Genomic DNA, 229,615 nt, shown 5'->3' on the forward strand with positions numbered 1-229,615 from the left:
ATCCTGTCGACCGGTAGGCTGGCTCGTTTCTTCGCTGCCCCGCATGGCGGTGGCCTGTCGGCGATGTGCCGCCCGCCGGTCGCAGGCCGTCCGGTGCGGTGTCGCTTGCCAGGAGCGTGCCGCTGGCCCGATTGAGGCGTGCCCCAGCGCCGGACGATCACCTGAGCGTCCGGCATCGTCGCAGGGAGGCACATTGGTCGTCGTCGGGACAGACGGACACAAGAACACCCACACACCGATGGCGGTCGGTCCACTGGGAAAGCGGCTGGCGGAACTGGCGGTGGCCGCCGGGCCCGCTGGCAGCGCGGGAAGTCCGACCCGATCGATGCCCAGGCAGTGGCCCGCGTCGCTGTGCGCGAGCCCGACCTGCCCAAGGCGTGCCTGGACGGGCCGAGCCGGGACATGAAACTGCTCGTCGACCATCGGCGCACGCTGGTGGCCCAGCGCACCGCGATCGGCAACAAGCTGCGCTGGTTCCTGCATGAGCTCGACCCGGAGCCGGCCGTCGCCTCTCGTGGTCTGCGCCGCCTGTGCGTTCTGGACCATCTGGCCCAAGCCGTGGTCCAGCATCGCGGGACGCTCGCGGCCATCGCTGCCGAACTGATCGCGGACTGCCGCCGTCTCTCGGAACGCATCAACGCGCCGGAGAGCCAGATCCGTCGTTTGCTCACCACCCGAGCACCGCATCTGCTGGCGATCCCCGGCTGCGGCGCTCTGGGGGCTGCGGTCAGCCAACGTCAACCCGCCCTGACCTGCTGGTCAGCCACTCCCGCGCAGCGGGGGAACCTCAAGCGGAGCCAGGACAGGTCAGGCCCGTGAGCGGCCCACCCGCGGGGCGGTCGTGTCTGCTACACGTAGCGGTAGACCGCGCTGTGATCCTCCAGTTCGTCCGGAGTCACGTCCCACGGCGGCATCCTCTCGTGCCGCGCGACGATCCGGCCGTGCTGGGCGTCCTTCGGGCCGGGGGGCTTCGCGGGGAGGTAGCGGGTGTTCCGATGCCGCCGCTGCCAGCGGGACCACACCAGGTCGACGAAGGCATGGTGCATCCAGAAGACGGGGTCGTTGACGGAGGCGCCACTCACCATGTGGCCGCCGACCCACCGGTGGACCCGGTTGTGGTTGCGCCAGGACACGGCGCCGCGCCCCGGCCCCCACCCCTCCAGCTTGTTGCGGAACCCCTTGGCGGACGTGGAGTTCCAGGGGGCCGTGTCGTAGACCGGGTCCGCGAGTGCGTCCTGCACGTCCCGGGCCGTGGGCAGAGCAATCGGGTCCCGTGGACGGCCCAGGTCCCGCATGAGGTACTCGACATCGGTGATCCCCTCCTTGATGGTCCACCGGCCGTGGCGATAGGCGAAGGGACCGGTCATGACCTGCCGGTCGGAACGCCGACCGGTGCCGCCGAGAAGGTCCTCGGTCCACGGCACGGCCGTCGAGGCACGGTCGCGTGTCCAGTCCCAGTACGGCACGGTCACCGACTCGTCCACGCGGCGCAGTGCCCTCTCCATGTCCAGCACGAACCTGCGGTGCCAGGGCAGGAAGGAGGGTGCCATGTGGGCCGTGCGCGTGCCGTTCTCACCGTCAGGAAGGAAGTACTCGATGTGCATACGGACGAACTCGTCGTACTCACCGCGGCGCTTGACCTCGATCAGCGCGGCGACGAACCGGCGCCGCTCGGCAAGGGTGAGTGTGCCGACGTCCCTACGCGTGTACACCATTTCGGTGACCCTCCTCGATTCCCTGACCGCCGTTCGGCGTACCGCCGTCGTCCGTGCGGTCGGCGGTTCCGTTTGCCGCGCCCAGCCGGGCGGTGGGGCCGAGTTCGTCCACGGCGGCGCGCGCCGCGGCGAGGGGAGTCGGATACGACTGGTAGTGGTCGACCATGGTCATCCAGCTGCCGTCGACGCGGCGCATGAGGTGCAGCGGCCGCCCGTCCACGGTGACGTGCCATCCGCCGGAGGCGTCGTCGCCCAACGGCCCGGCGTCGTCCGGGACGATGACGATGCGCCGTCCGCGATACGTCTCCCGGAAACATGCTCTCTCCGGCCCGGTCGTCCCCGATGCCACCAAGAAGGGAGCGAGTGCCATCCCGGCCACTGACGCGGACAACCCCCGCAGCATGTGCCTCCGCCCGGCGAACTCCGTGGAGTCGACGGCGAGCGACGAGCAAGCGGCCTCGGTGTCCACCGGCCCGGTCACGGCTTTTCCGGGACTCGGTCGGAGATCCTCATTCTGGACCTCGTACTCGCCTTGCACGTCAGCATCAAAATTCTCCACCGAATCCAACACTCCCCCGGATTCCTCGCACATCACCTGAACAGAGATTTCAGCATCGCGATTGCAGGCACACGGGCAACACTGAGGCCGACACCGCACGCGCGGAATCGGCCTCCGTGGAGCAACCACCGGGAAATGCCAGAAACGCCGGGTCAAGACGGGGCCGGCATCGCGACCGGGGACGTTCTCACTTCTACTGCGGCAGACCGCCCAGCAGCGGGGTGCCGGTGCCCAGGGCGGTGGACGTGCGTTCGACCGTGGTCAGCAGCGCCCCCTTCTTCTTTCCCTTCTCCTTGGCGTCGAGCACGCCTCCCCTCAGCAGCTGCGCCTGGACAGGGCCCTTGTCGAGCGTCCTCACCGTGTTGTTGAGGCTCTGGCGCGCCGCCTCGGTGGCGTTCTGGGCGAACGCGGGCGCGGCGGTACCGGCGATGATCAGGGTCCCGGTGACGACGGCAGCGGCTTTCAGCGACTTCATGTGCGTTCCTTCCTTCGGCGAACTGGGTAGCCGGGGCGGATTCTGACATCGAGCACAACGAACGCCGACGGGTCTGGAAACCCGCGTGCGGGAGATCGCCGAGTACTCATATGAAACCTCTGAAGGATTTGCCTCCGAAATCCGGGAGGGGCCGCCAGAAGGAGCCGAAACCTGCGCCGGCGCAGTTCGACTGGTGGCCACCCACGCCACCGAGCCTGCCGACCTGCCGAGGCGTGCGGACGCGACACCACCAACTGCAGGGCATGCGCCTGGGGCCCGCCTTCGAGCGGCACGGTCGCTCCGGCAGGGTGCCCGACGTCGCGACGGACACGGCGCGTTCCGGAGGGTACGGCTGGTGAAGAGAAAGCAGAATGCTCCCACTTCACCAATCCGACACACTTGCACCGTTTGACCGGTTTATGTCCTATGACGGCTAGAGTTTGCGCACGCCTGGACGCATCCCCACAGCATGCACATCGCTTCTGACTCCCCTTGGCACTTCCGCCTTCCCGAAAGGACAGCGCCGGTCATGCGCAACTCCCTAGCCCTTCTGCTGCGCCGTACGACGGTGGGCGCCCTCGCGCTCGCCGGGATGTGGGCTCCCACCGGTGCCCTGGCGGTCGCGCCTGTCACAGCCTCCTCGCAGGAGGCCGGCAGTCTCCCCTTCACCCAGCGCTACCACGCCCTTCAGCACGGCGGGATCGTCCGCGCGGCCAACGTCTCCATCACCTGCCGCACACCGAACCACCGGTTCCCGCCGTCCGCAGCACCTTCCTGCCCAGCCGCCCGGGAGGGCGCGACCGGGGTGAACGGTGACTTCGACATGACGTACGTCGACGTCGACAAGGACCCGAACACCTACAACTCCTCCCGCGCGGAGGTCCGTGTACCCGAGGGCTCACGGGTCAGCTACGCACGGCTGTACTGGGGCGGCAACCTGCGCGTCGGCGAACAGAAGCCGCCCAAGGACAATGGGCGGGTGCTGGTCGCCGAACCCGGCGGTGAGTACAAGGAGGTCCTCGCGGACACGGTCGTCGGCCACCGTGTGGCGCAGGGTGCGGACGCTTTTCAGGCCTCGGCGGACGTCACGGGACTGGTGCGGGAGAGCGGGCCCGGTCTGTACACCGTGGCACAGGTCAATGTGGCGATGGGAAGGTCGGCGGCGGGTGCGTGGGGTGGCTGGACACTGGTGGTGGCGTACGAGAACCCGGAGCAGCCGTTGCGGCACCTCGCCGTCTGGGACGGCTTCGACGCGCTGAAGTCCGGTGCGGGGCAGGAGATCCCGCTGCGCGGGATGCGTTTCCCGACGGGCGCGGGCGGCCGAGCGGGCCTGGTGACGTACGACGGCGACCACGGCGCGACCGGCGACACTCTCACCCTCACGACCACCCGCGCGTCCTCCGCCACACTGCCCCACCACACCGAGGTCACCCCCCTCACCAACTCCGCCAACCCCCGCGACGACGTCCTGAACTCCACGATCAGTGAACCGGGAGCGTCAGAGCCGGAGCGGGTGCCGGCGTACACCCGCACCCTCGGCTACGACTCCGATGTGTTCGATCTCGGAACGGGCCTGCGCCACGGCGGCGACCAACTGACCTTCCGAGTCACGTCACACCGGGACCGGGTCTGGGCCGGCGTGCTCTTCGTCGCCGTCGACGCCCTGCGGTAAGGCGCCTTCCTCCCGTCCCGAGCGTCCCGCGCGCGAGGAGATCACACATGCACACGCCAACAACTGACCCTCGGCCGCGGGTCCTGCACCTCACTCAGCCCGTGGAGGGCGGAGTCGCCCGCGTCGTGACGGACCTGGTGCGGGCGCAGCTCACGGCCGGCCTGGCCGTCTCGGTGGCCTGTCCCGACGGGGCACTCACCACAGGCCTCCGGCAACTGGGGGCGGACGTACGGCATTGGCACGCGACGCGGTCACCGGGTCCGTCACTCGTGCGGGAGGTACGACATCTCGCACGCGTGATCGATGACGTGCACCCTCATCTGGTGCACGCGCACAGCGCGAAGGCCGGGCTCGCCGGACGGCTCGCCGTCCGGGGGAGGATCCCCACCGTGTTCCAGCCGCACGCCTGGTCGTTCGAGGCCACTGGAGGGGCCGCCTCGGCGCTCGCGCGGGCCTGGGAGCGGTGGGGAGTGCGTTGGGCCTCCCAGGTGGTGTGCGTGAGTGAGGCGGAGCGTATGACCGGCATGCGCTCCGGGATCAACGGACGGTGGAGCGTCATCCCCAACGGCGTCGACCTACAGCGCTTCCGCCCCGCACCCGCCGCTACCGTACGGGCCGGGCTGAGGCCGTTGCGCGAGGTCGACCCCGCCGCGCCGCTCGTGGTCTGTGTGGGGCGGCTGTGCCGGCAGAAGGGCCAGGCCGTACTGCTGAGCGCGTGGAGTTTCGTCGCCCGGCGGGTGCCCGGCGCGCGTCTCGTCCTGGTCGGCGACGGGCCGGACCGCGACCGGCTTCGGGCGTGCGCGCCGGAATCCGTGCTTTTCACGGGCGCGGTCTCCGACGTCGTCCCCTGGTACCAGGCCGCGGACCTTGTCGTTCTGCCCTCCCGTTGGGAGGGCATGGCGCTGGCCCCGCTGGAAGCGATGGCCTGCGGCCGGCCGGTGGTGACCACAGACGTCGACGGTGCCCGCGAGAGCCTGCCCCTCTCCCTCGCACCCCACTGCCTGGTCCCTCCCGAGAACCCGGCGACGCTGGCCAAGGCCCTTGCCGACCTTCTGCTCGACCCGCCGCTGCGCGCATCGCTCGGCCGCCAGGCGCTCCAGTACGTCCTGTCCTCGCACGACGTGCGGCACACCGCCGAGGCGGTTACGGACGTCTACCGCCATCTGATCGGCGTGCGACCCGATCCCCGCGTCGCACCCCCGCAGCATAGGGAGTCCATCCACTCGTGACCGCGGACAGCACCATCTCCTCCCCCGCCACACCCCCCCGGGAACACGGATCCCCGCCCGTCTCGGTCATGCCGACGCGCGGGGCCCCCCCAAGTGCCCCCCGACCCGCCGGCAGGCCGCGGCCCCCGGGATCGGCGTCGCCGGTATCCCTGCTCGTCGCGGACGGAACGGCCGCCCTGCTGGGTGTCCTGACACTGACCGGGCCTCAGCTCCACCCGCACGCCTTGGCCTTGCTGGCCGCGTTCGTGCTGCTGCGCCCGCATCGCACGCGCCCGCCGCTACCGGGCGTCCTCGACGAACTGCCCGCCCTCTGTGGCCGGACCGCGGTGGCCTGGCTGGCGCTCGCCGCGCTGACGGCGGCCTACCGGCCGGAGCACGCGTTGTCCGCCCGCACCCTGCTGGTGGGCTTCGCCGTGCAGGCCGCGGCGAGTTGCGCGCTACGCGGCATCGTGCACACGTGGTGCCGCTCCGCGCTGCTGCGCAACCCCGGCGCCGCGCTCGTCATCGGCCCGGCGGCGACCGCGCAACGCGTGGCCGCCGCCGTGTTGCGCCACCCCCGGTGCGGGCTGCGGCCGGTGGGAATCGTGGCCGAACAGCAGGACGGCGCCGGGGGCCTGCCGGTTCTGACCACCGGTGAAGAGGTCGCGAGGGCGGTCGTTCAGAACGGCGTTCGGGCGGCGCTGGCCGTCGACCCCTCCGTACGGTCCCAGCAGGGACCGCTCCTGAGCGCGCTGGCCGAGTGGGGCTGCGCGGTGTGGGAGGTGGACCCGGACTCTCCGTCGTACGCGACGAAGGAGCGACTGGCCGGGTTCTCCTGTCGGCTTCTGCAGAGGTCCGCGACGCCACTCGCCGGCGCGGGCAAACGGGCGTTCGACGTCCTCGTGTCGGCGACGCTGCTGCTGCTGGTCAGTCCCCTGTTGCTGGTGTGCGCGGTGGCACTGCGGATCAGCGACGGGCCGGGGGTGGTGTTCCGGCAGGAGCGCATCGGCAAGGACGGAAAGCCGTTCACGCTGTTGAAGTTCCGCACCCACCGTCCCCTCGACGAGCACGAGGCGGCGACCCGGTGGAGCGTGGCGAACGAACACGAGATGCGTGCCTTCTGCCGCCTGCTGCGTCGCACCTCGCTCGATGAGCTCCTCCAACTGTGGAACGTGCTGCGGGGCGACATGAGTCTGGTCGGACCTCGGCCCGAGCGCCCCTACTTCGTCCGACAGTTCAGCGAGTCCTACCCCGGCTACGCGGCTCGCCACCGTATGCGGACCGGCATCACCGGCCTCGCCCAGGTCCATGGACTGCGCGGTGACACGTCCATCGAGGACCGCTTCCGGTTCGACAACGTCTACATCGACAACTGGTCGCTGTGGCAGGACGTGTGCATTCTGTTGCGCACCGTGGGCACACTCACGCGCCCGACAGGAAGCTGAGCGCATGAGCCTCGCAGTGACCCCGCTGGCGCGCCGCGGAGCCGTCCTGACGCCGGTCCTCCCCGTGGTGGCCGTGCTCGCCCTGCTGGCCCTGCCGCTCGACCCGAGCGGCGAGGGCGGCCCTGGTCCGGCCGACGCGATGTCCGGATTCCTGGTGCTCTTCTGTGTGGTCCGCCTCGTACGCGACCGGCGACGCCCCATGCCACGTACGGCCGCCGTGGTTCTGGGCCTGCCGGTCCTCGGGCTGGCGGTCGCTGCCCTGGGGGCATACTCACCCGAGGCCGGGATCACCGGCATGGCCCGGTATCTGCAGATCTTCGTGCTCGTCCCGGCGGCGGTGCTGCTGTTGATCCGCGGCCAGGGCGACTTCCGGCTGCTGGCCTGGTCGTTCGTAGCGCTCTCGGGCTGGCAGGGGGCCGTCGGCGTGCACCAGTACCTCACCCTGACCGGCGCATCCTTCCAGGGCGAGCAGATCCGGGCCGTCGGCACGTTCGGGCCGCAGGACGTGATGGGGATGGCAACGGTGGTGGGCCTCGGCCTCGTCTGCGCGTTCGCCCTCGCGCTCGGGCGGACGTCCGTACGGGAACGGGTGTTCGCCCTCGCTTGCGCGTTGGCGCTGCTGCTGCCGCTCGCGCTGTCCTTCAGCCGGGGCGCGTGGATCGCTACAGCTGTGACCTGCACGGTGCAGCTGATCGTGGCCGGGTTGCGGCGCGCGCTCAAGGTGACTGCGGCCGTGGTCGCGGCGGGCGTGGTCCTGGTGGGCGGTCTCGGTGTCGGCACAGCGCTGCTGGAGGAGCGCATCGACAGCATCACGCAGGTCGCCGACGCCCCCGACCAGTCCGTCGCCGACCGGTACACGATGTGGGCGGCCGCGACCGACATGTGGCGCGAACACCCACTGACCGGCGTCGGGTTGAAAGGGTTCCCCGAGTACCGGGACGCGTACGCCTCGCTGACGCTGTCATCGGGCAGCGACACCGGCGGGGCGGGGGCCGCTTACCGGAGGCAACCGCTGCTGTCACCGCACAGCATGTACCTGCTGGTGCTGAGCGAACAGGGCCTGCTCGGGCTGACGGCGTTCGCCGGAAGCTGGCTGACGCTGCTGGTGTGCACGCTGCGGGCGACCGTGCGGGCACGCTCGTCGGGGCCGCACGGCCTCGGCTGCGGGCTGGTCGCCTGCGGACTGCTGGTCTGGCAGCTCACCGACTTCGCGTACGCCGACATCGGCGGCCCCTCCACCGTACTGACCGCCGTGACCCTCGGGATGGCGGCATGGTGGGCGCTGACCGGGAACGGCAAGGCGCAGACCGCCCCGGCGGTTCCGGTACGCGCGAACGCGCCTGGGAGCGTGACGCGATGTCCATGACGCCGCAGACTCCGCCTGCGCCCGTTTCCGGCACCGACGCGGCGGCCGTACCCGCGGCGCGGTCGGTCACGCAGGACGCGGTCGGCACCGACTCCCCTGCGGCCTCCGGGAAGTTCATCGCGAGGGCCACGCTGATCACGGCCTCGCTGTCGGTCGCCGGGGCGCTGCTCGGTCTGGTGCGGGATCAGACACTGGCCCAGCTCTTCGGAGCGGGCATCGAGACGGACGCTTTTCTGGTCGCGTGGACCGTACCGGAGTTCGCCGCCACACTCCTCATCGAGGACGGCCTGGCCATCGCGATGATCCCGGCTTTCAGCCTGGCCCTGGCCCGGCGCGCCCAGGGTGTCTCCGGCGACCCGGTCCGCTCCCTCGTCACCGGCACCCTGCCCCGCCTGGCCCTCGGCTTCGTCGCCGTATCCGCACTGATCATCGTGGGAGCCCGCCACCTGGTCGAGGCGCTGGCGCCCGGCCTCCCCGACCCCGGTCTCGCCGCCGACTGCACCCGGCTGACAGCGACCTGTGTACTGACCTTCGGGCTCGCCGGGTACTGCAGCGCGGCTCTGCGGGCGCACCGTCGCTTCCTGGCCCCCGCCACGATCTACGTGGCGTACAACACCGGCATCATCACCGCGATGTTCCTGCTCGGCGAGCGCTGGGGCGTGCGATCGGCGGCGGCCGGTGTGGCGATGGGCGGCTGCCTGATGGTCGCGGCCCAGCTGCCCTCCCTGCTGCGTCTGTTCAGGACTCGACGCCCAGCCGCTTCCGGCAGCGGCGTCGAAGTACGCCCGATGAACCTCGCCCTGATCAGCAGCGTTCTCATCTTCGCCATGTGCCGCCAGTCCCAGGTACTGATCGAACGCCTCCTCGCCTCCACCCTTCCCGCCGGGGCCATCTCGCACCTCAACTACGCGCAGAAGGTGGCCCAGATCCCGATGACGCTGTCGCTGATGCTGTGCACAGTCACCTTCCCGGTGATCGCGCAGGCGCTCGCCGACGGCGACACGGAGCGGGCTCGCGCCCGCGTGGAGCGGGACCTCGCCCTGGCTTGCCGCCTGGTGCTCTTCGGCGCGGCCACAGTGGTCGCGTGTGCGCCGCAGATCATCGAGATCCTGTTCCAGCGGGGTGCGTTCACCGCGCAGGACACGGTGGCGACAGCGGAGGCCCTGCGTGTGTACGCCCTCGGGCTGCTCGGTCAGACGTTGGTGGGTGTACTGATCCGCACGTACTTCTCGGCGGGGCGGCCCACGTGGTATCCGATCGGGGCCATGACGGCGGGTGTCATCGCGACCACCTGGATCGGGGTGGCGACCGTGAACTCCGGGGGTGTGCTGGGGATCGCCGGCGCCAACGCCGCCGGCATCACCGTCACGGCCGTACTGCTGCTCGTCGGCCTCGCGCAGAAGCGGGACGGGCGCGCCCGTCCCGAGAGCACACGGCGAGCCGGAAGCGCCACGGGACCGAGTTCGTTCGCCTTCTCGACCTGGACCGCGGCCCGTCGGCGTCGATCCGCGCAGCACGGCGGGCCACGCGGGGTCCGCCTCCGTACCCGGCACGTGCTGTCCGATCTCGGCAGGCCGCTGCGGGCGGCGTTGGCCGCCACTGCGGCGGGCGGGTACGCCTCCGGCGTGCCGGCGTCCCCGGTGCTCGGTCTCACGGTCGGCTGCGTCACCGTGACCGCCGTCTTCCTCCTGCTCGACCTGGCCATGGACACCCAGGGCCGCACATCCGCGCTCCATTCCGTAGGTGCCGTCACTCGGAGGCTGAGGCATGGTCGTTCCAGTTGAATCGATCGGCACGGGCAGACGCTCGGCCGGGCGCCCCCTTCCCGTCCCGTGGGTGGCGATGTACCACTCCGTGGGCGACTGCTCCGACGACCCGTACCGCATCACGGTCACGCCCGAGCGGCTGGACCGGCAGCTGGCCTGGCTGCGCCGGCACCGGCTGCGCGGCGTGTCCCTGCGCGAGCTGGTCGCCGCCCGTGCCCGGGGCGAGGGGCGGCGCCTGGTCGGTCTCACCTTCGACGACGGATACGCCGACTTCCTGGCCAACGCTCTTCCGGCGTTGCGTCGCTGGAACTGCGGAGCCACCCTCTTCGTCCTACCCGCCCGGTTCGGGGGCGTCAACGCCTGGGACCCACTCGGCCCGCGCAAGCCGCTGCTGTCCGCGGACGGCGTCCGGCAGGCCGCCGACGCGGGCGTGGAGATCGGTTCGCACGGGCTTACCCACGTCGATCTCACCAGGGCCGACGACGCCACCCTGACGGCCGAGGTCGCTGACAGCAGGGCACTGCTGACGGAGCTGATCGGTGCTCCGGTCGACGGTTTCTGCTACCCGTACGGGAACATCGACCGCCGCGCCATCGCCGCCGTACGCGAAGCTGGATACACCTACGCCTGCGCCATCGATCCCGGCCCCCTGACCGGCCCGCACGCCCTCCCCCGTCTGCACATCGGCCAGAACGACACAGCCTGGCGGCTGCACCTCAAACACCGGCTGCACCGGCTGCGCCGGCGCCGCGTGGAGGGTGTGTGACATGAAAGCGCTGCACATCATCACCGGTCTCGGCATCGGCGGCGCCGAACAACAACTCCGCCTGCTGCTGCGGCACCTCAGCGTCGACTGCGAGGTGGTGACGCTCACCAACCCGGGCGCCGTCGCCGACGGGCTCGCTGCCGACGGGGTGCGCGTGCACCACCTCGGTATGGGCGCCAACCACGACCTGTCCGCGCTCCCCCGCCTGACCCGCCTGATCCGGACCGGTGGTTACGACCTGGTCCACACCCACCTCTACCGCGCCTGCGTCTACGGCCGGTTGGCCGCCCGACTGGCCGGCGTCCGGGCTGTGGTCGCCACCGAACATTCCCTCGGCGACTCCCAGATGGAAGGCCGGAGGCTGACTGCGGGCGTCCGCGCGCTCTACCTCGCCAGCGAGCGCCTCGGCTCCACCACGGTCGCCGTCTCCCCCGCGGTGGCCGATCGTCTCGAACGCTGGGGCGTGCCCTCCCCACGCATCGAGGTCGTTCCCAACGGGATCGACCTGGCTCGTTTCCGCTTCGACGCGTCCCGGCGCCACCACACCCGCCGACGCCTCGGACTGCCGGAGGACGCCTACGTCGTCGGCGGGATCGGCCGCCTCACCGCGGGCAAGCGCTTCGACGTCCTGATCCGGGCGATGGCCCTGCTGCCGGACGACCACTGGCTGTTGCTGGTCGGTGGCGGCCCGGAGGACAACGTCCTGCGCCGTACCGCCCACGAGGCGGGCGTGGCCGACCGCGTCCTGTTCACCGGGGAGCGCCCCATCGTCCCCGACGCCTCCTCCGGCCCCGACGTGCCCTCGCTCGTGTTCGCCATGGACCTGCTCGCCTCACCGTCCCCGGAGGAAACCTTCGGGCTGGCGGTCGTGGAGGCCCTGGCGGCCGGCCTGCCCGTGCTCTACACGTCCTGCCCGGCGATCGAGGACCTGCCCGCGCAGGCCGCCACCGGTGCCCTACGCGTGCGGGGTGGCCCCGTGGCGTACGCCCGTGCCGTCGCCGCGGTGCGCGCGGCCGGCCCGCGGCCCCGTACGGCTGCGGACGCCGCGCACCACTACAGCATCTCCCACAGCGCCGCACAGCTGATGTACGTGTACACGGCAGCGATGTCCCACTCCATGCCCCCCTCACTCCAGGAAGCCGGTTCGTCATGACCGACACCCCCCCTCGTTTTCGCCGACAGCCCGGACAAGCGGGCCGAACCGGCCTCCTGCGGCCCTGGTCGCTCCTCGCGGCCGGCATGCTCGTCGGCGGCCTGGCCGGCGGTGCCTACGGCGCGCTCAAGGCCCCGACATACACGGCGACCAGCTATGTCGTCGCCGTACCCAGCGAGAACTCCGACCCGACCTCCACACTCGGCTTCGCACAGGCGTACGGTCGGGCCGCCACGCAGCTCGCGGTGCTCGGGGACGCGCAGTCGTCGGCGGGCGTGCCGGCACGGACACTGCGGCGGAATGTGCGGGCCGCCACCTCGCCGGACGCGCCGATGATCGCCGTCTCGGCCACCTCCCCTCGCCCCGGCCTCGCCTCCGGCATGGCCAACGCGGTCACCCGCGCGCTGACCCGCCACGCGAACAGGACCAAGGACAGCACCCACGTCGAACTCGTCCCGTTCTCACCGGCAGTGCGGCCGACCGAGCCGACGTCCGCGTCACCGGTGGTGACCGGTCTGGTCGGCACGAGCGCGGGCGGCTTGCTCGGCGGCCTGGCGCTGCTCGTGCGGCCGAAGCGGACGGAAAGCGACGACACCGCCCTCCCCGCGGCGGTGCCCGGCCCGGCCGTCGCCGCCGACGTACGCGGACAGCTGTGACGACGCCGTACAAGACGGAACTCGTCACCGACGCGCGTGCCTTCGCCGAAGTGGCCCCCGGTTGGGGACGACTGTACGAGCGGTGCGGCGCGGCGACCCCGTTTCAGAGCCACGCATGGTTGCACTCATGGTGGCTCTCGTACGGCAGGCCCGGCCGACTGCGGCTTGTCCTCGTGCGCGAGGGCAGCGAACTCGTGGCCGCCGCGCCCTTGATGCTCCGGCGGGGCCCGGTGCCCAGGCTCGTACCGCTCGGCGGGACGATCTCCGACTACGGGGACGTCCTCATCGACGACGAGCGCGCTGACCGGGCGGCCGCCGTGCTCGCCGAGGCGCTGTCGGCCGCGGCCCGCACCGCGCTCATCGACTTCCGCGAGGTGCGGCCGGGCGGAGCGGTCGAGCGCATCTACGAGCGCTGGCGCGGGCCGCGCCACCGGCTCCAGGACTCGCTGTGCCTGGAGCTTCCCGCCGTACCCATGGACGAACTGGTGTCCCGGCTGGCGTCCGGCAAGGCCCAACGCATTCGCGCCAAGCTGCGCAAGCTGAGGTCGCTCGGCGTGGAACGGCACGTCGTACCGCCGGACCGGGTGGGCCCGGCGCTTCAGCGACTGCTCGAACTCCACCGGCTGCAGTGGCAGGGCCGGAACGTGACGCCGGAACACCTGCAGACACGCTTCTGCGAGCACCTGACGCGCTCCGTGGGGCAGATGGTGAGTTCCGGCGACGCCGTGGTCACGGAGTTCCGGCTCGACGGCGACGTGGTGGCCGTGGACCTGACACTGCTGTCGCGCCGCCTCGCGGGCGGCTACCTGTACGGCGCCCACCCACGTCTGCGGGAACGCAAGGCGGATGTGGCGGTGATGCTCCTCGACGCCTGCACGCAGCACGCGGGTAAGGGGAGACTGCACACGCTGAGCCTGCTGCGCGGCGACGAGCCCTACAAACACCATTGGCGCCCCGAATCCGTCACCAACCGGCGACTGCTGCTGGCCCGGCGGCGCACGGCCCCGCTGATGTCGGCGGTGGTCGGCGACGTGGCCGTGCGGCGGTGGGGCAAGGAGTTGCTGCGTCGCTTCCGATAGCGACCACGGGCGGCGGGGCCCGCGTGGGTCCCGCCGCCAGTGGTCGCTATCGAGCCCCCCACCACAAGTCGAGACGCAGGCACAGCCGTCCGCTGAGCCAGTACTCGCCCCAGTTGCCGAGGCGCAGCGGCGAGCAGTTCCTTGGGGGCGACGGCGCGGTGGGCACGGACGGCGCGGGCAGGGCCGCAGGTTCGTCCGCACGGCCGAAGAGGGCGGACCGGTAGACCAGGGAGGATCTGGGATTGCCCGCACACTGCCAGACTCCGTGCGGACAGTAATCGGTCAGCGTGTTGTACAACGGCTTGTGCTTGTCGATCCAGGCGAGCATCCGCCGCATGTATTCGGCGTTGTCACCGTTACGGAAGAGTCCCCATTCGGGATAGGAGATGGGCTTGTTATGGGATTTCGCGAAATCCACCTGTGCTTGCAGCCCGTACGGTTCTTTCACCTGCTCGTCGAAGGAGACTCCTCGAGGCTGGTCGTACGAGTCCATTCCGATGATGTCGACCGTGTCGTCCCCGGGGTAGCACTGCGTCCAGGGAACGGCGTCCCGGCCCCGGCTAGGCGTGAAGTCGAACCGGAATTCCTGGCCCGGCACCGAACGCATGGTGGTGACGATCCTGTTCCAGTACGACTTCCATGCCGTCGGGTCGGGTCCACACCGATGGGTGTAGGTCGTGCCGTTCATCTCCCAGCCGAGCACCAGTACCGTGTCCGGCACGTCCAACGCGACCAGCCGCTCGGCGAGTGCGCGGAAGTGATGGTCGAAGTGCCCGGCCGCGCCCTGCCGCAGCAGCGACCTGACCTCGGCGTCGGAGACACCCTCCTCGTTGCGCTCCTGCATGGGCACGTTGAGGACGAAGATCCGGTCGTCCTTCGCCGTGCGCCAGCGCGCCCACGGCGCGAGGAAGCGGTGCGTGCCCTCGATGTTGCTCCAACGGTCCCCCGGCAGATAGGTGTGGCCGACGCGCAGTTCGGCGCCACCCAGCCACCTGCTGAGTCCCGTCATGGCGTACACGCCCCGGACTCCGGAGTCGAGGAAGGCGCCGAAGGCGGGGCGCTCACCGCCGGGCGACGAGGTCGTCGGCGCGGCGGCCGAAGAACTCGACGGGGCCGGCTTCGACGGCTTGGTGAGAGGCGCGGGCGTGAGGTCCGGAGCGACCGCGGATGTCTGCGGTGACTTCGGCGACGGCGCCACGGCCGGTGGGTCGACCGGCAGCGTCGACACCGTCGGTGACGGAGTGACCGCCATCGGAGCGGGAGGACCGGCGATGGGCCCCGTCCCCGCTGCGAAGCCGGTACCGGAGGCCAGCGCGGCCGAAATGGCCACCACCGCCGCGACGACCGCCGACCGCCTGGTCCGGGCCCGACATTGCTGTAGAACCATGTCTGCTCCGCTCTCCGCACTCCTGCTGTTTTCAGCCCTGTTGTTCCCGCTGCAACTGTTGGTCTTCTGCGTCGCTTTCCGTATTACTGACACTCCGTATTACTGACATCCAGTCACATGAAATGGCGTGACGCCACTGTGGTTACGACTTCCGAGTGCCTCGCTCGCCCGCACGGGTGAGCCGATCCGAAGGAGTGAGGTCCGTGCAGCTGCTCGACACCCGCGTCCCCGCCGTTGTGCTGCGGATCGACCGGAATATCTTTCACCACGGAACGCTGGGCGCTGTTCGTTCGCTCGGCAGAGCGGGAGTGGAGGTGCATGTAGTCGCCGATTCCACGGGAAGCCCCGTAGCCAGATCGCGATTTCTACGGGAAATGCATCCCCCGCCGCCGCCCGGGTCGTCCCCCCGCGAGATCGCCGCCGCGCTGCGCCGGGTGGCCACCCGGATCAAGCGCCCCGCCGTCCTGGTGCCGATGGACGACGCGAGCGCGGTCGCCGTGGGCCGTATGCGTGAGGAACTCGCCCCCTCCTATCTGCTGCCCTCGCCCGGCACTCTGCCCGAACGCGCCGCCGACAAGGCCGACCTGGCCGCCCTGTGCGCTTCCTTGGACATCGCGCACCCGGTGACCCTGGTCCCGGACAGCCCGGCGGAGGCCGCCGACGCCACCCGGCGGCTGGGACTTCCGCTGGTGGCGAAGTGGAGCCGGCCCTGGCTGGTGCCCGCCGGCAGCACGCTGCGCAGCACGGTGCTGGTGAACTCCGCTCAGCAGGCCCGGGAGCTGTATCTGCGCACCGAGGAGGCCGGCAGCCCGCTGCTGCTGCAGGCGTATCTGCCGCCGGGTCCGAACCGCGACTGGTTCTTCCACGGATATGCCGACCGCTCCGGTGCTGTGCGCGCGGGCGGGTCGGGCCGCAAGCAACGGGCGTGGCCACGCGGGGCCGGCCTGACCGCCGTCGGCTGCTGGACGGCCAACCCACAGGTGCAGGCAATCGCCGAGCGGCTCACCGGTGAGCTCGGCTACCGCGGCATCCTCGACCTCGACTTCCGCCGTTGCGGCGCGACGGGCCGCTACCACCTGCTCGACTTCAACCCGCGCCCCGGCGCCCAGTTCCGGCTCTTCTCGGACTCCACCGGTCTGGACGTCGTACGCGCCCTGCATCTCGACCTGACACACCGTCCGCTGCGGGCGGCCGCACCACTGTTGGGGCGGTCGTTCGTGGTGGAGAACTACGCACCACTGGCCGTGCTGCGGCCCGCGCCACGCGGACGCGAACTGGCCTGGCACGCCACGGACGACCCCGCTCCCGGCAGGGCGATGTGGTCCCTTTGGTGCCGCCACGTGTCCCGTCGACTGGGGGAGCGGCTGCGCGCGGTCCGGTCGGCACCCGCATCGGCACGCGTGGTCCGTCAGGCGGCCGCACAGCCCCTCATCGACGACGAGAAAGCGAGCAGTTGCTGATGTACGACCTGCTGGTGGTGGGCGCGGGCCCATACGGCCTGTCCATCGCGTCGCACGCCGCGGCCGCCGGGTTGGACCTGCGCCTCCTCGGGCGGCCCATGGCGTCCTGGCGGGACCACATGGCTCGCGGCATGTACCTGAAGTCTGAGCCATGGGCCTCCAACCTCGCGTCGCCTGACGGCCGTTGGCGTCTGGACGCGTACTGCTCGGCCTCGGGACTCACGGCGCGTCACGCGGAGCCGATCCCGGTCGAGACGTTCGCCGAGTACGGCCTGTGGTTCGCGCGTCACGCGGTGCCCGAGGTGGACGAGCGCATGGTGAGCCGGGTGTCGGCCGGTCCGGTCGGCTTCGAGGCGGTCACCGAGGACGGAGAGGTGCTGCGCGCCCGGACGGTGGCACTGGCGGTCGGCGTCATGCCCTTCACCCAGGTGCCTTCCGCCCTGCGCGGCCTGCATTCCGCACTCGTCACGCACAGCAGCGACCACAGTGACCTCGGCCGATTCCGCGGTATGGACGTCACGGTGATCGGTGGCGGCCAGGCAGCTCTGGAGACAGCGGCGCTCCTCGCGGAACAGGGCACGCGCGTACGGCTGCTGGCGAGGGCGCAACGACTGCGCTGGAACGACGTACCACCGCCCCTGCAGCGCCTGTGGTGGCAGTCGGCCCGCACCCCGCACAGCGGTCTCGGCTGCGGCTGGCGCAACTGGTTCTACGCCGAGCGTCCCGACCTCTTCCGTCGCCTCCCCGAGGCGACCCGCACCCGTATCGCGGCCACGGCGCTGGGGCCCGCGGGTGCCTGGTGGGTGCGGGACCGGGTCGAGCCGGTGGTGGAGACGATGCTCGGCCGCGAGGTCGTCGCGGCCCGTGCGGTGCCGGGTGGCGTACGGCTGGAGACGGTGAGCCGGGCTGGGGAGCTGAGCTCCGTGGATACCGAGCACGTGATCGCGGCCACGGGGTTTCGCGCGACCCGCGACCGGCTCGGCCTGCTCTCCGAGGAACTGCGCGCGAGCCTGACCACGGCATCCGACGGGTCCCCGGCTGTCGGCCGGACCTTCGAGTCCTCGTGTCACGGACTGTTCCTGGCAGGCCTGTTGACGGCCTCCACGTTCGGCCCCGCCATGCGCTTCGTCCACGGAGCGACCTTCACGGCGACAACGCTCGTACGAGGAGTACGCCACCGACTGCGCATCGCCGCCCCACCCGTCCGGGCGATCCCCGTACCGGTGGGCCGCGGGCACGCGGAAGCACCCTGAGGGACGCACCGTCGGCGAAGGGGATGCCGGGTGTCGGAGGTGCTTCCTCCGACACCCGGAGCGGGACGCTATCGGCCGGACCCGGCCCGACCTCGTCGATACAGGATGGCGCCGCTCGTCAGCAGCAGCGCGGCGATGCCCGATGCCGCCAGTACCTGCTCACCGGCGCCGGTCTCGGGGAGGGCGGGCGGTCGTGCCGGGGGCGAGACGGGTGGCTTCCGGGGCGGGACGCCGACCGAGGGGGGCGGGTGCGGCGACCCAGGCGGTGACGTCACCGGCGGCGTGGTGGCGGGCGGTGACGTCGGCGGCGTGGTGGGGGGCTTCGTAGGCGGTGTGTCGCCGTCGTCGCCGTAGCCGCTGTCGTCGTCACCGTAGCCGCCGCCGCCGCCGTAGCCGCCGTAGCCGCTGTCGTCGTCACCGTAGCCGCCGTCGCCGTCACGGTAGCCGCCGAACCCGACAGCCTCGCCGAGACGCCAGCGGTCGCCGACGCCGCCATCGCCGCCGTCGTCGTCACCGTAGCCGCCGTCACCGCCGTACCCGGCAGCCTCGCCATGACGCCAGTGGTCGCCGTGCTGATGGCCGTCAGCCGGGGCGAACTCACGGGCCGCAGCCCGCGTCCCGCTGAGGTCGGGGCCGCTGATGCGGGACTTCACGGGGGACAGGTCGGGCGCGGTGCTCATGTCGCTGTGCCTGCGGCTCGCGCTTGCGGGACCGTCCTCCAGGGTGTGGAGGGCACTGTCGCCGGGCAGAGCAGCAGGCGCGCCGGGTGAGCCCCCTTGGGTCTTCTCGGAGCGCGCGTCCGCGAGGGCCGGGCTGCCGTACAGGGACAGAATGCTCGTCGCGGCGGCGGCCACGACCATTCCCCTGCTCAGGTTCTGTCGCAATCTCGTGTCTTCCTGGTCGAGCCATGTGGAAATGCCGGCCCTGGAACCGGAACGGGTCCAGGGCCGGCCCGTGCGCAGCCGTTCCGCTGGTGGTGCGCGGGTCCTGTGCGAGTCGTCGCACCGGACGGGCCGACGCCGACTGCGGGACCGCGGCGGGACGAGGTCCGGCGGCGACTGCACGAGTGGGCGACACCGACCGCGTACGCGTCAGGTCCTCTCCCTCTTCCCGCGACTGCGTCGGGGAGCGGCTTCACGCCTGCCGTGGTTTCTCCGCCGCTTGATTTTCTGACTGGTGAGATGATGGGATCCTGTGAAGTGCCAATATCGGCAGCCGGGGCACCGGTAGATCCGGTCCGGAATCTTTTCGATCAGCGGTTGTCTGACAATCCAGATGCGCGCCTCACCCTCACTACGAAATGAGGCTTTTCCCGTATCCGGACAACGCGGCAGGACACTCATGTCACTCATTCCGCTCCGATGCACACCGATTTTCCGATCATCCGCGGTATGACTATTTCACGGTGATCGACACTGAATCAGAGAAATAGAAAGCGCCTCTCCCGCGGTGGATGAGAATGTTTCCTCATCCACCCTTCAGGGAAAGACGCTTTCAAGAAGAAACACGATCCCTCACGGAATCGAGAACAGGTACCCCTGACTGCCGCAGCGGATCTGGACAGTCACGAAGCGGAACCAGGGGAACCGTTCACCTCTTCGACGTCAGGCAGTGATGCCGTCGAGGATACCGCCGAGGTCGCCCCCGAGAATACCGGTGTCCCCGCCCTCAATGTCGTCGGTCGTCGAGTTGTTGTTGTAGATGTTGGTGTAGCCGACCTGGCAGTTCGGCACCGGGCCGTTGCCCGTCGAGTCGGCGTTCGCACCGTCGCCTTCCGCCTCGTTCTCGGCCACGGAGTTGCCGCAGATGTACGGGTCCTCCGGGTGGCCCCCACCGAAGGCGGTGGCAGCCGTGGCGGAACCCGCAACCAGGGCCACCGCAGCGAGGGTCGAGGCGGCGCCCAGCTTCATGGTCTTGCGCATTTATATCTCCGTTTCTCGGTTCTTTCCGTTCGGAAGAACGGGACCGATACTGCCCCAACCACCCGAGCCCGCACCACTTGAGAGGGCTCAGATCCCGGATATTCATCCATACGGCCCCGAATGGCGATTGATATGAATTACAGAACGCCCAGGTCAGGCCGGACCGTTCATCGAATGGAGTAATGGCACAGCACCTACCGGCTTTCAAAGCGTGATGTCGTCATGGTGGGGCGAGTACGAGTCCGACTCCGGTGAGACAGCCGTCGAGAACGTCGTGGCGGTACTGGAGCCGGCGTGGGCCCTGCCGGACGGCGGTGATCTGGTCGTGGGGGCCGGCGAAGGCGCGGTTGGCCGTGGTGGTGCGCCGCAGTACCGACCAGATGCCTTCGACCGCGTTGAGGTCCGGTGCGTGAGGCGGGAGTTGATAGACGGCGAGCCCGGCCCGCTCGGTGATGTAGCGGCACATTCCGGCCGTGAGGTGGGTGTTCGAGTCTGCCCAGACGAGAACGGTCGGGCCGCCCAGCTGCTTGCGGTGACTGTTCTGCGATGTCGCTGCCGGACCCGTGCCCTCCTTCACCGTTCACGTGGAAGCCCCAGCACCTGCGCGACGACGAAGAAGACCAGCTGGGCGAAGTGCTCAGTTGATCCGGAGATGACTGCCATCCGCCGCCACGTGCATACCTTCGCGCGCCGTCGGCCCCCGCCGACACCACGCTTTGAAGCTCAGCAGGAAGTGCGGGCGACCGCCGCCGCCCGTCCGGGCTCCGACAAGCGCGGGACGGGCGACGGCGGCCGTTTCGTTCAGGCGGGTGCCGGCAGACGAACTGCGGCAGGGACGCAGATGGTGGTGGTCTGGCCGTCGGCCTGCAGCGTGGCGCAGACCTGCGGGACCTTGGGCACCGTGATGGTGACCGTCTGCCGAATATCCGCCTGAACGGTCTGCTGCAGACTTGCGAGTTCGACGCCATTCGCGGTGATCCTCGCACCGACGGTCTGTGCCTCCTGGCATTGGACGCTGACGGTGATCACACTGGTCGCCGCGCCGTCGACCTTCTGCAAGCCGACCGAGCAGGGGAAGTCTGGCTGCTGTGCGGCGGCCTGCGCCGGCACGGCGGCGAAGAGCGAAGCGGACGCAAGCAGCACGGTGGCCGCTGAGCTGAGCATGCGGTGAGACAAAGGTCCTCCCAGGTACTGGAACAGCCGCCAACGGGCAGCCGGCCGTTGATCGCGGCACCTAAATGCCTTTAGGTGTCTTTCCTGGATGATGCGACCATAGGGCCCCAAACTGCGCAACGCGGGTGCTCCGGTCGGCCGAAGAGCCGGCGCTGGTCCCGAGGATGTCAACTGTGGTACAGCGCCTCGATCTCCTTGACGTACGCTGCCGTCACCGCGTGACGCTTGACCTTCATCGACGGCGTGAGCAGGCCACTGTCCTCGTTGAACTCGCCTTCCAACAGCCGGAATCGACGGATCGACTCGGCCCGGGAGACCGCCCGGTTGGCGTAGTCCACGGCCTTCTGGACCTCGGCGCGCATCCGGGGGTCGGCGACGAGCTCGGAGAGCGGGGTGTCCGGGGACATCCCGCGCACGTGCAGCCAGTGGCTGACGTCCTCGGGGTCGAGGGTGATCAGGGCGGCGACGAAGGGCCGGTTGTCGCCGACCACGATGCACTGGCCGACAGGCGGGCGGCTGCGGAGGCGGTCCTCCAACACGGATGGCGAAACGTTCTTGCCGCCGGAGGTGACGAGGATGTCCTTCTTGCGGCCGGTGATGGTGAGGTAGCCGTCGTCGTCGAGTGCGCCCAGGTCGCCGGTGGCGAACCAGCCGTCGGTGAGGGCGGCGTCGGTGGCGACGGGGTCGTTCCAGTAGGTGCCGAAGACGATGCCGCCCTTGATGAGGACCTCGCCGTCGTCGGCGATGCGGATCGCGGTGCCGGGTACGGGCCGGCCGACCGTGCCGGGGCGGGGCCCCAGCGGCGGGACGATCGTGGCGGCGGCGGTGGTCTCGGTGAGGCCGTAGCCCTCGTAGATGATGATGCCGGCCGCGTAGAAGAAGAGGTTGAGGTCGCGGTCGAGCGGGGAGCCGCCACTGATGGCGTAGCGCATACGGCCGCCCAGCTCGCTGCGGATACGGCGGTAGACCAGCGTGTCGTACAGGGCCCAGGCGGCGTACAGGCCGGGCGTGGGGCCGGGGCCCCGGTCGAGGAACTTGTCCAGGTAGGCCTTGGCGAAGCGGACGGCGACGCGGTGGGCGCGGTCGAAGGAGGCGCCGCGGCCGACGCGTTCGGCGGTGGCGCGGCCGGTGGCGTGGATCCGCTCGAACAGGTACGGGACGCCCACGAGGAAGGTGGGGCGGAACTTCTTGAGGGCGGGCCGCAGTTCGTCGGGTTTGATGCTCGGGCAGTGGCCCAGCTCGATCCGGGCCAGCAGGCAGGCGATCTGGATGGTGCGGCCGAGGATGTGGGCGAGGGGCAGGAAGAGGAGCGTGGAGGCGACCTCGCCGGTGATCTCCTTGAAGATCGGGTGGAGCAGCTCGACCGTGTTGGCGGCCTCCGCGTACAGGTTGGCGTGCGTGAGGACGCAGCCCTTGGGGCGGCCGGTGGTGCCGGAGGTGTAGCAGATGGTCGCGGCCGTGTCCGGGGTCAGGGCGGCGCGGCGCTTGGCGACCTCGTCGTCGGGGACGCTCCGGCCGAGGTCGGCGAGGACGTCGAGGGCGCCCTCGTCGAGCTGCCAGACGTGCGGGGGCCGGGAGTGGCGGGCGGTGGCGGTGGCGACGGCGGCCGCGTTCTCGGGGGTCTCCACGATCACGAAGTGGGAGCCGGAGTCGCGGACGATCCACTCGATCTGTTCCGGCGAGGACGTGGCGTAGATCGGGACGGACTGGCCGCCGGCCGCCCAGACGGCGAAGTCGAGGACGGTCCACTCGTAGCGGGTGCGGGACATGACCGCGACCCGGCCGCCCGGTTCGAGGCCGGCCGCGATCAGGCCCTTGGCGGTGGCGGTGACCTCGCGGGCGAAGTCGGTCGCGGTGACCGGGTGGAACGTGCCGTGGGCGTCGGCGCGGCGCAGGACCACGGCGTCCGGGGCCTCGGTCGCGTTGCGGAAGGGGAGGTCGGCGGTGCTGCCGCCGGTCAGCCGGGGCGCGAGGGCGGGGGTGCGCGCCTCGCGGACGACACCCTGTGCGTCCCTGACCACCTCGACCGTGACGCGGTCGGCGAGGTCGGCGCGCTGCTTCGCCTGGTTCAAGTCCTTGCGTACACCCATCACGGCTCCCCGAGGCCGGCCACCCGCTTCATTACCGACGAGTCAACTTACCGGTAAGTAAGGATTTTTCAATGGTTCGGACCGACTCCGGTGAACCGTCGGGTTCGCGTGGTAGATGTGGATCATGCGCCCCCACCGCCTCAGGTCCGTCCTGATATCCGTCTGTGTCACGTCCGCAGTGGCTCTCTCCGGTGCCGTACCGGCCGCCGCCCAGTCACCCGACGCTCCCCCTCGTACGGTCGCGGGGGCCCGGTCGCTCACCGTGCTGACCGATCTGTTCGCCGAACGGCTGCTCGTCGCCGACAAGGTCGCGGCGGCCAAGTACGGCACGAGCACGCCGATCGACGATCCGGTGCGGGAGAAGGCGATCCTCGACGACGTGGCCGCGCGGGCGGTCGGGCTCGGCCTCGATCCGGACGCGGTGACCGCGGTGTTCTGGGACCAGATCGAGGCGAACAAGCTGGTGCAGCGGGGTCTGTACGCCCGCTGGGACGCGCACCCGGAGGAGCGGCCGACCGAGCGGCCGGACCTCGTGAAGGAGGTACGGCCCGTCCTCGACCGGATCACCACGCAGCTGCTGACCGCGCTGGTGGACACGGGACCGCTCCGGGCCGGGGCCTCCTGCGAGCCCCGGCTGCGGCTCGCCGCGATCCGCTCGACGTACACCCACCACCTGGACCCGCTCCATGGGGAGGGACTGGTCCGGGCGCTGCCCTCGGTGTGCGGGGAGCGGTTCTAGTGGGTGCTGTGCGGGACTTGCACAACACCCCCCTAGCCCATCAGGGTGCGGGCCGCGTCTATCGCGTCTGACAGGTCGTTCAGCTGCTTGTCCTCCCTGTACCTGTTCAGTTCGCGGACGCGGGAGGACAGTTCGCCCAGCGAGGGGGCGGCCGGGAGGTCGGTCCAGCGGGTGTCGTCGCGGCGCAGGGCGTCGGCGAAGTAGGCGGCCGCCGCGGCGACCTGGAGGCCCCGCGGGGCGGTGGACCACAGGTCGCCGTGGAGGGCCGACGCCTCGATGTCCGCGGTCTCCTCGTGCGGCGTGCGGCTGTCGGGGTCGAGCCAGCGGACGGTGGCCGTCGCCAGATGGCCGGCCTCGGTGCCGGACCGGGTACGGACGGCGTAGAGGGCGGTGACGGTGTGGCCGGGGCCGACCTCGCCGCCGTCCACGCTGTCGTCGCGGAAGTCCTCGTCGGCGACCTGCCGGTTGTCGTAGCCGATGAGGCGGAACTCCTCGACCGTCTCGGGGTCGAAGGCGACCTGGGCCTTGGCGTCGCGGGCGGTGAGGTCGATGTGGCGCGGGAGTTGCTCGCAGAAGACCTCCTCGGCCTCCTTCTCGGTGGAGACGTACGTGGTGTGACCGTCGCCCTTGTCGGCGAGGCGTTCCATCAGGGCGTCGCCGTAGTCGCTGCCGACGCCCACGCCGAAGAGGGTGATGCCGTGTTCGCGGCGCTCGACGGCGATGCGTTCGAGGATGGTGTCGGCGTCGGTGTCGCCGGTGTTGGCGAGGGCGTCCGACAGCAGGACGACACGGTTGGTGGCGCCCTCGCGCAGGCCCTCGACGGCGGTCTCGTAGCCGGTCTCGACGCCCGCGCCGAGGTTGGTGGAGTCGGCGGGCTCCAGGCTGTCGACGGCGTCGTGGATCCTGGCCCGGTTGTCGTCGAGGCGGGTCATCGGCAGGACGGTCTCGGCGGTGTCGCTGAAGGTGACGAGGGCGACGGAGTCGTGGTCGCGGAGCCGGTCGGTCATCCTGCCGAGGGCGTCCTTGGCGAGGTCGAGGCGGCCGGGCTCGGCCATGGAGCCGGAGACGTCGATGACGAAGGTCAGGGCGGCGGGCGGGCGTTCGCGGTCGCCGTCGGCGGCACGGGTGGCGAGGCCCACGCGGACGAGGGACCAGTCGTCGTCCTCGGTGCGGGCGCCGTCGACGGTGACCGAGAAGCCGTCGCCGTCCGGGCGCTCGTAGTCCTGCCGGAAGCTGTTGACGAACTCCTCCGGGCGGATGGTCGACGGGTCGGGCAGGCTGCCGTCCTCCAGGGTCCGGCGGGCGTAGCCGTAGGAGGCGGTGTCGACGTCCAGGGCGAACGTGGAGAGGTGGTCGGGCGAGGGGGCGATGTCGCGGGACTCGCCGTCCGGCTGCTCCTGCCGCTGCCCGTCGGGGGCCGGGGCCGGGAAGCCGTCGGCGGTGCGGCCGCCGCCCTTCGAACCGTCGTACGAGGAGTCGCTGTCGCCGCTCCGGCCGCAGCCGGTGAGGAGCAGTGCCCCGGCCGTGCCCAGGGCGAGGAGCGCGGTGGTCAGTCGTCGTGTCGTCCCTGTGCTGCGATGGCTGTGCATCGGGCCCCCTCGGCACGTCGTCGTCGCCCGGTTGTGGGCGGCTGTTGTGACTGTGACGGCCGAGGGGGCCCGAATGTGCGTCACAGGGCGTTGCGGATGGGTCTCGAAGCGGCCACGGCGGAGGCCCGTCGAGACCGGTGGGTGATCCTCCGTTGACCTACGACACCACGTCCTTGCGGCCGAAACCGCGGAAGGCCAGGGCGAACAGCACCAGCGCGTACGTTACGGAGACCGAGACGCCCTGGATCATGTCGGTGTAGTCGGGCTGGGGGCGGACGACGTCGAGCCAGGCGTACTGCCAGTGCGCGGGCAGGAAGTGGCGCCAGTCGCCGAGGGCGGTCACCTCGTCGAGGACGTTGCCGATGATGGTGAGGCCGACGGCGCCGCCGACCGCGCCGAGCGGGGCGTCGGTCCGGGTCGAGAGCCAGAACGCCATGCCGGCGGTGACCAGTTGGGACACGAAGATGTACCCGACGGTGATCACCAGGGCCTGGGCGGCGGCCGAGGAGGACAGTGCGCCACCCGTGGGGAGTTCCAGCGGGCCCCAGCCGTAGGCGGCGGTACCGATGGCGAGGGCGACGACCGGGAGGAGCACCAGCGCCGCGAGGCTGAGGGTGAGGCCCACGACGAGCTTGGACCACAGCAGCCGGGCGCGGGGCACGGGCGCGGCGAGCAGGTAGCGCAGCGAGGACCAGCTGGCCTCCGAGGCGACGGTGTCGCCGCAGAACAGCGCGACCGGGATGACCAGCAGGAACCCGGCGGCGGCGAAGAGGTTCACCGCGGCGAAGTTCGCACCGGACGCCGTCGCCGTGTCCATCAGGTTGACCCGGTTGTTGCCCTCGCCGGGCGTGCCGCCGACCTGGAACGCGATCACCAGGATGATGGGCAGGGCGAACAGGATGCCGCCCATGACCATGGTGCGGCGGCGCTTCAGTTGCCGGACCAGCTCGACCCGGAGGGGCAGGGTGCGGCCCGCGCGGTAGCCGTCGGCGACCTCGACGGGGGCGGGTCCGGGTTCCCCGCGCCCGGGTTCTGCGTGCTCGGCACGCTCGGTCAGCGTGCTCATGCGGAGTCTCCGATCAGGGTGAGGAAGGCGTCTTCGAGGCGGCGGTGGGGGCCGACCGCGGCGACGGGGACCTCCAGCCGGACCAGCTCGGCGATCAGGCGCTGGGCGCTGCCGTCGGCGTCGAGGCGGACGACCAGCCCCTCGTCGGTGCGTACGGCCGAGTCGATGCCCGGCAGTGCGGCGATCTTGTCCACGACGGGTTCCTCCACGGGCGTGGTGGTGCCGACCAGCAGGGTGTCGCCGGAGCCGACGATCTCGCCGACCGGGCCCGCCTGGACGAGCTGTCCGTGGTCCATGACGACCAGGTGGGTGCAGGTCTGCTCCACCTCGGCCAGCAGATGGCTGGAGACGATGACGGTGCGGCCGGCGGCCGCGTAGCGGATCATCACCTCGCGCATCTCGCGGATCTGCGGCGGGTCGAGTCCGTTCGTCGGCTCGTCGAGGATCAGCAGGTCGGGCAGGCCGAGCATGGCCTGGGCGATGGCCAGGCGCTGGCGCATGCCCTGGGAGTAGGTGCGCACCGCGCGGGCGAGGGCGTCGCCGAGGCCGGCGATCTCCAGCGCCTCCTCCAGGTGCGCGTCCTCGGCGGGGCGGCCGGTGGCCCGCCAGTACAGCTCCAGGTTCTCCCGGCCGGACAGGTGCGGGAGGAAACCGGCGCCCTCGACGAAGGCGCCGACGCGGGACAGGACGGGCGCCCCCGGCACGATCGCGTGGCCGAAGACGCGGATCTCGCCGCCGTCCGGCTGGATCAGGCCCATCAGCATGCGCAGGGTCGTCGTCTTGCCGGCGCCGTTCGGGCCGAGGAGACCGAGCACCTGGCCCTTCTCGACGCGGAAGGACAGGTCGCGGACGCTGTACCGGTCGCCGTTCTTGTACTTCTTGCTGAGGTCGGTGATCTGGAGCGGGACCTCGGCGAGCGCCGGGTCGGCGGCGGGCGTCGTGATGCGGCGGCGGCCGGTGACGAGCAGGGCGGCCGCGACGGCCGCGCCGCCGATCGGCAGGTACCAGACCCAGGCGGGCAGGACGTCCGCGCGGTCGGCCCCGCCGAGCGGGGTTGGCACCTCCAGGTCGCCCTTGAGGGAGACGGTGTACGTCGCCGGGGCGGCCGGGGAGGCGTAGCCGAGGTCGGTGGAGGCGAGGACCAGGCGCAGGCTGTGGCCGTCGTCGAGTTCGTGGTCGATGGCCGGGAGGGTGAGCTTCACGTCCTTGCCGGCCTTGGCGCCCTCGACCCGGACGGGCTGGACGAGCTGGGAGGGCAGCACCTGGGAGGCGCCGCCGGGGCCGACGTCGTAGACCTTGGCGAAGAGGACGGCGTCGTCGCTGGTGGACTTCACATGGACGGTCGCCGTGGGTGAGCCGGTGATCTGGACGTCGTCCGTGACGGGCTTGGACTGGAACGCGGCGAACTGGCCGGGGAAGTCCAGCGACAGGCTCACGCCGAGCGAGGACAGCTGGGAGAGGCCGCCGGCGGCGCCGCCGATGCCGGGCAGGGCCGAGAGGGCGGGCGGGCTGGCGCCGGCTGGGTTCTCGAAGCTCTGCTCCCGTCCCGTGAGGGCGAAGGACCGGCGGTCGCTCTCCAGGCCCGGGTAGGTGTCGTCGGTGGTGCCGCTCAGGCGGGGCTCGCCGTCGCCGGAGCCGGTGCCGAGGGTACGGGTGACGCGGAAGGCGGAGCCGGTGTCGGCGCTCCTGTCGCCCTTCAGATAGCGGTCGAACCAGGCGTGGACGCGGGACTGGACGCGGGCGGTCTCCATGTCACCGCCGTCATGGCCGCCGGAGATCCAGTCGACGTCGACGGGCGCGCCGTTGGCCTTGATCGCCTTGGCGGCGGCGTCGGCCTGGCCGAGCGGGAAGAGGGAGTCGGTCTGGCCCTGGAGCAGCAGCGTCGGCACCTTGATGCGGTCGCGGACGGCCTCGGGGCTGCGCGCTTCGAGGAGCTTGACGGCCTCGGCGTCCGGCTCACCGGACTCGGCGACCCGGTCGTACATCGCGCACAGGTCGGCCTCGAACTTGGCGCAGCCGCCGCCGGTGTTGAAGAACAGCCCGGCCCAGAGCTTCTTGAACACGCCGTTCGGGAACAGGGCGTCCGCGAGGTTCCAGTACGTGATGGCCGGGGCGGTGGCGTCGACCCGGTCGTCGTACCCGGCGGCCAGCAGGGAGATCGCCCCGCCGTAGGAGGCGCCGGCGGCGCCCACGCGCGGGTCGCCCTTCTTGTCCAGCTGGACCTCGGGGCGCTTCGCGAGCCAGTCGATCAGCCGGGAGACGTCGGCGACCTCGGCCTTGGGGTCGTTCAGCCCGATCTTTCCGGTCGAGTCGCCGAAGCCGCGCGCCGACCAGGTCAGCACCGCGTAGCCGTCGCGGGCGAGGTCCTCGGCCTGGCGTCGTACGTCGTTCTTGCTGCCGCCGAAGCCGTGCCCGAGCAGGACGGCCGGACGGCGGCCGGTGGCGCCGGAGGTGAAGTACGAGGTGTCGATGCGGACGCCCCCACCCATGGCCATGGCCTGGTCCGTGCGCTTCACCGGCGCCGCTTCGTCCGAGGCGGTGGCCGTCCACGTACCCGCGCCGGCGAGCACGACGACGGCCGCCACGGCGGCGAGGGCCCGCCTCGGCCTCCGCCGGAGCGCTCCGCGCAGGCGCAGGCCGGTCAGTCGAAGATCCATGCGTCAACGGTACGGGGGTGTGAGGGTGGGTCTCGGCCCCCTCAGGGGGGAGGGGTGGGGTATCCCACGGTCGTACGGGGGGAATTCGGCATACAGCGGGTGCGGTATGCGCCCGCCGTGCCCGTGGCTGACAGCAACCTGATAAGTCGGGGCAGATCGGGGTGGGCGGGCGGGTGCGGGTCCGGTGGGGCTTCTCGCGCAGTTCCCCGCGCCCCCAAAAAGCGCAGACCCCCGCAGCCACCAGGAGAACGCGGCTCCCCGCGGCCCTGGTGGGCGCGGGGAGCCGTGGGGGCGCCTGGTGCTCAGTGGTTGCGCGGGAAGCCCAGGTCGACGCCGGTCGGGCCGTCGGCCGGGTCGGGCCAGCGGGTCGTGACGACCTTGCCGCGGGTGTAGAAGTGGGTGCCGTCGTTGCCGTAGATGTGGTGGTCGCCGAAGAGGGAGTCCTTCCAGCCGCCGAAGGAGTGGTAGCCGACGGGGACCGGGATCGGGACGTTCACGCCGACCATTCCGGCCTCGACCTCCAGCTGGAAGCGGCGGGCGGCGCCGCCGTCCCGCGTGAAGATCGCGGTGCCGTTGCCGAACGGCGAGGCGTTGATGAGGGCCATGCCCTCCTCGTAGGTGTCCACGCGGAGCACGCACAGGACGGGGCCGAAGATCTCGTCCTGGTACGCCTTGGCGGAGGTCGGGACCTTGTCGAGGAGCGAGATGCCGATCCAGTGGCCGTCCTCGAAGCCGTCGACCGTGTAGCCGGTGCCGTCGAGGACCACCTCGGCGCCCTCGGCCGCCGCGCCCGTCACGTACGAGGCCACCTTGTCGCGGTGGACCGCCGTGATCAGCGGGCCCATCTCGGAGGTCGGGTCGTTGCCGGGACCGATCTTGATCTTCTCGGCGCGCTCGCGGATCTTGTCCACCAGCTCGTCGCCGATCGCGCCGACCGCGACGACCGCGGAGATCGCCATGCAGCGCTCACCGGCCGAGCCGTACGCGGCGGAGACGGCGGCGTCGGCCGCGGCGTCCAGATCGGCGTCGGGCAGGACCAGCATGTGGTTCTTGGCGCCGCCGAGGGCCTGGACGCGCTTGCCGTTCGCGGAGGCCGTGGTGTGGATGTAGCGGGCGATCGGGGTGGAGCCGACGAAGGAGACCGCCTTGACGTCCGGGTGCTCCAGGAGGCGGTCGACGGCCACCTTGTCGCCGTGGACGACGTTGAAGACGCCGTCGGGGAGACCTGCCTCGGCCAGCAGCTCGGCGATCTTGATGGACGCCGAGGGGTCCTTCTCGGACGGCTTCAGCACGAAGGTGTTGCCGCACGCGATGGCGAGGGGGAACATCCACATCGGGACCATCGCCGGGAAGTTGAACGGCGTGATGCCCGCGACGACACCCAGCGGCTGGCGGATCGAGGAGACGTCCACGCGGCTGGCGACCTGCGTGGACAGCTCGCCCTTCAGCTGCACGGTGATGCCGCACGCCAGGTCGACGATCTCCAGGCCGCGCGCGACCTCGCCGAGCGCGTCCGAGTGCACCTTGCCGTGCTCGGCGGTGATCAGCTCCGCGATCGCGTCCCGGTTGGCGTCCAGCAGCGCCCGGAAGTTGAACAGGATCGAGGTGCGCTGGGCCAGCGAGGACTGGCCCCAGGTGACGAAGGCCTCCTTGGCGGTGCGTACCGCCGCGTCGACCTCGTCGACGGTCGCGAAGGCGACCTTGGTGGTGACCGCGCCGGTCGCCGGGTCCGTGACCGGACCGAACGTACCCGACGCGCCTTCGACGGTCTTGCCGCCGATCCAGTGGTTGACGATCTTCGTCATGCCGAAAGACTCCTTCTTACAGATGGCGGCGTCGGGTAGAGACGTGCCGGTCGTACTCCTCGCGTGCCTTGACCGCCGACACTCGGGTCGCGGTCTCGGCCACAGGTACATCCCACCAGGCCTGCGCCGGGGGCGGGCCCGACACTGTGTCTGCGGTTTCGGTCTCCACGTAGACACAAGTGGGAGTGTCGGCGGCCCGGGCCTCCGCGAGGGCCGCGCGCAGATCGCGCACGCTGCGTGCGCGCAGGACGCGCATGCCGAGGCTGGCCGCGTTGGCGGCGAGGTCCACCGGCAGCGGGGCGCCCGTGAACGTGCCGTCGGCCGGGTTCCGGTGCCGGTAGGCGGTGCCGAACCGCTCCCCGCCCACCGACTCCGACAGACCACCGATGGAGGCGTACCCGTGGTTCTGCACCAGCAGCACCTTGATCGGCACGTTCTCCTGGACGGCCGTCACGATCTCCGTCGGCATCATCAGATACGTGCCGTCGCCGACCAGCGCCCACACCGGGCGCCCGGGAGCGGCCATGCGGACCCCGATCGCGGCGGGGATCTCGTAGCCCATGCAGGAGTAGCCGTACTCCAGGTGGTACTGGTCCCGCGACCGCGTCCGCCACAGTTTGTGCAGGTCACCGGGGAGGGACCCGGCCGCGTTGATGAGGATGTCGGACTCGTCGACGATCTCGTCGAGAAGGCCGAGGACCTGGGCCTGGGTGGGCCGGGTGTCCGGTTCCTCCGCCTCGTAGCAGGCGTCGACGCGGTGCTCCCAGCGCTGCTTGTCCTCGCCGTACTCGGCGACGTACGCGTCCGCGACCCGGTGCCCGTGCAGCTCCAGCGCCTGCGCCAGTTCCTCCAGGCCGGCCCGCGCGTCCGCGATCAGCGGCAGCCCGGAGAGCTTGTGGCCGTCGTAGGGCGCGATGTTGAGGTTGAGGAAGCGGACGCCGTCGGCGGCGAAGAGGGTGCCGGAGGCGGTGGTGAAGTCCGTGTACCGGGTGCCGACACCGATCACCAGGTCGGCGGTGCGGGCGAGTTCGTTGGCCGTCGCGGTGCCGGTGTGACCGATGGCGCCGACGTCCTGCGGGTGGTCGTACCGCAGGGAGCCCTTGCCGGCCTGGGTGGAGGCGACGGGGATGCCGGTGGCGTCGGCGAGTTCGGCGAGCGCCTCCTCGGCGCGTGCGTGGTGGACACCGCCGCCGGCGACGATCAGCGGACGGCGGGCCTCGCGGATCACCCGTACCGCGTCGGCGAGTTCGGTCGGGTCCGGCGCGGGTCGGCGTACGTGCCAGGTCCGTTCGGCGAAGAACTCCTCCGGCCAGTCGTACGCCTCCGCCTGCACGTCCTGCGGCAGCGCGAGGGTCACGGCGCCCGTGTCGACGGGGTCCGTGAGGACCCGCATCGCCTGGAGGGCGGCCGGGATCAGCGCCTCGGGGCGGGTGACCCGGTCGAAGTACCGCGACACCGGGCGCAGCGTGTCGTTGACGCTGATGTCGCCCGCGTACGGCACTTCGAGCTGCTGGAGGACCGGGTCCGCGGGCCGGGTCGCGAAGATGTCTCCGGGCAGGAGCAGCACCGGGAGGTGGTTGATGGTGGCGAGGGCGGCGCCGGTGACGAGGTTGGTGGCGCCGGGGCCGATCGACGTCGTCACGGCGTGCGTGGACAGGCGGCCCGACTGGCGGGCGTAGCCGACGGCCGCGTGCACCATGGCCTGTTCGTTGCGGCCCTGGTAGTAGGGCATCGCGTCGGCGTACTCGACGAGCGCCTGGCCGAGGCCCGCGACGTTGCCGTGGCCGAAGATGCCCCAGGTGGCGCCGATCAGCCGCTGCCGCTCGCCGTCGCGCTCGGTGTACTGGGCGGCGAGGAACCGCACCAGCGCCTGCGCCACGGTGAGCCGCGTGGTCCCGGTGGTCATCGGTATCCCTCCGTGTGATCCGGGTGGAAGCAGATCCGCCACTGCCGCTCGGTGCCCGGACCGGCCATCACGTTCAGGTAGTACATGCTGTGGCCGGGCTGCGCGATGGACGGGCCGTGCCAGCCGTCGGGGACGAGGACGGCGTCACCCGAGCGGACCTCGGCGAGAACGTCGGAGCCACCCTCGCGGGAGGGGAACACCCGCTGGTAGCCGAAGCCGTTCGGGCCGTCGATCTCGAAGTAGTAGATCTCCTCCAGCTCGGTCTCCTCCCCCGGCCGGTTCTCGTCATGCTTGTGCGGCGGATACGAGGACCAGTTGCCGCCCGGGGTGATGACCTCGACGGTGATGAGCTTGTCGCACTCGAAGGCGTCGGCGGAGGCGAAGTTGCGCACCTGGCGGGCACAGTTGCCGCTGCCGCGGTCTTCGACGGGGACCTCCGGCGCGGGGCCGTAGCGGGCGGGGAGTCGTCGCCCGCACCTCGCTCCTGCCAAAGCGAAGCGGCCTCCCGCGCCGGAGGCGATCTGTACCCGGGCGTCGCGGGGCGCGTAGACGAAGTCGGAGACTCCGGCGAACACGTCCTCGCGGCCCAGGATGTCGAACTCTGCCGTGCCGTCGCCGTCCGATTCGTTCGGATCCTCCGATACCCGAACCGTACAGGCGCCGTTGAGGGACAGCACGATCCATTCGCTGTCCCCGGTGGTGAAGGTGTGCTCGCCGCCCGGCTCCAACTCCACGACGCGCAGGCTGCTGTGGGTCCAGCCGGCCTGCTCGGGGCCGATGTCGAGGGCGTACCCCCCGTGGGCGGTCGTCCCCTTGGGGACGTACAGCTCGGTCTTGTGTGTCATGCGGCCCTCACAGCAGTCCTACGGCGGTGTCCACGGCGGCGGTCACGTCGTCGTCCGCGGGGTAGAGCAACGAGCGGCCGACCACCAGGCCCTGGACGGTGGGCAGTTGCAGGGCGCCCCGCCACTTCTCGTACGCGCCCTCCTGGTCCTCGCCGACGTCGCCGCCGAGGAGGACGGCGGGCAGGGTCGAGGTCTCCATGACGCGGGCCATGTCGTCGGGGTTCTCGGTGACGGGCACCTTCAGCCAGGTGTACGCCGAGGTGCCGCCGAGTCCGGCGGCTATGGCGATCGACTTGGTGACCGCGTCGGCGGAGAGGTCGTTCCTGACCTTGCCGGTGACGGGGTCGCGGCGGCTGATGAACGGCTCGACGAAGACCGGGAGCCGTCGCTCGGCCATGGCGTCCACGGCGTGCGCGGTGGACTCCAGGGTGTCGAGGGAGCCCGGGTCGTCGTAGTCGACGCGCAGCAGCAGCTTGCCCGCGTCGAAGCGCAGCCGCTCGATGTCCTGGGGGCGGTGGCCGGTGAAACGGTCGTCCAGTTCGAACGAGGCGCCCGCGAGTCCGCCGCGGTTCATCGAGCCCATGACGACCTTGCCGTCGAGGGCGCCGAGGAGGAGCAGGTCGTCGAGGATGTCGGCGGTGGCGAGCACCCCGTCGACGCCGGGCCGGCCGAGGGCCAGGCACAGCCGTTCCAGGAGGTCGGCGCGGTTCGCCATGGCGAGCTTGCGGTCGCCGACGGAGAGCGCGCCGCGGGCCGGGTGGTCGGCGGCGACGATCATCAGCCGTCCGGAGTCACCGATCAGGGGGCGGCGGATGCGGCGGGCGGCGGCCTCGTCGATCGCCTCGGGGTGGTGGACCCGGGTGCGGACCAGGGCGGAGACGTCGACGCTCACCGCACTTCCCCCGCCGTGACCGCGGCCTCGATCTCCTCGGTGGTCGGCATCGCGGAGGAGCACTCCAGGCGGGAGGCGACGATGGCGCCGGCGGCGTTGGCGTGCCGCATGATCCGCTCCAGGTCCCAGCCTTCGAGCAGGCCGTGGCAGAGGGACCCGCCGAAGGCGTCTCCGGCACCCAGTCCGTTGAGGACGTTCACCGGCAGCGGCGGCACCTCGGCCGTCCTGCCGTCGCGGTGCACCGCGAGGACACCCTTGGGGCCCTGCTTCACGACCGCGAGTTCCACCCCGGCGGCCAGCAGGGCCTCGGCGGCGGCGTGCGGCTCGCGGACGCCGGTGGCGACCTCGACCTCGTCCAGGTTGCCGACGGCGACGGTGGTGTGCCTAAGGGCCTCCTCGTAGAAGGGGCGGGCCGCTTCCGGGTCGGCCCAGAACATGGGCCGCCAGTCGAGGTCGAAGACCGTCGTGCCGGCCTTGGCCCGGTGGGCGAGGGCCGCGAGCGTCGCCGTACGGCTGGGCTCCTCGCTCAGGCCGGTGCCGGTGACCCAGAAGACGCGTGCCCGGCGGATGGCCTCCAGGTCCAGCTCGTGGGCGTCGATCTCCAGGTCGGGCGCCTTGGGGCGGCGGTAGAAGTACAGCGGGAAGTCGTCCGGCGGGAAGACCTCGCAGAACGTGATCGGGGTGGCGAGGCCGGGGACCGGTGTCACCCAGCGGTCGTCGACGCCGAAGTCCCGCAGCGCCTGGTGGAGGTACTCGCCGAACGGGTCCTCGCCCGTGCGGGTGATGACGGCGGTGTCCCGGCCGAGCCGGGCGGCGGCCACCGCGACGTTCGTCGCCGATCCGCCGAGGAACTTCCCGAAGGACGTCACCTGCGGCAGCGGGACCCCCGTCTGCAGCGGATACAGGTCCACACCGATCCGCCCCATGGTGATCAGGTCGTACGCCATCGAGTTCCCTTCGCGCTCCGGTTCCGTCAAGGTCTAGCTCCGCGAGAGCGACCCTGTCAATGTTTTGTCCAGACATTCGGACTACCTATTGACACCCTTGGGTTCCGGCCTGAAGCTGGCCGCCATGACGTCGTTGTCACCTGAGTCCTCACTCTCGCGCATCCGGATCGGCTCGGCGCCCGACTCCTGGGGTGTGTGGTTCCCCGACGACCCCCAGCAGGTCCCCTGGCAGCGCTTCCTCGACGAGGTGGCCGCCGCCGGCTACGAGTGGATCGAGCTGGGCCCCTACGGCTATCTGCCGAAGGACCCCGCCGTTCTCGCCGAGGAGACGGCCAAACGTGGCCTGAAGGTGTCGGCCGGCACGGTCTTCACCGGGCTGCACCACGGCCCCGACGTCTGGGAGAAGACCTGGGCGCACGTCGCCGACAACGCGGTCCTCGCCCAGGCGATGGGCGCCAAGCACCTCGTCGTCATCCCCTCCTTCTGGCGGGACGACAAGACGGGCCAGGTGCTGGAGCCCAGCGAACTGACCGTCGAGCAGTGGCGGCACCTCACCCAGCTCACCGAGCGGCTCGGGCGGGAGGTGCGGGAGAGGTACGGCCTGAAGATCGTCGTCCACCCGCATGCCGACACCCACATCGACAGCGAGGAGAACGTCGTCCGCTTCCTGGACGGCACCGACTCCTCGGTGGTGTCGCTGTGCCTCGACACCGGGCACTACGCGTACTGCGGCGGCGACAGCGTCAAGCTGATCGAGACGTACGGCGAGCGCATCGGCTATCTGCACCTCAAGCAGGTCGACCCCGAGATCCTGGCGGACGTCCGGGCCAAGGGGACGCCGTTCGGGCCGGCCGTGGCGCAGGGCGTGATGTGCGAGCCGCCGAAGGGCGTGCCCGAGCTGGGGCCGGTGCTGGCGGCCGCGCAGAAGCTGGACGTGGATCTGTTCGCGATCGTCGAGCAGGACATGTATCCCTGCGAGCCGGACGCTCCGCTGCCGATCGCTCAGCGGACGCGGGCGTTCCTGCGATCCTGCGGGGCGTAGGGGCGCCGCTGGGTGAGCCGGGTGCTGTGCGACGCCAGGGGACTGCGCGTCCATCGCGGGCCGCGAGTGCGTCGTGGCCGGTCGCACAGTTCCCCGCGCCCCTTCAAAGGGCGCGGCTGTCGCCCCCGATCACGGGGCGCTCCACTTATCACTCACGTCACTAAAGGCACCCCTCTGTCACGAATGTCACGTGTACGCGGGTCTTTGGTCACGGTTGGTCCACGGGCGGTCTCGGTGATCACTGTGCGTCGTTGAGCGAGCACAGGCTTGTGATCGCCAGCGCTGCGCCCGGCTCTCCCGACGGTCGTCCGGCCGCCGCCGTGGTGCGCGTGGGGAGGTGCCACAGATGACCGACCGACGCCTCTGGTCGTACAAGGACATCGCGGCGCACATCTGTGTGCAGCCCGACACCGTCCGCTCGTACCGCAAACACGGGTTGCTGCCGCCGCCCGACCATGTGGAGGGCGGCAAGCCCTACTGGTACGCGGACACGGTCCGCGCCTGGGTCGCGTCCCGACCCGGCAACCGGGGGCGCGGGGCGGTCGACTGACGACCGCGCTTAATCGTTTGCCCCGACCTTCTCCCGCTGTCGAGGATTCCGGGATGAGCTTCTCCGAGAAACCCGTACTCACCGGTGAGCGGACCGTCCTGCGACCCTTCACCGTGGACGACACCGCCGTGATGGCCCGCATCCTGGCCGACCCGGACGTCATCCGGCTCACCGGGAGCCAGGACGGGGCGTACGACATGGAGAGGCTGCGCACCTGGTACGGCAACCGCGGCGAGCAGACCGACCGCCTCGATCTCGGCATCGTCGACCGGGCGAGCGGTGAGCTGGTGGGCGAGGTCGTGCTCAACGACTGGGACGAGCCCAACCGCGCCTGCTGCTTCCGGATCCTGATCGGCCCCGCCGGGCGGAACCGCGGGCTCGGTACGGAGGCCGTGCGCCTGACGGTCGGCCACGCCTTCGAGCGGCTCGGCATGCACCGCGTCTCCCTGTACGTCTTCACGCACAACCCCCGGGCCCGGCGCGCCTACGAGAAGGTGGGGTTCGTGGCCGAGGGCGTGGAGCGGCAGACGCTGTGGCAGGACGGGAAGTGGATCGACGCCGTACGGATGTCCATCCTCGCCCCCGAGTGGGCCGCGCACCGCGGCCGCCCGGAGACCGGCCGACCGGACCTCACGGCCCAGTGACCGCCGCGAGCCGCGGTGTCTGCCGGCCGGCTGCACCTTGCGGCCCGCTGATCCTGACGGGCGGCCGCCCCTTGCAGCCCGCCGGCACCGACGGCCGGCCGGCCATTGGGGCCCGCCGACCCTTGCGGTCGCTGACCGTGATGGCTGTTCGGCGCCCGGCACGACGACCCCAGGCCGGCTGACCGTCGCGGTCGGTTGCCCACCCACGGCCCGCTGGCCTTCCGGCCCGCTGACCGTCGCGGCCCGCTGACTCTCATGGCCCGGCGGCTGTGGCGGGGGGCCATGCGGCCCGGCGGACGTGGCGGCGGGCCATGAGGCCCGGCGGACGTGGCGGCGGTCGGTCCCGGCTCGGTGAGTGTCAGGGGCGGTTCGTCCACGGTTCGATGACCGTCACGCCGCTGCCCGGGGCCGTGCCCATCGCGGCGAGGGCCTTGGGGACGGCGTCCAGCGGGATCGTCGTCGTCACCAGGAGGTCGGGGCGCAGGACACCCGAGCGGACCAGCTCCAGCATGGGTGGGTAGGCGTGGGCCGCCATGCCGTGACTGCCGAGGAGTTCCAGTTCCAGGGCGATCGCGCGGGCCATGGGGACGGGGGTCGTGCCGGTCGGCGACGGGAGCAGGCCCACCTGGACGTGGCGGCCCCGGCGGCGGAGGCTGCCGACCGACGCCGCGCAGGTGGCCGGGGAGCCGAGCGCGTCCAGCGAGAGATGGACGCCGCCGCCGGTGAGGTCCCGTACCGCCTCGGCCGTGTCCTGCACCGCCGAGGCGTCCACACAGGCCGCCGCGCCGAACGTCCGCGCCAGCTCCAGGGCCCGGGGCGAGACGTCGACGGCGACGACCCGGGCGCCGGAGGCCGCCGCGATCATCACCGCCGACAGGCCCACTCCCCCGCAGCCGTGCACGGCCACCCACTCGCCGGCCGCGACCCGGCCCTGCGCCACCACCGCCCGGAACGCCGTGGCGAACCGGCAGCCCAGGGAGGCCGCCGTGCCGTACGACAGCCCCTCCGGCAGCGCCACCAGGTTCACGTCGGCGTGGTCCAGGGCCACGTACTGGGCGAACGAACCCCAGTGCGTGAACCCCGGCTGGGTCTGCCGCTCGCACACCTGCTGGTCCCCGGCCGCGCAGGCGGCGCAGCCGCCGCAGGCGCACACGAACGGGACGGTGACCCGGTCGCCCGGCTGCCAGCGGGTCACCCCTGCGCCGACCTCCTCCACCACCCCGGCGAGCTCATGGCCGGGGACGTGCGGCGGGGTGATGTCGGGGTCGTGGCCCATCCAGGCGTGCCAGTCGCTGCGGCACAGGCCCGTGGCCTCGACGCGGACGACCACGCCGTGGACCGCCGGGGCCGGGTCCGGCACGTCCCGTACCTCGGCCGGCTCACCGAACCGCTCGAACACCACCGCGCGCATCTACGTCCTCGCCCTCGCCCTCACCGCCCGCCAGGTCGGCCGGTCCGTCTGCCCGGCGGCCGGCAGAGCTGCCGCCGGCGGACCCACCGACCTGTCGGAGATCCTTCGCGGTGAACGCTAGCCAGAGATCTCCACCTTGTCGTGGTCACTCTGCCTGTCGGCGCCCCTCTCCTCGTCGCGGTCGCTCTCCTGGTCGGCGCCGCTCTCCTCGCCCCGGTCACCCTCCTCCTCAGACTCCCCGGACGCGTGGGTCGCGGGCGGCAGAGTGCTCCCGCTCCCCGACTCGGCCCCCGTCTCCGTGTCCGGGCCTGGCTCGGTCTCGGTGGCGCGCGGGGCCGACTCGCCCTCGCTCAGGCCGAACCGCTCGTGGAACCTGCGCAGCGGGGCCGGGGCCCACCAGGTGGCGCGGCCCGTGAGCCGCATGAAGGCCGGGACCAGCAGGCTGCGCACGACCATGGCGTCCATGAGCACGGCGAGGGCGAGGCCCAGGCCGAGCATCTTGGTGTTCGTCACCCGTGAGGTGCCTATGGCGATCATCACGACGGCCAGGATGACGGCGGCGGCGGTGATGAGACCGCCGGTGCGCTGGAGGCCGTGGCGGACGGCGGCGGTGTGGTCGCCGGTGTGGTCGTACTCCTCCTTGATGCGGGAGAGCAGGAAGACGCCGTAGTCCATGGAGAGGCCGAAGGCCACGCAGAACATCAGCACCGGCAGGGTCGTCTCGATGGAGCCGGAGCTGGTGAAGCCCAGCAGGCCGGACAGGTGCCCGTCCTGGAAGACCCAGATCATCGCGCCGAACATCGCGGTGAGGCTGAGCGCGTTCAGCAGGACCGCCTGGAGGGGGACCAGCACACTGCCGGTGAGCAGGAAGACCAGCAGGAGGGTGACCACGGCGATGAAGGAGAGGGCCCACGGCAGGCCGCCGCCTATCGCCTCCTTGGTGTCGACCAGGACCGCGCCCGCACCCGTCACCGACGTCTTGAACGGGGCGTCGGCCGCCTGTGCCCGTATGTCGTGGACCAGGTCCTGCGCGGCCTCGTCGACCACGTCGCCCTTCGGCTGGACGGCGAAGTAGGCAGCGTCGCCGCTCACCACGGGGCCGTCCACCCGGAGCACATCGGGCAGGGCGGCGATCTCGTCCTTGTACGCGGCGTAGTCGGCCTCGGTCGCCCGGCCCTCGGCGAGAATCTCCAGACCGCCGCCGGGGGTGCCCGGGAAGTCCTCCCGGATGTGCTGCTGGACGACACGGGACTCGGCGGACGCGGGGAGCTGACGGTCGTCGGCCGAGCCGAACTTCACGCCGAGGAAGGGCAGGCCGAGGAGGACCAGGCCGGCGGTGGTGGCGATGGCGAAGATGGGGGCGCGGCGCATGACGAAGCCGGCGGTGCGGCCCCAGGCGGCGCCCTCCTCGCGGGCGGGAGCCCCCTCAACCCTGCGGCGCCTGAACAGCTTGCGCAGGTCAAGGGCGTTGACCCGCTCGCCCAGCAGTACCAGGGCCGCCGGGAGCACGATCAGGGCCGCCGCCGCGGCGAGCAGGACGACCGCGATGCCGGCGTAGGCGATGGACTTCAGGAAGGCCTGGGGGAAGACCGCCATCGCGGCGAGCGAGACGGCGACCGTGAGCGCCGAGAAGAGGACCGTGCGCCCGGCGGTGCGCAGGGTGGTGGCCACGGCGGCCCGGGGGTCTGCGCCGGCGGACAGCTCCTCGCGGAAGCGGCGCACGATGAACAGGGCGTAGTCGATCGCGAGGCCGAGGCCCATGGCGGTGGTGAGGTTCAGCGCGAAGATCGAGACGTCGGTCAGTTCGGTGAGGCCGCGCAGGATCGCGTTGGTGCCGAGGATGGCGACGACGCCCACGACGAGCGGCAGCAGGGCGGCGACCGCGCTGCCGAAGGCCATCACCAGCAGGACCAGGGTCACCGGCAGGGCGATCAGCTCGGCCCGCAGGAGGTCCTCCTGGATGATCGTCTGCATCTCGTGCCGCACGGCGACGATGCCGCCGATCTTGACCTCGACCGGGCCGTGCTTGCCGCGGTACTCGGGCGTGATGCGGTCCAGCGTCGCGTTCATCGCGGTCTCGTCGCCGGTCAGGCGGGCCGCTATCAGCGCCTGGCGGCCGTCCTCGGCGCGGAGGGTGGGTGCACCGGTCTGCCAGTAGGAGCCGACGCCCGTGACGCCCTTCTCGGCGGCGAGCCGCTCGGCCAGCCGCTTCGCCTCGGCGGCGACCCCCGGATCGTCGACCGAGGTGTCGCCCGCGTCGACCATCAGCAGCAGGTTCGGCTGGGAGTTCGGGAACTCGCGCTGCAGCGCCTTGGTCGCGTACGTGGACTCGGCCTTGGGGTCCTCCCAGCCGCCGCTGGTCAGACGGTCGGCGACATCGCTGCCCGCGACGACCGCGAGGGCGGTGATCAGCAGGGCCACGAGCAGGGAGAGCCGGGGACGGGCGGTCACCAGTCTGGTCCAGCCTCCCGCTCGGGGTGGCCTGTTGACTTCGGTCATGGTGCGGTGTCCCCTTCACTCTGATCCGTGCCGTGCGCAGCCGGGCGCGCGGACGCGCCACGCCATAAACTGGCAAACACGAGAGATCGCTCGCGTTTCATCAGAATGCGAGCGACGACTCGTGTTTGTCAATCAGGTCCGAGAAGCTGGGGACAACCGCATGCCCACCCACCAGGAGCAGGAGCAGCCGCGCCGCCGCCAGGCCCGCGGCGAACGCCGCATCACCCAACTCCTCGAAGCCGCGGCCTCGGTGTTCACGTCGACCGGGTACGCGTCCGCGAGCACCAACGCGATCGCCCGCGAGGCCGGCGTCTCCCCGGGCACGCTGTACCAGTTCTTCCCGAACAAGGAAGCGATCGCGATCGAGCTGGGCCAGCGGCTGATGGCCGACATGCGGACGGCGTACGGCGAGGCGCTCGCGCCGATCGATCCCGCGACCCCGCTGGAGCAGGCCGTGGCGGCCGCCGTCGACCGGTTCATCGACTTCAACTGCCACAACCCGGTGTTCTTCACCCTCATGCACGGCCCGGACGTCCCCGGCCGGATGGCGGAGGAGCACGACGCCCTCCACAACACCCTGATCACCCGGGTCGAGGACCTGCTCTCCCCGCTTCTGCCCGACCGGCCGGCCGCCGCCGTCACCCGCATCGCGCACGTCTGCATGGCCCTCTACATGGCGGGCCTCGAACTGATCCTCGCCAGCGAGGGCGACGACCGCGAGGCGTACATCCAGGAGCTGAAGGACGTGCTGTTCCGCTACCTCGACCCGCTGGTGGGCGACCGCCTCCGTGAGGCGCAGGCGACCGCGGCCTCCACCGCGACTCCGACCGCGACCGCCTCGACCCCGACCGCGGCCTCCACCCCGTCCCCCTGAACCCGCGCGCCCCACCCTGAGCGCCCGACCCCTCTTGGATTCATACCCCCTAGGGGTATAGGGTAGGTGACCTGAAGGGTTACCCGTACCTCACACACCCCGACGAGGAGCAACGACATGACCGCCCAGACCGACACTCCCGGCTCCGTCACCGCCGTCTACAAGGTGAGCGGCATGAGCTGCGGCCACTGCGAAGGCGCCGTCTCCGGCGAGATCTCCGAGATCGCCGGCGTCTCCTCGGTGAAGGCCGTCGCCTCCAGCGGCGAGGTCACCGTGGTCTCGGCCGCCCCGCTCGACGAGGAGGCCGTGCGCGCCGCCGTCGACGAGGCCGGCTTCGAGCTCGTCGGCACCGTCTGAGAACCGCCCGCCCAGGCGGGGCCCCGCCCCGCCCCGGGCCGGACCTGCGCACGTTCCCCGGAGCACGGACACGGACATGACCAGCACCACCGAAGCCGCCCCTGCGGCCGAGCCGACCCTTGAGGTCGAACTGATGATCGGCGGGATGACCTGCGCCTCCTGCGCGGCCCGCGTCGAGAAGAAGCTCAACCGCATGGAGGGCGTCACCGCCACGGTGAACTACGCGACGGAGAAGGCGAAGATCGCCTACCCCTCGGGGATCGAGGTCGCCGATCTGATCGCCACCGTGGTGAAGACGGGCTACACGGCCGAGGAGCCGCCGCCCCCCGCACCCCCGGCGGCGGAGCCCGAGGCGGACCGGGAGCCGGGCGCTCACGCCCCGGTGGAGGACCCCGAGCTCGCCGCCCTGCGGCAGCGGCTCACCGTCTCGGCGCTGCTGGCCGCCCCGGTGGTCCTCATGTCCATGGTCCCGGCCCTCCAGTTCGACAACTGGCAGTGGCTCTCCCTGACGCTGGCCGCGCCGGTCGTCGTCTGGGGCGGCCTGCCGTTCCACCGGGCCGCCCTCACCAACCTCCGGCACGGCGCGGCCACCATGGACACCCTGGTCTCGCTCGGCACGCTCGCGGCCTTCGGCTGGTCCCTGTGGGCCCTGTTCCGGGGGCACGCGGGCATGCCGGGCATGCGGCACGGCTTCGAGTTCGGCGTGTCCCGCACGGCGGGCTCCTCGACGATCTACCTGGAGGTGGCCGCCGGGGTCGTGGCGTTCATCCTTCTGGGCCGCTATCTGGAGGCCCGCTCCAAGCGCCGCGCGGGCGCCGCCCTCAAGGCGCTGCTGCACCTGGGCGCCAAGGACGTCTCGGTGCTGCGCGAGGGCCGCGAGACCCGGATCCCGGTCGAGCGGCTGGTGGTCGGCGACCGGTTCGTCGTACGGCCCGGGGAGAAGTTCGCCACCGACGGGACCGTCGTCGAGGGCGCCTCCGCCGTCGACGCGTCCCTGCTGACCGGCGAGTCCGTACCGGTGGACGTGAGCGTCGGCGACGCCGTCACGGGCGCGACGGTGAACGCGGGCGGCCGGCTCGTCGTCGAGGCGACCCGCGTGGGGGCGGACACCCAGCTGGCGCGGATGGCCCGGCTGGTGGAGGACGCGCAGAACGGCAAGGCGGAGGTGCAGCGGCTGGCCGACCGGATCTCCGCCGTGTTCGTGCCCGTCGTCCTCCTGATCGCGGTGGCCACGTTCGGCGCCTGGCTCGGCGTCACCGACGACCCCACCGCGGCCTTCACCGCGGCCGTCGCGGTACTGATCATCGCCTGCCCCTGCGCACTGGGCCTGGCCACACCGACCGCACTCATGGTCGGCACGGGCCGCGGCGCGCAGCTCGGCATCCTCATCAAGGGCCCCGAGGTGCTGGAGTCCACCCGCCGCGTCGACACGGTCGTCCTGGACAAGACCGGCACGGTCACCACCGGCCGGATGACCCTCCGGAAGGTGTACGCCGCCGAGGGCGTCCCCGAGGAGGACGTCCTGCGCCTCGCGGGCGCCGTCGAACACGCCTCCGAACACCCGGTCGCGCGGGCCGTCGCCGCGGGCGCCGAGGAGCGCCTCGGCCCCCTGCCGCCCGTCGAGCGTTTCCGGAACGAGCCCGGAAAGGGCGTACACGGCCGTGTGGCGGGCCACGACGTGCAGGTGGGCCGGATCCACGACGGGCCCCTCCCCGAGGCGCTCACGGCCGCCAAGGAGGCCGCGGAGGACGAGGGGCACACGGCGGTCGTGGTGGTCCGCGACGGCACGGCGGTCGGTGTCCTCACCGTCGCCGACGCGGTCAAGGACACCAGCGCCGAGGCCGTCCGGCGGCTGCGGGCGCTCGGACTGACCCCGGTCCTGCTGACCGGCGACAACACGCGGGTGGCCCGCTCCGTGGCCGCCGCCGTCGGCATCGCCCCCGACCAGGTGATCGCGGAGGTCCTGCCGCAGGACAAGGTCGACGTCGTACGGCGACTCCAGGGGGAGGGCCGTACGGTCGCGATGGTCGGGGACGGGGTCAACGACGCCGCCGCGCTCGCCACCGCCGATCTGGGGCTCGCCATGGGCACGGGCACGGACGCGGCGATCGAGGCGAGCGACCTGACGCTGGTCCGCGGCGACCTACGGGTGGCCGCCGACGCCATCCGGCTGTCCCGCCGCACCCTGGCCACCATCAAGGGGAACCTGGTCTGGGCCTTCGGCTACAACGTGGCAGCGCTGCCGCTGGCCGCCGCCGGACTGCTGAATCCGATGATCGCGGGGGCGGCAATGGCCTTTTCGTCCGTTTTCGTGGTCACGAACAGCTTGCGACTGAGGGCATTTGCGTGACGACCGGGCAAAAGTCCCTCTAGAGTCCGGAAGCAGCCTCACATAAGCTCTTCACAAGGCTCGCGCATCTTCCTTACGCTGGGGCCTCGGTCGCCGTATCGGGTCTCTTGCGCATCTTCAGGACATAAGGCAAGAGACGCAGATCACAGTGGCGCGAACGTAACCTACGAAGGGGTTCGTGAGTCTAAGTTGGCGATGTCAGAAGCGTCTTGGGGGGCGCGACTGGCATCTGGGGATGTCTTGGGGGACGTTCCCGGAATTGCGTTGCCGGGGCACGTACCCGGGGAGCTTTGAGCGGCCCTCCCGTACGTACGCGTCCCGGCAGACCGCACCTCACCGCAGGACAACTTCATATACGCAGGACGGACCCCGTCCTGCTCAGCGATTCAGGCGCTGGTCCACCAGACGCCCGGCCGGATCCCGTGGGGGGAATCCGCACCGGGACATGGGAAGGCGCCCTGCTCGCCGGCCCGTGGGGGGACCAGCGGCGCAGGGCGCCTTCTTTCTGCGCCCAGAGCGCACTTTCGGGGTTCTGTGCCCGCGTGCGCCGGGGAAGCCGAAAGGGGCGCGGGGAACCGTGTGAACGGCTCCCACACACCCCACGACGGAGAACGACCTCCGGGGAAAACCCCTAGCGGGCCTCGACCGGAACGAAGTCGCGCTCGACGACGCCCGTGTAGATCTGGCGCGGACGACCGATCCGGGAACCCGGCTCCTTGATCATCTCGTGCCACTGGGCGATCCAGCCCGGCAGCCGGCCGAGGGCGAACAGGACCGTGAACATCTCGGTCGGGAAGCCCATCGCGCGGTAGATCAGACCCGTGTAGAAGTCCACGTTCGGGTAGAGGCTGCGCGAGACGAAGTAGTCGTCGGAGAGCGCGTGCTCCTCCAGCTTCAGGGCGATGTCCAGCAGCTCGTCGGACTTGCCGAGCGCGGAGAGGACATCGTGCGCGGCAGCCTTGATGATCTTCGCGCGCGGGTCGAAGTTCTTGTAGACCCGGTGGCCGAAGCCCATCAGACGGACGCCGTCCTCCTTGTTCTTCACCTTGCGGATGAAGGAGTCGACGTCGCCGCCGGCGTCGCGGATGCCCTCCAGCATCTCCAGCACGGACTGGTTGGCGCCGCCGTGCAGCGGGCCCCACAGCGCGGAGATACCGGCGGAGATCGAGGCGAACATGTTCGCCTGCGAGGAGCCGACCAGGCGGACCGTGGAGGTCGAACAGTTCTGCTCGTGGTCCGCGTGGAGGATGAGCAGCTTGTCGAGGGCCGAGACGACGACCGGGTCGAGCTCGTACTCCTGGGCGGGGACCGAGAAGGTCATGCGCAGGAAGTTCTCGACGTAGCCCAGGTCGTTGCGCGGGTAGACGAACGGGTGACCGATCGACTTCTTGTACGCGTAGGCCGCGATCGTCGGGAGCTTCGCGAGCAGACGGATCGTGGAGAGGTTGCGCTGCCGCTCGTCGAACGGGTTGTGGCTGTCCTGGTAGAACGTCGACAGGGCGCTGACCACGGAGGACAGCATCGCCATCGGGTGGGCGTCCCGGGGGAAGCCCCGGTAGAAGTTCTTGACGTCCTCGTGCAGCAGCGTGTGCTGGGTGATCTCGTTCTTGAAGGTGGAGAGCTCGTCGACCGTCGGGAGCTCGCCGTTGATCAGCAGGTAGGCGACCTCCAGGAAGGTGGAGCGCTCGGCCAGCTGCTCGATCGGGTAGCCGCGGTAGCGGAGGATGCCCGCCTCGCCGTCCAGATACGTGATGGCGGATTTATAGGCGGCGGTGTTCCCGTAACCGCTGTCCAGGGTGACCAGACCGGTATGGGCCCGGAGCTTCCCGATGTCGAAGCCCTTGTCGCCGACGGTGCTGTCGATCACCGGGTAGGTGTACTCGCCGTCGCCGTACCGCAGTACTACAGAGTTGTCGCTCACGTCTTCCCTCACCGACGTAGTGCCTCATCTTCGAGGTGCCCTGACTGTCTCTACCATCCCCCAATTGGCTCAGGAGAGTGCACTCGGGGTCGACCATCGGGCCTATCGGCGGCACTGAGTGCCGCCAACTTGCTCATCCTGCCCGCTCCGTCCGGCATCTGGAAGGGCTGTGTGACCTTTGCGACTCATTTGATCGATCAAATTTCACTCACGTGACGCCGGGGAGTCGCGAGAGGGTCCCTCGACCGGTCCCCTCCATAGATCCTGGGGGCTACAGGGCCCGGGGCGCGAGCCGGAAGTCGAGGGCCGTATACCGCCGGCCCGCGGACACCGTGCGCACCGCCTGGCCGAGGGCCTTGCGGGAGCCGACGAGGACGACCAGTTTCTTCGCCCGGGTCACCGCTGTGTAGAGCAGATTGCGCTGGAGCATCATCCAGGCGCCGGTGGTGACCGGGACGACCACCGCCGGGTACTCGCTGCCCTGGGAGCGGTGGATGGTCACCGCGTAGGCGTGCGCCAGTTCGTCCAGCTCGTCGAACTCGTACGGCACCTCCTCGTCCTCGTCGGTGAGGACCGTCAGGCGCTGGTCGACCGGGTCGAGCGCGGTGACCACGCCGACGGTGCCGTTGAAGACGCCGTTGGCGCCCTTCTCGTAGTTGTTGCGGATCTGCGTGACCTTGTCGCCGACGCGGAAGACCCGGCCGCCGAACCGCTTCTCGGGCAGGTCGGGGCGGGCCGGGGTGATGGCCTGCTGCAACAGGCCGTTGAGGGTGCCGGCGCCGGCCGGGCCGCGGTGCATCGGCGCGAGCACCTGGACGTCCCGCCGGGGGTCCAGGCCGAACTTGGCCGGAATCCGACGGGCCGCCACATCCACCGTGAGCCGCCCGGCGGCCTCCGTGTCCTCCTCGACGAAGAGGAAGAAGTCCTTCATGCCGTCGGTGACCGGGTGGTGCCCGGAGTTGATCCGGTGGGCGTTGGTCACCACACCGGACTGCTGGGCCTGGCGGAACACCTTGGTGAGGCGGACCGCGGGCACGGGACCGCCGTCGGCGAGCAGATCGCGCAGGACCTCGCCGGCGCCGACACTGGGCAACTGGTCGACGTCCCCGACGAACAGCAGGTGCGCCCCCGGGGGCACCGCCTTCACCAGCTTGTTGGCGAGGAGGAGGTCCAGCATGGACGCCTCGTCGACGACCACCAGGTCCGCGTCGAGGGGACGGTCCTTGTCGTAGGCCGCGTCCCCGCCCGGCTTCAGCTCCAGCAGGCGGTGGACGGTGGACGCCTCGGCGCCGGTCAGCTCGGCGAGGCGCTTGGCGGCGCGGCCGGTGGGGGCGGCGAGGACGACCTTGGCCTTCTTGGCGCGGGCCAGCTCCACGATCGAGCGGACCGTGAAGGACTTGCCGCAGCCGGGGCCGCCGGTCAGCACGGCCACCTTCTCGGTGAGCGCGAGCCGGACGGCGGCCTCCTGCTCGGGGGCCAGCTCGGCGCCCGTACGGCCCTTGAGCCAGGACAGCGCCTTGTCCCACGCCACGTCACGGAAGCCGGGCATGCGGTCCTCGTCCGTGCGCAGGAGGCGCGACAGCTGGGCGGACAGGGACAGTTCGGCGCGGTGGAAGGGGACCAGGTAGATGGCGGTGACCGGGTCCGAGCCGGGGTCGGGGCCGGGGACCTTCTCCCGTACGACGCCGGGCTCGCCCGAGTCCTCGTCCGGCTGGGCGAGTTCGGCCAGGCACTCGATGACGAGGCCCGTGTCGACCTGGAGCAGCTTGACCGCGTCGGCGATCAGCCGCTCCTCGGGGAGGAAGCAGTGGCCCTGGTCGGTGGACTGCGACAAGGCGTACTGCAGACCCGCCTTGACCCGCTCCGGGCTGTCATGCGGGATGCCGACGGACTGGGCGATCTTGTCGGCCGTGAGGAAGCCGATGCCCCAGACGTCGGCGGCGAGGCGGTACGGCTGGTTCTTCACGACTCCGATCGAGGCGTCGCCGTACTTCTTGTAGATGCGCACGGCGATGGACGTGGACACCTCGACCGTCTGGAGGAACAGCATCACCTCCTTGATCGCCTTCTGCTCCTCCCAGGCGTCGGCGATCTTCTTCGTCCGTTTGGGCCCGAGACCAGGGACCTCGATGAGCCGCTTCGGCTCCTCCTCGATGATCTTCAGGGTGTCCAGCCCGAAGTGCTGGGTGATGCGGTCGGCGAAGACCGGGCCGATGCCCTTGACCAGGCCGGAGCCGAGGTATCTGCGGATGCCCTGGACGGTGGCCGGCAGGACGGTGGTGTAGTTCTCCACGGTGAACTGCTTGCCGTACTGCGGGTGCGAGCCCCAACGGCCCTCCATGCGCAGCGACTCGCCGACCTGGGCGCCGAGCAGTGCGCCGACGACCGTGAGCAGGTCACCGCCGCCGCGGCCGGTGTCGACGCGGGCGACGGTGTAGCCGTTCTCCTCGTTGGCGTACGTGATGCGCTCCAGCACGCCTTCGAGCACGGCGAGCCGACGCTCCCCGGGCCCCTGCTGGGCGGCCGTCTGATTGGGCATGATCCGACGGTACCGCCAGGGTGTGACAGCGGGTCCGGAGTCCTGCGGCGGACGTCAGCGGCGGGGGTGCGCCTTCAGGGCTTCGAGGAAGGGGGCGAAGGCGGCGACGGGGAACGTGAGGGTGCGCGCCTCGGGGGTCTTGGAGTCACGGATGGCTATGCGGGTGAGGGTGGTGGCTATCTCCACGCATTCGTTGCCGTCTCCGGGGCCCGAATAGGACGACTTCCGCCAGTTGTCCATGGGGTTCCTCACAGTTCCTTGGCCAGCCTGTGGATGAACTCACGCGACTGTGCGGGATCGAGTGACACGTCCTCCACCTTACGGAAGCTCGTTCGATAGGTGTGGAGCTGGGCTTCGGAATCGATGAAGGCAGATCCGTGGAGCGCGTCACGGACCACCGTGTCCAGCTTGGGCAGGGGGCCGCCCACGTAGGTCATCGTGCCTGCCGCACTGGCGAAGCCGTCCAGATCGAACGGGATGACGCGCACGGTGATGTGATCCGCTTCGGAGAGCTCCATCAGTCGGACCAACTGGGCCCTTGAGGTGTCACGGCCGCTGACTCTGATCCGGAGTGCCGCCTCATGGATCACTGCCTCGTAAGGGACCGTGAACCGCTGGCGCGCCTTTCGATGCTGGATGCGCAACTCGACCTCCTCGACAGTGAGTTCCGGCACTCGGGACGAGAAGACCGCACGCGAGTAGTCCTCGGTCTGCAACAGGCCGGGCACGTAGAGGATCGCCACGTGGCGTAGAAACCGAGCGTGGTGTTCCAGTTCGGAGAGGTCCAGGAAGGGGGTGGGCAGCAAGCCCCGGTACTCCTCCCACCAACCTCGCGTGCGATCGGTGGCCATCGCGACCAGGGCGTGGATGAACTCTTCGTCCGCGCAGGCGTAGTGGGACGCGAGACGGCGGACCCTCAACTCGCTCACCCCCGCAAGCGCGGACTCGATATGGGTGATCTGGGCGGGGGCCACTCCGAGCAACGACGCCGCTTCCCGGGAGGAAAGCCCTGCCGCTTCGCGAAGCCTGCGCAGCTCCGTCGCCAGACGCATCTGACGCACCGTCGGCTCGCGCCTCTTTACCATCGAATGGCCCTCCTCAGGCGCCCCGCAGGCGCGACTCGTTCGGCGTCAGATTACGCGATCGACTTGCAGCGTCCCTAAATTTAGATCTACCTTCTGTGACGCAACGAACACACTACGGAAGCACACCGCTCCGTCCTGCCACGACGGCGTCGGCAATGCCACCGTGCGTGAAATCCCCCCTCATCCCCGGAGTTGATGACCCATGCCCGAAACCTGGGACTACACCCTCCACATCCCCAACGACCCCAGAGCCGTGACCATCTGCCGCCGCACCCTGCGGCTGATCCTCACCCTGCACGGCCTCCTCGGCCTCGTGGACACCGCCGAGCTGCTCGCGACCGAGCTGGTGTCCAACGCCGTGCTGCACACCAAGGGCCCCGCCGCGCTCCGGGTGCGGCGGTCGCCGGAGGGGATGGTGTGGATCGGGGCGTGGGACGCCGACCCCGAACCACCGGAACCGCCCCAGCGGTTGGAGCGGGTGGGCGAGCAGGAGGGCGGGCGGGGGCTGGCCCTCATCGTGGCCTGCACGGAGTCCTGGGGATGGATGCCGTCCGCCAGGTTCGGCAGCCCGGGCAAGTACGTGTGGTGCGAGCTGGCGGCGGCGTAGGGCGTTCCGGGAAGCGAGAGGCTGTTCGACTCATCGATAGGCTGCGGCACCATGATGCGCGCCTGGATCCTGCCGGTACTGCTCGTGCTCTGCGGCTCGGTCGTCGCGGCTGCGCAGATCGTCAAGGGGAACGTCGGCACAGCCGCAGCACTCTTGCTGGTGTTCCTGGCGCTCGCCGGCGTGAACTCGCCCCTGATCTTCCCGAAGTCCATCGGTACGCAAGAAGCGCAACGCCGCAGCGCGGTCGACGGTCGGCCCGTCGTCTTCTGGCGGCCGGGCTGCACGTACTGCATGCGACTGCGGCTACGACTGGGCCGCGGCGCCCGCCAGGCGTACTGGGTGAACATCTGGCGTGACCCGGATGGAGCCTCGGCGGTGCGGGCGGCCAACGACGGCAACGAAACCGTGCCGACCGTCGTCGTCGCGAGCCGGCCCCACACCAACCCCGATCCCCGATGGGTGCGCGAACAGCTCTCCCGGTCCGTTTGATCAGCAACGGCTTCCTGGTCGAACGCGACGACGCCACATCGTCGATCGGTCGGCCGGTCAGTCGGTCAGTCGGTCAGTCGGCGAGACCGCCGTTGCTCTTCAGGAGCTGTCCGTTGATCCACTGGCCCTGCGGTGAGCACAGGAACTCCACGAGATGGGCTGTGTCCTGCGGGCTGCCCAGACGGCCCAGCGGCGTCCCACGCAGTACGTGCTCCCGGATGTCCTCGGACATCCAACCCGTGTCCACCGGCCCCGGGTTGATCACGTTGGCGGTCATCCCGAGGTGGGAGAGCTCGTGGGCGGCCGCCAGGGTGATGCGGTCGAGTGCGCCCTTGCTCGCTCCGTAGGGCAGGTTGCCGACGGTGTGGTCACTGGTGAGGCTGACGATGCGTCCGGTTCCCGGGGTTCCGTGGAAGCGACGGCCGTACTCGCGGATCAGCAGCCACGTGGCACGGGCGTTGACCGCGAAGTGGCGGTCGAAGCTTTCCAGCGTGGTGTCGAGCAGACCGGAGTCGACCGACTCGCAGTGGCACATCACCAAGGCGGTGATGCCGCCCAGGCGGCGCTCGGCGGCATCGAAGACCCGCTCCGCCGCCTCTGGGTCGGCGAGGTCCGCCTCCACCGCCACAGAGTCGGCGCCTCGTTCGGCCAACGCCCTGGCGATGGTGTCGGCGGCGCCGGCCTCTGCGCCCCAGGCCATGCGGGCGTCGTACGGCGTCCAGTACGTGAAGGCGATGTCCCAACCCGCCTCGGCCAGCCGGTGAGCGATGCCCGCGCCGATGCCGGCGGACCGGCCGACTCCGGTCACCAACGCGACCGGCCTGACGGCATCACCTGGCGGCTGCTCTCCCGTAGTCGTCACAGGCGCCATCGTTTGGCCTGCGACGAGAGCGTGGCAACTCAATTCCGTCAGTGGTGTCAGATCACAGGGGCGGGCGAGGCCTGCGCGGCGGCGACGATGGCGTCCAGGGCGTACTTGTGGCCACGGAGTCCGGCAGCGGCAAGCAGCTTGCCGGTATGGCGGACGATCGCCTCGGTGGGCGGGACGGTGTTCACGCGGGAGGCCGCGTAGCCGAAGCGGGCCTGGTTGGTTCTGGGGGCACGGGCTTCGACCAGGGTGACGGAGCCGGGCCGGCCGTGTCACCGCGCAGGAGCGCCCTTCGGGCCTCCACCGCCGCCTGGTCCACCAGCCCGTGTTGGGTCTCCGCGTCCTCGATGAGTTCGCGCAGCCGGTCCCGTTCGCGTTGGCGTTGGCCTTGGACGAGGGCTTTGATGTGCGCGGGCGTGGCAGCCGTGGGCCACGTTAGGGCCCTGCTGTTCGGGGGAGGCTCCAGAGCCCGCAGCTCCGAGCTTGGCGCCTTGCGCTTCGCGACGCCGGTCACGCCCCTCGGTCACGATTCAATTTCGGCCACCCTCACCCCCTTGTTTCCGTCCGTGTAATCGATTCCAATCCTCCGTACACGAAGTCGTGTAATCGATTCCACGAGGAGGTGGAGCGGCGATGGCGAGCATCAAGGATGTCGCTGCCGAGGCGGGGGTCTCCGTCGCCACGGTGTCGCGGGTCCTGAACGACCATCCGTCGGTCAGTGCCGACGCCCGCGCGCGGGTGCTGGCCGCCGTCGAGGCGCTGGGCTACCGCCGGAACGCTGTCGCCCGCTCCCTGCGCACCGACCAGACCCACACCCTCGGCCTGGTCATCAGCGACGTGATGAACCCGTATTTCACGGAGCTGGCCCGCTCCGTGGAGGAGGAGGCCCGCGCGCTCGGGTACAGCGTGATCATCGGGAACGCCGACGAGCGGCCGGACCTCCAGGACCACCATGTGCGGAACCTGCTCGACCGGCGCATCGACGGCCTGCTCGTCTCCCCCACCGACGGCGGCTCCCCGCTGATGCTGGACGCGGTGCGGGCGGGCACGCCGATGGTGTTCGTGGACCGGTGGATCCCGGGCGTGGACGTGCCGGTGGTCCGGGCCGACGGGCAGGCCGCCGTGCGGGATCTCGTGGCGCATCTGCACGGGCTCGGGCACCGGCGGCTGGCCATCATCGCGGGCCCGGCGGCGACCACGACCGGCCAGGAGCGTGTGGCGGCCTTCCGTGAGGCGCTGCACGCGTACGGGCTCGACCTTCCCGAGGACTACACAGGGCAGGGCGACTTCCAGGCCGAGAGCGGGCGCCGGGTCACCGAGGGCTTCCTCGATCTGGCCACTCCGCCCGAGGTCGTGTTCGCGGCCGACAACCTGATGGCGCTCGGCGCGCTGGACGCGGTACGCGCGCGGGGGATGCGCGTTCCGGACGACATCGCGCTGGCCGCCTTCGACGACATCCCCTGGTTCGTGCACACCGATCCGCCGATCACGGCGATCGCCCAGCCCACGGGCGAGCTGGGGCGCGCCGCCGTGCGCGCGCTGGTCGACCGCATCGAGGGGCGGCCCCCGCAGTCCGTCACCCTCCCCGCCCGCCTCGTCGTACGCCGCTCGTGCGGCGAGAACCCCAACCCTGTGCGAAGGAGCACGTCGTGAGCGACGCGGACGAGTTGCTGCGCATCGAAGGCATACGGAAGTCCTTCCCCGGTGTGGTCGCGCTGGACGGCGTCGACTTCGATCTGCGCCGGGGCGAGGTGCACGTACTGCTCGGTGAGAACGGTGCCGGCAAGAGCACGCTCATCAAGATGCTCTCCGGTGCCTACACGCCCGACGCCGGGCGGATCCTGGCTGGCGGCGAGGAGGTGCGCATCCAGGGCGCGCAGGACTCCGAGCGCCTCGGGATCGCGACGATCTACCAGGAGTTCAACCTCGTTCCCGATCTGACGGTCGCCGAGAACATCTTCCTGGGGCGGCAGCCGCGCCGCTTCGGGATGATCGACCGCAAGCGGATGGAGGCGGACGCCGCCGTCCTGCTGGAGCGGGTCGGCGTGGACGTGTCGCCCCGCGCGCGGGTCCGTGAACTCGGTATCGCGCGGCTCCAGATGATCGAGATCGCGAAGGCGCTCAGCCTGGACGCGCGCGTGCTGATCATGGACGAGCCGACGGCCGTGCTGACGACCGAGGAGGTCGAGAAGCTCTTCGCGATCGTGCGCAGGCTGCGTGACGACGGGGTCGGGATCGTCTTCATCACCCACCATCTGGAGGAGATCGCCGCGCTGGGCGACCGGGTGACGGTGATCCGGGACGGGAGGAGTGTCGGGCAGGTTCCGGCGTCCACGCCCGAGGAGGAGCTCGTACGGCTCATGGTGGGCCGGTCCATCGAGCAGCAGTACCCGCGTCGGCGGCCGGACTCCGGGGAGGCGCTGCTGGCCGTCGAGGGGCTCACGCGGGACGGCGTGTTCCACGACGTGAGCTTCGAGGTGCGGGCCGGTGAGGTCGTCGGTGTCGCCGGGCTCGTCGGGGCCGGCCGTACGGAGGTCGTGCGGGCCGTGTTCGGCGCCGACCCGTACGACAAGGGGGCCGTCAAGGTCTCCGGCACCCCGGTCCCCCGGCACGACGTCAACGCGGCGATGACCGCGGGCGTCGGTCTCGTCCCCGAGGACCGCAAGGGCCAGGGGCTGGTGCTGGACGCCTCGGTGGAGGAGAACCTCGGGCTGGTCACCCTGCGGGGCGCGACCAGGGGCGGGTTCGTCGACCTCAAGGGGCAGCGGGCGAAGGCGGCGCGGGTCGCCGAGCAGCTGGGCGTGCGGATGGCCGGGCTGGGCCAGGCGGTGCGGACGCTGTCCGGCGGCAACCAGCAGAAGGTCGTCATCGGCAAGTGGCTGCTCGCGGACACCAAGGTGCTGATCCTCGACGAGCCGACGCGCGGTATCGACGTCGGCGCGAAGGTCGAGATCTACGAGCTGATCAACGAGCTGACGGCCGCCGGCGCCGCCGTCCTGATGATCTCCAGCGATCTGCCCGAGGTGCTCGGCATGAGCGACCGGGTGATCGTCATGGCCCAGGGGCGGATCGCGGGCGAACTGCCCGCCGCCGAGGCCACCCAGGACGCGGTGATGGCGCTCGCCGTGTCCACCCCGAACACCCCCACCCCGCACACGACCACGACCGGAACGGAGGCCACCGGTGGCCGCTGACACGCTCAAGAGCACGACGGGCGCGAGTGGCGCCTCGGGCCTGCGCAGAATCCTGCTCGACAACGGCGCGCTGAGCGCCCTCATCGTCCTCGTCGTCGCGATGTCGGTCCTGTCCGGCGATTTCCTGACGGCCGACAACCTGCTGAACATCGGCGTCCAGGCCGCCGTCACCGCCATCCTCGCCTTCGGTGTGACCTTCGTGATCGTCTCGGCGGGCATCGACCTGTCGGTCGGTTCGGTGGCGGCCCTGTCGGCGACCGTGCTGGCGTGGAGCGCCACGTCGGAGGGCGTGCCGGTCCCGATAGCCGTCCTCCTCGCGATCGTCACCGGCATCGCGTGCGGTCTCGTCAACGGCTTCCTCGTCTCGTACGGGAAGCTGCCCCCGTTCATCGCGACGCTCGCGATGCTCTCGGTGGGGCGCGGTCTGTCGCTGGTGATCTCGCAGGGCAGCCCGATCGCGTTCCCGGAGTCGGTGTCGCACCTCGGTGACAACCTCGGCGGCTGGCTGCCGGTACCCGTCCTGGTGATGGTCGTCATGGGTCTGATCACGGCCGTGGTCCTGGGTCGTACGTACATCGGGCGGGCCATGTACGCGATCGGCGGCAACGAGGAGGCGGCCCGGCTGTCCGGCCTGCGGGTGAAGCGGCAGAAGCTCGTGATCTACGCCCTGTCCGGGCTGTTCGCCGCGGCGGCGGGCATCGTGCTGGCCTCCCGGCTGTCGTCCGCGCAGCCGCAGGCCGCGCAGGGCTACGAGCTGGACGCGATCGCGGCGGTCGTCATCGGCGGTGCCTCCCTGGCGGGCGGCACGGGCAAGGCGTCGGGGACGCTGATCGGCGCGCTGATCCTGGCGGTGCTGCGCAACGGCCTGAACCTGCTGTCGGTGTCGGCGTTCTGGCAGCAGGTCGTCATCGGTGTCGTGATCGCGCTGGCGGTGCTCCTCGACACCGTGCGCCGCAAGGCCGGGGCGACCCCGGTCCCGGCGGGGGCCGGGGGCTCCGGGGACCGGAAGAAGCAGGCGGTGACGTACCTCCTCGCGGCGGTGGTCGCGGCGGCGGTCGTGAGCGCGACGTCCTTCCTGCACAGCGGTTCGTCGGCGGCCAAGAGCCAGAAGATCGGGCTGTCGCTGTCCACGCTCAACAACCCCTTCTTCGTGCAGATCCGCGCCGGCGCGCAGGACGAGGCGAAGAAGCTGGGCGTCGACCTGTCCGTGACGGACGCGCAGAACGACGCCTCGCAGCAGGCCAACCAGCTGCAGAACTTCACCAGCGAAGGTCTCGGCACGATCATCGTGAACCCGGTGGACTCCGACGCGGTGACCCCGGCGGCGAAGGCCGTGAACAAGGCGGACATCCCGCTGGTGGCCGTCGACCGGGCGGTCAACGGCGCGAACACGGCCGCCCTCGTCGCCTCCGACAACGTCAGCGGCGGGAAGCTGGCCGCGAAGGCGCTCGCGGAGAAGCTGGGTGGCAAGGGCGAGATCGTCATCCTCCAGGGCCAGGCGGGCACCTCCGCCAGCCGGGAGCGCGGCGCGGGCTTCGCGGAGGGTCTGAAGGCGTACCCGGGCATCAAGGTCCTGGCCAAGCAGCCCGCCGACTGGGACCGCACCAAGGGGCTGGACGTGATGACGAACCTCCTCCAGGCCAACCCCGACATGGACGGTGTCTTCGCGGAGAACGACGAGATGGCGCTCGGCGCGATCAAGGCTCTCGGCGTCAAGGCCGGGAAGTCCGTCCAGGTCATCGGCTTCGACGGCACCGCCGACGGTCTGAAGGCCGTCGAGGGCGGCACGCTGTACGCGTCGGTCGCGCAGCAGCCCGCGGAACTCGGCAGGATCGCGGTGCGCAACGCGGTGAAGGCGGCCGAGGGCGAGAAGGTGAAGAAGGCGGTGATGGTGCCGGTGAAGGTGGTCACGGCGCAGAACGTGGCCGGGTTCGGCGGCTGACACGACGCGGTGGCCGGACGGGGGGACCCGTCCGGCCGCCTCGGCATTTCCGCCCTCCGGCGCGACCGGCCGGCGGGCGGCTCCAACCCAGCACAGGGAGATGCTTCATGTACGACTACGACCTCCTGGTCGTGGGATCGGCCAACGCCGACCTGGTGATCGGTGTCGAGCGGCGGCCGGGGGCCGGTGAGACGGTGCTCGGCTCCGACCTGGCCGTGCACCCGGGCGGCAAGGGCGCCAACCAGGCGGTGGCGGCGGCCCGGCTCGGCGCCCGTACGGCGCTGCTGGCCCGGGTCGGCGACGACGGCAACGGCCGGCTGCTGCTGGACTCGCTCCGCGAGGCGGGCGTCGACACGGCGGGGGTGCTGGTCGGCGGGGCGCCCACCGGGGTCGCCCTGATCACCGTGGACCCGTCGGGCGACAACAGCATCGTCGTGTCGCCCGGCGCGAACGGGCGGCTGACCCCCGACGACGTCCGGACCGCGGACCCGCTGCTGCGGCGTTCCCGGGTGGTGTCGGCGCAGCTGGAGATCCCGCTGGAGACGGTGGTGGAGGTCGTACGGCGGCTGCCGGAGGGCACCCGGTTCGTGCTGAACCCGTCGCCGCCGCGGGAGCTGCCCGGGGAGGTGCTGGCGGCCTGCGATCCGCTGATCGTCAACGAGCACGAGGCACGGGTCATCGCCGGGGGCGAGCTGACGGGGTCGCCGGAGGACTGGGCGCGGGCGCTGCTGGCGATCGGGCCGCGCTCGGTGGTGGTGACGCTGGGCGCGGAGGGCGCGCTGATCGCGACCGCCGAGGGGACCGCCCGGGTGGCGGCCGTGAAGGTTGAGGCGGTGGACACCACGGGGGCCGGGGACGCGTTCACGGCGGCACTGGCGTGGAAGCTCGGCGCGGGCGAGGAGCCGGCGGAGGCCGCGGCGTACGCGGCGCGGGTCGGGGCGGCCGCCGTCACCAGGGCCGGGGCGCAGGTGTCGTTCCCCACGGCCGACGAGGTGGCCGCGCTCGGGGGTGAGGGCCGGTGAGGCGGGGCGGGATACTCAACCGCCATCTGGCCGGGGCGCTCGCCGAGTTGGGGCACGGGCACGGGGTGCTGGTGTGCGACGCGGGGATGCCGGTGCCTCGGGGGCCGCGGGTGGTGGACCTGGCGTTCCGGGCGGGGGTGCCGTCGTTCGCCGAGGTGCTGGACGGACTGCTCGACGAACTCGTGGTCGAGGGCGCGACCGCCGCGCACGAGGTCCGGGACGCCAACCCGGAGGCGGCGGCGCTGCTGGCGGACCGCTTCGCCGCGCTGGAGCTGGTCCCCCACGAGCGGCTGAAGGAACTGTCGGCACAGGCGCGGCTGGTCGTCCGCACCGGGGAGGCGCGGCCGTACGCGAACGTGCTGCTGCGCTGCGGGGTGTTCTTCTGAGCGGGGCGCTCCGCTGAGGGGAGGGTTCCTGTTGAGCGGGTGTCCGCCGAGAGGCCGACATCCGCCGACATATTTCGAGGGGCCCGGTCGTCGACCGGGCCCCTCGGCTTTCCCCTCCCCGTCAGAACCCCCGCGATCCCCCCAGATCCCCCTCCAGAAGTTCCGACGCCCAGTACGACCGGCCAGGTGGGGAAAGGGTTGCACGGTCTCTTGAAAGTTTTTTGGTATGCCAATGGGCCCTAGGCGCGGAGCAGGGCGTCCACCTCGCCCGCGTAGAGCTGGGCCGGGTCGAGGTCCATGCCGGTGAAGTGGCCCGCGAGTTCCAGGGACAGCACGCCGTGCAGCCGGGTCCAGAAGGCCATGGCCCGGCGGAAGGGCGCGGGGCCGTCCGAGGGCAGCGCGGCGCACGCCTCCAGCAGGGTCGCCATGATCTCGGACGCGATCGTGGTGATGTCGTCGGGCGCGTGGTAGCCGGGGACGGGGGTGCCGTAGATCAGGAAGTACCGCTGGGGGTCGTCCAGGGCCCAGGCGCGCAGGGTGCGGGCCAGGGCGGCCAGGTGGGCGCCGGGGGCGTCGGCCGGGGGCTCGGGGGCGGTGGTGGCCTGGAAGGTGTCGGCGAGGCTGCGGTACGCGTCCCGGATGAGTTCGGTGATCAGTTCGTCGCGGCCGGCGAAGTACCGGTAGAGCGCGGGTCCGCTCATCCCCATCTGCTTCGCGATCGCGTTGAGGGAGAGCGCCGAGGCGCCCGCCGCGGCGATCTGCTCCCGGGCGCGCTCCTTGATCTCGGCCCGCACCTGGGTGCGGTAGCGCTCACGCGGGGTGGTGCCCGTGTCGGCCATGGGTGCGGCCCTTCCGTTCGAAGCCCCGGGCGCCTCACCTGCGGAGCGGGGCTACATGCTGAAGATTTAGTTAGAGGCTATCACTGAACCCATTGACACCCCGTCGGCCGTCGCGTTAGAACTTCTAACGAACGAGAGAAGAACTAGCGAAAGGTGGAGGTCGTCATGAACGCCGAAGGACTCGTCGAGGTCGTCCTGCCGGGCAAGGTCGAGCCGGAGGGGCTGCGGATCCGGACCGGGGCCGTACCGGCCGCGGGGCCCGGGCAGGTGCTGATCCGGATGGAGGCGACGGGGGTCTCCTTCGCCGAGCAGCAGATGCGGCGCGGGCGGTACTACGACCAGCCGCCCTTCCCCTTCGTGCCCGGCTACGACCTGGTCGGCACGGTGCAGTCGACCGGCGAGGGCGTCGACCCGGCCCTGGCCGGGACCCGGGTGGCCGTGCTGCTCAAGGTCGGCGGCTGGGCCAGCCATGTGCTCGTCGACGCGGCGGACGTGGTGCCGGTGCCCGAGGGGATCGGCGCGGCGGAGGCGGAGACCCTGGTGGTCAACGGCGTCACCGCCTGGCGGATGCTGCACCGCACGGCGCGGGTGCGGGCGGGCCAGACCGTCGTGGTGCTCGGCGCGAACGGCGGGGTCGGCTCGGTCCTGGTACAGCTGGCGCGGGCCGCGGGCGCGAAGGTGATCGGCACGGCGTCCGCCCGCCACCACGACGCCCTGCGGGACGAGGGTGTCGTCCCCGTCGACTACCGCGCCGGGGACGTCGCCGCGCGGATCCGCGCACTGGCCCCCGGCGGAGTGGACGCGGTCTTCGACCACGTCGGCGGCACGGGCATCGTCGACTCCTGGCGGCTCCTCGCGCCCGGCGGCACGCTCGTGTCGTACGGCAGCGCCGCCACGCGGGACGACGAGGGGTCCGGGCAGTGGCCGGTGCTCCGCCTGCTCGGCCGGGTGTGGCTGTGGAACGCCCTGCCCAACGGCCGCCGGGCGTACTTCTTCAACCTCTGGGCCGGGCGCGCCCTGGCCAAGGACCGGTTCCGGGCCCGACTGCGGGCCGACCTCACCCAGGTCTTCGAGGCGTACCTCCGCGGGGACGTCACCGCCCGGATCGCCGCCCGGCTGCCCCTCGCCGACACCGCCGAGGCCCTGCGTCTGGCCGAGTCGGGCACGGTCGCCGGGAAGGTCGTGCTGGTGCCGTAGCGGGGGGTGCGTGTGCCCGAAGCGGCAGGCGCAATCACCCGCGCCTCGAACCGCACATCGGCCCGCGCGACGACCCGCACATCGCCCCTCGCATCGGGCCGCACATCGGGCCGGGCGACGACCCGCGAAGCAACGCGATCCGTACACCACAGGACACGAAGGGAACACCATGTTCAGCAGCCGCACCGCCGCGCTCACCGTCCCGCTCGCCCTCGCCCTCGGCCTCGCCCTCGCCGGCGCCCTCGGGGCCGGCGTCGCGCCCGCCCAGGCCGCGCCTGTCTCGGAGGCCACCCACCACCCGTCCGGCTGCCGGGGCGAGGGCGTCGATCCCGGTGCCCGCATCCACTACCGGTCCGACATCACGATCGACGCGCCGCTGAGCACCGTCTGGAAGCTCCAGACCGATGTGGCGCGCTGGCCGTCCTGGCAGCCGCCCGTCCTCACCGCCCGGCGCCTCGACCACGGACCGCTGCGCAAGGGGTCGCGCTTCCGCTGGACAACTCCGGCACCCGCCACACCCACGACGCCGGCGACCACTCTGGACATCACCTCCACCGTCCGGCAGGCGCAACGGGGCACCTGCGTCCTGTGGAGCGGGCCCGCGGTCGGCCAGGGGCTGCGGATCGACGAGGGCGTCCATCTGTGGACGTTCGAGAAGGTCCGGGGCGGTGTCCGTGTGCACACCGAGGAGACGTGGACCGGCGCCCAGGTCGAGGCGGACGTGCCCACTGCGACCGCGGCGCTCGGCGCGGGTCTCGAAGCGTGGCTGCGCGACCTCAAGGCCACCGCAGAGGGCCGTGAGTGAACGCGGTCGCGCCACAAGCCTGTTCGAGTTATGTCCCGATCATGTCACTTCGACGCCAAGTGCGTTGCGGGTGCAACGGGTTGTGGGGGAGCATGGGCGGGACGTAGGTGACCCAGACACACGGGGGTGGACACGACGTGAAGTTCGACATGGGGTCGACGACTCTGGCGGACCTCGGCAAGAGCACGCTCGGATCGAGCGACGACCTGGGAACGCTGATCCAGTTGCTGATCAGCGCGGCGGAACCGCTGGAGGGCAAGTTCAACGGCGCGGGCAAGCTGGCGTTCGACTCGTTCAAGAACCGCGCGGACGAGATCACCGCCGACCTGAACAGCTCGCTCGCCGCGATCCTGGGCGGCCAGTCGGGCATGGACAACGCCTTCGGCACCGGTGACGTGGAGTCCCAGGACAACGCCAACCAGAACATGGGTCTCGCGAACTTCGACGCGGCCCGCTTCGGGGCGCGTTAGCCGACGGCCACCGGCCACGGCCCGTTCATCGACAGTCCGAGAGTCACGAGAGCCACAGGGGGAGATTCACCATGGGTCAGAACCAGGACCGCCGTTCGTACGACACCGGTGCCTCGGGTGAGGTGCAGACCTCGCTCGGCACGATCGTGGGCCAGCTGGAGCGTGTGCTCAGCGACCGCGACGCCGCGGTGAAGGCCGCGATGACCGACTTCCAGGCCGACGGTGTCTCCGACGACTACCACGGCAAGGAAGAGCGCTGGAAGAAGGCCGCGGGCGAGGTCCGCGAGATCATCCGCCTGGTGCGCACCACGCTGGAGCAGAACGACGGCACCGCCCAGTCCACGCTGGCGAAGGCCCGCGCGGCGGTGGACCAGATCGGCTGACGGACCGGCGTCCGGCGTCCGGCGTCTGCCAGCGGTGTCCGGCATCGGCTTCCGCCCGTCGGGCGTCGGGCGTCGGCTTTCGGGCGTGTGACCAGTGAGCAGTGAATGAGGGAAGGCAGCCGTGGCGGCGCAGGATTACGACAGCCAGTTGCTGGAGTCGGTGTCGGTGCGCCGTCGACGGCTGCGCGACGCCCTGTTGTTCGGGGCGCAACGGCAGCGGCGCTCGGTGGACGAGCGGGTCGGGAAGGTCTTCGCCGGGATCGTCATCGCGGCGGTGTTGTGCGCGGGATGTGTGGGGTGGTCGTTCGTGTCGAACCGCATCATCGGCAAGAGCCCGTACGGGAGTTCGGTACAGCCGTCCGTGACGCCCTCGACGACGCCCTCGGCGAGTCCGTCGGGGGCCTCCTCCGCGGCTCCGACCAGCACTTCTACCCGGTGATAGGTTCGAACGCGTGATGTCTACGGGGGCCCTGAGCCAGGAGATGACCGACGGTCGTACGGCACTCAGCCGGGTCACGCTGGTCGGTGAGCGGCGGCGCGTGGATCTCGTGCTGCCGTCGCGGGAACCGGTCGGGCTGCTGCTGCCCGAGGTGATGCGGCTGCTCGACGACCGGGTCGGCGGACAGCCGGAGTTGCGGCATCTCGTCACCGCGGACGGCAGCGCGCTCGCCCACGACAGCACCCTGGAGTCGGCCGGGGTGCCGGACGGCGCCGTACTGCGTCTGGTGCGCGCCGAGGACGCACCGTCGGCGCCCGTCGTGCACGACGTCACGGACGAGGCCGCCGAGGACCTCGACTCCCGTGCCCGGCGCTGGAGTCCGGCCGCACGGCGGGTCACCGCCGGGCTCGCCACGGTCGGCTGGGCCCTGGCCGCCGGGTGGCTGGCGCGCGCCGAGTACGCGGCCGGGACCGTCGCGGGCGCGCTGCTCGCCGTCGCCCTGGTCGCCGCGCTCGCGGGCGCGCTGCTGGGGCGGCTGAGGAGGTACGGGCTCGCCACGACGCTCCTGGTGACCGCCGGGGCGCTGGCGCTGCTCGGCGCCTCCACGCTGGCCGACGCGCAGGACTGGTCCGGCACCGCGCGGGTCGCGGCGCTGGCCGGGGCGGGGATCGTCACCCTCGCCCTGCTCGGCCTGTTCAGCCCGCTCGGGCGGGGCGGGCTGGTCGGGGCCGGGGCGCTGGCCGGGACCGCGGTGTGCTGGCTGGGCGTCGCCGCGTTCGTGTCGGTGCGGTCGCCTGCGGCCGAACAGGCCCGGGTGGGCGCCGTGCTCGCCGTCGTCTCCGTGATCGTGCTGGGGCTGCTGCCCCGGCTCGCGCTGATGGCGTCCGGTCTCTCCGGGCTCGACGACCGGCGCTCCGCGGGGACCTCCGTGAGCCGCTACCAGGTGGCGGCCGCCCTCAGCGCCACCCACCGGGGACTGGTGCTCGCGACGGTGACGATGGCCGTCTCAGCCACCGCCGCCGGGGTGTTCGCGCTGCGCGCGCCCACCAAGTGGACCGTACTGCTGGCCGTCGTCACCATGGTCGTCCTCGCGCTGCGCGCCCGGGCGTTCCCACTGGTCGCCGAGGTCGTGGTGCTGCTGGGCGCGGCGGCGGTGCTCGCGGTGCGGCTGATCTCGGTCTGGGTGGAGCGATCCGGCGACGCGGCCGGTCCGCTCGCCGTGCTCGTGCTGCTGGCCGTCCTGCCGCTGCTGGTGCTCGCCGTGCAGCCCGCCGAACATGTCCGGGTCCGGCTTCGCCGCCTCGGCGACACACTGGAGTCCATCGGCGTCATCACCCTGTTCCCGCTGCTCATCGGGGTGTTCGGCGTGTACGGGCGACTGCTCGACACCTTCGCTTAGGAGCTGGGGGCGCACATGGCGCAGGCAGGGGACTGGCAGCGGGACGTGCTGCGCGAGCTGGGGCAGGACGGTGCGGGGGCGCGGGCGGGTGCGGGTGCCGCGTCCGGTTCGGAGCCTTCCGAGACCGGTACGGCGGCGGGTGCGAACGGTGTGACTGGTGTGCCTTCCGGCGCCGCGCGGCGGGCCGAGCCGACGCTGCGGCTGGTGCGCTCGGTTCCGTCCGAGGCGGTCGAGCGGTCCGAGCCGGCCGATCCGGCCGAGGCGGCCGAGGCCGCGGCGCTGGGGTCGGGGCCGGGGCACCGGATGCCCGTGGGCCCAGTGCCCGTGAACCCCGTAACCGCTCAGCCGGTTCAGCAGCCCGTGCATCCCGTACAGCCCGCACAACCCGTTGAGCCGACGCCTGTCGTGCAGCCGCCGGTTCAGCCCCAGCCTCGACAGCCCGCCCCCCGCTCCACTCCCCCGGCCGCCCCCGCGCCGCGTGGTTCGCGGGTGCCGCAGTCTCCCGTGCACACCCCGGAGTCGGTGCCGACGATCGATCCCCGGCTGGCCCACGCGCTGGGGCGGCCGCAGCACGGGGACTCCGTGGCCCGGCGTACGGGGCGTTCGATCAAGAAGCTGACGGCGTCCGCCGCGCAGGACGTGGCGGAGGAGACGCGGATCGCGCGGGAGTTGCAGCAGCCGGTGACGACGGGACGGGTGATCGCCGTGACGTCGATCCGGGGCGGCGTCGGCAAGTCGACCGTGGCCGCGCTGCTCGGGCGGACGTTCAACCACTACCGCCACGACCCGGTGCTCACCCTGGAGGCGGACGCCGCGCTCGGCACGCTGCCGGTGCGGATGGGCGCCGACTCGGTGCGCTGGGCGGCGGCCGACCTCGCGCGGATCCTCAACCCGGCGATGCAGCTCACTGATGTCACCGGCTACCTGGTGCCCGTGTCGGACGGCGGCTGGCTGCTGCCCGCCAGCCAGGGCCGCGTGGGCGCTCCGCTGGACATCCGGACGTACCGCACGGTGACCCTCGCGCTGCGGCGCTACTTCGCGGTGACCGTGGTGGACTGCGAGACGCTGCCGGGCGAGGTGGCCCGTACGGCGATGGACACGGCGCACGCGCGCGTGGTCGTCGCCCCGATGACCGCCGAGGGCGTCAACGGCACCCGGCAGGTCCTGGACTGGCTGGGCCAGTTGCCGCACTCCGCGCTGGCCTCGACGGTCGTGGCGCTCACCGCGAACTCGCCCGACGTCACCCTGGACCGGAAGACGGCGGTCGCGCACCTGAAGGAGTCCGGCGTCCACGTCGTCACCGTCCCCTACGACCGGCACCTCGCCCAGGGCGGCCCGATCCGCACCGCCCTGCTGGGCCAGGCCACGCGGGACGCGGCCGTGACGCTGGCGGCGGAGGCGATGACCCGGGCGGTGAGGATGCGATGAGCGACCGGCACAGCTCCGCGACAAGCGGCCGGCACGGCTCCGCGGTGGACGCCCGCCCTCATGACACCGCGACGCACGACCACGCTCACCACACCGCGACGCACGACCACCCATGGAAAGAAGGGGTCCGTCCGTGACCCAGCAGTTGGTCCATCGGCCCGCGCGCAGTACCCGCCCGCTCGGGGCGGCCGAACCCCGCACCATCGAACCTCCGCCCAACCTCCCGGAGGGCAAGGCGGGTTCGGCGGCGACGGCGCTGTTGCCGATGGCGGGGGTCATGGGCTCCGTCGTGATGATGACCGTGATCCGCAGCAGCCAGTTCGCGGCGCTCGGCGCTGTCGTGCTGGTCTTCGCGCTGCTCGGCGCGGTCGCCCTGTTCCTGTCGCAGCGCGGCAAGGCGCAGCGCACCCGGCGGGCGCAGCGCGAGCGGTACCTGGAGTATCTGGAGGAGCTGCGCGAGGAGTTGGGGGCGAAGGAGCGCGAGCGGCGGACGCTGGCCCGGGTGCTCGATCCGCCGCCGGAGGCCCTCTACGACCTCGCGCGGGACCCGGCGCGGCTGTGGGAGCGCCGGCGGCGGGACGCGGACTTCCTGCGGGTGCGGGTCGGCACCGGTGACGTGCCGGTGGCGGAGCTGGCCATCGGGCAGAACCAGGGCGGTGTGATGACGCCGCCGGACCCGTTCATGCTGAACGAGGCGCGTGCCCTGTTGGCCCGTTACGCGGTGGCCGACGACTGCCCGATCACCGTGCCCCTGGACCGCGCGGGCAACGTCAGTGTCGTCGGCGACCGGGAGGGTGTGCTGCGGGTCGCGCGGGCGCTCCTCGTCCAGGTCGCCGTGACGCACGCTCCGGACGACGTGGCCGTGGCGCTCGGGGTGCCCGGCGAGCGGCTGCCCGACTGGGAGTGGGCGAAGTGGCTGCCGCATGTGCTGGACGGCCAGGAGCACGACGGGCCGGTGGCCGCCCGGCGGATCGCGCCCAGCCTGGCGCAGCTGGCCCGGCACTTCCGCCATGAGCTGGGGCGGCGCGCCTCGTACGCGGCGGAGGTACGGCGCGGGCTGGCCGACCGGGGCGCCCTGCGGCTGGCGTCCCGCATGCTGGTGGTGAGCGACGAGTACGGGGAGACGGCCGCCGAGCTGCCGCTGCCGGACACGGCGGTGGGGCTCGGCGACATGGGCGTCACGGTGCTGCATCTGCTGGAGCGGCAGGTGCACGAGCCGGACCAGGTGTCGGTGCGGATCACCGTCCGGGGTGACCAGGTCGTCGTCGAGGACCTCCGGGAGGGGGCGCACGCGGTCGCGCGGGGCTCCTCCGACGACGTGACCGCCGCCGGGGCCGAGGGTCTCGCGCGGTTGCTCGCGCCGCTGCGGCTGTCGGCGGAGTCGGCGGCCGAGGGCACCCCGGTCACCGGGCCCGTAGACTTCCCCGTACTGCTCGGCGTCGACGACCCGGCCGTACTGGACCTGGAGCGGCTGTGGGCGCCGCGCGGCGAGCGGGAGTTCCTGCGGGTGCCGATCGGCCTGACGGACCGTCATGAGCCGGTGCTGCTCGACCTGAAGGAGTCCTCCGAGCTGGGCATGGGCCCGCACGGGCTGTGTGTGGGCGCGACGGGGTCCGGCAAGAGCGAGCTGCTGCGCACCCTGGTGCTGGCGCTCGCCGCCACCCACCCTCCCGAGGACCTCGCGCTCGTCCTGGTCGACTACAAGGGCGGCGCGACCTTCGCCCCGTTCACCGGGCTGCCGCACGTGGCCGGTGTGATCACCAACCTGGAGAACCAGGCGGGGCTCGTCGAACGCGTGCACTCCAGCCTCGCCGGTGAGGTCAAGCGGCGGCAGCAGGTGCTGAAGGACGCGGGGAACGTCGCCGACATCGGGCACTACGCGGCCCTGCGGGCGAGCAGCCGCCCGGACCTGGAACCGTTGCCGCACCTGTTCGTCGTGATCGACGAGTTCGGTGAACTGCTCACCGCCAAGCCGGACTTCATCGACCTGTTCCTCTCCATAGGCCGCATCGGCCGCTCCATCGGTGTGCATCTGCTGCTGTCCAGCCAGCGCATCGAGGGCGGCAAGCTCAAGGGCCTCGACACCTATCTGTCGTACCGGCTGGGCCTCAGGACGTTCTCCGCCGACGAGTCGCGGACCGTCCTCGACACCACCGACGCCTTCCATCTGCCGCCGCTGCCGGGCTTCGGCTACCTCAAGGTGGACACCTCGACGTACGAGCGGTTCAAGGCGGGGTACGTGTCCGGCGCCTACCGGGGTCCGGCGCTCGCCGCACGGGAGGACGACGACACGCCGCTCGCGTGGCCGTACCCGGCGTACAACACGCTCGGCGGCACGCCGGCGGCGGGCGACGCGCCCGAGGAACCCAAGGCGACCAAGCGGGAGACCGGGCCGACGGTGATGTCGGTGATGGTCGACCGGCTCGCCGGGGCCGCGCGTCCGGTGCGGCGGATCTGGCTGCCGCCGCTGCCGGACGCGATCACGCTGGACGCGGCGGCCGGGCCGGTGGGTGTGGACGAGCGCGGACTCCAACTCGCCGCACGCCAGGGGTCGTTGCGGGTGCCGCTCGGGGTGCTGGACGACCCGGCCAAGCAGTGGCAGGGCCACTGGGTGCTCGATCTGACGGTCGCGGGCGGACACGCGGCGGTGATCGGCGGCCCGCAGTCCGGCAAGACGACGCTGCTGCGGACCCTCGCGCTGGCGCTGGCGGCGACCCACACGCCCGCCGAGGTCGCCCTCTACGGCCTCGATCTGGTCGGCGGCGGTCTGTCCGCGCTGGCCGGGCTGCCGCACGTCGGCGGGATCGCCGGGCGCGCCGACCGGGAGCGGGCGGCGCGGACGGTCGCCGAGGTGCGGACGATGCTGATCGAGCGGGAGGAGCTGTTCCGCGAGCACGGCATCGACTCCGTCGACCAGCTGCGCCGCCTCCGCGCCCAGGGCGAGCTGCGGGAGCTGGGCTCCACCGACATCGTGCTGCTCATCGACGGGTTCGGGGCGTTGCGCGACGAGTTCGCCGAGCTGGACGACACGGTCGTGGACCTCCTGAAGCGGGGCGGCGGCTACGGCATCCACGTCGTCGGCGGCATGCTCCGCTGGAACGACGTGCGGATCGCGACGCAGTCGATGTTCGGCACCCGGATCGAGCTGCGGCTCAACGACCCGAGCGATTCCAGCGTCGACCGCAAGCTCTCGCAGACCCTGGCTCCCGACACGCCGGGGCGGGCCCTCACCGACGGCAAGCTGTTCGCGCAGGTCGCGTTGCCCCGCCTGGACGGACGGCCGTCGACGGGCGACCTCGGTCCGGCGCTGGAGGACGCGGCCCGGACGATCCGCTCCACCTGGCACGGCGAACTGGCGCCGCCGGTAAGGGTGTTGCCGACCCGGCTGCCCGCCGACCGGCTGCCGTCGCAGGTCGCCGAGCCGGGCCGCGTCCCGATCGGCGTCGACCAGGACGCCCTCGCGCCGGTGCTCCTGGACCTGTTCGGCTCCGACCAGCATCTGCTGGTCCTCGGCGACAACGAGTGCGGCAAGACGAACCTGCTGAAGCTGATCGTGGACCGGCTGGTGGAGCGGTACTCCGAGGAGGAGCTGGTCTTCGGTGTGTTCGACCCGCGGCGCGGGCTGCGGGGCGTGGTCCCGGAGCCGTACCGGGGCGGTTACGCGCACAACGCGAAGCTCGCCGTCGGGCTGGCGTCCGGGATCGCGACCGAGCTGGAGAAGCGGATGCCGGAGAGCGCCGATCCGGACGCGGTGACCGACGAGCCCGCCTTCGAGGGGCCGCGCATCGTGATCCTCGTCGACGACTACGACATCCTCACCACCGCCGGGCAGCAGCCGCTGGCGCCGTTCCTGCCGTATGTGTCGTCGGCGCAGGACATCGGCCTGCACTTCGTGATCGCGCGGCGGACGGCGGGCGCCTCGCGGGCCGTCTACGAGCCGCTGCTCCAGACACTCCGCGAGACCGGCACGGCGGCGCTGCTCATGACCGGCGAGCGGAGCGAGGGCCAGCTCTTCCCCGGCCTGTACCCGTCCGCGCAGCCGCCGGGCCGGGGCACCCTGGTGCGCCGGGGCCGCGCCCACCAGCTGATCCAGACGGCGCTGTCCGCCGAGGAGGCCGCCCCCAGGTGACGGCTCAGCCGGGCCGACGCCCGCCCATCACCGCCCCGAGGGGAGCGAGGGGAACACACCGCCCCGCGCCCGCCCCGACGGGACCACGCCCACCCGTGGCGGACCCGTCAGGACGGGCTGTCACGACCACCGAGAAGGACGACCGCACGTGACCAAGGACGTCATCGCTCTCACCCCGACGATGCCCGACGTGTGGGCGCTCATGGCGAGTCTGTACGCGGGCGGCTCCGACCTGGACCTGTCGGCGGCGGCCGACGGGGCGGTCGTCCAGCTGCACGGCCCCGGCGGGCGCCCCCTGGTGTCCGTGGAGTCGCCGCTGCTGGTGCGGGTGCCGGGCGAGGCGGAGCGGCTGCTCGGGCAGAGCGCCGAGGCCCCCTACTGGTGGACGGAGGCACGGGCCTCCACGGCGGTACCCGAGGCGGAGAAGCTGGCCGGGGTGGTGTGCGGCCGGCTCAATGCACTGCTGGGCGGCACGACCTGGCCGGCCGGGGCCGCGAGCACGGAGGCCGTCGACGTGTCGGCCGTGCCGTCGGCGGGGGCCGGGCAGCCCGCCGTGGACGTCGTCACCGAGAACGCGGCGGTCGTCCTCGTCGACCGCCCGGTGGTGGCGCTGACCAGCTGGCTCGCCGAGATCATGCGGACGGCCGTGGCGTCCCGGCGGTCCCTGCAGATCGTCACCCCGCCCGGGGTCCGCCTGAGCGCCCCGGCCCGGACGACGCTCGCCCGGGTGCCCAACCGGTGGGTGGTGCGGGACCCGGAGTGCGGCTACTACGACGGTCTGTCGGGGGCGGTGCTGCGCTGGCAGGACGGGGCGTTCTCGCCCGCGCTGTCCGAGGACGGGGCGGCGACGGTGGCCGCCGCGTTCACGCGCCGCGCGGAGGAGGCGCCGGGCCGCCGGCTGATCGTCGCGATGCGTACGGCGCACCGGCCCGACGAACGGCTCCTGCTGGGCGGCGCGCTGGAGACGGCGTGGGAGGCCCTGACCGGCTCGGCGCCCGGCGGCTGGGGCACTGCGGAGCCCGTCAACCTCCCGTGGTCACCGCGTCAGTTGACGGACCTGGCGCGGGAGCGGATGCCCGAGCCGTCGCAGCTGATCGTGGTGGGGCGCCCCGAGCGCCGGGCCATCGCGACGCTACGGGTGACACGGACGACGAAGGGCGTGGAGGAGGACATGGTCCTGACCGTCGGGTTCGCGGAGGGCGAGGAGCTGCCGCTGGACCGGGTGCGGGCGCTGGCGGAGGAGCTGGTCACCAGGCACTCCCTGCGGACCATGCTGACGTCCGTGCAGGCGGCCCCCGCCGACCTCGCGACCGCCCCGCGCCTGGAGGGCCCGCCGCTGCCGGCCGCCTTCACCCTGGGCCCCGACGACGTCCACACCATCGGCCCCGACCACGCCCGCCGCACCCCACTCGACCAGCCCCCCACAGCCCTCGGCCCGACGACCCGCCCGGCCCTGCACTACGCCCTCGGCGACGGCGAGGACCCGGCGTCCTGGGAACGGCTCCAGCGGCTCACGGCGCATCTGCGGTCGGGGACGCCGAGCGGGACGTGACCGGGACGGACCGCCCGGGCGGGATGCCGAGAGCGCGGAAGATCTCCGCGGCCTCCCGCCGGTACGGAGCCGGGTCCTCCTCGCCGGTCGCGTCGACGGCGCGGCCGAGGATGTCGAGGGTCTCGGCCTGGGCCCTGCGCCAGCCGGTGCCACGGTGCACCGCCAGGGCCTCACGGGCGTGGGCGGCGGCGACCGCGGCTTCGCCGTGCAGCAGTTCTGCGCGGGCCAGGGCGGTGAGGGCTTCGCCCTCCACGTCCGGCGGCGCCGCCGGTCCCCGGGGCCTAGCCTCACGGGCGTGGGCGGCGGCGACCGCGGCTACGCCGTGCAGCAGTTCTGCGCGGGCCAGGGCGGTGAGGGCTTCGCCCTCCACGTCCGGCGGCGCCGCCGGTCCCGGGGCCTTCTCCGTGCCCCCGGGGACCGAACGGCGGCCCGCTTCAGCCCGCGTGCTCCACGAACCGCTGCGCCGTCTGCGCGAGCAGCGCAAGCCCGTCGCCCGCCCACAGCTCGTCGTTGAACAACTCGACCTCGATGGGGCCTGTGTAGCCCGCGGCCTCCACGTAGCCCTTCCACTCGCGCATGTCGATCGCGCCGTCGCCGATCTGGCCGCGGCCGGTGAGTACACCCGCCGGCAGTGGGGTGATCCAGTCGGCGAGCTGGAACGTGTGGATGCGGCCGCCGGCGCCCGCGCGGGCGATCGCCGCGGGGGCCGTGTCGTCCCACCAGATGTGGTACGTGTCGACCGTCACACCCACCTGGTCCGCCGGGAAGCGTTCCGCGATGTCCAGGGCCTGGGCGAGCGTCGACACCACGCAGCGGTCCGAGGCGAACATGGGGTGGAGCGGCTCGATGGCGAGGCGGACGCCGTTCGACGCCGCGTACGGGCCCAGTTCGGACAGGGCGTCCGCGATGCGCTCCCGCGCCCCGTGGAGGTCCTTCGAGCCCTGCGGGAGGCCGCCCGAGACCAGGACCAGCGTGTCCGTGCCGAGCATGGCCGCCTCGTCGATCGCCTTGCGGTTGTCGGCCAGGGCCGCCGCCCGCTCCGCCGGGTCGATCGCCGTGAAGAAGCCGCCCCGGCAGAGGGTCGTGACCGTCAGGCCCGCGTCGCGGACCAGCTTGGCCGTCGCCTCCAGGCCGTGGGCCGCCACCGGCTCGCGCCACAGGCCCACGCCCGGGATGCCCAGCTCCACGCAGCCGGCGACCAGTTCCGGCATCGACAGCTGCTTCACCGTCATCTGGTTGATGGAGAAGCGTTCCAGTCCGGTAGCCGTGGTGCTCACTGGGCCACCCCGTACACGGACAGGAGGTTCTTCATCCGGGTCTCCGCCAGCGCCGGGTCCGGGAACAGGCCCAGGCCGTCGGCGAGTTCGTACGCCCGCGCGAAGTGCGGCAGGGAGCGGGCCGACTGGAGGCCGCCGACCATCGTGAAGTGCTTCTGGTGGCCCGACAGCCACGCCAGGAACACCACGCCCGTCTTGTAGAAGCGGGTCGGGGTCTGGAAGAGGTGGCGGGACAACTCGACGGTCGGGTCCAGGAGGTCCCGGAAGCCCTTCACATCGCCCGTGTCGAGGACGCGGACCGCCTCCGCCGCCAGCGGGCCCAGCGGGTCGAAGATGCCGAGGAGGGCGTGGCTGAAGCCCTTCTCGTCGCCCGCGATCAGCTCGGGGTAGTTGAAGTCGTCACCCGTGTAGCAGCGGACTCCGCTCGGGAGCCTGCGGCGGATGTCGATCTCCCGCTGGGCGTCCAGGAGCGAGACCTTGATGCCGTCGACCTTGTCCGGGTGGGCCGCGATGACCTCCAGGAAGGTCTCCGTGGCCGTGTCCAGGTCGGACGAGCCCCAGTAGCCCTCCAGCGCCGGGTCGAACATGGGGCCGAGCCAGTGCAGGACGACGGGCTCGGCGGCCTGGCGCAGCAGGTGCCCGTAGACCTCCAGGTAGTCCTCGGGGCTCGTCGCGGCGGCGGACAGTGCGCGCGAGGCCATCAGGATCGCCTGGGCGCCCGACTCCTCGACGAGCGCCAGCTGCTCCTCGTACGCCTTGAGGATCTCCGGCAGGAAGGCGGGACCCGTGAGCTGGTCGGTGCCGACGCCGCAGGCGATCCGGCCGCCGACGGCCTTCGCCTCGGCCGCGCTGCGGCGGATCAGCTCCGCCGCGCCCGCCCAGTCGAGGCCCATGCCGCGCTGGGCGGTGTCCATCGCCTCGGCGACGCCGAGCCCGTGCGACCACAGGTGACGGCGGAAGGCGAGGGTCGCCTCCCAGTCGACGGCCGCCGGGGAGTCCGGGGAGACGTCGGCGAAGGGGTCGGCGACGACGTGCGCCGCCGAGAAGACCGTGCGGGAGGTGAAGGGGGCGCCCGTCGTCAGGGCCAGGGGTTCGGGGCGGGGCGTGTAGGTCTTCAGCCCGCCCGCGCCGTCGGGGAGTCGGATCGTCACAGCTGGATCTCCGGTACGTCGAGGCGGCGGCCCTCGGCCGAGGACTTCAGGCCCAGCTCGGCGAGCTGGACGCCGCGGGCGCCGGCCAGCAGGTCCCAGTGGTAGGGCGCGTCGGCGTACACATGCTTGAGGAACAGCTCCCACTGCGCCTTGAAGCCGTTGTCGAACTCGGCGTTGTCGGGGACCTCCTGCCACTGGTCGCGGAAGGAGTAGGTGGCGGGGATGTCGGGGTTCCACACCGGCTTCGGGGTGGCGCTGCGGTGCTGGACGCGGCAGTTGCGCAGGCCGGCGACCGCCGAGCCCTCCGTGCCGTCGACCTGGAACTCCACCAGCTCGTCGCGGTTGACGCGGACGGCCCAGGAGGAGTTGATCTGGGCGATCGCGCCGCCGTCCAGCTCGAAGATCCCGTACGCGGCGTCGTCGGCCGTGGCGTCGTACGGCTTGTCCTGCTCGTCCCAGCGCTGCGGGATGTGGGTGGCGGTGAGGGCCTGGACGGACTTCACTCGGCCGAACAGCTCGTGGAGCACGTACTCCCAGTGCGGGAACATGTCGACGACGATGCCGCCGCCGTCCTCCGCGCGGTAGTTCCAGGAGGGGCGCTGGGCCTCCTGCCAGTCACCCTCGAAGACCCAGTAGCCGAACTCGCCGCGGATGGAGAGGATGCGGCCGAAGAAGCCGCCGTCGATGAGGCGCTTCAGCTTCAGCAGGCCGGGCAGGAACAGCTTGTCCTGGACGACGCCGTGCTTGATGCCGGCGGCGTGGGCGAGGCGGGCCAGCTCCAGGGCGCCCTCCAGGCCGGTGGCCGTGGGCTTCTCCGTGTAGATGTGCTTGCCGGCCGCGATCGCCTTCTTCAGGGCCTCCTCGCGGGCGGAGGTGACCTGGGCGTCGAAGTAGATGTCCACCGTGTCGTCGGCGAGGACCGCGTCCACGTCCGTGGACCAGTGCTCCAGGCCGTGCTGCTCGGCCATGGCCTTCAGCGCGTGCTCACGCCGGCCGACGAGGATCGGCTCGGGCCACAGGACGGTGCCGTCGCCGAGGTCGAGTCCGCCCTGCTCGCGGAGGGCGAGGAGGGAGCGGACGAGGTGCTGGCGGTACCCCATGCGCCCTGTCACGCCGTTCATGGCGATCCGTACGGTCTTGCGTGTCACGGCCGATCCCTTCGTGTTGTCTGCGTCGCTGATGTGTTCGTTGTGGTGCGTACGCGTCCGGCGCCGCGTACGCCCGGGGACCCGTGAAGAGGTGAGCGTGACAGCAAGCGCTTTCTATCTAGTGAGAAGCTAGCCTCTGAGCAGCGGTCCGGACAAGACCGTAGGGGGTTCGAGTTGTTCGAGGAGGCGAACGGTGATCGCGGTCGTATGGTTCCCCGAACGAGCCGCGCTGCCCTGTCCAGGGGTCGTCCGACCCACTGGACGTGCCGCCCGGCTCACGACGACCCGAACGAGACGCTCACCGGAGGCGAGTAAACGATGACAGTGACCCTGGCGGACGTGGCGGCCCGTGCGCAGGTGTCGCCCGCGACCGTCTCCCGGGTGCTCAACGGGAACTATCCGGTGGCCGCGTCCACGCGGGAGCGGGTGCTCAAGGCCGTCGACGAGCTGGACTACGTCCTGAACGGGCCCGCCAGCGCCCTCGCCGCCGCCACCTCCGACCTCGTCGGCATCCTGGTGAACGACATCGCCGACCCCTTCTTCGGGATCATGGCGAGCGCCATCCAGAACGAGATCGGCGGGCCGGGCGGGCGCGCGGGCGGGGAGCGGCTGGCCGTGGTGTGCAACACGGGCGGCTCTCCGGAGCGCGAGCTGACGTATCTCACGCTGTTGCAGCGGCAGCGGGCCGCGGCCGTGGTGCTGACCGGTGGGGCCATCGAGGACCCGGCGCATCTCACGGCCGTCGGCAACAAGCTGCGGAAACTGGCGGAGGCCGGGACGCGGGTCGTGCTGTGCGGGCGGCCGCCCACACCCGAGGCCATCGCGATCACCTTCGACAACCGGGGCGGCGGGCAGCTGCTCACCGAGCATCTGATCGGCCTGGGGCATCGGCGGCTCGGGTACATCGCCGGGCCCGAGGAACGGACCACGACCCGGCACCGCCTGGAGGGGCACCGGGCCGCGCTGGAGGCGGCCGGTATCGAGGACGACTCCAGACGGACCGTCTACGGACGGTACGACCGGCTCTCCGGGTACGAGGCGACGCTGGAGCTGCTGCGGCGCGACCCGACGCTGACGGCGGTCGTCGCCGCGAACGACACGGTCGCGCTGGGCGCGTGCGCGGCGCTGCGCGACTCCGGCCTGCGCATCCCGGACGACGTCTCGGTCGCCGGGTTCGACGACCTCCCGTTCAGCATCGACGCGGTGCCCGCGCTGACGACCGTACGGCTGCCGCTGGCGGAGGCGGGCGCCCGCGCCGGGCGGATCGCGATGGGGCGCGAGGAGGCACCGCACGGGGGCATCGCGACGGTACGGGGCGAACTGATGGTCCGGGGCTCGACGGGGTCACCGCGCGCGGAGTGAGGCGGGCGCAACCCCGCCGCGCGGCGGGTCGGTTCGGCGGCGGGCGCGGCGCCGGACGCCAACTCCAGCCAGGGCAGCCGACCTTGCTCCGGCAGGACCGCGATCAGGGCCGACGTCCCGTGCGGTCGGCTCGACGCGGGGCGGCGCGGTGGCGTGGTTGAGGTACGGGTGGTCGGTGGCAAGCCACCACCCCTTGGGGGCAGGTGAGTTGGCGGGAGGCGGTGGGCCCGTCATGGCGGTCGCCGGGGCCGGGCCCGGCGGGCATGCGGTCCGGTGACACACCCCGATGATCAGCACCCCGCACCAACCCGTCACGGACAGTGACGCTTCGACGCGCGACGGTGACGAGTTCGGCTTACGTTGAGGTGGAAAGCTTCACCCCACTCAGGAGGAAACACCATGGTCGCCAAGGGCAAGGGCAACATGGACAAGATCAAGGGCAAGGCCAAGGAGATGACCGGCAAGGTCACCGGCGACCGCGAGCAGCAGGTCGAGGGCAAGATGCAGCAGGCCCGCGGCGAGGCGAAGAAGCTCAAGGGCAAGGCCCAGGAGCGCGTCCAGGGCACGCGGCGCACGCCCTCCAAGGGCGAACGCGTCTGAGCATCGCCGACCGCGCGCCCGGCGCACGCCGAGCTGAGCCGGTGAAAGGGGCCCCGCGGCCGCGGGGCCCCTTTCCCGTGCGAGGGGGCCGGAACACGAAGCCCGGGCCCAGCGCGACGTCAGCCCGACCAAAGCGGTCCTGGCCCGACGCGCCGCAGGGCCCCCTCCCGTGCGACGGGGCCGGAACACGAAGCCCGGGCCCAGCGCGACGTCGCCCCCCCCGGAGCGGTAATCCGGGCGCGACGCGACGTCAGCCCGATCGGAGCGGTCCGGCGCGACGCTCGGCGGGGAAGCGGTGGCCAGGACGCCGCAGGCGACCCGTACCACCGTCGGCGTCAGGAGGCGATCGACCCCGCCCCCCTGCGCCCGGCCGAGTCCGGGGCCTGCCCCGCAGGGGCACGCCCCCGATCGTTCCCGGGCGGTGCCGTGTCGGGGTTCCTTGCGGGGGTGCCGGGCGGGGTGTCCGATCTTCGGGTGACTAATGGCGTGTCCTGGGGTACCCGGCGGCCATGGATGTCCGGTCGGAGGAACCGTCGCTGCCCGTGGGAAGGGGCCCGCTGTCGGATGCCCTCGTGGAGTGCCTGCGCGGGGGCGGGGCGCCGCCCGACGGGCGGGAGGTCGCGGGGGCCGACCCGTTCGGTGAGGATCTGCAGCTCGCGCTGTACCTCTGCTACGAGCTGCACTACCGGGGATTCGCGGGCGTCGCCGACGACCGCGAGTGGGACCCGGAGCTGCTGCGGTTCCGGGCCTCGCTGGAGTGGCCGTTCCTGGAGGCCCTGCGCGCCGTCGCGACCCGGCACAAGCGCGCCGACGAGGCGCTGGACGAACTGCTGGTCGAACCCGTGGACGGCACCGGCGTCAGCCGGTTCCTCGCGGACGAGGGCGAGCTGTGGCAGCTGCGGGAGTACGCCGCCCAGCGCTCCCTCTACCACCTGAAGGAGGCCGACCCGCACGCCTGGGTGCTGCCCCGGCTGTGGGGGCGGGCGAAGGCCGGGATGGCCGCGGTGGAGTTCGACGAGTTCGGCGGCGGCCGGGCCGACCGGGTCCACGCCCGTCTCTTCGCCGACCTGATGACGGACCTCGGGCTCGACCCGGCCTACGGCCGCTACGTGGACGTGGCCGGCGCCGAGATGCTCGCCCTCGTGAACCTGATGTCCCTCTTCGGGCTGCACCGGTCCCTGCGCGGCGCCCTCGTCGGCCACTTCGCGACCGTCGAGATCACTTCCTCCCCCGCCTCCCGGCGGCTCGCGAAGGCGATGCGGCGGACGGGGGCCGGGGCCGCCGCCGAGCACTTCTACACCGAGCACGTCGAGGCCGACGCCGTCCACGAGCAGGTCGTACGACACGAGGTCGTCGCCGGGCTGCTCGCGGAGGAGCCGCACCTGGACGCCGACGTGGCGTTCGGCGTGGATGCCACGAACCATCTGGAGGACGTTCTCGCCGACCGCTTCCTCGACGCCTGGCGGGCCGGCCGGTCCTCGCTGCGGGCGCCCCTCTGACACCGCCCCAGCACGGCAGCCGTTCGGCATCCGCTCGACCGGCCCCGCCCCTGTCCCCACACCCGGAGGCCGCACCGTGAACCCTCTCTCACCACCCGTCGCCCTGCCCGGGGTCTACGCCCCGCAGGACGACACCGAGCTCCTGGTGCACGCCCTGGAGCGGGAGTCGCTCGCGCCGCGGGCCCGGGTCCTCGACGTCGGTACGGGCACGGGCGCCGTGGCGCTAGCCGCCGCCCGGCGGGGAGCCCGGGTGACCGCCGTGGACATCTCCTGGCGCGCGGTGATCAACGCCAAGGTCAACGCCGTACTCGCGGGGCTGTCGCTGAGTGTCGTCCGGGGGAATCTGCTGGCCCCGGTGTCGGGCCGGTCCTTCGACCTGATCCTGTCCAACCCGCCCTACGTACCGGGTCCGGAACCGGAGCCCGGCCACGACGGCACCGGGCGGGCGGCCGCACGGGGCGCCGCGCGGGCCTGGGACGCGGGGTGGGACGGGCGGCTCGCCCTGGACCGGATCTGCCGGGACGCGCCCGCGCTGCTCGCGCCCGGCGGGGTGCTGCTGCTGGTGCAGTCGACGCTGAGCGACGCGGAGCGGACGCTCGCGCAGGTGCGGGCGGCGGGCCTGTGGGCCGAGGTCGTCGACCGCCGGTACGTCGCCTTCGGGCCCGTGCTGCGCTCGCGGAGCACCTGGTTGCGCGATCGGGGGCTGCTGGGGGACGAGGGGGACGACGAGAAGGAAGAGCTGGTGGTCATCCGTGCCGAACGACCCTGCTGAGCGCCGCCGCATCACCGTCCAGCGCCCCGGCCCCCTGCTGGTCGAGGGCCCCGTCGAGGTCACCACGGAGGACGGGACGACCGTGTCCTCGGACCGCTTCCGTGTGGCCCTGTGCACCTGCCGCCGCAGCCGGATCTACCCCTGGTGCGACACCAGCCACCGGCAGCGCTCCGGAGGCGGCACCGGCGCCGACCGGCGGCGGAGCACCCCCGACGGCCCACCCGACAGCCCACCCGACCCTCGCTGAGCCCTCCGTCCCGAAGGGAACCCGGCCGCCATGCACACCTACACGGGCAAGCAGAAGTCGTACTGGATCGACACCGCGCCCGAGACGAGCCCGCACCCGGCGCTCGACGAGAACCTCGTCGTCGACGTCGCCGTGGTGGGCGCCGGCATCGCCGGGATCAGCACGGCGTGGGAACTCGCCCGGACCGGCCGCACCGTGGCGCTGCTGGAGGCCGACCGGGTCGCCGCCGGGGTGACGGGCCACACCACGGCGAAGGTGAGCGCCCTGCACACACTGATCTACGACCGGCTGCGGCGCCACCGGGGCGCGGAGGCCGCGCATCTGTACGCGCGGTCACAGACGGCGGCGATCCGGCATGCCGCCGCGGTGGTGGAGGAACTGGGCATCGCCTGCGACTGGGAGGAGACGGAGGCGTACACGTACGCCGAGGACGAGCGTCGCGTGGACGAGCTGAGGGCCGAGGCGGAGGCGGCGCGGGAGGCCGGACTGCCGGCGTCGTTCGTGACGGAGACGGGGCTGCCGTTCCCGGTGGCGGGGGCGGTACGGGTGGCGGAGCAGGCGCAGTTCCATCCGCGGGCCTATCTCCTCGCGCTCGTCGACGACCTGGTGCGCCGGGGTGGTGCGGTCCATGAGGGGACACGGGTGACCGGGCTCAAGGAGGGCTCGCCGTGCCGGCTGACGACGGAGGCGGGGTTCACGGTGACCGCCGGGGACGTCGTGGTCGCCACGCACTACCCGGTGTTCGACCGGGCGCTGCTGTTCACCCGGCTCTCCCCGCGCCGTGAGCTGGTCCTGACCGCGCCGATCCCGGCGGCCGCCGACCCGCACGGCATGTACATCACGCAGGAGCAGCGCACCCGTTCCGCGCGCACCGCCCCGTACGGGGACGGACAACGGCTGCTGATCGTCACCGGGGAGCACTTCACGCCGGGCACCGGCAATGTGGAGGAGCGGTTCGAACTGCTCGCCGAGTGGGCCGTCGAACGGTTCGGGACGCTCGACTTCACCCACCGCTGGGCCACCCAGGACAACGACTCCACCGACTCCGTGCCGCTGGTCGGCCCCTTCCACGCGGGCAGCCGGCACACCTGGGTGGCGACCGGGTTCGGCGGCTGGGGCATGAGCACCGGCGTCATGGCCGGGCGGCTCCTCACCGACCTGATCGACGGGCGGAAGACGCCGTGGAGCGGCCTGTACGACCCGCGCCGCCTCCTCAGCGCGGTGCGGGAGGCGCCGGGCTTCCTCAAGCACCAGGCGCGGGTCGCCCGGCACTTCGTCGGCGACCGGCTCTCCCCGGCCTCCGACACCTCCTTCGACACGCTCGCGCCGGGTGACGGGGCGATCGTCCGGGTGGGTGGCCACCACTGCGCGGTCCACCGCGACGACGACGGCGTCCTGCACACCCTGTCCGCCCGCTGCTCCCACATGGGCTGCCTCGTCGCCTTCAACCGCGCGGAACGCGCCTGGGAGTGCCCCTGCCACGGCTCCCGCTTCGACCCGGACGGCCGCGTCCTCCAGGGGCCGGCGACGAAGCCGCTGGAACGCCGGGACATCTGACGAACGCCGTGTTCCCGCCGGGGACGAGGCGCGTGACCGTCCCCGGCGGCGGGCAACCGCAGGACGTACCGATCGACGAACGACGAGTAGGGTCCGAAGCCATGAAGCTTGCGTTTTCCACTCTGGGTGTGCCCGGTGTTCCCGTGTCGGAGGTCGTGCGGCTCGCCGCCGGGCACGGCTACCACGGGGTCGAGCTGCGCGCCCATCCCGAGGAGCCGGTGCATCCGGGGATCGGGAGCGCGGAACGGGACCGGGTGACCGCCGAGTTCAAGGCGGCCGACGTGGAGATCCTGGGGATCGCCGGGTACGCGAAGGTCGCCGCGCCGGGGGACGACGGGCCCGTGCTCGACGAGATCCGGGACCTGCTCGACCTGGCGCGGGACCTGGGCGCGCCCTTCGTCCGTGTCTTCCCCGGCGGCGACCCGGACGGCGGGCAGAGCACGGAGGAGGCCGACGCCGTCGCGGCCCGGCGGCTCGGCACGGCGGCACAGGACGCGGCCGACCGCGGGGTGCGCGTCCTGCTGGAGACCCACGACTCGCACCGCACCGGCGCCGACGCCATCCGCGTCCTCGGCCCCGTCGGCCACCACAGCGTCGGCGCGCTGTGGGACGTCATGCACACCTGGCTGGGCGGCGAGCAGCCCGCAGAGTCGTACGCCGCCCTCTCCCCCTTCCTCGGCTACGTCCAGGTCAAGGACATCGCCTCGGCGGAGGACACCACGCCGCTGCCGCTCGGCGCGGGTGCCCTCCCGCTCGGCGAGTGCCTGGACGTGCTCACCCGCAAGGAGTGGGACGGCTGGCTGTGCTGGGAGTACGAGAAGCGGTGGTACGAGACCGCCGCGCCACTGCCGGAGCTGCTGACGGCGGGCAGGGAGCACCTCACACGGCTGCTCAACGAGGCGGCCTAGGGTCCAGCAGAAGAGGCGCTGGACACGGTGCGGGCTCGTGACCGGGTGGGGTCCGGCCACGAGCCCGTGGTCCCGCGCTACTCGGTGATCCGCTTCTGTTCGAGACCCGGGTCCCGGGCGCGCGAGAAAGATCGCGACGGAACGTAAAACGCTGGCCTGAGCTTGAAGAATCAAGGTGCGCGGGGATTTTGACCGCGAATCAACACCGAGTCAGACAAAGCCGATCGCCCAGCGACCCGGTACCGCCAGTAACTCGTGGAAAACAGGAGCGCCTCGACCTCTCCTCATCGCAGACTTACCTCCCGCAATCAGCGCCTCAACTGGCCGAGTACCGGGGGGATTTGGCATATGCAAGGCACGGTCGACGGATTCAGCTACGGCGCGGTCACCCCCGTGGCCGCCTACATCATGGCGTGCCTCGGCGCGGCGCTGGGACTGCGCTGCGTCGTCAGGTCCGTCTACAACGAGCGTTCCTGGAAACCCGGTTGGCTGGCCCTCGGCGCGGCCTCGATCGGCTGCGGCATCTGGACGATGCACTTCATCGCGATGATCGGCTTCCGGGTCAAGGAGAGCCGGATCCACTACGACGTCACCCTGACCGTCCTCAGCCTCGCCGTGGCGATCGTCGTCGTCGGCATCGGCGTCTTCGCCGTCGGCTACCGGGGCGTCAGCACCGCCACCCTGTGCACCGCCGGCGCCGTCACCGGGCTCGGCGTCGCCGCCATGCACTACCTCGGCATGGCCGCCATCCAGCTCAACGGGTACATCGAGTACGACATCGCCGTCGTGGCCCTCTCGGTCCTCATCGCCATCGTCGCCGCGACCGCCGCGCTCTGGGCGGCCGTGTCCATCAGCGGCTTCCTCACCAGCCTCGGCGCGAGCATGGTCATGGGCGTCGCGGTGTCCGGCATGCACTACACGGGCATGGCGGCCGTGGGCGTCCATCTGCACGGCAGGGCCGGTGGCCCGCTGACCGGGGAGTCACCGACGTCGATGCTCCTGCCGATGCTGATCGGTCCGGTCATCTTCCTGGTCCTGGCCGGCGTGGTCATCATGTTCGACCCGCTGCTGGTACTGGGCGACGGGGAGTGGAACAAGGGGCGCGCGACGGCGCCCCGGCCGACCCGGGAACGGGTCGCCGCGGGCGGGGGACCGCGGGTACCGGCGGCCTGGCGCGGCGACCGCCCCGACCACCCACTCCCCCACCCGGACCCCGACGCGGGCTCCCTCTTCGAACGCCCGGCACGACGGGAGCGGGAGCCGGGGGGAACGGCGGGGCCGCGGGTCCAGGAGTGGTGAGTCCGGGGGTGGCGGGGGTTCAGTGCGGCTGGGTGGGGGCTGGTCGCGCCCACGCGGCGGAGCCGCATGTGTCACAGCCCCGCGCCCCCTGAAGGCTTCGGGCCTTCGGCCCGGCCTTCAACTGAAAAGCACGGGGCGCAGCCCCGGTCGCTTTTCAGGGGCGCGGGGAACTGCGCGAGAAACCACGACGAACCCGCACCCGCCACAACCACCCGCACCCCCGAGCTATTAGGCGCCCGGCTCCGGCAACAGGCGCGGCTCCACCCGGTCCTCCACCACCCCGTCCCCCTCCCGCCGCACGACGTACGCCCCCTTGCCCGGCACCTCGGAGACCACTTCCGTCAGCTTCGTGCCGTGGTACACGAGGCCAACCCCGTCGTCGGTGCAGTGCGTCTCCGGCAGCGTGCCGTCCGCGACGAGGTCGTGGACGAGGGGGCGGCGGCCGGCGTCGCTGTCGTAGTGGACGCCGTTGCCGTACGGCAGGAACGCCAACGCGTCGGTGACGGGCCGCAGTCGGGGACCGAAGGAGTCGGTCGTACCGCCCTGGAACCAGCAGATGGAGCCCGCGCTCACCCCGCTGAGGACGACCCCCGCCTCCCAGGCCCGCCGGAACACCGAGTCGAGGCCGTGGACACGCCACACGGCGAGCAGGTTGGCCACCGAGCCGCCCATGACCCAGACGACGTCCTGGTCGAGCACCGCGCCCTCGACGTCCTCGATGTTGGGCATCGGGAACAGCTGGAGCGGGGTGAGGTCGAAGCCCGCCACCCGCGCCGCCTCGCCCATGCGGGCCGTCATGTGCTCGGCGTCGCCGATGGCCGTACCGACGTACATGACCTTCGGACGACGGCCGTTCACGCCCGACAGCTCCACCGCGTGGTGCACGAGGGAGTGGAAACCGACCCAGATGCGGTCCCCCCTGCGGTGGCCGCCCGAGGTGGCGACGATGGTGGGCTCGGTGGCAGTCATGGCCGGGAGAGTAGCAAGGCGGGACGGCCCTTCAGCCCTCCACTGCTGTACGGGCGTTCAGTTGGCCGACGGGCCGCCGGACATTCCCCGCCGAAGCTCCGCGAACGCCGCCCCGAACTCCGCGTGGAAGTCCGGGAACGTCTTGCGGACGCAGCCCGGGTCGTCGAAGGTGATGCCGGGCACCCTCAGTGCCGTCACCGCGAAGGACATGACGATGCGGTGGTCGCCGTACGTCTTGATGTCGGCGCCGGCCGTGGGCGCCCCCGGGCGGATCTCGATCCAGTCGGGCCCGGTGGCGACGTCCACGCCGAGCCGCCGGAGGTTCTCCGCGCAGGCGTCCAGCCGGTCGCACTCCTTGACCCGGGTGTTGGCGACGTCCTCGATACGGACCGGCCCGGAGGCGAACGGGGCGATCGCGGCGAGGGTCGGCATGGTGTCGGAGATGTCCCGCATGTTGACGGTGAGGCCGCGCAGTTCGCCGGTCCCGGTCACGGTCGTCCGGTCGTGCCGCACGTCGACCCGGGCGCCCATCCGCCGCAGGACGTCCACGAAGCGCAGGTCGCCCTGGAGGGCGCCGGCGCCGAGGCCGGGGACGGTGACCTCGGTGCCGGTGAGCGCGGCGGCGGCGAAGAAGTAGCTCGCGGTGGAGGCGTCCGGCTCGACGGCGTAGGTCGTCGCGCGGTAGCCGCCGGGCGCGACCGCGTAGGTGACGCCGGTGCCGTCGTCCTCGCGGCGGACGTCCGCGCCGAACGCCCGCATCATCGCCGTGGTGATCTCGACGTACGGCTCCGACACCAGGTCGGTCACCTTGACGCGGAGGCCGTCACGGGTGAGCGGGCCGAGCAGCAGCAGGGCGGTGAGGTACTGCGAGGACTGGCCTGCGTCGAGGGTGACGTCGCCGCCGGTCACGCCGTTCGCCGTGATCCGCAGCGGGTGGTGGCCCTCGGCCTCCTCGTGCACCAGGTCGACGCCGAGGTCCCGCAGGGCGCGGGTGAGGGGGGCGAGGGGGCGTCGGCGCATCTGGGCGGAGGCGTCGAAGCGGTAGGTGCCGTGGCCGGCGGCGGCGAGGGTCGGCAGGAAGCGGGCGGTGGTGGCGCCGTCCCGGCAGTAGACGTCGGCGGTGGTGACGGCGGGCCCCTGCGGGCGGCCGTCGACCTGCCAGGCGTCGGGGGTCCGGCCCACGCGGTAGCCGAGCCGGGTCAGCCCCTCGGCGAAGCCCTCGGTGTCGTCGGACCGCAGGGGGCGGCTGAGCGTGGTGACTCCGTCGGCGGCGGCCGCGAGGAAGAGGGCGCGGGCGGTGATGGACTTGGAACCGGGGATGTGCACGAGGGGCATGGGGGCCATGGTCGCGCCCGACCCCGGCCCCGTGCGTGTGGCGTCCGCCAGGTGGACCGGGCGCCCAGTAGCTCGGGGGTGCGCTGTCTGTTTGGCGGGTGCGGGTGAGTGGGGGCTGGTCGCGCCCACGCGGCGGAGCCGCACGTGTCACAGCCCCGCGCCCCTGAAAAGCGACCGGGGCTGCGCCCCGTGCTTTTCACCCGCGCCATCGGGTGAAAGCCGGGCCGTCAGGCCCGCGCCTTCCGGGGGAGGGCGGGCCGTCAGGCCCGTCCCTCCAGGGGCGCGGGGAACTGCGCGAGAAACCACGACGAACCCGCAGCCGCCAACGAATCGCGCACCCCCGAGCTAACAGGCGCCCCTGCACCCCCACCCCCACCAACTTCCGAAAACCAACCCCTCCCGGGGAACCCGAACCCACCCCACCCCGTCCAACCCTCACGCTGCCGGGTGAGTCTCCGCAGCGCGGCCCGTCGGCCTCGCCGCTGGCTGCGATCGCTGACCATCCCTCTCCACCGCCTGCGGCCGGCAGCCCGCCGTCACCGGCGCGCCCCCTCCGACAGCGCCGGTGACGGCCCCTCCGACACACACCCCGGCGCCCCTCCCCACCGCCGCCCGAGCCCGTCCCGTGCGTTCCCTTGACCGGAAGAAACTTCCCGGATATTCGTGACTCCTCGGAAGTTTCCTTCAGTGGATCTTCTCCGGAAGGAGCGCACGTGCCCTCCAGACGTACCGTCCTCGCCGCCTCGGCGGGCGTCACCGCGGCCCTGGCCGTCGGCCCCACCGCGCAGGCCGACGGACCCGACGACAAGCGACTGCGCCGCCTCGTCTCCCGTATGACGCTGAAAGAGAAGGTCGGCCAGCTGTTCGTGATGCGGGTCTACGGTCATTCCGCGACCAGGCCCGACCAGGCCGACATCGACGCCAACCTCCAGGAGATCGGCGTCCGGACGGCCGCCGAGCTGGTGGCGAAGTACCGGGTCGGCGGCATCATCTACTTCTCCTGGGCGCACAACACCCGCGACCCGCACCAGATCGCCGCGCTGTCGAACGGCATCCAGAAGGCCTCCCTGAAGCTGCCGCGCGGGCTGCCCGTGCTGATCTCCACCGACCAGGAGCACGGCATCGTGGCCCGCGTCGGCAAGCCGGCCACGCTGCTGCCGGGCGCGATGGCGCTCGGCGCGGGAGGCTCTCCGACCGACGCCCGCGAGGCCGGGCGGATCGGCGGGGCCGAACTCCGCGCGCTCGGCATCCGCCAGGACTACGCGCCCGTCGCCGACGTGAACGTCAACCCGGCCAACCCGGTCATCGGCGTCCGCTCCTTCGGCGCCGACCCGACCGCCGTCGCCGGGCTGGTCGCCGCGCAGGTGAAGGGGTATCAGGGGTCCGGGATCGCGGCGACCGCCAAGCACTTCCCGGGGCACGGGGACACGGCCGTCGACAGTCACTACGGCTTCCCCGTCATCGAGCACACCCGGCAGCAGTGGGAGACCCTCGACGCCCCGCCGTTCAAGGCGGCGATCCGGGCCGGCATCGACTCGATCATGACCGCGCACATCATGGTCCCGGCCCTCGACCCGTCCGGTGACCCGGCCACCCTCTCCCGCCCCATCCTCACCGGCATCCTGCGCGAACGGCTCGGCTACGACGGGGTCGTGGTCACCGACTCGCTCGGCATGCAGGGCGTTCGGGAGAAGTACGGCGACGACCAGGTGCCGGTGCTGGCGCTGAAGGCCGGCGTGGACCAGCTCCTCAACCCGCCCTCGCTGGACGTCGCGTGGAACGCGGTCCTGAACGCCGTACGCGCCGGGGAGCTGACCGAGGCCCGTCTCGACCGGTCGGTGCTGCGGATCCTGCGGCTCAAGGCGAAGCTGGGGCTCCTCGACAAGCCGTACGTCACCGCCGCGGGCGTCGACCGGGTGGTGGGCGTCCGGCGGCATCTCGACGCCGCCGACCGGATCGCCGAGCGGACCACGACCCTGCTGGTCAACGAGGGCTCACTGCTGCCGCTGTCCCGGCGTACGCACAAAAAGGTGCTGGTGGTGGGCGCCGATCCGGCGTCCCCGTCGGGCACCACGGGCCCGCCGACGGCCGTCCTCGCCGCCGAACTGGCCTCCCTCGGCTTCGCCACGAGCCGGCTGCCCACCGGTACGGCGCCCACGCAGGCCCTGATCGACCAGGCGGTCGCGGCGGCGCGCGGCAAGGACGCGGTGGTCGTGGGGACGTACAACGTGACGGCGGGCAGCACCCAGCGGACGTTGGTCGAGCGGCTCCTCGCCACCGGGGTCCCGGTGGTCGCGGTGGCGCTCCGCAACCCCTACGACGTGGCGCAACTGCCGCAGGTGAAGGCGTACCTGGCCGCGTACTCGTGGACGGACGTCGAGGTGCGGGCCGCAGCCCGGGTGCTGGCCGGGCGGGTCGCGCCGCGCGGACGGCTGCCGGTGCCGGTGCAGCGGGCCGACGACCCGACCCGGGTGCTGTACGCCATCGGACACGGGCTGAGCTACAGGCCCTGACCGACAGGGCCTGACATCCGCGGTCCCGCACGCGGAGTCCCGGCGTACGGGCCCTGACGTACGGAACCTACGCCGCACTCCTCGCGCACCACACCCGCAACGTACGCATTGCGCCCGGTATGCCGGGCAGGGCTCGGCGCCGCCGGGTCACGCTGGACGCGTACGTCGGGGGGTGATCATGCGAGGGGTGCGCCGCGCCGGAGGGGCGCGTCCGGCGGCCGGGCTCGTCGCGGCCGCCGCGCTGGCCGTGTCGCTGCTGTCCGGGTGCCGGGTCTGGCCGGGCGGTTCGGGTCCGGAGCCCGAGGAGCGGACGACGACCACGGCGCCCACCCGGCCCGCCGGGTACGGGACCGTGTTCCTGGGGATCGACGAGTGCAGCTCCTTCGGGACGACCAGCTTCACGGAGGTGCCCTGCGCCAGCGAGCGGGCCGCCGCCCGGGTCGTCGCCCGCCACGACGGAACGGTCCCGCAGGGGCCGCCGTGCCCGGCGACCACCGACTTCGTCCTCCACATCAGCGAGTCACGGCCCGCCCCCGGCGCGGACGAGGACGGCGACGGCTCGGTACCCCAGGGCTACGCCTGCATGCGCAAGCTCCAGCCGCCGCACCCGGGCGACCCCGGCGGCGGCGGAGGCCCCCGCACCATCGTCGGCGACTGCGTCTACGGCGCGGGGCGCGGCGAGGTCCGCGAGACGGCCTGTGACGCCGACGCCGACGGCGACGGCGACGGCGACGGCGAGGGCGGGCACGCCCCGGAGTACCGGGTCACGGCCGCCGTCGAGAAGAGGACCCAGTGCCCCGTCTCCACCGACCTGTACGTGCAGTTGGGCGGCAGCAAGCCGGTGGGCTGCGCCCGGCCCGTCTGAACGCCCGTTGCCGCGCGGACGGTTGACGACACCGCAGGTCGAACACCCCTCCGAACGGCCGCATGCCGGATCGATATCATCCGCTTAGGGTCCGTACGACGACGGTGGGGGGACGATGGCCCAGGAAGCCCAGGGCGCTCCGGGCAACGAGGAGCTGCCGGACATCCCCGGCTACCGCATCGACTCCGGCGACACGGGCCCGTTTCGAGCAACTCGATTCCATTCGAACCAACAAGTTCCCTGAGTTCACACCACAACCATCCAGTGACTAGCCCGGGAGAGAAATGAACCCCCTGAGTACTCGAATCCTTGCCGTTTCAGCAACCACAGCAGCAGCGACGGGAACCATGATTGCTACCGCCCCTACCGCCTCTGCTGCGACATACAATGGCGGCTGCGGCTCTGGCTATTCAGTAGTTAACTCGGCACCTGTCAGAGATGTGGGCACAGTATTTCTTGCCTATAACTCCTCTAACGGGTTCAACTGCGTAGTGACCGTGCGGAACTCACCCGGCAGCCCCACCACCATATGTGAAAAAATCGCCCGTCGAGGATATAGCCCAATCAGCAAATGCGAACAAGGCGTGACCACATGGGGAGGCCCCATCTATGTACAGGCCTCCGGGCAATGCGTCAGCTGGGAAGGGAGCATCGGTGGCGCCGTCGGAGGAAAAGACAACACTAACTGCGGCTAATCACGTCACCTGTACAGACGGGTTCGACACTCGTAGCCAATCAGGGGAAAAACTGCGCCATTCACAGGCCGAAGCAAGAAATAGCTTGCCTAATGCCTCAGGCTAGGACCAGAGATCAAACTACGGCAACACCTCGGGCGACACAGGGGCTCAAGTCGCCCGCAAATCAGTGAGTGGCTAGGGCACAGAATCGGCTCGCGCCCTGCATTACATTCATGGAGGTGCCCTACCTAGCCTCGAAGTTTCGTGACGGTCCGCCGACGGAGTCGGTGGACCGTTTTCGCGCTGTGGGCTAAGAGGTCGTTTTCTCCCGTTGTTTCATCCCGGAATATGATGCTTAGCCTGCGGTGTCGGGTCGCGCCAGGAGATGATGTTCTCGCTGGTGAGGCGGCGAGCCATGAGGTCTGCCATAGCGATATGGATCATGGCTTCCGAGCGGGCGGGCCGGGTTTCGTAGTCGCGGGCCAGGCGGCGGTGGAGCATGAGCCATCCGTAGGTCCGCTCGACCACCCACCGTTTGGGGATCGGGGTGAAACCCCTGCTGCCGGGCTTGCGTTGAGTGATTTCCATGTCGATGCCGAGGCTGGCGGCGTGCTCGACGAGGTGCTGGCGGTAGCCGCCGTCGACCCATACCTTGCGGATGTGGGGATGTTCGGTGGCGACCTGGTCCAGGAGCTGGCCGCCGGCGATGGAGTCCTGCACGCTCGCCGCGGTGACCAGCACGGCAAGGAGAAGGCCCATCGTGTCGGTGACGATGCTCCGCTTCCTGCCCACGATCTTCTTGCCGGCGTCGATGCCCTGGCCGGAGGCGAGCACGCTGGTGGAGGTTTTCACGCTCTGCGCGTCGATCACACAGGCCGACGGTTCGGCCTCCCGTCCTTCCTTCTGCCGTAAGAGTTGCCTGAGCAGGCCGTTGAGCTGGGCGAACACACCTTCCTGCTGCCACCTGGCGAAGTAGCCGTAGACCGTGTTCCAGTGCGGGAAGTCGTGGGGAAGGTAGCGCCACTGAACCCCGGTACGGTCCACGTACAAGATCGCGTCCATGATGTCGCGCAGGTCGTGTTCGGGCGGCCGGCCGAAGTCCAGGGCTCTGCCGCGGCGCTCGAAACGCCAGGCTGCCAGGACCGGCTCGATCAACTCCCAGCGGGCATCGGACAGATCACTCGGATACGGGCGTCGTTTCGGCATGCTTCCGGCGTACCGCCGCGAACCGAATGCGCCCAGGCGCACGCCAACGGCGGTCGAAGCGCACAACCTCGAAGACCGGGCATCCTGGGATGAGACAGGATTAGGGCCTCTTCCCCCCACCCGCAACCTCCCGCGACCCGCCGGCATCGGCAGCCGCGGTGACCTCGCCTGTATCGCCACATACCGCTTAAAGAAGCGCCTGATAAGCGGGCATCATAGATGAAAACGACCTCTAAGGCTGTGCAGGCCGAAGAACCGGGTGTCGCCTCGGGATGGCACCGGATTCCACTGCTCCGGGTGTTGAGCCGCTGTCGTAGGGACGGGGAATCCGTTGGTCAGCCGGCGTTCGGCAGGAGAGCCGCTCGAGAGCTGTGGTGATGTGGCTGGTCCAGGGCCAGTGCCGACCCAGGCGGAAGATCCGCCGACTGCCGGTGGTCACGAGTTGTCCGGCCGTGGTGAACAGGCGGAGCCGTAGTCGGCGGGGTTCCCAGAGCCTGGCCTTGCCGGTCAAAGCGAGCATCGGCATCCAGGCCAGCAGGTCCAGTGCGATCTGCACGATCTCCAGCCAGATCCGGTTCTGGGCGGTGCGGCGCAGGGGCAGGTTTACGCAGGCCGGTGGCCCGGGCGGCGCGGATGCGGTCCTCGGCCGGGGCACGCAGCCGGTGACGCAGTTCGAGCTCGGCGATCGGCCGACCCAACGTGTTGGTGGCGGAGCAGGTCAGCCGCATGCCGTCCGCGTCCGTGAGCCGCAACTGAGCTCCAGGTTGCGGCCGTTCCTTCCGGACGATCAGCCGCATGCCCTCCGGCCAGCCGTCGAGGACATCGCCGGTGAGTTCGGCGACCCAGGCGCCGTCGCGGATCTCGCCGTCGGCCTCGACGGATGCGGTGGAGGTGGACCGGGGGGTGCCGCCGAGCGGGAATCTGACGGTGGCCGGTCAGCAGTTCTGGTTCGGGCCCAGGCATGCGGGCCGACCGGTCACGCTGTGGATGGACAGCACCACCGTCCACGTCAGCCTGGACGGCAAGCGGGTCAAGACGGTGCCGTCCCGGCTGAGCACCGCGGATCTGGTGCGGCTGCGGGCCTCCGGGCGCACGTCCGGCCGGTCCCGCTCCGGCCGGACGTGCGCCGGCCGGCTTGCGGTGCGGGTGCCCGTCGAGGTGGCCCGCACCGTGAACGCCTCCGGGGTGGTCAGCCTGGCAGGACAGCAGATCACCGTCGGGTTCCCGCTGGCCGGACAACGCGTGATTCTTCGGCTGGACGGGCCTTTGATGCAGGTCATCGCCGGCGGTGTGCTGGTGCGGACTCTGCCCTGTCCGATCCCGCCCGCTCGGCGGGCCCGCATCAGCGACGCCCAGCTCAGTCCTCTGCCGCCGAAAACACCGCAGGATGCGGTGCGGGTCAGCCGCAAGTCTCGGCCCGCGGCAGCATCCAGGTCTGCGGCCAGCAGGCCCAGGTCGGCATGGTCCTTGCGCGCACCGTCGTGAACGTCGAGGTCACCGACACCACCCTGCACGTCTTCGACCACGACGGACACCGCCTGCGGACGGTGCCCCGCACCGCCAGCAAGGAGGTGACCCGCTTCAAGGCCTACGGCACGACAAACCGCACGACAGGCTAGGAACCGGAAAGCATCAACCGATACACATCCGACAAGCATCAACTGCATCTAGACATGGGAGCAGGACGGTCTTCAGGACCGGCCGGTTCTCCACAGCCCATCGCGCCTTGACCTGCAGAAGTGCCCTCCCATTGAGCGGGATATGCAGCCCGGTGGCCAGAGGTTGGCCGCGCGGCCACCGGGTTGAGACGTCGCCCCGTCGGCAGCCACCTTCGGCTAGGACACATCCGCTCCGGAAGTAACTCACTGAAGAGATAGGTGTGTCATCGTCAGCGGTCACGAGCCGGGACGGTGCTGCGCCTTCTCTGCCGCAACCGTGTAGATCTCCAGCCTCACCTTGCCTGGCAGACTGCCGCCTTGCCAAGCTGACTTGAACCGCGATTGGCGCATGGTTGGCATTTCTGTCGGCAGCATCTCCGCGATCTGTTCGGACATGGCGCTTGCCAAGCTGAGGTGGGACGCCGGTGTGACCGTGTAAATGATCACCATGCCAGGCCGTCGGCCGCGTAGCGCCGCGGCAATGCGTGGAACCTGTCGGCGAAGCTCAGCGGTGCGCTGCTGCGTACTCTCATCTGCGTCCCAGAGACTCATTGACAAAGTCAGATGGATCGGGCCTTCCCACTGTTCGGACGTAGGGGATGGTGCGGAGACCGTGGGAGTTGGTGTCGGGGTGGCCTGACCTCGTTTTTCCGCCTGCTCCGTTGGTGCGAAGACCGTCAGCATCAGGCCTGCGACGAGCGAGAGTGCGGCAGCTGACACACCCTCGGCCACCGGCCTGGGTCGTCGACGCATACGATCCATGAGCCTGGTCAACGCTTGCGACGAAGGGCGGTACATGACTTCAGCCTCGGTGCGCATTGCTCTGAGTTCGCCAGCAGACAGCTTCTCTTGCTGGACCAGTCCATCGGACCACTGCCGCAGCTGAGTGCTGAGTCCAGGCTCAGCCCGAGCAGCACTGAACTCTACGAGCTGCGCGATCCGCTGGAGCCGCCCTGGGCCGGCCCGGTTGGCCAGGTCTTCGGGCAGTTGACCTGTGTCATCTATCGGCTCGGGAAACATGAAAGGCAGTGAGTTGGACACTGCCTCAGCGACCGCCGGTACCGGCAGCTGATTGAGTAACTCGCTGAGCAACTCTGCCTGGGGGACTGCTGTAGGAACCAGTCGGTCCTCTGCGCTATCGAGGACCTCTTGTACCTTGGTGCCGACGGTGAGGGCCTGATCCAGCACCCTGGCCATGTCAGATGCTGGCGGGTCACGGTCTGTGAAGGCATCGGTTGACGGCAAGGGCAGTGCAGAGGGGATCGGCGGCTGATCGGCAGGGATCACATCGGAGACGCCGTGGCCGGTGCGCTTTAGCTCAGCCCTAAGCCGGATGGCTTCTGCCTCCAAGCGTCGCAGCAGGTCCTCCGCTCGCAGCTGACTCTTTCGTGCGCGGTGCAGTTCCAGTCGGCAAGGCGGGCCGGCAGGTGGTAGAGGCGGAACCGCATGGTGTCCGGCTCGGCGTCGGCCATGTCATCGATGTCGTGCAGGGCCAAGCAGGCGCAGCCACGCATCGAGATCGGCGGCGAATTTGAGGCGAGCATCCAGCCGCGGCTGACTTCCCAGGATGCCGACGGGAGGTGGGTCTGGCCCATCGCCTTGTTGGTGCACACTCAATCCCCACCCCTGCGTGGGAGCGGTGCAGCACGTCGAGGAACTGGGCGTGGCCGGAGCCGGCGATGCCCCACATGTGACGGATGTTGGTCGCGGTGATGCAGTAGCGCCTGCCGGTCTTCTTCTCGAAGGCGGTCAGCTTCTTCAGGTGCCGCCGGGTGGGCTTGACGCGGCGCACGATCAGGCGCCTCCCCTCCGGCCAGCCCTCACGGGTGTTCAACCCGGTCAACGCGGCGACGAAGTAGTCCTCTTGGAGGCTGCCATCCTGGTGCACGTAGGTCTCCCAGGCAGCCTCGGGCAGGCGGGCGATGGCCTTCTCGTCGTCTTCGGTGATCTTCCCGCCGACGGTGTAGCGCACCGCGCGCCGCGTGGTGTTCAGCGCTTCCAGGTGTTCCAGCAGGCCGTGGGTTGCTCCGGTCCCATCCACCCGCACCAGGATCTTCGCAGCCGAGGAGCCGGGGATCTGGGTGAGAGCGTCGGTGAGCACGCGGATGTGGTCGGCCACTGTGTTTGCTCCGGCGCTGCCGGGACGCAGCATCATGGCCAGGGACTCGCCGTTGTTCGCGCACCATGCGGCCAGCGGATGAAACCCGAACGTCTTCTTGAACGTGACCGCTACCCCGGCCTTCTTCGACGCGGCCGTGATGACGGTGGCTTCGAGGTCGATAACGATCCAGCCGGTCACCCGCTTGTCCGCCACCGTCAGCCAGGGGCAACCGCCCGGCCGTAAATGCAGCAGGCTCCACACCTGCCGGCGCACCCGCGCCCGCACCTTCGCGACCTTCGCCAGGGTGGGCTCGTCGAGCGCGGCCAGCGTACGGCGGGCGGTGGAATCCGAGGCCCCGAACCTGAACAGCGGTCGGTGATGCAGCTGCTGCTCGGCCTCCGACAGATTCGCCGCGCCGAGCGTGATCGCGATGGCCAGGTGCACCAGTACCCCGGCGCGGTCCCGCCAGCCGGCCACCGTGCTGGACGGCAGCACTTCACCAGCGCGTCCGTCAGCCCCGTCCGGTCCGCACACCGGCGCAGCAGCACCGCCCCGGCATGCCCGATCAGCCTCTTCCCGTCAGCCACCACCGACAGCCGACGGTCCCCCCTGTACGCTCAACCACCAGAAAGGTGCCCTGACTTCTACGCCGGATACGATCTAGACACTCGCATCCTTGCAGGTCAGGGGCACCTTTCTGCTATCGGAGCGTCAGACCGCCCAATTCCGCTGAATATACAGGGCTAATACTCCAGCCGTAGCTCGTGATCTTGTTGCTGGAGTGCGGTGGAGAGGGGGCAGCGGTCAGTCGTCGACGAGATCGAGCGGACGCTGCCGCAGGGGCCGCCACGCCCGGCGACCACTGACTGTAACGCGCTGTGTCCTATCTCCACCGACCTGTACGTGCAGTTGGGCGGAGCAAACCAGTGGGCTGCGCCCGACCCGTATGAACCCCCGGTGCCGCGCCGACGGTTGACGCCACCGCAGGTCGAACACCCCTCCGAACGGCCGCGTGCCGGATCGATATCATCCGCTTAGGGTCCGTACGACGACGGTGGGGGGACGATGGCCCAGGAAGCCCAGGGCGCTCCGGGCAACGAGGAGCTGCCGGACATCCCCGGCTACCGCATCGACTCCCACCTCGGCTCCGGCGGCATGGGCCACGTCTACCTCGGTACGTCACCCTCGGGCCGCCAGGTCGCCGTGAAGGTGATCCGCGGCAACCTCGCCCACCAGCCCGACTTCCGCGGCCGTTTCCGACGTGAGGTGACCGCCGCCCGGCAGGTCAGCGGGGCCTTCACCGCGCCCGTCGTGGACGCCGACCCGGACGCCGACCCGCCCTGGATGGCTACCCTCTTCGTGCCGGGGCAGCCGCTCGACGAGCGTGTCACCAAGGGGCCCGCCCTCACCGACGAGGAGCTGTACCGTCTCGCGACCGGGCTCGCGGAGGCGCTGCGGGACATCCACCGCGTCGGGATCGTGCACCGGGACCTCAAGCCCGGCAATGTGCTGCTGGCCGACGACGGGCCCCGGGTCATCGACTTCGGCATCGTGCGCGCGGCCGACGACGCCGTGCTCACGGCCCCCGGGCTCACCGGGACCGGCGTCACGATCGGCACCCCGCCGTTCATGTCGCCGGAGCAGATACGCGCCCAGAAGGACGTCGGGCCGCGCAGCGACATCTTCTCGCTGGGCTCGATGCTGACGTACGCGGCGAGCGGGCGGGTGCCGTTCGACGCGACGGACGTGTACACGCTGGTGTACCAACTGGTGCACGAGCCGCCGAAGCTGGACGCCCTGCCGGGCTGGCTGCGGCCGACGGTGGAGCGCTGCCTGGCCAAGGAGCCGGACGACCGCCCCGACGCGGCGGAGCTGCTCTCCCTGCTGGCCGGCACCTACCCGGGCACCTTGGAGGGGCCCGCGACCCCGTCGGCCGCGAGCCCGGCACCCGACGCGGACGCGAGCCCGGCCCCCGACGCGGACGCGGACGCGGACGCGGCGACCGACACAGCCACGGGCGCACGCGGGGACACCGCGTCCGACTCCGGGGCGGACGCGGACACCGCCTCGGACGCCACGGACATGGGATCCGTGACGACGGACCTGGGCCGCGTCCCCACACCCCCGCCCCGGCGCGGGCGCCGCCGCCGGGCACTGACCGTGGCGGCGGCGGTCGTGGCGGTGAGCACGATCGCGGGCGGGCTGGTGTACGGGTTCCGCGGGGGCGGGGAGGATACGGGTTCGCATCCGAGGACCCGGGCACGCACGGTGACGACCCAGCCGGCGGGCTCCGCGACGTATCTAGCCTCGAAGTCCGGCTCGGGTGGCTTCTCGTTCACGTACCACGACAGCCCCGAACGCCGCCCGGACGGCTGGCGGGCTTGGCAGTACAACCTCCAGAACAGCGACTGCGTGTACGCGGAGGCGTCCCTGGTGTGCGTCGGCGACCGGACGGTACGGATCGACGCGGCGACCGGCAAGGAGGTGTGGCGGACCGACAAGGCGATGGCGTACGGAAGCCAGAACAGCCCGGTTGTCGTGGGCGACACGGTGGTGGTCGACGCGGGTGACCGCCTCGTGGGCCTCGGTCTCGCCGATGGCGACGTCAAGTGGCGCTACGCGACGGTGTCGCTCACCGAAAACCTCATAGGCGACGGTGAACGGGTCTACGCGACCGACGAGAGCGGCATCGTGTACTCCGTCGACGCCCGTACGGGCCGGAAGGCGTGGACCTACGTCGCGCCCTTCACCTTCCCGACCCAGAACGTGGGCTATCCCCCGCTGCGGATCATAGACGGCCGGCTCTACGTCTTCACCACGATCAAGAAACTCGGCTTCGGCGACGACTACGTCACGGTCGTCGACCCGGGGACCGGAAAGAAGGTCTCGGCGTTCAAGCTGTCCGGAACGTGCGTCGCCGGCACCGAGGCGGTGCTGAAGGAGGATGGCACCCTCCGGCTGTACTGCGCGCTGTTGAACGAGAAGGAGGCGCCCATGAGCAGGGTCCTCCTGCGGCAGGAGCTGGTGAAGGACGCCAAGGGTGTGCGCACGGAACTCTCCGCCGCCCTGGGCGGTGGCCAGAAGGGCGCGCCCGAGCTCTCGGTGACTCCGGGCCGCGTGCTGTTCGTGTCACCGACCACCACCGGCGGTGAATTGGTCGCCGTCGACGTGGCAAGGCGGAAGGAACTGTGGCGCACGACGGTGCCCAGCCTGGGGCAGTCCGACATTCCCCCCGTGCAGGCCGGCGACCGTGTCTACGTGGCCAACACCCGAGGAGTCGCCGCCTTCGACGCGCGCACGGGCAAGCTGCGCTACCGCCACAGCCTGCCGTTCACCGACGACCACAGCGGCTTCGACACCGGCCTCGACACCGAACCCCTCGTCGCCGGCGGCATTCTCTACGCGCCCTCGACGAAGGCCGGCTGGGTGGCCCTGGACACCGAGGCCACCTGAGCCCTCCGGGGCACCGGACCCCGGACACGGGTGAGCCCCGGTGTCGCCGTCGGGCGGCACCGGGGCTCTGTCGTGCGTGGTGTTACGGACGCAGCGTCATCTCGCGCTCGACGTCGCGCTTGTCGAGCTTGCCGTCGAACTTCGCGAGCGGCTTCGCCTTGCTCGCGTCCTGCTGGACCGCGGCCGGGGCGACGCCCGCCCACTTCAGGATGCGGGCCGTGGCGAGGTCCTTCTCCGACTCGACGAGGCCGGCGACCCGGGCGCCGTGGTTGGCGCCGGGGGCCGTGAAGACGTACGAGTCACGGGCCTTCTTGCCGAGGTGGAACGGCTCGGCGCCCCACGGGTCGTTCTCGCCGTACACGAAGAGCATGTGGCGGGCGTTGTTGCGGACCCAGGTGTCGACGTCACGCATGGCGTGCGGCTGGAACTTCATCTTGATGTCCCGCGGGACGAAGTTCCGCGGCGGCTGGTAGCCGTAGCGGATGTACTTCTTCTCGATGTGCGGGAACTTGATGGTCGGCGCGCCGAGCTGCGTGCCCGCCTGGTAGTAGTACGGCGTGTACGTCTCCAGGCCCTGGTCGGCGTAGGCGGAGAAGCCGGAGATCGCGTCGATCGAGTTCCAGATCTCGTCGTCCGTGGCGGCCTTGGCGTTCTTCGGGATGGTGTCGCTGTCGCAGTCGGCGAGCAGGCTGTACTGCCAGAAGCCCCACACGTAGTCGAGGACGACGGCCTCGTACGCCTTGTCGAGGCTGCCGATGGTGTGGAAGGTGAGGTTCTCGGCGGCGGCGAACTCCGCGTACTTCTTCTCCAGCGGCTCGCGGCGCACCAGCGCCTCGCGCTGCACCGCGTTCAGCCGGTCGCGGCACTCCCTGGTACCGACCTTGGCGAAGAACCGGTCGTACGCCGAGTCCTCCTTGTTCACCACGTCGTTGGGGGCGACGTAGGCGACGACGCCGTCCATGTCCTTCGGGTAGAAGCGCTCGTAGTACGTGGCGGTCATGCCGCCCTTGGAGCCGCCCGTGGAGATCCACTTCTTGTCGTAGATCTTCTTGAACGCCTTGAAGATGCGGTGCTGGTCGCTGGCGGCCTGCCAGATGTCCAGCTTGGTCCAGTCGGCCGGGGCCGGACGGGACGGCGTGAAGAAGCGGTACTCCATGGAGACCTGGTTGCCGTCCACGATCTGCGTGGGCTCGCGGCGACTCGGGGTCGTGGAGACGTTGTAGCCGCCGGTGTAGAACACCGTCGGGCGGCTGGTGTCCTTGTGCAGGACGGTGATCCGCTGCTGGAAGGTGCCCTTGCCCGGGTGGCGGTGGTCGACCGGCTGCGTGAAGTTGAGGACGAAGAAGCGGTAGCCCGGGTACGGCTTCTCCTCGATGAGGCTCACACCCGGTATCGCGAGCAGTCGGTCCTTGATGTCGGTGGTGTCCGGCTGTGCGGCGGTGGCCGCGCCCGCCGTGCTCAGAGTGCCTATGAGCACCACGAGCGACAGCACCCACCTGAGCGCTTTGCGCATGCGTTCTCTCCCCTATGGAACGGCTGTGCGCCGGAAGCTATCGGAGCGACCGCCGGGGCACCAGGGAAGAAAGGGGCCAACTGGACTGCTTTCAGGCACAGATGGCGGAGATAGGGAAAACCCTGTGCGCCCGGCACCGGCCCTGGCCCCGGTCTCGGTGGCGGGGGCGGGGGCGGGTGGTCAGCGCAGGATCCAGCCCGAGGTGTAGCGCACGGAGCCGACCCGCGCCTGCACGCACACGGGGCGCCGGCCCGCGTGCACGGTGACCGGGCCCGCCGGGTGCTGCTTGTTCCGCACCCACTGCCCCGCCCACGCCCGGATGCGGATGGTGCCCTTGCGGGCCTTCCCTCCGCCCTTGCCCATGACCTGCTTGCCGGGCACGAGCACGGCGCACACGTACCGGCTGCCCTTGCGGTAGACGTGCACGGTCCCGGCGTCGAAGGTCAGGGTCCGCACCTTGCGGCCGACGCAGGACGAGGCCGCCGTCGCACTGCCCGCGGGGCCGGCCAGGGCCAGCAGCCCGGCCATGGTCAGGACGGCCAGCGCGAGCGCCAGCGGCCGACGGATCGCGCCCTTCGCACCCCTGCTCACCGACTGTCCCTCCCACCGCAGAAGCGTACTGATATTCGGACGCACGACAGGTGCCGAACGGTTGCGCGACGGGAGGGAAATCGGGAGGGAAATACCGGCGGCGAACGCCTACGCCTTCATCGCCGGCTCGCCCACGAAGGTCCGCCACAGGCGCGCGTACTGTCCGTCGAGGGCGAGGAGTTCGTCGTGGGTGCCGTCCTCGGCGACCCGGCCGTGGTCCATGACGACGACGCGGTCGGCGCGGGCGGCGGTGGTGAGGCGGTGGGCGACGACGAGGGTGGTGCGGCGGCCGGCGAGACGGTCGGTGGCCTGGTTGACCTGGGCCTCGGTGGCCAGGTCGAGGGCCGCCGTCGCCTCGTCCAGCAGCAGGATGTCCGGGTTCACCAGCTCGGCCCGCGCCAGGGCGATCAGCTGGCGCTGGCCCGCGGAGAGGTTGCGGCCGCGTTCGGCGACCTCGTGGAGGTAGCCGCCGTCGAGGGTGGCGATCATGTCGTGGGCGCCGACGGCCCGCGCGGCGGCCTCCACCTCGGCGTCGGTGGCGTCGGGGCGGCCGTAGGCGATGGCGTCCCTGACGGTGCCCTGGAAGAGGTACGCCTCCTGCGGGACGACGCCCAGCCGGTGCCGGTACGAGGCGATGTCGAGGGCGCGCAGATCGGTGCCGTCGACGGTGACCCGGCCGCCGGTGGGGTCGTAGAAGCGGGCGACCAGCTTGACGAGGGTGGACTTGCCGGCGCCGGTCTCGCCGACGAAGGCGACGGTCTGCCCGGCCGGGATCCGCAGGGTGATGCCGCTGAGGGCCGCCTCCTCGCCGTCGGAGCCCCCGTACTGGAAGTCCACGCCCTCGAAGGCGATGTCGCCGCGCAGCGACAGCACCTCCAGGGGTTCGTCGGCGGACTTCGTGGACGTCGGCTCCTGGAGCAGTTCCTGGATGCGGCCCAGGGAGACGGTGGCCTGCTGGTAGCCGTCGAAGACCTGGGAGAGCTGCTGGACCGGGGCGAAGAACAGGTCGATGTAGAGCAGGTACGCCACCAGGGCGCCGGTGGTCAGGGTGCCGGCGTCGACCCGCTGGCCGCCCACGACGAGCACCGCCGCGGCCGCGACCGACGACAGCAGCTGCACGAACGGGAAGTACACGGAGATCAGCCACTGGCCGCGCACCCGGGCCTCGCGGTAGCCGGCGCTGCCTGCGGCGAAGCGCTCGCCGCCGGCACGCTCGCGCCGGAACGCCTGCACGATCCGCAGTCCGGCCACCGACTCCTGGAGGTCGGCGTTGACGACGGAGATCCGCTCACGGGCGAGTTCGTACGCCTTCACGCTCGCCCGGCGGAAGAAGAACGTGCAGAAGATCAGCGGCGGGAGCGTCGCGAACACGACCAGGGCGAGCTGCACGTCGATCACGATCAGGGCGACCATGATGCCGAAGAAGGTGACGACGGAGACGAACGCGGTGACCAGGCCGGTCTGGAGGAACGTCGACAAAGCGTCCACGTCGGTCGTCATCCGGGTCATGATCCGGCCGGTCAGCTCCCGCTCGTAGTAGTCGAGTCCGAGCCGCTGGAGCTGGGCGAAGATCTTCAGCCGGAGGGAGTACAGGACGCGTTCGCCGGTACGGCCGGTCATCCGGATCTCCCCGACCTGGGCCGCCCACTGGACGAGGACCGAGAGCAGGGCCAGCAGGGACGCGGCCCAGACCCCGCCGAGGACCGCCTGGGAGACGCCCTCGTCGATGCCGTGCCGGATCAGGACCGGCAGCAGCAGCCCCATGCCGGCGTCGACGGCGACCAGGGCCAGGCTCAGCAGCAGCGGCAGCCCGAAGCCGCGCAGCAGCAGCCTCAGGCCGTAGGAGCGCTCCGGGGCGACCGCGCGGGCCTCGTCGATGTCCGGGGTGTCCCGCGCCGGGGGCAGCGCCTCGACCTGGGCGAGGAGCTCGGGGGTGGCGGGGGTGCCGGCGAAGGCGGCGTCCCGGGGCTCCCGGTCGCCGGTCCACAGCCGGGGCGTGATGCCGCGTTCGGCGTCGAACTCGGCGTCCAGCTCGTCCCTTATCGCGGCCCCCATCGAGTCGCGCACGGCGTCCTCGGCGGCGGGGGCCTGCGGGAGGTGGCCGGGTGAGACGCCGCCCAGCTCGTCGGGGTCGGTGAGCAGCCGCCGGTACAGGGCGGAGCGGCGCTCCAGCTCCTCGTGGGTGCCGATGTCGGCGAGGCGGCCCCGGTCGAGGACGGCGATACGGTCGGCGAGGCCGAGGGTGGAGCGGCGGTGGGCGATGAGGAGGGTGGTGCGGCCCTCCATGACGTGGGTGAGGGCTTCGTGGATCTCGTGCTCGACGCGGGCGTCCACGGCGGAGGTCGCGTCGTCGAGGACCAGCAGCCGGGGGTCGGTCAGGATGGCGCGGGCCAGGGCGATGCGCTGGCGCTGGCCGCCGGAGAGGGTCAGGCCGTGTTCGCCGACCTTGGTGGCGTAGCCCTCGGGCAGCTCGGCGATGAAACGGTCCGCCTGGGCGGCGCGGGCGGCGGCCTCGATCTGCTCGTCGGTGGCGTCGGGGCGGCCGTAGGCGATGTTGTTGCGGACGGTGTCGGAGAAGAGGAAGGAGTCCTCGGGGACCAGGCCGATCGCGGCGCGCAGCGAGTCGAGGGTCAGCTCGCGGACGTCGTGGCCGCCGATGAGGACGGCGCCGCGGCTCACGTCGTAGAAGCGGGGCAGCAGCAGCGAGACGGTGGACTTGCCGGAACCGGAGGAGCCGACGACGGCAAGGGTCTCGCCGGGCCGGATCTCGAAGCTCAGCCCGTCCAGCACGGGGCGGCCGTCCTCGTAGCCGAACGACACGTCGTCGAACTCGACTGTCGCGGGCGCGTCGGCGGGCAGCGTCTTCGTGCCGTCGGTCAGCGTCGGCTCGGTGTCGATCAGCTCCAGCACCCGCTCGGTGCCGGCGCGGGCCTGCTGGCCGACGGTGAGGACCATGGCGAGCATCCGGACGGGGCCGACCAGCTGGGCGAGGTACGTCGAGAAGGCGACGAAGGTGCCGAGCGTGATGTGCCCGCGCACGGCGAGCCAGCCGCCGAGCGCCAGCATGGCGACCTGGCCGAGCGCGGGGACGGCCTGGAGGGCGGGGGTGTACCTGGAGTTGAACCGGATGGTGCGCAGCCGCCCGGCGAACAGCCGCCGGCCCACGTCGCGCAGCTTCCCGGTCTCCTGTTCCTCCTGCCCGAATCCCTTCACCACGCGTACGCCGCTGACGGCGCCGTCGACGACGCCCGCGACGGCGGCGGCCTGGGCCTGCGCGTACCAGGTGGCGGGGTGCAGCCGGGCGCGGCTTCGGACGGCGATCCACCACAGGGCGGGGGCGACGGCCAGCGCGACCAGGGTGAGCGGGATGGACAGCCACGCCATGACGACGAGGGAGATCAGGAACAGCAGGAGGTTGCCGATGGTCATCGGCAGCATGAAGAGCAGGCCCTGGATGAGCTGGAGGTCGCTGGTGGCACGGCCGACGACCTGCCCCGTGGACAGCTCGTCCTGACGGCGCCCGTCGAGCCGGGTGATCGTGCCGAACATCTCCGTGCGGAGGTCGTGCTGCACGTCGAGGGCGAGGCGGCCGCCGTAGTAGCGGCGGATGTAGGTGAAGACGTAGACGAGGACGGCGGCTCCGACGAGGGCACCGGCCCAGGGCATCATGGCGCGGGTCCTGTCCCCGATGACGTCGTCGATGATCACCTTGGTGATCAGGGGGACGACGGCCATCACGGCCATGCCGGCGAGGGAGGAGCCGAGGGCGAGGACGACGTCCTTGGGGTACCGCCAGGCGTACGCGGCGAGCCGACGCGCCCACCCGGGCGCCCTCTCCGCCCGCTCCGCCTCCGGTTCCGTCGCCGGCTCCCCCATCCGGTCCTCCCCCTGTCGCGCGGCCACGCGGTGCCCTCCTCGTCGTCGTCCGGGGTCGCCCCGGAGGTATCCGGAACACACCAACGCGGGGAACTGCGGATTTCATCCCGGCGCAACAATCGGCGCCCGGCGCCGGGGCGGGGACGAGCACGAGCTAGGAGGCGCTCACAAGATCCCTTCGAAGGCGAGCACCGGATCGAGTCGCCCGGAGCGGCGATCGAGCCTACCCCCACAGGGGTGATTTGCTCGGAAATAACACGATGGCACCGAGGGAGAGGGAGATCTTATGCCCACCTACGGGGTATTTGGACTCCCCACTCACAGCGAGAAGGCTGACCAATATCGATCATCCATTCGACAAAATGCTTGTAGATCCTCAAGCACCTGAGCAACCATCGGTGTCGATCAACGGGGGACCCGTCCGACGGAAATACGGGGCCACCGGAACCAAGAGGGGGAACGATATGAGCACGCGCACAGCCGCCGTCTGCGCCGCAGCGGTCATGGCCACGATCACGCTCACCGGCCAGGCGTCGGCCACTCCGCAGAGCGCCGGCCCGGACACGAAGTCCGTCTCCTCCGCCTTCCAGCCCCCAGTTGCGGGTGGCACCGCCAGCTGCTCGACGACCGGGGCACGAGGCACCATGGGCACGAAGCGGCCCTCTGGGGACCACTGGCCCTACGCGGAGTTCAAGGTCGCTCTGTCCGTCACGGACACGGCCGCTGACGATCACCACGTACGAATCCGCTTCCTCCACAAGCCTGTCGGCAGCCAGCAAGTCTTCACGTGGCCGTGGCACTCCCTCACCTCGGGCAAGGGTGACACCCTCACGCTCAGCACCACCGCCCAGGCCGAGGGCGGCATTGCTGAGACCGGGGTCGAGGTGGCGCGCTTCGAAGGCAGTCGAAAGCTCAACTCCTGCACCGACTGGACCTGACCGGCTGCGGCCGTGGTCGGGCCATGAGGTGCCCGGAGACCCCGTCCACAGCGGAAAGGCTGAGGACGGGGTCTTCACATGTGACCCGCTTACCGTCGGCGGCAGGGCGGGGGCGAAACCGGGCCTCGGCCCTCTGACGGCCGCCCGGTCAGTACAGCTTGTTGACGGCCGTGATCGTGGTCTTCTTGAAGGCGGCCACGGGCGCGTTCGTGAAGTCGCCCAGCTGGCCCCACTTGACGACGGTGACGGTCCGGCCGTCCCGTCCGACGGACAGCAGGGCGATGTCGTTGGCGCCGCCGGACGTCTCGGTGTTCAGGCCGCGGACGTGGGCGCCCTCCTCGACCGCCAGCGTCCCGTAGTCCCGGCCCTCGGCGTCGATGTCGGGCGAGGACTGCTCGAGGCGGTCGGCGCAGGTGCGGATCAGGTCGTCGTAGTGCTTCGCCAGGGCCTTGGCCTGGGCGGCCGTGCCGGTCACGACGGTCAGCTGGACGGCGCTGGTGTCCAGGTCGGTCCGGAACTCCCGGTGCCGGTAGTCGTAGGACGGCACGCCCTCCGTGCTCACGCAGAGGCCGAGCGCCTCCGGGAATCCCTCGGTGACCGGCCCGGCGGTCCAGGACGACGTCGGGTGCGGCGGCAGCTGGGAGGCCGACAGGAACTTGGGCGCGGCGGCCTTCGTCGCGGCGCCCGCGGCCGGCGCCGTGAGGACCGTACCCGCCGCGAGGGCGGTGACGGCGAGTGCGGTGAGAGCGCTCGTTCGGATGCGCATGGACATGGGTGTTCCCCCTGTGGATGAGTCCGTGGACGTCGATACCGCGACGAGGCCGGTCGGTCGGTCCGGGCCTCGTCGGTGCGGCACCAAGAGCATCAGCGGTCACACCGGCCGGACGCAACAGCCGACGGCCGATCGAGCGGGGTGGAACCATCCCAGCCCCTGTGACGTGCGGATACACGGGCGCCTGGGATGCCGTCTGGGCCGGGTGGGTCTCCGCGCGCTCCCGATCCCCGAGTGATCAACACTGACGCCTGAGCGACGGAGCACCTGACCCGGCCCGAGCGACCCACGGGCTCCGCCGTCCCGGAGAAGAAGCCGAAGGCGGGCACCTCCCGTCCGCCCGGCGCGAGGGCGAGCCAGGCGACGAACTCGTGGCTGCCGCCGCACCGGAGTCCGCGCGGATCAGCGTCAGTGCTGTGTCCGCACAGGTGGGCCGCGCTGGAACGACTGACCGAGGTGCCCGACCCGCGTGATCCGCTCGGTTCACCGACTGCTGCCGAGGATCAACCGCGACGCCCTGGACCGGGCCGTGGGCCACTGGCCAGCGCGTGTGTCGGAAGTGCTCTACGTTGGCTGACGTGAGTGAGCGGGGGCAGAGTTACCGATATGTCGGACCGGTCGAGCTGAAGGCTGCGGTTCGGCCTGACAGCGGCGGGTGCCCGATCAGCTCGGCGGCTGAATTCGACGCTTGGATCGCTAAGCGATCGGTGGCGGAGCTGGCCGAACCGTTCACCTTCGTGGTGGACATGGACGGTGTGCTCCGGCTGGCGCCGCGGCAAAGCGAGCACGTTGCCTGTGCCGGTGGAGACATGGTTCTGAGTGCCGGCGAGATCAGCTTCGTGCGCGAGACAGACCGGTGGGCCGTGAGCGAGGTCAGCAACCAGTCCACCGGGTACTGCCCGGACGTCACCTCTTGGTCGGAAGTTGCCCGTGCACTGGACGACATAGGTCTCGGGCGGCCCTCCGGCTTCACCCACGAGGTGGTGTTCCGACGGTGCCTGGGCTGCCAGGAACGCAACATCGTGCGCGAGGACGACTTCGTCTGCGTCTTCTGCGGCAACGATCTGCCGGAGACGTGGAACGTGGATCCCACCGAGTGACGATCGAGGGTCAAAACCACTGGGTCGGCATGCGGCGGCCGACCACAGCGGGAGCCGGGCTTCTGACGGCTGGATGTCTGATCAACCGTGTCCGGGATGGTGCAGCGGATTCCCCTGCGTCGCAGGTAGGCGCGGTTCCTGCGGGAGGCGTAAGCCTTGCCCGCGCGGACCCGATCGGGACATGTGGTCGGCCCGGCCCGATGCGGGGCGCGCGGCCATCGCGAGCCGACTCGGCATCAGCACCCGGACCGTCGCCAGCCATCTGAAGAAGGTCGGTGACCTGCTGGGCAGCAACAGCCGTGCCCAGCTGGCCTATCTGACCGCGAAGAGCGGTCTTCTGGACGACGCCGCGTCGAGCGCCTGCGACTGCGACCGCCCGTCCTGAGGCCCACCGGCTCCCCCACCGGCGGGCCCCGCGGGTCCCCGCTCCGGGCTCAGTGGCCGCCGCCCCGCCTCGGCACGCCGCCGCCGCGCCCCGGCACTCCGCGCGCCCGGCGGCGCGGTTCCGGGCCGCACGCCGCCCACACGGCGAGCGTGGCCGCCAGGATCCCGGCCCACAGCGTGTGGGCGTCCGCCCAGCGCGGGTCGCCGGGGGGCACGAACAGCGCGTGTTCGTCCGGGAGGAACACGGTCGCCGCGACCGGGAGCGCCGGCAGCGCGGCGGCGACCGCCGGGCCGGGCAGCCGGACCGCGCTGAACCGGACCGCCGCCCCGGCGAGCGCCAGCGCCAGCCCGGACAGCGCCGCGGCCTCGATCGTGAGGGCCCCGGCGGGCAGCGCGGCCCAGGGCCCGGCGTCGGCGCCCGCCCGTACGACGCCGAGGACCGCCGCCCACCAGACCGCGCCCGCGAGCCCGACGACCGCCACCCGCAGCGTCTGCCGCAGCGGGCGCGGCACGGGAACGGCCCCGGTGGTGTGCCGGGCCGGGTCGTCCAGCGCGAACGCCGTGCCGACGGCCCCGCACAGGGCCGTCGCCCGCACCACATCGGCCAGGACCGCCGCCGGGAGGTCCAGCGAGAACAGGGCCGGTACGGCGGCGACGACCATCCCCAGCGCCCAGCCGCCCGCGAGCAGCCGCCACGGCAGGGACCGCACCGTGGGCCGCGTCAGGGCCGCCACCACCGCCGCCCACCGCCTCACGCGCACATCCACTCCCGGTCGGCGGCCGTCTCGGCCGGGGCGGTGACGCCCAGCAGGGCGGCCGCGCGGTCGGTGGTCGTCCCGGCGGCGGACAGCTCCGCCCAGTGCGCCCGCACCGCGCGTCCCACCCGCTCCCGCGGCAGGTCCAGCAGCCGCTCGACGACGGTGAGTTCGCGGTCCCGCAGGGCGATCGCGGTGGCCGGCGCCTGGATCACGCCGGGGCTGTTGTAGGCGTTCCCGGTCTCGACGAACAGGGCCTCGCCGTCGCGGGTCGCGCGGATCGCCAGCCACACCATCAGCACGCCCCGCGCGTCGCAGTACGCCCCTCCGTACCGCTCGTGCCCGACGACCAGACCCCGGGCGACACTCGCCGCGAACTCCAGTTCCCGTTCCCCGCCCCAGGCCGTGCTCGCCGTCAACTCGCCGGGTGCGGCGGGCGAGAGCTCCCGGACACCCGACGGCCCGCCGAGGGCGTCGACCTTCTGTCGTACGGTCAGGGCCCTTTTGGTGCCTGCACCCCCAGCGAGGGACCGCACCCGGTCCGTGACCCGGGCCCACTCGTCGATCCAGGGCGTGAACTCGGGAAAGGCGCAGTACGTCGTCGGCCCGCGCCGCTCGCAGTCCTGCACCTCGGCCGGGTGGCGGGTCGCCACCTCGCGTGCCTCGCGCATCGCGTCCGAGGGTGCCGTGCCCTGGAGTACGACGGCGGCCACGAGCGCTCCGAGTGCCGTGAGCGCGGTGGCCCGTACAGCCCTGGTCCGGCCGCCGCTCGCCCGGACCGCGCCCGCCGCCGCCAGCACCGCCAGCGCCAGCAGGTACAGGGCGTGCCACCCCGCGGGCCGCCCCAGCAGGCCGGACGGCAGCGGCCGGGCGCCCTCGTCGAAGAGGACGGGCGCCAGGCCCCGAAGCCAGGCGGGGCTACTGGAGTCGGCCACGAAGACGAAGGCGGCGGCGATGACGGCGACCGCCGCCAGCGGGGCCACGAACGACGACCGGATCAGCCGGCCCAGCAGGACGCCCAGGACGGCGAGCAGCAGGATCAACAGCGGCCCGGTCACCAGTTCGAACACCGAGCCGTGGCCGACCGCCCCGGGTTTCAGCGCCTCGGCCGTGAACTGCCCGGCCACGATCAGCGCCCCGACGAGCACCGTCGGCAGCACCGACAGGACGTGCGCGCAGGTCCGCCGCCACGGCTGCACCACCAGCACCGCGAAGGAGCCGTCGGTGCCCCGTCGGTGGGAGCGCAGCACCCCCAGGTTCGCGGCGATCATCACCGCGAGCCCCAGCAGCAGCTGGCCGAACTGGGTCTCCCGGTCGACGTCCTGGAGCACCGGGTAGGCGTCCTCGGGTTCGCCGCCCGGCCACAGCAGCAGCGCCAGGTACCCCGCCAGCGAGACCAGCACCAGGGGGTGCAGCAGCAGACGCCGCGCCTCCACGCGGGCCAGCGCGAGCACCGCCCGCAGGCCGTCCCGTGCCGACGGCGGCGCGGGCGCGGTGACCGGGGTCCGGGTGAGGGCCGTCATACCGCCACCTCCGTCACCGGGTCGCCGCCGAGGGTCAGCAGATAGCCGTCCTCCAGCGTCGGCTCGACCAGCCGGGCGCCCTCGGGCGGGTCGCCGACGTTGCGGAACTCGCCGGTGCCGGTGCGCCAACCGGCACGGGCGCCCGGCTGCCGTTCCGTGCTGCGCCACACCCGGCCGTCGGCCACCGCCGTCAGCTCGGCCGGGGTGCCGTCGAACCGCACCCGCCCCTGGTCCATGACCACCACCCGGTGGCACAGCATCGCCACGTCCTCCGTCTGGTGGGTGGACAGCAGCACCGTACGGCCCTCGCCGGCCTCCGCGATCAGCTCCCTGAACCGCATCCGCTGCTCCGGGTCCAGGCCGACCGTGGGCTCGTCCAGGACGAGGAAGCCGGGGTCGCCGACCAGGGCGGCGGCCAGCGCCACACGCTGCTTCATGCCGCCGGAGAGCTTCCGGATCCGCTTTCCGCGCACGTCCGCGAGCCCGACCGCGTCGAGGACCCGGCGGGCCTCGGCGTGCCGGGTCCGCCGGTCCGTCAGCTCTTTCAGGATCGCCACGTAGTCGACGAACTCGAAGGCGGTGAAGTCCGGGTGGAAGCCGGGGTTCTGCGGCAGATAGCCGAGGACCCGGCGGGCGTCCTGCCGGCCGGAGACGGTGCTCGGGTCGTGGCCGAGCACGGTGAACGCGCCGTTGTCCGGCACGGTCGCCGTGGCGAGGATCCGCAGCAGCGTCGTCTTGCCCGCGCCGTTCGGCCCGAGCAGGCCCGTGACGCCCTCGGTGAGGCGCAGCGTCACCTCGTCGACGGCCCTGGTGCCGCGGTAGCTCAGGGTCAGGCCGGCGGCCGAGACCGTGGGTCGTGTCATGACAGCCTCCTGGCTGCGGATCGAAGGGTTCGCGAGGACCGGAGGGACGGGCCGGGCAGGGCCCCGCTGTCGAAGCGGTCGCGTGCCGCCACCAGCAGCACCGTCGCCACCACGGCGACCGCCGCCGCCCCTCCCTGGCCCTCGGCGGTGAAGGGCAGCGGTGTGCCGGAGGCCAGCAGGCGGCTCAGCGCCACCAGGGCGGCCCAGGCGCCGCCGACCAGCGCGGGCGCGAGGACAGGCCCCAGCCGGGCCGTCAGGGCGACACCGGTCGAGGTGAGCGCGAGGGCCGGCAGCAGCCAACCGAGCGCCGCGACACCGAGCGACGGCAGCGCCAGGCTCGCCAGGGCGCTCAGGGCCGTCGTCGTGGCGAGCACGGCGACGGTCCGCACCATCAGCAGCCGGAAGGTGTGCATCGGCGCGACGACGGCCGTCTCGTACGTCGGGTCGAGGCCGGGGCCGAAGGACACGGCCACCCCCGCCAGCGGCAGCAGCGGCGCCGTGGCCAGCAGCATCAGCGGGGACGCGGCGAGCGCCACGCAGACCGCGAGGGCCAGGGTGAGCACCACGGCGCCGAGCCAGGAGCCGCGCAGCAGCGGGGTCGCCGCGAGCAGCCGCGCGGTGTGGTCGGCGACCCCGAACCGGATCAGCAGCGACTCGACGGGGCCCGGCCGCGGGGCGTCGAGTTCGGCGTCCAGCCGCGCCCAGCCCAAGTCGGTGGCGGCGGCCGGCACATGGGACCCGAGGGCCGTGCGGCAGTCGGCACAGGCGGCGAGATGGGTCTCGACGGACCACAGCCGGGGTGGCGCCAGCGCTCCGGCGGCGTACTCCCGCAGGTCCGCGTCGTCCGTGTGCCAGCTCATGCCAGGCCCTCCCGCAGTTGCTTCCGGGCGCGCATGGCCCGGGTCTTGACCGTGCCGGGCGGTATGCCGAGCAGGACGGCCGCCTCACGGGTCGTCAGTCCGTCGATGACCGTGGCCTGGAGCACCGCCCGCAGTTCCGGCGAGAGCGCGGCGAGCGAGCCCGCCAGGTCGCCGTGGCGGACCCGGGCCAGCACCTGTTCCTCGGCGGACGCCTCGTCACGGTGGCGCAGCCGGGCCAGCGCCTGGCGGAGCCGGCCGCGGGCGCCGTCGCCGCGCAGCGCGTCCACCAGCCGGCGTGACCCGATCCGCCACAGCCAGCCCGCCACGTCGCCCTCCCGGTGGTAGCGGGCCGCTCCCCGCCACACGTCGAGGAACGTCTCCTGGACCACGTCGTCGACCAGCACCGGATCGGCGCACCGCCCGCGCAGCCGCAGGCCGAGCCACGGCGCGTAGTGGCGGTACAGCTCCTCGAAGGCGCGACGGTCGCCGTCCGCGACGGCCCGCATCAGCTCGGCGTCGCCCGGACTCCCCCGCTTCATGTCGCTCACACCCCCTCATCGGACGAGGGTGCCCCAACGGTTCACGCGGCCTCTCCCCCGACGGCCGAGGGGCCCCACCGACAGGTGCGGCGGGGCCCCTCGACCGGCAACGGGCCCGGAAACGGACAGCGGCAACGGCCGGGCGACTCAGGGCAGGCGGACCCGCAGCGCGTAGAAGCGGGTCGTCTGGACGGCGTTCTGGTTGTCGTCGCTGACGAGCAGTACGTCCAGGCGGCCGGCGTGGCGTCCGGTGACCGTCATGCCCTCGATGTTGTCGAGCAGCGGGTTGGGCTGCGGCTGCTTCGCGGTGGCGCCGAGGCTCGGGCAGTTGACGAGGTCGGCGAGGAGGGTCTTGTGGACGAGCCGTACGCCGTCGTCGTCGCCGGTGAGGACGGCGACGCCGCTGGTGTCGGTGGCCCGGCGGGGGTCGGCGAGGTACAGGCGGACGGTGTTGCCGACGCCCGCGGTGAAGCCGCGCTCCAGGACGAGCAGCCGCCCGCCGGGCAGCCCGGCGGCCTCCACCACGCCGAGGCCGCTGTCGGCGCGGTAACCGTACTGGGCGCCCAGCCGGAAGTCCCGGCCGCCGCCGTGCCGCCGCCAGGTCTGGAAGCGGACGACGTCGGTGGTGTCGCCGGTGAGCGCCTCCTCCATGGAGGCGAGCAGGGTGCGTCCGCCGGGCAGGAGGGTGAGTCCCTCGAAGGTCTGGTTGGCGGTGGCCCGCCCGGCGGGGGCGACCCTCAGCATGTCGGGCACCGGTAGCCCGCCCAGCGGCCGGCCCGCGCGGTCGTACCGGCGTACGGACGGCTCGGTCTCCGAGGCGACCAGGCGGGTGCCGTCCCGGTCGACGGCGAGGCCCTCGGCGTCGAGCGCGGCCCCGGTGTCGGTGGCCAGCGGCACCACGGTTCTCGGCCTGAGGGTGCGGGCGTCGAGGGCGAAGAGGGCGGAGCGGTCGGAGAGCGCGAGGAGGGAGCCGTCGGTGTCGGTGGCGAGGGCGGAGAAGTTGCCGACGAAGGCGTCGCCGTACGTCGTCTTGTCGAGGGCGTCGGAGTAGCTGGCGAGGGACACGGCGGGCGAACAGGCCCTGTCGGCCTGGGCGTTCGCCGGTCCGGCGGCGGTGAGACAGGCGGCCGCGGCGAGACCGGCGGTGGCGGCGGCCAGTACGGTCCGCGGGCGGGTCGTCGAAGGGGGTGTCGGGCGCATGGCGGTCACCGTAGGGCGGCTCGATGCCGTCGAGGTGGACTCCCCGTGAATCGGCCGGATCCGTCCGTCGCGGGCCCCGGAAACAGCGCCGGAAACAGCGAAGGCAAGGAGTCACGCACTCCTTGCCACTCTCAACGTATAGCGCATGGGGGGCCTTGCGGCAAGGCCCCCTCCGTCCCGCACAATCACCGGCCGAAGCCGTGGTCGACGGGAAAACGGGGAGCACTTCATGCGTGTGCTGTTGATGTCGTACGGATCGCGCGGGGACGTGGAGCCACTGGCGGGACTCGCGGTGCGGCTGCGGGAACTCGGTGCCGAGGCGGTGGTGTGCGCGCCCCCGGACGAGGAGTTCGCGGAGCTGCTGGCCAGGGTCGGCGTCCCGCATGTGCCGTTCGGTCCGTCGGTGCGCGCGCTGGCGGTGGGGGCGAAACCGCCGACGCAGGAGGACGCGTTCCGGCTGGCGGCCGCCCTGGTCGCGGCGCACTTCGAGACGGTCGGCGCGGCGGCCGAAGGGTGCGACGCGCTCGTGGCGACCGGACTGCTGCCCGCCGGCGCCCGGTCCGTCGCCGAGCAGCACGGCCTGCGCTACGTGTACGCCGGCTTCCATCCGCTGGGGCTGCCGTCGCCCCACTTCCCGCCTCCGGGCCGCCCCGGCCCGCCGGCCCCGCCGGACATGACCGACAACCGGGCGCTGTGGGACCTGGACGCGCAGCGGGTGAACGCCCTGTACGGCGAGGCCCTCAACGCTCACCGGGCGACGATCGGCCTCGCCCCGGTGCACAACGTCCGCGACCACGTCTTCACCGACCGGCCGTGGCTGGCGGCGGACCCGGTCCTCGGGCCGGGCGAGGGGCTGACCCATCTCGACGTGGTGCAGACCGGCGCGTGGTTCCTGCCGGACGAACGGCCGCTGCCCGAGGACCTGTCGGCGTGGCTCGCGGCGGGTGAGCCCCCGGTGTACGTGGGCTTCGGCAGCATGGCCATGCGGTCGCCGGACGTCGCCCGGGTCGCCGTCGAGGCGGTCCGCGACCGGGGCCGCCGGGTGCTCGTCGGACGCGGCTGGGCCGGGCTCGGCCCGATCGACGACCGGGACGACTGCTTCGCCGTCGGCGAGGTCGGCCATCAGGCGCTGTTCCCCCGCGTGGCCGCCGTCGTGCACCACGGCGGTGCGGGCACCACCGCGACGGCCACCCGCTCCGGGGCGCCCCAGGTGGTCGTACCCCAGGTCGTGGACCAGCCGTACTGGGCGGGCCGCGTGGCCGACCTGGGCATCGGCGCGGCCCACGACGGCCCGGTCCCGACGTACGCGTCCCTGTCGGCGGCGCTGGAGGTGGCACTGGCCCCCGAGACCGGCCGCCGGGCCGAGGCGGTCGCCGCCGACATCCGCACCGACGGCACGACGGTGGCCGCGCGGCTGCTGCTCGACGGGGCCGACGGGACCGACGCGGACACGCCCCTCGGGTCCGCGTGAGCCGTCTCCCATCCCCGTGGGGACGACGCGGACATGCCCTTCGAGTCCGCGTGAGCCGTCCCCCCACACCCGTGCCGCACCCCGGGTCCGCCCCAGATCGGAGTCAGTCACCGTGAATTCCCTGTCCACCAGCGCGTTCGACCTTCCCGAGCGTCTCGCCGCCAAGGCCGACCCGGCGCTGATCGCCGGTGACGAGCGGCATCTGGCGGCCGTCGCGGAGTGCCTGGAGCAGACGATCGCCGAGGTGTCCGCCCGTCTCGCCGCCGAGCGCAGGGCGCCGGGCGGCACGGGCAGGCAGGCGATGGACCGGGACGCGGAGATCCACCGGCTGAGCGCCCGGCTGCGCACCCTGCGCCGCTTCGGACTCGATCTGTGCCTGGGCCGCATGGTCGGCGCGGACGGCGCCGAGCCCGTCTACGTCGGACGGCTCGGCCTCACGGACGGCGCGGGCCGCCGGCTGCTCGTCGACTGGCGGTCCCCCGCTGCGGAGCCGTTCTTCGGGGCGACCCACGCCCACCCGATGGGGCTGGCGAGCCGCCGCAGGTACCGCTGGACGGACGGCCGGATCAGCGACTACTGGGACGAGGTGTTCACCCCGGACGGGTTCGAGGGGCACGCCGCGCTCGACGACCAGTCCGCGTTCATCGCCGGTCTCGCCGGCAACCGGTCGGAGCGGATGCGGGACGTCCTCGGCACCATCCAGGCCGACCAGGACGCCGTCATCCGCGCGGGCTCCCGGGGCGCCCTCGTCGTCGACGGCGGTCCCGGCACCGGCAAGACGGTCGTCGCCCTGCACCGCTCGGCCTACCTCCTGCACGCCGACCCCCGCGTCGACCACCGCCGCGGCGGCATCCTCTTCGTCGGCCCGCACCGGCCGTACCTGTCGTACGTCGCCGACGTCCTGCCGAGCCTCGGTGAGGAGGGGGTGCAGATCTGCGTGTTGCGGGACCTGGTCGCCGAGGGCGAGGGCGCCGGGACCGAGGCCGACCCGGAGGTGGCCCGGCTGAAGGCGTCCGCCGGCATGGTGCGGGCCATCGAGGAGGCCGTCCGGTTCTACGAGGAGCCGCCCACCGAGGGGCTGCTGGTCGAGACCGACTGGTCGGACGTGTGGGTGAGCCCCGACGACTGGGCCGAGGCGTTCGCGGCGGCGGAGCCCGGCACCCCGCACAACGAGGCCCGCGAGCAGGTGTGGGACGAACTCCTTACGCTCCTGGTGGACAAGCACGACAAGCACGACGACGGGATCTCGCCCGACCTGCTGAGGAAGGCGCTGGCGCGGGACCGTGACCTGCCGGCCGCCTTCGACCACGCGTGGCCGCTGATCGAGGCGGCCGACCTGGTCGCGGACCTGTGGACGGTGCCCGCCTATCTGCGCAGGTGCGCACCCTGGCTCGGGCCCGACGACGTACGGAGGCTGCGGCGGGCGGCGGACCCGAAGGCGTGGACGGTGTCCGACCTGCCGCTCCTCGACGCGGCCCGGCAGCGGCTCGGCGACCCCGAGACGGCCCGGCGCAGGCGCCGCCGGGAGGCCGTGCTCGCCGCGCAGCGCGTCCGTATGGAGCAGGTCGTCGACAACCTGATCGAGGCGGCGGCCGTCTCCGGCGCCGACGGGGACGACGGGGAGGGCCTGGTGGTGATGCTGCGCGGCGCGGACGCGCGGGTGAGCCTGGTCGACGAGTCCGAGGTGCCCACCGCCGACCCGGATCTGCTCGCCGGCCCGTTCGCGCACATCGTGGTGGACGAGGCGCAGGAACTGACCGACGCGGAGTGGCAGATGCTGCTGCTGCGCTGCCCGTCGCGGAGCTTCACGATCGTCGGTGACCGGGCGCAGGCCCGGCACGGGTTCACGGAGTCGTGGCGGGAGAGGCTGGAGCGGGTCGGTCTCGACCGCGTCGAACTGGCCTCCCTGAGCATCAACTACCGGACACCGGCGGAGATCATGGCCGAGGCCGAGCCGGTCATCCGGGCGGCGCTGCCGGACGCCAACGTCCCTACATCGATCCGCAGCGGCGGCGTGCCCGTCCTGCACGGGTCCGTCGAGCGGCGGGACGCGATCCTGGAGGAGTGGCTCGCCGCACACGGCGAAGGGATCGCCTGTGTCATCGGCGATCCCTCGTTCCGGGCGACCCCACGGGTCCGCTCCCTGACCCCCGAGCTGGCGAAGGGCCTGGAGTTCGACCTGGTCGTCCTCGTCGACCCTCAGGACTTCGGCACCGGCATCGAGGGAGCTGTGGACCACTACGTGGCGATGACCCGGGCGACACAGCGACTCGTCGTCCTGACGAGCGGCTGACGCCCGCCCGGCTCGCCGTCGACGCTGGTCGGACGTCGACGGCGGGCGGGCGGGCACGGCCGGCGGGTCTCCGCCGGTTGGCCGGACGTCGGATCAGCCGGTCGGCGGCACCGCCGGGAACGCTTCCTGGGGGTCGCTGGTCGGCACGTAACGCTGCGCGCTCGCCGCGCTCGTCACGGGCACCAGGTCCTTGTGGATGACCTTGGCGACGGCCTGGATGCTGTTCACGCCGTACGTCATGTCGGGGTTGCCGTGGGTGAGGACGGTGATCCGGTAGTCCCGGCCGCCGCCCTGGAACACGCCGACGGAGTGCACCCGCCAGCCGTGCGTGGCCCGCGACAGCCAGCCGTTCTTGACGTGCACCTTCACCGAGGACGGCGCCCCGGCCGGGGTGCCCCAGCGCTGCGAGGAGACGACCTTGTTCATCAGCTTCAGGACGTAGGCGCGGGCGTTGTCGCTGAGGACGGTGTTCTTCTCGGCGAGGAGCGCGAGCAGCCGCTGCTCGTCGCGGACCGTGATCTGGGTCAGGCCCCAGTAGTTGTTCGCGCCGGGCTTGGTCTGGGTCATCTTGGCGGCCGCCAGGAAGCCCTTGATCTTGGTCATGCCGAGCTGCTTCCACAGCGAGCTGGTGGCGGCGTTGTCCGACTTGGTGATCATCGCGGTGGCGAGCTTGGTCTCGCGGTCGGTGAGGAACCGGTTGGTCTTCTTGGCGTCCCACAGGAGCGCCGCGAGCACGGTCACCTTCACCACGCTGGCCGAGTCGTAGGCGGAACTGCCACGCAGGGTGCAGGTGGTGTCGGTGGTCCGGTCGTAGACCCCGACGGCCATCGTGCCCTTGCGCTTGGCCACCGCCGCCGCGATGTCCTTCTGGAGTTTCTCGGCCAGCCCCGCCTTGTCCGAGGTGCAGGTGACCGGCGGCGGTGCGGCGACCGCGTTCGGCGCGAGGGCGACGGTCAGCGGCACGAGCAGACCGACCCCTAGGCCCGTGGCCAGCACACGGGTTCCGCGGGACGTCCGGCCCGTCCGGGACATCCGGTGAGTCATGAAGGTTTCCCCCTTGAGTGACGGCGAACGCACTCGTGGCACGTTCACCCCACTCGACTCGCAAGGATGGCCGAAAGTTGTACGCCAGTTCGTCATTTCCGGCACGGGTTCACGGCCGGTGTTAACGTCCCAGGGCGACACCCCCCTGAAATCCGATGAAACGGACATTCACCCGCCATGCCCCAGTCGTGGACCACGCGCGCCGAGACCGACGCGGACATCCCCGCCGTCCATGCCGTGCATCTGGCGGCGTTCGGGCGGCCCGAGGAGGCCGACCTCGTCGAGGCGCTGCGCGCCGACGCCGGCTGGATCGACGGCCTGTCGATCGTCGTCGCCGGGGAGGACGGCACGGTCGTCGGCCACGCGCTGCTGACCCGCTGCCATGTCGACAGCACTCCGGCGCTGTGCCTGGCCCCGGTGGCGGTCCTGCCGGACCGTCAGCGGACCGGGGCGGGGGCGGCGGCCGTCCGGGCCGCGCTGCGGGCCGCCACATCGAGGGGCGAACGCTTCGTCGTCGTCCTCGGCCACCCGGAGTACTACCCCCGGTTCGGCTTCGGCCGCGCCTCCCTGCACGGCATCCGCCTGACCGTCGACGTCCCCGACGAGGCCCTGATGGCCCTCGCCCTCGACCCCGCGCACCCCTTGCCGAGCGGAACCGTGCGCTACGCGGCACCGTTCGGCATCTGACCGGCCGCCCCGCCGGAGCCGCCCAGGTTCGGGTGGGTCCGCCCGTACAGCGGTCCTCGGTGCAGAGGGCCGCGTCCACCGCGCCCCGCAGACGGCGGAGGCTGTCGCCTGCCGCCGCCCAGGTGGTGGTGTAGACGGTCACGGTGCCCCGGCCGCCCGTGGCCCGCCCTCCGGCGACCGAGCTGCCGGGGAGGTCACCGCCGTGGCCCCAGTAGGCGCCGCCGCAGCTGAGGGGGACGGAGGAGACGCCGTAGCCGTAGCGGCTGCCCGGCGGGTAGACGTCGTGGCCGCCGACGTCGCCCTACACTCCCCGCCAGACAGGGTGCCCTCCCCGCGCGCGGCGGGGAGGGCACCGTGCGTCAGGGAAGCTCCAGGAGGCCCCTTGCTGGTCCGTGCGTCGTCGTTCACCGTCGAACTCGGCGAGAACGGCTGCCTCATCGGCTTCACCGACGACTACGCGTACCCGGCGGAGATGCCCTTCGGCCGGCGCTGCGGCCCTGCCACAGCCAACAGCGCGGTCGTCCACACCACCACCGACACCGGCCCCCTGCGGATCACCGTCCAGGTCGTCGGTGTGGCAGTACAGACGCATACGCACCCAGCCGTCGGAGGCGTCGAGGGCGGGCCGGGCCGGGACCGGCGTCCATCGCGTCGCCCTGTTCGAGGGTGGCGAGGCACACGTCGGGGAGGTCGGCGGGCAGGCTGAGTTCCTCGGCCGGCTCCCAGTCGCCGTCGGTCTCGGCGGGCGGCGGGGCGTCGTGGAAACCCGAGCCCGGCATCGGCGACCACGGCGAACGCCTCCTGGTCCAGCTCTGGTCCGCTCCCGAGGCGCCCCCCGTCCACCCCGACCTCACCGAGGAACGGGGCCGGAGGGCGCGGCCTGTCACCGAGGACGGCGGGGCTCTCCCGGAAGGCGATCGGCCGGCGTCCGGCGGTCCTGAGGTACGCCATGCGTGTCGTTCCGGCGGAGCCGGACCCTGTGGGGCCGGATCCTCGTCCTTCGGGGCGGGGAGCATGTCAGAAGTTCCACGACCTGAACGAACACACCGGAGAGCACCCCATGAGGATCCACATCACCAGCGTCTTCGTCGACGACCAGGAGAAGGCCCTGCGTTTCTACACGGACGTGCTGGGCTTCGTGAAGAAGCACGACGTCCCGATGGGCGGCACGGACCGGTGGCTGACCGTGGTCTCCCCGGAGGAGCCCGAGGGGACCGAGCTGCTCCTGGAGCCCTCCGGCCACCCGGCGGTGCGGCCGTACAAGGCGGCTCTGGTCGCGGACGGCATCCCGGCCACGTCCTTCGCCGTGGACGACGTCCCCGCGGAGTACGACCGCCTGAGCGCGCTCGGCGTGCGCTTCACCCAGCCGCCGCTGGAGATGGGCCCGGTCACCACCGCCGTCCTGGACGACACCTGCGGCAACCTGATCCAGCTCGTCCACAGCGCGTAGGCCCGGACTACCGCGGAGGGCGGCGCATCCCGAGCAGGAACCGCGTCACCCGCGTCCTGCGCACCCCGTACTCGTACGCCACGAGGATCACCACGAGTGAACCGGTCACGATCGCCGCGTACTTGACGGCGATCGGCGCGCTCCAGCCCACCACCCCGTAGGCGAAGGCCACCACGACCGGCTGGTGCAGGACGTAGAGCGGCATCGCCGCGAGCGAGAGGTACGGCCATACGCCCCGCCCGCCTCCGCGCGCGCCCTCGACGGGCCCGGCGGAGGGGCGCCGCCGGTCCAGCAGGCCCAGGATCGCCAGGACCCAGCACCAGCCCGCCGCCCCGAACAGGGCCCGGGTGAGCAGCGCGAGCGGCGCCCAGGAGGTGAAGGGGTCCTCGTCGCCGGCGACGAAGCCGGGGGCCGTCGCGGCGAACAGGGCGACGCCGAGCACGCCGACCGGCACGGCGGCGCGGCGCAGGGCGGCACGGACACGCGGGTCGTCGGCCAGGGCGTGCCCCGTGAGGAAGAACAGCAGATAGGCCCAGCGGTTCCAGCCCGCGAAGCTCTCCTCCATGCCGAGGAACGCGTTCACGAGGGCGAGCGGGAGGGCCGGGAGCAGCAGGAGGGACGGGCGGCGGGGTTCCTCCGCCGGGAAACGCGTGGCCCGGGGGCGCGCTCGGCACGTAGCCTCGACGTCCATGACGATCACCCTGCGGACGATCCACGACGTGCCCGTGCTCCTGTGCGCCCCCGAGGGCGAGCCGATCGCCCGCGAGAGCGACGTCCTGGATCTCATCGGCGACGCCGGGTACCACGGCGCCGCATGGGTCGTCGTCCCGGCCGAGCGGTTCGACGAGGCGTTCTTCGAGCTGCGGACCCGGGTCGCCGGCGACATCGTCCAGAAGTTCGTGCAGTACCGCGTGGGCCTCGCCGTCGTCGGCGACATCTCCCGCCACACGACGGCGAGTACGGCCCTGCGGGACTTCGTCCGTGAGTGCAACCGCAACCGTCAGACGTGGTTCGTGTCCGACCTCGACGAGTTGGGTGAGCGGCTGAAGGGCTGAGGTGGTCCCGCCGCGCCGCTCAGACCAGTTCGAGCCGTCGTTCCGGTCTGGGCAGCGGCGCGGCCTTCGGCTCCCACCGGCCGGCGGTGCGCGCGTAGCCGTAGATCACGGACCCCATGGCGGTGAGCAGCATCGGCCCGGCGATCCACGGGTACCTGGCCATCTCCTCCGGCAGCCAGCGGTACGACACCAGCAGCGCCACGAACACGGTCGAACCGTAGGCGACCAGTTGGAGTCCCGAGCGGTCCCAGCCCCGGTCGTAGGTGCGCAGGGCGGCCTCGATGGTGAGGGTGAACACGACACCGGCGATGAGGTCCACGCCGTAGTGGTAGCCGAAGCCGAGCGTCGCGCAGAGCGTGGCGACCAGCCAGAACGTGCCCGCGTAGCGCAGGGCGCGGGGGCCGCCGCGGGAGTGGAGGAAGATCGCGGTGGCCCACGCGGTGTGCAGGCTGGGCATGCAGTTGCGCGGGGTGATCCCGTCGTACGGCATGGCTTCCGGGACGCCGATCGGCGGGGCCGTGTGCGGCCACAGGTCGGCCACGGCCCAGTGGGCGCCGCCGGTTCCCATGGCGCCGCCTCCGTAGGCGAAGACCGGCCCCACCACCGGGAAGATCATGTAGATGCCGGGGCCGAGGAGGCCGATCACCAGGAACGTGCGCACCAGGTGGTGGCGGGGGAAGCGGCGTTCGGCCACCACATGGCGGAGCTGGTACAGGGCGACGGCGACGGCGGCCACCGCGAGCTGGATGTAGATCCAGTCGAGGAGGTGGGTGCCGACGGGTCCGGTGGCCCGGACCAGCCGGCCCATCACCCATGACGGGTTGCCGAGCGCGTGGTCGGCGGAGGCCAGGTACTGGTCGAGCACCAGCGGCTGGGTCTTGGAGGTGATGAGCAGCCACGTGTCACCGGTCTTGCGGCCGGCCACCAGCAGCAGCCCCAGCCCGACCCCCTTGAGGAGCAGGGTCCTCTCCCGGCCGGTACGGCGGGTGAGGGCGATGACGGCGCAACCGAGGATCACCCACAGCGCGCCGTTGCCGAACATCATGTCGGCGCCCACGGCCCACCGCACCAGGAAGAAGACGAGGTCGATGCCCACGGCGACGGCGGCCGCGATCAGCCGTTGCCGCCGGGTGAGCACCACCATCGTCAGCGCCATGCTGGCGTACAGCAACGGCCCCGATTTGGGGGCGAACACGACTTCTCGGGCCTGGTTGGTGAGCGGTCCCGGCAGGCCGTAGTGGCGGGCGGCGATCTCCAGTGCGACGAAGAATCCCAGCGCCGTCACGCTCATCGCGGCCCACAGCAGGACGCGGGGCCGGCGCCATTCGACGGAGGACATTCCGCTGCTTATTCGCGAGAACACCCGCGAGGCTATGGATATCAACTTATACGGCCATGGTGTCGTTCAGCCGGCTGGATCTCTTCGCACTGGACGGCATGGGTTCTCCGGTGAACGGGTCGGGTCGGTCGGCTGGTCACAAGTCGTACACAGGGTTGCAGGCCCAGGAAGGAAGACGAAAGGGCACCCCCGGAGGTTGCCCTGCCGCACCCGCCCCGCCCGTCCGCCCGTCCGCCCGTCCGCCCGTCCGCCGGGACCCTCACCCCGCCGCGATGTGCAGGACCGCGTCGGCGCCGTCCAGAGTCGCCCGGTCGAGGGGGAAATAGCCCTGCGGGGGTGTGGTGTCGGTACGGGTGCGGGCGGTCGGGATCGCGGCGGCCGGGGTCAGGGCCCAGGTGGCGACCCGGCGTTGCAGGCCGCCCTCATAGGTGTCCGGGTCGGGTTCGCCGAGCGCGGTGGCCTCGCTGCGGCCGAGGCTGCCGGCGACGAAGGTGTACCGCTCGCCCTCCAGCGACGCCACGACGGCTCCGGCGCCGTACCAGTTCACCTCCGTGTCCCCCATGCGCAGGGTGCCGGGGTTCCGCTGGAGGTGGAGGTTGTGGGAGAAGACCAGGGTCGGGCCGCGGCGGGCCTCGGTCCGGCGGATGTCGAGGAGGTTGCGGGCCATGAGCATGTCCCGGGTGACGCACAGCCGGGTCACCCGCGCGCCCTCCTCGATGCGCTGGGCCGCCTCCCGGTGATAGCGCAGCAGCCCGATGACGGCGGTGAGGTGGATCCTGGCCCGGGCCCAGGCGTCCCGCGAGGTCGCCGCGATCAGCTCCGGCGCGCGTTCGTGGAGCGCGGCGAGCATGTCGTCCGCGATCACGCGCAGCCGTGCGGCGTCCGCCGAGTCGCCGACCGACCGGGCGGGGTCCAGGACCGCCTCCGTACGGCTCCACCGCTCGTCGTCGCCCACGAGGTGGGCGACGTCGAGATCCGGGCCGGGGGCCGGGCTGTGCCGCAGGTACGCGGCGGCGTGTTCGAGGTAGGGGCGGGGGCTGGGGGCGCTCATGGTCTCCAGCGGGGCGTCGAAGCCGTGGAACGTCAGCCGCTCCTCGGGCGCCCGGCCCTCGTTGTACGCGCGCATCCAGGCGATCAGCCGCCGGTTGCCGTCCAGTTCGCCGAAGCCGTGGGAGAAGCCCTCGCGCATCACCGTGTCGAGGGTGCCGACCCCCTCCCGGACGTGGTCGTCCACGGTGAGCGCGGCCACGCGGTCCGTCTCCAGGGCGACGGAGCGGAAGCCGTGCCCGACCAGTTCGGCGAACAGGTCGTTGCGGAGCCGGGCGAAGGCCGGTTCCTGGTGGGTGGGTTCGCCGAGCGCCAGAAGGTCGCACGACGGGGGCACGAAGTCTCGGATGTCCTGACTCATGAGCCTCCATCGTATCTTTGAAGGCTCGGTTGAGACTTGGCGCCGCATTCCGCATGCACGGCTGCTCGACATGACCGTAAAGTCTCAAACGATGACGAGCCTGCGACCTTCCGATCTCGCGCGTGAGCACGACCTGTCGGCCCAGGCGGTCCGCAACTACGAGCGGGACGGGTTCCTCCCGCCCGCCGAGCGCACGGACAGCGGCTACCGCCTCTACACCGAGGTGCACGCGGCGGCCCTGCGCGCCTTCCTCGCCCTCGTCCCGGCTTACGGACACGGGGCCGGCGGCCGCATCATGCGCGCGCTGCACGACGGCGCGCTCGACGACGCGCTGACCCTCATCGACCGCGGCCACAGCGGGCTGCTCCGCGACCGGGAGACCCTCGAAGCGGTACGGGACGCCCTCGGCCGGTTGACGGCGGAGCGGGCGGGGGCGAGGGGGGCGACGGAGGTGACCAGGCCGGAGGCCCATCGGACCTGGAGTGTCGGCGAGTTGGCCCGCCACCTCGACCTCACCCCGGCCACGCTGCGGAAGTGGGAGGAGGCCGGCGTTCTCTCCCCCGCGCGTGACCCGGCCACCGGGTACCGCGTCTTCCGCGCCGACGACGTCCGCGACGCCGAGCTGGCCCATCTGCTGCGGCGCGGCGGCCAACCACTGGACCACATCGCCGCCGTGGTCCGGCGGATCCGCACGGCAGGCGGCGCGGACGCCCTCGCCGCCTCCCTCGACGACTGGCAGCGCAAGCTGACCGCACGGGGCGTCGCCATGCTCCAGGCGGCCACCCATGTCAGCCACTACCTGACCCTGCTGGACATCCCGGCCCCGCCGTCCGCCGCCCCGCCCCCCTCCCCAGCCGACCCGGAGCACGCCTGACGTCGCACGTCAATCAGGGTCTCCCCTTGGATCGGGGCGGACAGAGAGCCTCGGGTGAACGGGAGTTGACGCGTTCTCGAAAACGTCACCGAACCGCCCCCTGCCCTTTACACACGGACTGACCCGTCCATGCCAACCTCTCGATTACCCACACAGTCAACCCGCGTAGACCGAGGCTCCCCGAACCACCCCTCGTTCCACGCGGCCCTCTGGGAAGGGACAACCCCTCATGCCTGCTGCGCGGATACGCAGTTGGAAGACGGTCGCGCTCGCGACGTCGGCCGTGCTCGTCGGTCTCGTCCTGCCGACGGCCACCGCCGCCCCCGCCTCGGCGACGACGACGGCGTACGACGACACGTACTACGCGAACGCGATCGGCAAGACCGGCACGGCGCTGAAGTCCTCGCTGCACACGATCATCAGCGACCAGACGTCCCTCTCGTACTCGGCGGTCTGGAACGCGCTGAAGGTCACCGACCAGGACCCCAACAACAGCAGCAACGTGAAGCTGCTGTACAGCGGCATCTCCCGCAGCAAGTCCCTCAACGGCGGCAACACCGGCAACTGGAACCGCGAGCACGTGTGGGCCCAGTCCCACGGCGACTTCGGCACCTCCGCCGGCCCCGGCACCGATCTGCACCACCTGCGGGCCGAGGACGTCCAGGTCAACGCCCGGCGCGGCAACCTCGACTTCGACAACGGCGGCAGCACGTTCACCAACAGCGGCGGCAGCCTCATCGACTCGAACTCCTTCGAGCCGCGCGACGCGGTCAAGGGCGACGTGGCCCGCATGATCCTCTACATGGCCGTCCGCTACGAAGGGGACGACGGCTGGCCCAACCTGGAGCCCAACGACTCCGTCGACAACGGCGGCACCCGCTTCCACGGCCGGCTCTCCGTCCTGAAGGCCTGGAACGACGAGGACCCGCCGGACGCGTGGGAAGAGCGCCGCAACGACCTCATCCACTCCAACTACCAGGGCAACCGGAACCCGTTCATCGACCACCCGGAGTGGGTCGAGGCGATCTGGTAGCGGCGGCGCCGTGCCGCGCGGGCTCCCGGCCGACAAACGGCCGGGAGCCCGTCGCGTTGCCTGGGCCCCCGCAGGAAGCCGGTCGCGTCGAAGGCCGCCCCGGCGGAGACGACACCCGTCGCGCGGGTCCGCCCCGCCTCCTCCTCAGGCCGTGTGGCGCAGGATCTCGTCGGCGAGGCGGGCGTCCAGGGCCGGGGGCAGGGTGTGGCCCATGCCCTCGACCATGACCAGGCGGGCGCCCGGGATCGCGGCGGCGGTGGCCTCGGCGTGCGGGGGCGGGAACATCGGGTCCTCGGTGCCGTGCAGCACGAGCGTCGGCGCGGTGACGGAGGCGAGGTCCGCCGTGGAGTCGCCGCCGGCGGCCCCGGCGAGCGTGTGGTTCAACCCGGCGAGCAGATCGCGGGCCCGCGCGTACACCCGCCGCTCCATCGCCCGGTACTCCTCCTCGGGGAACGGCAGCACCCGGCCGTGCAGCACCCGCCACAGCGGCAGCCGGAGGGCGAGGTACTCCTCGGGGCCCGTGTCCGGGCCGGGGAAGGCGGAGGCGAGCGCGGCCAACAACTCCGGCGTAGGCGGCGGCAGTTCGTCGGGGGAAGGGGGCGTGCCCTCCATCGCCCGCAGGACCACGGCCGCCGTGTCCGTACCCAGAGGCTGGGACGACAGGCTCGTCAGGGTCAGCACGCGCTCGGGGGCCGTGACGGCGATCCGCTGCACGATGATCCCACCCAGCGAGGCGCCCACGAGATGCGCGCGGTCCACCTCGAACGCGTCCAGGACGGCGAGCGCGTCGGACGCCAGGTCGGCGACCGTGTACGGCCGCGTGGCGTAGTCGACGGTGGAGGAGCGGCCGGTGTCGCGGTGGTCGTACCGGACGACCCGGCGGCCCCCGTCGACGAGACGCCGCACCAGACCGTCGTTCCACTGCACGCCCTGCGCCTGGGCCCCCATGACCAGCAGCACCGTGGGGTCACCCGGGCTGCCGAACTCCTCGGCCCACAGCTCGATGCCGTCGGTGGACACGATCCGCTCCCGGCCGACCAGGTACTCGTAGGTGTTCTCCGCCATGTCCTCGGTCTCCGCCATGCGCTGGATCTCCGCCATGTCCTCGGTCTCCGCCATGCCCTCGGCCACCTCCGTCACGTTCTCGATCTCACTCTCGGTCCGGAACTCATTTTCCTGCATGGTCATTCAAGATAATGACTCGGCGCAGGCCACGCACCCGTTTTTCGAGTTGGACGCCCCGCCCTCCGCCCGGCACCCTGATCCCCATGGCCGGAGTCAAGGGACAGGTGCAGAAGCGGGGCGTGGCACGCCGGCGCGCGATGGTCGACGCGGCGATCACGCTGTTCGCGCAGCAGGGCGTGCGCGGCACGGGGGTGGCCGCCATCGCCGAGCGGGCCGGCGCCACCCCCTCCGCCCTGATCCACCACTTCGGCAGCAAGGACGGTCTCGTCCAGGCCGTCCTGGAGGAGGCGGACCGGCGCGCCCTGGAGCGGCTGTCGGTCCCCCCGGACGCCGAGCCCACCCTCGACCAGGCCTTCGATTGGTTCGTCCGGGACGCCGAGCACACCGCCGCCGCCGAACGCGAACTCGCCGCCCTGCACACCACCCTCACCGCCGAGAACCTGGAGCCGGGCTCCGCCCTGCACACCTGGTTCCGCGACCGGGGCCGGGCGCTGAGGGCCCATCTGAACGCCCTGTTCACGCGGGCGGCGGCGGACGGCACGGCCCGCGCCGACCTGGACCCGGCGGTCCTGGCGACGGAGGTGGCCGCGTTCATCGAGGGCGCCCACCTGCTGTGGCTGCTGGACCCGGACGAGGTCGATCTGACCGCCGTGCACCGCGGCTACTTCGCGGGACTGGCGGCGCGTCTGCGAACCTGACCGAAAAGCGCCCAACCCTCGTACGACCCCGCTCCCACGTACAACCACCGCCCCCTTGTTCGAGTCGCACTACCTGAGCAACAGCTCTCACGATCGACTCGAAAGGCACCGCCCATGTCCCGAGCGCCCCGAGCCACCCGACGCAGGATCAGCAGCGCCCTCCTGGCCGTACCCCTGGCCGCCTCGGTGGTGCTGACCGGCTCCGGCTCCGCGTCGGCCGCCCCGGCCTCCGTCCCGGCCTCCGACGACTTCAACGGGGACGGCTACGCCGACCTGGTCATCGGCGCGCCGGGCGCCACGGTGTCCGGCAAGGCGAAGGCCGGGTACGTGGCCGTGACGTACGGCTCGGCCACGGGGCTGTCGACGGCGAACAAGAAGATCATCAGCCGCTCGACCACCGGGATCCCCGGGGCCGCCACCCAGAACCAGTCCTTCGGCGCCTCGTTCGCCAAGGCCGACCTGGACCGCGACGGCTACGGCGACCTCGTGATCGCGGGCGGCAAGGAGGGCTCGGTGATCCTCTGGGGCTCCGCGTCCGGCCTGACCGGCGGCACGAGCATCGCCTACGGGGCCGCGCCCCAGGCGGGTGACTTCGACGGCGACGGCAAGACCGACCTTGCGCTGTTCTCCGCGCAGCGGGTCAGCGGCGACGACCCGTCGGGCGCCCCGGCCGCGCTGTGGAAGGGCCCGATCAAGCGCGACGGCAAGCCCACCGCCGTCCTGCCGCTCCTCGACAAGTCGCTGTGGTGGGGCTACTCCGAGGAAGACGCCTCCTGCGCGACCGGCGGCGGCTGCGAGGACGGCCCCTCCTCCATCACCGGCCCGGTGGTCTCCGGCGAGGTCGGCGACTTCAACGGCGACGGCCGCGACGACATCGTCCAGTGGGTCTACACCGGCGACGGCACCTGGGGGAACCGCCTGCTCATGGGCGGCGGCGCCACCGGTTTCACCCGGGGTCAGGCGCCCGGCGACACCGCGGGCGGCGACGCCGGTACGGGCGTCGGCGACGTGAACGGCGACGGTTACGACGACCTGGTGGTCGGCGCCGACGGCTGGTCCCCGAAGGGCCGTATCGCCTACGGTTCCGCCGCCGGCCTCACCGACGCGAACACCCACACCTTCGACCAGGACCTGCCGGGCTTCCCCGGCGCCGAGGAGGAGGGCGACCACATCGGATCCGCCGTGTCGGTCGCCGACGTCACGGGCGACGGTTACGCGGACGTCGCGCTCGGCATCGAGGGCGAGGACATCGGCACCATCGCCGACGCCGGTTCGGTCGCCCTGCTCCACGGAAGCGCCGCCGGGCTCACCGGCACCGGCGCCCAGGTCTTCCACCAGGACACGGCGGGCGTCCCCGGCGCGGCCGAGGCGAACGACCAGTTCGGCGCGACGACCGCGCTGCTCGACGTCGACGGCGACGGCCACCGCGACCTGGCCGCCGCGTCCACCGCCGAGAACGCCTCCAACGGCGCGGTCTGGCTCCTGCGCGGCACCGCGTCGGGCCTCACCACGAAGTCCGCCCTGGCCTTCGGCCCGAAGGACCTCTCGGCCCCGTACACGAACGCCCTGTTCGGCAGCTTCCTGCGCTGACCGGCGGGCGACCGCACGGACGGGCCGCCCGGAGCGGGAACTCCGGGCGGCCCGTCCCGGCGTGGGAACCACCCACCCGCACCCGCCGGCCGACCGCGCCGACGGGCTTCCCGCCACGCCCCCTACGCCGGTACGTGCGTGGGCGCGAACATCCGCAGCACCGCCGGGAGCACCACCACCGACGGGCCGGGTGCGGCGAGGGCCTCGGCCAGATCCTCCGCGAGGGTCTCGGGGCTCGTGCGCACTCCCGGCACCCCGAAGGACCGCGCCAGTGCCACGAAGTCCGGGCGGGTCAGCTCCGTGCCCGTGGTCTCGCCGAACGCGTCCGTCATGTACTCGCGGAGGATGCCGTAGCCGCCGTCGTCGACGATCAGCCAGGTGACGTTCAGGTCGTACTGGCGGGCCGTGGCCAGCTCGGCGACGGAGTACAGCGCGCCGCCGTCGCCGGAGACCGCGAGGACCGGGGACGTGGGGTCGGCGACGGCCGCGCCGAGGGCCGCCGGGAAGGCGTAGCCGAGGCCGCCGGAACCCTGCGCGGAGTGCATGGTGTTGGCGCCCCGTGGATCGAACGCCGACCACGCCCAGTACGCGAGGATCGTCATGTCCCAGAAGGAGGGCGCCCGGGACGGCAGGGCTCGGCGGATGGACGCCAACAGGGCCTGCTCAAGGGTGAGTTCCTGGCCGTCGATGCGTGCGCGGACCTTCGCCAGGACCTCCCGCACCCGCTCGGGCGCCGACGCGTCCTCGCGGGGCTCCCCGATCGTCTCCAGCAGCGCCTGCAACGCGAGCCGCGCGTCCGCGTGGATGCCCAGCGCGGGATGGTTCGACTCCAGCTTGCCGAGGTCCGCCTCGATCTGGACGACGCGGCCGCGGGGCTTGAACGTGTGGTAGTTCGAGGAGAGTTCGCCGAGGCCCGAGCCGACGACCAGCAGGACGTCCGCGTCCTCCAGGAAGTCCGTGGTGTGCCGGTCCTCCAGCCACGACTGGAGCGACAGCGGATGCGTCCACGGGAAGGCGCCCTTGCCGCCGAACGTGGTCACGACCGGCGCCGACAGCCGCTCCGCCAGCTGCCGCAGCTTGCCCGCCGCGTCCGCCCGTACGACTCCCCCGCCCGCGATGATCGCCGGGCGGGCGGCAGTCGCCAGCAGATGGGCGGCCACGGCCGTCAGTTCCGGGCGCGGCGGGAGCTCCTCGGGGAAGGCGTCGCCGCCCGTCACCACCGGGATCGTCGTCTCCGCGAGCAGCACGTCCTGCGGGATCTCCACCCACACCGGGCCGTGCGGGGCGGTCAGCGCCGACTCCCAGGCGGCGGCGATCGCCGACGGGATCTGCGACTGCGTACGGACGGTGTGGACGGACTTGACGACACCCCGGAACGAGGCCGACTGGTCGGGGAGTTCGTGCAGATAGCCGTGGCGGCCGCCGCCCAGGCCCGCCGTCGGGATCTGGCTGCTGACGGCGAGGACCGGCGCCGACGCCGCGGCGGCCTCCTGGAGCGCGGCCAGCGACGTCAGCGCGCCGGGGCCCGTCGACAGCAGCAGCGGCGCGGCCTCGCCGGTGATCCGGCCGTACGCGTCCGCCGCGAACCCGGCGTTGTTCTCCACGCGCAGGCCGACGTACCGCAGGTCGGAGCGGCGCAGCGCGTCGAACAGGCCGAGGGCGTGCTGGCCGGGCAGTCCGAACACCGTCGTCGCGCCGAGCCCGGCCAGCGTCTCCACGACCAGGTCCCCGCCGGTGCGGCCGGGCGGCGGGTTCAGCGCGGCCTCCCGCTGGGCGGCCGTCGGGCGGAGTACCAGGTCGTGGTCGTGGGTCACTGCGCTGCCTTCTCCTCGTGGTCCCTGCCGCGGATCACCCGGCCGGGTTCCCCCCGCGGGCGTCGGCGATCTGGCGGGACATGATCGTGGTGAGTTCGTACGCCGTGTGCGAGGCGGCCACCGCGGTGATCTCGGCGTGATCGTACGCGGGCGCCACCTCGACGACATCGGCGGAGACCAGGTTGCAGGAGGCCAGGCCGCGCAGGATCTCCAGGAGCTCCCGCGAGGTCATGCCGCCCGCCTCCGGGGTGCCGGTGCCGGGCGCGTGCGCCGGGTCGAGGCAGTCGATGTCGATGGAGATGTACAGCGGGCGGTCGCCGATGCGCTGGCGCAGCTGGTCGGCGACCTCGTCCGCGCCGCGCCGGTAGATGTCGGCGGACGTGACGATCCCGAAGCCCATCTTCTCGTCGTCGGTGAGGTCCTGCTTGCCGTACAGCGGGCCGCGGGTGCCCACGTGGGAGAGGGCCGAGGTGTCGAGGATGCCCTCCTCCACGGCCCGCCGGAACGGGGTGCCGTGGGTGTACTCGGCGCCGAAGTAGGTGTCCCAGGTGTCGAGGTGCGCGTCGAAGTGGAGCAGCGCGACCGGGCCGTGCTTCTTGGCGACGGAGCGGAGCAGCGGCAGCGCGATGGTGTGGTCGCCGCCGAGGGTCATCAGCCGGGCCCCGCTGTCGAGCAGCTCGTCGGCGGCCGCCTCGACGGTCTCGACGGCCTCGTTGATGTTGAACGGGTTGGCGGCGATGTCACCGGCGTCCGCGACCTGGGCGAGGGCGAACGGCGAGGCGTCCTGGGCCGGGTTGTAGGGGCGCAGCAGCCGGGACGCCTCACGGATGGCGTTGCCGCCGAAGCGGGCGCCCGGCCGGTAGGAGACACCCGAGTCGAACGGCACGCCCACGACCGCGACGTCGGCCCGTCCGCCGACCTCGTCCAGACGCGGCAGCCGGGCGAAGGTCGCGGGGCCGGCGTACCGGGGGATGCGGGAGGAGTCGACGGGACCGCGGGGCCGGCCGTCGGCTGCCGGGTTCTCGTTGCTGCTCATGGTGCGTGCTCTCCAGGAGGTGGATGCCGGTACGGGCGGATGGACACCGGTACGTGCGGGCGGGTGCGGGGGCGCGTGGGTGCGTGCGGTGCGGGTGGGCGTGGGTGCGTGCGGGTGCGTGCCTCGACAGTAGGTCGCCGGGAAGCGGCTGCGAAGTGTACGTTTCATCCACTGGAGCCGTTCCGGATGGAGGGAACGCACATCATGTCGGACGCGGCGGTCCCGGCCGTGCCGCCCACCCCTCCCGTGCCCCTCGCCGCCCTCCTCGCCCGCGAGGACCTGGGGCTGCGGCAGATCGCGGGCCCGACCGGCAGCGGCGCGGTGATCCACGGGGCGCACACCTCGGAGCTGTCCGACCCCCATCCGTACCTGCTCGGCGGCGAACTGCTGCTGACGGCGGGCGTCCACATCCCGGAGGCCGCGGCGGGGGCGGACGCCCGAGGGGTCACGACAGGGGCGGACACCCCGGAGGCCGCCGGTTCCGGCGCGTACTTCGACGCGTACGTCTCCCGGATCGTCGCGGCGGGCGGCGCGGCCCTCGGCTTCGGCCTCGCCCCGGTCCACGACTCGGTCCCGAGGGCCCTGGTGGCCGCCTGCGACACCCACGGGCTGCCCCTTGTGGAGGTCCCGCCGCGCACGACGTTCTCCGGGGTCGCACGAGCGGTCTGGCAGTTGATGGCACGGGCGAGACACGCCGAGCTCCGCCGCGTCACGGAGGCCCAGCAGAGCCTCGCCGCGGCCGCGTCCCGCCCGGACCCGGTCCGAGGGGTCCTGCGCCAACTGGCCCGCCGCGTCGAGGGCCGCGCGGTCCTGTACGGCCCGGAGGGCACGGAACTGGCGGCCTTCGGCCGCGACCCAGGGGAGGCGATCACCCGAGCCCTGGCCGCACTGGCAGCGGTGGTGCACCCCCACCCCCCAAAAGGCGCGGGGAACCGCGCGACCAGCCACAACGCACCCGCGGCCGCCCCGTCACAGCAACCCCCCGAGCTCTCCCCGCGCGCCCTGACCCCCACCTCCGCCACGGACACCGTCGCCGGCACCCACCTCACCGCCCACGCCCTCGGCTCACCGCCCCGCTTCGCCCTCGCCGTCGCCACCCCCCACCGCGACCCCGGCACCCACACCATCACCTCCGTCGCCGCCGTGCTCCTCTCCCTCCTCACCGGCGAGCAGCGGAGCGGGGGCGGCACCGGGGCGGCCCGTGTGTCCGCCCTGGTGCGGCTGCTGCTCGGCGCGGCCCCGCAGGACGTCGCGCCCCTGCTGGACGGCGCCGAGGCGTGGCTGGTCGTGCACGCCCGCCCCACCGACGACGCGGCCTCACCCGACCCCCTGATGGCCGCCGCGCTCGGCGCGGCCCTCGGCTCCGCGCTGGTGGACACGCACGGCGACGTCGTACGCGTCCTGGTCCCCGCCGGCCGCGAGGTCACCGCCCAGCCTGGCTGGACGTGCGGGGTGAGCGCGCCGGCGGGCCCGGAGGCGTGGCCGTCCGCGGACGCGCAGGCCGCCCGTGCGCTGGCCCGGGCGCGGGCCACCCGGACGGCGCTGGTGCGGCACGGGTCCCGTACCGCGCTCGCCGATCTCGTGCCGGCGGAGGACGCCACGGCCCACGCCCGCACGCTGCTGGCGCCGCTCGCCGGCTCCCCGGCGCTCGTGGAGACCCTGCGGACCTGGCTGTCGTTGCACGGGAGTTGGGACCGTACGGCCGTCGCGCTGGCCGTGCACCGCAACACGGTCCGCCAACGGGTGAGCCGCTGCGCCGCGTTGCTGGAGGCGGACCTGGACGACCCGGACGTACGGATGGAGTTGTGGTTCGCGCTGCGCCAGGAGTGAACCGGCGGGGCGAACGACCGGCCGACGCAGAGTGACGCGGGTCGCAGCGGACGGTACGCCCGCGACTGAAGCAGTTGTCTGCCTCACAATGGACGCATGCCGATACCCGGGACCCCCAGCCGCGCCGAGCTCGTCGAACACCTCGTAAGGACGCGTATCGCGGGCGACGTCGCCACGCCGCGCGAGAACAACCTCTCCCACTACCGCGAACTGGCCAACGGCAACCGCCACTACTGGCTCGGGCTGGAGCTCGGCGACCGCTGGAGCGACGAGCAGGACGTCCTGGCCGTGATGGCCGAGCGCGTCGGCGTGAACGACGACCCCGGGTACCGCTACGGCCAGGACACCATCGACCCCGATCTGACGGTCGACGCGCTGGAGCGCATGGCGGCCCGGCTGCGCAAGGCGGCGGAGGGCGGGCAGCGCGTCCTGTTCGCCACCGGCCACCCCGGCGGTCTGCTGCATGTGCACCACGAGACGGCGCGGGCGCTGCGCGCGGCGGGCTGCGAGATCGTCGTGATCCCGGACGGGCTCCAGACGGACGAGGGGTACGTGATGCAGTTCGCGGACGTGGCCGTCCTGGAGCACGGCGCCACCCTCTGGCACACCCACTCGCCCGAGCCGATGCGGGCGATCCTGCGCGGTCTGGAGGGCGCCGGCCGGCCGCTGCCCGACCTGGTGGTCGCCGACCACGGCTGGGCGGGCTGCGCGGGCCAGCTCGGCATCGACTCCGTCGGCTACGCGGACTGCAACGACCCGGCCCTCTTCCTGGGCGAGGCCGAGGGCACCCTCCAGGTCGCGGTCCCCCTCGACGACCACGTGGTCAGCCCGCGCTACTACGACCCGATGACGGCGTACCTGCTGGAACAGGCGGGGCTGAAGGAGAGCTAAGGCCGGCGGGCGGAGAGCCGGGCGGGCCGGTGCGGAGGGCGGCCCCTCGGCCTCAGGGCGTCTTCGGGCGCGGGACGCGGACGACGCCCTCCTGGATCACGGAGATCGCGAGCCGGCCGTCACGGGTGTAGATGCGGCCCTGGCCGAGGCCGCGCCCGCCCGACGCGGACGGCGACTCCTGGTCGTACAGCAGCCACTCGTCGGCGCGGAACGGCCGGTGGAACCACATCGCGTGGTCCAGCGACGCCCCGACGACGTCGCCGACGGCCCAGCCGCCGCGCCCGTGCGCGAGCAGGATGGAGTCCAGGAGCGTCATGTCGGAGACGTAGGTCGCGAGCACGACGTGCAGCAGGGGGTCGTCGTCGATCTTGCCGTTGGCGCGGAACCACACCTGGGAGCCGGGTTCGCGGGGCTCGCCGTAGCGGCCGAAGGGCGGGTCGTCGACATAGCGCAGGTCGACGGCGGCCCGCGCCTCCAGCATCTTCTCGACGACGGCCGGGTCGAGGCCGTACGCCGGGAGCCGTTCCTCGGCGGTGGGCAGCGTCTCCGGGTCGGGCGCGGACGGCATCGGGGCCTGGTGTTCGAGGCCCTCCTCCCACCGCTGGAACGACGCCGACAGCGCGAAGATCGGCTGCCCGTGCTGGACGGCGACGACGCGGCGCGCGGTGAAGGAACGGCCGTCGTTCATGCGGTCGACCGTGTAGACGATGGGCGCGCCGGGGTCGCCGGTGCGCAGGAAGTACGCGTGGAGGGAGTGGGGCAGCCGGTCCTCGGGGACCGTCCGCCCCGCGGCGACGAGCGCCTGTGCCGCGACCTGCCCGCCGAAGACGCGCGGGACGATGGCGGGCCTGGACCGGCCGCGGAAGATGTTCTCCTCGATCTGCTCCAGGTCGAGCAGATCGAGGAGATCCATAAGTGGTGCCTGACTCATGGGGTCAGTTGTACTGGACGGTAATTGCCGGGACCTTACAGCCCCATGTCCTTCGCGATGATCGACTTCATGATCTCGCTGGTGCCGCCGTAGATGCGGTTGACGCGGTTGTCCGCGTACAGGCGGGCGATCGGGTACTCGTTCATGAAGCCGTAGCCGCCGTGCAGCTGGAGGCAGCGGTCGATGACGCGGTGCGCGACCTCGGTGGTGAACAGCTTGGCGCTGGCGGCCTCGGCCGGGGTCAGCTCACCGGCGTCGAGGGCCTCCGTGGCGCGGTCGACGACGGCCTCGGCTGCGTCCACCTCGGCCTGGCAGGCGGCCAGCTCGAACTTGGTGTTCTGGAAAGCGGCGACGGGCTGGCCGAAGACGACGCGCTCCTGCACGTACTGCTTGGCGAACCGGATCGCGGCCTTGGCCTGGGCGTAGGCGCCGTAGGCGATGCCCCAGCGCTCGGAGGCGAGGTTGTGACCGAGGTAGTAGAAGCCCTTGTTCTCCTCGCCGAGGAGGTCCTCGACGGGGACCTTGACGTCGACGAACGCCAGCTCGGCGGTGTCGGAGGTCTTCAGGCCGAGCTTGTCGAGCTTGCGGCCGACCGAGTAGCCCTCGGCCTTGGTGTCCACGACGAACAGGGAGATGCCGTGGCGGCGGTCCTCCTTGGTCGGGGCGGCCGTGCGGGCGCACACGATCATGCGGTCGGCGTGCACACCGCCGGTGATGAAGGTCTTGGCGCCGTTGAGGACGTAGTGCGTGCCGTCCTCGCTGAGCTTGGCGGTGGTGCGCATGCCCGCGAGGTCGGAGCCGGTGCCCGGCTCGGTCATCGCGATCGCCCACATCTCCTCGCCGGAGACGAACTTGGGCAGGTACCGCTTCTTCTGCTCGTCGTTGGCCAGCATCTTGATGTACGGCAGGCCGAGCAGCACGTGCACGCCGGAGCCGCCGAAGGTGATGCCGGCGCGGGCGGTCTCCTCGTAGAGGACGGCCTCGAACTTGTACGAGTCGATGCCGGCGCCGCCGTACTCCTCGTCCACGCGGATGCCGAAGACGCCCAGCTCGGCGAGCTTGTAGTAGAAGTCGCGCGGCGCCTGGCCCGCGGCCAGCCACTCGTCGTAGACGGGGACGACCTCGGCCTCGATGAAGGCACGCAGGGTCTCCCGGAACGCCTCGTGATCCTCGTTGAACACCGTACGGCGCACGGCCGACCCCTTTCTGCGCCCGAACCGGCGCCACTCTCACCCACATGGCTGCAAGCCGTCGTCGTCCGGGGCCGACGCCCGGACTCCGCTTGGCTAAGCGCTTGCTCAGACCCAACCGTACCGGCGAGTACGAACAGCCGTCCAGAGAGGAAAGGGGGTAACGCTCGTCACGCCGGACGCCCTGGGGCCGGCCCTCACACGGGCACCCCTCGCGCCCCGGCTCACCGCCAGGGGCACGGGGAACTGCGCGACCGGCCACGGACGGCCCTCGCCAGTGAGGGGCGGCCGCGCCCCACGGCGACCGGCTTTCACCGACGGCCCGTGAGGGGCGGCCGCTCAGGAGCCGTTCTCCGGTCGGCTCAGCCGGCGGCGCCCGCCGCCGCGAAGGCTCCCCGGGCCATCCGGTGCAGCAGCTCCGCCGTGGCCGTGCGGCCCGGCAGGGAACCCGGGCGGCCGAGGTGGGGGGTGGAGTTCAGGAGGCCGAAGACCGAGTGGACGGCCGAGCGGGCGGCGGGCTCGGCGAGGGCGGGGTAGACCTCGCGGAGCACCTCGACCCACAGTTCGACGTACTGCCGCTGGAGCTGGCGCACCAGCTTGCGGTCGCTGTCACGGAGGCGGTCCAGCTCACGGTCGTGCAGGGTGATGAGGGGACGGTCGTCGAGGGCGAAGTCGATGTGCCCCTCGATGAGCGAGTCGAGCAACGCCTCGGAATCCCGCCGGCTCCCGCCTCCGTCCACCCGTACACCGACGGGACCCCCGACGGCCTGCGCACCACCGGCACCGTCGGCCGCCACCGCGCCACCGGCGGCGGCACCACCAGCGCCACCGGCCCGCCCGGCGATCCCGGCACCCCCCGCGCTCCTGGCACCCCCGGCTCCCCGACCACCGCCCACCGAGCCGTCCGTCTCGGCGATCCTGCGCTTCGCACCCGTCAGCAGCCGGCCGCTGATGCCGACCAGCAGCTCGGCGAGCATCGCGTCCTTGCCGGCGAAGTGGCGGTAGAGGCCGGGGCCGCTGATGCCGACGGCGGCGCCTATCTCGTCGACGCCGACACCGTGGAAACCTCGCTCGGCGAACAGTCGGGCGGCCTCCTTGAGGATCTGCTCGCGGCGGGTGGGGGCGTCGGTTCTGGTGGCCATGGAGCCAATTCTAGACAGGGAGGTTAGCGGTCGTTAACCTGGAGGAAATGCGTTAACGCTCATTAACAAAGGTGAGGGGACCGCACGATGGACCAGGCACCGGAGCTCACGACCGCGGTGGACCCCGCGGCGGAGTCGTTTCGGGCCAATGAGGCCGCGCACCGCGCCCTCGGCGAGGAGCTGCGCGCCCGGCTGGCCGCCGCCCGCCTCGGCGGCGGCGAGAAGGCGCGCGCCCGGCACACCGCCCGCGGCAAGCTGCTGCCGAGGGACCGGGTCGACACCCTCCTGGACCCGGGCTCGCCCTTCCTGGAGCTGGCCCCCCTCGCCGCCGACGGCATGTACGACGGACAGGCGCCGGCGGCCGGGGTGATCGCCGGGATCGGCCGGGTCAGCGGCCGTGAGTGCGTGATCGTGGCCAACGACGCCACGGTCAAGGGCGGCACGTACTACCCGATGACGGTGAAGAAGCACCTGAGGGCCCAGGAGGTGGCGCTGGAGAACCGCCTCCCCTGCCTCTACCTCGTCGACTCCGGCGGCGCCTTCCTGCCCATGCAGGACGAGGTCTTCCCCGACCGCGAGCACTTCGGCCGGATCTTCTACAACCAGGCCCGGATGTCGGGCGCGGGCATCCCGCAGATCGCGGCCGTCCTCGGTTCGTGCACGGCGGGCGGCGCGTACGTCCCGGCGATGAGCGACGAGGCCGTGATCGTCCGCAACCAGGGGACGATCTTCCTCGGCGGTCCGCCGCTGGTGAAGGCCGCCACCGGCGAGGTCGTCACCGCGGAGGAGCTGGGCGGCGGCGAGGTGCACTCCCGGGTCTCCGGGGTCACCGACCACCTCGCCGAGGACGACGCGCACGCGCTGCGGATAGTGCGCACGATCGTCTCCACGCTCCCCTCGCGGGGCCCGCTCCCCTGGTCGGTGGAGCCGGCCGTCGAGCCCAAGGTGGACCCGTACACGCTGTACGGGGCGGTGCCGGTCGACTCGCGCACCCCGTACGACGTACGGGAGGTCATCGCACGCGTGGTCGACGGCTCGCGCTTCGCCGAGTTCAAGGCGGAGTTCGGCCAGACCCTCGTCACCGGCTTCGCCCGGATCCACGGCCACCCGGTGGGGATCGTCGCCAACAACGGCATCCTGTTCTCGGAGTCGGCCCAGAAGGGCGCCCACTTCATCGAGCTGTGCGACCAGCGCGGCATCCCGCTGGTGTTCCTGCAGAACATCTCCGGCTTCATGGTCGGCCGGGACTACGAGGCCGGCGGCATCGCCAAGCACGGCGCCAAGATGGTGACGGCCGTGGCCTGCACCCGTGTCCCCAAGCTGACGGTCGTCGTCGGCGGTTCGTACGGCGCCGGCAACTACTCGATGTGCGGCCGGGCCTACTCGCCGCGCTTCCTGTGGATGTGGCCCAACGCCAAGATCTCGGTGATGGGCGGCGAGCAGGCCGCGTCCGTGCTGGCGACCGTGAAGCGGGACCAGCTGGAGGCGCGCGGCGAGCAGTGGCCTCTGGAGGACGAGGAGTCCTTCAAGGACCCGATCCGCGCCCAGTACGAGCGCCAGGGGAACGCCTACTACGCCACCGCCCGCCTCTGGGACGACGGCGTGATCGACCCGCTGGACACCCGCCAGGTCCTGGGCCTCGCCCTGACCGCCTGCGCCAACGCGCCGCTGGGTGACCCCCAGTTCGGCGTCTTCCGGATGTGAGGGGGCTTGTGAACGTGAGCATGTTCGACACGGTGCTGGTGGCCAACCGGGGCGAGATCGCCGTCCGCGTCATCCGCACCCTCCGCGCCCTCGGCGTCCGCTCGGTCGCGGTGTACTCCGACGCGGACGCCGACGCCCGGCACGTACGGGAGGCCGACACGGCGGTACGGATCGGTCCCGCGCCCGCGGCCGAGAGCTATCTGTCGGTCGAGCGCCTGCTGGAGGCGGCGGCCCGCTCGGGCGCGCAGGCGGTGCACCCGGGGTACGGCTTCCTCGCGGAGAACGCCGGGTTCGCGCGGGCGTGCGCGGAGGCGGGGCTCGTCTTCATCGGGCCGCCCGCCGACGCCATCTCCCTCATGGGCGACAAGATCCGCGCCAAGGAGACCGTCCGGGCGGCCGGGGTGCCGGTGGTCCCCGGCTCCAGCGGCAGCGGTCTGACCGACGCCGAACTCGCCGAGGCGGCGCGGGAGATCGGGATGCCGGTGCTGCTGAAGCCCAGCGCGGGCGGCGGCGGCAAGGGCATGCGGCTGGTGCGTGACGAGGCGGCGCTCGCCGACGAGATCGCCGCCGCCCGGCGCGAGGCCCGCGCCTCCTTCGGCGACGACACCCTGCTCGTGGAGCGGTGGATCGACCGCCCCCGGCACATCGAGATCCAGGTCCTGGCCGACAACCACGGGCACGTGATCCACCTCGGCGAGCGCGAGTGCTCCCTCCAGCGCCGCCACCAGAAGGTCATCGAGGAGGCGCCCAGCGTCCTGCTCGACGAGGCCACCCGTGCCGCGATGGGCGAGGCGGCGGTCCAGGCGGCCCGCTCCTGCGGCTACTCCGGCGCGGGCACGGTCGAGTTCATCGTCCCCGGCGGCGACCCGTCGTCGTACTACTTCATGGAGATGAACACCCGCCTCCAGGTGGAGCACCCGGTGACCGAGCTGGTCACGGGTGTCGACCTGGTGGAGTGGCAGCTGCGGGTCGCGGCGGGCGAGCGGCTCGGCCTCACGCAGGACGACATCCGGCTGACGGGGCACGCCGTGGAGGCCCGGATCTGCGCCGAGGACCCCTCGCGCGGCTTCCTGCCCTCCGGCGGCACGATCCTGCGGCTGCGCGAACCGCAGGGCGACGGCGTCCGCACGGACTCCGGCCTCACCGAGGGCACGGAGGTCGGTTCGCTGTACGACCCGATGCTCTCCAAGGTCATCGCGTACGGCCCCGACCGGCCCACCGCGCTGCGCCGGCTCCGGGCCGCCCTCGCCGGGACGGTCACCCTGGGCGTCCAGACGAACGCCGGGTTCCTGCGGCGGCTGCTGGCGCATCCGGCGGTGGTCGCGGGCGACCTGGACACGGGCCTGGTCGAGCGGGAGGTCGACGGGCTCGTACCGGACGGGGTGCCCGAGGCCGTGTACGAGGCGGCGGCGGCCGTACGGCTCGACGCGCTGACGCCGCGCGGCGAGGGCTGGACGGACCCCTTCTCGGTGCCGAACGGCTGGCGCCTGGGCGGTGAGACCGTTCCGCCGGCCTTCGACCTGCGGGTGCCGGGCCTCGAACCCGTCACCCACCGCCCGCTGGGCACCCACACCGTCACCGGCGACCGGGTCACCGTGGCCCTGGACGGCGTCCGTCACACCTTCCACCACGCCGGGGGCTGGCTCGGCCGGGACGGCGACGCCTGGCACGTACGGGACCACGACCGGGTGGCCGCCGCCCTCACCGGCGCGGCCCACGGGGGCGCGGACTCGCTGACGGCGCCGATGCCCGGCACGGTCACCGTGGTGAAGGTGGCCGTCGGCGACGAGGTGAGCGCCGGTCAGAGTCTGCTGGTGGTGGAGGCGATGAAGATGGAGCACGTCATCTCCGCGCCGCACGCCGGGACCGTCACCGAGCTGGACGTGGCGCCGGGCGCGACCGTCGCCATGGACCAGGTGCTGGCGGTCGTCGCCCCGCACGAGCAGGACGAGGAGGCCGCGCGATGACCTCACCGGACAGCACGCGCGCGGCCGCGGCGGCTTCCGCCCTGGGCCTGCCGATGACCGTGCCCGCACCGGCCGCCGACGGGCTCCCGGCACGGGTCCGCATCCACGAGGTGGGCGCCCGTGACGGCCTGCAGAACGAGAAGGCGACCGTCCCGACGGAGGTGAAGGCCGAGTTCGTCCGCCGCCTGGCCGACGCGGGGCTGACGACGATCGAGGCGACGAGCTTCGTACACCCCAAGTGGGTGCCGCAGCTCGCCGACGCCGAGGCGCTGTTCCCGCAGGTCTCAGATCTGCCGGTGGACCTGCCGGTCCTGGTGCCCAACGAGCGGGGTCTCGACCGGGCCCTGGCGCTGGGCGCCCGCCGGGTGGCCGTCTTCGCCAGCGCCACCGAGTCCTTCGCCAAGGCCAACCTCAACCGCACGGTCGACGAGGCGCTGGCCATGTTCGACCCGGTGGTGACCCGGGCGAAGGCCGGCGGCGTGCACGTCCGGGGCTATCTCTCCATGTGCTTCGGCGACCCCTGGGAGGGCCCGGTGCCAGTCCCGCAGGTCGTCCGGGTCTGCCGGGCCCTGCTCGACATGGGCTGCGACGAGCTGAGCCTCGGCGACACCATCGGCGTCGCCACGCCGGGCCATGTGCAGGCGCTGCTCACCGCGCTGAACGAGGCGGGGGTGCCGACCCCGGCCCTCGGTGTCCACTTCCACGACACCTACGGCCAGGCCCTTGCCAACACCCTCGCGGCGCTGCGGCACGGCGTCACGACCGTCGACGCCTCCGCCGGCGGCCTCGGCGGCTGCCCCTACGCGAAGAGCGCCACCGGCAACCTCGCCACGGAGGACCTCGTGTGGATGCTGCGGGGTCTCGGCATCGACACCGGCGTCGACCTCGGCCGTCTCGTCGCCACCAGCGCGTGGATGGCCGACCACCTGGGCCGACCCAGCCCGTCCCGCACCGTACGAGCCCTCTCCCACAAGGAGCAGTGAGTTTCATGGACCACCACCTCTCTCCCGAACTGGAAGAACTCCGCCGTACGGTCGAGGAGTTCGCGCACGAGGTCGTCGCACCGAAGATCGGCGACTTCTACGAGCGCCATGAGTTCCCGTACGAGATCGTGCGCGAGATGGGCCGTATGGGCCTGTTCGGGCTGCCGTTCCCGGAGGAGTACGGCGGTATGGGCGGCGACTACCTGGCGCTCGGTATCGCCCTGGAGGAACTGGCGCGGGTGGACTCGTCCGTGGCCATCACCCTGGAGGCGGGGGTGTCCCTGGGCGCCATGCCGATTCATCTGTTCGGCACGCCGGCCCAGAAGGAGGAGTGGCTGCCGCGGCTGTGCTCCGGGGAGATCCTGGGCGCGTTCGGCCTCACCGAACCGGACGGCGGCTCGGACGCGGGCGCGACCCGGACGACGGCCCGGCTGGACGAGGACACCAACGAGTGGGTGATCAACGGCAGCAAGTGCTTCATCACCAACTCGGGCACCGACATCACGGGCCTCGTCACGGTCACGGCGGTGACCGGCCGCACCCCGGAGGGCAAGCCGCTGATCTCCTCCATCATCGTCCCGTCCGGCACCCCGGGCTTCACGGTGGCGGCCCCGTACTCGAAGGTCGGCTGGAACGCCTCCGACACCCGTGAGCTGTCCTTCTCCGACGTCCGGGTCCCGGCCGAGAACCTCCTCGGCGAACTCGGCCGCGGTTACGCGCAGTTCCTGCGCATCCTCGACGAGGGCCGGATCGCCATCTCGGCGCTCGCCACGGGGCTCGCCCAGGGCTGCGTCGACGAGTCGGTGAAGTACGCCAAGGAGCGCCATGCCTTCGGCCGGCCGATCGGCTCCAACCAGGCGATCCAGTTCAAGATCGCCGACATGGAGATGAAGGCCCACACGGCCCGCCTCGCCTGGCGGGACGCGGCCTCGCGGCTGGTCGCCGGGGAACCGTTCAAGAAGGAGGCGGCGCTGGCGAAGCTGTACTCCTCCACGGTCGCCGTCGACAACGCCCGCGACGCCACGCAGATCCACGGCGGCTACGGCTTCATGAATGAGTACCCGGTGGCCCGTATGTGGCGCGACTCCAAGATCCTGGAGATCGGCGAGGGCACGAGCGAGGTCCAACGCATGCTGATCGCCCGCGAGTTGGGGCTCGTGGGCTGACACCGCCCCGTACCGAGGAGGCCGGATCCGCCCGTTGCGGATCCGGCCTTCCGACGACTGGGTACTCGTCCGGGGCGGACCCCACCCCCTGGACAAGCAGTGAGGTTAGGCTAACCTACCTTCGAACTCGCCCTCGGGCGGCACTCCGCCCCGTTCGAAAGTAGCCATACTCATGCCCAACGCCAGCGCCGCCCACCTCACCCGCCGTGGCATCCTCGCCGCCGGTGGCGCATTCGGTCTCGGTGCCGTCCTCGCCGCCTGCGGAGACGACAAGGCGAGCGGCGGCGCCGACTCCGGCAAGGAGACGGCTGCCGCCAAGTCGGGCCCCTGGACGTTCAAGGACGACCGCGACGAGACCGTCAAGCTCGACAAGACCCCGGCGAACATCGTCGCGTTCGTGGGTGTCGCCGCCGCGCTGCACGACTACGGCATCGGCGTGAAGGGGGTCTTCGGCCCGACGAAGCTGCAGAACGGCAAGGCCGACGTCCAGGCCGGCGACCTCGACATCAGCAAGGTCACCGTCATCGGCAACGTCTGGGACGAGTTCAGCGTCGAGAAGTACGCGGCGCTCTCCCCCGACGTCCTCATCACCACGATGTTCGACGACGCGGGCACCCTCTGGTACGTGCCCGAGGCGTCCAAGGACAAGATCGCCAAGCTCGCCCCGAGCGTCGGCATCTCCGTGTACGACCGCCAGATGACCGAGCCGCTCCAGCGGGTCTACGAGCTGGCCGAGTCGCTGGGCGCGGACGTCACGTCGGAGAAGGTCACCGCGGCGAAGAAGCGGTTCGAGGACGCCGCCGCCCGGCTGCGCGCGGCCACCAAGGCGAAGCCCGACATCAAGGTGCTGGCCGGTTCCGCCAGCCAGGACATCTTCTACGTGTCCGGCTCGAACCTCTCCATCGACCTGGAGTACTTCAAGGCCCTCGGCGTGAACTTCGTCGAGCCCAGCGCCGCCGCGCTGAAGGCCAGCGGCGGCTGGTTCGAGAACCTCAGCTGGGAGAACGTCGACAAGTACGACGCGGACGTCATCATCATGGACAACCGCACGTCGGCGATCCAGCCGGACGCGATCGAAGAGGCGACCTGGAAGAAGCTGCCCGCGGTCAAGGCCGGTCAGGTCATCGGGCGCAACCCCGAGCCGATCCTGTCCTACGACAAGTGCGCGCCGCTCCTGGAGGAGCTGGCCGAGGCGATCGAGAAGGCGAAGAAGGTCAGCTGACCGGCGCGGTACACCCACGCCCCCATCGAGGAGCTCTGCCATGACGACGGCCGTAGCCGCCCCCTTCCGTTTCTTCTCTCTTCAGGTCGTGCGGACGGAGCGGCTGGGGCCGTCTCTCGTGCGTGTCTCCTTCGCCGGGGACGACCTGCGGTTCTTCCTGTCGGACGGGAGGGACCAGTCGCTGTCGCTGTTCCTGCCGCGGCCGGGGCAGGACGTGCCGGCCGTGCCGTACGAGCTGGGCGACGGCTGGTGGCAGGCGTGGCGGGAGCTGCCCGACGACGTGCGGGCGGTGATGCGCTCGTACACGCTGCGGGGGCTGCGCACCGACGTGCGCGGGGAGACCGTCGAGATCGACATCGACTTCGTGCTGCACGGGGTGGAGCCGGGGGCCGCCGTGCCCGCCGGGCCCGCGTCGCGGTGGGCGTCGCAGGCGTCGGCCGGGGACCGGGTCGTGCTGCTCGGGCCGGCGATCGCCGACAACCGGGCGATCCGGTTCCGGCCGCCGGCCGACACCGATCTGGTGGTGATCTGGGGGGACGAGACGGCGCTGCCCGCCGCCTCGGCGATCCTGGAGTCGCTGCCCGCCGGGACGCCGGCACGGGTCTGGCTGGAGGTCCACCACGCGGGGGACATCCAGGACCTGTCCACCGAGGCCGACGCCGAGATCACCTGGCTGGTGCGCGGCGAGGGCGCGCCGTCCGCGCTGGACGCCGTCCGCGCCGCCCCGCTGCCGTCCGGCGGGCTTCCGTACGCGTGGATCGCCGGTGAGTCCGGCCGGGTCAAGGAGCTGCGTCGGCATCTCGTGCGGGAGCGCGGGATCGACAAGCGGCGCGTGACCTTCGTCGGGTACTGGCGTGAGGGTCTGACGGAGGAACAGCTGCGCGAGCGCGGCGAGTAGACCCCGGCTCCAACTCCCCGCCACCCAGGAGTGACTGACGTGATGACGGTCACGGCCGGGGCATGGCCTCACCCGACCTAGTTAGGTTAGGCTAACCTAAGCGAACCGGTGATTCCGTCCCTCTCCTCGCCCATCGGCCCCCACCGTCGCCTCACCGTCCCACCCGGACCGCCCCCGCTCGGAGGACCTCCCCATGCGCTCGCACCTGCTCAATGACACGACCGCGGAGCGGTACCGCCGCACCGTGACCGAAGGCGTGGAGCGGGTGGCGGCCAGACTCGCCACCACCGACCGACCGTTCACCGGTGTCAGCGTCGACGCCCTCGCTCCCGCCATCGAGAGGATCGACCTCGACAAGCCGCTGCACGACACGGCCGCCGTCCTCGACGAGCTGGAGGACGTCTACCTCCGGGACGCGATCTACTTCCACCACCCCCGCTACCTCGCCCACCTCAACTGCCCGGTCGTCATCCCGGCCGTGCTAGGCGAGGCCGTCCTGTCCGCCGTCAACTCCTCGCTGGACACCTGGGACCAGTCCGCGGGCGGCACGCTGATCGAGCGGAAACTCATCGACTGGACCAACGAGCGCGTCGGCTTCGGCCCCGCCGCCGACGGCGTGTTCACCTCCGGCGGCTCGCAGTCCAACCTCCAGGCCCTGCTCCTCGCCCGGGAGGAGGCGAAGCCGGGGCCCGGCGGGTGGCGGGGGCCCGCCGACACCGCCCGACTGCGGATCTTCGCCTCCGAGGTCAGCCACTTCAGCGTGCAGAAGTCCGCGAAACTGCTGGGCCTCGGGCAGGACGCGGTCGTCTCCGTCCCGGTCGACGCCGACAAGCGGATGCAGACCATGGCGCTCGCCCGTGAGCTGGAGCGCTGCCAGGCCGAGGGCCTCGTCCCCATGGCCGTCGTCGCCACCGCCGGCACCACCGACTTCGGTTCGATCGACCCGCTGCCCGAGATGGCCGAGCTGTGCGCCCAGTACGGGGCGTGGATGCACGTCGACGCCGCCTACGGCTGCGGGCTGCTGGTCTCCCGCAAGCGGCGCGCCCTGCTCGACGGCATCGAGCGCGCCGACTCGGTCACCGTCGACTACCACAAGTCCTTCTTCCAGCCGGTGAGTTCGTCCGCCGTCCTGGTCCGGGACGGGGCGACCCTGCGCCACGCCACGTACCACGCGGAGTACCTCAACCCGCGCCGCATGGTCACCGAGCGCATCCCCAACCAGGTCGACAAGTCCCTCCAGACCACCCGCCGCTTCGACGCGCTGAAGCTGTGGATGACCCTGCGCACGATGGGCGCCGACGGCGTCGGGCAACTCTTCGACGAAGTCTGCGACCTGGCGGAGGAGGGCTGGCGGCTGCTCGCCGCCGACCCGCGCTACGACGTGGTCGTGGAGCCGCGGCTGTCCACGCTGGTCTACCGCTACATCCCCGAGTCCGTCACCGACCCGGACGAGATCGACCGCGCCAACCTGTACGCCCGCAAGGCCCTGTTCGCCTCCGGCGACGCCGTGGTGGCGGGCACCAAGGTGGGCGGCCGCCACTACCTGAAGTTCACCCTGCTCAACCCCGAGACCACGGTCGCCGACATCGCCGCCGTGCTCGATCTGATCGCCGGCCACGCCGAGCAGTACCTGGGAGAGTCCCTTGACCGCGTCGCTTCCTGAATCCGCCGTGCACGTCCACGACTTCATCGGCATCGGACTGGGACCCTTCAACCTGGGCCTCGCCTGCCTCACCGAGCCCATCGCCGAACTCGACGGGATCTTCCTGGACGCGAAGCCCCACTTCGAGTGGCACTCGGGGATGTTCCTCGACGGCGCCCACCTGCAGACCCCGTTCATGTCGGACCTGGTCACCCTCGCCGACCCGACGTCGCCGTACTCCTTCCTCAACTACCTGAAGGACTCCGGCCGGCTGTACTCGTTCTACATCCGCGAGAACTTCTACCCCCTGCGCGTCGAGTACGACGACTACTGCCGCTGGGCCGCGAACCGGCTGACCAACGTCCGCTTCGGCACGACGGTCACCGAGGTGACGTACGAGGACGACGTGTACGCCGTACGGACGGCCGACGGCGACGTCCTGCGCGCCCGCCGGCTGGTTCTCGGCACCGGCACCGTCCCCTACCTCCCCGAGGCGTGCGAGGGCCTGGGCGGCGACTTCTTCCACAACGCTCAGTACATGCACCGCAAGGCGGAGCTGCTGAAGAAGAAGTCGATCACGATCGTCGGCAGCGGCCAGAGCGCCGCGGAGATCTACTACGAACTGCTCTCCGAGATCGACGTCCACGGCTACCAGCTCAACTGGGTCACCCGCTCCCCGCGGTTCTTCCCCCTCGAATACACCAAGCTGACGCTGGAGATGACGTCCCCGGACTACATCGACTACTTCCGCGCGCTGCCCGAGGACACCCGCTACCGGCTGGAGAAGCAGCAGAAGGGCCTGTTCAAGGGCATCAACTCGGAGCTGATCGACTCCATCTTCGACCTGCTCTACCAGAAGAACGTGACCGCCGGCGGCCGCCCGGTCCCGACCCGGCTGCTCACCAACTCGTCGCTGAACAGCGCCACCCACGAGGGCGGGCGGTACACGCTCGGCTTCCGCCAGGACGAGCAGGGCAAGGACTTCGAGATCGAGACCGAGGGCCTGGTCCTCGCCACCGGCTACCACTACCGGCCGCCGGCGTTCCTCGCCCCGATCCGCGACCGCCTCGTCTTCGACGGCCACGGCCGCTTCGACGTGGCCCGCAACTACGCCGTCGACACCACCGGCCGCGGGATCTTCCTGCAGAACGCGGGCGTCCACACCCACAGCGTCACCTCGCCCGACCTCGGTATGGGCGCGTACCGCAACGCGTCCATCATCCGCGAGCTGCTGGGCACCGAGTACTACCCGGTCGAGAAGACCATCGCCTTCCAGGAGTTCGCCGTATGACCTTCACCTTCCGTCCCCTGGACCCGCTGAAGGACGCCGAGCTGCTGCACGGCTGGGTCACGCACCCCAAGGCCGCGTACTGGATGATGCAGGACGCCCGGCCGGCGGACGTCGAGCGCGCCTACATGGAGATCGCGGCCGACCCGCACCACCACGCCCTGCTGGGCCTGCGCGACGGCGAGCCCGTGTTCCTCATGGAGAAGTACGACCCGGCCCACCGCGAGCTGGTGGGCCTGTACGAACCGGAGCCCGGCGACGTCGGCATGCACTTCCTGGTGCCGCCGACCGACACCCCCGTGCACGGGTTCACCCGGTCCGTGATCACCGCCGTGATGGCGCACCTCTTCGCGGACCCGGCCACCCGCCGTGTCGTCGTCGAGCCGGACGTCGCCAACACGGCGGTGCACGCGCTCAACGCGTTCGTCGGTTTCGTCCCCGACCGTGAGATCGACAAGCCGGAGAAGCGCGCGCTGCTGAGCTTCTGCACGCGCGAGCAGTTTTACGAGGCGCGCGGCCTCGCCGCCCGAGGAGTCGCCGTATGACCCCGTCCGATGCCGTGGCGCATCTGTCCCCCCACCGCTGGGCACGGGCCAACCGCCTGCTCATCCGCAAAGCCCTGGCCGAGTTCGCCCATGAGCGGCTCATCACGCCGGAGGCCACCGCCGACGGCCGCTTCGAGGTCCGTGGCGACGACGGTCAGACCCGCTACGGGTTCACCGCGCGGCGCTACGCCCTCGACCACTGGCAGGTCGACGCCGACTCGATCACCCGTCACCGGGACGGCGTCGACCTCCCCCTCGCCGCCCTGGACTTCTTCATCGAACTGAAGGGGTCCCTGGGGCTGAGCGACGAGATCCTCCCGGTCTACCTGGAGGAGATCTCCTCCACCCTCTCCGGCACCTGCTACAAGCTGACCAAACCGCAGATCCCGGTCGCCGAGCTGGTGGACGCCGGCTTCCAGGCCATCGAGACGGGGATGACCGAGGGCCACCCCTGCTTCGTCGCCAACAACGGCCGACTCGGCTTCGGCGTCCACGAGTACCTGGCGTACGCCCCCGAGACGGCGAGCCCGGTCCGCCTGGTGTGGCTGGCCGCGCACCGCTCGCGGGCGGCGTTCACGGCGGGCGTCGGCATCGAGTACGAGGCGTTCCTGCGGGACGAGCTGGGCGCGGAGACCGTCGCCCGCTTCACCTCCGTCCTCACCGACCTGGAACTCGACCCGGCCGAGTACCTGTTCATCCCGGTCCACCCCTGGCAGTGGTGGAACAAGCTCTCCGTCACCTTCGCCGCCGAGGTCGCCCAGCGGCACCTCGTGCTGCTCGGCGAGGGCGACGACGAGTACCTGGCCCAGCAGTCCATCCGGACCTTCTTCAACAGCTCCAGCCCGGAGAAGCACTACGTAAAGACGGCCCTGTCCGTCCTCAACATGGGCTTCATGCGGGGCCTGTCCGCGGCGTACATGGAGGCGACCCCGGCGATCAACGACTGGCTGGCCGCCCTGATCGAGAACGACCCGGTGCTGAAGTCGACGGGCCTGTCGATCATCCGCGAGCGCGCCGCCGTCGGCTACCGGCACCTGGAGTACGAGGCCGCCACCGACCGGTACTCCCCGTACCGCAAGATGCTGGCCGCGCTGTGGCGGGAGAGCCCCGTGTCCGGGCTCCAGGAGGGCGAGTCGCTGGCGACGATGGCCTCCCTGCTCCATGTCGACCACGAGGGCAACGGCTTCGCGGCGGCCCTGATCGCCCGCTCCGGCCTCACCCCGACGGAGTGGCTGCGCCGCTACCTGAGGGCGTACCTCACCCCGCTCCTGCACAGCTTCTACGCCTACGACCTGGCGTTCATGCCGCACGGCGAGAACGTCATCCTGGTCCTGAGGGACGGCGTGGTCGAGCGGGCGATCTACAAGGACATCGCCGAGGAGATCGCGGTCATGGACCCTCAGGCGGTGCTCCCGCCGACGGTCGAGCGCGTGCGCGTGGACGTCCCCGACGACAAGAAACTCCTGTCGATCTTCACGGACGTCTTCGACTGCTTCTTCCGCTTCCTCGCCGCCCAACTGGTCGAGGAGAGTGTTCTGGAGGAGGAGGACTTCTGGCGCACGGTCGCCGAGACGGTCCGCGACCACCAGCGGGCGCTGCCGGAACTCGCCGACAGGTTCGCCCAGTACGACATGTTCGCCCCCGAGTTCGCGCTGTCCTGCCTCAACCGGCTCCAACTGCGCGACAACCGCCAGATGGTCGACCTGTCGGACCCGTCGGGCGCGCTGCAACTGGTCGGCGACCTGAAGAACCCGATAGCGGGCCTGTAGCCCCCGGCAAGGCCCCCAGAACGGACGGGCACCTCGGAGTACGGTCCTCCGAGGTGCCCGTCGTGTTCCGTCGATGCATGGCGGGTGCGGCTGAGTGGGGGCTGGTCGCGCAGTTCCCCGCGCCCCTGAAAAGCGACCGGGGCTGCGCCCCGTGCTTTTCAACAGCGCCACGGGGATGAAGGCCGGGCCGCAGGCCCAAGCCTTCAGGGGCGCGGGGAACTGCGCGAGAAACCACACACCACCCGCACCCGCCAACGAACCCCGCACCCCCGAGCTATGAGGAGCCCGGCCCACCCCACGGCACCTGTGGCGATCGGTAGTACCCGATCCCGAGCGCCTCCCACCGCGGCCCCTGCGCAGCAAGCCGCACCCGGTAGTCGCCCCAGTCGTGCGTGGACGCCGGTGACCAGCCCAGTTCGGCGACCCCCGGCAGCCTCGGGAACACCATGTGATCCATGTCGGCCGGCGTCACGATCGTCTCCGTCCACAGCGGCGCCTCGACCCCCCGCACCGCGGACTCCGGCACCCCCGCCCCCGCCAGATAGGCGCCCGGATCCCAGTCGTAGGACCGCCGCACCTCCACGTATCCCGCCCAGTCGAGCCCCAGCCGCGTGTCCTTGTCGTACTTCATGTCGAGGTAGATCCGGTCGGCCGGCGAGAGGACGATCCCCGTGCCGTTGCGCGCGGCGGCCGCGACCCGCTCCTTCTCCTCCGGCTCGGTGCCGTCGAGGCCCCAGTACTGGGCCAGGGCGCCCCGCGCCGGGGTCGCGCCGGTGAGCTGGTGCCAGCCGATGACCGTCTTGCCGTACCGGGCGACGATCGGCTGCACCCGGTCCATGAACGTCACGTAGTCCGCGTGGCTGGTGGAGTGCGCCTCGTCGCCGCCGATGTGGAGATAGCGGCCCGGCGTGAGCGCGGCCAGCTCCCGTACGACGTCGTCGACGAAGTCGTACGTCACGTCCTTGTCGACGCACAGCGAGCTGAAGCCGACGTCGGTGCCGGTGTAGAGCGGGGGCGCGACGCCGTCGCAGTTCAGCTCGGCGTAGGAGGCGAGGGCCGCGTTGGTGTGGCCGGGCATGTCGATCTCGGGGACGACCTCCAGGTGGCGGGAGGCCGCGTACCGGACGATCTCCCGGTAGTCGGCCTTCGTGTAGAAGCCGCCGGGGCCGCCGCCGACCTGGGTGGAGCCGCCGTGGGCGGCGAGCCGCGGCCAGGAGTCGACGGCGATGCGCCAGCCCTGGTCGTCGGAGAGGTGCAGATGCAGCTTGTTGAACTTGTAGAGCGCCAACTGATCGACGTACCGCTTGACCTGGTCGACGGTGAAGAAGTGCCGGGACACGTCGAGCATGGCCCCGCGCCAGGCGTAGCGCGGCACGTCCTCGACGATGCCGCCCGCGACCGTCCAGGGTCCCTGCTGCACGGAGTCCTTCTCGACCGCCGGGGGCAGCAGTTGGCGCAGGGTCTGCACCCCGTGGAAGAGGCCGGCGGCCGTGCGGGCGGTGATCGTCACGCCGGAGCGGGCGCTGCGCAGCCGGTACCCCTCCTGCCCGAGCGCCGGCTCGTGCGCCGCCAACCGCAGCCGGACATCGCCTCCCTCGCCCCTCGCCCGGTCCGTCACGGGCAGCCGGTAGCCGGTCGACGGCCGCAGGACGCCCGCCAGGTACTCCCCCACCCGCCGTGCCTCGGGGCCGCCGTCCACGACGAGGCGCGCGCCGCTCGTCAGCCGGTACGGCGTTCCCCCGGCCTCGACCCGGGCGGGGGCCGGGATCACCTGCCCGAGGGGGACCGTGGTGACGTCGGCGTTCTCGGACACGGGCGCGGCTCCCACGGCGAAGATCCCGGCCACCACGAACAGCAGCGCACCGAGAAGGCGAGTCGATCTGTGGCGCGGTCTCACGACGTGCTCCCTCCCACAACCGAACGGACGACACCACCATCCCCGCAATGAGCCGCCAGGTCTAGACCATCTCGGTGCACGGCCGGTGAAAGAATCCCCGCATGGCGGAAATCCTCCAGCGGGACGGGTCGTGGACCTTCGACGGCGACACCCTGCGGCTCACGCCGGGCCGCGACAAGAGCGTGAGTCTCCTCCGCAGGACACTCGGTGAAGTCTCCGTCCCCCTGGGCGCGTTGGCGGGGATCTCGTTCGAGCAGGGCAGGAAGTCGGGGCGGTTGCGCCTCCGGCTGCGCGACGGCGCCGACCCGCTGCTCCAGGTGACGGGCGGCAGGCTCACCGACGGCAACGACCCGTACCAGCTGAGCGTCGACGCCGACCGGTACGGGGTCGCCGAGTACGTCGTGGACGAGGTACGCAACGCGCTGCTGCTCGACCAGGTGCCCGCCGACGCGGTGGGCGCGTATCTGCTGCCGGGCCCGGTCGTCCCGCTCTCCGTCTCCGCCGGGGACGGCACGGCGAGCTTCGACGGCGAGCACGTACGCCTGGAGTGGAACTGGAAGACGGAGGACGCGAAGGCGGCGGCCGGACCCCGGACACTGGCGCTGGCCGACATCGCGGCCGTGGAGTGGCAGCCCTCGGCGGGCCTGGAGAACGGCGCCCTGCGCTTCACCGTGCGGAACGCGCCGACCAAGGCGCCTGCCAAGTACGACCCCAACTCCGTGGAACTGTGGGGCTTCAAGAAGGACCCGCTGATGGCGCTCGTCGCGGCGGCCGTACAGGCCCGGCTGCCGCACCCGTCGAGCGCCGGCGACACCGGGCCGAAGCAGCTCCCGCCCGCCGGCGGCGGGGACGACCACGACGCCCTGCTGCGCCGCCTGCGCGAACTGGGCGAGCTGCACAGGTCCGGTGTCCTCACGGACGAGGAGTTCACGCTGGCCAAGCAGGCGGTCCTCAAGCGCATGTGACCCGCCCGAATTGGCGTCCGAAAGTCGTCGCCTCAGGCGACGGGATGCGGGCCATCGGATGGACGGACACCGGACAGGCACCCATAACACGTTCAACGTTCTCCCGAGGCTCCACCACAGGGTCCTGCCCGAAATCGGGCAGAATTCTTGCGAAACACACGCTCGTACCCCAGGATCTACCGGGTGCACGACGAACTTGTCGATCATCTGACGCGGTCCACGCCCCTGAGCCGGGGCGAGGCACTGCGGGTGATCCAGGACGTGCTCGCCTACTTCGACGAGACGACGGAGGACTACGTCCGTCGCCGCCACCGCGAGCTCCAGGCCCAGGGCCTGGTGAACGCGGCGATCTTCGAACGGATCGAGGCGGACCTGAAATACCGGGCGGTCGCGCCGCCGGAGCTCACGCTCAGGCAGCTGCGCCGCATCGTCTACGGCTGACGGGAAGGCCACGGACCCGGTCCACACCGACCGAGAAACGGGATACCCATATATGTGCGGAATTGTCGGCTACATCGGCAAGCGTGATGTCGCGCCGCTGCTCCTGGAGGGCCTGCAGCGCCTGGAGTACCGGGGCTACGACTCGGCGGGCATAGTGGTCACCTCGCCCAAGGCGGCGGGCCTGAAGATGGTCAAGGCCAAGGGCCGGGTCCGCGACCTGGAGGCCAAGGTCCCCGCGCGCTTCAAGGGCACCACCGGCATCGCCCACACCCGCTGGGCCACCCACGGCGCCCCGTCCGATGTGAACGCCCACCCGCACATGTCGGCCGACAACAAGGTCGCCGTCGTCCACAACGGCATCATCGACAACGCCTCCGACCTGCGGAAGAAGCTCGAGGCGGACGGCGTCGAGTTCCTCTCCGAGACCGACACCGAGGTCCTCACCCACCTCATCGCCCGCTCCCAGGCCACCACCCTGGAGGAGAAGGTCCGCCAGGCGGTCCGCATCGTCGAGGGCACCTACGGCATCGCCGTGATGCACGCCGACTTCAACGACCGCATCGTCGTCGCCCGCAACGGCTCCCCGGTCGTCCTCGGCATCGGCGAGAAGGAGATGTTCGTCGCCTCGGACATCGCCGCGCTGGTCGCCCACACCCGGCAGATAGTGACCCTCGACGACGGCGAGATGGCCACCCTCAAGGCCGACGACTTCCGCACCTACACCACGGAGGGCACCCGCACCACCGCGGAGCCCACCACCGTGGAGTGGGAGGCCGCCTCGTACGACATGGGCGGCCACGACACGTACATGCACAAGGAGATCCACGAGCAGGCCGACGCCGTGGACCGTGTGCTGCGCGGCCGCATCGACGACCGGTTCTCCACCGTGCACCTCGGCGGCCTCAACCTGGACGCCCGCGAGGCGCGCCAGATCCGCCGGGTGAAGATCCTCGGCTGCGGCACCTCGTACCACGCGGGCATGATCGGCGCCCAGATGATCGAGGAGCTGGCCCGTATCCCCGCCGACGCCGAGCCGGCCTCCGAGTTCCGCTACCGCAACGCGGTCGTGGACCCCGACACCCTCTACGTCGCCGTCTCCCAGTCCGGTGAGACCTACGACGTGCTGGCGGCCGTCCAGGAGCTGAAGCGCAAGGGCGCCCGCGTCCTCGGTGTGGTGAACGTCGTCGGCTCGGCGATCGCCCGCGAGGCCGACGGCGGCATCTACGTCCACGCGGGCCCCGAGGTCTGCGTGGTCTCCACGAAGTGCTTCACCAACACGACGGTGGCCTTCGCGCTCCTCGCCCTGCACCTGGGCCGCACCCGTGACCTCTCGGTCCGCGACGGCAAGCGGATCATCGAGGGCCTGCGCAAGCTGCCCGGCCAGATCGCCGAGATGCTGGAGCAGGAGGAGGAGATCAAGAAGCTGGCCCTGGAGTACGCCGAGGCCCGCTCGATGCTCTTCATCGGCCGGGTCCGCGGCTACCCGGTCGCCCGCGAAGCCTCCCTCAAGCTCAAGGAGGTCTCCTACATCCACGCCGAGGCCTACCCCGCCTCCGAGCTGAAGCACGGCCCGCTGGCCCTGATCGAGCCGGCCCTCCCCACGGTCGCGATCGTCCCCGACGACGACCTGCTGGAGAAGAACCGCGCCGCCCTGGAGGAGATCAAGGCCCGCAGCGGCAAGATCCTCGCCGTCGCCCACCAGGAGCAGGAGAAGGCCGACCAGACGATCCTCGTCCCCAAGAACGAGGACGAGCTCGACCCGATCCTCATGGGCATCCCCCTCCAACTCCTCGCCTACCACACGGCGCTGGCCCTCGGCCGGGACATCGACAAGCCGCGCAACCTGGCGAAGTCGGTGACGGTGGAGTAGGCGGGACGCCGCAGAGGCTGCCGGCGGTCGCCCGCTCCGAGGAGCCCTGACCTCTCGCGCACCAAACGAACGGACCCCCACGCGGTGACACCTCACCCGTGGGGGTCCGTCATGTCGCCGGGGTCGCCCAACTCCCCGACATCGGCTGCCGTCAACCCGTGGCCGTCACACCCCGTCCGGCAGCCCGCCCGGTAAGCGTCGTGGGCCAGTGGGCCAACGCCGCGGTGGCCGCGTACCAGGCCACCAGCCCGCCCACGGCGGCGACCCATCCGCCGGCCTTCGCGAGCCCGCCGCTGTCACCGAAGGACGCGACGGCGAGCAGCAGCATCGCCGCGCACAGCAGCCCGTACGTCGCCCGTGTGAGCGTCCCGGCGCCGGGCGCCCCGAGCGTCAGGCTCAGCGCGACGAACGCCAACAGGGTCAGTGCGAGAGCGAGTTGGCCGAGAGTCGTGGTGTTGCTTCCCGCGGAGACGTCGTTGTCCACGGCGGGGCTCCCTTCGTGCGCGTGCGGTGGTGCGGCGATCGGGTTATGCCCTTCACAAGGGCACAAACACCTCTACGCGCCAGTAGGTTCACGCGGCGGAAAGGGAGCGGTTACGGGATGACGATGACGGGTCGCTGCGCCCGCTTGGCGAGGCGTCCGGCGACGGAGCCGAAGATCCGTCCGACGAGGCCGTGCGTGGATCCGACGACGATCGCGTCGGCCTCGTACTCCCGCCCCACCTCTTCGAGTTCGTGGCAGATGTCACCGCCGCGCTCGACGAGGATCCACGGCACCTCGGCGAGGTAGTCGGCGCAGGCGAGCTCCAGCCCGAGCACCTCGGTGCGGTGATCCGGTACGTCGACGAAGACCGGCGGCTCGCAGCCGGCCCACACGGTCGTGGGCAGCCGGTTGGCGACGTGGACGATGATCAGGCCCGAGCCGGAACGGCGGGCCATGCCGATGGAGTAGGCGAGGGCGCGCTCACTGGACGTCGAACCGTCGAAGCCGACGACGACGCCGTGCTTGAAGGCGGGATCGCAGCTGGGGCGTGCCTCTTCCGCCGCGAGGGGGTCGGCCGCCGTGTGATCGGCGACGGGACGTCGCTTGCGGTCCGCGGAGTCGAAGAATTCGTGACCGGCCATGGGTGTCTCGGCGTTTGGATCCTCGTGGGTGGGACGACGTGGATGGGACGTCAGTGTGAGGCGGAGCTGTGTCCGGGAATCATCTTCCCAACCCCATACCCCCAAGGGTACGGCCGCACGCCTCCTCCGCGCACCGGCTCCGCGGGGTTCCAGGGAGCATGCACGACCCCCCGCCCGTAACGCAATGGTTGCTGCCACGTACAGCCGGTTCACGCCGCCGGCAGGGGCGCCGTACGGCCGCCGGTGCGTGCCGGGCGGCGCCCGGAGGTCCACCCGAGGGAACGTCGGCAGTGACCGACGGGTCGAACACGCGTTGAACCCCGGTAAGCCAGACCCGAGGGAGTCAGAAGCGAGCAAGCCCGTGTCCGCACCCCGCCCCGCCCGACCGTCGCCCCACCCCGCCCCCGACGCCCCGCGCACCGCGGCCGACGCCCCGCGCACCGTCCGCGACACCCCCCGCTCCTCCGCGGCGGACGGGCCCCCTCCGGCCGACGGCCCCTCCGTCGCGCCCGTCCCCTCCCCCGCCCACCCCGACACCGCGACGGACGTGGTCCGCTGGGCGGCGTTCAGCTGTGTGCTCGTGCCGGTCGTCCTCGTCTGGTACGGCACCTCGCTGGCCGGTGCGACGGGGGCGGCGCTGGGCCTGGCCGCGGTGACCGGGGTGTGCCGCGTCCTCCTGCGCCAGTCCGAACGCGGAGCCGCCCACGCGGCCGACATGGCACACACGGCACCGGTCCCCCCGAGTCGCTCGCCGCGCGTGGCCCGAACCGACCACGGCGTGGCCGAAGAACACTCTCCCCAGCGCGGCCGACATGGCCGTACGGACTCGGGGGTGCACAGGGGCCGGCGGAACTCCGGTCCGAGCATGCCGGTCGACTGACCGGTTTCCGCACACACCCCCGTATCTTTTCAGCCAACTTCGGCTCACCGGGCATCCCTGGGTCGAACACCCCTCCACGCCCGGTTCGACCTGCACTGAAAGGGGTCCCGGGGCCGCGCGCACCCTACGTGGACCAGCCACGGGGACGAGGCGTACTTCCCTGCACGGCCCACGAGTGCAACGCTTCGTGATCGAATGCTTTACGCCAAGTTGCCATGTCGACAATGTGCCGGGTGGCGAACTGGTCACGACGGCACCACGCGACACAGTAGATTCGATCATGACTGTCTTACGGCGGGGGACTCGTGCAGGACCGAGGGGAAACGTGCAGGAGCGACACAACCGAGGAGCCGCGACCACCGAGGGGGGCTTAGCAGGATGAGCCACGACTCCACCGCCGCGCCGGATGCCGCGGCCCGGAAGCTTTCCGGGCGTCGCCGCAAGGAGATCGTCGCGGTGCTGCTGTTCAGCGGCGGCCCCATCTTCGAGAGTTCCATACCACTGTCGGTGTTCGGGATCGACCGCCAGGACGCCGGCGTACCGCGCTACCGCCTTCTGGTGTGCGCGGGCGAGGAAGGACCCCTGCGGACCACAGGGGGCCTGGAACTCACCGCACCGAACGGCCTGGAGGCGATCTCGCGGGCGGGCACGGTGGTCGTGCCCGCATGGCGTTCGATCACCTCACCGCCGCCGGAGGAAGCGCTCGACGCCCTGCGTCGCGCGCACGAAGAGGGCGCCCGCATCGTGGGGCTGTGCACCGGTGCGTTCGTGCTGGCCGCGGCCGGACTGCTGGACGGCAGACCGGCCACCACGCACTGGATGTACGCGCCGACGCTGGCCAAGCGCTATCCGTCCGTCCATGTCGATCCACGGGAGCTCTTCGTGGACGACGGGGACGTACTGACATCGGCCGGCACCGCGGCCGGAATCGATCTGTGTCTGCACATCGTGCGGACGGACCACGGCAACGAGGCGGCCGGCGCGCTGGCCCGCCGGCTGGTGGTACCGCCGCGCCGGTCGGGCGGCCAGGAGCGCTATCTCGATCGGTCTTTACCGGAGGAGATCGGCGCCGACCCGCTCGCCGAGGTCGTCGCCTGGGCGCTGGAGCACCTCCACGAGCAGTTCGACGTGGAGACGCTCGCGGCGCGCGCGTACATGAGCCGCCGGACGTTCGACCGACGGTTCCGGTCGCTGACGGGCAGCGCCCCGCTGCAGTGGCTGATCACCCAGCGGGTGCTGCAGGCGCAGCGGCTGCTGGAGACGTCGGACTACTCGGTGGACGAGGTCGCGGGCCGTTGCGGCTTCCGTTCGCCGGTGGCGCTGCGCGGGCACTTCCGCCGCCAGCTCGGCTCGTCCCCGGCGGCGTACCGGGCGGCCTACCGTGCCCGTCGTCCGCAGGGCGACAAGCCCGTCGAGCACGACAGCCAGGCCGGCCACCACGGTCCGTCCCCGGTGTCGCCGGAGCACGCCCACGGGGTGCCGCTCCAGGCCCGTCGTACGGCCGCGGCGAGCGCCCTGGCGCCGTCCGCGTCCCTCGCGACGGACGGCGGCGCCAAGCCGGAGCTGTACGCCACCGGCCGGCTGCCGGGGCAGCGCAGCGCGCACTAGCGCACAGTGGCGCCTGACGGCCCGGTCCCGCACTGGATCACCCCGGTGCAGGACCGGGCCGTACGGCTGTCACGGGCCGTAAGGTGAGACACATGAACGATCGCATGGTGTGGATCGACTGCGAGATGACCGGCCTCTCGCTGTCCGACGACGCGCTCATCGAGGTGGCCGCCCTCGTCACCGACTCCGAGCTGAACGTGCTCGGTGACGGTGTCGACATCGTCATCCGCCCGCCGGACTCGGCGCTGGAGACCATGCCGGAGGTGGTGCGCCAGATGCACACCGCGTCCGGTCTGCTCGACGCTCTGCCCGGCGGCACGACCCTGGCGGACGCCGAGGAGCAGGTCCTCGCGTACGTCCGTGAACACGTGAAGGAGCCGGGCAAGGCGCCGCTGTGCGGGAACTCGGTGGGCACGGACCGCGGCTTCCTGCTGCGGGACATGCCGACGCTGGAGGACTACCTCCACTACCGGATCGTGGACGTCTCCTCGGTCAAGGAGCTGGCCCGGCGCTGGTACCCGAGGGCGTACTTCAACAGCCCGGAGAAGAACGGCAACCACCGCGCGCTGGCGGACATCCGCGAGTCCATCGCCGAACTCCGCTACTACCGCGAGGCGATCTTCGTCCCGCAGCCCGGCCCCGACTCCGACACCGCCCGCACGATCGCCGCGAAGCACGTCCTGCCAGCGGGTTAGGCCGGCTCCGGCGGCCCTGCCGGGCCCCGGAAGCCCCGCGGGGAAAGGTGTGCGCGGGCACCCCTGAAGACCCTGTACACTTTTTCTCGGCCGGTCGGGGAAACCTTCGGATGAACCGCCGGTCATGGTGGGTGTAGCTCAGCTGGTAGAGCACCTGGTTGTGGTCCAGGATGTCGCGGGTTCGAGTCCCGTCACTCACCCTGATGCATCGGCCCCGGCCCGCGGAAGCGGACCGGGGCCGATCGTCTTTCCCGCACATGCGCCGCCCTCGGCCGTCGGATCAGGTCCGGACCGGCTCGCGCACCGGGCGGCGGTTCTGGGAGAACGAGCGGAAGGCGTGGGCCAGGAGCGAGAGGGTCGTGTGGCGGTACCAGCCGGTGATGGTGCGGACCTGGTAGGCGTCCAGGCCGACCTCTCTTCGTAGGACGGCCAGACAGCGCTGAGTGGTCGCCTGGGCCCGTACCGCGCGGATGAACTCCGTGACGGTGGTGGAGTGTCCGGCGCACAGATACGACTGCGGGCGGCGGGACGGGGCCGTCGGCTGGTGGATCAGCAGCCATTGGGCGCGTCTGCCGGCCGCCGGGCCCCGCAGGCGCACGGTCTGCCAGGGCAGGGTGTTGACCCCGGCCGTCCGGCCGCCGGGCGGGGGTGCCAGCAGGTCGTCCGCCATGCCGCGCGGCAGCAGGGCCGCGGTGTCCTCGGGGTTCAGCTTCAGGACGTGGGGCACGCCCCGTTCCTCCAGCCAGAGGCGGAGGTCCTCGTCCCACAGTTCGCGCTCCGGCACGCTCACCCACGGCACGTGCGGGCCGCCGTCCAGCACCCGGGCGATCATCTGCTGGTTCAGCCGGGCCTTCGAGGCGTACTGCGTCCGCTGCGGCAGGACCGCGGACATGCCCCGGGACCGTTCCCGCAGCCACTCGCGGGGCAGATACAGTTCCCGGTCGATAACCGAGGTGCCGTGTTCCGAGACATAGCTGAGGAACAGCCCTATCTGACAGTTCTCCATCCGCCCGTGCTCGCTGGAGTACTGCCAGGCCGTCCCGGCCGAATGCCTGCCCTTTTTCACGAAGGTCTGCTGTGCGGTGACGAGAACCGGGCGGTCGCGGTCCCCCTCACCCGCCTCCGGGACACGGGTGTTCCGCAGCACATAGGCGCGGAGGTCGTCGCGTACGGCGTCGGCGTCCCACTTCGCCGTGCGCAGCAGTCGCTGCATTCCGTCGGGGCCGACTTCCCTGGCGCGTGAGGCGAGCGCGAAGGCGGTCTTGCGCATCTCGCTCGACAACAGCCCCTCCATGTACGAAATCACGAGTCTCCGGGGTTCCGCCCGCGAGAACCGATGCGAAATCAGGTCCGTCAGCTCGTTCATGATGCTCACCTTCACTCGCGGTGTCCGTCCGAATGGGAGCGCTCTCATGTCAGGGAAGACGTTAGCGAGTCACGGTTTGCCGGCGCTTTCGGTGAGTGCTGGTGACGGAAACGGCGGGGAAAGAACGGGGCGTTCGACCGTTCGGGAACCTGTCCGGGAGCCCGTTCAGGATTCGTGCAGCGCGCGGGTCAGTTCGGGGACACCGGGTGTCTCCTTGCCGAGGTCGTCGAGCAGCTTGCGCAGCCTGACGGTGTGCCCCTCCCACACCGGCGCCCGAAGGAGCCGGAACGCGGCGAGGGCCTCCCACAGGTGCAGCAGCGCGGTGTCGCGCTCGCCCCTCAGCGCCTCCGTGCAGGCGAGGTCCACCTGGACGCGGGCCTGGAGGAAGCGGTCCCCGATGCCGCCCGCGGCCTCGTAGGCGTCCCGCAGGGTGACCACCGCCTCGTCGAGGCAGAACTGGCGCCACTGGACCTCGCCGAGGACGCGCAGCCCGTACGCCTCCCCCATGCGGTCGCCCTGGGCGCGGGTCAGCCGCACGACCTGGCGTCCGGCCCGCTCGGCCTCGCGCAGTTCCCCGGTGCGCAACAGGGCCTCGGCCAGCCGGTAGATGTTCTGCGTCTTGCTGCGCAGCGCGTAGTCGCCCTCGCTCGCGGCGATGGCCTGGCGGGTGAGCCGGATGCCGAGGCGGACGTTGCCCCGTTCCACCTCGATCTGGGCCAGCAGTCCGACCGCGTGGGCCCGGCCGCTGATGTCCTCGGTCCGGTCGAACAGGTCGAGGGCCGCCCGGCAGTGGTCGGCGGCCCGGTCGAGGTCGCCGGCGAAGCGGAGGCAGACGGCGATGTTGCGCAGGGCCAGGGCCTGGCCCTGGACGTCGCCCGCCTCCTCCAGGTGTCCCATGGCCTGTTCCAGGAGCGGCTCCGCCTGCTGGTACTGGCGCTGGTAGATGGCGAGCGCGCCGAGGGAGCGCAGCATCATGCCGACGCCGAGTTCGTCTCCCGCCTCGCGCGCGGCCATGAGCGCCCACTCGGTGGTGGTGCGCCAGTCGACCGGGTGGCCGCGGGTCTCGCACAGCGGTACCAGCCGGGCCGCCAGGGCCCAGGCGGGGAAGGCGCGGCCGGACTCCGCGCAGACCCGGACCAGGTCGATGAGGATCGGGCGTTCCGTCTCGAACCATTCCATGGGGCAGCCGAGGATGTGCTCGATCTGCCGGGTCGCCAGGGGCAGGTCGCCGGGACCCGGCAGCGGGGGCAGATGGCCCTTGCCGCTGAGCTGCTCGTGTGCGGTGTCGGCCAGGACGAGGAGGGTGGCGACGGTGCGGTCCAGGGCCGCCTCGCGTTCGGCCGGCGTGTCCTCCTCGTGCGCGCGCTCCCAGGCGAACAGGCGCAGCAGGTCGAGGAAGCGGTAGCGGGGGCTGCCGAGCCGGCCGTGCGGGGACACCTCCAGCAGTTGGGCGTCGACAAGGACGTCGAGGAGGTCCTCGGCGTGGTCGAGGTCCGTGCCGAGCGCGGCCGCCCCGACCCAGGCCGAGAAGTGGGACAGGCTCAGCAGGCCGAGTCTGCGGTACATCTGGGCGGCGGCCGGGGGCAGTTCGCGGTAGCTGAGGGCGAACTCGGCGCGCAGGCCGCCGTGGTCGGGGCTGAGCAGGTCCAGTCGGCGGCGGCGGTCGGCGAGCCGGGCGGCCAGCTGGGACAGCGAGCGGTGCGGTTTGTTGACGAGTTGGGCGCCGAGGATGCGCAGGGCGAGCGGCAGGCCGTCGCACAGCTGGGCCAGTCGGGCGGCCATGCCGGGCTCGGCGCCGACCCGCTCGGGTCCGATCATGACGCCGAGCATCCGGCACGCCTCGTCGGTGTTCAGGGGTCTGAGGGGGATGCGCAGCACGGGGTAGTCGCCGGTGAGGTCGCCCAGCGGGTCACGGCTGGTGATGACGACGCAGCAGTCGCCGCGGCCCGGGAAGAGCGGCAGGATCTGGTCGATGGAGCGCACGTTGTCCAGGACGATCAGCATGCGCTTGCCGTCCATCAGGCTGCGGTACAGCGCGGCGCGTTCCTTGAGGTCGGCGGGGATGAGGGTGCCGTGGACGCCGAGGGCGCGCAGGGAGCTGTCCAGCGCCTTCATGGCGGACACGGGTTTCTCGTGCACGTCGTAGCCGCAGAGGTCCATGAACAGCTGGCCGTCGGGGTAGTGCTCGGCGACCCGGTTGGCCCAGTGGATGGCGAGGGCGCTCTTGCCGACGCCGCTGGCGCCGGAGAGCGCGGCGATCGCCAGGGGTTCGGCGGAGGCGGAGGCGTGCACCAACTCGTCGAGGAGGGCGATCTCCTCCTCGCGGCCGGTGAAGGCGGCGGCGGGCAGGGGCAGTTGGGCGGGCGCCGAGATCGCTGCCGCGGTACGGGGGTGGGGCGGCTGGTCCCGGGTGACGGCCGTCTCCGAGTCCTGCAGTATGCGCCGGTGGAGCTGCTGGAGCGCGGGGCCCGGCTCTATGCCGAGTTCCTCCACGAGGACCTTGCGTCCGGCGCGGTAGGTCTCCAGGGCGTCGGCGCGCCGGCCGGCGAGGTGCTGGGCCGACATCAGGTGCAGCCGGGCCTGTTCGCGCAGGGGGTGCTCCTCGACGAGGGTGACGAGTCGGTCGGCCGCCGCCCGGTAGCGGCCGAGCTGGATCTGGAGGGCGGCGTACTCCTCGTTGAGATCGAGCCACAGTTCGCCGAGGCGGGCGGTGGCGTGGTCGAGGTGGCCGCCCGTGAGTCCTTCGAGGGGCGGCCCGTACCACATGCCGAGCAGCCGTTCGTAGCAGCTCGCGGCCTCCTCGGTGCGGCCCTCGGCGGCGGCCGTGCGGGCTTCGGCGAGCAGGGCGTGGGCGGCCTGTACGTCGATGCGGTGGTCGCCCTGGATGAGGGTGTATCCGTGGTGGGCGGTTCGTATGAGTTCGTCGTCGACGGCGGCGCTCCGGAAGATCCTCCGGAGCGCCGTGATACAGATGGCGATCTGGTTGCGGGCGGTCGTCGGGGGTGCCCCCTGCCACACGGCTTCGGTGAGGCTGTCGACGGAGACGACCTGTCCGGCCGACAGGACGAGCATCGCGAGGACCTTCCGCTGTCGTGCTCCGCCGAGCGCGAGCGGTTCGCCCTCGATCTCGGCCTTGAGCGGGCCGAGCACCCTGAAGGACAACCGGCGCAACGAGACACCCTCCGTCACCTTGAGCAACTTTCCACCCGTCACCCCCCGGGCCGTGCTGTCACACGGGAAAGGGGGAGGGGGAACATCACCGTACGCGCTGTCACGTGATTCGTTGCCATGGCCGGCTCATCCGAGACGCGCGTTTCCCGCCAAACTCCGGATGAAGTGTTCAATCGTTTTCAGCTGCATTTCGACGCGTTCGCGCCAGCCTCAGGTCCAGGGGAACTCACGGCCCGCGGGATTCGTCCAGGGCAGGTCGCTCTCGTTCCGCTCGCCGAGGGGCCGCACATGGGCCGCACCGCTTAATTCACCCCCTGTAAAGCCGGCGGACATACCCGGCGTCGCCGCCTGCGCGGCGGCCGGGGTCCCGAGGGCGAGGGTGGTGGCCAGCAGTGCCGTACAGATGGCGGCCACCGTGTGAATACCGGTCCGTGACATGTGACTTCCTCTCCATAAAGCGGCCACCGAAGCGACCTGAACAATGCCCGAGCGTACCGCCGGGGTCTTTCGGTGTTGTTTTGGTGTCATTTTCAGGCGGCAAGCAGGGCCATTCATTGGCTCATTTCGATGGGTGCAACAGGAAACGATCGGCCTGGTGGTGTTCACCGCTGCAACGGAGCGGCGCCCGCCACGGCCGCGGTGTCCCCTGTCTCGATCTTCAGCGCCGCCACCAGCGCGCGGTACAGGGCGCTGGTCCGCAGGAGTCCGGTGTGCGTGCCGCGCGCGGCGACCCGGCCCGCCTCCATGACCACGATCTCGTCGGCGTCGAGCACGGTGGACAGCCGGTGGGCGATCGTCACGACGAGGCCGCGCCGCGCCTGCTCCCGAACGGCCTCCTGGATCGCCGCCTCGGTGAGGCCGTCGAGCTGGGCTGTCGCCTCGTCCAGGAGCAGGACCTCGGCGTCCGCCAGGAGCGCGCGGGCCAGGGCGACGCGCTGGCGCTGGCCTCCGGAGAGGGAGCTGTCGCGCAGGGGGGTGTCGAGCCCCTTCGGCAGGGCCGCGACGGCGTCGGCGAGCCGGACGCGCTCCAGTACGGCCGTCACCTCCGCCTCGTCGGCGTCGGGGTTCACGAAGAGCAGGTTGTCGCGGATCGTGCCCGGCACCACGGGCGTCTCCTGCTCCACATAGGCCAGATGGCGCCGCACCTCGTCGGTGCCGAGGCGTTCGTAGGGGACGTCCGCCAGCCGCAGTTCGCCCGCCGAGGGCAGGACGAAGCCGAGCATGAGGGAGAACACCGTCGTCTTGCCGGCGCCCGAGGGGCCGACGAGGGCCACATGGCCGCGGCGGGGCACGGTGAGGTCGAGGCCCCGCAGGACCTCGGCGCCGGTGCCGTATCCGGCGCTCACCCCACGCAGTTCGACGAGGGGCGCGTGCGCGGGGAGGGCGGCGATCCGCCCCGTCAGGTCGCCGGGCGCGCTCCCCCGTGCCTCCGGTTCGGGCTCCAGGGTGTCCACCTCGTGGATGCGGGCCGCCGCGGCGAGACCGGCCTGGAGGGTGCTGAGGCTGGTGCTCATGCCCACGATGGGGTCGAGGAGCCCGAAGGTGTACAGCAGGAAGGCGATCAGGGTGGGGACGGTCATCGCGCCCCCGGAGACCCGCCAGGCCCCCAGGGCGAGGACCGCGATGATCGCCGCCTGGACCCCGGCCCAGGAGACGGCCCACACCGTCGACTCACGCCGTACGGCCACCATGCTCTGCGCGCGGGCCCGTTCGGAGTGCTCCGTGAGCCGGGCGAGCTGGCGTCCCTCGGCGCGGGCGGCCTTCACCGTCCTGACCGCGCGCAGTGTGCCCTCCAGTTCGGCGCCGAGCGCGCCGAGGGAGCTCTGCGACCGCTCCCGGGCGCGGGCGATGCCGGGCAGCAGCGAGGTGAACAGGGCGACCACCACGACGACGGCCACCAGGGTGGCGAGCACCAGCACCAGGTCCAGCACGGCCATCAGCACGAGCGAACCCGCCACCAGGACCACGCCGTTGACCAGGGTGATCACACTGGTCGAGACGGCCTGGCGCAGCAGTACGGAGTCGGAGGTGACCCGGGTGACGAGGTCCCCGGCGGGGCGGGCGAGCAACGGGAAGACCTGGGCCCGGAGATAGCGGCGGACCATCGTCGTGCGGGCGTCGTGGACGACGCGTTCGGCGACGCGGCCGAGCAGCGCCCACTGGGCGCGGCCGAGGACGGCGCCGGTGACCAGCAGGGCGACGAGGAGGAGGACGGGCCGGACCAGGGAGTCGCCGCGGTCGAGGGTGTCGAGGACCGACCGGGTCGCCAGCGGGGCGACGAGCCCGGTGGCGGAGGACCCCAGGGCGAGGGCGAGGGCGGCGAGGAGGACGTTCCGGTTGGGGCGCGCGAGGCCCCATAAGAGTGCCGCGCGTCGACGTAGGTCGACGCGGGACGATAATGAATCATCCATGCCGATAGTGAGTCAGTGATGTCTCATTCTTGTCAAGGGCGCCCCGTTCCGCGCCACCGCTGCCTAGGCTCGTGCCGTGGGGAGCAGCATTCAGGAGAGCCGCACCAGGGAACGGACGCGCCTGGCGATCCTGCGCGCCGGGATCGGCGTGCTCACACGGTCCCCGGCGGCGTCCCTCGGTGAGGTCGCGGCGGCGGCGGGGGTCGCCCGGAGCACGCTGCACCGTTATTACTCCGACCGCACCGCGTTGGTCGAGGGCATCCACGCGTTCGTGCACTCCGAGTACAGAGCCGTGCTCGGAAGGGCCCGGCTGGACGAGGGCACGGGCCTGGAGGCGTACGCGCGACTCTGCTCCGAACTCGTCGACTCCGACGAGGTGTTCTCCTGGTGGCTCCAGGAACAGCCCAGCGGCAGTTGGGGCGCGACACCCGAGGACACCGTCGTCGCCTCGGTGCTCGAACGGGGGCGCGCCGACGGCAGCATCGACCCCCGGCTGGATCCGGACTGGATCGCGCTGCACACCTGGGCCGCGCTCTACACCGCCCGCGTCTATCCGCTCACCGGTTCCCGCTCCCCGCGCGAGGCACGGGAGTTGTGTGTGCGCACCCTGGTGAAGGTCGCCGCCCGCAAGGACGGCTGACCCCGCGCTCCCAGCGCGCGGACCACGCCGCGGTGACCGGCGGTACGGGGTGCTCACCATCCAACCTGCCTTCTGTGCAAGCGAGTTGATCCGGCCAATCCGCACGGTCCAGGCGGCGGGGCCGGCCCGGGGCCTCGTTGACCCTCGTTAGATTAAGAGCTTAATCTAACGTTGTGCCACGTTACGCAGACCCTGTGGAACGACGTCGGCAGGTGGCTCAGGCACTGTTGCGAGTGGTCGAGTCGGAAGGCCTGGAAGCCGCCAGCATCCCGCGCATCGCGCGGGAACTCGGCGCGACCACGGGCCTGGTGCAGACGTACTTCCGGACCAAGGACGAATTGCTGGTCTTCGCCGCGCAGTATGTCGGCGAGGCGATGAACACCCGTGTCGCGACCCTGCTGGAGGCGTGCGACCCGCACGACGTCAAGCAGCGGCTGCTGACCTCCCTCGGCGTCCTCACGGGCGCCGACGAGGGCACCGGGACCGAGGCCAGGATCTGGCTGGCCTTCCTCGCGCGGGCCGCCTACCACCCCGCGCTGCGGGAGGTGCACTCCGCCGGCTCACGGGAGATCCGCGACCGGTGCGCGGAGGCGCTGGCCCTCGCGCAGCGGCTCGGCCGGCTGCCCGCCGGCCTCGACCCCCGCGCCGAGGCCTTCGCGCTGATCGCCTTCGCCGACGGTCTGACCGTCCAGCGAGCCGTCGAGCCCGAACTGCTGAGACCCGACCACGTACGGCAGTTGCTGAGCCGCTACCTGGACCGACTGATGGACGATCGGAAAGACCGAGGAGAACCCCTTTGAGCACCGCGTTATTGCTGTCGCTGGCCGGTCTGGCCCTGCTCGACAGCACCAGCATGGGCACCCTGTTCATCCCCGTGTGGCTGCTGCTGGCCCCAGGACGCTTCAACGTCGGCAAGGTGCTGGTCTACCTCGTGACCATCACCGTCTTCTACTTCGGTGTGGGCCTCGCCATCGTCTACGGGGCCGACAACCTGTTCTCCGTCGCGGGTGAGGCCCTGGACGCCAGGACCGGGCTGTGGATCCAACTGGGCGTCGGTGTCGGCCTGTTCCTGCTGAGCTTCCGCTTCGACCCCAAGCGCCAGGAGAAGAAGGGCAAGAACAGCACCGGCAAGTGGCGCGACCGCGTCAGCTCCAGCTCCTCCGCCGGCTGGATGGTGGGGCTCGCCCTGCTGGCCGGGCTCGCCGAGGTGGCGACGATGCTGCCGTACCTCGGCGCCATCAGCATGCTGACGACGTCCGGGCTGAACACCGTCGAGATCACCACCCTGCTGGCGGGCTACTGCCTGGTCATGGTGGTGCCCGCCGTGGTGCTGCTGGCCGGACGGGTGCTGCTGCGCTCGGCCGTCGAGCCCGCGCTGGAGCGCATGAACGCCTGGATCTCCAAGCGGGCGACCGGCGCCACCGGGTGGATCCTCGCCATCGCCGGCTTCCTCGTCGCCCGTGACGCGGCGGCCCGGCTGTGGGTGCCCGAGGCGTTCAACTGACCCACGGGCACGACCGCGCGGCCGCGGGAGCCGCCCCCCTCACCGGGTGGGAAGCTCCCGCGGCCGCAGTCCTGTGGCGGCGCCGAGGAACGTCAGCACGTCGGCCGCGTAACCGGCCGCCTCACTGCGCGAGCGCGCCCCGTGACCCAGGTCCTCACGGCGCAGCACGATCTCGGCGCCGTCGACCGCCGCGTGCTGAAGGGCCGCGCACATCTTGCGGGCGTGCAGCGGATCGACGCGCGTGTCGTTGTCGAACGCCGACAGCATGACCGCCGGGTAGCGCACTCCGGGGCGGACGTGGTGGTACGGGGAGTACGACAGCAGCCACTCCAGTTCCCCCTCCACCGCCGCACTGCCGTACTCGTGGACCCAGGCGCGCCCGAGGCCGAAGCGCTCGTAGCGCACCATGTCGAGCAGCGGGGCGGCGCAGTTCACGGCCCGGTACCGGTCCGGGCGCTGCACCACGGCGGCGCCCACGAGGAGCCCGCCGTTGGAGGTGCCGGTCAGGGCCAGCCGTGCGGGGGTGGTCCAGCCATGGGACGTCAGCCAGTCCGCGGCGGCGTGGAAGTCGTCCACGGAGCGCTGCTTGGACTCCCGCCGGCCCGCGTGGTGCCAGCGCTCGCCCCGTTCCCCGCCCCCGCGGATGTGGGGCTCGGCGAAGACTCCGCCCGCCTCGACCCAGGCGAGGACCTCGGGGGCGTGGTACGGGCGGGCCTGGACTCCGAAGCCGCCGTAGCCGCGCATCAGCAGGGGCCGGGGGCGGCTCGGGGCGGTCTCCCCCGCCAGCTCGGCGTCGGTCACGTCCGGGGGCACGACCAGCGCCATGGTGACCCGGACGCCGTCGGTCGAGGGGTACTCGACGAACCGGGTGCGGATCTCAGGGGGTCGGGGGCGCGCTTCAGGGGAGCGGGGGACGGCCGGGTGCGCGCCGCGGCCGGGCACGGGCCACTCGGTGACAGTGCCCTCGCGGGCGTCGTAGCGGAAGACGCGTTGCGCGGTGGCGTAGTCGGTGTACGAGAACCAGAGGTCGCCGCCGCCCTCGGGGCGCGCGGTCATGTGGAACACGGTCCCGCGGCCCGGCAGCGGCACCCGGCCGGTCATCCGGCCCGAGTCCGCCTCGTGCAGGGTGAGTTCGGCGCACGCCTGCCGCGACCACAGCGCGACGAGCACGGGGCGGCCGCCGGGGCCGTCCAGCGCCGCCACCGACTGGAGCACCGCGCCGGAGCGTTCACCGATCAGCTCGGTCCACTCGGCGCCGGGGTCGGCCGGGTCGAACACGCACAGCCTGCGGCCGTCCGCGCCGGAGCCGGTGAGTACACGGGCCGTGCCGTCCCGGCCGACCTCCAGCGCGGAGTCGGCGCCCTCGCCGCCGGCGAGCGGCCTCAAGCGGGGTGCCTCCGGCGGGCCTGCCGCGAGGTCGGCGAGCCACAGCCGGTTGCCCGGTCGGTGGCCGACGCGGGCCGAGACGGTCAGCCAGCGGCCCGCGCCGCTCACCGCCACCCCGTACGCCGTGGACGGCTCGGTGTCGTCGCCGTGGACCACCGGGTCCGTGTCCGGGTCGGTGCCCAGACGGTGCCAGTGGACGCGGCGGTGGAAGCCGGGCCGGCCGGCCGGGATCCGGTCGGGCGGCAGGCGGCGCACGTAGTAGAAGCCGTCATGGCCGGAACGGCCCGGCACCCATGCGGGTGCCGGGCCGCGCGTACGGTCGACGGGGCCCTCCACGAAGGCTCCCGTCGCGGTGTCCAGGACGTGCAGCGCCGGTTCCTCCAGACCGTCGGAGGACAGCTGGCAGGCCAGCCGGGCGCCGTCCGGGGACACCGACCACGCGCCGAGCACCGTCCGGCCGGACGGATCGAGGCGCACCGGGTCGACCAGGGCCCGGACCTCGTCGTCCGGGCCGGCGACGTACAGCACCGGGTGCTCGGCGCCCGGGCGCTGGTCCTCGAAGAAGACCAGGCGTCCGCGCGGCACGGGCGGCTTGGTGGCGCCCGCGTCGGCGAGTTCGGTCACCCGCCGGTACCAGGTGTCCCGTTCGGGCCGTGACCGTACCGAGGCGGCGAACCGCTCCTCCTGGACGCGCAGCCAGCGCGCGGTCCGTTCGGAGGAGGCGTCCTCCAGCCATCGGTACGGGTCGGCGACCACGTGACCGAACACGTGGTCCACGGTGTCCTCCCGGGGGGCCGCGTCAGCGGCCCGTGCGCCCGGTTCCGTCATCCGTCTCTCCCGTGCTCGTGTCCGTCCGCGGCCGCCGGCCACGGCCTCGTCCCGGGCGGACGAGGGCTACAGCTGCCCGGCGACGAAGTCCGCCATGGCGCCCACGGTCTTGAGGGTGCCGAGGACGTCGTCGGGGATCTTCACGGAGAACTTCTCCTCCACCCGCACCCCGAGTTCGACGAGCTCCAGCGAGTCGATGTCGAGGTCCTCCTGGAAGCTCTTCTCCGGGGCGATCTCGCTCACGTCGATCTGCGACAGGTCCGCTATGACGAGGGCGAGGTCGTCAAGGACGGCGGCGTTGGTCATGGTTGTCTCCTCGGTGTCGGGTTGTGCGGTTGGGGTGGGTGTGCGGCCGCGGTGCGCGGCCGGCCGGAATCGTGGGTCTGTGGTCTGTGGTCTGTGGGCCGTGGGTCCCTGAGCCCGTGGGTTCGTGGGTCAGTCGTGCGCGCGCAGTTCGCCGCGCAGGTAGTGGTCGCGGCACAGGCCCCGCTTGACCTTGCGGCTGCTGGTGCGGGGGATCTCGCCCCAGGGGATCAGTACGACGTCGCTGACCGGGACGCCGTGCCCGTCGGCGACCGCGCGCCGCACCTCGGCGCCGACGGCGTCGAGGTCGCCGACGCGCCTCCGGATCTCGGCGACGGCGACGACGCGTTCGCCGTCCTCGCCGTCGACGGCGAAGACCGCGACGCCGCCGGTGCCCAGGTCGTGGCCGTCGAGGGCGGCCTGGACGGTGGTCTCCAGGTCGGCCGGGTCGTGGTTGCGGCCGTCGATGATGATCAGGTCCTTCAGCCGGCCGGCGATGAACAGCCGCTCCCGGTGGAAGAACCCCATGTCGCCGGTGCGCAGCCACTCCCCCATCACGGGCCGGCCGTCGCGTCCGGCACAGCGGGCGTTGAAGACCTCCTCGGTGCGCTGGGGCCGGCGCCAGTAGCCGTCGGCCACGTTGGGTCCCTGGACCCAGATCTCGCCGACGCGGTCCGGTTCCGTCTCCTGCCAGGTCTCCGGGTCGACGATCCGGATGTGGATGCCGGTGAGGGGGACCCCGCAGGCCACCATCTGCCGGGCCGAGGGGTCGTCGTCGGCGCAGGTCTCGACCTTGCCGTCGGCGAGGGCCTCCCGGTGGAAGGAGTACACGAGGTCGGGCTGCATGGTGGGCGGCGGGGCGGTGACGGCGAGGGTGGCCTCGGCCAGCCCGTAGGCGGGGCTGTCCAGCTGGGGCGGCAGGCCGCACTCGGCGAAGGCCCGGTTGAAGCGGTCCATGCTGTGCGGGCGGACGACCTCGCTCCCGTTGACGAGCCCTTCGAGGCAGCTGAGGTCGAGGTGCTTCTTCTGGGCGTCGGTGATCCGGTCGACGCACAGGTCGTAGGCGAAGTTGGGGCCTCCGGTCCACACCGCGCGGAAGTCGCTGATCAGCTTGAGCCAGCGGTACGGCGACTGGATGAAGTCCGAGGGGCTCAGGTGTACCGAGTGCACGCCCTGGACCAGCGGCAGGGCCAGGCCCATGACGAGCCCCATGTCGTGGAAGAACGGCACCCAGCTGGCGACGACGCGACCGGGTGCGAGATAGGTGGAGGCCCGCGCGATCTGCCGGCAGTTGGCGATGAGGTTGCCGTGGGTGACGCGCACCCCGCTGGGGGTGCCGGTGGAGCCGGAGGTGTACTGGAGGTACGCCAGGGTGTCGGCGGTGAGCACGGGCTCCCGCCAGTCGGCGGCGTCCTCCTCGGCGAGTTCGTCGATGATGAGCACCCGGCGGTCGCCGCCGTCCGGCCCGAGCGCGGCGGTGACCCGGTCGGCGGCGCCCGCCGTGGTCAGCACCAGCGCCGGGTCGGAGTCCAGCAGGACGGCGTCGATACGGCTGCGGGAGCGGCGTACGTCGGGGGCGGGCAGCGGCACCGCGACGAGCCCGGCGTACAGGCAGCCGAGGAAGCCGAGGATGTAGCTGATCTCGTGGGGGCACACCAGGGCGACGCGTGCGCCGGGCGGGGCGGTCTTCTGGAGGGCGGCGGCCACGGCGCGGGCCTTGCGGTCCAGTTCCTCGTAGGTCACGGTCCGGATGACGCCGGCGTAGTCCTCCGTGTAGTCGGCGAACGAGACGGCGGGGTCGTCCCCGGCGGCGTGGGCGTGCGCCCGGACGGCGGTGACCAGCCCGCCGGTCCGCAGGTCCGGGGCGGCCGGGTGGGTGTCGGTCGGCACGGGATGGGCTCCTCTCGGTTCCCGTACGGGTGCTCGGGTCAGTGCTTCTGGAGGACGCGGAGCATCTCCCGGTCCAGGAGGTGGCCGTGCCAGTCGTCGTAGGCGACGTCGCCGCGGCCGGAGTCGAGCACGCCGAACGGGCCGCGCAGATTCCACAGGGCCCAGCCGACGCCGTGGTCGGTGAGCAGCCCGAGCATGTCGTCGAGCCAGGGCAGCACCACCTGGTGCGGCACCGTGTTGTGGGCGCCGGTCTCCCCGGCGTGCACCCCGATCCCGGCGTCGGCGACGTCGAACCACGGCTTCAGGGACGCCGCCAGCTCGTCGCGGCCGTAGGGGCCGCCCTTGATGCCGCGGTCCCGCATCATGCGCGCGGCGCTCTCCTGCGCCTCCGGGGGCACGGGGAGTTCGGCGGGCACGGGCGGCAGGTCCATCGGCCAGGTCGGCACCGGGTCCATGGCCCGCAGCTGTTCGGGGGCGTGCTCGCAGCGGTAGTGGGACAGGGCGAGCGGGGCGAAGGAGTGCAGGCTCTGGGCGACGCCGCGGGTCGCGCACCAGTCGGCGGAGACCGGGGTGTACGCCCAGTCGAGGCCCTCGACGAGGAGCAGCCGCTCGGGGTCCTTGGCGCGGATCGCGTCGATCGCCGCGGCGTACACGGCGAGGATGTGGTCGTCGGTGAGGCCGGGGACGAGGGAGGCCGCGGGCGGCTCGTTGACCAGGTCGAAGCTGAGCCGTGTGGAGGGGATGCCCCGGTAGCGTTCGGCGAGGATCTCCCACAGGTGGACGAACAGGTCACGGGAGCCGAAGGGGTCGTCGACCCACAGCGAGCCGGGCTCGGGTTCGTTGTAGGGGTAGCCGAAGTTGGTGTGGCCGGGGGCCCGCCACAGGTTCAGCTGGACGTGGACGTCGTAGGTCCGACCGAGTTCCACGACCCGGTCGAGGACGGCGAGGCGTTCCTCGGGGTAGGTACGGCGTTCGGCGTCGCCGATGAGGAACAGGTACGAGAACGGTACCCGGACGTAGTCGAAGCCCCAGTCGCGGATCCAGCGGAAGTCGTCCTCGCTGATCCGGTGGTCGTCCATGGGCATCATCTCGCCCCAGCGGGAACTGGTGGAGAACATCTGGTGCAGGTTGAACCCGCGCCAGCGGGGCAGCGGCACCCGGCTCGTGGGCATGGCGTTACTCCTCGTGTCGTTGCGTGCTCAGTAGCCGGCGGCCCGGATTCCCAGGGGCACGTCGGTGTCGGGTACGGGCACCCGGAGGACGGAGAACCGCCCCTTGAGGGCGTGCTCCGCGGCCCGGCCCATGGCCTCGTCCAGCGCGGCCGCGTCGTGGACCGCGGCGCCCCAGCCGCCGAAGACCTCGGCGGTGTGCTCGGCGGGGGCGGCGGCCTCCCAGGTGGTGGAGACGTGCGGGCCGGTGGGGTCGGCGGCCCGCAGCCGTCGTGGCCAGCCGAAGCCCTGGTTGTCGAGGACCACGGTGATCACACCGAGGTCGAGGCGGCGCAGGACGTCCAGGGCGCCGACGCTCATCCGGAAGGCGCTGTCGCCGGTGACGAGCAGGGTGGGCCGGTCGGGGCGGGCCAGTGCGGCGCCGACGGCGGCACCGAGGCCGAAGCCCATCATCGTCTGCTCGCCGGGGCAGACGACGGTGGTGTCGGGGCCGAGCCGGAGCAGCGGGAAGTGGTAGGTCCAGATGTCGTGCAGTCCGTTCTCCTGGACCAGGGTGATCCGGGTGCCGAGTTCCCGCTGGGCGGCGCGCAGCACGGCGCGGACCGGGGAGTCGGCGAAGTCGGCGGTGGTGTGTTCCAACTGCGCTGCGCGGACTTCCTCCTGACGCGCCGTCCAGTCGGGGTCGGGGCGGGGCGGGGCGGCGGCGAGGCGGTCGGTGAGGGCGTCGATCGTCAGGCCGACGTCGCCGAGGAGGGGCTGGGCCACCGGCCCGGCCTCGGAGAAGGCCGACGGGCGGGCGTCCGCCCGGATGACCTGGGCGTCGCGCCAGGACCGCCACCCCATGCGGGCGGTCTCCTCCATACGGCTGCCGAGGACGAGCAGGGTGTCGGCGTCGTCGAGGAGGTCGTGGGCGGGCGGTGTGGTGTAGAGGCCGACGAGGCCGTGCGCCCTGCGGTGGTGTTCGTCGAGGGCGCCGCGGCCGGAGGCCGTGGTGAACACGGGGCTGCCCAGCAGGTCGGCGAGGGTGCCGAGGCGGCCGGCGTCGGTCCAGCGGGTGCCGCCGCCCGCGATGACGACGGGGCGGCGGGCGGCCCGCAACGCGGCGGCGGCCGCGTCCAGTTCGGCGGACGGGGGGACGGAGCGCGGGCGGCGGACGGGCCCGGCGGCGGGGGCCTGTTCGACGTCCCGCGCGGTCACGTCGTCGGCGATCTCCAGGACCGTGAGGCAGGGGCCATCCGACACGGCGAGTTCCACGGCCCGGCGGACCGCCCAGACGAGCTGTTCGGGGGTGTCCACGAGGTGGGTCCAGCCCGCGAGGGACTCCACCATGCGCCGCTGGTCCAGGTACTGGAAGGCACCCCGGCCGATGTCCTCGGCCGGCACCCGGGTGGTGATCACGACGACGGGCAGCGACAGGGAGGACGCTTCGAGCAGGCCGGCCATCGCGTTGGCGAAGGAGGGGCCGGAGTTGAGGGCGAGCACGACGGGTTGCCGTGCGGCCGTCGCGTACCCGGCGGCGGCGCACGCGGCGATCCGCTGGTCGCCGATGACGCCGACGCGGAGTTCGGGTACGGCGGTGGCGGCGTCGAGGAGGCCGGGGTCGTCGGAGGGCAGTCCGAGGACCATGCGGACGCCGGCGTCGGCGAGCGTACGGGCGACGGTGTCCCAGCAGCCCCGGAGGGCGGGGGCGGCGTCCGGCGCGGGGGTCACGGCGGTCATGCGCGGGGCCCCTCGGGGTCGGTGGCGCCCCGGCCGAGTTCGGCGGAGAGCAGCAGGGGCCGTGCCGTGACGTGTCCGCCGGAGCGGACGTGGCCGGCCTGCCAGCCGTAGCCGCCCAGCGGCTGGTTGCCGTCCTCGGCGTCGAGGGCGGTGCGTTCGCGCAGGACGACGCCGGTGCCGGCCCGGTCGCCGCGCAGGGCGTGCTCGCCGTACACGGACACGTACATGCCGCGCAGCAGTTCGGCGGGGCTGTCGAGCCAGCGCTGGAGGTCGGCGCCGGTGGAGTAGCGCATCACGCAGACGACGGGGGCGAAGAACTCCGGCGGCGCGAAGGACGGGTCCCAGGGCAGGTCGAGCACGGTCGGTTCGACGAGGCCGGTGCGCGGGTCGGCCCGGCCGCCGAAGGTCACCCGGCCGCGGTGCGCGCCGAGGAACTCCGCCGCCTGTTCCACGGCGTCCGGGTAGCTGAGCGGCGCCACCACCGTGCGCGGGTCGCTCAGCGGGCCGACGGGGACCTCGGCGGCGCCCTCGCGGAGCGCGGTGAGCAGGTCGTCCGCGATGTCGTCGTGGGCGAACACGACGTCCGGGCAGAGGCAGTCCTGGCCGGAGTTGAACATCCGGGTGCCGAGGATGTCGGCTGCGGCCTGCTTGACGTCGCCGTCGGCGCCCACGACCAGCGGGTTGGGCCCGGAGCCGAACGCGAGGAACAGGGTGTTCTCGCCCATCCGCTCCCCCACGCCGATCGCGTTCTCGGGCCGCCCGTTGAACACGACGGCCTCGGCGTCGGCGCAGCGCGCGAGGAACTCGCGCTGCGTCATGGAGACGAGTTCGACGGGGTGGCGCCCGCGTAACATCGGGTCGGCGGACATGATCCGGTGGATCTCCCGGGTCTGGGTCAGGGCCCGCTGGGAGGGGCGCATCACGATGTGCCGGGTGTAGAGGGCGGGGATCAGCCCGAACAGGACGTACGAGTAGAGCAGGTTGTTGGAGGGCAGGAAGACGCCGAGTTCGCCGATGTGGCGCGGCCGGTGGGCGGCGAGTTCGCCGTCGGCGCCGCGGAGCGCGGCCAGCGCGAAGCCGATCTCGTCCTCGGCGGCCCTGCGGGTGGCGATGGTCTCCAGGACGGCGACCAGTTCCTCCCGGTTGCGCCACACCGCCTCGGCGGCGTCCGCCGCGAAGCCGTCGTCGCCCGGTTGCCGGGCGGGGGCTCCTCCGTCGCCGGGCGCGGGGCCCATGACCGCGGTCCCGGACCCGTGCGGCCGGGGAGTGTTCGCCGGTGGTACGGACACGTTTTCCTCCTGACATCGGTTCGGCCGGGGCCGCGCGGGGCGTTCGCAAGGGGTGGGTGGCCCGGGGCTAGGGGGTGTTGTCCCCCCAGGGGTGTGGTGGGGGGCCGGGCGGGGGCCGCCCGGCGAAGCGCCCCGCCGGCCGGTGCGGCCGCCGGTCAGCCGAGCAGGCCGCCGCGCAGGGCCTTCAGCGGGTCCCCGTTGTCGTACATGCCGACCAGTCCGCCGCCCTGCCGGGTGGCGTCGTGGGCGACGTAGCCGAGCAGGCCGAGGAGTTCGTCGGAGCATTCGGCGGCCATCGACGGCGGTACGGCGAGCATGTTGTTGTCGACCGGGCGCAGCCAGCCGGCGCAGTAGCTGAGGGCGATGCCGCGGCGGGAGCGGTCGGTGGTGCGGTTGGCGCCGCCGCCGTGCAGGACGTCGCCGCGGAACAGCAGGGCGTCGCCGGGTTCCATCACGGCGCGGCCGATCTGGTCGCCGCGCGGGCTCTGGTCGAGCGGCCAGTGGCAGCTGCCGGGCACCACGCGGGTGGCGCCGGTCTCGGGGGTGAAGGGGGTGAGCGCCACCATGGCGCTGGCGTTCCAGGGGTGCTCCTGGCGCGGCAGGTGGGGCCACCACGAACCGGTGTCGCGGTGGATCATCTGGGCGGCCTCGCGGGGCCCGATCTGGATGAGTTCGGCGACGCTGAGCAGGATCTCGTTGGACCAGGGGGCCAGCAGCCGGCGCATGCAGGCGACGATCTCGGGGTGGGTGATGAGGTCGTGGGAGGCCCTGACCTTGCCGGGGACGCCGTGCACGCGCAGGGTTTTGCGGCCGAGGAACAGGTCGTAGATGCCGGAGCCGGTGTCGGAGCCGACGGTGCGGGGGTTCTTCTCCAGCCACTCGTCCAGTTCGCGGTTGAAGGCGTCGACGAGCGAGCGGTCGACCAGTCCGCGGACCACGGCGGCCCCTTCGGTGCGGACGCACTCGTCGATGGCTGGCCAGTCGTAGGGGGCCTCGAAGGCGGTCGCGTCGGGCCCGCTGTCCGCGTCGACCGCGGCGGCGAAGTTTCCGCGCTTGCCCGTGGCTGTGGTGTTCACGTTGTTCTCCTCGCTGCGTTCGTTGATCAGTGGGTGGGCCGCCAGCGCCGCAGGACCAGGGCGGCGTTGTGGCCGCCGAAGCCGAACGAGTTGCTGACGGCCACCTCCACGTCGTGTTCGCGCGCCTTGTGCGGGACGAAGTCGAGCTCCTGGTCCTCGGGGTCGTCGCAGTTGATCGTGGGCGGGATGCGGCCCGCCGTGAGGGTCTCCAGCGCGGTGATGGCCTCGACGGCGCCGGAGGCGCCCAGCATGTGGCCCGTCATGCTCTTGATGGAGCTGATCGGGACACGGGTGGCGTGGGAGCCGAACACCCCGCGGATCACCTTGATCTCGGTGGTGTCGTTCTTGGGGGTGCTGGTGCCGTGGGCGTTGATGTAGTCGACGGCGTCGGGGTCGAGTCCGGCCTCGGTGAGGGCCAGCAGCGCGGCCCGCTGGGCGGGCAGCCCGTCGGGGTGCGGGGCGGTGACGTGGTACGCGTCGGTGGTGGCGCCGTATCCGGCGAGTTCCCCGTGGATGCGGGCGCCGCGGGCGACGGCGTGCTCCTCGCTCTCCAGGACGACCACTCCGGCGCCGGCGCTCATCACGAAGCCGTCGCGGGCCGTGTCGAAGGGGCGGCAGGCCCGCTCGGGTTCGTCGTTGCGGCGGGACAGCGCCCGGGAGACGGCCGCGCCGTTGACGTCGACACGGGTCAGGGAGTCGTCGACGCCGCCGGCGATCACCACGTCCGCGATGCCGAGGCGGATCATCCGCATGGCCTCGCCGAGGCAGGTGGAGCCGGTGGCGCAGGCGGTGGTCATGGAGGTGGACGAGCCCTGGAGGCCGAAGCGCAGCGAGATCTCGCCGCAGGCGCTGTCGACGCCGCTGCTGGGGAAGAAGTAGGGGCTGACGGCGCGGGGACCCCGCTCGGCCATCGCCTTCGCGGCGGTCACGGCGTTGCGGGCGGGGCCGCTGGCGGTGCCGAGGATGACGGCGGCGCGCGGCGCCGTCTCGGGGGTGATCTGAAGGCCCGCGTCCCGGACGGCCTCCTCGGCGGCGACCAGGGCGAGGTGCACGGTGCGGTCGAGCCGGCGCACGGTCTTGTGGTCGAGGTGGTCCTCGGCGCGGAAGTTCTTCACCTCGCCGCCGAACCGCACGGGCAGGTCGGAGGCGTCGAGCTGGGTGAACGGGGCGATGCCGCTGCGGCCGTCCAGCAGGGCCTCCCAGGTCTCGTCCCAGGTCAGACCGAGCGGGGTGATGGCTCCCCGGCCGGTGATCACGACCCGGCGCGGGCCCGGCCCGTACCGGGGCAGCGCGTCGGGAACTCCGGGGCTCGGTACGGCTGCGCTCATGTCTGCTCACCCTTCGCCAGAGCCCTGCGGGCTCGTTCCTCGAGTCGGGACACAACGGTCTTGCCGTTGCTGCTGAGGGGGAAGGCGTCGAGCACCAGCACGAGGTTGGGCAGCTCGTAGGGCTCCAGCACCTTCCTGAAGTCCCCGGCCCAGGCGGCCGGGGAGCGTCGTAGGGGGTCCTCCACCAGGAAGACCAGCCGGGTCTCGCGGTCGCCGTGCCGGACGGCGGCGACATGGACGGGTCTGCCGCAGCGTTCGGCCCGGCGGGCCAGCGCGGCCGGGTAGAGGGTGTAGCCGTGCCGGGTGACGGCGGACATCCGGCCGAGGACGCGCAGCCCGCCGCGGGCGTCGAGGACGCCGAGGTCATGGGTGCGGAAGTCGCCGTCGCCCGGCGGCCGCACGGTGGTGCCGTCGGCGTCCAGGAGCCCGACCGTCGCGTCGGGGGTGCGCACCCACACCTCGCCCGGTTCGCCGGGCGGCAGCGGGCGGCCCGCCGGGTCGCGCACGGACACCTGGAGGCCGGGCAGCGGCAGGCAGTCCTCGGGGGCGTCGGGGCCGGCGAGGGCCACGTTGCCGAGTTCGGTGCTGCCGTAGCCGTCCAGCAGCGGCCGCCCCATGGTGGCCCGGAAGTCGCGGGCGAGGGCCGTGTCGAGGGGGCCGCCGCCGGTGCACCACAGGCGTACGGAGCGCAGCTCCTCCACCCGTTCCGGACGCAGCTCCGCCAGGCGCAGCAGCGAGCGGTGGACGGAGGGCGTGGCGTCGACGACGGTCGCCCGGTGGGCGGCGACGGTGTCGAGGGCCCGGTCCAGCCGCCGGTACGGGGTGACGAGCAGCCGGCAGCCGCTGAGATGCGCGAGCAGCACGAGGGAGAAGCCGTACTGATGGCTGAAGGGCAGCAGGGGGGCGAGGACGTCGTCGTCGCGGTACCCCATCCGCTCGACGGTGCGACGGGTGTTGGCGAGGACCGAGCGGCCGGAGCGCACGATCGCCTTGGGTTCGCCGGTGGATCCGGAGGACCAGGCGATCAGGGCGTCGTCGCGGCGGGCCCAGGCGTCCAGGGTCAGCGGGGCCGAGGGGGTCCACCGCTCCGGTGTGCCCGGCGTCCGGGGCGGTGCCGTCTCTCCCGGTGTCTCTCCCGGTAGGGGCGGCGCCGGTGACTCCGCCGGGCCCCCCTCGTCGAGAAGGGCTCCTCGCAGTGCCGGTGCGTCGAGGGACAGAGACGGGACCGGGCCGGCCCACTCCTGCGAGGGCGGCCCCTCGTGGATCAGCCGGTCGGCACCGGCCCGCGCGGCGGCCGCCGCGGCCGACCTCGGTGACCTGAGGTGGTCCACGAGGACGACACCGGCGCCCAGGTGCATCAGGCCCAGCAGCACCGCCACGAAGGCGGGCGAGTTGCTCGCGTGCAGGGCCACGCGGTGCCGGGGCAGGACACCGAGGGCCCGCAGGGCGTCGGCCGTCCGGTGTGCCTGTGCGCCCGGCCGCAGGAGGGTACCGGCGGGGCCCGTGGTCTCGTAGGTCGTGAGGGTCATGGGAGGCGCCCTCGGGGGGTGGTGCGCGTCGCTGCCAGCACGTCATCTCCGATCTCGGTGATCAGGGGCCCCGTGCCAGGGGGGGGCGGCTCTACGGATCGCGACGGAGCGCGGATTCCGGAGCGGGAACGTGGACACCGGCGCGCCGTCGGGGCGGTCCGCTGTGCCACGTCCAAGACGCTAACCGATACGGCGGACAATTCTCGATGTCCGGCTCTCAAATACCGTACGACTACGGCACTTTCCCCCGGCGGCACACGGGTCACCTCGCCCTATGCCCGAAAGGGCAGGGCGGCCTGCCCGCACGCAGATCGGGGAGACTACGGCACTTGCCGTTCCCCGCTCCTGGTACGGCACTTTCCGCTTGACGCTTCAAATGGCCGCGTGTTGACCTTTGTTCGCATCACGCCACCGGAATCCGACGTCCCCCGCGGTCCGGTGAAGCAAGCCGGCGGGCGGTGACCCCGCCCGTCGGCGACGATTTCCCGGGATTCGCTCAGCACTTCCCCGGGGGATCGCGAGCAGACCATTGTTCCAGCCCGGGCCGCATACCGCTCCGGCATCACGAGGGTGGGAGAAATGCAAGGAGAGTACGTCTCGCTGCGGCCGATCAACGGCAAGCAGGACTACGAGCTCATCGCCCAGTGGTCGTCCTCCGTCGCGTCCGTGTACTCCTCGGGCGGGCAGACCTTCACCACCGCCGATGAGATGGAAGCCCTCGTGGCCAGGCACGGGATCACCTATCTGATGGTGGTCGACCGGTCCGGGGAACCGGTGGGCGGGGTCACCTACCAGCAGCTCACCTATCCCGGGAACTTCGAGGTCGGCAATGTGGTCGGCGCACCCGAACTGTGGGGCCTCGGCTACGGGATGGAATCCATGCATCTGCTGCTGGACCATCTCTTCCACCAGCGCAACGCCCACCGGGTCCATCTCATGGCCGGCCTCTACAACAAACAGATGGTGCAGATCTTCCTCAAGGGCCCCATCAAAGTGGAGGGAATCCTGCGGGATTTCTTCTTCCTCGACGGTGAATACCATGACGCGCTGGTCGGTTCCCTGCTCAGGAACGAGTACTACGGATTTCTGCGCAGCCTGGGGACCAGTCCCGCCGACCTGATCCCGAAGGACGACAAGGCCGATGCCCGCGTCCTGCTCGCGGAGGCCCTCGACAAGGTGAACGACATCCTTCCCGCCCGGACGAACGGAGGTGAGACCCGTGCCGATATCGCCGATACCAGCGTCTGAATTGCGCGCGTGGGCCGTCGAATGGGTGATGCGCAACGCCGGCATCGCGCGGGAGACGGTGGAGACCGACCGGCCCTTCGGGGACTACGGACTGTCCTCCATGAAGCTCGTCTCCCTCTCCGGGGAACTCTCCGAACTCCTCGACCGGAACCTGCCGGTGGACATCGCGTACAGCTTCCCGACGATCGCGGCGCTGGTGACCGAACTGTCGGCCGAGGACGGCTCGGCACCCGCAGCGCCGGTCCCGCCGGGGTCGGCCGCGGCCACGACGGAGTCCACCGCCGCGTCCGGGTCTGCCACCGCGTCCGGGTCTGCCGCCGCGTCCGGATACGGGGGTGTGGGGACCGCGTCCGGGTTCGCCACCCGGTCCGCGTCGGGGGCCGCCGCGTCCGAACCCGTCGCGTCCCCGGCCGTTCGTGAGCCGATCGCGGTCGTGGGCGCCGGATGCCGGCTGCCCGGTGGGATCCGGGGACCCGAGGAGTACTGGCGGTTCCTGCTCGACGGCGGCGACGCCATCCACCGCACCCCGCCGGGACGTTGGAGCGGGCTGCCGGGCGCCGACCGCATCCGGGAGGGCGCCGCCGGCCTCGGCGGGTTCCTCGACGACATCGACCGGTTCGACGCCGCCTACTTCGGCATCTCGCCCAAGGAGGCGGCGATGACCGACCCGCAGCAGCGGCTCGTCCTGGAGGTCGCCCAGGAGGCCCTGGAGCACGCGGGGATCCCCGCGCGCACCCTGGAGGGCCGCCGGGCCGGCGTCTTCCTCGGCGCGAGCACCGCCGACTACGCGCCCGACAGCCCCGAGGACATGGGCGGCTGGAGCGCGGCGGGGTCCTCCATGGGCGTCATCGCGGGCCGGCTGTCGTACAGCCTCGGGCTGCGCGGCCCCAGCATGCTCGTCGACACCGCCTGCTCCGCCTCGCTGGTCGCCGTCCATCTCGCCTGCCAGAGCCTGCGGGCCGGGGAGTCCGAACTCGCCCTGGCCGGCGGCGTGAACCTGCTGCTGTCGCCGGGCGCCTCCGTCGCGTTCGAGGAGGCGGGCATGCTGTCGCCCGACGGGCGCTGCCACACCTTCGACGCCGGGGCGCACGGGTACGGGCGCGGCGAGGGATGCGGGGTCGTCGTCCTGAAGCGGCTGTCCGACGCCGTACGCGACGGGGACCGGGTGCTGGCCGTGATCCGGGGCAGCGCCGTCAACCACAACGGGCGCTCCAACGGGCTGATGGCACCCAACGGGCAGGCCCAGGCCGAGCTGCTGGCCGCCGCGTACGAGAACGCGGGCCTCGACCCGGCCACCGTCGACTACGTCGAGGCGCACGGCACCGGCACGGCGGTCGGCGACCCGATCGAGATGGGCGCGATCACCTCGGTCACCGGTGAGGGACGCGACCCGGAACGCCCGCTGCTGGTCGGCGCGGTCAAGACCAACCTGGGGCATCTGGAGGCGGCCGCCGGTGTCGCCGGGTTCCTGAAGACGGTGCTGGCCCTGCGGCACGGCGAGCTCCCGGCCACGCTGCACTTCCGGGCCCTGAACCCCGCGATCCCGGCCGACGCGCCGGTGCGGGTGGTGGCCGAGCGCACACCGTGGCCGTCGGGCACCGGACCCCGTACGGCGGGCGTGAGCTCCTTCGGCTTCGGCGGGAGCAACGCGCATGTCGTCCTGGAGGAGGCACCGCCCGGCACGGACGGCGGCCGGGACGCCTCCCCCGCGGACGACGCCGCCGCGTCACGTCCCGTGGTCGTCACGGTCGACGGCAGCTCCCCGCACGCCTGCCGCGAGCAGGCGGCGGCCCTGCACGCGTGGCTGGCCGAGCACCGCGACACGGTGTCCGCGGCGAGTGTCGCGCACACCACGACGGTGCGCCGCTCCCACGGCCCGGTCCGCGCCGCCGTCGTGGCGCGCGACACCGGGGAACTCCTCGACCGGCTGCTCCTGCTGTCCACGGGCGAGGAGGACACCGGGGTCGTCGCCGGCTGGGTGCGGGACGACGCGCGGCCCGTGTTCGTCTTCTCCGGGCAGGGCGCGCAATGGCCCGGCATGGCGAGGGAACTGCTGACCGAGGACGCCGCGTTCGCCGAGGCGATCGACGCGCTGGACCCGCTGGTGCGGGAGGAGTCCGGGTTCTCGGTGCGTGAGGTGCTCGCCGAGGGCGCCGCGACGGCGTTGGACCCGACGGACGTGATGCAGCCCGTGCTGTTCTCCGTCCATGTGGCGCTGGCCGCGTCCCTGCGGGCGCGGGGCGTCGAACCGGCCGCCGTCGTCGGCCACTCCATGGGCGAGGTCGCGGCCGCCGTCGTCGCCGGCGCGCTCTCCCTGGAGGACGGCGTACGGGTCACCTGCCGGCGCTCGCGGCTGATGAAGGGCCTCTCCGGGCGCGGGGCGATGGCGGTGGTGTCCGCCGACCCCGAGGAGGTCGCGGGGTTCGTCGCCGGGCACGGACTCGACCGCGAGGTGACGGTGGCCATCCGGCTGAGCCCGTCGGCGACCGTCGTCTCCGGCGACCGTGACGCCGTGGAGTCACTCATGGCCGCCTGGCAGGCCGAGGGCGTCAAGGCGCTGCCGGTCAACATCGACGTAGCGTGCCACTCGCCGCAGGTCGACGAGATCCTCGACGAACTCGCCGCCCAGCTCGCGGACATCCGCCCCCGTACGCCCCGCGTCCCGCTCTACTCGACCGTCACCCCCGGTCGCGCGACCCCGATGGACGCCCGCTACTGGGTGGACAACCTGCGGCAGCCGGTCCTCCTCTCCGACGCGGTGCGGCTGGCCGCGCGGGACGGGCACGAGGTCTTCGTCGAGGTGAGCCCGCACCCGGTGCTCGTCGGCCCGATCGGGGCGACGCTGCGCTCCCTGGACGTCGCCGAGGCGGTCGTACGGCCCACGCTGCGGCGCGAGGAACACCCCCTGGACGCGCTGGCCCTGACCGCGGCGGCCCTGCACTGCCACGGCCACCCCATCGCCTGGAACACCGTCTGGCACACCGGCACCCTGCTCCCCCTCCCCCCACGCAGCTGGGACCACCGCCGCAGCCACTGGCTCACCGCAGCGGCGGCGGGCCCGACGGGGGAAGCCGCACCGACCGGCGGGCCGGAGGGGACAGCCACACCCGAGGGAACCGTTCCGGGACCGGAGACCATGGAGGAACGGCAGCCGGAGCTGGACGCCGCGGCGACGGCCGTCACCCTCTCGGGGACCGACGCGACGCAGCTGGCCGCCGGGGCAGACGCCACGCAGCCGACGGCTGCCGGGGCCGACACCGCACAGCCGACCGCCGCCACGCCGCCCACCGCCGCCAGGGCCGACGCCCGCAGGGCGCCCGCCCCGCAGGCAGCGGACGAGGAGGGTGGCAGGGAGGAGGACGAGGCCACGTCGGTCACCCTGGGCAGGGCGCCGTCCCTGGCCGGCCGGGGCCGCCGCCGACCGGTCGCGGCCCATCGCGCCGACACCCCGCACCCCACCGCCCCCGCCGCCCCCACCGGCTCCCCACTCGCCGCCGCGGCTCCCCCGCCCGCCGAGGTCGCCCGTGCCACCGCCCCCGTCGACGCCCCCGCACCCCCCACCCGCGCCCAACTGGAGGTGCTCGTGCGGGACGAGGTGGCCGCTGTCATGGAGTGCGAGCCCGAGGACGTGCGGACCCGGCAGAGCCTCTTCGCGGCCGGCATGGACTCGTTGATGAGTCTGGTGGTGCTGGGGCGGTTGTCCGATCTGCTGGGCCTTGAGGTGACGCCCGCCGATCTGCGCGAGCACCCCACCGTGGCCTCCCTGGCGGCGTTCCTGGCGGACGCCCTGCCGCAGGGACCCCTCCCGGCAGCCCTGCGCGAGCGGGCGGAACCACCGGCCGAGACCCGAACGGAACGTACCGAGGGGGCGCCCGTGACCCGGCGCACGCCTCACCGGACGCGACCACGCGAGAGAGCAGAAGGAGACCGGAGCATGAGCCGAGTGGCACTCGTCACGGGCGGCAACCGAGGGATCGGCCTGGCCGTGGCCAGGCGGCTCGCGGCCGACGGCATGAAGGTCGCCGTCACCTACCGCAGCGACCCGCCCTCGGACCTCTTCGCGGTGCAGTGCGACGTCCGCGATCCCGAGTCCGTCCACCACGCCGTGAACGAGGTCCAGCAGACCCTGGGCGGCATCGACGTCCTCGTCGCCAACTCCGGCATCACCCGCGACCGCGCCTTCGCCGTCATGTCGGAGCCGGACTTCGCCGCGGTGATGGACACCAACCTGATGGGCGCCTACCGCGTCACCCGCGCCGTGGTGCGCGAGATGATGCGCAAACGCGAGGGCCGCATCGTCTTCGTGTCGTCGGTCGCCGGCCTCACGGGCTCCGTCGGCCAGGCCAACTACGCGTCCTCCAAGGCCGGGATGATCGGTCTGGCCCGCTCGCTGGCGCTGGAGCTCAGCCCGTACGGGGTGACCGTCAACACCGTGGCCCCGGGCTGGGTCGACACCGACATGACGGTGCGGCTGCCCGAGAAGGTCAAGGAGGGCATCAAGTCCCAGGTGCCGCTGGGCCGTCAGGGCTCCGCCGAGGAGATCGCCGAGGTCGTCGGCTTCCTCGCCTCGGAGGGGTCGAGCTACGTCACGGGCGCGGTGCTGCCCGTCGACGGCGGCCTGTCGCTGGGAGCGTGACGACGATGCTGCTCGCCGGGAAGCGGATCCTGGTCACCGGGGTCATCACCGAGTCGTCCATCGCGTACCACACGGCCGTCGAGGCGCAGCGGGCCGGCGCGGAGGTGGTGCTCACCAGCATCCGGCCGCGTCTGGTGCGGCGGATCGTCGAGCGGATGCCCGAACCGGCGCCCGTCGTCGAGCTCGACGTGACGGACGCGGAGCAGCTGCGGACACTGCCGGACCGGCTCGCCGAGCACGGCGACCGCTTCGACGGGGTGCTGCACTCCATCGCGTACGCCCCGCCGGGCGCGCTCGGCGGACGGTTCATGCAGACGCCCTGGGAGGACGTCGCGACCGCCGTGCACACCTCCGCGTACTCCCTGAAGTCGCTGGTGGCCGCGGTGCTGCCGATGATGAAGGGCGGCGGGGCGGTGGTCGGCCTCGACTTCGACGCCTCCGTGTCCTGGCCGGACTACGACTGGATGGGCGTCGCCAAGGCGGGCCTGGAGTCCACCGCCCGCTATCTCGCCCGCTATCTCGGCCCCCAGGGCGTCCGGGTGAACCTGGTCGCCGCCGGGCCCCTCAACACGCTGGCGGCGAACGGGGTGTCCGACGCCCCGCCGGACGAGGACGGCGGCACCTGGGCCGACCTGGCCCCCCTGGGCTGGGACGAGAACCTCGCGACGCCGGTGGCGAAGGCGTGCGTGGCCCTGCTCTCCGACTACTTCACCGCCACCACGGGGGAGATCGTCCATGTCGACGGAGGCGTCCATGCCATGGGCTTCTGAGCCGGCCGGGCAGCCGACCGGGCAGCCGGCCGTGACGCTGGACGACATCGCCGAGTGGTTCACGCGCAGGGTGGGCCGCGAACTCGGGCCGAGCCCGTGGCACGAGGTGACACCCGAGGCGGTCCGGGGTTTCGCCGACGCCACCCATGACTGGCAGGCCATCCATCTGGACGCCGAGCGGGCCGCGTCCGGCCCGTACGGGGTGCCCGTGGCGCACGGCTTCTACACGCTCGGCCTCATCCCGTACCTCACGTCCACCCTCTTCGATCCGAGCTGGATCGACGTGGCTCTCAACTACCGCCTGGACCGGGTCCGTTTCCTCACCGCGGTGCCCGTGGGTTCGCGGGTGCGGGCCCTCGCCCGGGTGAGCGGTGTCCGGGTACGCCCGCGCGGCTATCTGGAGGTCGTGCTGGCGGTGTCGCTGATGGTCGAGGGCGCCGAGCAGCCGGCCTGCACGCTCGACCACACCCGTCTCTACACGATGCGCCCCGACGCGTCCCTGCCCGTGGACGGGCCGGTCCCGCGCGTGATGTACCCGCCCGGGCACCCGGCGCCGGCCGACTCCCTCACCCCCTGACGATCCTGGCAAGGAGGAGCTCACGCATGGGCGACACCCCGGCTGCCCCCACGGCTGCCCCCTCGGCCGACACCCCGACCGACCCCTCGGCCGACACCCCGGCCGCCCCCGCCGCGGCCACGCCACCGAAGGCGGCACCGCCCCCGTTCACCGGCCGCAGACTCCTGTTGATCGCCTCCGGGGCCGTCAACGCCGTCCATCTGCCGTACTGGCTGACCTGGATGCGCAGCAAGTACCCGGACACGACGGTGCAGGTCGTCGCCACGCGCAGCGCACAGCGCTTCGTGACGCTCCAGGCGCTGTCGGCGCTCACCGGTCGGCAGGCGATCGGCGACACCTGGACCGACGACCCGCTCCCCACGGCCCTGCACGTCGAACTCGCCGAGTGGGCCGACTCGGTGGCCGTCTACCCGGCCTCGCTGCACTACATGGCGCGTGCGGCGCTCGGCCTGGGAGACAGCCCGAGCCTGCTGGCGCTGCACGGCACCGCCGCGCCGATCGTCCTGGCCCCGTCCCTGCCGCCACGGGTGGAGGACAACCCCGCCTACGTCCGGCATCTCAAGGCGCTCGCGGAGCGCCCCAATCTGTCGGTGGCCCCGACACGGCCCGGCGTCAGCATGACCACGGGCCGGCGCGACGGCCGGACCGCGCCGCCGCTCCCGGACGTCCTCGCCGAGCTGGAGCGGCTGCGCAATGCCCTGCCGAAAAACATCGCCAAAGAAATCGAAGAAAACTCTGAATCGGATGTTGACTCCCTCCGATAAAGCAGGCGAAGATATAACCAGGAAAGCCCGGAACGGAAATAAAGAAAGTCCGGGAATTCCATTTCGGTAATCCCTTTGCCCCACCCCCCGCTCCACCCTCCCCGCACCCCACGCCATCGGAAGGACCGGAAGAGTCATGGCCGTCGGAGATCCGCAGATCTACTGCTACGCGGACCCGCTCTTCTTCGAGACGCCCGACCACTGGGACCGCGGATTCGCCCCGTTCACCGTCGCGACCCGGCCGGTCCCGGCCGGCTGGACCCGCACCGAGCGGGCCGGCTGGACCCACCTCGTGCCGCCGGTCAGGAACCTGCCGGAGCAGGGCTGGAAGATCCATGTCTCGGCCGGCCCGGAGCACACCGACCGCGCCCTGGAGATCGTCTGGGACCACTGCGTCGGCGAGAACGTGCAGTTCAAGCATCTGAGCACCCGCGAGGTCCACCTCGCGCACAACACGAAGTACGCGCCGCGCTCCGGCAGCGGCAAGCTGATCACGATCTACCCCCGCGACGACGAGCAGCTCCTCACCCTCCTGGAGGACCTGACGAAGCTGCTCGACGGGATCACCGGGCCGCGCGTCCTCAGCGACCTCCAGTGGCCGGACAGCCCGCTCCACCTGAGGTACGGGGCGTTCGTCGAACGGTTCTGCACCGAACCGGGCGGCGCCGTGGTGCCCGCCCTGACGCGGCCCGACGGCACCCTGGTGCCGGACCGGCGCCGGCCGGTGTTCACCCTGCCCGACTGGGCTCCGGTCCCGCCCTTCGTCCAGGAGGTCCTGGACCGGCGCACCACCGGCCCGGAATTCCCGTACCGAATTCAGCGCGCCATGCATTTCTCCAACGCGGGCGGCGTCTATCTCGCGGAACGGAAAAGCGACGGAAAGGTGTGCGTCCTCAAGGAGGCACGACCGTACGCCGGGCTCGACATGAAGTCCCATGACGCGGTGACCCGATTACGCAGGGAGAAATGGGCCCTGGACCGGCTGGCCGGCGCGGAGGGCGCACCCGGCGTCCTCGACTACTTCACGATGGACGGCCATGAATTCCTGGCCATGGAACACGTGGACGCCTCGAACCTCTGGGTGTGGATGGCCCGGATCCACCCGATGATCGTCTCGGAGAACTCCTCCCCCGAGGACTACCGGGCGTACACCGAGCGGATCCTGGGTGTCCTGGACCGGATCGAGCGGATCCTGGCCGGTTTCCACGCCCGCGGTGTGGGCTTCGGCGATCTGCACTACGGCAACGTGCTGGTCCGCCCGGACGACTCGGTCGCCCTGATCGACTACGAGGCGGCGTTCGACACCGCCGACACCGACCACCGGCCGGCCGTCGCCACGATGGGTTTCTCCGCCGAGACCGGCCTGCGGGGCGTCGACCTCGACCACTACTGTCTGGCCTCCCTCAAGGCCGCGATGTTCCTCCCCTACGAGAAGCTGCGGGCGCTCGACCCCGCGAAGACCGCGGAGCAACTGGACTTCATCGCCGAGCGGTTCCCCCTGCCCGAGGGCTGGCTGGACCCGGTACGGCGGATGCTGCTGCCGTCCGGCACGGCGGGGGCGGCACCGGCGGGGACCGGGCTCCCCCCGGTGCGGGAGGCGGCCGCCTCGATGGCCTCGGCGATCGTGTCCTGCGCCGACCTCTCCCACCCCAGCCGGCTGTTCCCCGGCGACTGCGAGCAGTTCGTCACGTCGGGCGCCACGTTCGCCAACGGCGCCGCGGGCGTCCTGTGGGCCCTGTCGGTGTGCGGGCTCCCCGTACCCGACGCCCACCAGGAGTGGCTCATCGAGGCCGCCGACCGGCCGGGCCCCCGCCAGGGCTTCTACAACGGGACGCACGGCCTGGCCTACGCGCTGGACCACCTCGGCCACACCGGGGCGGCCGCCCGCCTCGTGGACCGCACCCGCGACGCGGCCCGCACCGCACGGGGCATCGGCCTGTACGACGGACTGACCGGCATCGGCCTCACCCGCCTGCACCTCGCGGAGCGCTGGCAGACCGTCGACTTCGACGAGGACATCGCCCACGTCGCCGACACGCTCGCCGAGGCGCTGCGGACGAACCGCCCGGTCACGGGCGACCCGACCGCGCAGGACCCTCCGCCCGTCCGGGCGGGGCTGATGCGCGGCTGGTCGGGAGTGGCCCTGTTCTTCCTCCGGCTGTACGAGGTGTCCGGGGACCCCGCCCATCTCGACCTGGCCGTGACCGCCGTCCACCGCGATCTCGACCGCTGCGTGACCACGCCGAACGGCTCGCTCCAGGTGGAGGAGGCCGGCGTACGCACCCTGTGCTACCTGGACGTGGGAAGCGCCGGGATCGCCCTGGTGGCGGACGAGGTGCTGACCCTGCGGGACGACGACCGGCTGCGGGAGGCCCTTCCCGCGCTGCTGACCGCCTGCACCCCCGAGTTCGTGGTGATGCCGCAGCTGTTCATGGGCCGCTCGGGACTCGTCGCGGCCCTGGAGCGGGCCGGCCGCCGCGACCCGGAGCTGGCGCGGCACGCGGTGGTCGCCCGGCATCTGGACCGGCTCGGCTGGTACGCGCTCTCCCACCAGGGGCACATGGCCTTCCCCGGTGACCTCCTGCTGAAGCTGTCCATGGACCTCGCCACCGGCACGGCGGGCGTCCTGCTCACCACCGCCGCGGTGATGGGCGACCGGGGACGCTTCCTGCCCTTCTTCACCGACCGTCCGTCGGCACCGGCGGACCCCACAAGCTCCCGCTGATCACCGATCAGCGGGTCCGGACACCACCCGGTGTCCGGTGCACCACCCCGAGAAACCGATCAGGAAAGGATGAGTGACATGGACCAGATTCTCGACCTGCAGGGCCTGGAGACCGCCGGCGACGAGGCGGAGCTCCCCACCAGCTCCGCCAGCACCAACTGCTGACACCAGACGAACCTTCACGGTCCGTCCGGCCCCCGTCCCGTCCCCACGATCATGGAAAGGAGGTGCGACATGGACCAGATCCTCGACCTGCAGGGCCTGGAGACCGCCGGTGACGAGGCGGAGCTCCCGACCAGCTCGGCCAGCACCGGCTGCTGAATCCCGTGACACGGGAGGGCCGGGTGTGAGGCGTCGATATCGCCTCACACCCGGCTCCACCAGTATGTGCCCCGGCTGCACCAGTATGTGCCCCGGCGGCACGATGCTGTAGTCCCCTGCACGCCCGGGGTACCCCGGAACGCCACGCCCCATCCCCTGGGGCGTTCTTCTATTGGGGGACGGCGCCACGTGCGAAACACGCCCCGGGCCGGCCGCGCTCAGGACGACGCCCGCGCCACCAGCTCCGTGGGCAGGACCACCTGACGGCGTTCCAGGCCCCGCGAGATCGCCGGACGGCGGTCGGCGATCTCGTCGAGGAGGAGGTCGATCATGGCGCGGCCCATCTCCTCGATCGGCTGCCGGACGCTGGTGAGGGGCGGGTCCATGTGGCGGGCGATGGCGGAGTCGTCGTAGCCCACCATGGCGACGTCGTCGGGCAGTCGGCGCCCGGCCTCGCGGAGGACCTGACGGGCACCGGCCGCCATCACGTCGGACTCGGCGAAGACCGCGTCGAGGTCGGGGCAGCGCTCCAGCAGCTCCCACATCGCCCGGCGGCCGCCGTCCTCCGTGAAGTCACCGGGGACGATCAGCCGCTCGTCCACCTCGCGCCCCGCGTCCTCCAGGGCGTCGCGGTAGCCCTCGATACGGCGCTGGGCGCCGTAGACGTCGAGGCGGCCGGTGATCGTGGCTATCCGGGAACGGCCGCGTTCGATCAGGTGCTCCACCGCCGAGCGGCCGCCGCCGTAGTTGTCGGAGTCGACCGAGGGCAGCGTCTCGTGCTCGGAGCGGGGACCGCTGATCACGGCCGGGATCTCCAGCTGCGACAGCAGGTCCGGCAGCGGGTCGTCGGCGTGCACGGAGACCAGCAGGACCCCGTCGACCCGGTGGGCCGCGAGGTACTGGGCCAACCTCCGGCGCTCCCGGTCGCTGCCCGCGAAGATCAGCAGGAGCTGCATCTCCGTGTCGGAGAGCTGGGCGCCCACGCCCTTGAGGATGTCGGAGAAGTACGGCTCGGAGAAGAAGCGGGTCTCCGGCTCGGGCACGACCATCGCGATCGCGTCGGTGCGGTTCGCGGCGAGGGCGCGGGCCGCCGTGTTCGGGACGTAGCCCAGCTCCGCGACGGCCGCCTCGACCGCCGCCCGGGTCGCCTCGCTGACCCGTGGCGAGCCGTTGATCACCCGGGACACCGTGCCGCGGCCGACACCGGCCCGTGCGGCGACCTCTTCCAGGGTCGGCCGCCGGCCGCTTCGGCCCCGTGCTCCGTGGCCTGCCACCATGGTCGCCTCCCGTTCACACCGCGCTGGCGTGGAATCTAACAGTCCCGCTCCTCGGACGATGTCCGGCGACCCCTGTTCCGAACGCCGGGCCCGGCCCCCGGACCGGCGGGGACCCCGTCGCCGACCTGTCCGTCTCCCCGATCCCGCCGACCTCTGAAGTCCCCCCGGTCGCGCCGGCCGCCGGTTCGGGGCATGCTCGACCCTCGGTCCCGGGGATAGTTAACAGCCCGATAACCGAAGACATCTCTCCGCGCCGACTCCCTTGACACCCCCGCACGAACCGACGACTCTTCAACACATCACTTGTGGGAGCGCTCCCACAGTACCTGGCACTTACACATCCCGCACGTTCCCCGCCCGAGCCGCAGCAGTGAAAAAACGGGTCCAACAACGCAGTTGGCCGGGGGGTCGGCACGTCAGGGCATCAGGAGGACGCAATGCGAGCACGTACCCTCCCCCACTCTCGGCCGCGGTCGGGCGGGGGCACCCGAATCGCCCGCACTACGCGCAAGACGGTGGTCATCGCGGCTGTCGCCGCGCTGGGCGCCGGGCTGCTCGCCGGCTGTGCCGACGACGGCAAGGACGAGGACGACACGTCGTCGGGTAGTGGTGGCGGCAAGACCAAGATCACCCTGGGGCTGTTCGGCACCGCGGGCTTCGAGGAGTCCGGCCTGTACAAGGAGTACGAGAAGCTCCACCCGGACATCGACATCCAGCAGACCGTCGTGGAGCGGAACGAGAACTACTACCCCGCTCTCCTCAACCACCTGACCACGGGCAGCGGTCTGCAGGACATCCAGATGGTCGAGGTCGGCAACATCGCCGAGATCGTCGGCACCCAGTCGGACAAGCTGCTCGACCTGTCGAAGTACGGCAAGAAGGACGACTACCTGCCCTGGAAGTGGCAGCAGGGCACCACCTCCGGCGGGCAGACCGTCGCCCTCGGCACCGACGTCGGCCCGATGGCCATCTGCTACCGCAAGGACCTCTTCGAGAAGGCCGGACTGCCCACCGACCGTGCGGAGGTCGGCAAGCTGTGGGCGGGCAGCTGGGACAAGCTCGTGGAGACCGGCAACAAGTACAAGGCGAAGGCGCCCAAGGGCACCACGTTCCTGGACTCCCCCGGCGGTCTGCTGCAGGCGATCCTCAGCAGTGAGAAGGACCGGTTCTACGACTCCTCCGGTGAGGTCATCTACAAGACGAACCCGGCCGTCAAGGACGCCTTCGACCTCACGGCCAAGGCCGCCAAGGACGGGCTGGTCGGCAACCAGACGCAGTTCCAGCCCGCCTGGGACACCACGATCGCCAACAGCAAGTTCGCCGCGATGTCCTGCCCGCCGTGGATGCTCGGCTACATCAAGGGCAAGTCGAAGCCCGAGGCGGCCGGCAAGTGGGAGATCGCCCAGGCCCCGAAGTCCGGCAACTGGGGCGGCTCCTTCCTGTCCGTGCCGAAGAACGGCAAGAACGCCGAGGAGGCCGCGAAGCTGGCCGCCTGGTTGACGGCTCCCGAGCAGCAGGCGAAGCTCTTCGCCGTACAGGGCAGCTTCCCCAGCACCCCGGCCGCCTACGACTCGGCCGCGGTCAAGAACGCGAAGAACGACATGACCGGTGACGCGCCGATCGGCACGATCTTCGCCGAGGCCGCCAAGAACATCCCCGTGCAGACGATCGGCCCGAAGGACCAGATCATCCAGCAGGGCCTGACCGACAACGGCGTGATCCTCGTGGCCCAGGGCAAGTCGGCCGCGGAGGCCTGGAAGAACGCCGTCAAGACCATCGACAACGCACTGGACAAGTGACCGGTATGCCCACACGGCACGACGCCGCCGCGCCCCCCGTCAAGGGGGGCGCGGCCCCGGCCCGCCCGCCCGCGGAGTCCGCGACCGAGGAACGCCGCCGGGCCCGGCTGTCCCGCCGCTGGCAGCGGGACGTGCGCTGGAGCCCGTACGCCTTCGTCTCGCCCTTCTTCCTGCTGTTCGTCGCGTTCGGCCTGTTCCCGCTGCTCTACACCGGCTGGGCCTCGCTGCACGCGGTGGAGCTGACCGCCCCCACCGACATGAGCTGGGTGGGGCTGCGCAACTTCACCCGCATCTTCGACGACGAGTTCTTCTGGAACGCGGCGAAGAACACTTTGATCATCGGGGTCATCTCGACCGTCCCGCAGCTGATGATGGCGCTGGGCATCGCGCACATCCTCAACTACAAGCTCCGTGCCTCGACCTTCTACCGGGTCGTGATGCTCGCCCCGTACGCCACGTCGATCGCCGCCGCCACCCTGGTGTTCGTGCTGCTCTTCGGCCGTGACTACGGGATGATCAACTGGTTCCTGGGGCTGTTCGGCATGGACCAGATCGACTGGCAGAACGGCACCTGGTACTCGAAGATCGCCGTGTCGACCGTCGTCATCTGGCGCTGGACCGGCTACAACGCGCTGATCTACCTGGCCGCGATGCAGGCGATCCCGCAGGACCTGTACGAGTCGGCGGCCCTCGACGGCGCGAGCCGCTGGAAGCAGTTCCTCCATGTGACGCTGCCGTCGCTGCGCCCGACCATCCTGTTCACCTGCGTCGTCTCGACCATCGGTGCCTCGCAGCTCTTCGCCGAGCCCCTGCTGTTCGACGCCAACAAGGGCGCGTCCGGCGGTTCCCAGCACCAGTTCCAGACCCTCGGCCTCTACCTGTACGAGCAGGGCTGGGTGAACCAGCACCTGGGCCGCGCCTCGGCGATCGCCTGGACGATGTTCCTGATCCTCATCGTGGTCGGAATCATCAACTACGTCATCTCGCGCCGGCTGCGCGCCAGTAGTTAGGAGACCGGCCGTGACGACGACAATCACCAAGCCCCCGGCCGACGCGGCGCCCGAGCCGCCCCGGAACGGCGGGCGCAGGCGTGGGCCGAAGGCCGCGCGGGCGGGCGGCCAGCACCACGCCGGGCCCGTCGCCTACATCATCCTCGTCGGGTTCACCCTGATCTCGCTCTTCCCGCTGTTCTGGACGGCCGTCGCCGCCTCCCGTGACAACGCGCGGCTGGCGGAGACCCCGCCGCCGTTCTGGTTCGGCGCGAACCTCTTCGACAAGATCGAAGTGGCCTGGAAGGACGCCAACCTCGGCGAGGCGTTCCTCAACACCACGATCGTGGCGGGTGTCTCCTCGCTGACCGTCGTCTTCCTGTCGACCATCGCCGGGTTCGCCTTCGCCAAGCTGAGGTTCAGGGGCCGTGGCGCGCTGATGCTGATCGTGATCGGCACCATGATGGTGCCGCCGCAGCTCCAGGTGATCCCGCTGTACATGATGGTCGCCAAGCTCGACTGGACCGACCAGCTCCAGGCGGTCATCCTGCCGTCGCTGGTGAGCGCGTTCGGTGTGTTCTTCATGCGGCAGTACCTGCTCCAGGCGCTGCCCGACGAGATCATCGAGGCGGCCCGCGTCGACGGCGCGAGCAGCTGGCGGGTGGTCTGGCACGTGGTCTTCCCCGCCGCGCGGCCCGCGATGGCCGTGCTGGGCATGCTGATGTTCGTACAGACCTGGAACGACTTCCTCTGGCCGTTCCTCGTCCTGACCCAGCTGGGCAACCCGACCGTGCAGGTCGCGGTCGCCGGTCTGGGCCGGGGCTACACCCCCGACCAGGCCCTGATCATGGCGGGCGCGCTGCTCAGCACGCTGCCGCTGCTGCTGGTCTTCGCGATCTTCGGCAAGCAGATCGTCGGGGGCATCATGCAGGGCGCGGTGAAGGGCTGACCCCCGCGCCGTCCGTTCTCGCACCCCCTGGGGGCCGGGCCACCGCCGCCCCGGCCCCTCCCTCCCTCAGTTCTCTTTCCCCCCACCCACATCGTCGGTCTGATCGACCACCAATGGGAGCGCTTCCATGCCTGAGCCCACGACGCCAGTGACCTTTCCTCCCGCCTTCCTCTGGGGCGCGGCGACGTCCGCGTACCAGATCGAGGGGGCGGTGCGGGAGGACGGCCGCACGCCCTCCATCTGGGACACCTTCAGCCACACGCCGGGCAAGACGGCCGGTGGCGAGACCGGTGACATCGCTGTCGACCACTACCACCGCTACCGCGACGACGTGGCGCTGATGGCGGACCTGGGTCTCTCCTCCTACCGCTTCTCGATCTCCTGGTCGCGGGTGCAGCCGACGGGCCGGGGCCCGGCGATCCAGCGCGGCCTGGACTTCTACCGCCGGCTGGTCGACGAGCTGCTGGCGAAGAACATCAAGCCGGCCGTGACGCTCTACCACTGGGACCTCCCGCAGGAGCTGGAGGACGCGGGCGGCTGGCCGGAGCGCGAGACCGCGTACCGCTTCGCCGAGTACGCCCGGATCGTGGGCGAGGCGCTGGGCGACCGCGTCGAGCAGTGGATCACGCTGAACGAGCCGTGGTGCAGCGCCTTCCTGGGCTACGGCTCCGGGGTGCACGCGCCGGGCCGTACGGACCCGGTGGCGTCGCTGCGCGCGGCCCACCATCTGAACCTGGCGCACGGTCTCGGCGCGGTGGCGCTGCGCTCGGTGATGCCGGCGCGCAACTCGGTGGCGGTGAGCCTGAACTCGTCCGTCGTGCGGCCGCTGTCGAACACCCCGGAGGACCTGGCGGCGGTCCGGAAGATCGACGACCTGGCGAACGGGGTCTTCCACGGGCCGATGCTGCACGGGGCGTACCCGGAGTCGCTGTTCGCGGCGACGTCGCAGCTGACGGACTGGTCGTTCGTGCAGGACGGTGACGTGGCGACGGCCCACCAGCCGCTGGACGCGCTGGGCCTGAACTACTACACGCCCACGCTGGTCGGCGCGGCGTCGCCGGACATGGTCGGGCCGCGGGCGGACGGCCACGGCGCGAGCGAGCACTCGCCGTGGCCGGCGGCGGACGACGTGCTGTTCCACCAGACGCCGGGCGAGCGCACGGAGATGGGCTGGACCATCGACCCGACCGGCCTGCACGAGCTGATCATGCGGTACACGCGGGAGGCGCCCGGCCTGCCGCTGTACGTCACGGAGAACGGCGCGGCCTACGACGACAAGATGGACAGCGACGGCCGCGTCCACGACCCGGAGCGCATCGCCTACCTCCACGGCCATCTGCGCGCCGTGCGCCGCGCCATCGCCGAGGGCGCGGACGTGCGCGGCTACTACCTGTGGTCCCTCCTCGACAACTTCGAGTGGGCCTACGGCTACGGCAAGCGCTTCGGCGCGGTCTACGTGGACTACGCGACGCTCACCCGCACGCCCAAGTCCAGCGCGCTCTGGTACTCCCAGGCAGCGAAGACGGGCGCCCTCCCGCCGCTGGCGGCACCCACGCAGTAACACCGACGCCGGGGGCCCGCGAAGCCCTCGGCCACGAACGGAGGGCAGGGGAGACCCTCCGGGGGAACGGGGGCAAGGGGCGCGGTGCCATTAGGGGAGCACCGCGCCCCTCGGGGTTGTCACGTTTCACCAGGGCTTTCAGAGACTGCCCGGCGCCGCGAGCCACTGCGTCGACTGACCGGTGACCGAGGCAATCGTCTCGAAGTCGTGGTCGTAGTGGAGCATCGTCAGGCCCTGCAGCTCGGCGGTCGCGGCGACGAGCAGATCCACCGCGGCACTGCGGTGCCGCCCCTTCTCGGTGAGCTCCCGCTGGACGTCCCACGCCCGTGTGACGGCCCGCTCGTCCAAGGGCGTCCAGCCGAACAGCGCGTCAAGATCGTGGACCAGTTCCGCCCGGTCCTCCGCGTTCTTCGCGCTGTAGAGGAACTCGACCTCGGTGAGGGGGCAGCGCGCGATCAGCCCTTCTTGCAGGGGCCTCTCCCAGACGGAACGGGCCGGGCGCCGCAGGATGCGGACCAGGGCGCTGGTGTCGATGAGGTAGGAGGCGGTGCTCACCGACGGTACGTCTCCTTGTCCAGCAGCACGTCGAAGTCGCCCGCGTCCGCCTTCGCCGCCAGCCGGGCCAGCGCGAGCGCCCGCTTCTTGCGTTCCACGCCGTCCCTCAGCGCCGCGTTGACGGTGTCCTTCTTCGTCCTGGTCCCGAACGCTATGGCGGCCTCCGCCAGCAGGTCCTCATCGATGTCGATCAGCGTCTTGGCCACGGGGAACCTCCTGGATATCCAAAGGATGAATCAGTATATCCGTGGAGGGAGGAAAACGCCGGGCGCCCGTACGGGCACCGACTCCGGAGTCAGTGCTCGTACGGGCGCCCCCGGCAGGTCTCGACCGTCAGCGCGGTTCCCGTACCACCGCCACGTCACCGGCCGCCAGCTTCAGGGAGCCGGTGGTGACGGGGGTGCCCGTCAGGAGGTCTACGGCGTTCGGGGCCACCTCGACCTCGGCTTCCGACTCAGCGTGGTTGATCAGGAACACGTAGTCCGCCTCCGGGCCGCAGCGCAGGGCCGCCTCGACGGACGGCGGGGTCGTGCGGACCGGGTGGACGCCCGCCTCCTCGCGGATGCGGTCCAGCAGCGACGCGAGGGCGTCCGGGTCGGGGCGGGTCGCCACGTACCAGGTCGTGCCCGTGCCGTACGCGTGGCGGGTCACCGCCGGGACCCCGACGAGCGGGCCGGAGGCGTACGTGGCGACCGACTCGGCGCCCCGCAGCGCGACCCGCTCGGACCACAGGACGCCCCGCGCGCCCTCGCCGAGCCCGGTCAGCTCCACCGACTCGTCCGGCAGCAGCGGGAAGACCTCGTCCGTGTGGACGCCCAGCGCCTCGCGGAACGCGCCCGGGTAGCCGCCGAGGCGGATGTGGCAGTTCTGATCGACCGCCCCGCTGTGGAAGCCGACGGCCAGCGTGCCGCCCCGCTCCGCGAAGCCGGTGAGGTTCGCCGCGCCCTCGTCGTCCACCAGGTACAGGCTCGGCGCGAGGACCAGCTTGTACGCCGACAGGTCCGCGTCGGGGCGGACGAAGTCCACCGCCACGCCGGACCGCCACAGCGGCTCGTACCAGGCCCGCACCAGGTCCTGGAAGCGCAGCTCACCGCTCGGCTGGGAGGGCAGTTCGACGGCCCACCAGGCGTCCCAGTCCCAGACGACGGCCACCTCGGCGGTGCCGGTGCTGCCTCGCACCTCCGCCAGCGCCTTCAGGTCCGCGCCCAGTGCGACGACGTCCCGCCAGATGCGGCTGTCGGTGCCGGCGTGCGGGAGCATCGCCGAGTGCCACTGCTCGGCACCGGCCTTCGCGGCCCGCCACTGGAAGTAGGCGATGCCGTCGGCGCCGCGCGCCACGTGGGAGAGCGCGTTGCGGCGCAGCTCGCCCGCCGCCTTGGCGCGGTTGACCGGCTGCCAGTTGACCGCGCCGGTGGAGTGCTCCATCAGCAGCCAGGGACGGCCGCCCGCGAGGGAGCGGACCAGGTCGCCGCTGAGCGCGATGTCGATCTCCGACTCGGGGTCCGTGGACTGGAGGTAGTGGTCGTTGGAGACGATGTCCAGCTCGGGCGCCCAGCGCCAGTAGTCCAGCCTGTCGAAGTTGTACATCACCATGAAGTTGGTGGTGGCGGGCACCTCGGGGGCCGCGCGCCGCAGTACCTCCCGCTCCGCCTTCAGCAGGGACAGCAGCGCGTCGCTGCAGAAGCGGCGCCAGTCCAGCTGGTGGGTGGGGTTGGGGACGGCACCGGTGGCGCGGGGCGGGATGATCTCGTCCCAGTCGTAGTACCACTGGCTCCAGAACGTCGTGCCCCAGGCGTCGTTGAGCGCCGCCAGGTCGTCGTCGTACTTCTCCCGCAGCCAGACGCGGAACGCCGCCGCGCTGGTGTCGCAGTGGCACTCGCCGTTGTGGCAGCCGTACTCGTTGTGGACGTGCCACATGACCACCGCCGGGTGGTCGGCGTAGCGGCGGCCGAGTTCGCCGGCCATCCGCAGGGCCGCCTCGCGGTAGGCGGGGCTCGATGGGCAGAACGTCTGGCGGCTGCCGTACGAGAGGGTGCGGCCGTCCTTGTCGACCGGCAGCGCCTCGGGGTGCGCGCGGAAGAACCACGCCGGGGGCGCCGCCGTCGGGGTGGCCAGGTCGGCCGCGATGCCGTTCTCGTGGAGCAGGGCGAGGACGCGGTCCAGGCGGGAGAAGTCGTACTCGCCCTCGCGGGGCTCCAGGAGCGCCCACGAGAAGATGTTGACGCTCACCATGGTGACGCCGGCCTCGCGCATGAGGCGTACGTCCTCGTGCCAGACCTCCTCGGGCCACTGCTCGGGGTTGTAGTCGCCGCCGTACGCGATGCCGGGGACGTTCAGGGGGCTCATGGGTCGGGTGGTTCTCTTTCGAACGGGGCCGGTGTCAGCCCTTGTTGGCGCCGAGCGTCAGACCGCTGACGAACTGTCGCTGGAGCGCGAAGTACACGACCAGCGTCGGGATGGCGGTGAGCAGGGCGCCGGCGGCGACCAGGTTGGGATCGGTGAAGTACTGGCCGGAGAGGTTGTTCAGCGCCGAGGTGATCGGCATGTTCTCACCGGTGGAGATCAGCACCAGCGCCCAGAAGAAGTCGTTGTAGATCCAGATGGACAGCAGTGTCGCCAGGGCGGCCATCGCGGGCTTGCACAGGGGCAGCACGATCTGCCAGTAAAGCCGCCACACGGAGGCGCCGTCGACGAGGGCGGCCTCGGTCAGCTCGTGCGGCAGGGACCGCATGTAGTTGCTCAGCACGAAGGCGCAGAAGCCGGACTGGAAGGCCACGTGGATGAGGACCAGGCCGAGCGCCGAGTCGTACAGCTTGCCGCTCACCGTGATGCCGGGCAGGTCGACGAGCAGGTACAGGCGGTACAGCGGGGTGATGATGACCTGCTGCGGGAGCAGGTTGCCGGCCGTGAACACCAGCAGCAGGAAGAGGTTGACGCGGAAGTCGAAGCGGCTGACGTAGAACGCGACCATCGACGACAGGAACAGCGTCAGCAGCACCGCGGGCACGGCGATGATCAGCGTGTTCACGAAGTAGTGCGTCATGTCCGACTGGGTGAACGCGTTCGTGAAGTTGTCGAAGCTCAGCTTGTCGGGCCAGGAGACGTAGCCCTTCTCGCTGGTCTCGCCGTACGGGCGCATCGCCGCGTAGAGCGCCCACAGCAGGGGCGCGAGCCAGGCGAGCGCCGCGCCGCCGAGGAAGACGTGGAGCAGGACCCGGGCGGGGCGGACGGGAGTGCGCTTCTTCAGAGCATCGGTGGCGACGGTGGTGCTCATGCGCGCCGCTCCTTCCGGAAGGTCGCGATCAGGTAGGGGATGATCACGGCGAGGGAGATCACCAGCAGGACGACGGCGATGGCCGAGCCGTATCCGATACGGCTGGACTCACCGATGATGTTGTTGGTGACCAGGATCGACAGCAGCTCGGTGCCCTCGGCGCCCTTGTTGAAGACGAAGACGAGGTCGAAGGCGCGCAGGGCCTCGATGATGGTGACGACCAGCACGACGGTGTTCGTGGGGCGCAGGGTCGGGAAGATGACGTTCTTGAACGTCTGCCACTCGTTGGCGCCGTCGAGCGCGGAGGCCTCCCGCAGGGACGGGTCGACGCTCTTCAGACCGGCCAGGTAGAGGATCATCATGTAGCCGGTGTGGCGCCAGGACGCGGCGATCAGGATCGCCCACAGGTTCAGGTCCGGGTCGCCGATCCAGTCGATGTAGTGGCCGGGCTTGTTGGCGCCGATGATGCTGTTGATCAGGCCCGTGTCGGGGTTGTAGATCAGCTGCCACACGAAGCCGATGACCGCGAGCGACATCACGACGGGCAGGAAGAACGCGGTCTGGTAGACGCGGCTGAAGCGGATCTGCTTGTCCAGCTGCACCGCGAGGAACAGCCCCATCGGCGTCGGGATCAGGATCAGCACGACGAACCACACGATGTTGTGCTCGACCGCGGGCCAGAACTGCGGGTTGTTGGTGAACAGCTCCGAGAAGTTGTGCAGCCCGACCCACTCGATGGAGTCGAAGCCGATGCCGTCCCAGGTGGTGAACGCCAGCAGGATCGAGGCGAGCGCGGTCACCCAGACGAGGGCGACGTGCAGGATCGTCGGCAGGCCCGCCATCAGGCCCAGCGTGAGCCGGTCACGCCGGGTGAGGAGGCGCTTGTGCCCCTGGGGCACCTTGGTGGCCGCCGTCTTCGGGGCAGGGGTGGAGCCCGGAGGCGGCGCGGGCGCTTCCGGGCTCTTGGTGGGTGAGGTCGTCATGTCTGTCGGTCATCCAGTCGTGAGGACGGTCTTGGGGGCGGACAGTCCTGGGGACAGCCGCCCCGACGGCCGCCTGCCTGACCGCGGGAGCGGTCGTGGGGCGGCCGTCGGGACGGTCGGCCGTCAGGACGCGAAGATCGTCTTCTTCTGACGCTCGATCGACGAGAGCAGACTGTCGATGCCCTTGGGGTCACGGATGAACTTCTGCAGCGACGGCTGCATCACCGTGGAGGTGAAGTCCGGGCGGCTGTCGCGGTCCATGAACTGCGTCAGGCTCTTGGCGCCGGAGATCATCTCGTACGCCTTCTTCTGCAGCGGCGTGTACGAGGAGGTGTCGGCCTTGGTGGAGGCGGCCACCACGTTCGGGTCGGCCTTGAGGTAGATCTGCTCCGCCTCGGGGGTGCCGAGGAACTCCAGGAGCTTGACGGCGCCGGCCTTGTTCTTCGGGCTCTTGCTCATCATGAAGCCGTCGGTGGGGGCCTCGACGGTGTCCTGGCCGTACGCCGGGTCGATCTCCGGGAAGGCGAAGAAGTCCAGGTCGTCCAGGTCGGCCTTGTTGGTGAACTGCTGGCCCACGAACGAGCCCAGCAGGTACATGCCCGCCTTCTTCGACACCAGCGTCTGCGCCGCGTCCTGCCAGGTACGGCCGACCGCGCCCTCCTGGTGGTACGGCAGCAGCTCGGACCACAGGTCGAACGTCTTGCGGACCTTGGCGTCCGTCCAGGAGGCCTTGCCCGCCATCAGCTCGACGTGGAAGTCGTAGCCGTTGGCACGGAAGTTGATCTGGTCGAACGTGCCCATCGCGGGCCAGGCGTCCTTGTCACCGAAGGCGATCGGGACCAGGCCGTCCTTCTTCATCTGCTTGCACAGCGCGATGAGCTGGTCCCACGTGGTGGGAACCTCGTAGCCCTTCTCCTTGAAGACGCTCTTGCGGTAGAACAGCGCCCAGGGGTACGTGTACAGCGGCACGAAGTAGAACTTGCCGTCCTCACCCTGGCTCAGCTTCTTCATCGCCTCGGGGAAGTTCCCGCTGATCGTCTTCCAGACGTCGTCGATCGGGCTGGCCAGCCCCTTGGCCGCGAAGAACTGCATCCGGTAGCCCGCGAACCAGTGGAACACGTCGTCCGGCGTGCCCTGCAGATAGGAGTTGATCTGCTCCTGGAACGTGTTGTGGTCCTTGGTGTTCACGTCGACCTTGATGCCGGACTTCTTGGCGAAGTCGGCGTAGATCTCCGCGAACGCCTTCTTCGGCACCGCGTCGGAGGCGTTGGAGCCGAGCGAGACGGTCTTCGAGTCAGTGGCCGAGCCGCCACTGCCGCCGCAGGCGCTGAGCAGCGGGACGCCCGCGCCGAGCGCCGCGGCCCCGCCTATGCCGCGCAGCAGGGTGCGGCGGCTCGTGCCGGGCACGGAGAGACCGGAAGGTGTGAGATGCATGAACGGCTCCCTGGGGACAAGTGGTTCGGTCATTAAGAGGCCCTCGTCGGTTATTGATCGAAACCGACCAGAAACCAACTTGACCGAACACGGTGGTCGCCATAACAGCCCTCCGCCAGGTCGCGCGTCAAGCCTTGCTGTCCCCCTTTGTTGAAACGTAATCCCAGTTCGTCGAAACGTGACCGTCACATACGTGAGCCATCTCACTAGGTGTCATATACACGTATTGAGGGGTGCGGCGACCGCACAGGACCCGTCGCGCGGACGGCCTGTTCAGCCCGCCGGGTACCGGGTCGTTCAGCCCGCGGTGTGCAGGGTCGCCTCGCCCGTGACACGGACGCCCGTCGCCTCGCCCGGCCGCACCGGCAGCGGGCCCGCGACGCGCACGCCGACCGGGGTGTCATGGCCCTCGACGGCGACGGTGACCATGGCGTCGTGGCCGTAGAAGCACACGTCGGTGACCGTGCCCCGCACGGCGCCCTCGGCGGCCGGGGCGGTGAGCCGGAGCTGTTCCGGGCGGAGCAGCACGGTGCCCGCGGCCGGCCGGTCGGGCGCGGCGGCGAGCGTCACGGCGCCGAGCGGGGTCCGGGCCGTGCCGTCGCCGCCGACGGTGGCGGGCAGCAGCACCGCGTCGCCGACGAAGCCCGCGACCCAGGGATCGGCCGGGCGGCGGTAGAGGTCCTGCGGGGTGGCGCACTGGGCGACGCGGCCGTCCCGGACGACGGCGACGAGGTCGGCCGTGGAGAGCGCCTCCTGCTGGTCGTGGGTGACGAGGAGCGCCGTGGCCCCGGTCGCCCGCAGCGCGGCGCGGACGTCGGCCCGTACGCCCGCCCTGAGGGCGCTGTCGAGGGCGTTGAACGGCTCGTCCAGCAGCACGAGCTGGGGCCGGGGCGCGAGGGCCCGGGCGAGGGCCACGCGCTGCTGCTGGCCGCCGGAGAGCTCGTGCGGCATCCGGTCGCCGTATCCGGCGAGGCCGACGAGTTCCAGGAGCTCACCGGTGCGCCGCCGCCGTTCGCCCCGGGTCAGCCCGGTGAGCCCGAAGGCCACGTTGCGGGCGACGCTCAGGTGGGGGAAGAGGGCGCCCTCCTGGGGCACGATCCCGATGCGGCGCCGCTCCGGCGGCACATGGACGCCGGGCCCGGCCAGGGTCCGTCCGCCGAGCCGGACGGTGCCCGCGTCGGCCCGCAGGAACCCGGCGACGATCCTGAGCAGGGTCGTCTTGCCGCCCCCGGAGGGGCCGAGGACGGCCGCCAGGGCACCCGCCGGGACGGTGAGCCGGAGATCGCGCAGGACCGGTTCGTGACCGGCCGCGTAGGACTTCGTGAGGCCCTCGACGTGGAGCGCGTTGCCGTGCGGGTCGTCCGACTGCTCCGGATTTGCGTGCGGCTCGTTTGCTTCGAACCCGTCCCCCCGCCGCTGTGACGGTTCTTGTTCGATCGTGTGCGGTTGGTCCGTGGTGGACGCGTGTGTGTCCGGTACGTCCGTGCCCGGCTCGCTCGTGTGCGACTCGTTCATGATCGGTGCCTCCCCAGCAGGTACGAAGGCACGGCGGCCAACAGGATGAGCGCGGCGGCGTACGGGGCGGCCGCCGCGAAGGAGCCCGCGCCCGTCTCGGTCCACAGACGGGTGGCGAGGGTGTCCATGCCGGTGGGGCGCAGGAGCAGGGTCGCCGGGAGTTCCTTCATGCAAACGACGAAGGTCAGCGCGGCCCCTGCGGCGACGCCCGGCGCGGCCAGCGGGACGGTGATCTCGCGGAGCACCTGCCAGGGCCGGCGGCCGAGCGAGCGGGCCACGTCCTCCAGGACGGGCGGGGCCTGGAGCACGGCGGCGCGGGTGGCGGCCACCGCGACCGGCAGGAAGAGGACGGCGTACGCGCACACCAGCAGCGGCAGCCGCTGGTAGAGCGGGTAGGCGTAGTGGACGGCGAAGAAGACCAGGGACAGGGCGACCGTGATGCCGGGGAGTGCGTGCCCGGCGTAGGCGGCCTGCTCCAGCAGCCGTGCCCCGCGCCCCCGGTGCCGGGCGGCGATCACACCGACGGGCAGGGCGAGGAGCGTGGTGAGGGCGGCGCCCGCCGCGGCGACGCCGAGCGTGGCCCAGGCCGTCTCGGTGAGGCCGCCTAGGTCCCAGGTGGCGGAGGAGCCGACCGCGAGCCAGTAGCCGAGGGTGCCGAGCGGGAAGGCGACGGCCACGGCGGCCACCGCACCGCACCACAGCAGGGCGAGCGGCCTCCAGCGGCCGAGCGCCGCGGGCACCGCCGGGCGCGCGGTGCCGCCACCGGTCCTGGCGTGCCCGGCACGGCCGCGCGTACGCGCCTCCGCGGCGACCAGGGCCACCGTCATCAGCACCAGCACGACGCTGAGCGCGGCGGCGGGGGTGCGGTCGAAGGAGGCCCGGTACGAGGTGTGGATGGCCCGGGTGAACGTGTCGTACCGCATGAGCGAGACGGCACCGAAGTCCGAGAGCACGTACAGCGCGACGAGCAGTGCCCCGCCCGCCGCCGCCGGACGCAGCTGCGGCAGAGTGACCCGGAGGAACGTACGGAGCGGACCGTGCCCGAGAGAGCGCGCGGCCTCCTCCTGCGCCGGGTCGATGCCCCTGAGCGCCGCCGCGACCGGCAGCAGTACATACGGGAAGCTCACCAGGGTCAGCGAGAGCGCGGCGCCGCCGAACCCGGCGAGGTCCGGTGCGGCCGACAGCCAGGCGAAGGCCGCCACATAGCTGGGCACGGCCAGCGGCAGCGTCGCGGCCACCGACCAGAAGCGGGCGCCCGGCAGCGCCGTACGCACCGTCAGCCAGGCCAGCGAGACCCCGAGGACCACGCAGGCGGCGACGACCACGACGGTCAGGCCCAGGCTGCGCCCGAGGAGGTCCAGCGTCCGCTCGTCGGCGACGACCTCCCAGGCGAAGGCGGGGCCGCGTTCGAGCGCGCGGACGGCGAGATAGCCGAGGGGGAGCAGGGCGAAGAGGGCGGCCACGCAGGCGGGGACGAGCAGGACCAGGGGTGGCCTGCGCCGCGCCCCGCGTCCGGCGAAGGAGGCGGTCTTCTCCGCCGGGCGGGGGGTGGCCCTCGCGCGCCCGGACTGCGTCCGCGCGGCGGTCGGCGACGGTTTCACGGCCCGTCAGACCAGCCCGACGTCCTGGAGCATCGCCAGGGTCTCCTGGAGGGACTCCAGCTTGCCGAGGTCGATGTCGGGCGACTGGAGCGACTCGAACGGCGGCAGCCCCTCGACGGAGCTGGTGACGCCCGCGGCCAGCGGGTACTCCTTCGTCGTGTCCGCGAAGTAGGTCTGCGCCTCCTTGGACAGCAGGTAGTCCACGGCCTTCCGCGCGGTGGCGGCCTGGTCCTCGTTCGCGGCGAGGACGCCGGCGCCGGCCACGTTGATGAGCGAGCCGGGGTCCTTGCCGGGCAGGAAGTGCAACTTGGCGTCGACGCCGTCCACGCCCTTCTCGGCGACCCGCTCGTACCAGTAGTAGTGGTTGACGAGGCCCAGCGAGACCTCGCCGGCCTCCACGGCGTCGAGGGTGGCGAGGTTGTTGGTGTAGGTCTTGGACCCGTTGGCCTTGAGGTCCTCCAGCCACTTCCGGGCCGCGTCGTCGCCCTCCAGGACGCGCATCCCGGTGACGAACGCCTGGAAGGAGGCGTTGGTGGGCGCGAAGCCGACCTTGCCCTTCCACTTGGGCTTCACCACGTCGTGGACGCTGTCCGGCACGTCGTCCGCGCTCACCCGGTCCGGGTTGTACGCGATGACGCGGACGCGGCCCGACAGGCCCACCCAGTCGCCCTCGCCGCCGCGGTACGCCTTGTCGACCTTGTCGAGGGTGGCCTGCGGCAGCTTCGCCAGCATGCCCTCGCGGGAGAGCGCGCCGAGCGCCCCGGCGTCCTGGGAGAAGAACAGCCCGGCCTTGGTGCGGTCGCCCTCCTCCAGGATCTGCGCCGCGAGTTCGGCGCTGTCGCCGTAGCGCACCTCGACGTCGGCGCCCACGGCCTTCTCCAGCTTGTCCAGGATCGGCTTGACCAGCTTCTCGTTGCGGCCGGTGTAGATGACGAGGGTCGTGTCGCCCGCCTCACCCGACCCGCCGTCCGTGTCGTCGCCGGAGCCGCAGGCGGCGAGGGCGGGGAGCAGCAGACCGGCCGCGACGAGCGCGAAGATCCGGCCACCCAGAGGGGGTCGCATATGTGTGCCTTTCCTACGCGGCTCACCGGTGCACCAAGGGGTCGTGGCCTCGGTCGGCGAGGGCGAACTGACGCTTCTTGGCCAACTGTGAACATGCTATGAATAAGGTAAAGCTTGCCTAAGCGTCAAGGGGCGTGTGTTACCCGCGGACGCTGTTCCGGAAAGGCCGCGCCCCGTGATCCACTCCTCCGGCCCCGTCCGGGCCCCCTCCGCCGCCCTGCCCGCCCTCCCCGCTCCGGCCGGCCCGGTCCTGCTCCCGGGTCCCCACCCGCGACCGCGCACGGTGCCCTTGGCCCGCGACCTCGCCGCGCACGGCCACCGCGTCGCCCTCCACACCCCCACGGGCACGGTCACCTACCGCGCCCTGGCCGAGCGCGTCGCCGCCACCGCCGAGCGACTCGGGCGCGTGCGGCGGCTGGTGCTGGTGGCCGGGGCCAACCGCGCCGACGCGCTGGTCACCTATCTGGCCGCCCTCTCCGCCGGCCACCCCGTGCTGCTCGTCCCCGGCGACGGCGACGAGGCCATCGCCTCTCTCACCGCCGCGTACACGCCCGACGTGGTGGCCCGCACCGGCCCCGACGGCACCTGGGCGCTCGACGAGCACCACCCCGGCACCGCCCACACCCTCCACCCGGACCTCGCCCTCCTGCTGAGCACCTCGGGCTCGACGGGCTCCCCCAAGCTGGTACGGCTCTCGCACGACAACGTGCAGGCCAACGCCGAGTCCATCGCCACGTACCTCGGCATCACCGACACCGACCGGGCGGCCACCACCCTCCCGATGCACTACTGCTACGGCCTGTCCGTCATCCACAGCCACCTGCTGCGCGGCGCCGGGCTGCTCCTCACCGAGCGGTCGGTCACGGAGGACGCCTTCTGGGCCGAGTTCCGCGCCACCGGCGCCACGTCGCTCGCCGGGGTGCCGTACACCTTCGACCTCCTCGACCGGATCGGCTTCGACCGGATGGAGCTGCCGCACCTGCGCCGGATCACCCAGGCCGGGGGTCGGCTCGCCCCCGAACGGGTCGCCCGCTATGCCGAGTTGGGGCGCCGCCGGGGCTGGGACCTGTTCGTCATGTACGGCCAGACCGAGGCGACGGCCCGTATGGCCTATCTGCCGCCCCACCTCGCGGCCACCCGCCCGGAGGCCGTCGGCATCCCGATCCCCGGCGGCTCCTTCCGCCTGCGGCCGCTCGACGACCACGAGCACGCGCTCGCCCCCGGCCACCCACCCACCGCCGGCCACGGGCTCACTCCCGGCCAGGGACTCACCCCCGTCCGTGCCTCGGACCACGGCCCGGCCGGCGGCGAGGGCGACCGGTGGACCCTCGTGGGCGAACTGGTCTATTCGGGCCCCAACGTGATGCTCGGTTACGCCGAGAGCCCCGCGGACCTCTCCCTCGGCCGTACCGTCACCGAACTCCGCACCGGCGACCTCGCCCGGCAGGCGCCCGACGGCCTGTACGAGATCGTCGGCCGCCGCAGCCGCTTCGCGAAGATCCTCGGCCTGCGCATCGACCCGCAGCGCGTCGAGGCCGCGCTGGAACGGCACGGTGTGAAGGCGTACTGCGCGGGCGACGGCGACGAGTTGGCGATCACCGCCGCCGGAACCGCCGCCGACGAGCCCCGTCTCCGACGCCTGGCGGCGGCCGCGTGCGGTCTCCCGCCCCGCGCGGTACGCCTCCGCGCCCTTCCCGAAGCGGACCTCCCCCGCCTGCCCACGGGCAAGCCCGACTACACGGCGGTCCGCCGGCTCACCGGCCGGACCGCGCCGGCGCCGTCCCCAGCCCCGGTCACGACCCGGCCCACATCCTCCCTGGCCGTCGGGCGCGCGGGGGGCGCGGGCGACGCGGGGAGCACCAGCACCGAGCCGAGCGGGGCCGCTGACCTGCGTGCGCCCGCTGCTCCGGGCACCCCGGCCGGTCGGAGCGCATGCCCCGCACCACCCCCGGCCGGTCGGAGCAGCACCACCGAACCCCCCTCAGCCGACCGCGCCCCGGCCCACGACCTGCCCTCCACCGACGACCGGCACCCCACCGAGCAACTCCGTGCCCTCTACGCCGAGATCCTCGACCGCACCGACGTCACCGACGACAGCACCTTCGTCGGACTCGGCGGCGACTCCCTCTGCTACGTCGAGATGTCCCTGCGCCTGGAGCAGGCACTCGGCGCCCTCCCACCCGACTGGCACACCCGCCCCCTGCGCGACCTGGCCCCGGCGGCGACCCCGGCCGCCTCCGCCCCGGCCGAGACGGGGCCGGCCCCCACCCGCGCCGGCCTGCGCCGCACCCTGGAGACCGGCATCGCCCTGCGCGCCGTCGGCATCGTCCTGATCGTCGGCTCGCACATCCACCTCTTCACCCTCCAGGGCGCCGCCCACATCCTCATCGGCGTCGCGGGCCACAACTTCGCCCGCTTCCACGTCACCGACGCCGAACGCCGCACGCGGGTACGGCATCTGTGGCGCAGCATCGCCCGGATCGCCCTGCCGAGCGCGGCGTGGATCACCGCGGCGGTCCTGGCGACCGGCCTCTACGATCCCGCGAACGCCCTTCTCCTCAACAGCCTCCTCGACCAGGGATCCGAACGCCACGAGTGGCACTACTGGTTCATAGAGGCCCTGCTCTACTTCCTCGTCGGCCTCGCCCTGTTGCTGGCCCTCCCCCTGGTCGACCGTCTGGAGCGGCGCCACCCCTTCGGCCTCCCGCTCGCCCTGTTGGCCGTAGGGCTTCTCGGCCGCTACGACATCGCCGGCCTGGCCCCCGCCCGCTTCCACCTCGGTCCCACGGTGGTCTTCTGGCTCTTCGCCCTGGGCTGGGCCGCGGCCCGCGCCACCACCGCCCGGCGGCGGCTGCTCCTGACCGCGGTCCTGGTCCTCGTCACGCCCGGCCTCTTCCAGCCGGACCAGCAGCTGCGCACCGCCGTGGTGATCGCCGGCCTGACCCTGCTGATCTGGGTCCCGACGCTGCCCAGCCTCGCTCCCCTGAACCGCCTGGCCGGCCTTCTCGCGGGCAGTTCCCTCTACATCTATCTGACCCACTTCCAGGTCTACCCCCACCTCCAGGACGACTTCCCCGCCCTCGCCCTCCTCGCCTCCCTCGCCGTGGGCATCGCGTACGCGGCGGTGACGACCCGGGTGACCCGAGCCGTGCGACGGCCGTGAGGCCGTCGGGGGCGACCGCGGCTACTTGAACACCGACGCCGGCCGCCTCTGTCTGCGGCGCATCGCCCCGCGGTGTCCCTTGCGCGTCGGCCCTCTCCCGTCCTGGGCGCCCAGTTGGATCCAGATCCGCACCTCGGTGCCGCCCAGCACCGACGATCCGATGCGTACGTCGCCGCCCGTCGCCTCCGCGAGGCGGCGGACGATGTCGAGGCCGAGCCCGGTCGAGCCGTCGTGCCCGGAGCCTCGGCCGCGTGCCATGGCCGCCTCGGGGTCGGCGATGCCGGGGCCCGCGTCGGAGACGAGCACGATCACGGCGTCCTCGCCGTTGTGCACGTCGACGGCGAAGGCGGTGCCCTCCGCCGTGTGCCGGAAGACATTGCCGAGGAGGGCGTCGAGCGCGGCGGCGAGGTCGGCCCGGGCGACGGGTATGCGGACCGGCCGCTCGACCCCGGCCACCCGCCACTTGCGGCCCTCGTCCTCCGCGAGCGCCGACCAGAACGCCATCCGCTCCCGGACCACCTCCGCCGCGTCGCACCCGGCCCCCGGCCCCACCGCCACGGTCTGCGGCTTGGCCTCCCGCGCCGTCCGGATGATCGTGTCGACCTCGCGCTCCAACTGCTCCACCGCCGCCCGGGTCTGCTCGGCGGCCGGCCCGTCGCCCAGCGAGGCCGCGTTGAGCCGCAGCACGGTCAACGGCGTGCGCAGCCGGTGCGACAGGTCCGCCGCCAGCTCCCGCTCGTTGGCCAGGAGCTGGACCACCTGGTCGGCCATCGCGTTGAACGCCACCGCCGCCAGCCGCAGCTCCTTCGGCCCCTCCTCGGGCACCCGCGCGCCCAACTGCCCCTCACCCAGGTCATGGGCGCTGTCCACCAGCCGCCGGGCGGGCCGGACCATCCGCACCCCCAGCCGGTCGGCCACCGCGACCGAGCCGACGACGAGGGCCGCACCCACACCGGCGAGCACCGCCCACGCGGTGGCCACGCCGTTGCTCACCTCGGACTCCGGGACGAACACCTCCACGACCGCTATCTCGCCCGAACTGAGCGCGGTGGGCTGGAGCAGCGTGGACCCGCCCGCCACCTCGGTGGTGGACGCGCGGCCCAGCTCGCGCACGGTGGCGATGTCCTTGTCGGAGGCCCGCTGCCGGCCGAGGTCGAGCGCGGCGGCCCCGTCACCGACCGCCGGGATGTGGACCGCGAGCCCGTCGTCCGCGCCCGCCGAGGCGACGACCCGCTCCAACTGCTCGCGGTCGCTGGTGATGGACAGGGCCGGGGCGATGGCCGCCGCCTCCCGCTCGGCGCCCGAGAAGGCGCGGTCGCGGGCCATCTCCTTGATGACGAGCCCGAGCGGCACGGCGAAGGCGACCACGACCATCGTCGTCACCGCCACGCACACCTTGACCAGCGCCCACCTCATGGCAGCACCGCCGGTCCCGGTGGCTCCAGCTTCACCCCGACGCCCCGCAGGGTGTGCAGATAGCGCGGTCGCGCCGCCGTCTCCCCCAACTTCCGCCGCAGCCACGACAGATGGACGTCGATCGTCTGGTCGTCCCCGTAGGACTGCTGCCACACCTCCGCCAGGAGTTCCTTGCGGGGGACGACCACACCGGGCCGGCCGGCGAGGAACGCGAGGAGGTCGAACTCGCGTCGGGTCAGGTCGAGTCGTACGCCGTCCAGTTCGGCCTGGCGGCGCAGCGGGTCGATGGCGAGACCTCCGACGCGGATGACCGTGGACGGGGGCGGCTCCCCCACGGGGCCGCGCGCGCGGCGCAGCACCGCGGCCATCCGGGCGGACAGGTGCTCCACGGAGAAGGGCTTCGTCAGGTAGTCGTCCGCGCCCGCGTTGAGCAGGCGGACGATCTCCGTCTCGTCGTCCCTCGCGGTGGCGACGATCACCGGGACGTCGGTGATCCCGCGCAGCATCTTCAGCGCCTCGGAGCCGTCCAGATCGGGCAGCCCGAGGTCGAGGACGACCAGGTCGAAGCGGTGATGGGCGACCTCGCGCAGCGCCTCCAGGGCCGTACCGACGCTGCGCACGGTGTGTGCGGCGTCCGTCAGATGCCTGATCAGCGCCGAGCGTACGAACTGGTCGTCCTCGACCACGAGCACACTTGCCATGCGCCGCACCGTACGCCATCGGGACGAGCCCGGTCGGGGCCTGTGGACAACTTGTCCACACCCTCCGCGCACACGGCCGCCGCAGGCCACGCACGCGCCGGACGGGGTCCCGCACCCCACGACACGGATGGGACTCGTGGTGCAGGATGGCCGCGATGCGCAGAGGACTCCTACACGTACTGGCCTGGCTGCTCGCCACGGGCGCGGCGGTCACGCTGTCCTGGTGGGGTGTCCACACGGTGATGGCCGGCACCGCCTACGACCCGCCCCGCGCCCTGCCCATCACGGCCGCCGACGCCAAGGACCCGGGGAAGGGCCGCGAGGAGCCCGCACGGGTCTCCGACACCGCCCGCCCGGACCCCTCCCCCAGTGCCGGCCGGCCGGAGCGGAAGGGGGCTCAGGGGAGGAACGGCACCGGCACGGCGTCACCGGCCCCGACGAAGTCCCCGCCGGTCAGCCCGAGTCCGGGCACCGGTACGTCCGGCGACTCCGGCGACTCGGGTGAGGTCAAGGCGTACGACACCGAGGGCGGCCGGGTGGTCTTCTCGCTGACGAGGACGTACGCCACCCTCGTCTCCGCGACGCCCGGCTCGGGCTGGTCGATGCAGGTGTGGAAGACGGAGTCCTGGATCCGGGTGGACTTCGCCGCGGGTTCGGACCGCGTGTCGGTGTTCTGCACCTGGCACGACAGCGCGCCCCGCGTGGACGTGCAGAACTTCTGACCGCCGACTGCCGTGCCCTGCCCGCGAGTCAGCGGAACACCGAGGGCGGCGGGGCGGGTGAGGCGACGGCCGCCGCGTCGGTCACGGGTGCCGCCCCGCCGGTGAAGTCGGTGAGCGCCCTGCCGTGCTCGACGCGGCCGGGATGCGGGTCGGAGGCGGCACGGCGGGTGAGTTCGGCGAGCGGCAGCGGCCGGCCCGAGGCCACGAGGACCGCGTTGCCGAATCGTCTGCCCCGGAGCACGGCCGGGTCGGCGACCAGCGCGAGTTCGGGGAGGACGGCGGCGGCGGTGGCGATCTGGCCGCGCAGGTGGGCGAGCGGGGGGCCGTCGGCGACGTTGGCGGCGTAGCACCCGTCCGGCTTCAGCACCCGCCGTACGTCCGTGAGGAACTCCGTCGACGTCAGATGTGCCGGGGTGCGCGCCCCGCTGAAGACATCCGCGATCACCAGGTCCGCCCAGCCGTCCGGCACCTTGGCCAGACCCTCGCGCGCGTCCGTCGACCGCACCCTCACCCGGGCGTTCGGGTCCAACGGCAGCTCACGCCGTACGAGTTGCACGAGCGCCGCGTCACGTTCGACGATCTGCTGGGTGGACCGGGGCCGGGTGGCGGCGACGTACCGCGCGAGGGTGAAGGCGCCGCCGCCGAGGTGCACGGCGTGCACGGGCCGCCCGGCCGGGGCGACGAGATCGATGACGTGGCCGAGCCGCCGCTGGTACTCGAACGACAGATACGCGGGGTCGTCGAGGTCGACGTGCGACTGCGGAGCCCCGTCGACGAGCAGCGTCCAGGCCCGCCCCCGGTCCGGATCCGGCACCAGCTCGGCGAGCCCTCCGTCGACCGCTTCGGCGACGACGTCGGCTCCCCGTCCCCGCCCCTTCTTGGACCTGCCCATACGGCCATTATCGACCGTGCGGAGCAGGCCCCTCCACGCCGGTGCGCTCCCGACGGACCATGGCCGCCGCCCCTTCCCGGACGGGGTCCGGCGGCACGGCCCCCGGCGCCTGGCGGTCCGCGACGTTCAGCGGCAGTTGTCGGCGGCCTCGATCAGCCGCGCCGCCTCGCCGAGCGCCGCCCGCAGCACCGCCGGGTCCGTCGCCAGGTCCGCCTCCCCCGGCGGCAGCAGCCAGTCCGCGCCGTCCGCGGGGGCCAGTACCGCGCCCCGCCCCTCGCTCTGCGTACAGGTGCTGCCCGGCACGTCCCACGCGTCGGCCGTGCCCGGCGGGACGAGGAACCCGAGGGTGTCGCAGGCGTCGTCGTGCAGGACGGGCCCCACGGTCATGACGGGCCCGACCACGTCGAGGGCCCCGCGCCGAAGGATGTCGACGGCCTCCAGGCCCTGCCGCGCGGGGACGGTCACGAGGTCGCACTCGGAGGCCGACTGGGCCGACGGGGCGGCGTGTTCGGGGGTCGGCCAGGGCTCCGCGGCGGGCACGTCGGACAACGGCGTACGGGGTTCGACGTTCTTCATCCGGGCCTCCAACGCGTACAACCCCCTTCTTCCTGCAGACGGCAGCGGGAGTTCGGGCGCTCCCGGTCCGTGCTGCCCAACGCGCGGGCCTGTCAACGGCTACGGCGGAACCGTGCCGCAAAGGATGGCAGTTCATGGCAGATCAAGGATGAGATATCCGGTTTGTAGCCAAACCTCGCATCGAGGCATCCGTGAGGCGGGTACGTTCTTGCCCCGCCGGACACAGAGGAACCAACCCCCCGGGACGCGGACAACTCGACTGGGACGACTCCCCTGATTCCGGCACGGTTCGACGGTTCGCGAGAGAGGGCCCGACCATGGCGTCGTCATCGGTGACCTCATCCCAGTCCCCCCGGCCTCAGCGGCCGAACCTCGCGTTTCGGCGGCTGCGCGGGCAGCGCTCGCCGGGCGAGTTCGCCGCGGCGGTACGCCGTGCCGCGCGTGAGATCGGTGAGCGGGTGAGCTGTGACGCGCGCTACGTCGGGCGGGTCGAGTCAGGAGAGATCCGCTGCCCGAACTACGCGTACGAACGGGTGTTCCTGCATATGTTCCCGGGCCGGACCCTGACCGACCTGGGGTTCGCGCCCCGCGCGGAGGTACGCGGTAGGGGGGCGCGCTCCACCGAGGAGGCGCCCTCCCCTCGCACCGAGAGCCGCTCGCGCTCCCCACTCGGTGCGAGGGGTGAGACGGAAGGGGCGTACGAGCCGTATGAAACGCACGAGACGTACGACATGCAGGACCCGCGGGGCGACACGGGCTATGTCCACGGCTGGCGGGACACGCACCACACGTACCAGGACCACGAGGAGAGCGACGTGCAACGTCGCGCATTCATGACCGGGGGTACCGCCGCCATGGCGGCCGCCTCCTTCGGCCCCCTCGCCGGCACGGCCTCGGCCACGGGCCGTCCCGCGCTCCGCCCGGGTTCGTCGGAGGCCGGGGCCCTCGAAGCGGCCGTCCGCAAGATCCGGCTGCTCGACGACCGGCACGGCGCCGACGGGCTGTACCGCAGGGCCTCGGCGCCGCTGCGGGCCGCGTACGCGCTGCTCGACGCGGGGACCACCCGGCAGGCCAGCGCCGACCGGCTGTACGCGGGCGCCGGTGAACTCGCCATCTCCGTGGGCTGGCTGGCCCACGACTCGGGGCGTTTCGACGATGCCCGCTCCCACTACGCGGAGGCGCTCGCCACGGCCCGGATGTCGGGCGACCCCGCTCTGGAGGCGCACGCGTTCTGCAACACGGCGTTCCTCGCGCGGGACGCGGGCCGACCGCGGGAGGCGGTACGGGCGGCACAGGCCGCGCAGCGGGTGGCGCGGCCCCTCGGTTCGCCGCGGCTGATGTCCCTGCTGGCGCTGCGGGAGGCGGGCGGCTGGTCGGGGCTCGCCGACCGCACAGGGTGCGAGCAGGCGCTGGCCCGGGCGCACGCCCTGTTCGGGCGGGGGACGTCCGACGCCGACCCGGAGTGGATGACCTTCTACGGCGAGGCCGAACTGGAGGCACTGGAGGCGCAGTGCTGGTCCACGCTCGGCGACTGGCCCCGCGCTGCCCGGCACGCGCGGCGGGCAGCGCAGCTCCAGAACCCGCACTTCACCCGCAACATCGCCCTCTACACCGCCGAACTGGCCGACGACCTCGCGCGCGGGGGCCGCCCCGACGAGGCGGCGGCGGCGGGGATGCGGGTCCTCGACCTGCTGGACGAGGTCCAGTCCTCCCGCGTCCAGCAGATGCTCGCGGGCACGGCCCGCGTCCTGCTGCCGCACCGCCGCGCGGCGGGCGTGTCGGCGTTCCTGGAACGCCACGCGGGGGTCGCGCGAACCGCCTAGTGCTCTGACAACGGGGTTCACGCACGTGCGGGGCCGGACCTGTGGCGGCCCCGGCCCCGCACTCGTGCCGTATGTGCACAGTGGCTGGTCAGGCCGCCCACACCCCCGAGTTCGCCGTGGTCGAGCCGAAGTCGAAGTAGAAGCGGGTGCCGTCCCGGACGTCCGTCGCGACCACGGTCCACTGGCCGGCCGGAGCGGTCTTGAAGGACGACTGGCAGGACGTGCCGCCCGAGCTCGGCAGGAAGCACACCGCGATGCGGGTCGTGGTGTTGGGCTTGATGTTGATGTCGTTGCAGTTGCTGGTGGCCGTGAGGTACGGACCGCCTTGCGGGTACCAGCGGTTGCCCGCGGGCTTGGAGTAGGACTTCGCGCTGCCGTAGCAGGACAGCGCGCTGGACTCGTTCGCCGACGCGGTCGGCGCGACGGCCATCGCGCCGCCGACGAGCACGGCGGAGAACAGACATGCGGTCATGGTCGTGCGTATGGACACGTGTTTCCCCCTTGGAGGCGAGCCGGGTTCCCCCAGTGGTCCCCCTGGCAGCCGCAGCACGAGCGGCCTCACGAACCTGACCGTTCGCACCGACACCACGGGATGTTCCTGGGCCGCACGGGGCGGCGAACAGGGCGAAACCGGCCATGTCGTGTACGCGACATATTTCCCTCGACTCTCCACGGACTCACGCGTCCCACTACCGTCGGCGGTCCGACGGGAACCACCTGTCCCGTCCCGGCGCGCTGTCCTAGGGTGCGGATTGCCGAACGGCGGGCGGGGACGGGGCCAGCGGTACTTGGTCGAGTTCGAGGCCTGGTTCCGCGTGCGGTGAGGCGTCTCAGCCGGACAGGTGCCCCGTGTCGTTCCACGACTCGATCGCCGGGTCGCCGTAGGCCCAGCCGAGGACCGACAGGGACGTCGGGTTGAGGCGGACACGGGCGGCGAAGTCGATGCCCTGGCCGAGCCAGCGGGCGGCTATGGACCTCAGGATGTGACCGTGGGCGAAGACCAGCACATCGCGTTCCCCGCTCCGCGCCCACTCCACCACGTCGTCCGCGCGCGCGGTGAGCTGCTGGAGGGTCTCCCCGCCGGGGACGCCGTCGCGCCACATGAGCCAACCGGGCCGCAGGGCGTGGATGTCGGCCGGGGTGAGTCCCTCGTACGCCCCGTAGTCGACCTCCATGAGCGTGTCCCACGCGGTGGCGCGCTCACCGAACCCGGCCAGTTCGCAGGTCTCACGCGCGCGTGAGAGGGGACTCGTACGGACCTCGACTCCGGGGAGCCCGTCCAGGGGCGGCCGGTGCAGGCGCTCGCCCAGCAGCTTGGCACCGCGTCGGCCCTCTTCGAGGAGGGGGACGTCCGTCCTGCCGGTGTGCTTCCCGAGCCGGGACCATTCCGTCTGTCCGTGGCGGGCCAGCAGGATGCGCGGTGCCATGCGAAAACCTTTCCGGGGGTGGGTTTCCCTCTGGGAGAAGGGAGATTGACGCTCTCCTCCCTGAAGGGAGGAGATTCTTACGGCTCGCGCCGTAAGACTTCCTGTTTCATCGCCGACCGCCCACCCGGAGAACTCCGTTGAGGTCTTACACCAGCTCCACAGGCCGACACCGCCCGTCCGGCGGCCAGCAGGTTCCTGCTTGCGTTCACGTCCCGGTCGTGGGTCGTGCCACAGCTGTCACATGTCCAGGTGCGGACGTGCAACGGCAGCCTCTCCTGCAAGGTGCCGCAGGTGGAGCACAGCCTGGACGAGGGGAAGAAGCGGTCCACCGCGATCACTTCCCGCCCGTACCAGGCGGCCTTGTACTCCAGCAGGCTCCGGAACTCGGCCCACGCGGCATCACTGATGGCGCGGGCCAGTCTCCGGTTCCTGACCATGTTGCGTACGGTCAGGTCCTCGATCACGATCGTTTGGTTCTCACGAACGAGACGAGTGGTCAGCTTGTGCAGGCCGTCACGCCTGCGATCGGCGATCCTGGCGTGGATCCTGGCAACCCTTTGTCGGGCCTTGGCCCGGTTCGCCGATCCCTTGGTCTTCTTCGCCATACGGCGCTGGGCCAGCGCGAGCCGGGCACGGTCCTTGCGCTCGTGCCTGGGGTTGGCGACCTTCTCCCCGGTCGAGAGGGTCAGCAGGTGGTCCAGACCGACATCCACGCCCACAGCGGTTGCTGTCGCGGGAAGCGGCTTCACCGTCGGGTCCTCGCACAGCAGGGAGACGTACCAGCGCCCGGCCGCGTCCTGGGACACGGTCACCGTCGACGGCTTCGCGCCCTCCGGCAGCGGCCGGGACCACACGATGTCCAGCGGATCACACATCTTCGCCAGCGTCAGCCGGCCGTCACGGAAGCGGAAACCGCTGGTGGTGTACTCGGCGGACTTGCGGGACTTCTTCTTCGACTTGAAGCGCGGGTACTTCGCCCGCTTGCCGAAGAAGCTGGTGAACGCAGCCTGCAGATGGCGCAGGCATTGCTGGAGTGGCACGGAAGAGACCTCGTTGAGGAACGCCAGTTCCTCGGTCTTCTTCCACGCCGTCAGCATCGCCGACGTGGCGTTGTAGTTCACCCGCTCCTGCCGCGCCCATGCCTCTGTGCGGGCGGCGAGCGCCATGTTGTAGACCTTGCGGACGCAGCCGAACGTGCGCGACAGCTCGGCTGCCTGCTCGCCCGTGGGATAGAAGCGGTACTTGAATGCCCGCTTCACATGCGTCGTGGACACGCTCACAAACTAGTGGGACTGCATGTAAAGGACAAAACTGCTGGTCAGAAGACGGTCTTTCGCCCTGGCGACGAAACCCCGCTCCCTGCCCTGCTCCGCAGGAGTCCGTTTCCCCTCCGCCGTGAACGGCTGAGTATCCACGGAGGAGCCTGAATGAAGAGGCGGATGCGTCCATCATCGCTCAGACTGCCGGGGGGCAACCCGAGGGGCGATCCCAGCGTCTTGGACAACGTCCTGCACACGGGAGGACGTCCCGCGCACGACGCACAGGTGAACACAGTGGACGCAGATGGGGGAGGGCGATCGGATGCCGCAGACCGAGGCGGCCGAAGCACCGGTCACCGAGAGGGCCGGCGCACCGGTTACCGAGGCAGTGCCCGGCACGCACACGCGGCTCCGCTGGTGGACCGAGTTGCCGCTGATCCTGCTGGTGTACGGGGCGTACTCGGCCGGCCGGCTGCTCGCCCGGGGCGACACGTCGACCGCCGTCGAGCACGGCCTGGCGATCCTGCGCTTCGAGAAGGCCCTGAGTCTCAACGCCGAGCATCCGCTGAACCGGCTGTTCACACGGGAACCCTGGATAGGCATACCCGCCGACTTCTGGTACGCGTCCCTGCACTACCTGGTCACGCCCGTGCTCCTGGTGTGGCTCTTCCGCTCCCACGCCGTGCGCTACCGCGCGGCCCGCACCTGGCTGATGACCTCCACGTTCATCGGCCTGATCGGCTTCACCCTGCTCCCGACCTGCCCGCCCCGGCTGCTCGACCCGGCGCACGGCTTCGTCGACACCATGGCCCACTACAGCTCCTGGGGCTGGTGGGGCGGCGAGGCCAGCGCGCCCCGCGGCCTCGGGGGCATGACGAACCAGTACGCGGCGATGCCGAGCCTGCACGTCGGCTGGGCGCTGTGGTGCGGGGTGATCCTGTGGCGCTTCGGCGGCGGCTCACGCCTCGTCCGGGCCGCGGCCGTCGCGTACCCCGTGATCACCACCATCGTGGTCATGGGCACCGCGAACCACTACTTCCTCGACGCGGCGGCGGGCGCCGCCGTGATGGGCGTCGGCCTGCTGCTGGCGCCGCTGGTCCTGCGGACCGCGGACCGGTGCCGGGTCGCGCTCGGGCTCACGGCGACCGGCGGCGACCGCGCCGACCCCGGCCTCGTGGTCCGGGGCGAGGGCGACGGCGGGCCGCGCCGGGAGGGACGCGCGGACGACGCCGTCACCCCCGTCCCGCCGGCCATTCCCGGCGCCCTGTCCCCGATTGTCAGTGCCGGATGCCAGACTTCGCCGGGTGAGCGAATTCCACGGCAGCGGATCACCGAACCCGAGCCGGGTGCCGCCCCCTCGGAAGCAGGGGACGGCGCTCCGGCAGCAGCTCGCTGAGCTGCGCGGACCCGAGGTCCCACCGAAGGCGCTGGACGCGCGCGCCCTCGCCGCGCTCGCGGCCAACCCGGGCTGCGAGCGCCGCGCGCTGCTGGACGGCGCCGGGGTGAACAAGGCGGTGCTGGCGGACGCGCTCGGCTCGCCCTCCGCCTTCGGCCAGTCGCAGTTCGCCTTCATGCGGGGCAACGCCTTCGAGGCCCGTGTGAAGGCGGACGGTGGAGCTGAGCTGCTGAGACTCGTCCACGAGAAACTGGACCCGGCCGCCGAGCCGCCGGCCGTCGCGTCCGTCCCCGACCTCGCCGCCGTCGGCCCCGAGGGTCGCGCCGCCCGTACGGCACTGGCCCTGAGGGAGGCCACCGACGCGGGCGGCTGGGCGCTGCTCGACCACCCCATGGTGGCGCTGGACGTTGCGGGCTCCCCCGCCTTCCTGGAGCCGGACGCGGTGGTGGTCCACCCCGACGGCACCTGGACGGTCGTCGAGATCAAGTCCTTCCCGATGCTGGACGGTTCGGCGGACCCGGCGAAGGTGGGCGCCGCCGCCCGCCAGTCCGCCGTCTACGTCCTGGCGTTGGAGGAGGTCGCCGCCCGGCTCGACCCCGCGCCCGCCGTCCACCACCGGGTGCTGCTCGTGTGCCCCAAGGACTTCACCAACCTGCCCACGGCCGCCGCGGTCGACATCCGCAAGCAACGCGCGGTCACCCGGCGTCAGTTGACCCGGCTCACCCGCATCGAGGACATCGCCGCCTCCCTCCCCGAGGGCACCTGCTTCGCCCCCGACCTCCCCCGTGACGAGCTGACGACCGCCGTCGAGGCCCTCTCCGCCACCTACGCCCCCGAGTGCCTCGCCGCCTGCGAGCTGGCCTTCCACTGCCGGGCCCGTTCCCGCGCGGACGGCGCGGTGACCTCCCTGGGGCGGGCCGCGCGGGCCGAGTTGGGCGGACTCACCACCGTCGAGGACGTCCTGGCGGCGGCCCACGGCAGGGCGGGCGACCCCGACGACCCGACGGTGGCGGCGCTGCGCCGGGCGGCGGAGCTGCGCGCGGAGGCCCTCGCGGCGGCCGGTGCGCCCGTCCCGGTCACCGAGGGGGCCGTGTGTCACTGATCGCCACCCTCGCCCGGCTCGAAGCCATCAGCTCGGGCCGCGCCCAGCCCGCCGCCACGGTCCTGCACCGGCACCTGTCCGCGCGGCCCCTCGTGTTCGTGCCGCTCACCACCGCCGGCGAGGCCGGGGCCCCGCTCGGGGCGCTCGTCGGCACCGACCGGGACGCGCCCCGGCTGCTGGTCGTCCCCCAGCCCCGCGACCGCGACCTGCGGTTCGCGTTCCTGGCTGAGCTGGCCGACATCTTGCTGCCGTACGTGGACGCGTACGCCGACGTCGTGGAGGCGGCCGAGCGCAGCGAGACCGACCCGGAGACCGGCAAGCGGGTCAAGGTCGAGGTCGAACTGTGCGCGGACGCCCCGCAGTTGATCGTGCCGAGCCGCACCGGCATCGACTTCGTACGGCTCCTCGGGCGCTCCATGCGGTTCCGGCGGACCGCCGAGCAGGACCCGGAGGCGCCCCACCCGGCACCGCCGCGGGTGCCGCTGCTCGGGCGGTGGCTCACCCACTTCGGGGAGCGGGCGCGGGTGCCGGGCTCGTCGCTGCTGCTGGCCCTGACGGACCTGCTGGCGCGGCACTGGGCGACCGGGCAGTCCGGCGTCGAGGACCAGCACCTCGCGTCGCTGCTCGCGTGGATCGACCCGCCGGAGGGCGAGTCGGGCGAGGCGGCGGCGCGGCGGGCCGAGCTGGCGCGGGACGCCGAGGGCCAGTTGCTGTGCCCGCCCGCCGGTCCCGCGACGGACCCGGCGTTCGACAACAAGCTGCTGGCCCCGGCCATCGAGCGGTACGACCGGGCGCGGCTGGCGCTGGCCGCCGCCGAGGACGGGCTGGAGGCCGATACACGCCTCGGCGCGCTGACCGCCGCCGAGCGCGAGATCCGCGCCCTCGTCGAGAGCCGCACCCGGCCCACCTGGGACGCCGTCTGGCACGGCCTCGACCTGCTGCGCGCCCTGCCGGAGGGCGCCCACGCGGCCGACCGGTGGACCCGGGACCGCTGGTCCTTCACCGGCCACCGGGACCGGATCGTCGCCGGGGAGCCCCCGCAGCCCCGTATCGACGACGCGGTCACCGCCGCGAACAAACTGGCCGCGCGTGAGCGGGAGCAGGCCCGGCTCGACGCCCAGGAGGCCCTCGACGACCCGCTGGTCATGGCCGGGCGGCGGCTGGCCGGGGAGGCGTTCGCCGGTGAGGTCACGGATGTCGTGATGGCGTACAGCGAGGGCAAGCGGCCGAGCCCCCGGCCGCTGGTCACCGTGACGACTCAGGACCGGCCGCATCTCGGGGAGCGCGTGAAGGTGTACCGCTCACTGGGCGGGAAGCCGCAGACCGCCGAGTTCGTGGCGGCCGAGGAGGACGCGGAGGACGACGGCCGCGGGGTGTTCCTCACGCTGCGGATCATGGACAAGATGGGGCGGGGCAAGGAGCCGGAGGTCGGGTCGGTCCCGGAGAAGGGCGACCGGGTCTGCTTCACGCTGTTCGAGCACGACCAGCGGGGCGGGGCGAAGCTGCCCGAGCCCGAGGACACCCCGTGGACGCACGGCGGGCCGCCGGGTGAGTCCGACGCCGTGCCGCTGCCGGACCCGGTGACCGAGGAGGACGTCCTGTGACCAGCGCCGAGGCAGTGCTCGACCCGGGGGCCGCGGCCGGCCGGGCCACCGAGGCGATCCTGCGCGACACCCTGCACGGCACGCACCGGGGGGTCGTGGTCGACTCGCCGCCCGGTGCCGGCAAGTCCACGCTCGTCGTCCGCGCCGCGCTGGAGCTGGCCTCCGCCGGACGCCCGCTGATGGTCATCGCGCAGACGAACGCCCAGGTGGACGACCTGGTGATCCGGCTCGCGGAGAAGGACCCCGAGCTGCCGGTGGGCCGGTTGCACAGCAGTGACTCCGACCCGTACGACAAGGCGCTCGACGCCCTGCCGAACGTGAAGAAGTCGACGAAGGCGGCCGAGCTGGCGGGCCTAGACGTCGTGATCTCCACGGCCGCGAAGTGGGCCCACGTCAAGGGTGTCGAGCCGTGGCGGCACGCGATCGTCGACGAGGCGTACCAGATGCGGTCGGACGCGCTGCTGGCCGTGGCGGGGCTGTTCGAGCGGGCGCTGTTCGTGGGCGACCCCGGGCAGCTGGACCCGTTCTCGATCGTGGGCAGCGAACAGTGGGCGGGGCTGTCGTACGACCCGTCGGCCTCGGCGGTGACGACCCTGCTGGCGCACAACCCCGAGCTGCCACAGCACCGGCTGCCGGTGTCATGGCGGCTCCCGGCGTCGGCCGCGCCGCTCGTGTCCGACGCGTTCTACCCGTTCACGCCGTTCCGCAGCGGCACGGGGCACGGGGACCGGCGGCTCGCCTTCGCGGTGCCGTCCGACGGCTCCGGCCCGGACCGGGTCATCGACGAGGCCGCCGAATCGGGGTGGGGGCTGCTGGAGCTGCCGGCCCGCCACACGCCCCGGACCGACCCCGAGGCGGTACGGGCGGTCGCCCGGGTCGTACGGCGGCTGCTGGACCGGGGCGGGGCGGCGACGTCGGAGCGTGCCGAGGAGCCGGTGCCGCTGACCGCCGACCGGATCGCCGTCGGCACGGCCCACCGGGACCAGGCCGCGGCGGTGCGCGCCGCGCTGGCCGAGCTGGGGGTGTCCGAGGTGGTGGTCGACACGGCGAACCGGCTCCAGGGCCGGGAGTACGACGTGACCGTCGTCCTCCATCCGCTCTCCGGCCGCCCCGACGCGACGGCCTTCCACCTGGAGACCGGCCGCCTGTGCGTCCTCGCCTCCCGCCACCGCCACGCCTGCATCGTGGTCTGCCGCGCGGGAGTGACCGACCTCCTGGACGACCACCCGTCCACCGAGCCGGTCCAACTGGGCGTGACCGTCAAGTTCCCGGACGGCTGGGAGGCGAACCACGCGGTCCTGGCGGAACTGGGGGAACACCGGGTGCCGTGGCAGCCGTAAGCCGCGCGGCGGAACGGGGTCGGCGACACGGACCGCCCGCCCGGCAGGCGCCCACCGCACCACCGCCCCACCCGCCGGACGGAGTCCGGCACGCCGCCGACAGGCGGCCGAACGAAACAGGGCCCCGGACGGCTGGGAGGCGAACCACGCGGTCCTGGCGGAACTGGGAGAACACCGGGTGGCGTCGCAGCCGTAAGCCGCGCGGCGGAGCGGCGTCGGCGACACCCGGAGGCGAACCGTGCGATGGCGGCGGAGCTGGGGGAGCACCGCGTGACGTCGTGGTTGTGGGCGCGCGGTGGAGTAGGGGCGCGTGGGCGGGGGTGGCTCGTTTCTATGCCTACTTGCGCGGTCACGTGACAATGGACGGTGGCCCTTCCGGGGGACACCCCGGGGACAGGCCCCGTGCACCGTCGTACGAGGAGGAGAAGACATGGCGGAGCCCACGCCGCGTCGGCACGAACCGCGGCTACGCCCCGCGCCCCTGCTCTTCGAGCCGGCGGAGGCGGCCGGCGACCCCGAGCACTTCTTCGATCTCGAGTCGATCGACGATCCGCGGGCGCTGCTGTCGCGGTCGACGGAGCTGGCGCAGGCGTTCCGGGCGGCGGCGGACCGGGCCGTGGAGTTCCAGGCGATCGCGGCGGCCCAGCTGGCCGATCCCCGGCGGTTCGACCGTCTGACCGCGGCGGACATCGCGGAACGGGCCGAGTGGACCGAGGACTACGCGAAGAAGATGGTCGACTTCGGGCGGGATCTGCTCCGCGGGCACGACGTGAGCGGCCCGGACACCCTCTGAGCTGCCGGATCAACCCTCGGCCGACCGCGAAACACCTCCTGGCATATGCCGGGTGGGCAAGATACCCCACTTGCACCGCTCCCGTACCGCATTCCCGCAACCCTGGGGAATCACGCGGTGACGGCCGGTAGACATGAAGGCATGAGCGCTGGGACGGATGCGGGCAGGTATCCACAGGACCGGGTCGACGTCACGGGGGTGACGGCGGAGGGGGCCGCGTGGCTCGCCTCGGCAGGAACGTATCCGCGGCGCACCTCGGCGGCCCGGCGGGAGGAACGGCGGGCCGCTCCGCTGGTGCTGCCGTGCGGGGCGGTGTTCGACGTGGTCAGCGCGCCGGCCCTCTTCGGGCGACGGATGCTCGACCGGCTGTGGACCGAGGGACCGGGATCCGGCCCGGTGGCCGTGCACCGCGGGCGGATGCTCCTCTTCGCCTCCCCCGGCACCGCCCACCGCCTGCCCACCCTGCTGGAGTGGGAGGAATGGGGCTCGCCCGGCCGCACGGGCGCCGTCCCGCCCCTCCTCTGCCACGGCACCGGCGACACGGTCACCGTCCCGGCCCTCCACACCCCGGAGCCCCGTGGCGGCCGAGGCGACGACACCCTC

General features: G+C 72.0%; 188 protein-coding genes, 1 tRNA gene and 3 pseudogenes (1 of these 192 cut by a window edge). 103 read left to right on the forward strand and 89 right to left on the reverse strand.

Features of this window, described 5'->3' with window-relative positions; translation table 11 throughout:
• The first annotated feature begins 402 nt into the window (after positions 1-402).
• A complete protein-coding gene (locus tag ACZ4Z3_RS01810; RefSeq protein WP_468499175.1) occupies positions 403-819 on the forward strand; it encodes a hypothetical protein in 417 nt (138 codons plus the stop codon).
• A gap of 29 nt (positions 820-848) precedes the next feature.
• On the opposite strand, the gene ACZ4Z3_RS01815 is transcribed toward ACZ4Z3_RS01810, so the two are convergent.
• The 3 genes from ACZ4Z3_RS01815 to ACZ4Z3_RS01825 form a co-directional block, all read right to left on the reverse strand.
• Complete coding sequence (locus ACZ4Z3_RS01815; protein ID WP_468499176.1) at positions 849-1,715, reverse strand: tyrosinase family protein; 867 nt, start codon at positions 1,713-1,715, stop codon at positions 849-851.
• A complete protein-coding gene (locus ACZ4Z3_RS01820) occupies positions 1,699-2,307 on the reverse strand; it encodes a tyrosinase cofactor (RefSeq protein WP_468499177.1) in 609 nt (202 codons plus the stop codon). The genes ACZ4Z3_RS01815 and ACZ4Z3_RS01820 overlap by 17 nt, the downstream gene beginning before the upstream one ends.
• A 160-nt stretch (positions 2,308-2,467) precedes the next feature.
• Positions 2,468-2,749: a hypothetical protein gene (locus ACZ4Z3_RS01825; RefSeq protein ID WP_468499178.1), complete on the reverse strand. Its 282-nt coding sequence runs from the start codon at positions 2,747-2,749 to the stop codon at positions 2,468-2,470.
• A gap of 529 nt (positions 2,750-3,278) precedes the next feature.
• On the opposite strand from ACZ4Z3_RS01825, the gene ACZ4Z3_RS01830 reads away from it, so the two are divergent.
• Genes ACZ4Z3_RS01830 through ACZ4Z3_RS01870 form a run of 9 tightly spaced genes read left to right on the forward strand, consistent with a single transcriptional unit; the run spans position 3,279 to position 13,860 of the window.
• Positions 3,279-4,421: a DUF3344 domain-containing protein gene (locus ACZ4Z3_RS01830; RefSeq protein ID WP_468499179.1), complete on the forward strand. Its 1,143-nt coding sequence runs from the start codon at positions 3,279-3,281 to the stop codon at positions 4,419-4,421.
• Between the two features lie 47 nt (positions 4,422-4,468).
• A complete protein-coding gene (locus ACZ4Z3_RS01835) occupies positions 4,469-5,650 on the forward strand; it encodes a glycosyltransferase (RefSeq protein WP_468499180.1) in 1,182 nt (393 codons plus the stop codon).
• Positions 5,647-7,074, forward strand: coding sequence for an exopolysaccharide biosynthesis polyprenyl glycosylphosphotransferase (locus tag ACZ4Z3_RS01840; RefSeq protein ID WP_468499181.1), 1,428 nt, complete (start codon positions 5,647-5,649; stop codon positions 7,072-7,074). Before ACZ4Z3_RS01835 ends, ACZ4Z3_RS01840 begins: the two co-directional genes overlap by 4 nt.
• A 4-nt stretch (positions 7,075-7,078) precedes the next feature.
• On the forward strand, positions 7,079-8,440 hold the full coding sequence (locus tag ACZ4Z3_RS01845; RefSeq protein WP_468499182.1) for an O-antigen ligase family protein: 1,362 nt from the start codon (positions 7,079-7,081) through the stop codon (positions 8,438-8,440).
• Positions 8,431-10,224 carry a lipid II flippase MurJ gene (locus ACZ4Z3_RS01850; protein WP_468499183.1) on the forward strand — a complete coding sequence of 598 codons (1,794 nt, stop codon included), beginning with the start codon at positions 8,431-8,433 and terminating at the stop codon, positions 10,222-10,224. Before ACZ4Z3_RS01845 ends, ACZ4Z3_RS01850 begins: the two co-directional genes overlap by 10 nt.
• Positions 10,208-10,972, forward strand: coding sequence for a polysaccharide deacetylase family protein (locus tag ACZ4Z3_RS01855; protein ID WP_468499184.1), 765 nt, complete (start codon positions 10,208-10,210; stop codon positions 10,970-10,972). The genes ACZ4Z3_RS01850 and ACZ4Z3_RS01855 overlap by 17 nt, the downstream gene beginning before the upstream one ends.
• A gap of 1 nt (position 10,973) precedes the next feature.
• A complete protein-coding gene (locus ACZ4Z3_RS01860; RefSeq protein ID WP_468499185.1) occupies positions 10,974-12,125 on the forward strand; it encodes a glycosyltransferase in 1,152 nt (383 codons plus the stop codon).
• Positions 12,122-12,781 carry a YveK family protein gene (locus tag ACZ4Z3_RS01865; RefSeq protein ID WP_468499186.1) on the forward strand — a complete coding sequence of 220 codons (660 nt, stop codon included), beginning with the start codon at positions 12,122-12,124 and terminating at the stop codon, positions 12,779-12,781. Before ACZ4Z3_RS01860 ends, ACZ4Z3_RS01865 begins: the two co-directional genes overlap by 4 nt.
• On the forward strand, positions 12,778-13,860 hold the full coding sequence (locus ACZ4Z3_RS01870; protein ID WP_468499187.1) for a GNAT family N-acetyltransferase: 1,083 nt from the start codon (positions 12,778-12,780) through the stop codon (positions 13,858-13,860). The genes ACZ4Z3_RS01865 and ACZ4Z3_RS01870 overlap by 4 nt, the downstream gene beginning before the upstream one ends.
• Before the next feature lie 46 nt (positions 13,861-13,906).
• Here ACZ4Z3_RS01870 and ACZ4Z3_RS01875 read toward each other — a convergent pair whose 3' ends face one another.
• A complete protein-coding gene (locus tag ACZ4Z3_RS01875) occupies positions 13,907-15,247 on the reverse strand; it encodes a glycosyl hydrolase (RefSeq protein ID WP_468499188.1) in 1,341 nt (446 codons plus the stop codon).
• Between the two features lie 203 nt (positions 15,248-15,450).
• On the opposite strand from ACZ4Z3_RS01875, the gene ACZ4Z3_RS01880 reads away from it, so the two are divergent.
• Together ACZ4Z3_RS01880 and ACZ4Z3_RS01885 are read left to right on the forward strand one after the other, a co-directional pair.
• A complete protein-coding gene (locus ACZ4Z3_RS01880) occupies positions 15,451-16,707 on the forward strand; it encodes a carboxylate--amine ligase (RefSeq protein WP_468499189.1) in 1,257 nt (418 codons plus the stop codon).
• Positions 16,707-17,960 (forward strand): NAD(P)-binding domain-containing protein, encoded by a 1,254-nt coding sequence (locus ACZ4Z3_RS01885; RefSeq protein ID WP_468499520.1) that lies wholly within the window; start codon positions 16,707-16,709, stop codon positions 17,958-17,960. Before ACZ4Z3_RS01880 ends, ACZ4Z3_RS01885 begins: the two co-directional genes overlap by 1 nt.
• Before the next feature lie 68 nt (positions 17,961-18,028).
• On the opposite strand, the gene ACZ4Z3_RS01890 is transcribed toward ACZ4Z3_RS01885, so the two are convergent.
• From ACZ4Z3_RS01890 to ACZ4Z3_RS01910, 5 genes are all read right to left on the reverse strand, one after another.
• The gene (locus ACZ4Z3_RS01890; RefSeq protein ID WP_468499190.1) at positions 18,029-18,844 is read right to left on the reverse strand and encodes an LPXTG cell wall anchor domain-containing protein; all 816 of its coding nucleotides are present in this window, start codon (positions 18,842-18,844) and stop codon (positions 18,029-18,031) included.
• A gap of 720 nt (positions 18,845-19,564) precedes the next feature.
• Positions 19,565-19,882, reverse strand: a complete 318-nt coding sequence (locus ACZ4Z3_RS01895; protein WP_468499191.1) for a hypothetical protein — start codon at positions 19,880-19,882, stop codon at positions 19,565-19,567.
• Between the two features lie 220 nt (positions 19,883-20,102).
• Complete coding sequence (locus ACZ4Z3_RS01900; protein ID WP_468499192.1) at positions 20,103-20,459, reverse strand: transposase; 357 nt, start codon at positions 20,457-20,459, stop codon at positions 20,103-20,105.
• Between the two features lie 224 nt (positions 20,460-20,683).
• Entirely contained in the window at positions 20,684-21,046 is a 363-nt protein-coding gene (locus ACZ4Z3_RS01905; RefSeq protein ID WP_468499193.1) for a hypothetical protein, read from the reverse strand.
• 176 nt (positions 21,047-21,222) lie between these two features.
• Positions 21,223-23,145, reverse strand: a complete 1,923-nt coding sequence (locus ACZ4Z3_RS01910; protein ID WP_468499194.1) for an AMP-dependent synthetase/ligase — start codon at positions 23,143-23,145, stop codon at positions 21,223-21,225.
• Between the two features lie 124 nt (positions 23,146-23,269).
• Here ACZ4Z3_RS01910 and ACZ4Z3_RS01915 point away from each other — a divergent pair, with 124 nt between their 5' ends.
• On the forward strand, positions 23,270-23,884 hold the full coding sequence (locus ACZ4Z3_RS01915) for a chorismate mutase (RefSeq protein ID WP_468499195.1): 615 nt from the start codon (positions 23,270-23,272) through the stop codon (positions 23,882-23,884).
• A 32-nt stretch (positions 23,885-23,916) separates the two neighbouring features.
• Here ACZ4Z3_RS01915 and ACZ4Z3_RS01920 read toward each other — a convergent pair whose 3' ends face one another.
• The 8 genes from ACZ4Z3_RS01920 to iolC all read right to left on the reverse strand — a co-directional run bounded on the left by ACZ4Z3_RS01920 (position 23,917) and on the right by iolC (position 35,591).
• A complete protein-coding gene (locus tag ACZ4Z3_RS01920) occupies positions 23,917-25,473 on the reverse strand; it encodes a vWA domain-containing protein (RefSeq protein ID WP_468499196.1) in 1,557 nt (518 codons plus the stop codon).
• Positions 25,474-25,630: 157 nt separating this feature from the next.
• A complete protein-coding gene (locus tag ACZ4Z3_RS01925) occupies positions 25,631-26,539 on the reverse strand; it encodes an ABC transporter permease (protein ID WP_468499197.1) in 909 nt (302 codons plus the stop codon).
• On the reverse strand, positions 26,536-29,196 hold the full coding sequence (locus tag ACZ4Z3_RS01930) for an alpha/beta fold hydrolase (protein ID WP_468499198.1): 2,661 nt from the start codon (positions 29,194-29,196) through the stop codon (positions 26,536-26,538). Before ACZ4Z3_RS01930 ends, ACZ4Z3_RS01925 begins: the two co-directional genes overlap by 4 nt.
• 302 nt (positions 29,197-29,498) lie before the next feature.
• Positions 29,499-31,001 (reverse strand): CoA-acylating methylmalonate-semialdehyde dehydrogenase, encoded by a 1,503-nt coding sequence (gene mmsA / locus ACZ4Z3_RS01935; RefSeq protein WP_468499199.1) that lies wholly within the window; start codon positions 30,999-31,001, stop codon positions 29,499-29,501.
• A 16-nt stretch (positions 31,002-31,017) separates the two neighbouring features.
• Positions 31,018-32,907: a 3D-(3,5/4)-trihydroxycyclohexane-1,2-dione acylhydrolase (decyclizing) gene (gene iolD / locus ACZ4Z3_RS01940; protein ID WP_468499200.1), complete on the reverse strand. Its 1,890-nt coding sequence runs from the start codon at positions 32,905-32,907 to the stop codon at positions 31,018-31,020.
• Positions 32,904-33,752 (reverse strand): 5-deoxy-glucuronate isomerase, encoded by an 849-nt coding sequence (iolB, locus tag ACZ4Z3_RS01945; protein ID WP_468499201.1) that lies wholly within the window; start codon positions 33,750-33,752, stop codon positions 32,904-32,906. The genes iolD and iolB overlap by 4 nt, the downstream gene beginning before the upstream one ends.
• Before the next feature lie 7 nt (positions 33,753-33,759).
• Positions 33,760-34,644, reverse strand: a complete 885-nt coding sequence (locus tag ACZ4Z3_RS01950; RefSeq protein WP_468499202.1) for a Cgl0159 family (beta/alpha)8-fold protein — start codon at positions 34,642-34,644, stop codon at positions 33,760-33,762.
• Entirely contained in the window at positions 34,641-35,591 is a 951-nt protein-coding gene (gene iolC, locus ACZ4Z3_RS01955; RefSeq protein ID WP_468499521.1) for a 5-dehydro-2-deoxygluconokinase, read from the reverse strand. The genes ACZ4Z3_RS01950 and iolC overlap by 4 nt, the downstream gene beginning before the upstream one ends.
• Before the next feature lie 124 nt (positions 35,592-35,715).
• On the opposite strand from iolC, the gene ACZ4Z3_RS01960 reads away from it, so the two are divergent.
• From ACZ4Z3_RS01960 to ACZ4Z3_RS01970, 3 genes are all read left to right on the forward strand, one after another.
• Positions 35,716-36,633 (forward strand): sugar phosphate isomerase/epimerase family protein, encoded by a 918-nt coding sequence (locus ACZ4Z3_RS01960; protein ID WP_468499203.1) that lies wholly within the window; start codon positions 35,716-35,718, stop codon positions 36,631-36,633.
• A 346-nt stretch (positions 36,634-36,979) separates the two neighbouring features.
• On the forward strand, positions 36,980-37,183 hold the full coding sequence (locus ACZ4Z3_RS01965) for a helix-turn-helix transcriptional regulator (protein ID WP_468499204.1): 204 nt from the start codon (positions 36,980-36,982) through the stop codon (positions 37,181-37,183).
• A 53-nt stretch (positions 37,184-37,236) separates the two neighbouring features.
• A complete protein-coding gene (locus tag ACZ4Z3_RS01970) occupies positions 37,237-37,827 on the forward strand; it encodes a GNAT family N-acetyltransferase (RefSeq protein ID WP_468499205.1) in 591 nt (196 codons plus the stop codon).
• Positions 37,828-38,185: 358 nt separating this feature from the next.
• On the opposite strand, the gene ACZ4Z3_RS01975 is transcribed toward ACZ4Z3_RS01970, so the two are convergent.
• Together ACZ4Z3_RS01975 and ACZ4Z3_RS01980 are read right to left on the reverse strand one after the other, a co-directional pair.
• On the reverse strand, positions 38,186-39,238 hold the full coding sequence (locus tag ACZ4Z3_RS01975; protein WP_468499206.1) for a zinc-dependent alcohol dehydrogenase family protein: 1,053 nt from the start codon (positions 39,236-39,238) through the stop codon (positions 38,186-38,188).
• A gap of 117 nt (positions 39,239-39,355) precedes the next feature.
• On the reverse strand, positions 39,356-41,737 hold the full coding sequence (locus ACZ4Z3_RS01980; protein WP_468499207.1) for an MMPL family transporter: 2,382 nt from the start codon (positions 41,735-41,737) through the stop codon (positions 39,356-39,358).
• Between the two features lie 160 nt (positions 41,738-41,897).
• Here ACZ4Z3_RS01980 and ACZ4Z3_RS01985 point away from each other — a divergent pair, with 160 nt between their 5' ends.
• The 3 genes from ACZ4Z3_RS01985 to ACZ4Z3_RS01995 all read left to right on the forward strand — a co-directional run bounded on the left by ACZ4Z3_RS01985 (position 41,898) and on the right by ACZ4Z3_RS01995 (position 45,318).
• Entirely contained in the window at positions 41,898-42,611 is a 714-nt protein-coding gene (locus tag ACZ4Z3_RS01985) for a TetR/AcrR family transcriptional regulator (protein WP_468499208.1), read from the forward strand.
• Between the two features lie 117 nt (positions 42,612-42,728).
• Entirely contained in the window at positions 42,729-42,968 is a 240-nt protein-coding gene (locus ACZ4Z3_RS01990; protein WP_099964616.1) for a heavy-metal-associated domain-containing protein, read from the forward strand.
• Positions 42,969-43,044: 76 nt separating this feature from the next.
• On the forward strand, positions 43,045-45,318 hold the full coding sequence (locus ACZ4Z3_RS01995; RefSeq protein WP_468499209.1) for a heavy metal translocating P-type ATPase: 2,274 nt from the start codon (positions 43,045-43,047) through the stop codon (positions 45,316-45,318).
• A 631-nt stretch (positions 45,319-45,949) separates the two neighbouring features.
• Here ACZ4Z3_RS01995 and ACZ4Z3_RS02000 read toward each other — a convergent pair.
• The 4 genes from ACZ4Z3_RS02000 to ACZ4Z3_RS02015 all read right to left on the reverse strand — a co-directional run bounded on the left by ACZ4Z3_RS02000 (position 45,950) and on the right by ACZ4Z3_RS02015 (position 50,863).
• Positions 45,950-47,239, reverse strand: coding sequence for a citrate synthase (locus ACZ4Z3_RS02000; protein WP_055540764.1), 1,290 nt, complete (start codon positions 47,237-47,239; stop codon positions 45,950-45,952).
• A gap of 271 nt (positions 47,240-47,510) precedes the next feature.
• On the reverse strand, positions 47,511-49,778 hold the full coding sequence (recD2, locus tag ACZ4Z3_RS02005; RefSeq protein ID WP_468499210.1) for an SF1B family DNA helicase RecD2: 2,268 nt from the start codon (positions 49,776-49,778) through the stop codon (positions 47,511-47,513).
• A gap of 54 nt (positions 49,779-49,832) precedes the next feature.
• A complete protein-coding gene (locus ACZ4Z3_RS02010) occupies positions 49,833-50,018 on the reverse strand; it encodes a DUF397 domain-containing protein (RefSeq protein ID WP_468499211.1) in 186 nt (61 codons plus the stop codon).
• An 8-nt stretch (positions 50,019-50,026) separates the two neighbouring features.
• Positions 50,027-50,863, reverse strand: a complete 837-nt coding sequence (locus ACZ4Z3_RS02015; protein WP_468499212.1) for a helix-turn-helix domain-containing protein — start codon at positions 50,861-50,863, stop codon at positions 50,027-50,029.
• 202 nt (positions 50,864-51,065) lie between these two features.
• On the opposite strand from ACZ4Z3_RS02015, the gene ACZ4Z3_RS02020 reads away from it, so the two are divergent.
• Both ACZ4Z3_RS02020 and ACZ4Z3_RS02025 read left to right on the forward strand, forming a co-directional pair.
• On the forward strand, positions 51,066-51,470 hold the full coding sequence (locus ACZ4Z3_RS02020; protein ID WP_468499213.1) for an ATP-binding protein: 405 nt from the start codon (positions 51,066-51,068) through the stop codon (positions 51,468-51,470).
• 51 nt (positions 51,471-51,521) lie between these two features.
• Positions 51,522-51,959 carry a glutaredoxin domain-containing protein gene (locus ACZ4Z3_RS02025; RefSeq protein ID WP_468499214.1) on the forward strand — a complete coding sequence of 146 codons (438 nt, stop codon included), beginning with the start codon at positions 51,522-51,524 and terminating at the stop codon, positions 51,957-51,959.
• Positions 51,960-52,032: 73 nt separating this feature from the next.
• Here the strand turns inward: ACZ4Z3_RS02025 and ACZ4Z3_RS02030 are convergent, their stop codons facing one another.
• Both ACZ4Z3_RS02030 and ACZ4Z3_RS02035 read right to left on the reverse strand, forming a co-directional pair.
• Entirely contained in the window at positions 52,033-52,830 is a 798-nt protein-coding gene (locus ACZ4Z3_RS02030; RefSeq protein WP_468499215.1) for an SDR family oxidoreductase, read from the reverse strand.
• Positions 52,831-52,877: 47 nt separating this feature from the next.
• Positions 52,878-53,084: pseudogene (locus tag ACZ4Z3_RS02035) on the reverse strand (DNA-binding protein); the annotation flags it as partial.
• Positions 53,085-53,460: 376 nt separating this feature from the next.
• On the opposite strand from ACZ4Z3_RS02035, the gene ACZ4Z3_RS02040 reads away from it, so the two are divergent.
• From ACZ4Z3_RS02040 to rbsD, 5 genes are all read left to right on the forward strand, one after another.
• A complete protein-coding gene (locus ACZ4Z3_RS02040) occupies positions 53,461-54,480 on the forward strand; it encodes a LacI family DNA-binding transcriptional regulator (RefSeq protein ID WP_468499216.1) in 1,020 nt (339 codons plus the stop codon).
• Entirely contained in the window at positions 54,477-56,021 is a 1,545-nt protein-coding gene (locus ACZ4Z3_RS02045) for a sugar ABC transporter ATP-binding protein (RefSeq protein ID WP_468499217.1), read from the forward strand. Before ACZ4Z3_RS02040 ends, ACZ4Z3_RS02045 begins: the two co-directional genes overlap by 4 nt.
• The gene (locus tag ACZ4Z3_RS02050; protein ID WP_468499218.1) at positions 56,011-57,963 is read left to right on the forward strand and encodes an ABC transporter permease/substrate-binding protein; all 1,953 of its coding nucleotides are present in this window, start codon (positions 56,011-56,013) and stop codon (positions 57,961-57,963) included. Before ACZ4Z3_RS02045 ends, ACZ4Z3_RS02050 begins: the two co-directional genes overlap by 11 nt.
• Before the next feature lie 107 nt (positions 57,964-58,070).
• A complete protein-coding gene (locus tag ACZ4Z3_RS02055; RefSeq protein WP_468499219.1) occupies positions 58,071-58,985 on the forward strand; it encodes a ribokinase in 915 nt (304 codons plus the stop codon).
• Complete coding sequence (rbsD, locus tag ACZ4Z3_RS02060; protein ID WP_468499220.1) at positions 58,982-59,371, forward strand: D-ribose pyranase; 390 nt, start codon at positions 58,982-58,984, stop codon at positions 59,369-59,371. The genes ACZ4Z3_RS02055 and rbsD overlap by 4 nt, the downstream gene beginning before the upstream one ends.
• A 239-nt stretch (positions 59,372-59,610) precedes the next feature.
• Here the strand turns inward: rbsD and ACZ4Z3_RS02065 are convergent, their stop codons facing one another.
• The gene (locus tag ACZ4Z3_RS02065) at positions 59,611-60,210 is read right to left on the reverse strand and encodes a TetR/AcrR family transcriptional regulator (protein ID WP_468499221.1); all 600 of its coding nucleotides are present in this window, start codon (positions 60,208-60,210) and stop codon (positions 59,611-59,613) included.
• A 165-nt stretch (positions 60,211-60,375) separates the two neighbouring features.
• Between ACZ4Z3_RS02065 and ACZ4Z3_RS02070 the strand changes: the two genes are divergently transcribed.
• From ACZ4Z3_RS02070 to ACZ4Z3_RS02110, 9 genes are all read left to right on the forward strand, one after another.
• Positions 60,376-61,407, forward strand: coding sequence for a medium chain dehydrogenase/reductase family protein (locus ACZ4Z3_RS02070; protein ID WP_468499222.1), 1,032 nt, complete (start codon positions 60,376-60,378; stop codon positions 61,405-61,407).
• Between the two features lie 169 nt (positions 61,408-61,576).
• On the forward strand, positions 61,577-62,212 hold the full coding sequence (locus tag ACZ4Z3_RS02075) for an SRPBCC family protein (protein ID WP_468499223.1): 636 nt from the start codon (positions 61,577-61,579) through the stop codon (positions 62,210-62,212).
• Positions 62,213-62,349: 137 nt separating this feature from the next.
• Positions 62,350-62,682, forward strand: coding sequence for a hypothetical protein (locus tag ACZ4Z3_RS02080; protein WP_048821142.1), 333 nt, complete (start codon positions 62,350-62,352; stop codon positions 62,680-62,682).
• Positions 62,683-62,753: 71 nt separating this feature from the next.
• The gene (locus ACZ4Z3_RS02085; protein WP_055521555.1) at positions 62,754-63,065 is read left to right on the forward strand and encodes a pore-forming ESAT-6 family protein; all 312 of its coding nucleotides are present in this window, start codon (positions 62,754-62,756) and stop codon (positions 63,063-63,065) included.
• 121 nt (positions 63,066-63,186) lie between these two features.
• The gene (locus ACZ4Z3_RS02090) at positions 63,187-63,504 is read left to right on the forward strand and encodes a hypothetical protein (RefSeq protein ID WP_468499224.1); all 318 of its coding nucleotides are present in this window, start codon (positions 63,187-63,189) and stop codon (positions 63,502-63,504) included.
• 16 nt (positions 63,505-63,520) lie between these two features.
• On the forward strand, positions 63,521-64,903 hold the full coding sequence (gene eccD, locus ACZ4Z3_RS02095; protein WP_468499522.1) for a type VII secretion integral membrane protein EccD: 1,383 nt from the start codon (positions 63,521-63,523) through the stop codon (positions 64,901-64,903).
• A 489-nt stretch (positions 64,904-65,392) separates the two neighbouring features.
• Positions 65,393-66,331, forward strand: coding sequence for a type VII secretion protein (locus tag ACZ4Z3_RS02100; RefSeq protein WP_468499225.1), 939 nt, complete (start codon positions 65,393-65,395; stop codon positions 66,329-66,331).
• Positions 66,332-66,464: 133 nt separating this feature from the next.
• Positions 66,465-70,460 (forward strand): type VII secretion protein EccCa, encoded by a 3,996-nt coding sequence (gene eccCa, locus ACZ4Z3_RS02105; protein ID WP_468499226.1) that lies wholly within the window; start codon positions 66,465-66,467, stop codon positions 70,458-70,460.
• A gap of 148 nt (positions 70,461-70,608) precedes the next feature.
• Positions 70,609-72,012 carry a DUF6177 family protein gene (locus ACZ4Z3_RS02110; protein WP_468499227.1) on the forward strand — a complete coding sequence of 468 codons (1,404 nt, stop codon included), beginning with the start codon at positions 70,609-70,611 and terminating at the stop codon, positions 72,010-72,012.
• On the opposite strand, the gene ACZ4Z3_RS02115 is transcribed toward ACZ4Z3_RS02110, so the two are convergent.
• From ACZ4Z3_RS02115 to ACZ4Z3_RS02130, 4 genes are all read right to left on the reverse strand, one after another.
• Positions 71,972-72,382 carry a hypothetical protein gene (locus tag ACZ4Z3_RS02115; RefSeq protein WP_468499228.1) on the reverse strand — a complete coding sequence of 137 codons (411 nt, stop codon included), beginning with the start codon at positions 72,380-72,382 and terminating at the stop codon, positions 71,972-71,974. The two genes, ACZ4Z3_RS02110 and ACZ4Z3_RS02115, sit on opposite strands and share 41 nt — an antisense overlap.
• A 64-nt stretch (positions 72,383-72,446) precedes the next feature.
• Entirely contained in the window at positions 72,447-73,244 is a 798-nt protein-coding gene (locus tag ACZ4Z3_RS02120) for a sugar phosphate isomerase/epimerase family protein (RefSeq protein ID WP_468499523.1), read from the reverse strand.
• 41 nt (positions 73,245-73,285) lie between these two features.
• The gene (locus ACZ4Z3_RS02125; RefSeq protein WP_468499229.1) at positions 73,286-74,440 is read right to left on the reverse strand and encodes a dihydrodipicolinate synthase family protein; all 1,155 of its coding nucleotides are present in this window, start codon (positions 74,438-74,440) and stop codon (positions 73,286-73,288) included.
• Positions 74,437-75,588 (reverse strand): Gfo/Idh/MocA family protein, encoded by a 1,152-nt coding sequence (locus ACZ4Z3_RS02130; protein WP_468499230.1) that lies wholly within the window; start codon positions 75,586-75,588, stop codon positions 74,437-74,439. Before ACZ4Z3_RS02130 ends, ACZ4Z3_RS02125 begins: the two co-directional genes overlap by 4 nt.
• A 318-nt stretch (positions 75,589-75,906) precedes the next feature.
• Here ACZ4Z3_RS02130 and ACZ4Z3_RS02135 point away from each other — a divergent pair, with 318 nt between their 5' ends.
• The 8 genes from ACZ4Z3_RS02135 to ACZ4Z3_RS02170 all read left to right on the forward strand — a co-directional run bounded on the left by ACZ4Z3_RS02135 (position 75,907) and on the right by ACZ4Z3_RS02170 (position 83,832).
• The gene (locus ACZ4Z3_RS02135) at positions 75,907-76,950 is read left to right on the forward strand and encodes a LacI family DNA-binding transcriptional regulator (protein WP_468499231.1); all 1,044 of its coding nucleotides are present in this window, start codon (positions 75,907-75,909) and stop codon (positions 76,948-76,950) included.
• Between the two features lie 399 nt (positions 76,951-77,349).
• Positions 77,350-77,550: a CsbD family protein gene (locus tag ACZ4Z3_RS02140; RefSeq protein WP_468499232.1), complete on the forward strand. Its 201-nt coding sequence runs from the start codon at positions 77,350-77,352 to the stop codon at positions 77,548-77,550.
• A gap of 509 nt (positions 77,551-78,059) precedes the next feature.
• The gene (locus ACZ4Z3_RS02145; protein WP_468499233.1) at positions 78,060-79,049 is read left to right on the forward strand and encodes an iron-containing redox enzyme family protein; all 990 of its coding nucleotides are present in this window, start codon (positions 78,060-78,062) and stop codon (positions 79,047-79,049) included.
• Between the two features lie 76 nt (positions 79,050-79,125).
• Complete coding sequence (locus tag ACZ4Z3_RS02150) at positions 79,126-79,821, forward strand: HemK2/MTQ2 family protein methyltransferase (protein WP_468499234.1); 696 nt, start codon at positions 79,126-79,128, stop codon at positions 79,819-79,821.
• Entirely contained in the window at positions 79,802-80,068 is a 267-nt protein-coding gene (locus ACZ4Z3_RS02155) for a CDGSH iron-sulfur domain-containing protein (protein ID WP_468499235.1), read from the forward strand. Before ACZ4Z3_RS02150 ends, ACZ4Z3_RS02155 begins: the two co-directional genes overlap by 20 nt.
• 30 nt (positions 80,069-80,098) lie before the next feature.
• Positions 80,099-81,625 carry an FAD-dependent oxidoreductase gene (locus ACZ4Z3_RS02160; RefSeq protein ID WP_468499236.1) on the forward strand — a complete coding sequence of 509 codons (1,527 nt, stop codon included), beginning with the start codon at positions 80,099-80,101 and terminating at the stop codon, positions 81,623-81,625.
• Between the two features lie 101 nt (positions 81,626-81,726).
• A complete protein-coding gene (locus tag ACZ4Z3_RS02165; RefSeq protein ID WP_468499237.1) occupies positions 81,727-82,533 on the forward strand; it encodes a sugar phosphate isomerase/epimerase family protein in 807 nt (268 codons plus the stop codon).
• A gap of 348 nt (positions 82,534-82,881) precedes the next feature.
• Positions 82,882-83,832, forward strand: coding sequence for an MHYT domain-containing protein (locus tag ACZ4Z3_RS02170; protein ID WP_468499238.1), 951 nt, complete (start codon positions 82,882-82,884; stop codon positions 83,830-83,832).
• A 228-nt stretch (positions 83,833-84,060) separates the two neighbouring features.
• On the opposite strand, the gene ACZ4Z3_RS02175 is transcribed toward ACZ4Z3_RS02170, so the two are convergent.
• Together ACZ4Z3_RS02175 and aroA are read right to left on the reverse strand one after the other, a co-directional pair.
• Positions 84,061-84,801, reverse strand: a complete 741-nt coding sequence (locus tag ACZ4Z3_RS02175; protein WP_468499239.1) for a Type 1 glutamine amidotransferase-like domain-containing protein — start codon at positions 84,799-84,801, stop codon at positions 84,061-84,063.
• A gap of 57 nt (positions 84,802-84,858) precedes the next feature.
• Positions 84,859-86,136 (reverse strand): 3-phosphoshikimate 1-carboxyvinyltransferase, encoded by a 1,278-nt coding sequence (gene aroA, locus ACZ4Z3_RS02180; RefSeq protein ID WP_468499240.1) that lies wholly within the window; start codon positions 86,134-86,136, stop codon positions 84,859-84,861.
• A gap of 713 nt (positions 86,137-86,849) precedes the next feature.
• On the opposite strand from aroA, the gene ACZ4Z3_RS02185 reads away from it, so the two are divergent.
• Together ACZ4Z3_RS02185 and ACZ4Z3_RS02190 are read left to right on the forward strand one after the other, a co-directional pair.
• Positions 86,850-88,649 carry a glycoside hydrolase family 3 protein gene (locus ACZ4Z3_RS02185; RefSeq protein ID WP_468499241.1) on the forward strand — a complete coding sequence of 600 codons (1,800 nt, stop codon included), beginning with the start codon at positions 86,850-86,852 and terminating at the stop codon, positions 88,647-88,649.
• 178 nt (positions 88,650-88,827) lie between these two features.
• Positions 88,828-89,514, forward strand: coding sequence for a hypothetical protein (locus ACZ4Z3_RS02190; RefSeq protein ID WP_468499242.1), 687 nt, complete (start codon positions 88,828-88,830; stop codon positions 89,512-89,514).
• A 1,013-nt stretch (positions 89,515-90,527) separates the two neighbouring features.
• Here ACZ4Z3_RS02190 and ACZ4Z3_RS02195 read toward each other — a convergent pair.
• Both ACZ4Z3_RS02195 and ACZ4Z3_RS02200 read right to left on the reverse strand, forming a co-directional pair.
• Positions 90,528-91,397 carry an IS5 family transposase gene (locus ACZ4Z3_RS02195; protein WP_468499243.1) on the reverse strand — a complete coding sequence of 290 codons (870 nt, stop codon included), beginning with the start codon at positions 91,395-91,397 and terminating at the stop codon, positions 90,528-90,530.
• A gap of 352 nt (positions 91,398-91,749) precedes the next feature.
• Positions 91,750-92,299 (reverse strand): annotated as a pseudogene (locus ACZ4Z3_RS02200) (transposase); the annotation flags it as partial.
• An 85-nt stretch (positions 92,300-92,384) separates the two neighbouring features.
• Between ACZ4Z3_RS02200 and ACZ4Z3_RS02205 the strand changes: the two are divergent.
• On the forward strand, positions 92,385-92,882 hold the full coding sequence (locus ACZ4Z3_RS02205; RefSeq protein ID WP_468499244.1) for a hypothetical protein: 498 nt from the start codon (positions 92,385-92,387) through the stop codon (positions 92,880-92,882).
• Complete coding sequence (locus tag ACZ4Z3_RS02210) at positions 92,858-93,016, forward strand: hypothetical protein (RefSeq protein WP_468499245.1); 159 nt, start codon at positions 92,858-92,860, stop codon at positions 93,014-93,016. Before ACZ4Z3_RS02205 ends, ACZ4Z3_RS02210 begins: the two co-directional genes overlap by 25 nt.
• A 276-nt stretch (positions 93,017-93,292) precedes the next feature.
• On the opposite strand, the gene ACZ4Z3_RS02215 is transcribed toward ACZ4Z3_RS02210, so the two are convergent.
• Positions 93,293-94,405, reverse strand: coding sequence for a hypothetical protein (locus tag ACZ4Z3_RS02215; protein ID WP_468499246.1), 1,113 nt, complete (start codon positions 94,403-94,405; stop codon positions 93,293-93,295).
• Positions 94,380-95,651 (reverse strand): transposase, encoded by a 1,272-nt coding sequence (locus ACZ4Z3_RS02220; protein WP_468499247.1) that lies wholly within the window; start codon positions 95,649-95,651, stop codon positions 94,380-94,382. Before ACZ4Z3_RS02220 ends, ACZ4Z3_RS02215 begins: the two co-directional genes overlap by 26 nt.
• Before the next feature lie 570 nt (positions 95,652-96,221).
• Here ACZ4Z3_RS02220 and ACZ4Z3_RS02225 point away from each other — a divergent pair.
• Positions 96,222-98,609 carry a protein kinase domain-containing protein gene (locus ACZ4Z3_RS02225; protein WP_468499248.1) on the forward strand — a complete coding sequence of 796 codons (2,388 nt, stop codon included), beginning with the start codon at positions 96,222-96,224 and terminating at the stop codon, positions 98,607-98,609.
• Between the two features lie 82 nt (positions 98,610-98,691).
• On the opposite strand, the gene ACZ4Z3_RS02230 is transcribed toward ACZ4Z3_RS02225, so the two are convergent.
• The 3 genes from ACZ4Z3_RS02230 to ACZ4Z3_RS02240 all read right to left on the reverse strand — a co-directional run bounded on the left by ACZ4Z3_RS02230 (position 98,692) and on the right by ACZ4Z3_RS02240 (position 104,589).
• Positions 98,692-100,122 carry a S28 family serine protease gene (locus ACZ4Z3_RS02230; RefSeq protein WP_468499249.1) on the reverse strand — a complete coding sequence of 477 codons (1,431 nt, stop codon included), beginning with the start codon at positions 100,120-100,122 and terminating at the stop codon, positions 98,692-98,694.
• Between the two features lie 180 nt (positions 100,123-100,302).
• Positions 100,303-100,650, reverse strand: a complete 348-nt coding sequence (locus ACZ4Z3_RS02235) for a hypothetical protein (protein ID WP_468499524.1) — start codon at positions 100,648-100,650, stop codon at positions 100,303-100,305.
• 171 nt (positions 100,651-100,821) lie between these two features.
• A complete protein-coding gene (locus tag ACZ4Z3_RS02240; protein ID WP_468499525.1) occupies positions 100,822-104,589 on the reverse strand; it encodes an ABC transporter ATP-binding protein in 3,768 nt (1,255 codons plus the stop codon).
• A gap of 464 nt (positions 104,590-105,053) precedes the next feature.
• Here ACZ4Z3_RS02240 and ACZ4Z3_RS02245 point away from each other — a divergent pair, with 464 nt between their 5' ends.
• Positions 105,054-105,527, forward strand: coding sequence for a hypothetical protein (locus ACZ4Z3_RS02245; RefSeq protein WP_468499250.1), 474 nt, complete (start codon positions 105,054-105,056; stop codon positions 105,525-105,527).
• Positions 105,528-105,675: 148 nt separating this feature from the next.
• On the opposite strand, the gene ACZ4Z3_RS02250 is transcribed toward ACZ4Z3_RS02245, so the two are convergent.
• Positions 105,676-106,299 (reverse strand): hypothetical protein, encoded by a 624-nt coding sequence (locus tag ACZ4Z3_RS02250; RefSeq protein ID WP_468499251.1) that lies wholly within the window; start codon positions 106,297-106,299, stop codon positions 105,676-105,678.
• 578 nt (positions 106,300-106,877) lie between these two features.
• On the opposite strand from ACZ4Z3_RS02250, the gene ACZ4Z3_RS02255 reads away from it, so the two are divergent.
• A complete protein-coding gene (locus tag ACZ4Z3_RS02255) occupies positions 106,878-107,399 on the forward strand; it encodes a hypothetical protein (protein WP_468499252.1) in 522 nt (173 codons plus the stop codon).
• 181 nt (positions 107,400-107,580) lie between these two features.
• Positions 107,581-107,784 (forward strand): LuxR C-terminal-related transcriptional regulator, encoded by a 204-nt coding sequence (locus ACZ4Z3_RS02260; RefSeq protein WP_468499253.1) that lies wholly within the window; start codon positions 107,581-107,583, stop codon positions 107,782-107,784.
• A gap of 49 nt (positions 107,785-107,833) precedes the next feature.
• Here the strand turns inward: ACZ4Z3_RS02260 and ACZ4Z3_RS02265 are convergent, their stop codons facing one another.
• From ACZ4Z3_RS02265 to ACZ4Z3_RS02290, 6 genes are all read right to left on the reverse strand, one after another.
• Positions 107,834-108,538 carry an ABC transporter gene (locus ACZ4Z3_RS02265; protein ID WP_468499254.1) on the reverse strand — a complete coding sequence of 235 codons (705 nt, stop codon included), beginning with the start codon at positions 108,536-108,538 and terminating at the stop codon, positions 107,834-107,836.
• The gene (locus tag ACZ4Z3_RS02270; RefSeq protein WP_468499255.1) at positions 108,535-110,061 is read right to left on the reverse strand and encodes an ABC transporter permease; all 1,527 of its coding nucleotides are present in this window, start codon (positions 110,059-110,061) and stop codon (positions 108,535-108,537) included. Before ACZ4Z3_RS02270 ends, ACZ4Z3_RS02265 begins: the two co-directional genes overlap by 4 nt.
• Positions 110,058-110,924 carry an ABC transporter ATP-binding protein gene (locus ACZ4Z3_RS02275; RefSeq protein WP_468499256.1) on the reverse strand — a complete coding sequence of 289 codons (867 nt, stop codon included), beginning with the start codon at positions 110,922-110,924 and terminating at the stop codon, positions 110,058-110,060. The genes ACZ4Z3_RS02270 and ACZ4Z3_RS02275 overlap by 4 nt, the downstream gene beginning before the upstream one ends.
• Positions 110,921-111,784, reverse strand: coding sequence for a zf-HC2 domain-containing protein (locus tag ACZ4Z3_RS02280; protein ID WP_468499257.1), 864 nt, complete (start codon positions 111,782-111,784; stop codon positions 110,921-110,923). The genes ACZ4Z3_RS02275 and ACZ4Z3_RS02280 overlap by 4 nt, the downstream gene beginning before the upstream one ends.
• Positions 111,781-112,323, reverse strand: coding sequence for an RNA polymerase sigma factor (locus ACZ4Z3_RS02285; protein ID WP_468499526.1), 543 nt, complete (start codon positions 112,321-112,323; stop codon positions 111,781-111,783). Before ACZ4Z3_RS02285 ends, ACZ4Z3_RS02280 begins: the two co-directional genes overlap by 4 nt.
• Positions 112,324-112,470: 147 nt before the next feature.
• Entirely contained in the window at positions 112,471-113,523 is a 1,053-nt protein-coding gene (locus ACZ4Z3_RS02290) for an esterase-like activity of phytase family protein (RefSeq protein WP_468499258.1), read from the reverse strand.
• Between the two features lie 229 nt (positions 113,524-113,752).
• Here ACZ4Z3_RS02290 and ACZ4Z3_RS02295 point away from each other — a divergent pair, with 229 nt between their 5' ends.
• The gene (locus ACZ4Z3_RS02295; protein ID WP_468499259.1) at positions 113,753-114,994 is read left to right on the forward strand and encodes a glycosyltransferase; all 1,242 of its coding nucleotides are present in this window, start codon (positions 113,753-113,755) and stop codon (positions 114,992-114,994) included.
• 112 nt (positions 114,995-115,106) lie between these two features.
• Complete coding sequence (gene helR / locus ACZ4Z3_RS02300) at positions 115,107-117,287, forward strand: RNA polymerase recycling motor ATPase HelR (RefSeq protein ID WP_468499260.1); 2,181 nt, start codon at positions 115,107-115,109, stop codon at positions 117,285-117,287.
• Between the two features lie 93 nt (positions 117,288-117,380).
• Here helR and ACZ4Z3_RS02305 read toward each other — a convergent pair whose 3' ends face one another.
• A complete protein-coding gene (locus ACZ4Z3_RS02305; RefSeq protein WP_468499261.1) occupies positions 117,381-118,331 on the reverse strand; it encodes a serine hydrolase in 951 nt (316 codons plus the stop codon).
• Positions 118,332-118,508: 177 nt separating this feature from the next.
• Here ACZ4Z3_RS02305 and ACZ4Z3_RS02310 point away from each other — a divergent pair, with 177 nt between their 5' ends.
• A complete protein-coding gene (locus ACZ4Z3_RS02310) occupies positions 118,509-119,018 on the forward strand; it encodes a GNAT family N-acetyltransferase (RefSeq protein ID WP_468499262.1) in 510 nt (169 codons plus the stop codon).
• A gap of 49 nt (positions 119,019-119,067) precedes the next feature.
• Here the strand turns inward: ACZ4Z3_RS02310 and ACZ4Z3_RS02315 are convergent.
• Positions 119,068-119,316, reverse strand: a pseudogene (locus ACZ4Z3_RS02315) (serine hydrolase domain-containing protein); the annotation flags it as partial.
• Positions 119,317-119,400: 84 nt separating this feature from the next.
• Here ACZ4Z3_RS02315 and ACZ4Z3_RS02320 point away from each other — a divergent pair.
• On the forward strand, positions 119,401-119,724 hold the full coding sequence (locus ACZ4Z3_RS02320) for a hypothetical protein (RefSeq protein WP_468499263.1): 324 nt from the start codon (positions 119,401-119,403) through the stop codon (positions 119,722-119,724).
• A 354-nt stretch (positions 119,725-120,078) separates the two neighbouring features.
• Entirely contained in the window at positions 120,079-120,468 is a 390-nt protein-coding gene (locus ACZ4Z3_RS02325) for a VOC family protein (protein ID WP_468499264.1), read from the forward strand.
• Between the two features lie 7 nt (positions 120,469-120,475).
• On the opposite strand, the gene ACZ4Z3_RS02330 is transcribed toward ACZ4Z3_RS02325, so the two are convergent.
• On the reverse strand, positions 120,476-121,159 hold the full coding sequence (locus tag ACZ4Z3_RS02330; RefSeq protein ID WP_468499265.1) for an acyltransferase family protein: 684 nt from the start codon (positions 121,157-121,159) through the stop codon (positions 120,476-120,478).
• Between ACZ4Z3_RS02330 and ACZ4Z3_RS02335 the strand changes: the two genes are divergently transcribed.
• Positions 121,158-121,523 (forward strand): DUF4180 domain-containing protein, encoded by a 366-nt coding sequence (locus tag ACZ4Z3_RS02335; RefSeq protein ID WP_468499266.1) that lies wholly within the window; start codon positions 121,158-121,160, stop codon positions 121,521-121,523. The two genes, ACZ4Z3_RS02330 and ACZ4Z3_RS02335, sit on opposite strands and share 2 nt — an antisense overlap.
• A 19-nt stretch (positions 121,524-121,542) precedes the next feature.
• Here the strand turns inward: ACZ4Z3_RS02335 and ACZ4Z3_RS02340 are convergent, their stop codons facing one another.
• On the reverse strand, positions 121,543-122,862 hold the full coding sequence (locus ACZ4Z3_RS02340; RefSeq protein WP_468499267.1) for a phosphatase PAP2 family protein: 1,320 nt from the start codon (positions 122,860-122,862) through the stop codon (positions 121,543-121,545).
• 259 nt (positions 122,863-123,121) lie between these two features.
• Positions 123,122-124,270, reverse strand: a complete 1,149-nt coding sequence (locus tag ACZ4Z3_RS02345) for an erythromycin esterase family protein (RefSeq protein WP_468499268.1) — start codon at positions 124,268-124,270, stop codon at positions 123,122-123,124.
• A 91-nt stretch (positions 124,271-124,361) separates the two neighbouring features.
• On the opposite strand from ACZ4Z3_RS02345, the gene ACZ4Z3_RS02350 reads away from it, so the two are divergent.
• Together ACZ4Z3_RS02350 and ACZ4Z3_RS02355 are read left to right on the forward strand one after the other, a co-directional pair.
• The gene (locus tag ACZ4Z3_RS02350) at positions 124,362-125,144 is read left to right on the forward strand and encodes a TioE family transcriptional regulator (protein WP_468499269.1); all 783 of its coding nucleotides are present in this window, start codon (positions 124,362-124,364) and stop codon (positions 125,142-125,144) included.
• Between the two features lie 229 nt (positions 125,145-125,373).
• Positions 125,374-126,177, forward strand: coding sequence for an endonuclease I family protein (locus ACZ4Z3_RS02355; protein WP_468499270.1), 804 nt, complete (start codon positions 125,374-125,376; stop codon positions 126,175-126,177).
• A 144-nt stretch (positions 126,178-126,321) separates the two neighbouring features.
• On the opposite strand, the gene ACZ4Z3_RS02360 is transcribed toward ACZ4Z3_RS02355, so the two are convergent.
• On the reverse strand, positions 126,322-127,359 hold the full coding sequence (locus ACZ4Z3_RS02360) for an alpha/beta fold hydrolase (RefSeq protein WP_468499271.1): 1,038 nt from the start codon (positions 127,357-127,359) through the stop codon (positions 126,322-126,324).
• An 86-nt stretch (positions 127,360-127,445) separates the two neighbouring features.
• Between ACZ4Z3_RS02360 and ACZ4Z3_RS02365 the strand changes: the two genes are divergently transcribed.
• Together ACZ4Z3_RS02365 and ACZ4Z3_RS02370 are read left to right on the forward strand one after the other, a co-directional pair.
• Complete coding sequence (locus tag ACZ4Z3_RS02365) at positions 127,446-128,060, forward strand: TetR/AcrR family transcriptional regulator (protein WP_468499272.1); 615 nt, start codon at positions 127,446-127,448, stop codon at positions 128,058-128,060.
• 114 nt (positions 128,061-128,174) lie between these two features.
• Positions 128,175-129,650 carry an FG-GAP-like repeat-containing protein gene (locus ACZ4Z3_RS02370; RefSeq protein WP_468499273.1) on the forward strand — a complete coding sequence of 492 codons (1,476 nt, stop codon included), beginning with the start codon at positions 128,175-128,177 and terminating at the stop codon, positions 129,648-129,650.
• Between the two features lie 122 nt (positions 129,651-129,772).
• On the opposite strand, the gene ACZ4Z3_RS02375 is transcribed toward ACZ4Z3_RS02370, so the two are convergent.
• Both ACZ4Z3_RS02375 and speB read right to left on the reverse strand, forming a co-directional pair.
• Positions 129,773-131,464 (reverse strand): thiamine pyrophosphate-binding protein, encoded by a 1,692-nt coding sequence (locus ACZ4Z3_RS02375; protein WP_468499274.1) that lies wholly within the window; start codon positions 131,462-131,464, stop codon positions 129,773-129,775.
• A gap of 34 nt (positions 131,465-131,498) precedes the next feature.
• A complete protein-coding gene (gene speB, locus ACZ4Z3_RS02380) occupies positions 131,499-132,500 on the reverse strand; it encodes an agmatinase (RefSeq protein ID WP_468499275.1) in 1,002 nt (333 codons plus the stop codon).
• A 186-nt stretch (positions 132,501-132,686) separates the two neighbouring features.
• Here speB and ACZ4Z3_RS02385 point away from each other — a divergent pair, with 186 nt between their 5' ends.
• Both ACZ4Z3_RS02385 and ACZ4Z3_RS02390 read left to right on the forward strand, forming a co-directional pair.
• Entirely contained in the window at positions 132,687-134,330 is a 1,644-nt protein-coding gene (locus ACZ4Z3_RS02385; protein WP_468499276.1) for a helix-turn-helix domain-containing protein, read from the forward strand.
• A gap of 96 nt (positions 134,331-134,426) precedes the next feature.
• Positions 134,427-135,221: a phosphatase gene (locus ACZ4Z3_RS02390; RefSeq protein ID WP_468499277.1), complete on the forward strand. Its 795-nt coding sequence runs from the start codon at positions 134,427-134,429 to the stop codon at positions 135,219-135,221.
• Positions 135,222-135,273: 52 nt separating this feature from the next.
• Here ACZ4Z3_RS02390 and ACZ4Z3_RS02395 read toward each other — a convergent pair whose 3' ends face one another.
• From ACZ4Z3_RS02395 to ACZ4Z3_RS02405, 3 genes are all read right to left on the reverse strand, one after another.
• Entirely contained in the window at positions 135,274-136,152 is an 879-nt protein-coding gene (locus ACZ4Z3_RS02395) for an acyl-CoA thioesterase (RefSeq protein ID WP_468499278.1), read from the reverse strand.
• A gap of 35 nt (positions 136,153-136,187) precedes the next feature.
• Positions 136,188-137,345: an acyl-CoA dehydrogenase family protein gene (locus ACZ4Z3_RS02400; protein ID WP_099964685.1), complete on the reverse strand. Its 1,158-nt coding sequence runs from the start codon at positions 137,343-137,345 to the stop codon at positions 136,188-136,190.
• Between the two features lie 359 nt (positions 137,346-137,704).
• Positions 137,705-138,484, reverse strand: a complete 780-nt coding sequence (locus ACZ4Z3_RS02405; RefSeq protein ID WP_468499279.1) for a TetR/AcrR family transcriptional regulator — start codon at positions 138,482-138,484, stop codon at positions 137,705-137,707.
• Between the two features lie 87 nt (positions 138,485-138,571).
• Between ACZ4Z3_RS02405 and ACZ4Z3_RS02410 the strand changes: the two genes are divergently transcribed.
• The 10 genes from ACZ4Z3_RS02410 to ACZ4Z3_RS02455 all read left to right on the forward strand — a co-directional run bounded on the left by ACZ4Z3_RS02410 (position 138,572) and on the right by ACZ4Z3_RS02455 (position 151,668).
• On the forward strand, positions 138,572-140,188 hold the full coding sequence (locus ACZ4Z3_RS02410; RefSeq protein WP_055539598.1) for a carboxyl transferase domain-containing protein: 1,617 nt from the start codon (positions 138,572-138,574) through the stop codon (positions 140,186-140,188).
• 20 nt (positions 140,189-140,208) lie between these two features.
• A complete protein-coding gene (locus tag ACZ4Z3_RS02415) occupies positions 140,209-142,155 on the forward strand; it encodes an acetyl/propionyl/methylcrotonyl-CoA carboxylase subunit alpha (RefSeq protein WP_468499527.1) in 1,947 nt (648 codons plus the stop codon).
• Between the two features lie 53 nt (positions 142,156-142,208).
• Positions 142,209-143,138 carry a hydroxymethylglutaryl-CoA lyase gene (locus ACZ4Z3_RS02420; RefSeq protein WP_468499528.1) on the forward strand — a complete coding sequence of 310 codons (930 nt, stop codon included), beginning with the start codon at positions 142,209-142,211 and terminating at the stop codon, positions 143,136-143,138.
• Between the two features lie 5 nt (positions 143,139-143,143).
• Entirely contained in the window at positions 143,144-144,304 is a 1,161-nt protein-coding gene (locus ACZ4Z3_RS02425; RefSeq protein ID WP_055515746.1) for an acyl-CoA dehydrogenase family protein, read from the forward strand.
• Between the two features lie 172 nt (positions 144,305-144,476).
• Positions 144,477-145,526 carry an ABC transporter substrate-binding protein gene (locus ACZ4Z3_RS02430; RefSeq protein WP_468499280.1) on the forward strand — a complete coding sequence of 350 codons (1,050 nt, stop codon included), beginning with the start codon at positions 144,477-144,479 and terminating at the stop codon, positions 145,524-145,526.
• 40 nt (positions 145,527-145,566) lie between these two features.
• Positions 145,567-146,424 (forward strand): siderophore-interacting protein, encoded by an 858-nt coding sequence (locus tag ACZ4Z3_RS02435; protein ID WP_468499281.1) that lies wholly within the window; start codon positions 145,567-145,569, stop codon positions 146,422-146,424.
• A gap of 193 nt (positions 146,425-146,617) precedes the next feature.
• Positions 146,618-148,087: a lysine decarboxylase DesA gene (gene desA, locus ACZ4Z3_RS02440; protein WP_468499282.1), complete on the forward strand. Its 1,470-nt coding sequence runs from the start codon at positions 146,618-146,620 to the stop codon at positions 148,085-148,087.
• Positions 148,068-149,357, forward strand: coding sequence for a lysine N(6)-hydroxylase/L-ornithine N(5)-oxygenase family protein (locus ACZ4Z3_RS02445; protein WP_468499283.1), 1,290 nt, complete (start codon positions 148,068-148,070; stop codon positions 149,355-149,357). Before desA ends, ACZ4Z3_RS02445 begins: the two co-directional genes overlap by 20 nt.
• On the forward strand, positions 149,354-149,899 hold the full coding sequence (locus ACZ4Z3_RS02450; RefSeq protein ID WP_468499284.1) for a GNAT family N-acetyltransferase: 546 nt from the start codon (positions 149,354-149,356) through the stop codon (positions 149,897-149,899). Before ACZ4Z3_RS02445 ends, ACZ4Z3_RS02450 begins: the two co-directional genes overlap by 4 nt.
• Complete coding sequence (locus ACZ4Z3_RS02455) at positions 149,896-151,668, forward strand: IucA/IucC family protein (RefSeq protein ID WP_468499285.1); 1,773 nt, start codon at positions 149,896-149,898, stop codon at positions 151,666-151,668. Before ACZ4Z3_RS02450 ends, ACZ4Z3_RS02455 begins: the two co-directional genes overlap by 4 nt.
• 274 nt (positions 151,669-151,942) lie before the next feature.
• Here ACZ4Z3_RS02455 and ACZ4Z3_RS02460 read toward each other — a convergent pair whose 3' ends face one another.
• Positions 151,943-153,565: a beta-N-acetylhexosaminidase gene (locus ACZ4Z3_RS02460; protein ID WP_468499286.1), complete on the reverse strand. Its 1,623-nt coding sequence runs from the start codon at positions 153,563-153,565 to the stop codon at positions 151,943-151,945.
• 101 nt (positions 153,566-153,666) lie between these two features.
• Here ACZ4Z3_RS02460 and ACZ4Z3_RS02465 point away from each other — a divergent pair, with 101 nt between their 5' ends.
• From ACZ4Z3_RS02465 to glmS, 3 genes are all read left to right on the forward strand, one after another.
• Entirely contained in the window at positions 153,667-154,530 is an 864-nt protein-coding gene (locus ACZ4Z3_RS02465) for a DUF4429 domain-containing protein (protein ID WP_468499287.1), read from the forward strand.
• Between the two features lie 183 nt (positions 154,531-154,713).
• A complete protein-coding gene (locus tag ACZ4Z3_RS02470; RefSeq protein WP_055521645.1) occupies positions 154,714-154,971 on the forward strand; it encodes a hypothetical protein in 258 nt (85 codons plus the stop codon).
• 52 nt (positions 154,972-155,023) lie between these two features.
• The gene (glmS, locus tag ACZ4Z3_RS02475; protein ID WP_468499288.1) at positions 155,024-156,841 is read left to right on the forward strand and encodes a glutamine--fructose-6-phosphate transaminase (isomerizing); all 1,818 of its coding nucleotides are present in this window, start codon (positions 155,024-155,026) and stop codon (positions 156,839-156,841) included.
• Between the two features lie 151 nt (positions 156,842-156,992).
• Here glmS and ACZ4Z3_RS02480 read toward each other — a convergent pair whose 3' ends face one another.
• Both ACZ4Z3_RS02480 and ACZ4Z3_RS02485 read right to left on the reverse strand, forming a co-directional pair.
• Positions 156,993-157,325: a hypothetical protein gene (locus ACZ4Z3_RS02480; protein ID WP_468499289.1), complete on the reverse strand. Its 333-nt coding sequence runs from the start codon at positions 157,323-157,325 to the stop codon at positions 156,993-156,995.
• Between the two features lie 110 nt (positions 157,326-157,435).
• Complete coding sequence (locus tag ACZ4Z3_RS02485; protein ID WP_468499290.1) at positions 157,436-157,966, reverse strand: universal stress protein; 531 nt, start codon at positions 157,964-157,966, stop codon at positions 157,436-157,438.
• Positions 157,967-158,513: 547 nt separating this feature from the next.
• Here ACZ4Z3_RS02485 and ACZ4Z3_RS02490 point away from each other — a divergent pair.
• The 4 genes from ACZ4Z3_RS02490 to ACZ4Z3_RS02505 all read left to right on the forward strand — a co-directional run bounded on the left by ACZ4Z3_RS02490 (position 158,514) and on the right by ACZ4Z3_RS02505 (position 161,349).
• Entirely contained in the window at positions 158,514-158,846 is a 333-nt protein-coding gene (locus ACZ4Z3_RS02490; protein ID WP_468499529.1) for a hypothetical protein, read from the forward strand.
• Positions 158,847-159,224: 378 nt separating this feature from the next.
• Complete coding sequence (locus ACZ4Z3_RS02495) at positions 159,225-160,454, forward strand: helix-turn-helix domain-containing protein (protein WP_468499291.1); 1,230 nt, start codon at positions 159,225-159,227, stop codon at positions 160,452-160,454.
• Positions 160,455-160,546: 92 nt separating this feature from the next.
• Positions 160,547-161,149, forward strand: a complete 603-nt coding sequence (orn, locus tag ACZ4Z3_RS02500; protein ID WP_055511897.1) for an oligoribonuclease — start codon at positions 160,547-160,549, stop codon at positions 161,147-161,149.
• Positions 161,150-161,276: 127 nt separating this feature from the next.
• Positions 161,277-161,349 (forward strand) — tRNA-His (locus ACZ4Z3_RS02505).
• A gap of 80 nt (positions 161,350-161,429) precedes the next feature.
• Here the strand turns inward: ACZ4Z3_RS02505 and ACZ4Z3_RS02510 are convergent.
• The 3 genes from ACZ4Z3_RS02510 to ACZ4Z3_RS02520 form a co-directional block, all read right to left on the reverse strand.
• Positions 161,430-162,515, reverse strand: coding sequence for an IS701 family transposase (locus ACZ4Z3_RS02510; protein ID WP_468499292.1), 1,086 nt, complete (start codon positions 162,513-162,515; stop codon positions 161,430-161,432).
• 165 nt (positions 162,516-162,680) lie between these two features.
• Positions 162,681-165,704, reverse strand: coding sequence for an AfsR/SARP family transcriptional regulator (locus ACZ4Z3_RS02515; protein ID WP_468499293.1), 3,024 nt, complete (start codon positions 165,702-165,704; stop codon positions 162,681-162,683).
• 584 nt (positions 165,705-166,288) lie between these two features.
• Positions 166,289-168,097 carry an ABC transporter ATP-binding protein gene (locus ACZ4Z3_RS02520; protein ID WP_468499294.1) on the reverse strand — a complete coding sequence of 603 codons (1,809 nt, stop codon included), beginning with the start codon at positions 168,095-168,097 and terminating at the stop codon, positions 166,289-166,291.
• Positions 168,098-168,173: 76 nt separating this feature from the next.
• Between ACZ4Z3_RS02520 and ACZ4Z3_RS02525 the strand changes: the two genes are divergently transcribed.
• From ACZ4Z3_RS02525 to ACZ4Z3_RS02535, 3 genes are all read left to right on the forward strand, one after another.
• Entirely contained in the window at positions 168,174-168,737 is a 564-nt protein-coding gene (locus ACZ4Z3_RS02525; protein ID WP_468499295.1) for a TetR family transcriptional regulator, read from the forward strand.
• Positions 168,738-168,970: 233 nt separating this feature from the next.
• The gene (locus tag ACZ4Z3_RS02530; RefSeq protein WP_468499296.1) at positions 168,971-169,537 is read left to right on the forward strand and encodes a TetR/AcrR family transcriptional regulator; all 567 of its coding nucleotides are present in this window, start codon (positions 168,971-168,973) and stop codon (positions 169,535-169,537) included.
• Positions 169,534-170,241 carry a GAP family protein gene (locus ACZ4Z3_RS02535; RefSeq protein WP_055541874.1) on the forward strand — a complete coding sequence of 236 codons (708 nt, stop codon included), beginning with the start codon at positions 169,534-169,536 and terminating at the stop codon, positions 170,239-170,241. The genes ACZ4Z3_RS02530 and ACZ4Z3_RS02535 overlap by 4 nt, the downstream gene beginning before the upstream one ends.
• A gap of 39 nt (positions 170,242-170,280) precedes the next feature.
• Here the strand turns inward: ACZ4Z3_RS02535 and ACZ4Z3_RS02540 are convergent, their stop codons facing one another.
• From ACZ4Z3_RS02540 to ACZ4Z3_RS02580, 9 genes are all read right to left on the reverse strand, one after another.
• On the reverse strand, positions 170,281-172,455 hold the full coding sequence (locus tag ACZ4Z3_RS02540; RefSeq protein WP_468499297.1) for a prolyl oligopeptidase family serine peptidase: 2,175 nt from the start codon (positions 172,453-172,455) through the stop codon (positions 170,281-170,283).
• Between the two features lie 66 nt (positions 172,456-172,521).
• Complete coding sequence (locus ACZ4Z3_RS02545) at positions 172,522-172,761, reverse strand: phosphopantetheine-binding protein (protein ID WP_468499298.1); 240 nt, start codon at positions 172,759-172,761, stop codon at positions 172,522-172,524.
• Between the two features lie 129 nt (positions 172,762-172,890).
• Entirely contained in the window at positions 172,891-174,648 is a 1,758-nt protein-coding gene (locus ACZ4Z3_RS02550; RefSeq protein ID WP_468499299.1) for a fatty acyl-AMP ligase, read from the reverse strand.
• A 38-nt stretch (positions 174,649-174,686) separates the two neighbouring features.
• The gene (locus tag ACZ4Z3_RS02555) at positions 174,687-175,820 is read right to left on the reverse strand and encodes a glycoside hydrolase family 5 protein (RefSeq protein ID WP_468499300.1); all 1,134 of its coding nucleotides are present in this window, start codon (positions 175,818-175,820) and stop codon (positions 174,687-174,689) included.
• Positions 175,821-175,847: 27 nt separating this feature from the next.
• Positions 175,848-177,536 (reverse strand): thiamine pyrophosphate-binding protein, encoded by a 1,689-nt coding sequence (locus tag ACZ4Z3_RS02560; protein WP_468499301.1) that lies wholly within the window; start codon positions 177,534-177,536, stop codon positions 175,848-175,850.
• A complete protein-coding gene (locus ACZ4Z3_RS02565) occupies positions 177,533-178,825 on the reverse strand; it encodes an aldehyde dehydrogenase family protein (RefSeq protein WP_468499302.1) in 1,293 nt (430 codons plus the stop codon). The genes ACZ4Z3_RS02560 and ACZ4Z3_RS02565 overlap by 4 nt, the downstream gene beginning before the upstream one ends.
• 155 nt (positions 178,826-178,980) lie before the next feature.
• The gene (locus ACZ4Z3_RS02570; protein WP_468499303.1) at positions 178,981-179,901 is read right to left on the reverse strand and encodes a phytanoyl-CoA dioxygenase family protein; all 921 of its coding nucleotides are present in this window, start codon (positions 179,899-179,901) and stop codon (positions 178,981-178,983) included.
• A 26-nt stretch (positions 179,902-179,927) separates the two neighbouring features.
• On the reverse strand, positions 179,928-181,229 hold the full coding sequence (gene fabF / locus ACZ4Z3_RS02575) for a beta-ketoacyl-ACP synthase II (protein ID WP_468499304.1): 1,302 nt from the start codon (positions 181,227-181,229) through the stop codon (positions 179,928-179,930).
• Positions 181,226-182,758: a class I adenylate-forming enzyme family protein gene (locus tag ACZ4Z3_RS02580; RefSeq protein ID WP_468499305.1), complete on the reverse strand. Its 1,533-nt coding sequence runs from the start codon at positions 182,756-182,758 to the stop codon at positions 181,226-181,228. Before ACZ4Z3_RS02580 ends, fabF begins: the two co-directional genes overlap by 4 nt.
• 579 nt (positions 182,759-183,337) lie before the next feature.
• On the opposite strand from ACZ4Z3_RS02580, the gene ACZ4Z3_RS02585 reads away from it, so the two are divergent.
• From ACZ4Z3_RS02585 to ACZ4Z3_RS02615, 7 genes are all read left to right on the forward strand, one after another.
• Positions 183,338-184,006, forward strand: coding sequence for a GNAT family N-acetyltransferase (locus ACZ4Z3_RS02585; RefSeq protein ID WP_468499306.1), 669 nt, complete (start codon positions 183,338-183,340; stop codon positions 184,004-184,006).
• Position 184,007: 1 nt separating this feature from the next.
• The gene (locus ACZ4Z3_RS02590) at positions 184,008-188,642 is read left to right on the forward strand and encodes a type I polyketide synthase (RefSeq protein ID WP_468499307.1); all 4,635 of its coding nucleotides are present in this window, start codon (positions 184,008-184,010) and stop codon (positions 188,640-188,642) included.
• A gap of 5 nt (positions 188,643-188,647) precedes the next feature.
• Positions 188,648-189,412, forward strand: a complete 765-nt coding sequence (gene fabI / locus ACZ4Z3_RS02595) for an enoyl-ACP reductase FabI (protein WP_055542406.1) — start codon at positions 188,648-188,650, stop codon at positions 189,410-189,412.
• Positions 189,396-189,989 carry a MaoC family dehydratase gene (locus tag ACZ4Z3_RS02600; RefSeq protein ID WP_468499308.1) on the forward strand — a complete coding sequence of 198 codons (594 nt, stop codon included), beginning with the start codon at positions 189,396-189,398 and terminating at the stop codon, positions 189,987-189,989. Before fabI ends, ACZ4Z3_RS02600 begins: the two co-directional genes overlap by 17 nt.
• A 26-nt stretch (positions 189,990-190,015) precedes the next feature.
• Positions 190,016-190,753: a flavoprotein gene (locus tag ACZ4Z3_RS02605; protein ID WP_468499309.1), complete on the forward strand. Its 738-nt coding sequence runs from the start codon at positions 190,016-190,018 to the stop codon at positions 190,751-190,753.
• A 136-nt stretch (positions 190,754-190,889) separates the two neighbouring features.
• Positions 190,890-193,478 (forward strand): class III lanthionine synthetase LanKC, encoded by a 2,589-nt coding sequence (lanKC, locus tag ACZ4Z3_RS02610; RefSeq protein ID WP_468499310.1) that lies wholly within the window; start codon positions 190,890-190,892, stop codon positions 193,476-193,478.
• Positions 193,479-193,547: 69 nt separating this feature from the next.
• On the forward strand, positions 193,548-193,643 hold the full coding sequence (locus tag ACZ4Z3_RS02615; RefSeq protein ID WP_206187772.1) for a class III lanthipeptide: 96 nt from the start codon (positions 193,548-193,550) through the stop codon (positions 193,641-193,643).
• A 374-nt stretch (positions 193,644-194,017) separates the two neighbouring features.
• Here ACZ4Z3_RS02615 and ACZ4Z3_RS02620 read toward each other — a convergent pair whose 3' ends face one another.
• The gene (locus tag ACZ4Z3_RS02620; protein ID WP_468499530.1) at positions 194,018-195,073 is read right to left on the reverse strand and encodes a LacI family DNA-binding transcriptional regulator; all 1,056 of its coding nucleotides are present in this window, start codon (positions 195,071-195,073) and stop codon (positions 194,018-194,020) included.
• 440 nt (positions 195,074-195,513) lie between these two features.
• Here ACZ4Z3_RS02620 and ACZ4Z3_RS02625 point away from each other — a divergent pair, with 440 nt between their 5' ends.
• The 4 genes from ACZ4Z3_RS02625 to ACZ4Z3_RS02640 all read left to right on the forward strand — a co-directional run bounded on the left by ACZ4Z3_RS02625 (position 195,514) and on the right by ACZ4Z3_RS02640 (position 200,374).
• On the forward strand, positions 195,514-196,875 hold the full coding sequence (locus tag ACZ4Z3_RS02625) for an ABC transporter substrate-binding protein (protein WP_468499311.1): 1,362 nt from the start codon (positions 195,514-195,516) through the stop codon (positions 196,873-196,875).
• Between the two features lie 5 nt (positions 196,876-196,880).
• Positions 196,881-197,885 carry a carbohydrate ABC transporter permease gene (locus ACZ4Z3_RS02630; RefSeq protein ID WP_468499312.1) on the forward strand — a complete coding sequence of 335 codons (1,005 nt, stop codon included), beginning with the start codon at positions 196,881-196,883 and terminating at the stop codon, positions 197,883-197,885.
• Between the two features lie 10 nt (positions 197,886-197,895).
• On the forward strand, positions 197,896-198,813 hold the full coding sequence (locus ACZ4Z3_RS02635) for a carbohydrate ABC transporter permease (protein WP_468499313.1): 918 nt from the start codon (positions 197,896-197,898) through the stop codon (positions 198,811-198,813).
• Positions 198,814-198,940: 127 nt separating this feature from the next.
• Positions 198,941-200,374, forward strand: coding sequence for a GH1 family beta-glucosidase (locus tag ACZ4Z3_RS02640; RefSeq protein ID WP_468499314.1), 1,434 nt, complete (start codon positions 198,941-198,943; stop codon positions 200,372-200,374).
• Between the two features lie 138 nt (positions 200,375-200,512).
• Here ACZ4Z3_RS02640 and ACZ4Z3_RS02645 read toward each other — a convergent pair whose 3' ends face one another.
• The 9 genes from ACZ4Z3_RS02645 to ACZ4Z3_RS02685 form a co-directional block, all read right to left on the reverse strand.
• Positions 200,513-200,929: a PIN domain-containing protein gene (locus tag ACZ4Z3_RS02645; RefSeq protein WP_468499315.1), complete on the reverse strand. Its 417-nt coding sequence runs from the start codon at positions 200,927-200,929 to the stop codon at positions 200,513-200,515.
• Positions 200,926-201,135, reverse strand: coding sequence for a type II toxin-antitoxin system VapB family antitoxin (locus ACZ4Z3_RS02650; protein ID WP_468499316.1), 210 nt, complete (start codon positions 201,133-201,135; stop codon positions 200,926-200,928). The genes ACZ4Z3_RS02645 and ACZ4Z3_RS02650 overlap by 4 nt, the downstream gene beginning before the upstream one ends.
• Positions 201,136-201,262: 127 nt before the next feature.
• On the reverse strand, positions 201,263-203,275 hold the full coding sequence (locus ACZ4Z3_RS02655) for a beta-galactosidase (RefSeq protein WP_468499317.1): 2,013 nt from the start codon (positions 203,273-203,275) through the stop codon (positions 201,263-201,265).
• 34 nt (positions 203,276-203,309) lie between these two features.
• Positions 203,310-204,203, reverse strand: a complete 894-nt coding sequence (locus ACZ4Z3_RS02660) for a carbohydrate ABC transporter permease (protein ID WP_468499318.1) — start codon at positions 204,201-204,203, stop codon at positions 203,310-203,312.
• Positions 204,200-205,186, reverse strand: coding sequence for a carbohydrate ABC transporter permease (locus ACZ4Z3_RS02665; RefSeq protein WP_468499319.1), 987 nt, complete (start codon positions 205,184-205,186; stop codon positions 204,200-204,202). Before ACZ4Z3_RS02665 ends, ACZ4Z3_RS02660 begins: the two co-directional genes overlap by 4 nt.
• A gap of 123 nt (positions 205,187-205,309) precedes the next feature.
• Positions 205,310-206,620, reverse strand: coding sequence for an ABC transporter substrate-binding protein (locus tag ACZ4Z3_RS02670; protein WP_468499320.1), 1,311 nt, complete (start codon positions 206,618-206,620; stop codon positions 205,310-205,312).
• Between the two features lie 297 nt (positions 206,621-206,917).
• Positions 206,918-208,135 carry an ABC transporter ATP-binding protein gene (locus ACZ4Z3_RS02675; protein ID WP_468499321.1) on the reverse strand — a complete coding sequence of 406 codons (1,218 nt, stop codon included), beginning with the start codon at positions 208,133-208,135 and terminating at the stop codon, positions 206,918-206,920.
• Positions 208,132-209,736 (reverse strand): ABC transporter permease, encoded by a 1,605-nt coding sequence (locus ACZ4Z3_RS02680; RefSeq protein WP_468499322.1) that lies wholly within the window; start codon positions 209,734-209,736, stop codon positions 208,132-208,134. Before ACZ4Z3_RS02680 ends, ACZ4Z3_RS02675 begins: the two co-directional genes overlap by 4 nt.
• 6 nt (positions 209,737-209,742) lie before the next feature.
• Positions 209,743-210,798: an iron ABC transporter substrate-binding protein gene (locus ACZ4Z3_RS02685; protein WP_468499323.1), complete on the reverse strand. Its 1,056-nt coding sequence runs from the start codon at positions 210,796-210,798 to the stop codon at positions 209,743-209,745.
• A 175-nt stretch (positions 210,799-210,973) separates the two neighbouring features.
• Here ACZ4Z3_RS02685 and ACZ4Z3_RS02690 point away from each other — a divergent pair, with 175 nt between their 5' ends.
• Entirely contained in the window at positions 210,974-213,961 is a 2,988-nt protein-coding gene (locus ACZ4Z3_RS02690; RefSeq protein ID WP_468499324.1) for an AMP-binding protein, read from the forward strand.
• A gap of 21 nt (positions 213,962-213,982) precedes the next feature.
• Here ACZ4Z3_RS02690 and ACZ4Z3_RS02695 read toward each other — a convergent pair whose 3' ends face one another.
• Positions 213,983-215,377 (reverse strand): sensor histidine kinase, encoded by a 1,395-nt coding sequence (locus tag ACZ4Z3_RS02695; protein WP_468499325.1) that lies wholly within the window; start codon positions 215,375-215,377, stop codon positions 213,983-213,985.
• Positions 215,374-216,078, reverse strand: coding sequence for a response regulator transcription factor (locus ACZ4Z3_RS02700; protein ID WP_055519593.1), 705 nt, complete (start codon positions 216,076-216,078; stop codon positions 215,374-215,376). Before ACZ4Z3_RS02700 ends, ACZ4Z3_RS02695 begins: the two co-directional genes overlap by 4 nt.
• A 146-nt stretch (positions 216,079-216,224) precedes the next feature.
• Here ACZ4Z3_RS02700 and ACZ4Z3_RS02705 point away from each other — a divergent pair, with 146 nt between their 5' ends.
• Positions 216,225-216,800, forward strand: coding sequence for a hypothetical protein (locus ACZ4Z3_RS02705; protein WP_468499326.1), 576 nt, complete (start codon positions 216,225-216,227; stop codon positions 216,798-216,800).
• A gap of 28 nt (positions 216,801-216,828) precedes the next feature.
• Here the strand turns inward: ACZ4Z3_RS02705 and ACZ4Z3_RS02710 are convergent, their stop codons facing one another.
• Positions 216,829-217,692, reverse strand: a complete 864-nt coding sequence (locus ACZ4Z3_RS02710) for a spermidine synthase (RefSeq protein WP_468499327.1) — start codon at positions 217,690-217,692, stop codon at positions 216,829-216,831.
• A 126-nt stretch (positions 217,693-217,818) separates the two neighbouring features.
• Positions 217,819-218,268, reverse strand: coding sequence for a hypothetical protein (locus ACZ4Z3_RS02715; protein WP_468499328.1), 450 nt, complete (start codon positions 218,266-218,268; stop codon positions 217,819-217,821).
• 317 nt (positions 218,269-218,585) lie between these two features.
• Here ACZ4Z3_RS02715 and ACZ4Z3_RS02720 point away from each other — a divergent pair, with 317 nt between their 5' ends.
• Positions 218,586-220,091, forward strand: a complete 1,506-nt coding sequence (locus tag ACZ4Z3_RS02720; RefSeq protein WP_468499329.1) for a hypothetical protein — start codon at positions 218,586-218,588, stop codon at positions 220,089-220,091.
• 88 nt (positions 220,092-220,179) lie between these two features.
• Here the strand turns inward: ACZ4Z3_RS02720 and ACZ4Z3_RS02725 are convergent, their stop codons facing one another.
• From ACZ4Z3_RS02725 to ACZ4Z3_RS02735, 3 genes are all read right to left on the reverse strand, one after another.
• Positions 220,180-220,581: a hypothetical protein gene (locus ACZ4Z3_RS02725; protein WP_468499330.1), complete on the reverse strand. Its 402-nt coding sequence runs from the start codon at positions 220,579-220,581 to the stop codon at positions 220,180-220,182.
• Positions 220,582-220,921: 340 nt separating this feature from the next.
• A complete protein-coding gene (locus tag ACZ4Z3_RS02730; RefSeq protein WP_468499331.1) occupies positions 220,922-221,518 on the reverse strand; it encodes a histidine phosphatase family protein in 597 nt (198 codons plus the stop codon).
• A 77-nt stretch (positions 221,519-221,595) separates the two neighbouring features.
• Entirely contained in the window at positions 221,596-222,792 is a 1,197-nt protein-coding gene (locus tag ACZ4Z3_RS02735) for an RNA-guided endonuclease InsQ/TnpB family protein (RefSeq protein ID WP_468499332.1), read from the reverse strand.
• 307 nt (positions 222,793-223,099) lie between these two features.
• On the opposite strand from ACZ4Z3_RS02735, the gene ACZ4Z3_RS02740 reads away from it, so the two are divergent.
• The 6 genes from ACZ4Z3_RS02740 to ACZ4Z3_RS02765 all read left to right on the forward strand — a co-directional run.
• Entirely contained in the window at positions 223,100-224,173 is a 1,074-nt protein-coding gene (locus ACZ4Z3_RS02740) for a phosphatase PAP2 family protein (RefSeq protein ID WP_468499333.1), read from the forward strand.
• The gene (locus ACZ4Z3_RS02745; protein WP_468499531.1) at positions 224,124-225,275 is read left to right on the forward strand and encodes a hypothetical protein; all 1,152 of its coding nucleotides are present in this window, start codon (positions 224,124-224,126) and stop codon (positions 225,273-225,275) included. The genes ACZ4Z3_RS02740 and ACZ4Z3_RS02745 overlap by 50 nt, the downstream gene beginning before the upstream one ends.
• Complete coding sequence (locus tag ACZ4Z3_RS02750) at positions 225,266-226,879, forward strand: hypothetical protein (protein WP_468499334.1); 1,614 nt, start codon at positions 225,266-225,268, stop codon at positions 226,877-226,879. Before ACZ4Z3_RS02745 ends, ACZ4Z3_RS02750 begins: the two co-directional genes overlap by 10 nt.
• On the forward strand, positions 226,876-228,219 hold the full coding sequence (locus ACZ4Z3_RS02755; protein ID WP_099964740.1) for an AAA domain-containing protein: 1,344 nt from the start codon (positions 226,876-226,878) through the stop codon (positions 228,217-228,219). Before ACZ4Z3_RS02750 ends, ACZ4Z3_RS02755 begins: the two co-directional genes overlap by 4 nt.
• Positions 228,220-228,649: 430 nt before the next feature.
• The gene (locus ACZ4Z3_RS02760; protein ID WP_468499335.1) at positions 228,650-229,012 is read left to right on the forward strand and encodes a hypothetical protein; all 363 of its coding nucleotides are present in this window, start codon (positions 228,650-228,652) and stop codon (positions 229,010-229,012) included.
• Between the two features lie 141 nt (positions 229,013-229,153).
• On the forward strand, positions 229,154-229,615 hold the 5' portion of the coding sequence (locus tag ACZ4Z3_RS02765; RefSeq protein WP_468499336.1) for a hypothetical protein. The gene runs 192 nt beyond the window's last position; 462 of the gene's 654 nt are visible here — the first part of the coding sequence; its start codon is at positions 229,154-229,156; the stop codon falls past the right edge of the window.

Source organism: Streptomyces sp. NPDC030296 (assembly GCF_055572815.1).

Excerpts from the sequence above, each read along its gene's own strand:
- ACZ4Z3_RS02340 (WP_468499267.1), bottom strand. The coding sequence starts at position 122,862 with ATGTCCTCCGTCGAATGGCGCCGGCCCCGCGTCCTGCTGTGGGCCGCG.
- ACZ4Z3_RS02660 (WP_468499318.1), bottom strand. The coding sequence starts at position 204,203 with ATGAGCACCACCGTCGCCACCGATGCTCTGAAGAAGCGCACTCCCGTC.
- ACZ4Z3_RS02760 (WP_468499335.1), top strand. The coding sequence starts at position 228,650 with ATGGCGGAGCCCACGCCGCGTCGGCACGAACCGCGGCTACGCCCCGCG.
- ACZ4Z3_RS01810 (WP_468499175.1), top strand. The coding sequence starts at position 403 with ATGAAACTGCTCGTCGACCATCGGCGCACGCTGGTGGCCCAGCGCACC.
- ACZ4Z3_RS02120 (WP_468499523.1), bottom strand. The coding sequence starts at position 73,244 with ATGACGGTGAAGCAGCTGTCGATGCCGGAACTGGTCGCCGGCTGCGTG.
- orn (WP_055511897.1), top strand. The coding sequence starts at position 160,547 with ATGAACGATCGCATGGTGTGGATCGACTGCGAGATGACCGGCCTCTCG.
- ACZ4Z3_RS02145 (WP_468499233.1), top strand. The coding sequence starts at position 78,060 with ATGGATGTCCGGTCGGAGGAACCGTCGCTGCCCGTGGGAAGGGGCCCG.
- ACZ4Z3_RS02585 (WP_468499306.1), top strand. The coding sequence starts at position 183,338 with ATGCAAGGAGAGTACGTCTCGCTGCGGCCGATCAACGGCAAGCAGGAC.
- ACZ4Z3_RS02410 (WP_055539598.1), top strand. The coding sequence starts at position 138,572 with ATGGACCAGGCACCGGAGCTCACGACCGCGGTGGACCCCGCGGCGGAG.
- ACZ4Z3_RS02175 (WP_468499239.1), bottom strand. The coding sequence starts at position 84,801 with ATGACTGCCACCGAGCCCACCATCGTCGCCACCTCGGGCGGCCACCGC.
- ACZ4Z3_RS02030 (WP_468499215.1), bottom strand. The coding sequence starts at position 52,830 with ATGGCGCCTGTGACGACTACGGGAGAGCAGCCGCCAGGTGATGCCGTC.
- eccD (WP_468499522.1), top strand. The coding sequence starts at position 63,521 with ATGTCTACGGGGGCCCTGAGCCAGGAGATGACCGACGGTCGTACGGCA.
- ACZ4Z3_RS02495 (WP_468499291.1), top strand. The coding sequence starts at position 159,225 with ATGAGCCACGACTCCACCGCCGCGCCGGATGCCGCGGCCCGGAAGCTT.
- ACZ4Z3_RS01865 (WP_468499186.1), top strand. The coding sequence starts at position 12,122 with ATGACCGACACCCCCCCTCGTTTTCGCCGACAGCCCGGACAAGCGGGC.
- ACZ4Z3_RS01875 (WP_468499188.1), bottom strand. The coding sequence starts at position 15,247 with ATGGTTCTACAGCAATGTCGGGCCCGGACCAGGCGGTCGGCGGTCGTC.
- ACZ4Z3_RS02370 (WP_468499273.1), top strand. The coding sequence starts at position 128,175 with ATGTCCCGAGCGCCCCGAGCCACCCGACGCAGGATCAGCAGCGCCCTC.
- recD2 (WP_468499210.1), bottom strand. The coding sequence starts at position 49,778 with ATGCCCAATCAGACGGCCGCCCAGCAGGGGCCCGGGGAGCGTCGGCTC.
- ACZ4Z3_RS02225 (WP_468499248.1), top strand. The coding sequence starts at position 96,222 with ATGGCCCAGGAAGCCCAGGGCGCTCCGGGCAACGAGGAGCTGCCGGAC.
- ACZ4Z3_RS02325 (WP_468499264.1), top strand. The coding sequence starts at position 120,079 with ATGAGGATCCACATCACCAGCGTCTTCGTCGACGACCAGGAGAAGGCC.
- ACZ4Z3_RS02740 (WP_468499333.1), top strand. The coding sequence starts at position 223,100 with ATGCCGCAGACCGAGGCGGCCGAAGCACCGGTCACCGAGAGGGCCGGC.
- ACZ4Z3_RS01845 (WP_468499182.1), top strand. The coding sequence starts at position 7,079 with ATGAGCCTCGCAGTGACCCCGCTGGCGCGCCGCGGAGCCGTCCTGACG.
- ACZ4Z3_RS02245 (WP_468499250.1), top strand. The coding sequence starts at position 105,054 with ATGAGCACGCGCACAGCCGCCGTCTGCGCCGCAGCGGTCATGGCCACG.
- ACZ4Z3_RS01885 (WP_468499520.1), top strand. The coding sequence starts at position 16,707 with ATGTACGACCTGCTGGTGGTGGGCGCGGGCCCATACGGCCTGTCCATC.
- ACZ4Z3_RS01970 (WP_468499205.1), top strand. The coding sequence starts at position 37,237 with ATGAGCTTCTCCGAGAAACCCGTACTCACCGGTGAGCGGACCGTCCTG.
- fabF (WP_468499304.1), bottom strand. The coding sequence starts at position 181,229 with ATGAGCGCAGCCGTACCGAGCCCCGGAGTTCCCGACGCGCTGCCCCGG.
- ACZ4Z3_RS01850 (WP_468499183.1), top strand. The coding sequence starts at position 8,431 with ATGTCCATGACGCCGCAGACTCCGCCTGCGCCCGTTTCCGGCACCGAC.
- ACZ4Z3_RS01910 (WP_468499194.1), bottom strand. The coding sequence starts at position 23,145 with ATGGGTGTACGCAAGGACTTGAACCAGGCGAAGCAGCGCGCCGACCTC.
- ACZ4Z3_RS02295 (WP_468499259.1), top strand. The coding sequence starts at position 113,753 with ATGCGTGTGCTGTTGATGTCGTACGGATCGCGCGGGGACGTGGAGCCA.
- ACZ4Z3_RS01980 (WP_468499207.1), bottom strand. The coding sequence starts at position 41,737 with ATGACCGAAGTCAACAGGCCACCCCGAGCGGGAGGCTGGACCAGACTG.
- ACZ4Z3_RS02205 (WP_468499244.1), top strand. The coding sequence starts at position 92,385 with ATGGACAGCACCACCGTCCACGTCAGCCTGGACGGCAAGCGGGTCAAG.
- ACZ4Z3_RS02630 (WP_468499312.1), top strand. The coding sequence starts at position 196,881 with ATGCCCACACGGCACGACGCCGCCGCGCCCCCCGTCAAGGGGGGCGCG.
- ACZ4Z3_RS01975 (WP_468499206.1), bottom strand. The coding sequence starts at position 39,238 with ATGCGCGCGGTGGTGTTCGAGCGGTTCGGTGAGCCGGCCGAGGTACGG.
- ACZ4Z3_RS02710 (WP_468499327.1), bottom strand. The coding sequence starts at position 217,692 with ATGGGCAGGTCCAAGAAGGGGCGGGGACGGGGAGCCGACGTCGTCGCC.
- ACZ4Z3_RS02405 (WP_468499279.1), bottom strand. The coding sequence starts at position 138,484 with ATGGCCACCAGAACCGACGCCCCCACCCGCCGCGAGCAGATCCTCAAG.
- ACZ4Z3_RS02160 (WP_468499236.1), top strand. The coding sequence starts at position 80,099 with ATGCACACCTACACGGGCAAGCAGAAGTCGTACTGGATCGACACCGCG.
- ACZ4Z3_RS02450 (WP_468499284.1), top strand. The coding sequence starts at position 149,354 with ATGACCTTCACCTTCCGTCCCCTGGACCCGCTGAAGGACGCCGAGCTG.
- ACZ4Z3_RS01930 (WP_468499198.1), bottom strand. The coding sequence starts at position 29,196 with ATGGATCTTCGACTGACCGGCCTGCGCCTGCGCGGAGCGCTCCGGCGG.
- ACZ4Z3_RS02655 (WP_468499317.1), bottom strand. The coding sequence starts at position 203,275 with ATGAGCCCCCTGAACGTCCCCGGCATCGCGTACGGCGGCGACTACAAC.
- ACZ4Z3_RS02720 (WP_468499329.1), top strand. The coding sequence starts at position 218,586 with ATGGCGTCGTCATCGGTGACCTCATCCCAGTCCCCCCGGCCTCAGCGG.
- ACZ4Z3_RS01815 (WP_468499176.1), bottom strand. The coding sequence starts at position 1,715 with ATGGTGTACACGCGTAGGGACGTCGGCACACTCACCCTTGCCGAGCGG.
- ACZ4Z3_RS02675 (WP_468499321.1), bottom strand. The coding sequence starts at position 208,135 with ATGAACGAGTCGCACACGAGCGAGCCGGGCACGGACGTACCGGACACA.
- ACZ4Z3_RS02365 (WP_468499272.1), top strand. The coding sequence starts at position 127,446 with ATGGCCGGAGTCAAGGGACAGGTGCAGAAGCGGGGCGTGGCACGCCGG.
- ACZ4Z3_RS01965 (WP_468499204.1), top strand. The coding sequence starts at position 36,980 with ATGACCGACCGACGCCTCTGGTCGTACAAGGACATCGCGGCGCACATC.
- ACZ4Z3_RS02285 (WP_468499526.1), bottom strand. The coding sequence starts at position 112,323 with ATGAAGCGGGGGAGTCCGGGCGACGCCGAGCTGATGCGGGCCGTCGCG.
- ACZ4Z3_RS02085 (WP_055521555.1), top strand. The coding sequence starts at position 62,754 with ATGGGTCAGAACCAGGACCGCCGTTCGTACGACACCGGTGCCTCGGGT.
- ACZ4Z3_RS02695 (WP_468499325.1), bottom strand. The coding sequence starts at position 215,377 with ATGAGGTGGGCGCTGGTCAAGGTGTGCGTGGCGGTGACGACGATGGTC.
- ACZ4Z3_RS02580 (WP_468499305.1), bottom strand. The coding sequence starts at position 182,758 with ATGACCCTCACGACCTACGAGACCACGGGCCCCGCCGGTACCCTCCTG.
- ACZ4Z3_RS02345 (WP_468499268.1), bottom strand. The coding sequence starts at position 124,270 with ATGAGTCAGGACATCCGAGACTTCGTGCCCCCGTCGTGCGACCTTCTG.
- ACZ4Z3_RS01820 (WP_468499177.1), bottom strand. The coding sequence starts at position 2,307 with ATGTGCGAGGAATCCGGGGGAGTGTTGGATTCGGTGGAGAATTTTGAT.
- ACZ4Z3_RS02715 (WP_468499328.1), bottom strand. The coding sequence starts at position 218,268 with ATGAAGAACGTCGAACCCCGTACGCCGTTGTCCGACGTGCCCGCCGCG.
- desA (WP_468499282.1), top strand. The coding sequence starts at position 146,618 with ATGCGCTCGCACCTGCTCAATGACACGACCGCGGAGCGGTACCGCCGC.
- ACZ4Z3_RS01925 (WP_468499197.1), bottom strand. The coding sequence starts at position 26,539 with ATGAGCACGCTGACCGAGCGTGCCGAGCACGCAGAACCCGGGCGCGGG.
- ACZ4Z3_RS02730 (WP_468499331.1), bottom strand. The coding sequence starts at position 221,518 with ATGGCACCGCGCATCCTGCTGGCCCGCCACGGACAGACGGAATGGTCC.
- ACZ4Z3_RS02625 (WP_468499311.1), top strand. The coding sequence starts at position 195,514 with ATGCGAGCACGTACCCTCCCCCACTCTCGGCCGCGGTCGGGCGGGGGC.
- aroA (WP_468499240.1), bottom strand. The coding sequence starts at position 86,136 with ATGCCCCTCGTGCACATCCCCGGTTCCAAGTCCATCACCGCCCGCGCC.
- ACZ4Z3_RS02465 (WP_468499287.1), top strand. The coding sequence starts at position 153,667 with ATGGCGGAAATCCTCCAGCGGGACGGGTCGTGGACCTTCGACGGCGAC.
- ACZ4Z3_RS01895 (WP_468499191.1), bottom strand. The coding sequence starts at position 19,882 with ATGCGCAAGACCATGAAGCTGGGCGCCGCCTCGACCCTCGCTGCGGTG.
- iolD (WP_468499200.1), bottom strand. The coding sequence starts at position 32,907 with ATGACCACCGGGACCACGCGGCTCACCGTGGCGCAGGCGCTGGTGCGG.
- ACZ4Z3_RS02210 (WP_468499245.1), top strand. The coding sequence starts at position 92,858 with ATGGTCCTTGCGCGCACCGTCGTGAACGTCGAGGTCACCGACACCACC.
- ACZ4Z3_RS01915 (WP_468499195.1), top strand. The coding sequence starts at position 23,270 with ATGCGCCCCCACCGCCTCAGGTCCGTCCTGATATCCGTCTGTGTCACG.
- ACZ4Z3_RS02330 (WP_468499265.1), bottom strand. The coding sequence starts at position 121,159 with ATGGACGTCGAGGCTACGTGCCGAGCGCGCCCCCGGGCCACGCGTTTC.
- ACZ4Z3_RS02350 (WP_468499269.1), top strand. The coding sequence starts at position 124,362 with ATGACGAGCCTGCGACCTTCCGATCTCGCGCGTGAGCACGACCTGTCG.
- ACZ4Z3_RS01985 (WP_468499208.1), top strand. The coding sequence starts at position 41,898 with ATGCCCACCCACCAGGAGCAGGAGCAGCCGCGCCGCCGCCAGGCCCGC.
- ACZ4Z3_RS02195 (WP_468499243.1), bottom strand. The coding sequence starts at position 91,397 with ATGCCGAAACGACGCCCGTATCCGAGTGATCTGTCCGATGCCCGCTGG.
- glmS (WP_468499288.1), top strand. The coding sequence starts at position 155,024 with ATGTGCGGAATTGTCGGCTACATCGGCAAGCGTGATGTCGCGCCGCTG.
- ACZ4Z3_RS02385 (WP_468499276.1), top strand. The coding sequence starts at position 132,687 with ATGGAGGGAACGCACATCATGTCGGACGCGGCGGTCCCGGCCGTGCCG.
- ACZ4Z3_RS02395 (WP_468499278.1), bottom strand. The coding sequence starts at position 136,152 with ATGAGTCAGGCACCACTTATGGATCTCCTCGATCTGCTCGACCTGGAG.
- mmsA (WP_468499199.1), bottom strand. The coding sequence starts at position 31,001 with ATGACGAAGATCGTCAACCACTGGATCGGCGGCAAGACCGTCGAAGGC.
- ACZ4Z3_RS02240 (WP_468499525.1), bottom strand. The coding sequence starts at position 104,589 with ATGGGGGAGCCGGCGACGGAACCGGAGGCGGAGCGGGCGGAGAGGGCG.
- ACZ4Z3_RS02615 (WP_206187772.1), top strand. The coding sequence starts at position 193,548 with ATGAGTGACATGGACCAGATTCTCGACCTGCAGGGCCTGGAGACCGCC.
- ACZ4Z3_RS02435 (WP_468499281.1), top strand. The coding sequence starts at position 145,567 with ATGACGACGGCCGTAGCCGCCCCCTTCCGTTTCTTCTCTCTTCAGGTC.
- ACZ4Z3_RS02020 (WP_468499213.1), top strand. The coding sequence starts at position 51,066 with ATGCCCGAAACCTGGGACTACACCCTCCACATCCCCAACGACCCCAGA.
- ACZ4Z3_RS01835 (WP_468499180.1), top strand. The coding sequence starts at position 4,469 with ATGCACACGCCAACAACTGACCCTCGGCCGCGGGTCCTGCACCTCACT.
- ACZ4Z3_RS02135 (WP_468499231.1), top strand. The coding sequence starts at position 75,907 with ATGACAGTGACCCTGGCGGACGTGGCGGCCCGTGCGCAGGTGTCGCCC.
- ACZ4Z3_RS02040 (WP_468499216.1), top strand. The coding sequence starts at position 53,461 with ATGGCGAGCATCAAGGATGTCGCTGCCGAGGCGGGGGTCTCCGTCGCC.
- ACZ4Z3_RS02075 (WP_468499223.1), top strand. The coding sequence starts at position 61,577 with ATGTTCAGCAGCCGCACCGCCGCGCTCACCGTCCCGCTCGCCCTCGCC.
- ACZ4Z3_RS02235 (WP_468499524.1), bottom strand. The coding sequence starts at position 100,650 with ATGGCCGGGCTGCTGGCCCTGGCCGGCCCCGCGGGCAGTGCGACGGCG.
- ACZ4Z3_RS02230 (WP_468499249.1), bottom strand. The coding sequence starts at position 100,122 with ATGCGCAAAGCGCTCAGGTGGGTGCTGTCGCTCGTGGTGCTCATAGGC.
- ACZ4Z3_RS02600 (WP_468499308.1), top strand. The coding sequence starts at position 189,396 with ATGCCATGGGCTTCTGAGCCGGCCGGGCAGCCGACCGGGCAGCCGGCC.
- speB (WP_468499275.1), bottom strand. The coding sequence starts at position 132,500 with ATGAGCAGCAACGAGAACCCGGCAGCCGACGGCCGGCCCCGCGGTCCC.
- ACZ4Z3_RS02390 (WP_468499277.1), top strand. The coding sequence starts at position 134,427 with ATGCCGATACCCGGGACCCCCAGCCGCGCCGAGCTCGTCGAACACCTC.
- ACZ4Z3_RS02355 (WP_468499270.1), top strand. The coding sequence starts at position 125,374 with ATGCCTGCTGCGCGGATACGCAGTTGGAAGACGGTCGCGCTCGCGACG.
- ACZ4Z3_RS01920 (WP_468499196.1), bottom strand. The coding sequence starts at position 25,473 with ATGCACAGCCATCGCAGCACAGGGACGACACGACGACTGACCACCGCG.
- iolB (WP_468499201.1), bottom strand. The coding sequence starts at position 33,752 with ATGACACACAAGACCGAGCTGTACGTCCCCAAGGGGACGACCGCCCAC.
- ACZ4Z3_RS02545 (WP_468499298.1), bottom strand. The coding sequence starts at position 172,761 with ATGACCAACGCCGCCGTCCTTGACGACCTCGCCCTCGTCATAGCGGAC.
- ACZ4Z3_RS02070 (WP_468499222.1), top strand. The coding sequence starts at position 60,376 with ATGAACGCCGAAGGACTCGTCGAGGTCGTCCTGCCGGGCAAGGTCGAG.
- ACZ4Z3_RS02520 (WP_468499294.1), bottom strand. The coding sequence starts at position 168,097 with ATGGATGATTCATTATCGTCCCGCGTCGACCTACGTCGACGCGCGGCA.
- ACZ4Z3_RS02360 (WP_468499271.1), bottom strand. The coding sequence starts at position 127,359 with ATGCAGGAAAATGAGTTCCGGACCGAGAGTGAGATCGAGAACGTGACG.
- ACZ4Z3_RS02485 (WP_468499290.1), bottom strand. The coding sequence starts at position 157,966 with ATGGCCGGTCACGAATTCTTCGACTCCGCGGACCGCAAGCGACGTCCC.
- ACZ4Z3_RS02065 (WP_468499221.1), bottom strand. The coding sequence starts at position 60,210 with ATGGCCGACACGGGCACCACCCCGCGTGAGCGCTACCGCACCCAGGTG.
- ACZ4Z3_RS02670 (WP_468499320.1), bottom strand. The coding sequence starts at position 206,620 with ATGCATCTCACACCTTCCGGTCTCTCCGTGCCCGGCACGAGCCGCCGC.
- ACZ4Z3_RS02705 (WP_468499326.1), top strand. The coding sequence starts at position 216,225 with ATGGCCGCGATGCGCAGAGGACTCCTACACGTACTGGCCTGGCTGCTC.
- fabI (WP_055542406.1), top strand. The coding sequence starts at position 188,648 with ATGCTGCTCGCCGGGAAGCGGATCCTGGTCACCGGGGTCATCACCGAG.
- ACZ4Z3_RS01905 (WP_468499193.1), bottom strand. The coding sequence starts at position 21,046 with ATGCTCAGCTCAGCGGCCACCGTGCTGCTTGCGTCCGCTTCGCTCTTC.
- ACZ4Z3_RS02015 (WP_468499212.1), bottom strand. The coding sequence starts at position 50,863 with ATGGTAAAGAGGCGCGAGCCGACGGTGCGTCAGATGCGTCTGGCGACG.
- ACZ4Z3_RS02555 (WP_468499300.1), bottom strand. The coding sequence starts at position 175,820 with ATGCCCACGAGCCGGGTGCCGCTGCCCCGCTGGCGCGGGTTCAACCTG.
- ACZ4Z3_RS02310 (WP_468499262.1), top strand. The coding sequence starts at position 118,509 with ATGCCCCAGTCGTGGACCACGCGCGCCGAGACCGACGCGGACATCCCC.
- ACZ4Z3_RS01960 (WP_468499203.1), top strand. The coding sequence starts at position 35,716 with ATGACGTCGTTGTCACCTGAGTCCTCACTCTCGCGCATCCGGATCGGC.
- ACZ4Z3_RS01995 (WP_468499209.1), top strand. The coding sequence starts at position 43,045 with ATGACCAGCACCACCGAAGCCGCCCCTGCGGCCGAGCCGACCCTTGAG.
- ACZ4Z3_RS02170 (WP_468499238.1), top strand. The coding sequence starts at position 82,882 with ATGCAAGGCACGGTCGACGGATTCAGCTACGGCGCGGTCACCCCCGTG.
- ACZ4Z3_RS02605 (WP_468499309.1), top strand. The coding sequence starts at position 190,016 with ATGGGCGACACCCCGGCTGCCCCCACGGCTGCCCCCTCGGCCGACACC.
- ACZ4Z3_RS02335 (WP_468499266.1), top strand. The coding sequence starts at position 121,158 with ATGACGATCACCCTGCGGACGATCCACGACGTGCCCGTGCTCCTGTGC.
- ACZ4Z3_RS02700 (WP_055519593.1), bottom strand. The coding sequence starts at position 216,078 with ATGGCAAGTGTGCTCGTGGTCGAGGACGACCAGTTCGTACGCTCGGCG.
- ACZ4Z3_RS02415 (WP_468499527.1), top strand. The coding sequence starts at position 140,209 with ATGTTCGACACGGTGCTGGTGGCCAACCGGGGCGAGATCGCCGTCCGC.
- ACZ4Z3_RS02665 (WP_468499319.1), bottom strand. The coding sequence starts at position 205,186 with ATGACGACCTCACCCACCAAGAGCCCGGAAGCGCCCGCGCCGCCTCCG.
- ACZ4Z3_RS01990 (WP_099964616.1), top strand. The coding sequence starts at position 42,729 with ATGACCGCCCAGACCGACACTCCCGGCTCCGTCACCGCCGTCTACAAG.
- ACZ4Z3_RS02140 (WP_468499232.1), top strand. The coding sequence starts at position 77,350 with ATGGTCGCCAAGGGCAAGGGCAACATGGACAAGATCAAGGGCAAGGCC.
- ACZ4Z3_RS01860 (WP_468499185.1), top strand. The coding sequence starts at position 10,974 with ATGAAAGCGCTGCACATCATCACCGGTCTCGGCATCGGCGGCGCCGAA.
- ACZ4Z3_RS02190 (WP_468499242.1), top strand. The coding sequence starts at position 88,828 with ATGCGAGGGGTGCGCCGCGCCGGAGGGGCGCGTCCGGCGGCCGGGCTC.
- ACZ4Z3_RS02560 (WP_468499301.1), bottom strand. The coding sequence starts at position 177,536 with ATGACCGCCGTGACCCCCGCGCCGGACGCCGCCCCCGCCCTCCGGGGC.
- ACZ4Z3_RS02025 (WP_468499214.1), top strand. The coding sequence starts at position 51,522 with ATGATGCGCGCCTGGATCCTGCCGGTACTGCTCGTGCTCTGCGGCTCG.
- ACZ4Z3_RS02290 (WP_468499258.1), bottom strand. The coding sequence starts at position 113,523 with ATGCGCCCGACACCCCCTTCGACGACCCGCCCGCGGACCGTACTGGCC.
- ACZ4Z3_RS02260 (WP_468499253.1), top strand. The coding sequence starts at position 107,581 with ATGTGGTCGGCCCGGCCCGATGCGGGGCGCGCGGCCATCGCGAGCCGA.
- ACZ4Z3_RS02055 (WP_468499219.1), top strand. The coding sequence starts at position 58,071 with ATGTACGACTACGACCTCCTGGTCGTGGGATCGGCCAACGCCGACCTG.
- ACZ4Z3_RS02455 (WP_468499285.1), top strand. The coding sequence starts at position 149,896 with ATGACCCCGTCCGATGCCGTGGCGCATCTGTCCCCCCACCGCTGGGCA.
- lanKC (WP_468499310.1), top strand. The coding sequence starts at position 190,890 with ATGGCCGTCGGAGATCCGCAGATCTACTGCTACGCGGACCCGCTCTTC.
- ACZ4Z3_RS01855 (WP_468499184.1), top strand. The coding sequence starts at position 10,208 with ATGGTCGTTCCAGTTGAATCGATCGGCACGGGCAGACGCTCGGCCGGG.
- ACZ4Z3_RS02270 (WP_468499255.1), bottom strand. The coding sequence starts at position 110,061 with ATGACGGCCCTCACCCGGACCCCGGTCACCGCGCCCGCGCCGCCGTCG.
- ACZ4Z3_RS02250 (WP_468499251.1), bottom strand. The coding sequence starts at position 106,299 with ATGTCCATGCGCATCCGAACGAGCGCTCTCACCGCACTCGCCGTCACC.
- ACZ4Z3_RS02010 (WP_468499211.1), bottom strand. The coding sequence starts at position 50,018 with ATGGACAACTGGCGGAAGTCGTCCTATTCGGGCCCCGGAGACGGCAAC.
- ACZ4Z3_RS02275 (WP_468499256.1), bottom strand. The coding sequence starts at position 110,924 with ATGACACGACCCACGGTCTCGGCCGCCGGCCTGACCCTGAGCTACCGC.
- ACZ4Z3_RS02425 (WP_055515746.1), top strand. The coding sequence starts at position 143,144 with ATGGACCACCACCTCTCTCCCGAACTGGAAGAACTCCGCCGTACGGTC.
- ACZ4Z3_RS02685 (WP_468499323.1), bottom strand. The coding sequence starts at position 210,798 with ATGCGACCCCCTCTGGGTGGCCGGATCTTCGCGCTCGTCGCGGCCGGT.
- ACZ4Z3_RS02540 (WP_468499297.1), bottom strand. The coding sequence starts at position 172,455 with ATGACGGAACCGGGCGCACGGGCCGCTGACGCGGCCCCCCGGGAGGAC.
- ACZ4Z3_RS02430 (WP_468499280.1), top strand. The coding sequence starts at position 144,477 with ATGCCCAACGCCAGCGCCGCCCACCTCACCCGCCGTGGCATCCTCGCC.
- ACZ4Z3_RS02420 (WP_468499528.1), top strand. The coding sequence starts at position 142,209 with ATGACCGTGCCCGCACCGGCCGCCGACGGGCTCCCGGCACGGGTCCGC.
- ACZ4Z3_RS02640 (WP_468499314.1), top strand. The coding sequence starts at position 198,941 with ATGCCTGAGCCCACGACGCCAGTGACCTTTCCTCCCGCCTTCCTCTGG.
- iolC (WP_468499521.1), bottom strand. The coding sequence starts at position 35,591 with ATGGCGTACGACCTGATCACCATGGGGCGGATCGGTGTGGACCTGTAT.
- ACZ4Z3_RS02165 (WP_468499237.1), top strand. The coding sequence starts at position 81,727 with ATGAAGCTTGCGTTTTCCACTCTGGGTGTGCCCGGTGTTCCCGTGTCG.
- ACZ4Z3_RS01830 (WP_468499179.1), top strand. The coding sequence starts at position 3,279 with ATGCGCAACTCCCTAGCCCTTCTGCTGCGCCGTACGACGGTGGGCGCC.
- ACZ4Z3_RS02305 (WP_468499261.1), bottom strand. The coding sequence starts at position 118,331 with ATGACTCACCGGATGTCCCGGACGGGCCGGACGTCCCGCGGAACCCGT.
- ACZ4Z3_RS02280 (WP_468499257.1), bottom strand. The coding sequence starts at position 111,784 with ATGAGCTGGCACACGGACGACGCGGACCTGCGGGAGTACGCCGCCGGA.
- ACZ4Z3_RS02510 (WP_468499292.1), bottom strand. The coding sequence starts at position 162,515 with ATGAACGAGCTGACGGACCTGATTTCGCATCGGTTCTCGCGGGCGGAA.
- ACZ4Z3_RS01825 (WP_468499178.1), bottom strand. The coding sequence starts at position 2,749 with ATGAAGTCGCTGAAAGCCGCTGCCGTCGTCACCGGGACCCTGATCATC.